Source organism: Streptomyces sp. bgisy027 (assembly GCF_057710365.1).
Genome location: NZ_JBYIVZ010000005.1, coordinates 112,914 through 299,822 on the forward strand (window position 1 = coordinate 112,914; position 186,909 = coordinate 299,822).

Annotated in this window: 144 protein-coding genes, 1 pseudogene and 2 riboswitches (1 of these 147 cut by a window edge); of the genes and pseudogenes, 52 read left to right on the top strand and 93 right to left on the bottom strand. The window is 71.8% G+C overall.

Annotated elements, in window-relative coordinates; translation table 11 throughout:
- Nucleotides 1-1,404: the 5' portion of a glycine hydroxymethyltransferase gene (locus tag AC3ETA_RS07230; RefSeq protein WP_432191953.1), read on the bottom strand. 45 nt of this gene lie to the left of the window's left edge; the window shows 1,404 of its 1,449 coding nt (coding positions 1-1,404); it begins with the start codon at nt 1,402-1,404; the stop codon falls past the left edge of the window.
- 31 nt (nt 1,405-1,435) lie between these two features.
- Nucleotides 1,436-1,533: riboswitch (ZMP/ZTP riboswitch) on the bottom strand.
- Nucleotides 1,534-1,695: 162 nt separating this feature from the next.
- On the opposite strand from AC3ETA_RS07230, the gene rocD reads away from it, so the two are divergent.
- Nucleotides 1,696-2,910 carry an ornithine--oxo-acid transaminase gene (gene rocD, locus AC3ETA_RS07235; protein WP_432191954.1) on the top strand — a complete coding sequence of 405 codons (1,215 nt, stop codon included), beginning with the start codon at nt 1,696-1,698 and terminating at the stop codon, nt 2,908-2,910.
- 383 nt (nt 2,911-3,293) lie between these two features.
- On the opposite strand, the gene AC3ETA_RS07240 is transcribed toward rocD, so the two are convergent.
- Together AC3ETA_RS07240 and AC3ETA_RS07245 are read right to left on the bottom strand one after the other, a co-directional pair.
- Nucleotides 3,294-4,478 (bottom strand): glutathionylspermidine synthase family protein, encoded by a 1,185-nt coding sequence (locus AC3ETA_RS07240; RefSeq protein WP_432191955.1) that lies wholly within the window; start codon nt 4,476-4,478, stop codon nt 3,294-3,296.
- Between the two features lie 14 nt (nt 4,479-4,492).
- The gene (locus tag AC3ETA_RS07245; RefSeq protein WP_432191956.1) at nt 4,493-4,846 is read right to left on the bottom strand and encodes a hypothetical protein; all 354 of its coding nucleotides are present in this window, start codon (nt 4,844-4,846) and stop codon (nt 4,493-4,495) included.
- A 151-nt stretch (nt 4,847-4,997) separates the two neighbouring features.
- Between AC3ETA_RS07245 and AC3ETA_RS07250 the strand changes: the two genes are divergently transcribed.
- Nucleotides 4,998-5,831: a hypothetical protein gene (locus AC3ETA_RS07250; RefSeq protein ID WP_432192084.1), complete on the top strand. Its 834-nt coding sequence runs from the start codon at nt 4,998-5,000 to the stop codon at nt 5,829-5,831.
- A 1-nt stretch (nt 5,832) separates the two neighbouring features.
- On the opposite strand, the gene pdxR is transcribed toward AC3ETA_RS07250, so the two are convergent.
- Nucleotides 5,833-7,221, bottom strand: a complete 1,389-nt coding sequence (gene pdxR, locus AC3ETA_RS07255; RefSeq protein ID WP_432191957.1) for a MocR-like pyridoxine biosynthesis transcription factor PdxR — start codon at nt 7,219-7,221, stop codon at nt 5,833-5,835.
- Between the two features lie 47 nt (nt 7,222-7,268).
- Between pdxR and AC3ETA_RS07260 the strand changes: the two genes are divergently transcribed.
- From AC3ETA_RS07260 to AC3ETA_RS07270, 3 genes are read left to right on the top strand one after another with little or no spacing between them, the layout of a single operon-like run.
- Nucleotides 7,269-7,781: a carboxymuconolactone decarboxylase family protein gene (locus AC3ETA_RS07260; RefSeq protein ID WP_432191958.1), complete on the top strand. Its 513-nt coding sequence runs from the start codon at nt 7,269-7,271 to the stop codon at nt 7,779-7,781.
- The gene (locus tag AC3ETA_RS07265; protein ID WP_432191959.1) at nt 7,778-8,224 is read left to right on the top strand and encodes a carboxymuconolactone decarboxylase family protein; all 447 of its coding nucleotides are present in this window, start codon (nt 7,778-7,780) and stop codon (nt 8,222-8,224) included. Before AC3ETA_RS07260 ends, AC3ETA_RS07265 begins: the two co-directional genes overlap by 4 nt.
- Nucleotides 8,221-9,030, top strand: coding sequence for an isocitrate lyase/PEP mutase family protein (locus tag AC3ETA_RS07270; protein ID WP_432191960.1), 810 nt, complete (start codon nt 8,221-8,223; stop codon nt 9,028-9,030). Before AC3ETA_RS07265 ends, AC3ETA_RS07270 begins: the two co-directional genes overlap by 4 nt.
- Here the strand turns inward: AC3ETA_RS07270 and AC3ETA_RS07275 are convergent.
- The 5 genes from AC3ETA_RS07275 to AC3ETA_RS07295 all read right to left on the bottom strand — a co-directional run bounded on the left by AC3ETA_RS07275 (nt 8,990) and on the right by AC3ETA_RS07295 (nt 16,442).
- Nucleotides 8,990-9,988: an ABC transporter substrate-binding protein gene (locus AC3ETA_RS07275; RefSeq protein WP_432191961.1), complete on the bottom strand. Its 999-nt coding sequence runs from the start codon at nt 9,986-9,988 to the stop codon at nt 8,990-8,992. The genes AC3ETA_RS07270 and AC3ETA_RS07275 overlap by 41 nt on opposite strands.
- 106 nt (nt 9,989-10,094) lie before the next feature.
- The gene (locus tag AC3ETA_RS07280) at nt 10,095-12,113 is read right to left on the bottom strand and encodes an ABC transporter permease (RefSeq protein ID WP_432191962.1); all 2,019 of its coding nucleotides are present in this window, start codon (nt 12,111-12,113) and stop codon (nt 10,095-10,097) included.
- Between the two features lie 52 nt (nt 12,114-12,165).
- The gene (locus AC3ETA_RS07285) at nt 12,166-13,269 is read right to left on the bottom strand and encodes a quaternary amine ABC transporter ATP-binding protein (RefSeq protein ID WP_432191963.1); all 1,104 of its coding nucleotides are present in this window, start codon (nt 13,267-13,269) and stop codon (nt 12,166-12,168) included.
- Complete coding sequence (locus AC3ETA_RS07290; RefSeq protein WP_432191964.1) at nt 13,269-14,798, bottom strand: GMC family oxidoreductase; 1,530 nt, start codon at nt 14,796-14,798, stop codon at nt 13,269-13,271. Before AC3ETA_RS07290 ends, AC3ETA_RS07285 begins: the two co-directional genes overlap by 1 nt.
- Nucleotides 14,799-14,915: 117 nt before the next feature.
- The gene (locus AC3ETA_RS07295) at nt 14,916-16,442 is read right to left on the bottom strand and encodes an aldehyde dehydrogenase family protein (protein WP_432191965.1); all 1,527 of its coding nucleotides are present in this window, start codon (nt 16,440-16,442) and stop codon (nt 14,916-14,918) included.
- 186 nt (nt 16,443-16,628) lie between these two features.
- Here AC3ETA_RS07295 and AC3ETA_RS07300 point away from each other — a divergent pair, with 186 nt between their 5' ends.
- Nucleotides 16,629-17,516, top strand: coding sequence for a GNAT family N-acetyltransferase (locus AC3ETA_RS07300; RefSeq protein ID WP_432191966.1), 888 nt, complete (start codon nt 16,629-16,631; stop codon nt 17,514-17,516).
- Between the two features lie 9 nt (nt 17,517-17,525).
- Here AC3ETA_RS07300 and AC3ETA_RS07305 read toward each other — a convergent pair whose 3' ends face one another.
- The 10 genes from AC3ETA_RS07305 to AC3ETA_RS07350 form a co-directional block, all read right to left on the bottom strand.
- Entirely contained in the window at nt 17,526-19,517 is a 1,992-nt protein-coding gene (locus tag AC3ETA_RS07305; RefSeq protein ID WP_432191967.1) for a hypothetical protein, read from the bottom strand.
- Nucleotides 19,514-21,664: a hypothetical protein gene (locus AC3ETA_RS07310; protein ID WP_432191968.1), complete on the bottom strand. Its 2,151-nt coding sequence runs from the start codon at nt 21,662-21,664 to the stop codon at nt 19,514-19,516. The genes AC3ETA_RS07305 and AC3ETA_RS07310 overlap by 4 nt, the downstream gene beginning before the upstream one ends.
- 79 nt (nt 21,665-21,743) lie before the next feature.
- Nucleotides 21,744-24,713: a hypothetical protein gene (locus AC3ETA_RS07315; RefSeq protein ID WP_432191969.1), complete on the bottom strand. Its 2,970-nt coding sequence runs from the start codon at nt 24,711-24,713 to the stop codon at nt 21,744-21,746.
- Complete coding sequence (locus AC3ETA_RS07320) at nt 24,710-28,696, bottom strand: tubulin-like doman-containing protein (RefSeq protein WP_432191970.1); 3,987 nt, start codon at nt 28,694-28,696, stop codon at nt 24,710-24,712. Before AC3ETA_RS07320 ends, AC3ETA_RS07315 begins: the two co-directional genes overlap by 4 nt.
- Nucleotides 28,697-28,835: 139 nt before the next feature.
- Complete coding sequence (locus tag AC3ETA_RS07325) at nt 28,836-31,094, bottom strand: VWA domain-containing protein (RefSeq protein ID WP_432191971.1); 2,259 nt, start codon at nt 31,092-31,094, stop codon at nt 28,836-28,838.
- Nucleotides 31,095-31,363: 269 nt separating this feature from the next.
- Nucleotides 31,364-31,918: a Pycsar system effector family protein gene (locus AC3ETA_RS07330; protein ID WP_432191972.1), complete on the bottom strand. Its 555-nt coding sequence runs from the start codon at nt 31,916-31,918 to the stop codon at nt 31,364-31,366.
- On the bottom strand, nt 31,915-33,675 hold the full coding sequence (locus AC3ETA_RS07335; RefSeq protein ID WP_432191973.1) for a hypothetical protein: 1,761 nt from the start codon (nt 33,673-33,675) through the stop codon (nt 31,915-31,917). Before AC3ETA_RS07335 ends, AC3ETA_RS07330 begins: the two co-directional genes overlap by 4 nt.
- Complete coding sequence (locus tag AC3ETA_RS07340) at nt 33,668-36,292, bottom strand: hypothetical protein (RefSeq protein ID WP_432191974.1); 2,625 nt, start codon at nt 36,290-36,292, stop codon at nt 33,668-33,670. The genes AC3ETA_RS07335 and AC3ETA_RS07340 overlap by 8 nt, the downstream gene beginning before the upstream one ends.
- 5 nt (nt 36,293-36,297) lie before the next feature.
- The gene (locus AC3ETA_RS07345) at nt 36,298-37,143 is read right to left on the bottom strand and encodes a nucleotidyl cyclase domain-containing protein (protein WP_432191975.1); all 846 of its coding nucleotides are present in this window, start codon (nt 37,141-37,143) and stop codon (nt 36,298-36,300) included.
- A gap of 187 nt (nt 37,144-37,330) precedes the next feature.
- Nucleotides 37,331-38,053 carry a Crp/Fnr family transcriptional regulator gene (locus tag AC3ETA_RS07350; RefSeq protein ID WP_432192085.1) on the bottom strand — a complete coding sequence of 241 codons (723 nt, stop codon included), beginning with the start codon at nt 38,051-38,053 and terminating at the stop codon, nt 37,331-37,333.
- A 461-nt stretch (nt 38,054-38,514) separates the two neighbouring features.
- Between AC3ETA_RS07350 and AC3ETA_RS07355 the strand changes: the two genes are divergently transcribed.
- Genes AC3ETA_RS07355 through AC3ETA_RS07370 form a run of 4 tightly spaced genes read left to right on the top strand, consistent with a single transcriptional unit; the run spans nt 38,515 to nt 45,395 of the window.
- A complete protein-coding gene (locus AC3ETA_RS07355; protein ID WP_432191976.1) occupies nt 38,515-38,901 on the top strand; it encodes a CU044_2847 family protein in 387 nt (128 codons plus the stop codon).
- 2 nt (nt 38,902-38,903) lie between these two features.
- Entirely contained in the window at nt 38,904-41,063 is a 2,160-nt protein-coding gene (locus AC3ETA_RS07360; RefSeq protein ID WP_432191977.1) for a VMAP-C domain-containing protein, read from the top strand.
- Entirely contained in the window at nt 41,060-42,010 is a 951-nt protein-coding gene (locus AC3ETA_RS07365) for an AAA family ATPase (RefSeq protein WP_432191978.1), read from the top strand. The genes AC3ETA_RS07360 and AC3ETA_RS07365 overlap by 4 nt, the downstream gene beginning before the upstream one ends.
- A 31-nt stretch (nt 42,011-42,041) precedes the next feature.
- Nucleotides 42,042-45,395, top strand: coding sequence for an SAV_2336 N-terminal domain-related protein (locus AC3ETA_RS07370; RefSeq protein WP_432191979.1), 3,354 nt, complete (start codon nt 42,042-42,044; stop codon nt 45,393-45,395).
- 72 nt (nt 45,396-45,467) lie between these two features.
- Here AC3ETA_RS07370 and AC3ETA_RS07375 read toward each other — a convergent pair whose 3' ends face one another.
- The 5 genes from AC3ETA_RS07375 to AC3ETA_RS07395 all read right to left on the bottom strand — a co-directional run bounded on the left by AC3ETA_RS07375 (nt 45,468) and on the right by AC3ETA_RS07395 (nt 50,682).
- Nucleotides 45,468-46,457 (bottom strand): malate dehydrogenase, encoded by a 990-nt coding sequence (locus tag AC3ETA_RS07375; protein WP_432191980.1) that lies wholly within the window; start codon nt 46,455-46,457, stop codon nt 45,468-45,470.
- A gap of 460 nt (nt 46,458-46,917) precedes the next feature.
- A complete protein-coding gene (locus AC3ETA_RS07380) occupies nt 46,918-48,195 on the bottom strand; it encodes a helix-turn-helix domain-containing protein (protein WP_432191981.1) in 1,278 nt (425 codons plus the stop codon).
- 420 nt (nt 48,196-48,615) lie between these two features.
- The gene (locus tag AC3ETA_RS07385) at nt 48,616-49,107 is read right to left on the bottom strand and encodes a helix-turn-helix domain-containing protein (protein ID WP_432191982.1); all 492 of its coding nucleotides are present in this window, start codon (nt 49,105-49,107) and stop codon (nt 48,616-48,618) included.
- A gap of 209 nt (nt 49,108-49,316) precedes the next feature.
- On the bottom strand, nt 49,317-49,802 hold the full coding sequence (locus AC3ETA_RS07390) for a DUF3017 domain-containing protein (RefSeq protein WP_432192086.1): 486 nt from the start codon (nt 49,800-49,802) through the stop codon (nt 49,317-49,319).
- Between the two features lie 25 nt (nt 49,803-49,827).
- The gene (locus AC3ETA_RS07395) at nt 49,828-50,682 is read right to left on the bottom strand and encodes a bifunctional methylenetetrahydrofolate dehydrogenase/methenyltetrahydrofolate cyclohydrolase (protein WP_107903926.1); all 855 of its coding nucleotides are present in this window, start codon (nt 50,680-50,682) and stop codon (nt 49,828-49,830) included.
- 434 nt (nt 50,683-51,116) lie between these two features.
- On the opposite strand from AC3ETA_RS07395, the gene AC3ETA_RS07400 reads away from it, so the two are divergent.
- From AC3ETA_RS07400 to AC3ETA_RS07415, 4 genes are all read left to right on the top strand, one after another.
- The gene (locus tag AC3ETA_RS07400) at nt 51,117-51,599 is read left to right on the top strand and encodes a hypothetical protein (RefSeq protein ID WP_432191983.1); all 483 of its coding nucleotides are present in this window, start codon (nt 51,117-51,119) and stop codon (nt 51,597-51,599) included.
- A gap of 154 nt (nt 51,600-51,753) precedes the next feature.
- On the top strand, nt 51,754-52,503 hold the full coding sequence (locus AC3ETA_RS07405; RefSeq protein ID WP_432191984.1) for an FHA domain-containing protein: 750 nt from the start codon (nt 51,754-51,756) through the stop codon (nt 52,501-52,503).
- Nucleotides 52,500-54,071, top strand: a complete 1,572-nt coding sequence (locus AC3ETA_RS07410) for a protein kinase domain-containing protein (RefSeq protein ID WP_432191985.1) — start codon at nt 52,500-52,502, stop codon at nt 54,069-54,071. The genes AC3ETA_RS07405 and AC3ETA_RS07410 overlap by 4 nt, the downstream gene beginning before the upstream one ends.
- Before the next feature lie 153 nt (nt 54,072-54,224).
- The gene (locus AC3ETA_RS07415; RefSeq protein WP_432191986.1) at nt 54,225-54,980 is read left to right on the top strand and encodes an ALF repeat-containing protein; all 756 of its coding nucleotides are present in this window, start codon (nt 54,225-54,227) and stop codon (nt 54,978-54,980) included.
- Here the strand turns inward: AC3ETA_RS07415 and AC3ETA_RS07420 are convergent.
- Nucleotides 54,977-55,144, bottom strand: coding sequence for a DUF397 domain-containing protein (locus AC3ETA_RS07420; protein ID WP_432191987.1), 168 nt, complete (start codon nt 55,142-55,144; stop codon nt 54,977-54,979). The two genes, AC3ETA_RS07415 and AC3ETA_RS07420, sit on opposite strands and share 4 nt — an antisense overlap.
- Before the next feature lie 75 nt (nt 55,145-55,219).
- On the opposite strand from AC3ETA_RS07420, the gene AC3ETA_RS07425 reads away from it, so the two are divergent.
- Nucleotides 55,220-57,067, top strand: a complete 1,848-nt coding sequence (locus AC3ETA_RS07425; RefSeq protein WP_432191988.1) for a protein kinase domain-containing protein — start codon at nt 55,220-55,222, stop codon at nt 57,065-57,067.
- A gap of 48 nt (nt 57,068-57,115) precedes the next feature.
- Here AC3ETA_RS07425 and purH read toward each other — a convergent pair whose 3' ends face one another.
- Nucleotides 57,116-58,681 carry a bifunctional phosphoribosylaminoimidazolecarboxamide formyltransferase/IMP cyclohydrolase gene (gene purH / locus AC3ETA_RS07430; protein ID WP_432191989.1) on the bottom strand — a complete coding sequence of 522 codons (1,566 nt, stop codon included), beginning with the start codon at nt 58,679-58,681 and terminating at the stop codon, nt 57,116-57,118.
- The gene (gene purN / locus AC3ETA_RS07435; protein WP_432191990.1) at nt 58,678-59,307 is read right to left on the bottom strand and encodes a phosphoribosylglycinamide formyltransferase; all 630 of its coding nucleotides are present in this window, start codon (nt 59,305-59,307) and stop codon (nt 58,678-58,680) included. Before purN ends, purH begins: the two co-directional genes overlap by 4 nt.
- Before the next feature lie 274 nt (nt 59,308-59,581).
- Between purN and AC3ETA_RS07440 the strand changes: the two genes are divergently transcribed.
- A complete protein-coding gene (locus tag AC3ETA_RS07440; protein WP_432191991.1) occupies nt 59,582-60,388 on the top strand; it encodes a hypothetical protein in 807 nt (268 codons plus the stop codon).
- Nucleotides 60,389-61,265: 877 nt separating this feature from the next.
- On the opposite strand, the pseudogene AC3ETA_RS07445 reads toward AC3ETA_RS07440, so the two are convergent.
- Nucleotides 61,266-62,729 (bottom strand): annotated as a pseudogene (locus AC3ETA_RS07445) (cell division protein PerM); the annotation flags it as partial.
- 96 nt (nt 62,730-62,825) lie between these two features.
- On the opposite strand from AC3ETA_RS07445, the gene AC3ETA_RS07450 reads away from it, so the two are divergent.
- Entirely contained in the window at nt 62,826-63,947 is a 1,122-nt protein-coding gene (locus tag AC3ETA_RS07450) for a sigma factor-like helix-turn-helix DNA-binding protein (RefSeq protein ID WP_432191992.1), read from the top strand.
- A gap of 108 nt (nt 63,948-64,055) precedes the next feature.
- On the opposite strand, the gene sucD is transcribed toward AC3ETA_RS07450, so the two are convergent.
- The 7 genes from sucD to AC3ETA_RS07485 all read right to left on the bottom strand — a co-directional run bounded on the left by sucD (nt 64,056) and on the right by AC3ETA_RS07485 (nt 76,401).
- On the bottom strand, nt 64,056-64,940 hold the full coding sequence (gene sucD, locus AC3ETA_RS07455) for a succinate--CoA ligase subunit alpha (RefSeq protein WP_432191993.1): 885 nt from the start codon (nt 64,938-64,940) through the stop codon (nt 64,056-64,058).
- 27 nt (nt 64,941-64,967) lie between these two features.
- Nucleotides 64,968-66,149, bottom strand: a complete 1,182-nt coding sequence (gene sucC, locus AC3ETA_RS07460; RefSeq protein WP_432191994.1) for an ADP-forming succinate--CoA ligase subunit beta — start codon at nt 66,147-66,149, stop codon at nt 64,968-64,970.
- A 657-nt stretch (nt 66,150-66,806) separates the two neighbouring features.
- On the bottom strand, nt 66,807-68,963 hold the full coding sequence (locus AC3ETA_RS07465; RefSeq protein WP_432191995.1) for a hypothetical protein: 2,157 nt from the start codon (nt 68,961-68,963) through the stop codon (nt 66,807-66,809).
- Nucleotides 68,964-69,254: 291 nt separating this feature from the next.
- A complete protein-coding gene (locus AC3ETA_RS07470; RefSeq protein ID WP_432191996.1) occupies nt 69,255-70,568 on the bottom strand; it encodes a hypothetical protein in 1,314 nt (437 codons plus the stop codon).
- Between the two features lie 342 nt (nt 70,569-70,910).
- Nucleotides 70,911-72,077, bottom strand: a complete 1,167-nt coding sequence (locus AC3ETA_RS07475) for a VWA domain-containing protein (RefSeq protein ID WP_432191997.1) — start codon at nt 72,075-72,077, stop codon at nt 70,911-70,913.
- 151 nt (nt 72,078-72,228) lie between these two features.
- A complete protein-coding gene (locus AC3ETA_RS07480) occupies nt 72,229-74,928 on the bottom strand; it encodes a DUF5682 family protein (protein WP_432191998.1) in 2,700 nt (899 codons plus the stop codon).
- Between the two features lie 342 nt (nt 74,929-75,270).
- Nucleotides 75,271-76,401 (bottom strand): ATP-binding protein, encoded by a 1,131-nt coding sequence (locus AC3ETA_RS07485; RefSeq protein WP_432191999.1) that lies wholly within the window; start codon nt 76,399-76,401, stop codon nt 75,271-75,273.
- Between the two features lie 166 nt (nt 76,402-76,567).
- Between AC3ETA_RS07485 and AC3ETA_RS07490 the strand changes: the two genes are divergently transcribed.
- Both AC3ETA_RS07490 and AC3ETA_RS07495 read left to right on the top strand, forming a co-directional pair.
- Nucleotides 76,568-77,926, top strand: a complete 1,359-nt coding sequence (locus tag AC3ETA_RS07490) for an SWIM zinc finger family protein (protein WP_432192000.1) — start codon at nt 76,568-76,570, stop codon at nt 77,924-77,926.
- 73 nt (nt 77,927-77,999) lie between these two features.
- Complete coding sequence (locus tag AC3ETA_RS07495; protein ID WP_432192001.1) at nt 78,000-79,628, top strand: DUF5691 domain-containing protein; 1,629 nt, start codon at nt 78,000-78,002, stop codon at nt 79,626-79,628.
- 167 nt (nt 79,629-79,795) lie between these two features.
- Here the strand turns inward: AC3ETA_RS07495 and icmB are convergent, their stop codons facing one another.
- Entirely contained in the window at nt 79,796-80,212 is a 417-nt protein-coding gene (gene icmB / locus AC3ETA_RS07500; RefSeq protein ID WP_432192002.1) for a coenzyme B12-dependent isobutyryl CoA mutase small subunit, read from the bottom strand.
- Between the two features lie 658 nt (nt 80,213-80,870).
- On the opposite strand from icmB, the gene AC3ETA_RS07505 reads away from it, so the two are divergent.
- Nucleotides 80,871-81,731, top strand: a complete 861-nt coding sequence (locus AC3ETA_RS07505; RefSeq protein ID WP_432192003.1) for an esterase/lipase family protein — start codon at nt 80,871-80,873, stop codon at nt 81,729-81,731.
- A 269-nt stretch (nt 81,732-82,000) separates the two neighbouring features.
- A complete protein-coding gene (locus tag AC3ETA_RS07510; protein ID WP_432192004.1) occupies nt 82,001-83,569 on the top strand; it encodes a M23 family metallopeptidase in 1,569 nt (522 codons plus the stop codon).
- Nucleotides 83,570-83,636: 67 nt separating this feature from the next.
- Here the strand turns inward: AC3ETA_RS07510 and pcrA are convergent, their stop codons facing one another.
- Nucleotides 83,637-86,123 carry a DNA helicase PcrA gene (pcrA, locus tag AC3ETA_RS07515; RefSeq protein ID WP_432192005.1) on the bottom strand — a complete coding sequence of 829 codons (2,487 nt, stop codon included), beginning with the start codon at nt 86,121-86,123 and terminating at the stop codon, nt 83,637-83,639.
- 354 nt (nt 86,124-86,477) lie between these two features.
- A riboswitch (cyclic di-AMP (ydaO/yuaA leader) is annotated at nt 86,478-86,647 on the top strand.
- Between the two features lie 8 nt (nt 86,648-86,655).
- On the opposite strand from pcrA, the gene AC3ETA_RS07520 reads away from it, so the two are divergent.
- Nucleotides 86,656-87,828, top strand: a complete 1,173-nt coding sequence (locus AC3ETA_RS07520) for a C40 family peptidase (RefSeq protein ID WP_432192006.1) — start codon at nt 86,656-86,658, stop codon at nt 87,826-87,828.
- Nucleotides 87,829-88,144: 316 nt separating this feature from the next.
- Nucleotides 88,145-89,140, top strand: coding sequence for a tellurite resistance/C4-dicarboxylate transporter family protein (locus AC3ETA_RS07525; RefSeq protein WP_432192007.1), 996 nt, complete (start codon nt 88,145-88,147; stop codon nt 89,138-89,140).
- Here the strand turns inward: AC3ETA_RS07525 and AC3ETA_RS07530 are convergent.
- Complete coding sequence (locus AC3ETA_RS07530; RefSeq protein WP_432192008.1) at nt 89,118-89,471, bottom strand: hypothetical protein; 354 nt, start codon at nt 89,469-89,471, stop codon at nt 89,118-89,120. The two genes, AC3ETA_RS07525 and AC3ETA_RS07530, sit on opposite strands and share 23 nt — an antisense overlap.
- A 501-nt stretch (nt 89,472-89,972) precedes the next feature.
- On the opposite strand from AC3ETA_RS07530, the gene AC3ETA_RS07535 reads away from it, so the two are divergent.
- Nucleotides 89,973-91,025, top strand: a complete 1,053-nt coding sequence (locus AC3ETA_RS07535) for a C40 family peptidase (RefSeq protein ID WP_432192009.1) — start codon at nt 89,973-89,975, stop codon at nt 91,023-91,025.
- 12 nt (nt 91,026-91,037) lie between these two features.
- Here AC3ETA_RS07535 and AC3ETA_RS07540 read toward each other — a convergent pair whose 3' ends face one another.
- Nucleotides 91,038-91,757 (bottom strand): LuxR C-terminal-related transcriptional regulator, encoded by a 720-nt coding sequence (locus AC3ETA_RS07540; RefSeq protein WP_269643694.1) that lies wholly within the window; start codon nt 91,755-91,757, stop codon nt 91,038-91,040.
- Nucleotides 91,754-93,079 (bottom strand): ATP-binding protein, encoded by a 1,326-nt coding sequence (locus tag AC3ETA_RS07545; protein WP_432192010.1) that lies wholly within the window; start codon nt 93,077-93,079, stop codon nt 91,754-91,756. Before AC3ETA_RS07545 ends, AC3ETA_RS07540 begins: the two co-directional genes overlap by 4 nt.
- Nucleotides 93,080-93,222: 143 nt before the next feature.
- Between AC3ETA_RS07545 and AC3ETA_RS07550 the strand changes: the two genes are divergently transcribed.
- The 7 genes from AC3ETA_RS07550 to AC3ETA_RS07580 all read left to right on the top strand — a co-directional run bounded on the left by AC3ETA_RS07550 (nt 93,223) and on the right by AC3ETA_RS07580 (nt 99,691).
- Entirely contained in the window at nt 93,223-94,614 is a 1,392-nt protein-coding gene (locus AC3ETA_RS07550; RefSeq protein ID WP_432192011.1) for a PspC domain-containing protein, read from the top strand.
- On the top strand, nt 94,601-94,822 hold the full coding sequence (locus AC3ETA_RS07555; RefSeq protein ID WP_381634919.1) for a hypothetical protein: 222 nt from the start codon (nt 94,601-94,603) through the stop codon (nt 94,820-94,822). Before AC3ETA_RS07550 ends, AC3ETA_RS07555 begins: the two co-directional genes overlap by 14 nt.
- 201 nt (nt 94,823-95,023) lie before the next feature.
- Nucleotides 95,024-96,571, top strand: coding sequence for a recombinase family protein (locus AC3ETA_RS07560; RefSeq protein ID WP_432192012.1), 1,548 nt, complete (start codon nt 95,024-95,026; stop codon nt 96,569-96,571).
- A 301-nt stretch (nt 96,572-96,872) separates the two neighbouring features.
- Nucleotides 96,873-97,082 carry a hypothetical protein gene (locus AC3ETA_RS07565; protein WP_432192013.1) on the top strand — a complete coding sequence of 70 codons (210 nt, stop codon included), beginning with the start codon at nt 96,873-96,875 and terminating at the stop codon, nt 97,080-97,082.
- Nucleotides 97,066-97,587, top strand: coding sequence for a DUF6879 family protein (locus tag AC3ETA_RS07570; RefSeq protein ID WP_432192014.1), 522 nt, complete (start codon nt 97,066-97,068; stop codon nt 97,585-97,587). The genes AC3ETA_RS07565 and AC3ETA_RS07570 overlap by 17 nt, the downstream gene beginning before the upstream one ends.
- A gap of 3 nt (nt 97,588-97,590) precedes the next feature.
- Nucleotides 97,591-98,421, top strand: a complete 831-nt coding sequence (locus tag AC3ETA_RS07575) for a helix-turn-helix domain-containing protein (RefSeq protein ID WP_432192015.1) — start codon at nt 97,591-97,593, stop codon at nt 98,419-98,421.
- Nucleotides 98,422-99,112: 691 nt separating this feature from the next.
- Nucleotides 99,113-99,691 carry a recombinase family protein gene (locus AC3ETA_RS07580; RefSeq protein ID WP_432192016.1) on the top strand — a complete coding sequence of 193 codons (579 nt, stop codon included), beginning with the start codon at nt 99,113-99,115 and terminating at the stop codon, nt 99,689-99,691.
- Between the two features lie 13 nt (nt 99,692-99,704).
- On the opposite strand, the gene AC3ETA_RS07585 is transcribed toward AC3ETA_RS07580, so the two are convergent.
- Nucleotides 99,705-100,241, bottom strand: a complete 537-nt coding sequence (locus AC3ETA_RS07585) for a DoxX family protein (protein WP_432192017.1) — start codon at nt 100,239-100,241, stop codon at nt 99,705-99,707.
- A 593-nt stretch (nt 100,242-100,834) separates the two neighbouring features.
- Entirely contained in the window at nt 100,835-102,124 is a 1,290-nt protein-coding gene (locus AC3ETA_RS07590) for a hypothetical protein (RefSeq protein ID WP_432192018.1), read from the bottom strand.
- A gap of 370 nt (nt 102,125-102,494) precedes the next feature.
- Here AC3ETA_RS07590 and AC3ETA_RS07595 point away from each other — a divergent pair, with 370 nt between their 5' ends.
- Nucleotides 102,495-103,379: a DUF4429 domain-containing protein gene (locus AC3ETA_RS07595; RefSeq protein ID WP_432192019.1), complete on the top strand. Its 885-nt coding sequence runs from the start codon at nt 102,495-102,497 to the stop codon at nt 103,377-103,379.
- 124 nt (nt 103,380-103,503) lie between these two features.
- Here the strand turns inward: AC3ETA_RS07595 and AC3ETA_RS07600 are convergent, their stop codons facing one another.
- The gene (locus AC3ETA_RS07600; RefSeq protein ID WP_030947911.1) at nt 103,504-104,310 is read right to left on the bottom strand and encodes a class II aldolase/adducin family protein; all 807 of its coding nucleotides are present in this window, start codon (nt 104,308-104,310) and stop codon (nt 103,504-103,506) included.
- A gap of 142 nt (nt 104,311-104,452) precedes the next feature.
- On the opposite strand from AC3ETA_RS07600, the gene AC3ETA_RS07605 reads away from it, so the two are divergent.
- Nucleotides 104,453-104,935 (top strand): pyridoxamine 5'-phosphate oxidase family protein, encoded by a 483-nt coding sequence (locus AC3ETA_RS07605; RefSeq protein ID WP_432192020.1) that lies wholly within the window; start codon nt 104,453-104,455, stop codon nt 104,933-104,935.
- Between the two features lie 39 nt (nt 104,936-104,974).
- Here the strand turns inward: AC3ETA_RS07605 and guaA are convergent, their stop codons facing one another.
- Complete coding sequence (gene guaA / locus AC3ETA_RS07610; RefSeq protein WP_432192021.1) at nt 104,975-106,549, bottom strand: glutamine-hydrolyzing GMP synthase; 1,575 nt, start codon at nt 106,547-106,549, stop codon at nt 104,975-104,977.
- 192 nt (nt 106,550-106,741) lie between these two features.
- On the opposite strand from guaA, the gene AC3ETA_RS07615 reads away from it, so the two are divergent.
- Nucleotides 106,742-107,161: a chorismate mutase gene (locus tag AC3ETA_RS07615; protein WP_432192087.1), complete on the top strand. Its 420-nt coding sequence runs from the start codon at nt 106,742-106,744 to the stop codon at nt 107,159-107,161.
- Between the two features lie 474 nt (nt 107,162-107,635).
- Here AC3ETA_RS07615 and AC3ETA_RS07620 read toward each other — a convergent pair whose 3' ends face one another.
- Nucleotides 107,636-108,814, bottom strand: a complete 1,179-nt coding sequence (locus AC3ETA_RS07620; protein WP_432192022.1) for a hypothetical protein — start codon at nt 108,812-108,814, stop codon at nt 107,636-107,638.
- Nucleotides 108,815-109,755: 941 nt separating this feature from the next.
- Here AC3ETA_RS07620 and AC3ETA_RS07625 point away from each other — a divergent pair.
- A complete protein-coding gene (locus AC3ETA_RS07625) occupies nt 109,756-110,781 on the top strand; it encodes an LPXTG cell wall anchor domain-containing protein (RefSeq protein ID WP_432192023.1) in 1,026 nt (341 codons plus the stop codon).
- 91 nt (nt 110,782-110,872) lie between these two features.
- On the opposite strand, the gene AC3ETA_RS07630 is transcribed toward AC3ETA_RS07625, so the two are convergent.
- The 8 genes from AC3ETA_RS07630 to AC3ETA_RS07665 form a co-directional block, all read right to left on the bottom strand.
- On the bottom strand, nt 110,873-112,690 hold the full coding sequence (locus tag AC3ETA_RS07630; RefSeq protein WP_432192024.1) for a GMC oxidoreductase: 1,818 nt from the start codon (nt 112,688-112,690) through the stop codon (nt 110,873-110,875).
- 54 nt (nt 112,691-112,744) lie between these two features.
- The gene (locus AC3ETA_RS07635; RefSeq protein WP_432192025.1) at nt 112,745-114,358 is read right to left on the bottom strand and encodes a succinic semialdehyde dehydrogenase; all 1,614 of its coding nucleotides are present in this window, start codon (nt 114,356-114,358) and stop codon (nt 112,745-112,747) included.
- Between the two features lie 131 nt (nt 114,359-114,489).
- A complete protein-coding gene (locus tag AC3ETA_RS07640) occupies nt 114,490-116,382 on the bottom strand; it encodes a serine/threonine-protein kinase (RefSeq protein WP_432192026.1) in 1,893 nt (630 codons plus the stop codon).
- A 38-nt stretch (nt 116,383-116,420) separates the two neighbouring features.
- A complete protein-coding gene (locus AC3ETA_RS07645) occupies nt 116,421-118,124 on the bottom strand; it encodes a serine/threonine-protein kinase (RefSeq protein WP_432192027.1) in 1,704 nt (567 codons plus the stop codon).
- Nucleotides 118,125-118,216: 92 nt separating this feature from the next.
- Nucleotides 118,217-119,377 (bottom strand): serine/threonine-protein kinase, encoded by a 1,161-nt coding sequence (locus AC3ETA_RS07650; RefSeq protein ID WP_432192028.1) that lies wholly within the window; start codon nt 119,375-119,377, stop codon nt 118,217-118,219.
- Nucleotides 119,378-119,521: 144 nt separating this feature from the next.
- Nucleotides 119,522-121,333 carry a serine/threonine-protein kinase gene (locus tag AC3ETA_RS07655; RefSeq protein WP_432192029.1) on the bottom strand — a complete coding sequence of 604 codons (1,812 nt, stop codon included), beginning with the start codon at nt 121,331-121,333 and terminating at the stop codon, nt 119,522-119,524.
- Nucleotides 121,334-121,485: 152 nt separating this feature from the next.
- Nucleotides 121,486-124,578 (bottom strand): protein kinase, encoded by a 3,093-nt coding sequence (locus AC3ETA_RS07660; protein ID WP_432192030.1) that lies wholly within the window; start codon nt 124,576-124,578, stop codon nt 121,486-121,488.
- Between the two features lie 185 nt (nt 124,579-124,763).
- Nucleotides 124,764-126,887: a serine/threonine-protein kinase gene (locus AC3ETA_RS07665; RefSeq protein WP_432192031.1), complete on the bottom strand. Its 2,124-nt coding sequence runs from the start codon at nt 126,885-126,887 to the stop codon at nt 124,764-124,766.
- 210 nt (nt 126,888-127,097) lie between these two features.
- Here AC3ETA_RS07665 and AC3ETA_RS07670 point away from each other — a divergent pair, with 210 nt between their 5' ends.
- Nucleotides 127,098-128,183 (top strand): serine hydrolase domain-containing protein, encoded by a 1,086-nt coding sequence (locus AC3ETA_RS07670; protein WP_432192088.1) that lies wholly within the window; start codon nt 127,098-127,100, stop codon nt 128,181-128,183.
- Nucleotides 128,184-128,273: 90 nt separating this feature from the next.
- Here AC3ETA_RS07670 and AC3ETA_RS07675 read toward each other — a convergent pair whose 3' ends face one another.
- Nucleotides 128,274-129,980 (bottom strand): glycerol-3-phosphate dehydrogenase/oxidase, encoded by a 1,707-nt coding sequence (locus AC3ETA_RS07675; RefSeq protein ID WP_432192032.1) that lies wholly within the window; start codon nt 129,978-129,980, stop codon nt 128,274-128,276.
- Between the two features lie 260 nt (nt 129,981-130,240).
- On the opposite strand from AC3ETA_RS07675, the gene AC3ETA_RS07680 reads away from it, so the two are divergent.
- Complete coding sequence (locus tag AC3ETA_RS07680) at nt 130,241-131,449, top strand: nucleotide sugar dehydrogenase (protein ID WP_432192033.1); 1,209 nt, start codon at nt 130,241-130,243, stop codon at nt 131,447-131,449.
- A gap of 89 nt (nt 131,450-131,538) precedes the next feature.
- On the opposite strand, the gene AC3ETA_RS07685 is transcribed toward AC3ETA_RS07680, so the two are convergent.
- The 4 genes from AC3ETA_RS07685 to AC3ETA_RS07700 form a co-directional block, all read right to left on the bottom strand.
- Complete coding sequence (locus tag AC3ETA_RS07685; protein ID WP_432192034.1) at nt 131,539-132,663, bottom strand: GuaB3 family IMP dehydrogenase-related protein; 1,125 nt, start codon at nt 132,661-132,663, stop codon at nt 131,539-131,541.
- Between the two features lie 104 nt (nt 132,664-132,767).
- Nucleotides 132,768-134,273 carry an IMP dehydrogenase gene (guaB, locus tag AC3ETA_RS07690; RefSeq protein WP_432192035.1) on the bottom strand — a complete coding sequence of 502 codons (1,506 nt, stop codon included), beginning with the start codon at nt 134,271-134,273 and terminating at the stop codon, nt 132,768-132,770.
- 154 nt (nt 134,274-134,427) lie between these two features.
- A complete protein-coding gene (locus AC3ETA_RS07695; RefSeq protein WP_067018855.1) occupies nt 134,428-135,015 on the bottom strand; it encodes a sigma-70 family RNA polymerase sigma factor in 588 nt (195 codons plus the stop codon).
- A 305-nt stretch (nt 135,016-135,320) separates the two neighbouring features.
- Nucleotides 135,321-135,932, bottom strand: coding sequence for a response regulator transcription factor (locus AC3ETA_RS07700; RefSeq protein ID WP_003948568.1), 612 nt, complete (start codon nt 135,930-135,932; stop codon nt 135,321-135,323).
- A 380-nt stretch (nt 135,933-136,312) separates the two neighbouring features.
- Here AC3ETA_RS07700 and AC3ETA_RS07705 point away from each other — a divergent pair, with 380 nt between their 5' ends.
- Nucleotides 136,313-136,642, top strand: a complete 330-nt coding sequence (locus AC3ETA_RS07705; RefSeq protein WP_432192036.1) for a WhiB family transcriptional regulator — start codon at nt 136,313-136,315, stop codon at nt 136,640-136,642.
- Nucleotides 136,643-136,776: 134 nt separating this feature from the next.
- Here AC3ETA_RS07705 and AC3ETA_RS07710 read toward each other — a convergent pair whose 3' ends face one another.
- Nucleotides 136,777-137,673 (bottom strand): LysR family transcriptional regulator, encoded by an 897-nt coding sequence (locus tag AC3ETA_RS07710; protein WP_432192037.1) that lies wholly within the window; start codon nt 137,671-137,673, stop codon nt 136,777-136,779.
- A 79-nt stretch (nt 137,674-137,752) separates the two neighbouring features.
- Between AC3ETA_RS07710 and AC3ETA_RS07715 the strand changes: the two genes are divergently transcribed.
- The 3 genes from AC3ETA_RS07715 (at nt 137,753) to AC3ETA_RS07725 (ending at nt 140,595) form a co-directional block, all read left to right on the top strand.
- Nucleotides 137,753-138,421, top strand: a complete 669-nt coding sequence (locus tag AC3ETA_RS07715) for an MOSC domain-containing protein (protein ID WP_432192038.1) — start codon at nt 137,753-137,755, stop codon at nt 138,419-138,421.
- A gap of 145 nt (nt 138,422-138,566) precedes the next feature.
- Nucleotides 138,567-139,340 (top strand): SDR family NAD(P)-dependent oxidoreductase, encoded by a 774-nt coding sequence (locus tag AC3ETA_RS07720; RefSeq protein WP_432192039.1) that lies wholly within the window; start codon nt 138,567-138,569, stop codon nt 139,338-139,340.
- A 562-nt stretch (nt 139,341-139,902) separates the two neighbouring features.
- Complete coding sequence (locus tag AC3ETA_RS07725) at nt 139,903-140,595, top strand: ester cyclase (protein WP_432192040.1); 693 nt, start codon at nt 139,903-139,905, stop codon at nt 140,593-140,595.
- 78 nt (nt 140,596-140,673) lie between these two features.
- Here AC3ETA_RS07725 and groL read toward each other — a convergent pair whose 3' ends face one another.
- The 4 genes from groL to AC3ETA_RS07745 form a co-directional block, all read right to left on the bottom strand.
- Entirely contained in the window at nt 140,674-142,302 is a 1,629-nt protein-coding gene (groL, locus tag AC3ETA_RS07730) for a chaperonin GroEL (protein WP_432192041.1), read from the bottom strand.
- 121 nt (nt 142,303-142,423) lie between these two features.
- A complete protein-coding gene (gene groES, locus AC3ETA_RS07735; RefSeq protein ID WP_003998759.1) occupies nt 142,424-142,732 on the bottom strand; it encodes a co-chaperone GroES in 309 nt (102 codons plus the stop codon).
- 206 nt (nt 142,733-142,938) lie between these two features.
- Nucleotides 142,939-143,769: a polysaccharide deacetylase family protein gene (locus tag AC3ETA_RS07740; RefSeq protein WP_432192042.1), complete on the bottom strand. Its 831-nt coding sequence runs from the start codon at nt 143,767-143,769 to the stop codon at nt 142,939-142,941.
- Nucleotides 143,766-144,818, bottom strand: coding sequence for a polysaccharide deacetylase family protein (locus AC3ETA_RS07745; RefSeq protein WP_432192043.1), 1,053 nt, complete (start codon nt 144,816-144,818; stop codon nt 143,766-143,768). The genes AC3ETA_RS07740 and AC3ETA_RS07745 overlap by 4 nt, the downstream gene beginning before the upstream one ends.
- Before the next feature lie 148 nt (nt 144,819-144,966).
- On the opposite strand from AC3ETA_RS07745, the gene AC3ETA_RS07750 reads away from it, so the two are divergent.
- Nucleotides 144,967-146,139: a class I SAM-dependent methyltransferase gene (locus AC3ETA_RS07750; protein ID WP_432192044.1), complete on the top strand. Its 1,173-nt coding sequence runs from the start codon at nt 144,967-144,969 to the stop codon at nt 146,137-146,139.
- Here the strand turns inward: AC3ETA_RS07750 and AC3ETA_RS07755 are convergent, their stop codons facing one another.
- The 4 genes from AC3ETA_RS07755 to AC3ETA_RS07770 form a co-directional block, all read right to left on the bottom strand.
- Nucleotides 146,140-147,348, bottom strand: a complete 1,209-nt coding sequence (locus AC3ETA_RS07755; protein WP_432192089.1) for an RNA polymerase sigma factor — start codon at nt 147,346-147,348, stop codon at nt 146,140-146,142.
- Between the two features lie 214 nt (nt 147,349-147,562).
- Entirely contained in the window at nt 147,563-147,919 is a 357-nt protein-coding gene (locus tag AC3ETA_RS07760; RefSeq protein ID WP_432192045.1) for a YciI family protein, read from the bottom strand.
- Between the two features lie 109 nt (nt 147,920-148,028).
- Nucleotides 148,029-149,093 carry an LCP family protein gene (locus tag AC3ETA_RS07765; protein WP_432192046.1) on the bottom strand — a complete coding sequence of 355 codons (1,065 nt, stop codon included), beginning with the start codon at nt 149,091-149,093 and terminating at the stop codon, nt 148,029-148,031.
- 231 nt (nt 149,094-149,324) lie between these two features.
- Nucleotides 149,325-150,443: a LacI family DNA-binding transcriptional regulator gene (locus AC3ETA_RS07770; protein WP_432192047.1), complete on the bottom strand. Its 1,119-nt coding sequence runs from the start codon at nt 150,441-150,443 to the stop codon at nt 149,325-149,327.
- 121 nt (nt 150,444-150,564) lie between these two features.
- Here AC3ETA_RS07770 and AC3ETA_RS07775 point away from each other — a divergent pair, with 121 nt between their 5' ends.
- The gene (locus tag AC3ETA_RS07775; RefSeq protein ID WP_432192048.1) at nt 150,565-152,883 is read left to right on the top strand and encodes a beta-xylosidase/alpha-l-arabinosidase; all 2,319 of its coding nucleotides are present in this window, start codon (nt 150,565-150,567) and stop codon (nt 152,881-152,883) included.
- A 30-nt stretch (nt 152,884-152,913) separates the two neighbouring features.
- Here the strand turns inward: AC3ETA_RS07775 and AC3ETA_RS07780 are convergent, their stop codons facing one another.
- Genes AC3ETA_RS07780 through tsaB form a run of 4 tightly spaced genes read right to left on the bottom strand, consistent with a single transcriptional unit; the run spans nt 152,914 to nt 155,480 of the window.
- Nucleotides 152,914-153,177 carry a hypothetical protein gene (locus tag AC3ETA_RS07780; RefSeq protein ID WP_432192049.1) on the bottom strand — a complete coding sequence of 88 codons (264 nt, stop codon included), beginning with the start codon at nt 153,175-153,177 and terminating at the stop codon, nt 152,914-152,916.
- A complete protein-coding gene (tsaD, locus tag AC3ETA_RS07785) occupies nt 153,174-154,304 on the bottom strand; it encodes a tRNA (adenosine(37)-N6)-threonylcarbamoyltransferase complex transferase subunit TsaD (RefSeq protein ID WP_432192050.1) in 1,131 nt (376 codons plus the stop codon). Before tsaD ends, AC3ETA_RS07780 begins: the two co-directional genes overlap by 4 nt.
- Complete coding sequence (gene rimI, locus AC3ETA_RS07790) at nt 154,297-154,827, bottom strand: ribosomal protein S18-alanine N-acetyltransferase (RefSeq protein WP_432192051.1); 531 nt, start codon at nt 154,825-154,827, stop codon at nt 154,297-154,299. Before rimI ends, tsaD begins: the two co-directional genes overlap by 8 nt.
- Complete coding sequence (tsaB, locus tag AC3ETA_RS07795; protein ID WP_432192052.1) at nt 154,824-155,480, bottom strand: tRNA (adenosine(37)-N6)-threonylcarbamoyltransferase complex dimerization subunit type 1 TsaB; 657 nt, start codon at nt 155,478-155,480, stop codon at nt 154,824-154,826. Before tsaB ends, rimI begins: the two co-directional genes overlap by 4 nt.
- Nucleotides 155,481-155,697: 217 nt before the next feature.
- On the opposite strand from tsaB, the gene AC3ETA_RS07800 reads away from it, so the two are divergent.
- Nucleotides 155,698-156,252 (top strand): hypothetical protein, encoded by a 555-nt coding sequence (locus AC3ETA_RS07800; protein WP_432192053.1) that lies wholly within the window; start codon nt 155,698-155,700, stop codon nt 156,250-156,252.
- Nucleotides 156,253-156,278: 26 nt separating this feature from the next.
- Here the strand turns inward: AC3ETA_RS07800 and AC3ETA_RS07805 are convergent, their stop codons facing one another.
- The 5 genes from AC3ETA_RS07805 to AC3ETA_RS07825 form a co-directional block, all read right to left on the bottom strand.
- Nucleotides 156,279-156,467, bottom strand: coding sequence for a hypothetical protein (locus AC3ETA_RS07805; RefSeq protein WP_432192054.1), 189 nt, complete (start codon nt 156,465-156,467; stop codon nt 156,279-156,281).
- A 136-nt stretch (nt 156,468-156,603) separates the two neighbouring features.
- Nucleotides 156,604-157,149 carry a tRNA (adenosine(37)-N6)-threonylcarbamoyltransferase complex ATPase subunit type 1 TsaE gene (tsaE, locus tag AC3ETA_RS07810; RefSeq protein ID WP_432192055.1) on the bottom strand — a complete coding sequence of 182 codons (546 nt, stop codon included), beginning with the start codon at nt 157,147-157,149 and terminating at the stop codon, nt 156,604-156,606.
- On the bottom strand, nt 157,115-158,356 hold the full coding sequence (locus tag AC3ETA_RS07815) for an alpha/beta fold hydrolase (RefSeq protein ID WP_432192056.1): 1,242 nt from the start codon (nt 158,354-158,356) through the stop codon (nt 157,115-157,117). The genes tsaE and AC3ETA_RS07815 overlap by 35 nt, the downstream gene beginning before the upstream one ends.
- 163 nt (nt 158,357-158,519) lie before the next feature.
- Entirely contained in the window at nt 158,520-159,686 is a 1,167-nt protein-coding gene (alr, locus tag AC3ETA_RS07820) for an alanine racemase (protein ID WP_432192057.1), read from the bottom strand.
- Between the two features lie 56 nt (nt 159,687-159,742).
- Entirely contained in the window at nt 159,743-160,654 is a 912-nt protein-coding gene (locus AC3ETA_RS07825; RefSeq protein ID WP_432192058.1) for a L,D-transpeptidase family protein, read from the bottom strand.
- Between the two features lie 98 nt (nt 160,655-160,752).
- On the opposite strand from AC3ETA_RS07825, the gene AC3ETA_RS07830 reads away from it, so the two are divergent.
- From AC3ETA_RS07830 to AC3ETA_RS07840, 3 genes are all read left to right on the top strand, one after another.
- Nucleotides 160,753-161,124, top strand: coding sequence for a holo-ACP synthase (locus tag AC3ETA_RS07830; protein ID WP_432192059.1), 372 nt, complete (start codon nt 160,753-160,755; stop codon nt 161,122-161,124).
- Between the two features lie 201 nt (nt 161,125-161,325).
- On the top strand, nt 161,326-162,762 hold the full coding sequence (locus AC3ETA_RS07835) for an NAD(P)H-hydrate dehydratase (RefSeq protein WP_432192060.1): 1,437 nt from the start codon (nt 161,326-161,328) through the stop codon (nt 162,760-162,762).
- A gap of 100 nt (nt 162,763-162,862) precedes the next feature.
- Nucleotides 162,863-164,044: an FAD-dependent monooxygenase gene (locus tag AC3ETA_RS07840; RefSeq protein WP_432192061.1), complete on the top strand. Its 1,182-nt coding sequence runs from the start codon at nt 162,863-162,865 to the stop codon at nt 164,042-164,044.
- Here AC3ETA_RS07840 and AC3ETA_RS07845 read toward each other — a convergent pair.
- Nucleotides 164,039-164,953, bottom strand: coding sequence for a hypothetical protein (locus tag AC3ETA_RS07845; protein ID WP_432192090.1), 915 nt, complete (start codon nt 164,951-164,953; stop codon nt 164,039-164,041). The genes AC3ETA_RS07840 and AC3ETA_RS07845 overlap by 6 nt on opposite strands.
- A gap of 104 nt (nt 164,954-165,057) precedes the next feature.
- Nucleotides 165,058-165,468 carry an ATP-binding protein gene (locus AC3ETA_RS07850; RefSeq protein WP_432192062.1) on the bottom strand — a complete coding sequence of 137 codons (411 nt, stop codon included), beginning with the start codon at nt 165,466-165,468 and terminating at the stop codon, nt 165,058-165,060.
- A gap of 201 nt (nt 165,469-165,669) precedes the next feature.
- Between AC3ETA_RS07850 and AC3ETA_RS07855 the strand changes: the two genes are divergently transcribed.
- Together AC3ETA_RS07855 and AC3ETA_RS07860 are read left to right on the top strand one after the other, a co-directional pair.
- The gene (locus AC3ETA_RS07855) at nt 165,670-166,524 is read left to right on the top strand and encodes a helix-turn-helix domain-containing protein (protein ID WP_432192063.1); all 855 of its coding nucleotides are present in this window, start codon (nt 165,670-165,672) and stop codon (nt 166,522-166,524) included.
- Between the two features lie 8 nt (nt 166,525-166,532).
- A complete protein-coding gene (locus AC3ETA_RS07860) occupies nt 166,533-166,754 on the top strand; it encodes a DUF397 domain-containing protein (protein WP_432192064.1) in 222 nt (73 codons plus the stop codon).
- Here the strand turns inward: AC3ETA_RS07860 and glmS are convergent.
- The 4 genes from glmS to AC3ETA_RS07880 all read right to left on the bottom strand — a co-directional run bounded on the left by glmS (nt 166,715) and on the right by AC3ETA_RS07880 (nt 170,726).
- Nucleotides 166,715-168,562, bottom strand: coding sequence for a glutamine--fructose-6-phosphate transaminase (isomerizing) (gene glmS, locus AC3ETA_RS07865; RefSeq protein ID WP_432192065.1), 1,848 nt, complete (start codon nt 168,560-168,562; stop codon nt 166,715-166,717). The two genes, AC3ETA_RS07860 and glmS, sit on opposite strands and share 40 nt — an antisense overlap.
- A 64-nt stretch (nt 168,563-168,626) precedes the next feature.
- On the bottom strand, nt 168,627-168,824 hold the full coding sequence (locus AC3ETA_RS07870; RefSeq protein WP_432192066.1) for a hypothetical protein: 198 nt from the start codon (nt 168,822-168,824) through the stop codon (nt 168,627-168,629).
- Between the two features lie 34 nt (nt 168,825-168,858).
- Nucleotides 168,859-169,674: an ABC transporter permease gene (locus tag AC3ETA_RS07875; protein ID WP_432192067.1), complete on the bottom strand. Its 816-nt coding sequence runs from the start codon at nt 169,672-169,674 to the stop codon at nt 168,859-168,861.
- Nucleotides 169,671-170,726 (bottom strand): ATP-binding cassette domain-containing protein, encoded by a 1,056-nt coding sequence (locus AC3ETA_RS07880; protein WP_432192068.1) that lies wholly within the window; start codon nt 170,724-170,726, stop codon nt 169,671-169,673. Before AC3ETA_RS07880 ends, AC3ETA_RS07875 begins: the two co-directional genes overlap by 4 nt.
- A 181-nt stretch (nt 170,727-170,907) precedes the next feature.
- Here AC3ETA_RS07880 and coaA point away from each other — a divergent pair, with 181 nt between their 5' ends.
- Entirely contained in the window at nt 170,908-171,876 is a 969-nt protein-coding gene (gene coaA / locus AC3ETA_RS07885) for a type I pantothenate kinase (protein ID WP_432192069.1), read from the top strand.
- Nucleotides 171,877-171,894: 18 nt separating this feature from the next.
- Here the strand turns inward: coaA and AC3ETA_RS07890 are convergent, their stop codons facing one another.
- The 4 genes from AC3ETA_RS07890 to rplM form a co-directional block, all read right to left on the bottom strand.
- Complete coding sequence (locus AC3ETA_RS07890; protein ID WP_432192070.1) at nt 171,895-172,386, bottom strand: hypothetical protein; 492 nt, start codon at nt 172,384-172,386, stop codon at nt 171,895-171,897.
- 109 nt (nt 172,387-172,495) lie between these two features.
- The gene (gene glmM, locus AC3ETA_RS07895) at nt 172,496-173,854 is read right to left on the bottom strand and encodes a phosphoglucosamine mutase (protein WP_432192071.1); all 1,359 of its coding nucleotides are present in this window, start codon (nt 173,852-173,854) and stop codon (nt 172,496-172,498) included.
- 235 nt (nt 173,855-174,089) lie between these two features.
- Nucleotides 174,090-174,611, bottom strand: a complete 522-nt coding sequence (gene rpsI, locus AC3ETA_RS07900; protein ID WP_030950653.1) for a 30S ribosomal protein S9 — start codon at nt 174,609-174,611, stop codon at nt 174,090-174,092.
- A 42-nt stretch (nt 174,612-174,653) separates the two neighbouring features.
- Nucleotides 174,654-175,097, bottom strand: coding sequence for a 50S ribosomal protein L13 (rplM, locus tag AC3ETA_RS07905; RefSeq protein WP_030950652.1), 444 nt, complete (start codon nt 175,095-175,097; stop codon nt 174,654-174,656).
- Nucleotides 175,098-176,183: 1,086 nt separating this feature from the next.
- Between rplM and AC3ETA_RS07910 the strand changes: the two genes are divergently transcribed.
- Nucleotides 176,184-177,068 carry a hypothetical protein gene (locus AC3ETA_RS07910; RefSeq protein WP_432192072.1) on the top strand — a complete coding sequence of 295 codons (885 nt, stop codon included), beginning with the start codon at nt 176,184-176,186 and terminating at the stop codon, nt 177,066-177,068.
- A 39-nt stretch (nt 177,069-177,107) separates the two neighbouring features.
- Here AC3ETA_RS07910 and AC3ETA_RS07915 read toward each other — a convergent pair whose 3' ends face one another.
- The 5 genes from AC3ETA_RS07915 to AC3ETA_RS07935 all read right to left on the bottom strand — a co-directional run bounded on the left by AC3ETA_RS07915 (nt 177,108) and on the right by AC3ETA_RS07935 (nt 184,095).
- Entirely contained in the window at nt 177,108-178,178 is a 1,071-nt protein-coding gene (locus AC3ETA_RS07915; RefSeq protein WP_432192073.1) for a C40 family peptidase, read from the bottom strand.
- A gap of 17 nt (nt 178,179-178,195) precedes the next feature.
- Complete coding sequence (locus AC3ETA_RS07920) at nt 178,196-178,678, bottom strand: poly-gamma-glutamate biosynthesis protein PgsC/CapC (RefSeq protein WP_030950648.1); 483 nt, start codon at nt 178,676-178,678, stop codon at nt 178,196-178,198.
- Nucleotides 178,679-178,726: 48 nt separating this feature from the next.
- On the bottom strand, nt 178,727-180,415 hold the full coding sequence (gene pgsB, locus AC3ETA_RS07925; RefSeq protein WP_432192074.1) for a poly-gamma-glutamate synthase PgsB: 1,689 nt from the start codon (nt 180,413-180,415) through the stop codon (nt 178,727-178,729).
- A gap of 7 nt (nt 180,416-180,422) precedes the next feature.
- A complete protein-coding gene (locus tag AC3ETA_RS07930; protein WP_432192091.1) occupies nt 180,423-182,681 on the bottom strand; it encodes a HAMP domain-containing protein in 2,259 nt (752 codons plus the stop codon).
- Between the two features lie 211 nt (nt 182,682-182,892).
- Nucleotides 182,893-184,095: a CapA family protein gene (locus AC3ETA_RS07935; RefSeq protein ID WP_432192075.1), complete on the bottom strand. Its 1,203-nt coding sequence runs from the start codon at nt 184,093-184,095 to the stop codon at nt 182,893-182,895.
- An 89-nt stretch (nt 184,096-184,184) separates the two neighbouring features.
- On the opposite strand from AC3ETA_RS07935, the gene AC3ETA_RS07940 reads away from it, so the two are divergent.
- Nucleotides 184,185-185,081 carry a hypothetical protein gene (locus AC3ETA_RS07940; protein WP_432192076.1) on the top strand — a complete coding sequence of 299 codons (897 nt, stop codon included), beginning with the start codon at nt 184,185-184,187 and terminating at the stop codon, nt 185,079-185,081.
- A gap of 51 nt (nt 185,082-185,132) precedes the next feature.
- On the opposite strand, the gene truA is transcribed toward AC3ETA_RS07940, so the two are convergent.
- Together truA and rplQ are read right to left on the bottom strand one after the other, a co-directional pair.
- On the bottom strand, nt 185,133-185,993 hold the full coding sequence (truA, locus tag AC3ETA_RS07945; RefSeq protein ID WP_432192077.1) for a tRNA pseudouridine(38-40) synthase TruA: 861 nt from the start codon (nt 185,991-185,993) through the stop codon (nt 185,133-185,135).
- 141 nt (nt 185,994-186,134) lie between these two features.
- Nucleotides 186,135-186,641, bottom strand: a complete 507-nt coding sequence (rplQ, locus tag AC3ETA_RS07950; protein ID WP_030960844.1) for a 50S ribosomal protein L17 — start codon at nt 186,639-186,641, stop codon at nt 186,135-186,137.
- Nucleotides 186,642-186,909 lie beyond the last annotated feature (268 nt).

The window sequence follows — 186,909 nt, forward strand, 5'->3', positions numbered from 1 at the left end:
GTCGGTGGCGCGGCGGGCGATCTCGTCGGCGACCTTCGGGTCGAGGACGTGCTGCGCCTTGGACGGGGCGCCCTTGCTGGTGGTGCCGGCCTCGGTGGTGGTGAGGACACGGTCGATGAGGGCGGCGACCTCGTCCATCTCGGCGGTGCCCAGGCCACGGGTGGTCAGGGCGGGGGTGCCGATGCGGATGCCGGAGGTGTACCAGGCTCCGTTGGGGTCGGCCGGGATGGCGTTGCGGTTGGTGACGATGCCGGACTCGAGAAGCGCGGCCTCGGCCTGGCGGCCGGTGAGGCCGTAGGAGGAGGAGACGTCGATGAGGTTCAGGTGGTTGTCGGTGCCGCCGGTCACCAGGGTCGCGCCGCGGCGCATCAGGCCCTCGGCCAGCGCGCGGGAGTTGTCGACGATGCGCTGGGCGTAGTCCTGGAACGAGGGGCGGCGGGCCTCCGCGAGGGCGACGGCCTTGGCGGCCATGACGTGCGGGAGCGGGCCGCCGAGGACCATCGGGCAGCCCCGGTCGACCTGGTCCTTGAGGGAGTCGTCGCACAGCACCATGCCGCCGCGCGGGCCGCGCAGCGACTTGTGGGTGGTGGTGGTGACGATCTGGGCGTGCGGGACCGGGTCGAAGTCGCCGGTGAGGACCTTGCCGGCGACGAGACCCGCGAAGTGGGCCATGTCGACCATGAGCGTGGCGCCGACCTCGTCGGCGATCTCGCGCATGATCCGGAAGTTCACGAGACGGGGGTAGGCGGAGTAGCCGGCGACGATGATCAGCGGCTTGAAGTCGCGGGCCGAGGCGCGCAGCGCCTCGTAGTCGATCAGGCCCGTGGCGGGGTCGGTGCCGTAGGAGCGCTGGTCGAACATCTTGCCGGAGATGTTGGGGCGGAAGCCGTGGGTGAGGTGGCCGCCGGCGTCCAGGGACATGCCGAGCATGCGCTGGTTGCCGAAGGCGCTGCGCAGCTCGGCCCAGTCGGCCTCGGAGAGGTCGTTGACCTGGCGGACGCCTGCCTTCTCCAGGGCGGGGGCCTCGACGCGCTGGGCGAGGACGGCCCAGAAGGCGACGAGGTTGGCGTCGATGCCGGAGTGGGGCTGGACGTAGGCGTGGCGGGCGCCGAAGAGTTCGCGGGCGTGCTCGGCGGCGAGGGACTCGACGGTGTCGACGTTGCGGCAGCCGGCGTAGAAGCGGCGGCCGACGGTGCCCTCGGCGTACTTGTCGCTGAACCAGTTGCCCATCGCCAGGAGGGTGGCCGGGGAGGCGTAGTTCTCGGAGGCGATCAGCTTGAGCATCTCGCGCTGGTCGGCGACCTCCTGGCCGATGGCATCGGCCACGCGCGGCTCGACGGCGCGGATCACGTCGAGGGCGGAACGGAAGGCGGTGGACTCGGTGGAGAGGGGCTCGGCTGACATGGGGACCTCCGGACGTCGTGTGCAGCGATCACGGTACGGCCCAGGCGCACGGCACTCGGTCTGGACTTCGGTCCAGGGGCCGCTCCCCGATGGTTGGTCCATCCCAGCGCGCCAGTCACGGCCCGACGATCAGCCTACCGGGCGGGCCGGCGCGCCATGGCCGTGCGTCCACCATGCGAGCAACGATAGAAGGGGGCGGCACAGCACGCGTGAGGCAGGAAATGGACAGTGGCCGTGAGCCTCGTGACTGCCGGGACACGAGCCCTCGCGGCGGCGGAAACGGAGAGCCCCGTGACTACGTCGAGCAGCACCGCATCGCAGATCGCCGCGATCGACGCGCACAGTGCGCACAACTACCACCCGTTGCCGCTCGTGGTGGCGACGGCGGACGGGGCCTGGATGACGGACGTGGAGGGACGGCGGTATCTGGATCTGCTGGCCGGCTATTCGGCGCTCAATTTCGGGCACGGCAACCGGCGGATCCTGGCAGCGGCGAAGGCGCAGCTGGAGCGGGTGACGCTGACGTCGCGGGCGTTTCATCACGACCGGTTCGCGGCGTTCTGCGAGCAGCTCGCGCAGCTGTGCGGGATGGAGATGGTGCTGCCGATGAACACCGGCGCGGAGGCGGTGGAGACGGCCGTGAAGACGGCCCGGAAGTGGGGGTACCGGGTCAAGGGCGTGCCGGCGGAGATGGCGAAGATCGTGGTCGCGGGCAACAACTTCCACGGCCGTACGACGACGATCATCAGCTTCTCGACCGACCCGGAGGCGCGGGCGGACTTCGGTCCGTACACGCCGGGCTTCGAGATCGTGCCGTACGGGGACCTGACGGCGATGCGGCAGGCGTTGACGGAGAACACGGTGGCGGTGCTGCTGGAGCCGATCCAGGGCGAGGCGGGGGTGCTCATGCCTCCGGCGGGCTATCTGCCGGCGGTGCGGGAGCTGGCGCGGGAGCGGAACGTGCTGTTCGTGGCGGACGAGATCCAGTCGGGGCTGGGCCGTACGGGGCGCACGTTCGCGTGCGAGCACGAGGGGGTCGTGCCGGACATGTATGTGCTGGGCAAGGCGCTCGGGGGCGGGGTCGTGCCGGTGTCGGCGGTGGTGTCGTCGGCCGAGGTGCTGGGGGTGTTCCGGCCCGGGGAGCACGGGTCGACGTTCGGTGGGAATCCGCTGGCGTGTGCGGTGGCGCTGGAGGTGATCGCGATGCTTCGGACGGGCGAGTTCCAGGCGCGGGCGGCCGAGCTGGGGAGTCATCTGCACCGGGAGCTGGGCCTGTTGACGGGGACGGGCCGGGTGACGGAGGTGCGAGGGCGCGGGCTGTGGGCGGGTGTCGACATCGCGCGGGCGTACGGCACGGGGCGGGAGGTCAGCGAGAAGCTGATGGACCGGGGTGTGCTCGTGAAGGACACACATGGAGTGACCGTCCGGATCGCGCCGCCCCTGGTGATCGGGAAGGAGGATCTGGACTGGGGACTCGCCCAGTTGCGGGACGTGCTCGGGGTGTGAGTGCGCCGTCGGGTGGGGGCGGCTGTCAGGGGAGGTGGTCACCGGGCAGCAGTCGGCCGTGCTCGTCGCGCCGGTTCGGATCGGGACTGTTGTCCCTGGTCCGTCCAGGGCCGGGAGTTCGCGCATCTGGGGCGGTTCACGGGGCGCTATCGGCGGGTGTACGGGGAGACGCCGTCACAGACGTTGCGGCGGAGTCCGGGCTATCCGCGAAAGGGTGCGGTTCCCGCCGTAAGCGGACAGCTGGGTGGTGGGTGCCGGCGCGATGCCGGAGGCATGCCGCCCGGGTCGTGGACGGTGGTCCGGGGGGACCGAGCCGGGCGGCAGCACCGGCGGCACCTGCCGTATCCGCCAGAACCCGCCCGGCGCTCGGTCGGTTGCTGCCTTCAGAGGATGACGTGCGGCAGGAAGCGGGCGTACTCGTCGGTGATCAGGCCGGAGGACTCGCGGATGCCCAGGCCCGCCGCTTCGTCCTCGACGACCCACGCGCCGAGGACGACGTGGTTGCCGTCGAAGGCGGGCAGCGGGGCCAACTGCTGGTAGCAGCAGGGTTCGTCGCGGACGACGGCCTCGGTGCCGGGTTCGTGGATGGTCACGCCCGCGCCCTCGCGGCCCAGCAGGGGCTTGGCGACATGGCCGGTGGTGTCCGCCAGCTCCCGCGGGCCGTCGAGGTGGGCGGGGAGCAGGTTCGGGTGGTCCGGGAACAGCTCCCAGAGGATGGCGAGAAGAGCCTTGTTGCTGAGGAGCATCTTCCAGGCCGGCTCGATCCACAGGGTCGTCCCGGTGCCGCCGCCGTTGTCGAGGGTGTCCAGGACGTGGTCGGCGAAGCGGTCGGTGGTGAGCCACTCCCAGGGGTAGAGCTTGAAGCAGCTGCGGATGAAGCGGAGTCGGCTGTCCACGAAACGGCCGGAGAGGCGGTCCCAGCCGATCTCCTCCATGGAGATCCAGCCGGTGTCCAGGCCCGCCTGCTCTGCGGTCTCCTTCAGATAGGCGACCGTCATCATGTCCTCGCCGAGCTCGTCGGCCGAGGAGTACGCGAAGTGCAGCGGGGCGCCCGGCGGGAGCAGGGCCGCCTGCTTCTTCCAGGCGGCGACGAGGCGTTCGTGCAGGGAGTTCCACTGGTCGGCGCCGGGGAAGCGGTCCTCCATCCAGAACCACTGGGGCGAGGCGGCCTCGACCAGGGAGGTGGGGGTGTCGGCGTTGTACTCCAGGAGCCTGGCCGGGCCGGTGCCGTCGTAGTGGAGGTCGAAGCGGCCGTAGACGGAGGGGAGTTCGGCGCGGCGGTGCCAGGACTCGGCGACCGCGTCCGCGATGCGCGGGTCGGTGATGCCGAGGTCGGCGAAGCGGTCGGCGGAGACGATGTGGTCGGCCGCGGCGAGGCACATGCGGTGCAGTTCCTCGACGGTCTCCTCCAGCGCCTCGACCTCGGGGAGGGAGAACACGTAGTAGGCGCTCTCGTCCCAGTAGGGGCGCAGGGAGTCGTCCGGGTGGCGGGTGAGGGGGTAGATGAGCCCCTGCTCCTCGACGGTCTGCTGCCAGTCGGGGCGGGGTTCGATCGTGCGGCGCTCCATGTCGTGGGTCCCGCTCAGCCGCCGCCGCTGCCGGAGCCCGAGCAGCCGAAGCCCCCTCGGTCGACCGCCTCGCTGCGGCTGAAGGTGCCGTAGTCGGCGCGGCCGCCGTCGACGTCGGAGTCGTAGTACCAGGCGGCGTCGGAGCTGCGGGTCTTCTTCTTGCCGCCCTTGCCGTACGAGGAGCCGGAGCCGCCGGCGGACTTGCAGTTCTTGTCCGCGACGACCTTGTAGCCCTCGTAGGTGTGGCTGTCGCGGTCGACGCAGCGGCGGTCGGGGTCGGAGCTGCACGAGGTGAGGGCTGCCGCGATGACTCCCATGCCGCCGAGTACGACCGTGCTGGAGCGCAGTCTGCGTCGTGTTTCCGCCATGTCTGTGTCTCCCCCGGTGTTCTTGATGTGCGGGTTGCCGGACTGGTTGTCCGTGGTTCGTCAGGCGGACAGCCTAGAGATCGGTGCGGGTGACACTGTCGGCGGGGCTGTGGATCTTCCGCTCACTTACAGTCGCTTTGTGCTGTTGGGGATGTTGTGTGCGCTGGCTGCGGCGGTCTGTTTCGGTACGGCGACCGTGTTGCAGGCGATGGCCGCGCGGACGGCGAGTGCGCAGGGGGGTCGGGGCGGCGAGGCGGGGGTGCTGCTGCGGGCGCTGCGGCAGTGGCGATATCTGGCCGGGCTCGGGCTGGACGGGCTGGGGTTCGTGTTCCAGGTCCTCGCCCTGCGGTCGATTCCCATCTACGCCGTCGGGGCGGCGCTGGCGTCCGCTCTCGCGGTGACGGCGGTGGTCGCTGCGCGGTTGCTGCGGGTGCGGTTGCGGCGGGCCGAGTGGGGTGCGGTGGGCGTGGTGTGTGCCGGGTTGGCGATGCTCGGCCTCTCGGCGGGGACGGAGGGGGACACCGGCGGGTCGGACGCGCTCGAGTTCTCGATGCTCGGGGTGGCGCTGACCGTGCTGGGGGTGGGGCTGGCGGGTGGGCGGCTGCCGGAGCGGGGGCGGGGGCTGGTGCTCGGGCTGGCGGCCGGGTTCGGGTTCGGGGTGGTGGAGGTGTCGGTACGGCTGATCGATTCGTTCGAGGTGCCGGAGTTGTTGGCGAATCCGGCGACGTACGCGTTGCTGGTGGGAGGCGGAGCGGCGTTTCTGGCGCTGACTTCGGCGTTGCAGCGGGGGTCTGTGACCGTGGCCACGGCGGCGATGGTGATCGGGGAGACGGTGGGGCCGGCGGTGGTGGGGGTGGTGTGGCTGGGGGATCGGACGCGGGAGGGGCTGGCCTGGCTGGCCGTGCTGGGGTTCGTGGTGTCGGTGGCGGGCGCGCTGGCGCTGGCCCGGTTCGGGGAGGCGCCGGGAGAGGACGGGGGAGCCTGAGTCAGGGCAGCACCCTGCACAGTGCCTCCAACGCCCCCGCCCACGCATGATCCGGCGGCGTCCCGTACCCCACGACCAGGGCGTCCAGGGGGTCCGTGGTCGCTTGCTCGTGGCGGTAGGCCGTCAGGCCGTGGAGGGCCAGGCCCTGCCAGGTCGCGGCCTGGAGTACGGAGCGTTCCGTGCCGGGTGGGAGGCGTAGGACCGCGTGGAGGCCGGCGGCGATGCCGGTGACCCTGAGGTGGGGAGCGTGCGCGGACAGGGCTCGGACCAGGGCGTCGCGGCGGCGCCGGTAGCGCAGGCGGGCGGCGCGGACGTGGCGGTCGTAGGCGCCGGACGTGAGGAACTCGGCCAGGGTCAGCTGGTCCAGGACGCCGCAGGTGTCCGAGCCGCCCTTCGCCGCGGTCACCTCGTCGACCAGTGCAGGGGGCAGGACCATCCAGGCCAGGCGCAGGCCGGGGGCGAGGGACTTGCTGGCGGTGCCGAGGTGGACGACGTTGTCGGGGTCCAGGCCCTGGAGCGCGCCGACCGGCTGGCGGTCGTAGCGGAACTCGCCGTCGTAGTCGTCCTCCAGGACCAGTCCGCCGGTGCGGCGTGCCCAGTCCACCACGGTCGCGCGGCGGTCGCGGTGCAGGGGCACGCCCATCGGGAACTGGTGGGCGGGGGTGAGGAGCACGGCCCCCTCCGAGGTCAGCTCCGCCGGGTTCGTGCCCAGTTCGTCGCAGGGGAGGGGGTGCGTGGTCAGGCCGGCCGTCGTGAGCTGGTTCCAGTGCGGGGGCAGGCCGTACGACTCCACCGCCACCGTCCGCAGGCCGCGTGCCCGCAGCACCCTGCCGAGCAGTTGGAGGCCGTGCACGAAACCGGAGCACACCACGACGCGGCCCGGGTCGGCGCGCACGCCCCGTGTGCGGGCGAGGTAGCCGGCGAGGGCGGCGCGCAGTTCGGCGTGGCCGCGCGGGTCGCCGTAGCCGAGGGACCGGTTCGGGGCGGCCAGGAAGGCGCGGCGGGCTGCCCTGAGCCACTCCGCGCGGGGGAAGGCCGCCAGGTCGGGGGTGCCGGGGACCAGGTCGTAGGCGGGGCGGGGGCGCTCGGGGCGGGGTGCGGCGGCCGGGCCCTTCGGCGGGGTCACCGTGCGGTCGGCGACCCGGGTGCCCGAGCCCTGGCGGGCGGTGAGCCAGCCCTCGGCGACGAGTTCGGCGTAGGCCTCGGCGACGGTGTTGCGGGCGATGCCGAGGTCGGCGGCGAGGGAGCGGGAGGACGGCAGGCGGGTGCCGGGGGCGAGGCGTGCGGTGCGCACCGCCTCGCGCAGGGCGTCGGTCAGGCCCCGGCGCAGGCCGGGTCCCGCCGGTTCCAGATGGAGGTCGACGCCGAAAGTGGCCCAAGGTTCTGCCATGGAAGTGGACCATACTCCTGGGCTGCTTCGCTCCTAGGGTCGAGATCATGACGACGACCGAAGAGAGCACGGCGACGACCGTGACGTACGCGACCGAACCGGCCCCGCGCCTGGACTGGGCCGCGCTCGCCCCCGACGTGTTCAAGGCGATGGTCAGGCTCGACGCGGCGGCCGGACGGGGACTCGAACCGGCCCTGCGCGAGCTGGTGAAGATCCGTGCCTCGCAGCTCAACCACTGCGCGTTCTGCCTCGACATGCACACCAAGGACGCGCTCGCGGCCGGTGAGAGCGTCGAGCGGATCGTGCAGCTGAGCGCGTGGGAGGAGTCGCGGCACTTCTACACCGAGCGGGAGCTGGCGGCGCTGGAGCTGACGGAGGCGGTGACCGTGCTGACCGACGGTTTCGTGCCGGACGAGGTCTACGAGCGCGCCGCCGAGCACTTCGAGGAGGCGGAGCTGGCGCAGCTCATCGCCGCGATCAGCGTCATCAACGCGTGGAACCGGTTCGGCGTGACATGCCGGCGCACTCCGGGCCACTACCGGCCGGGCCGGTTCCGGTGACGGTCCGCACGAGGCGGCTCGACGCCGGTGTCGCGCAGGCGATGTCGGCGGTCAGCGCCGCCGCGAAGAAGGGACTCGGCGACCCGGCCCTCGCCGAACTCGTCGTGCTGCGGGCCTCGCAGCTCAACCACTGCGCGTTCTGCCTGGACATGCATCTCGCCGTCGCCCGGGAACTCGGGGTGGATGAACGGCAGTTGGACATGCTGGCGGCCTGGGAGGAGGCCGGGGACGTCTTCGACGAGCGGGAACGGGCCGCGCTCGCGCTGACCGAGGCGGTCACCGCAGTGACGGACCGCTGCGTGCCCGATGATGTCTACGACCGGGCCGCGGCGCACTTCGACGGGCCGCGACTCGCCCATCTCGTCGGGCTGATCGTCGCCATCAACAACTGGAACCGGGTGATGGTCGCCCGCCGCATTCCACCAGGGGGATACACACCGTGACCGACAGCGTGGGCCGCACCGAGAGCAAGGTCGAGACCTTCCGCGCCCTGCACCGCCGCAAGGCACCCGGCGACCCGCTGGTCCTGCCGGGGCCGTGGGACGCCGCCTCCGCCCGGGTCTGCGTCGAGGCGGGGTTCCCCGCGCTCGCGACGCCGAGCGCGGCCGTCGCCGCCGGCCTCGGGTACGAGGACGGCCGCACCCCGGCCGGCGAGATGTTCGCGGCGGTCGCACGGATCGTCCGGGCGGTCGACGTGCCGGTGTCGGCGGACATCGAGGGCGGCTACGGAATGGCGCCCGGGGAGCTGGTGGAGCGGCTGCTGGAGACCGGCGCGGTGGGGTGCAACCTGGAGGACTCCGAGGGCGGCGTCCTCAAGGACCCGGGCGCGCACGCCGACTGGCTCGCCGAGGTGCGGCGCGCCGCCGCGGACCGGCTCTTCGTCAACGCCCGGATCGACACCTTCATCCGGGCCCCCGGTGACACCGACCCCAAGCAGGCCGCCGAGCAGGCGATCGAGCGGGCGGCGGCGTACGTCGCCGCGGGCGCCGACTGCGTGTATCCGATCGGCGCCCCCGTCGACGTACTGCCGCTGCTGCGGTCCGGCATCCAGGGGCCGGTCAATGTGCACGGCACCGTGACCGGGGACCCCTCGCCCACCGCGCTCGGTGAACTCGGGGCCACCCGGATCACGTTCGGACCGGGACTCCAGCGCGAGACCGCGCGGGCGCTGCGCGGGATCGCAGCGGACCTGCGCCGGCGGCTCGGGATCAGGACAGCCACGCCTTCCAGACGTCCTCGTTGGCCTTGACCCAGGCCTCGGCCGCCTTGTCCGAGCTCATCTTCTTGTCCGCGATCATCGCGGCGACCTCGTTCTGCTGGTCGTTGGTCCACTTGAAGTTCTTCAGGAACGCGGCCGCCTTCTCGTTGTCCTTGGCGAAGTCGGCACCGAGGAACTTCTGCAGCGGCGTGTTGGCGTAACCGCAGGCGACCTTCTTCGCGTCGGCGTCGCAGCCCTCCTTGTACTCGGGCAGCTTGACCTCGACCAGATCGAGCTGGGAGTTGAGCCACTGCGGCGTCCACCAGTAGCTGATGAACGGCTTCTTGGCCTTGTAGTTCTCCTTGATCTGGGTGATCTGCGCGGCCTCGGAGCCGGCGTAGACCGTCTTGAAGTCCAGCTTCAGGTTCTTGATGAGCGCGTCGTCGTTGGTGGTGTACGACGGCGATCCCTCCAGCAGCTGGCCCTTGCTGCCGCTCTCGGCGGTCTTGAAGAGGCTCGCGTACTTGTTGAGGTTCTTGTAGTCGGTGATGTCCGGGTGCTCGTCGGCCAGGTACTTCGGTATGAACCAGCCGATGTGGCCGGTGACGCCGAGATCGCCCGCCGGGACGACGGACTTCTTGTTGTCGACGTAGAGCTCGACCTTCTTCGGCGCGCCGCCCCAGTCCTCAAGGATCGCGTCCACCTTGCCGCTGTTGAGCGCGTCGAACGCGACCGACTCGTCGAGCTGGGTCAGCTTGACCTTCATGTCGAGCTCGTTCTCGAGGATGTACTTGGCGACGGCCGCGTTGGCCTCCGCGCCCACCCACGACGGTACGGCGATGGTGACCGAGTCGGAGCCGCCCGAGGAGGAGGAAGAGTCGGTCTTGGCGGCGCCGCACGCGCTCAGGCCGGTGACGCCGAGGACGACGGCGACGGCGGTGGCGGCGCGCAGGAGGTGCTTTCTGTTCTTCATGCCGTTCTTCATGCCGTTCTTCATGCTGTTCTTCATGTGAGTGTGTCTCTCGTTTCGGACAGGCAGGGTGTTCCTGCGGTGCGGTGTGCCGGGACGGGTACGGGGGTTGGTGGGGGCGTGCGGATGCCGGGGCCGATGCGGGCTAGTGCCTGCCCGTGCGCTGGGCCGGGCGCTGCGTGGTGCGGTCCAGGACCAGACCCAGCAGCACGATCGCGACGCCCGCGGCCAGGCCGGTGCCGAGTTCGCTCTTCTGCAGGCCGTAGACGACGTCGTAGCCGAGCGCGCCCGAGCCGACGAAACCGCCGACGATGACCATGGCCAGCACGAGCACCACGCCCTGGTTGAGCGCGAGCATCAGCGCGGGCCGGGCCAGCGGCACCTGTACCTGGCGGATCTGCTGGAAGGTGGACGCGCCCATGGAGCGGGCCGCCTCCAGCGTCGCGGAGTCGACCTGGTTCAGGCCCTGCACGGTGATCCGGACGACGGCAGGCAGCGCGTACAGCACGGCCGCGGCGACGGCGGCGGCGCGGCCCACGTTGAACAGGGCCACCACCGGGATCAGGTAGATGAACTGCGGCAGGGTCTGCATGGTGTCCAGGACCGGACGCAGCATGCGTTCCAGCAGCGGCAGTCGGGCCGCCGCCACGCCGATCAGGAACCCGAGCAGGAGCGTGACGACGACGCCCGCGATCGCCTGCGACAAGGTGTCCAGGGAGTGGCCCCACACCCCGATGACGCCGACGCCGGCCATCGCCAGGGCCGCGGTGCACATGGCGCCCCAGCCGCCCGCGAGCAGGGCGAACCCTGCGGCCAGGAGGACCAGCAGCCACCACGGCATGCCGGTCAGACCGTCCCGGAGCGGGTTGAGAAGCCAGGTGGTGAAGCCGTCCGCCCACGTCCGGGTGCCGCCCAGCACGGGCACACCCTCGGCCAGGTGGCCGGTGAACCAGTCGACGGCGTCGTTGACGGGCGGGGCGATGTTCACCTCCCAGGCCTCCGGCCACTCGGCGATCAGCAGCAGCCACCCGACCACGCTCAGTACGACACCCGAGGCGGCCGTCACGGTCCAGGCCCGCCCGCCGTGCAGCCAGGACGAACCGGCCGGAGCCGCGCCCTCGCCCAGCCGCTCACCGGCGACAGCGGTGGTGCGGTCCAGCCAGATGGCCAGCAGCACGATCGGGATGCCCGCGGCGAGCGCCCCGCCGACGTCGACGGTGGACAGCGCGCGGAAGACCTCCTCGCCGAGGCCGCCGGCGCCGATCACGGAGGCGATGGTGACCATCGACAGCGCCATCATGATCGTCTGGTTCAGGCCGAGCAGGATCTCCTTGCGGGCCAGCGGCAGCCGGGCGGTCAGCAGCAGCTGCGCCGGGCTCGTGCCCAGCGACTTCGCGGCCTCCATGACGGACGGGTCGGCGCCGCGCAGGCCGAGGGAGGTCAACCGGGCCATCGGCGGGGCCGCGTAGATGATCGTCGCGATCAGCGCGGACGGTACGCCGATGTCGAACAGCAGCACCAGCGGCAGCAGGTAGGCGAACGCCGGCATGATCTGCATGGTGTCCAGGACCGGTCGCAGGAGGCGCTCGAAGCGGTCCGACAGTCCGGCGCCCAGGCCCAGCAGGGCACCGATCACGGCGGACACGGCGACCGCGACCGCCATCAGGGCGAGGGTCTCCATGGTGGCCTGCCACATGCCGAGCGCACCGCACGCCACGAAGGCGGCGAGCGTGACGCCCGCGAGCTTCAGCCCGCGCTTGTGACGCAGCCCGCCGACCCGCCAGGACAGCAGTACGGCGGCCACGATCACCGGGAACCAGCCGATGGTCTCCAGCAGCTCGGTCAGCCAGGCCACCGAGCTGTCGGACCAGTTGCTCAGGTGCAGCAGGAAGTAGAGGAACACCGGGTTGGTGTCGCGGTTGGTGACGACCCAGGTGTAGGCGTCGTCCAGGGGTGTCTTGACGTCGACGGTCAGTTCGGACGGCCAGGCTCCGTTGCCCCACAGAATGGCGGCCAGCGGTACCAGGACGGCGGCCGCGACGCCCAGCGGCAGCAGGCGCCGTACGACGGGATGGCGCAGCCGCGAGCGCGGCTCGGCCAGGACGGCTTCCCCTGCCGGTTCGACCGGCGTCGGCGGCGATGTGGGGGTGACGACGGCACTCATGCGGTCCTCCCCCGGGTATGGGAGGCGTCCGGCGTGCCGATGTGGGTGCGTGTCACGCGGCCACCTCCTCGCGGTCCAGTCCGGCCACGATCCGCAGCAGCGCGGCGTGGTCGACCTGGCCCAGGCACGTGCCGTCCTGCGTCACGCAGGCGGCCCGGCCGGTGCGGGCGACGACCTCGATGGCGTCGGACACGACCGTGTCGGGGGTGACGGTGCCGGGGTGCTCGGGGCCGCCGCAGTCGCCGGCGCGCATGGCGGCGCGCACGGTCATGACCTGCTCGCGTGGCACGTCCCGGACGAAGTCGCGGACGTAGTCGTCGGCGGGCGAGCCGACGATCTGCTCGGGGGTGCCGAGCTGCACGATCTCGCCGTCCCGCATCAGCGCGATGCGGTCGCCGACGCGCAGGGCCTCGCTGAGGTCGTGGGTGATGAAGACCATGGTGCGGCCCTCCTCGCGGTGCAGGCGGATGACCTCCTCCTGCATGTCCCGCCGGATCAGCGGGTCGAGGGCGCTGAACGGCTCGTCGAACAGCAGCACTTCGGGGTCGGGGGCCAGTGCCCTGGCGAGGCCCACGCGCTGCTGCTGGCCGCCGGAGAGCTGACCGGGCCGACGCTGTTCCAGGCCGTCGAGGCCGACCTTGGCGACCATCTCGGCGGCTCGGGCGCGGCGCTGCTCCTTGGGCATGCCCTGGATCTCCAGGCCGTAGGCGACGTTGTCCAGGACGGTGCGGTGCGGGAGCAGGCCGAAGTGCTGGAAGACCATCGCGGCGCGGTGGCGGCGCAGTTCGCGCAGGCGGGTCTTGTCCATGGCCCGGACGTCCTCGCCGTCGATGGCTATGGTGCCGGCCGTCGGTTCTATGAGGCGGGTCAGACAGCGGACCAGGGTGGACTTGCCCGAGCCGGACAGGCCCATGACGACGAAGACCTCGCCCTTGCGGACGTCGAAGGACACGTCACGGACGGCCGCCGTGCAGCCGGTGCGGGCGCGCAGTTCGGCGGGGGCGAGCCCGGCGAGCTCCCGATCGGCGGGGATCCGCTCCGCCTTGGGCCCGAAGACCTTCCACAGACCCTCGACCGAGAAGACCGGCGTACCGGTCGAGGGCTTGCGGGTGTCGGGCGTCTTGTTCTGGGGCGTGCTCTGAGGAGTCGTACTCATCACGCCTCACCTCCCATCAGGTCCGCCGCCTTCTCCCCGACCATGAGCACCCCGATCATCGGGTTCACGGCGGTCATCGTCGGGAAGACGGAGGCATCGGCGATTCGAATGCCTTGCAAGCCGCGGATCCTCAACTGCGGGTCCACAACGGCCAGTTCATCGTCGGCGGCGCCCATGCGACAGGTGCCGGCCGGGTGGTACACGGTGTGCGCGACCTTGCGCGCGTACTCGCTGAGCTCCTCGTCGCCGGTGACCTCCGGGCCGGGGCACACCTCGCGCTTGATCCAGTTGGCCAGTGGTTCGGCCTTCGCGATCTCGCGGGCGATACGGATGCCGTCGACGAGGGTGCGGCCGTCGTAGTCGTCCTCGTCGGTGAAGTAGCGGAAGTCGAGCGCGGGCTTCACGGACGGGTCGGCGCTGGTCAGGTACAGCCGGCCGCGGCTTTTGGGCTTGGGGATGTTCGGGGTCATCGAGACGCCGAACTCCGGCCGCTCGTAGCCCAGGCGCTCCGGGTTGTCCGTGAACGGGATCTGGTAGAAGTGGAACATCAGGTCGGGGCCCTGGTGTTCGAGGTCGCGGCGCACGAACAGGCCCGCGTCGGAGTCCATCGCGGAGTTCTCCGGGATCGGCCCGTCGGTCTCCCACACGATCACCGACTCGGGGTGGTCGAGCAGGTTCTCGCCGACGCCCGGCAGGTCGTGGACGACCGGGATGCCCAGCGCGGTCAGGTCCTTCTCCGGGCCGATGCCGGAGTGCATCAGCAGCCGGGGCGAGTCGACGGCGCCCGCGCACAGGACGACCTCGCGCCGGGCGCGGATCAGCTGCTCCTCGCCGTCCTTGGTGCGCACGTGCACGCCCTCGGCGCGGGTGCCGTTCAGCTCCAGCCGGTACGCCCAGGTCTCCAGCAGGATCGTGAGGTTGTCCCGTTCGTCCATCACCGGGTGCAGATACGCCACCGACGCCGAGGAGCGCTTGTTGTCCTCGGGGTGGTAGGCGAGGTCGAAGAAGCCGACGCCCTCGGTGAAGGGCTGCTTGTTGAAGCCCTCGACGCGCGGCACGTCCAGCGCGCTGCGCGCCGACTCCACGAAGTCGCGGGCGATGGCGTTCCGGTCCTTCTCGTCGACCGGGACGATGTTGTTCTTGAGCCGGGCGTAGTACGCCTCCATCGGCACCGCGCCCCAGCCCTTGGCGCCGGCCTCCTCCCACTCGTCCCAGTCGGACGGCAGCGGCTTGAAGGCGATCAGCGTGTTGTGCGAGGAGCAGCCGCCGAGCACGCGGGCGCGGCTGTGCCGGATGTGCGAGTTGCCGCGGGGCTGCTCGGTGGTCGGGTAGTCGTAGTCCAGCTCGCCGCCGAGCAGACCCATCCAGCGGCGCAGGGTGAGGACGTCGTCCCGGCCGACGTCGCTGGGGCCGCCCTCGATCACGGCGACGGTGGTGTCGGGGTTCTCGGTCAGCCGGGAGGCGATGACGGAACCTGCGGTGCCGCCGCCGATGACCACGTAGTCGTAGACGGTGGGGTTCTCGGACATGAGGGGGGTACTCCAGTGGATCCAGCGCCGCGGGGGCGCTTGTGGTCTTCGGGTGCGGGTTCGTCGTGGCTGGTCGCGCGGTTCCCCGCGCTCCTCGGTGGGCTGCGGAGCCCGGAATCAGCCTGTGAACCAGCGGACCGGCTTCGGCGCGAGGTTCTGGTAGACGTGCTTGGTCTCGCGGTACTCGGCGAGTCCGGCGGGGCCGAGTTCGCGGCCCACCCCGCTCTTGCCGAAGCCGCCCCACTCCGCCTGGGGGAGGTAGGGGTGGAAGTCGTTGATCCAGACCGTGCCGTGGCGCAGCCGGCCGGCGACCCGGCGGGCCCGTCCGGCATCGGCGGTCCACACGGCGCCGGCGAGACCGTACTCGGTGTCGTTGGCGAGGGCGACGGCCTCGTCCTCGGTGCGGAAGGTCTCCACGGTGAGGACCGGGCCGAAGACCTCCTCGCGTACGACGCGCATGTCGCGGTGGCAGTGGTCGAGGACGGTCGGCTCGTAGAACCAGCCGCTCTCCGGGCGCTCCTCGGACGGCGCGGGGCGCTTGCCGCCGGACCGCAGCACGGCGCCCTCCTTGAGCGCGGACTCGACGTACGCCTCGACCTTGGCGCGCTGCTGCTCGGAGACGAGCGGGCCGCACTCGACGCCGTCGGCGGTGCCGCGGCCGAGGCGGATCCGCCGGGCGCGGCGGGCGAGCTCGGCGACGAAGCGCTCACGGACGGACTCCTCGACGATCAGGCGGGCGCCCGCCGAGCAGACCTGGCCGCTGTGGATGAAGGCGGCGTTGAGGGCCTGGTCGACGGCGGTGTCGAAGGCCTCGTCGGTGGCGCAGGCGTCGGCGAAGACGACGTTGGGGTTCTTGCCGCCGAGTTCGAGGGCGACCTTCTTGACGGTGGGCGCGGCGGCCTGGGCCACCTTGGTGCCGCTGGCGAGTCCGCCGGTGAAGGAGACGAGGTCGACGTCGGGGTGCTCGGAGAGCCGGGCGCCGACGGAGTGGCCCGGGCCGGTGACGATGTTCGCGACGCCGGCCGGCAGGCCCGCCTCGACGAGCAGCTCGATCAGGGCGATCGTCGTCAGCGGGGTGATCTCGCTGGGCTTGACGACGAAGGTGTTGCCGGCGGCGAGCGCGGGCGCGATCTTCCAGCTGGCCTGGAGGAGCGGGTAGTTCCAGGGCGTGATCAGCGCACACACACCGACCGGCTCGTGGACGACGACGCTGTGGATGTCGGGAGAGCCGGCGTCGACGACCCGGCCGGGGGCCTCGGCGGCGACGAGGTCGGCGAAGTAGCGGAAGGCGTCGGCGACGCAGTCGATGTCGACCCGGCCCTCTTCGAGGGTCTTGCCGGCGTCGCGGCTCTCCAGCAGGCCGAGCTTCTCGCGGTCGCGCACGAGCAGGTCGGCGACACGGCGCAGCAGGGCGGCACGCTCGGCGACGGGCGTGAGCGGCCAGGCGCCCCGGCCGCCGTCGAAGGCACGGCGAGCGGCCTCCACCGCCAGGTCGGTGTCCTTCTCGTCACCCTCGGCGACCACGACGAAGGGCGTCGCGTCCGCGGGGTCGAGAATCTCGCGCGTCGCGCCGGAGACGGCCGACCGCCATTCCCCTCCCACATGGATGGTGCCGCGCGCCTGGAGTTCCGTACTGTCCGCCATGATCGGTGTTGCCTTCCGTTCCTGTTCAGAGCCCCTGTGTCACACGTGTGTCACTCAGGGGGACCGAGTGCGCCTGCCCCCGGCACACGGATGCATGCGCGATTCACGGACAAAAGTGCGCTGTGTCACTGAACTGAGGCCGGATTCATGGACACAGCAGGAACGTTTGACTAAAGTCAAAGAAATATGGAGCCAGTGTCGACGGACCATGTGACGGCCTTCCGCCGCTTCAACCGCTACTTCACGCGCCGTATCGGCGTCCTGGACGACCACTACCTCGGCCAGGACCGCCCGCTCGGCGAGGCCCGGCTGCTGTTCGAGATCGGGGACGGGATGTCCCTGCGCGAGCTACGGAGCCGGCTCGGTCTGGACGCCGGATATCTGAGCCGGATGGCCAAGGCGCTCCAGGCCCAGGGCATGGTCACGCTGAGCGCGCACCCCGAGGACAGCCGGCTGCGCATGATCGAACCGACACCGGCCGGGCGGGTGGAGGTCAGGGAGCAGAACCGGCGGGCGGACCTGGTCGCCGCCGGGCTGCTCGACGGCCTGAGCCAGGCCCAGCGCGCCGAGCTGGCCGGCGCGCTGGCCACCGCACAGCGTCTGCTGCGCCTCGCGAGCATCACCGTCGCCCTCGTCGACGGCGCCGCCCCGGACGCCCGGGCCTGTCTGGACGGCTACGCCGCCGACATCGACGAGCGGTTCCCCGAGGGCTTCGCCAAGGACGACCTCGTTCAGCCGCAGGAGGTGTCCGGCGACGCCGGGGCGTTCTTCGTCGCGTACGAGGAGGACCGGCCGGTGGGCTGCGGTGCGCTACGGCGCCTCGAACCCGGCGTCGGCGAGATCCGCCACGTCTGGGTGCACCCCGCCGCCCGCCGCCTCGGCCTCGCCCGCCGGCTGCTCGGCGCGCTGGAACAGGAGGCCGTGGCACGCCACTTGGGCGTCGTACGCCTCGACACCCACGCCGCGCTCACCGAGGCGCAGGCGATGTACCGGGCGTGCGGCTACACGGCCATCCCTGCGTACGACGACAACGTCTACGCCAGCCACTGGTTCGAGAAGCGGCTGGCGCCCTGAGCGGATCCGTCAGCTGAGGAACCAGACGATCACGATGAGGATGGCGATCGCGCAGAAGGAGAGGCCGCCCGCGAGCAGACAGCCGGCCGTGCCGAACCCTTCGGTGATCCTGGCCATGGACGACTGCTTCCCGAAGGGCTGCGGCGGCGGTGTCATCGGCGCCGCAGCCGTGTGGGGCGACGGCAGGGACTGGGCGGGCGGCGGCGCGGAGTGCGGCGGCCTGTCCATCCGCGTCAGCGCGTTCGACAGCAGCCGGCTCCACACCACCGGCGGCAGATCGGGGACCCGGGCGCCCGGCGGGTCGATGATGCTCTGCCGCAGCCAGTTGCCCGTGGTGGGATGCGGGTCGCGGCTCAACCGGTAGAGCAGTTCCTGCAGTTGGCGCAGATGGCGCTCGTCCCTGGCCAGCGGTGCGACGGCCCAGGTGAACAGGCGGGCCGCCCGGGACGCACGGTCCGTTCCCGATCTTCCGTCCGCGACCGGCCCGTGCGGTGTGAAGTACAGCCCGTTGTCCAGCACTTCCGCGCACAGCGCGTGCCGCAGCTCCAGCGACCGCCCGTCCGCCCGGTGCGGCTCCCCCAGTACGTCGAGCAGCAGCTCCACGGACTGCGACGGGATTTCACGGGTGCACAGCTCGTACACCAGCACCTCGTCGGGCTGCCTGCGCAGCTCCGCAAGCAGCACGTTCTGCGCCATGACATCGCCACGCCGGTAGTCGCACAGCTCCAGGTGCAGGTCGGGCTGGTGGAGGGAGTGCGGAGGCACGGTGGGCGGAGACGGTGGGGGCAGGGGGGCGGAGTTCGCGTGCGGGGGCGGAGGCGTGTGCGGGTGCGGGTGCGGAGGCGTGTGCGGGTGCGGGTGCGGGTGTGGGGCCACGCGGGGCTCCGGAGGCGGCTCCGGACGCAGCTCGGCACAGGACTCCGCGTACGACTCCGCGTACGGCTCCGGGTACGACTCCGCGTACGGCTCCGGGGCGACGGCGGCCGGCGCCGGGGCGCGGTCCCACTCGGGCGCCTCCAGCGGCTCCTGGAGTTCCCTCGTCCGGGGCGCCGGCGCCGGGACCCGGGTGCCGTTCGGTCGTGTGCGGTCGGTGCCGAGGATCTCCTTGAGGCGGGCCTGGCGGCGTTCCCAGTCCAGTGCCGCGCCGCCGCGGAGTGCGTCGGTCAGTTGCGGCACACCGGGGTCCGCCTCCGGGTGCCCGAGCAGGTGCCGTACGAGTTCGGAGCCCGCCCAGAGCTCGAACCTGGAGTTGGCCGGCCTGCCACCTCTGACCCGGGCCAGCGGGCCGGAGACGCCGGTGTCCGGCTCCCAGCGCGGGACGGACGTGAGCCGCAGGGGGTGGCTGTCGGCCGTGTCATAGGTGGCGAAGGTCCACTGCTGCTCCAGCCAGGGACCGAAGAGCAGGAACAGCCCGAGGTAGACCAGCGGCACCGCGTCCTGGTCCGGCCAGCCCCGGTGCCCCTTCTCCTCCATCAGCAGCGAGAGCCGCTGGGTGGGATCGCGCAGCCACTCGGCCGCGGTCAGGGTCAGCGCGTGGTTGACCGACGGCAGCCGGTCCAGCATCTGCGGCAACCGCCTGAGCGCCAGCGCGTCGAGCTTCGCGCTCTCCACCGGGTCCTGCTTCCCGGAGACCGACTCGGCCTTCTCCCGGCTGCCCCAGCCGCCGTACGCGAGCCCCAGGCACTGACGCACCTTCAGGGTGCCGCGGTCACCGACCAGGACATGGCTGACGGTGCTCGGCCGCCCGCCCGGGTCGGTGGTGGGCCAGCGCCGCACTAGCAGCACGTCGCCGTCGCCGGACAGTGTGCGCACGACGCTCGGCCGGGCGGCCGCCGCGCCGGACACCCACAGCAACGGGCCCAGTTCCCGGCCGAGTTCCGCGGCGCGCCCGGCGTCGCAGGAATGGGCGACGGCGTTCATGCCGGTGCCCTGGCGGCCGTGGTTGCCGTCCCAGCGGTAGACGACCTGATGCACCGGACCCCGGTCCTGGAAGTCGTTCACTGATGTTCCCCTCCCTCGGACCCCTCGGGCTCATCGGTCCCTTCCGGCGTCTCGAATCCCTCGGCCTGTCCGGCTTCCTCCCACGGCACCGCCTCCAGAGCGGGCGCCTCCCCCACCGCCAGCGCGTCGGCGCCGCCCGGCACCTGGATCAGCCCGTGCAGGGCGAACAGCGACAGCAGCGGCTCCAGCACCCGCCGGGGTCCGGCCCCCGCGGGATAGCGGCCCTGGTCCTCCTGGCCGCCGGTGGCCGACGCGATGTGCAGGGTGCATCGGCGGATCGCGTCGAAGGGGCGCAGCCACGCCTGGCCCGCGTGCCGGCGCAGCAGCCCGTACAGGTCGCGGCTCTCCTCACGGATCAGCGCCGGGTCCAGCGAGGAGGCCGGCGGCCGGGTCAGCCACCGGTCGACCGGCGGCTGGAACCTGAGCAGGTCGGCCTTGCCCAGCACCATCGCGGCCGGCACGTCCAGATACCCGCCGCTCTTCGGCAGCCGGTCCAGGACCGTGCCGAAGGCCAGGTCGCCGTCCCGGTTCACCTCCAGGCCCAGGCGCTCCCTGGCGTGGTCGAGCTGCGGCAGCGGCAGGGCCAGCACCGGATCGATCACGAACACCAGGGCGTCGACGCCGAGCAGGAAGCGCAGCGCGGCGTCCGTACGCACGAGGTCCTCGCCGCCGAGGTCGAAGAAGGCGACGGGGCGCACCTGCCCGCGCGCGTCGGTGATCAGCAGCGACTCCTCGAAGCGGGCGAAGTCGTCCCTGCCCAGCCCCGGGGTGTGGGCCAGGACCTTGCCGCTGCGCGGCGGCTGCACCCGGTCGCGCACGAACCGGGCATGCTGCTCGGGGTTGACGGACTGCCACTTCAGGCCGAACGGTTCGAGACCGCCGTCGGTGACGGCCGCGATCATCTGGGTCAGCAGATGGCTCTTGCCGGTGGAGGACTGGCCCACCATCGCGACGGTCAGCGGACGGCCGTAGGTCAGATAGGGCACCGGGATGTAGTGCGTGGGGAACGCCGGGTCCGCCGCGCACTTCTGCACCGCGCCGCGCATGATGTCGGTCCGCCGCACGGGGTTGTTGATGCCCTTGAGGTCCAGTGGCTTGTACTGCATCCGGCTGTCGGTGACGTACAGCTTGCCGAGGTCGAGCCGGATGGACTCCAGGCAGTACGGGCAGAGCACCTCGGCGCCGGTCTGCCCGGACCCCGATCCCGCGCGCGAACGGGCGGCGGGCACCTGCCGTTTGAGCCGCAGCGCCTCCTCGAAGGCGTCGTGGTGCGGGCGGGTCTCGTCCGGGGGCACCGCGAGCCGGACCCGGCGGGCGGCACCCGGCGCCACCAGGTCCAGGACCTGTGCGGGCGTCGGCCGGTCGGCCGCCCTCGGCGCGAAGGCGTCCCGGAGCGTCCGGTCGAGCTTGCGGTGATCGCCCAGGTCGGCGGGTGGCCGGTCGGCGGGGCCGGGCCGCCCGGTCGCCAGCCGGTACAGCACCTGGGCCGCGCTCCACACCGCGTCGCGGGGGTCGGCGAGCCCCTCGCCGCCGCGCTGTTCGGGCGGGCAGAACGGCGACCGGCCCCACGGGCGCCTCGGCCGGCCGATCCGGGTCGTCGACTCCAGGCCCCACAGCTGGACCTTCGCGCCGTCCCAGAGGACGGACGCGGGCGAGATGCCGCGCGGCACCAGGCCCTGGCCCTCCAGCAGACACAGGGCCAGCATCAGGTCACGGGTGAAGACCTCCTGGTCGGCCGCGCCCATCACATGGATCCGCGAGACGGCGGTGCCGCGCGGCGGCTCGTACAGCAGGAACGGCTCGGCCGTGTCCAGCTCGTGGCCGATGAGCCGCGGGAAGAGCGCCGTGTACTCGGTGTCGCCGAGCGCCTGGAGCAGCTGTACGGCGGCGGACGCCTCGGTGTCGAGCAGGGCGCGCGCCGCCGGGTTCGCCGCCTCCTTGGCGCTCAGGCGTACCTGCACGCACTGCTGGCCCTCGTCGTCGAGCACGGCCTTGCGCAGCAGTTGGGGCAGCAGCCGGTCGCGGCGGAACTCCCGGCCGACCCGCACCGGGGTGACGCGCCGGCGCCCCGACGGCACGGTGAAGCCGAGCTTGTCCGGAGGCTGCCCGCCCGGCCCCGACGGACGGGAATGCGTGGTGCTGGTCACCGGCGGTCCTTTCGTTCGTGCAGGTGCGGCGGGCCGCAGGGGTCCGTGCGCGGCGGCGGTACGGGACGTGCAGTGCCGGTCACCAGCGATCGCCGTCCTCTCGGCCGCCGCCCTCTCGGCCGCCGTCCGCGCGCTCGCCGGAGCCCGCCCAGTCGTCCGAGGCCAGCCAGTCGTCGGAGTCCGCGCGGTCGCCGTCGTCGGAGGCCGTGCGGTCGCCGCCGTAGGCCGTGCGGTCGCCGTCGTACGAGGCGGTGCGGTCGCCGTCGTACGAGGCGGTGCGGTCGTAGGCGTCCGCCCGGCCGTACGGGTTCGTCGCCTCGGCCCGGTCGTAGGTCTCGGCCCGGTCGTAGGAGCCGGCCCTGTCGTACGAGTCGGCCCGGTCATAGGCGTCGGCCCGGTCATAGCTCTCGTCGTAGGAGCCGGCCCGCTCGTACGGGTTTCCCGTGCCGTACTGCTCCGTCCTCGCCGGGTCCGGGTCCGTGCCGTCGGGGCCGGAGCCGTGCCGGGCGCGGACGGTGTGCACGGCGCCCACGCGCAGCGGGGTGAGCCGCACCAGGCCGGCGTAACGGCCCGACGACGTCCACAGGACCTGCTCCGGGTGCACCGAACCGCTCGCCCGCCAGGACTTCTCGACCTCGTCGCGTACGGCACCCGGCGCGAACCTGAGCCAGGTCGCGGACGCCGGGTCGCGGCTGAGCAGCGTGCCCTGCTCGGGGGTGGACAGCTGCACCACCGCCTGCCGGTCGGCGTCCGCGCCGACCAGTTCGGCCAGTCCGTGCGGGTCGGTGCCGAGCAGGTTCGCCGAGGTGGCGCGGACGCGGCGCGGGGCGGCGAACGGCGGCGGCGCCAGCACCCCGTTGTGCCGGAGGTGATGGCGGGCCGTGGACAGCAGCTCGTGGACCCGCTCCTCTGTGCGCCGCACGGCACGCGCGCCGGCCTGGCCGCGCTCGACGGCACCCCAGTAGTGCTTCATGGCCTCCAGGGCGGCGTCCGTCAGATCGGCGGACAGCGTGGCGACCAGCTCCGGCCCGCCCTCACCGTTCTCCCGCTCCAGCCAGCGCGGCACCTCCTTGGGACGGTCCGCCCAGGCGGCCCCGGAGCTCTTCGCCCGGTCCCGGTCCCGGTCCCGGTTCCCGTCCCGGCCCCTGTCCTCGCCGGCGTCGTCCCACTGCTCGCCGTCCTCCCACGCGTACACGCTCGCCCAGTCGCCGTCGCCGTCGTCGGCCCCGGCGTAGGCGTCGTCCGGTTCGAGGTCGGCGTCGCTGGAGAGCCAGTCGTCGTCGCCGTGCGCGCCGGCACCGGAGGCACCGGACGCCGCGCCGGCCGCGACCCGCGCCGCATCGGGCACGGCCTCCGCCTCCGCCGCGGCGGCCGTCGCCCGCAGCATCCCGGCGACGGAACGGGCGGCGTCGGCGCAGTACAGGCGCTCCTCGACGGCCCAGTACTCGCGGACCGCCTCGGCCAGCAGGCCGTCCAGACCGTCAAGGGCCCGACGCAGTACGGCGGTTGTGTGGCCCGGGGCCCAGGCCGCGGCCGCCGCCCGCCACAGCCGGCGTACGGTCTCCACCGCGATCCCCAGTCCGGTCAGCAGCCCGATCGTGCCCATCCAGACCGGCGAGTCGGTCGCGTACCCCGCTCCGGCGCCGACCGCGGCACCGAAGAACGCCGCGACCCTCGGTGCGAGGGCCCAGCGGCCCGGGCGCCCCGCGCCCCGCAGCCGGACCGCCCCGAGGACCGCCATGCCGACGAACAGCAGCGGCACGAGGACCGCGAGGGCGAGGAACGGCCCCGACCACAGCGCGCCGAGCAGGCCCGCGCCGGCCGCCGCCAGCGGTCCGGCCACCGGCAGCCCGGGGACCTCGGTGCCGGCCGCTCCCGCCATCTGCCGGTCCACCGACTCGGCGGAGTGCGGGGCGAGTTTCGGCAGCAGGGCCGAGCCCGGCACCGGCTCGACACGGCCGGCGAGTCCGGTGAAGCGCTGCGCCACCGAGCGCAGGGCGAGGCCCTGGCCCAGCAGCTTCAGGGCGAACTCCCGCAGCCCCTCCCCGATCCGCTCGCCCATGCCCTCGGCGGACGGCACGCGCAGCCCGAGGGCCGCCAGCCGGGTCGCCGACTCGGCGGCGGACGGAGCCGTGCCGCCGCCGCTGCGCAGGGCCGTGGCGACGAGGTCCCGGTAGTCGTCGAGCGCCTTGCGCGCCTGGTCGACCTCCGTCTCGAACGTCTCCCGGCGGGAGGCCCGCAGCAGGCCGGGCAGGGTGCGCAGCCCGGCCATCGCGTCGTCCGCGTAGTCCAGGGCGTCCGCGCAGGCGCGGTAGGCGTCGTCGGCGATGCCGCCGGGTTCCCGGTGTCCCAGGTCCCGGTCCCGGCGACCGGCCACCAGCCCCCGCAGCGGCTCCGGGAGATCGGCTCCGGAGGAGGCGGTCAGCACCACGTCCGGCGCCAGGTCGTCGTCCGCTCCGGCGAACCGGGTGAGCGCGTCGCGCCAGGCCCGGTCGCGCACCTCCGGCGGCAGGTCCTGCTCCAGCAGCCGTACGCCGGGCGCGGCGACGGCCCCGGGCAGCGCTTGGATGCCGTCGAGCACGCCGAGGTAGACGTCCGGGACGGACAGGACGTCCACCAGGACCGCCAGTGCGTCCGGGTCGTCGGGTGCGGGCTGCTCCAGCGCGGTGCGGGCGGAGCGCAGGTCGCCGGCCCACAGCAGCCCGCTGCCCGAGGTCCGCAGCACCGAGGGGCGCAGCAGCCGGCGGTCGGGCTGGAAGCCGCCTTCCTCACCGGCGAACGAGCCCGGCGCGCTGCCCACCAGCAGGACGAGCAGCCGGACCTCGCCCACCGCCCGGTAGCCGGTGAGCAGTTCGTACTGCGTCTGGTGGTCGTTGAGCCCGGCCGGGGTGTCGACCACCAGGAACAGCGGGTCGTCCGGTTCGGGCAGCCCGGCCCGGCCCAGCTCCTGGGCGACCCTGGCCCGCAGCGCCGAGGGGCTGTGCAGTGCCGCGGCACCGGCGCGCAGGTCCAGGTGGATGACGGTGCGGAAGGCCTGAGGCGTGCTCACTGCGCGTCACCGTCCCAGGGGTTGCTCCGGCCGGAGTCGCCGGACCCGTCCTCGGCACCCCAGGTGCCGCCCCGGCGCGGGTCTGCGGGCTCGTCCGCGTCCCAGGGCGCCCGCCGCCGGCCGCCCTGCCCGTCCGCGCCCCGGCGATCGTCGAGGTCGGGACCGACGTAGTCGTCACGCCGACGGTCCCCACCGGACCGCCCGAAGCCCTCACGGTCACCACCCGACCGCCCGAAGCCCTCACGGTCACCACCCGACCGCCCGAAGCCCTCACGGTCACCACCCGACCGCCCGAAGCCCTCACGGTCACCACCCGACCGCCCGAAGCCCTCACGGTCAGCGGCCGACCGCCCGTAGTCCTCACGGTCACCACCGGACCGGCCATAGTCCTCACGGTCCCCACCGGACCGCCCGAAGTCATCACCGTCCCCACCGGACCGCCCGAAGCCCTCACGGTCACCACCCGACCGGCCGAAGTCATCACCGTCCCCACCGGACCGCCCGAAGTCATCACCGTCCCCACCGGACCGCCCGAAGTCATCGCCGTCCCCACGGGACCGCCCGTAGTCCTCACGGTCACCACCCGACCGCCCGAAGCCCTCACGGTCACCACCCGACCGGCCATAGTCCTCACGATCGGCACCCCAGCGGCCGTGATCGTCACGGTTGGCGGCCGAGCGGCCGGAGTCGTACGGTCTGCCCTCGCCGGGCGGCCTGGCGTAGTCGTCGCCGCCCCCGCGGCCGCCCGGCGGGACCGGTGCCGTGCCCCAGTCGTCCTCGTCGGGTGCCGGGCGGCGGGGCGGTGCGTAGTCCTCGCGGGAGCGCGGGCCGGCCGGGGTGCCGCCGCGGACGTGTTCCAGCAGGGTGCGCAGGGTCGGCTGGACCGCGCGCTGGTCGCCGAACTCGGTGTCCAGCGCGGCGGGCAGGGTCTCCGCCCAGAACTCCCACAGCGGGCGCACCCAGCCCTCGACCCGCTCGCCGCCCTGCTCCCGGCGCTCCGCCAGCAGCTCCAGCTGGCGCGGGGCGACCTTCTCGACGAGGTCGACGAAGAGCGGATGCGGCTCGCTGCCGGCCCGGGCCAGGCCCACCGGCTGGGCCCCCATCAGCTCACGGCAGTAGTCCTCGACGATCCGCTCGTCGTCCAGGACCGTCCAGCGCTCGTACGCCCGCATCAGCTCGGCCCAGCTGGACACCCCGCCGGGGAAGTCCCCGAGCCGCAGCCGTACGCCGGGGACGTGCGCGCCCTTGTCGGGGTGCAGCCGCAGCCGGATCCGGTCCGGCGAGGCCGGGTCGCCGTCGACGACGTCCACCTGGCCGTTCCACATGCAGCACAGCAGGCGGTGCAGGATGACGCGGCGGTCCTCCTCGCTGCTGACCATCCAGCTGTCCCGGTAGCCGAGCCGCTGGCGCCACCGCAGGACGTCCTGGGCCTGCTCGGAGTCCTTCGCACGCGCCCACTGGCGCAGCACCTTGCGGGCCTCGGGCACCTGGGTCAGGCTCATCTCGCTGCGGAAGAGGACGACGGTGACGGAGTCGCTGTCCACGCCCCGGTACTCCACGGAGTTCTTCGCGTCCGAGGGCAGCCGCAGCGTCTTGCCGAGGAACTCCTGCACCTCTTCCACGGCCTGAACCCGCGGATAGGTGACCAGGACCCGGAGAAGTCCGGTGCCCTCGGGGGTGAACCCGACCGGCAGCAGCCCGGTCAGCTTCCGGCCGAACAGGTCGAGGGCCTCCTTGCTGACCTGGTCCTTGGCATCCGTGTCCCCGGCCGCCGCGGCCAGCAGCGTGCCCATGGACGGCAGCAGCGGCCGCTCCTCCAGGTGCGCCCCGCTCTCGGCGAACAGCCGGGTGATCCGGGCCTCCAGCTGCCCCTTGACCCGGGCCACCGAGCCCTCGGGGTCACGCCGGCTGAGCCCGTGGACCTGCCGCCAGGTGTCGCCGCCGACCAGCTTGAGCAGCAGCGCCGACTCGTCGTCGTTCTCGCGCAGTCCCTCCCGGCGGATCAGCCGGGTGACGACGTCCTCGTAGAAGTGGTTGAGGGTGCGCTGCGGCGGCAGCAGATACGAGATGCCGGTGCGGTCCTCGTACAGTTCCAGGCCCTTCTGCTGGGCGCTCTTGCGTTCCTGGTCGCTGTGCCGGCGGAAGGCGCCGACCAGCCGGCCGAGGTCGGTGCCGGCCGCGTCGGCCTGCGGCTGCCAGTGCATCTGCTGTTCGCGCCAGGCCTCGTGCCAGACCAGCCGGCAGCGCCACTGGTACCAGGCGTTCTGCTCCTCGATGGCGGCCTGGACGTCGTCGTCGCCCCAGCGGGCCGGCGCGAGTCCGCCCAACTGGCCCTTGATCCGGGGGATCTTGGGCGGCTGCTCGCTCACCCCGGGCGGCCGCTGCGGGGTGCGGGCACGATGGTCCAGCATGCCGAGGAAGCCGAGCCGGGCGATGGGTTCCTCGCTGTCCGGGACGCCCCTGACGACGCGTTCGGCGAGGAAGGGGTCCACGGTCTGGAGCAGTTTGTCGATGGCGGGGCGAGGGGCGAACCGGTCGGCCATGGCGATGGCCGCGCGCTCCGCCTCGGACCGCAGGTCGGACAGCAGCCGCTGCATGTCCGCGATGCGTTCGCCGAGCGCCTGCTCGATGTTCTTGCCGCCGCGGGGCAGCGGATCGGGCTCGGGCACCGGCAACTGCCTGCGCTCCCACAGCTCTTCGAGGTGGGAGTCGGCGAACAGCTGCCGGATCATCGGCACCGCCTCGTCCCGCAGCGCCGCGCGCGGCGCCTCCACGAGGTCGGTGACCGCGAGCCGCAGCAGCCGTCCGGCCACCAGGTCGGCGAGTTGGTCCATCGGCGCGGTCATGGAGGCGACCAGGCTGGTGGACACGCCCTGGCGGCCGATGCCCGTCGGGGAGACGGCGCTGCGTTGCACACCGCGGTTGATGAAGCTGGCCGCGAAGGTCTGGAAGTCGTCGTCTGCGGCCGTCTTGCGGCCCCGGGCGCGGCCGTCGCCCAGCTCGGTGCCGATCAGCGACATCACCAGGGACACGATGGAGCGGCGCAGGTCGTCGGCGCGGATGCCGGCGGTGGGGCTGAACAGGAACGCGGTGGGCAGGATGCCGGTGCGCAGCCGGATCGGGGTGGTGCCCGGGTAGCGGACGCCGAGCCCGAGCTCCTGGTCGAGGTCGCCGATCTCGTGGCCCTCCGAGGGCGCGTTCTGCGTGTCCACCAGCCGGAACAGGTCGACCAGGGACCGGGCCGCGTTCAGCTCCGCCTCGCGCCCGCCGCCGGTCGCCGCGGAGAACGACGACGGCATGACGACCAGCGGGTAGATCTTCACGCCGTCGAAGCGGCGCAGCTGGAAGGCGTGGTTGATGAGGTGCAGGTAGTCGAGGAAGATCCCGGCGCCGGTGCCGCCGGCCACCGAGAAGGCGACGAACACGTCGCAGCCGTTGACCTTGCCGCCACCGAGTTCGCTCAGCTCGCCCGCCGACTTGGCGATCGCGTCGATGGCCTGGAGCAGCGGTTCCAGGACCGGGCCGAGGCCGTGCCGGAGCGTGGCGAACAGGGCCGCCCGGCCGACGGTCGGCAGCTGGCCTGCGCCGGCGTGCAGCGGGGTGACCTTGGGCTCGTCCATGCGCGGCGGCAGCCAGTCGGCGACCTCGTCGCGCAGCACCGCCCGGAGCATCTTGGTCACTTCCGGGGAGGCGTCGAAGTTCGGCAGCAGGTTGTGGGTGGCCCGTGAGGTCCGGGCGTACGCGGCCCGCAGCGACGGGTCCACGTTGAACTGCGGCAGCCGCTGGAGGTCGCTCTCGCTGTAGTCGGCGTACACGAACTGCAGGCAGTCGGGCAGCTGGAACGGGGCGTGGCCGCTCTGCCGGTGCAGTGCCATGCCGTCGGGTCCGCACAGTTCGGCGCGCAGTCTGCGTTCCAGTTCGGCGCCGACGAGCCCGCCGGTGCCGCCCAGGCCGACGAAGAGCATCGGCTGGAAGATCTTCATGGTTTCCTCCCCGCTGTACGGCCGACCGGGGCCGCAGGTCTGTGCTGGGTACGTCCGTGACGCCGCGCGGCGGGCCGGCCGCGCGGCGGTGATGCGATGAGGGCGGGCCGGGGGTGCCGGGTCCGGCCCGCCCCCGGGGTCACAGGAAGTCGTCGTAGGCGCCGCCGCCCGGGGCCGACGGCCTCGGGTCGGGGCCGCCGGCGAAGGCGCCCTGCGTCGGGCGTGGCCCCTGTCCGGGGGTCCCGCCGAGCGCGAGGCTCAGCGTGTCGGTCAGCTGGACCTGGCCGTTGGTGGGCAGCGCGCTGCGGCTGCTGCCCTTGCGGACCACCGCGCCGCCCTCCCGCCTGCGCCGGACGGCGTACGGGCCGTGCGCGCGCCGCTCGATGCGCGGGCTGCGGTGGGCCTCGGCGACGGCGAACTCGTACCACTGCTTGTTGTTGCCGTGCCCGGCCCGGTGCTCGTTGACGACGGTGCCGTCCGCGGAGACCAGTTGCAGGATCAGCCCGGACGGGTCCCGCCGGCGCCTGCGCAGTCCCAGCCAGGCGACGGCCCCGACGACGGCGAGCGCGAGCACGACGGCGCCGGCCACGAACGCCCACCAGTACTTGTCCCAGATCCCGGGCTCGGGCGTGACCCGTACGGAGACCGGGGCGCGTTCGAGGATGCGGTCGTCGTCGGTGGTGTCGACGACGGTGAAGGTGCCGGAGAGGTCCAGGCCGTCGCCGAGGCGGTCGCCGAAGGCGCTCTTCGGGGAGACCCGGACCGTGACCTCGCGGGTGCCCTGCTCGCCGGGCTTGAGGGTGATCTGCTTCGGCTCGACGGAGAGCAGCCCGTCCTTCACGTCGGCGACGGACAGCCGCAGGGTGTGCGGGGCGTCGGTGGTGTTGCTGACGTCGATCGTGCCGGTGACGGTGCCGCCGGGGTGGGTGCTGCCCTCGGGCAGTTCGAGCGGTGCCTTGACGGGCAGTTCGCCGGGCGCGACCTTGCCGGTCTCGCTGCGCGTGTCGGCGCTCAGCCCGGAGGCGGTCAGCGTGGCACTGACCGTGAGCGCCCCGTCGGCGTCCTCGGGGATGGTCACCGTGCCGGTGAAGGAGCCGTCGCTGGCGTCGGGGTCGGGCCCCTTGCCGTTGTCGGCGAGGTCGAGCGCCAGCGCGGAGAAGCCGTCGCCGGTCAGCTCGCTGCGCACGCGCAGCCCTTCGTAGTCGCGCGGGTCCCTGATCTCGTAGCCCTCACGCGTCTGCAGCCGCATGGTCACCGTGACCTTCTCACCGGCCTGCGGCGAGGGCGGGTCCATGGTGATGGCGCCGCGCAGCTCGCCCTGCCAGAGCACGCTGACGGCGACCGGCAGCGAGCGGTGGCCCTCCGGGGCCTCGGCCTTCACCTTCCAGGTGCCGGGCAGCGGGTCGACGATCTTCAGCGCCTCGACGGTGCCGGTGCCGCCCGCCAGCTCGAAGCGGGATTGCTTGTAACGCCCGGAGGTGGTGGGGATCTTGTCGCCGGCCGGGTCGATGTAGCTGATCCTCACCTCGGGGTCGCCCTTGTCGACGACGATGCTGCCGACGGTGGCCAGCGGGGAGATGCCGATCTCCAGGGTGGCCGGCGGCCGCTTGCTGGGGCCCTCCTCGTGGCGCAGGCAGTGCGCGGCGGCGAAGATCCGCTCCAGTGTGCCGCCGACGTCCTTCGCCCCGTCGACCTTGTGGGCCCTGGGCGAGGCGGAGGGCAGTTCGACGCAGCCCTTCTGGTAGCCGCCGGCGGCGATCTGGTCGAGCTGCTTCTTGTCCGGGTCGGGCCCGAAGCCCAGCGGCCAGATCTGGACGTTCTGCGCGGCGGCCTCCTTCAGCGCCGCCTTCAACTGGCGTTCGCCCTCGGCCGCGCGGTGCGCGGGGTCGCCGTACTTGAAGCTGTCCTCGACGTCCATCTTCCCGTCGGTCAGCAGGAACAGCACCCGGGGCACCGAGGCGTCGGAGCCGTCGGTGAGGTCGTCCACGCCCTGCCGGATGGCGGTCGGGAGATCGGTTCCGGTGCCCTCGCTCTTCTTGCGGCCGCGCAGTTCGTCGACGCAGCGGCCGACTTCCTCGCGGCCGGCCGCGTCCAGCGTGGTGCGCGGGCACACCGGGTCCACCACACGCTGGCCGGCCTTCTCCGCGGCGGCGAAGCCGAACACGGTGACCCGCGAGGACGAGGAGACGTCGCCGAGCGCGATCCGCTTGGCGGCGGCCTTCTCGGCCCTCATGTCCTCGGGTGCGAGACTGGCCGACTCGTCCACGGCCACCGCGTAGTCGACGGCCGGGAACGCGGGGGTGGAGTCCGCCGCCGGCACCGGATCCTGACCGGCCGGTGCCAACAGGGACACGAACACCGCGGTGCCGCCGAGCACCGAGGCCGCGGCCCGGCGCACCCGTGGCCTTCCTGTCTGCCGTCTTCCCGTGACTCTTCCCACGGCCGTCCCCTTGGTCCTCGACATACGTGCGTGAAGTTCGTGCTTGCGGTGCGTTGTTGTGCGCGTGCTCGCGCTCGGTGCTCGAAGTTCGATCTGGAGGTTCTTGATTCACTTGTGGCGTGTAGGTGGTGACGCGTGTGCGTCGCCGCTGGTGCGCGTGCGTGCCGTGAACGGCGATGCGTTGGCGCGGGCGCGGTGGTACATCCGTCGCGCGTGCGCCCCCGTGGTCAGCCCGAGGTCAGTCCCCAGAGCACGGCCAGCGCCGCCGACGGGGCGAGCGCGCCCACCCCCCAGCGGATGGCCCGGTACTTGGCCGACAGGATCGAGCTGACGTCGACGGCCTGGACGAGGAGCCACTTGGCCGGGTCGCGCCCGGCCTCGCCGACCCGGGCGGACAGCCCCGCGAGGTCGCGGGAGTCCACCAGGTCGCCGAAGTACGTCACCCCGTCCCCGCCCCGGACCGTGCCGGTGCGCGGCATCAGCGCCGCGACCAGCGCGGCCACCGCGACGGCCCAGAGCACGCCGGACAGGACCAGCGTCAGGTCGGCGAGCCCGTCCCAGCCGGGGGCGCCGCGCCACCCGGCCAGGAAGGCGGGCAGCGCCAGCGTGCCCGAGAGGAGCACGGCCGCCTTGGAGTCGGCGCGGCCGAGGTCCTCCCGCACCGTCGCCAGCAACCGCTCGGCGACGATGCGCTCCCCCGCCCGGTCGTTGCAGTGCCGACCCCCGTCCGGCACAAGCACGACCGGGTCGGGGGAGGTCCGTGCGCCGCCCTCGGCGCTCATCGGTCCTCCTCAGCCCAGGACCAGCCGTCGTCCTCGGCGCGCCTGCGGCGACGCGACCGCTCCCACTCCCGCTCGTCGTCGGGGTAGTACGGCTCCGGCCGATAGGTCCGGGGCCGTTCACCGGAGCGCGGCCCGTCCTCCGGCTCGGCACCGGGGACCGGTCCCGCGGAACCGAGCTCCGGCCGCCGCGGCAACCGCCGCACCTCGACCTCGTCGTCGGGGCGGTAGGGCTCGGGCCGGTAGGTCCGACGACGGTCCCGGGCGCGGGCCTCGTCGTCGTGATCCGCGTAGGCACCCGGCCGCTGATTCCCGGTCCGGTCACCGATGAGCGAGTCGTCGCCCCGGTCCGCGTAGCCACCCGGCCGCTGATTCCCGGTCCGGTCACCGATGAGCGAGTCGTCGCCCCGGTCCGCGTAGCCACCCGGCCGCTGGGTGCGGGTCCGGTCGCCGATGCGCGGGGCGTCGTCGTGGTCCGCGGAGGGACCCGGCCGGTGGCCCTGGCGTCCGTCCCGCGAGCGCGGGTCGTCGTCGTGGTCCCCGTAGGGGGCGTACGGCTCCGCGCGGTACGTCCGCCTGCGGGCCCCGGCGCCGGACTCGTCGGACTCGGCGTCGTCGCGCGCGTCGTACCGCTCGCCCCGGTCGGGACCGCCCCGCCCGGGCCCGCGCCGGTCGGACCCGTACCGATCGCTTCCGTACCGGTCGGAGCCGTACCCGTCGCCTCCGTACCCGTCGTCCCCCCGGTACCCGTCGGACTCGCCCCGGCGCGGTGCCGGCCGGTGGGGCCGGCGCCTGGGCGGTTCGTCCGAGGCCCAGTCCGGGTTGAACTGCCGGTCGCCGGCGGACGCCTCCAGCTCCCGGGGCCGGCGCGCCGGCACGGTCCCGATGGGCCCCACCATGGGCCGGCCGTCGCCCTGGTTGAGCAGGTTGAGGACCTGCGTCTCCACGTCCACGGTCGCGAGTTCGCCCCGCTGGGCCATGGCGAAGAGCCGGGCGACCCGGTCCTTCTCGTCCTGCCTGCCCTCCTGGCGGATCTTCTCCAGGAAGTCCTTCGCGCCCTCGGGGTCGGCCGCCAGCATGAAGCTGAGCTGCTCCAGCTCCCCGCCCTGCAGCATGCGCCGGTACGACTCCTGCCGCAGCCGGATCACCTTGGCCTGGGCGTGCGCGTTCCGCTCCTCGTCCGCGTGCTCGATGGTCCGGTCGTCCACCCGCAGCCTGACGTACAGCCGTACCCGCAGGCCGAGTTCGGAGCCGAGGTCGGCCCAGCGCCCGCCCGCGCACTCACGGGTGATCGCCCGGTTGGCCTGCTCGGCCTCGGTCACCCGGTAGGTCGTGGTGACCTCCCGCAGCCGTTCCAGAACGGGGGAGGTGAGCCGGTTGGCGACGTCGGTGACGACCTCAAGAGCGGCCAGATGCGGGTCGGTCACCGCCCACTCGATGTCCACCTCCGCCTTGAAGAAGGTGGTCCCGCCCGCGGCCGGCAGCTCCATCTGGAGCGGTGTCACATAGGTGCCGAGCGCGATCTCGCAGATGCTGTGCGGCCGGGCCAGCACCGGCTTGTCGACGTGCTGGACCCCGGAGGCCCGCTTCACCGTGTAGCCGCCGTTCCGGTAGAACTGCACCACCGCCGAGCGCGGACTCACCCGTGGATAGCCGTCCGTCAGCGGGTTGAAGTCCCGCAGGAACGGGCCCGCCGGCGCCGTCGGCTCGGGACCCTCCGTCTCCTCCGACTCAGGCGCCCGGTCCTCGTTCTCAGCCATGCCTCTCCTCCTCCCGCGTCCTGTCCCGACGCGGCCGTGCCTGACGCGGCCTGCCCTCCGGCTCGACGGCGAGCCACCACAGGTCGCGCGCCTTCGGCTCGGGGAGCGGCTTCTCCGGGTCGTTCATCATTCGGCGCAGCAGCCAGTCCAGCCGCCGCCGGTCGTGCTCCTCGGTCGACAGCGCGGGCAGCAGCGCCGCCAGCCCCGGCCGGGTCCACTCGGCGCCGCTCTTGCGCTCGGCCGAGCGCAGCAGCTCCTCCAGCGAGTCCATCGCCACGTCCTTCGACCGCGCGGTGTTCAGCGCGGTCCACATCAAGTCGGCCATCGCGGGCACCAGTTCGGGCCGGATGGCGGCGAGCGCGAGCAGCACCGGCCAGTCCCCGCGGTCCCCCCACGCGCAGTCGCTGTCCTCGGCCGGCGAGTCGGGGTCCATCAGCAGTTCGTCGACCGTGGTCAGGGCGAGCCGCACGGTCGCCGCGAGCCCCAGGTCCTGGTACGGCTCGCGCTTGTGGTGAGTCCACTCGGTCATCCGCTCCAGCACCTCGGCCGCATCCGGCAGCACCAGCAGCCGTACGACGTTGTGGGAGGCGACGCCGGCCAGTTCCCCGTCGTCACGGACCCCGATCCTGGCGAGCGCGTCGAGGGTGTCGTCGGTCGTGGCGGCGGCATTGCCGTAGCCCAGCGCCCAGGCCGCGGTCCAGCGCTGGGAGGCGGTGCCCTTCCTGCTCCAGTCGCCGACCAGCTTGTGCACGGCCCTGCGGTGCGAGTCGTGCCCGGCGGCCTGGTCCAGGGTGGTGGCCGCGAAGATCAGCCGGCGGTTGGTGGTGGCGTCGGCGAGCGGGCGGACCAGCTCGGTGTAGCCGTGGTCGAAGTCCCGTACGCACAGCTCTCCGGCGGCGACCGCGGCGCGCATCCACACCTGGGAGCGCGGGTCGTCCGCGAGCAGCCGCAGCCAGCGCACCACCGGCGCCCGGACCGGGAAGTGCCGGTCCCACAGCTCGGTCAGCACGGCGGACGGCAGGGCGGAACCCCGGTAGAAGATCAGCCGCGCGGGCACGTCGTGGCCGTCCACCTCGACCTTGCCGTCGGTCAGTTCGGCGCGCGAGAGCGCCACGTCGGCTTCCGGGTCGTCGCAGAACAGCGGGCGGGCCGGGGTGTTGTCCGGGTCGGACTGCACCGACAGTTCCCAGGTCAGCAGGTGGGCGGCGGCAGCCACGGCACTGTGCGAGGCACCGCCGAGGACGGCCAGCGCGATCCGGAACGCCACGGGATGGAACAGGGTCGCCGTGCCCGAGCGCGTCCGGGCACGGTCCGGCCGCTCCGGTTCGGCCGGCGGCGCGGTCAGCGCCCGGTCCACGCCCGCGAACCACTCCTGGGCCTGTTCGGCGGCGATGCTGCGGCAACCGGACAGCAGGTCGTCGTAGGAGACGTCCCCCAGCACGTGCCCGGCCAGCAGCGACGCCAGCAACTCGGCCTCGGCGGGCCGCAGATCGGTCAGCCCGACCGCGTCCGTGACCTCGTCCCGGGCCGCGAGGTCGGCCGCGCGGGCCAGCAGGTCGTCCAGGGACGCGGCGTCCTCGCGTGCCTCGGAGGTACGTTCCTCCAGGCGCTCGCGCAGCCGCGTGGTGAGCAGTTCGTCGGTGGGCGCGGGCGGGCAGAGCATGCCGTAGCGTCCGGCGAGCAGCGGGTTCGCCGCCGAGCCGACGGTGACGACGATCACCGCGAAGGCGTCCCGGCGGGCCAGGGCCGCGGCGAGCTCGTCGAGGTCCATCTCGTCCGGGGGCAGCGCGTCGGGCCGGTTCAGGGACAGCTCCAGCAGATGGCCGGTGCCGTGCCACGCCTGGCCGCCCTCGCCGTCGAGCGTCTCGGCCAACTGCCGGATCCCGCCGTCGGAATCGACCCGGCGCAGGCGGGCGGCGGGCTCCTCGTCGGTGCCGTTCGCCGCGGCGGTGGTGACCTCGTCGAGCAGGGAGAGCGCCGTACTCGTACGCCCCGTGCCGGGCGCGGCACCGAGCACCAGCAGGCGCCGGGCGCGCAGGGTGTTGCGCAGCCGTACGTACCCCTCCGGCGGCACGTGCGCCCGGCGCAGCCTGCGCAGTTCCTCCTCGGGGACGGGGCCGCTGCGCATACCGGCGCCGGGACGGCGGGCGCCGAGCATGAGGTTGATGTTGTCGCCGATGTGGGCGCTCTGGAGCCGTGAGTGGGCGAAGCTGATCAGGTCGCGGCGGACGTCGAACAGCAGCCGGGTGGCCCTGCGGGTGCGGGCCGCGGCGGCGAGGTCGGTGGGCCCCTCCTCGCCCTGGTCGTCGGCGAGGGGGTCGCGGGTGCGCTCCTTGAACCGGCCCGCGGCGCGCTCGCGTTCCGCCTCCCGCTCCTTCTCCTTCTCCGCTTCCTCGTCCTCGGCGGTCTTCTCCTCGTCGGAGTCGTCCGCGTCGTCCCGGTCCCGGCCGTCGCGGCCCTGCCTGCGGTCGTCGCCGCTCTTCCTGCCGTCCCGATCGCGCTTGCGGTCGTCGCCCTTCCTGTCGTCGCCGCTCTTCCGGCCGTCGTCGGACGACCGGCCCCCGCCGGGCTCCTCCGGGGCGTCGTCCGCCGCGCCGCCCTGCTCGTCGTCGCTCACTCGGCTCAGCCCCTCCCCTTCTCGGTGGCCTGGTTGCCGGACCCGCCCATCTGCACGGTGCCGCGGTAGACGTTGTGCTCGTTATGGAAGGCGTCGCGCCTGACGTTTTGATGAATCCCGACGTGACCGGGCCGGTGGCCCTCCGTGTCCACGGCCTCGAAGCCGTCCTCGTCGCCTTCGCCGGGGTCGTCGTCGAGCCGGTCGTCGGCCGCGGCGGCCGGCTCGGGGCCGGAGGGCGCCGGCATGGCCCCGGGGATCGCCGGAGCGGGCCGCCCGGGCAGCTGGAACCAGGCGGTGACCTCGCCCTCCTTGAGCGCCAGCCGGGCCGGTGCGTAGTGCGCGGGCTCGATGAACTTGCCGCCGGCGCTGACCACGTCCTCGTACAGGGACTGCGAGGTCACCAGCACGAGGTCCGCCTTCTCCGTGTCCAGCAGCCGCCGCGCGACGGAGGAGTCGGCCAGCCGGCAGGCGAGGTCGACGGCACGGCCGCTGATGCCCCGCGCGTCGTGGCGGACCGGGCCGACGTGCATGCCGATGCGCAGGCCGAGCGGTACGGCCAGGCCGCGGTTCTCGTCCCGCAGCTTCTCGTGCACCTCGACCAGCCACAGGCCGAGCAGCCGGCTCGCCGCGATCCGCCCGGCGACCGACACGAGCACGCCGTCGCCGCGGTCCTCCAGGTGCACGGCGTCGCGCGCGACCTTGGCATGGGTGAAGGCCGTCTCCAGCACCCGGTAGATCCGGGCGCGCATCCGCGGCTTGTCGACGTCGTCGTACTCGCCGGAACGTCTGGCGTCGACGCTGATCACCAACTCGTAGTGCGCCTCGGTGAGTTCCGGTGCGTCGTGGTTCACCCGTGCCCCCTGCATGATCTGTTCGCTTGCCGAAGAGGTGGTTGGTGCTGATGGCCGGCGCCGAGGAACCTCGGCGGCCACCGTCCGGACGGCCCGTGACGGGTCGTCGGCCGAAGGGTCCGTCCCCTCAGGGTCGGTGCCGGAAGGAGATGCGTCTGTAGCCGTTTACACACGGCGGGGCGTGGGTCTACTCCTGATGACCGTCCGCGAGGAGGGCGAGCAGGGCGGGATCGAGGATCTCCACCATCCGGTTGCCGGTGCGCACGATGTTCTGGGTGCGCAGCAGCCGCAGCGCCTTGGCGACGGCTTCGCGGGTGGCGCCGATGGTGGCGGCCAGCTCGTCCTGGGCCAGCTGGACGACGGGGCCGGAGACGGCGGTGCCGCTCGACGGGGCCGCCGCGGACGGGGCGTAGGGGCCGGAGGTGTCCGCTCCGGACAGCTCGATGAGCCGGCCGGCCAGGCGTTGGAGCACGGTGAGCGAGGCGAGCGCGGACCGCTCCTGGTCGGCACTGCGGAGCCGGAAGGTGAGCTGGCGTATCACCAGACCGCTGACCCGGGGGTGCAGGGCGAGAAAGCGTCGGAACGCGTCGCCGGCTATGACCTGGGCCTCTGTGGGGCCCAGCGCGCGCACGGTGGCGCTGCGGGGATGCTGGTCCAGCGCGGCCATCTCGCCCAGCAGTTCACCCGGGCCGCGCAGGCCGAGTATCAGCCGGGTGGCCCCGCGGTCCGTCGCCACGGACACGGTCACCCACCCCCGAATGATGATCACGACGTGACTGGACCGGTCGCCCTCGGTGAGGAGATGGGCATCGGCCGGATAGCGCTTGTGATGACCGAGGGCCATGACGCCCTCGTGCTCCTGGGGAGTCAGCGTCTGTGCGAACGCCAGCTCATTTCCGAGCAGCCCCATGGCCAGTCCCCCGCCGCAGTCCTGACGCCTGGATTTTCGATGGGTGTCGATGGTGGCAGGGCGAAGGTTCACGCCGAGCGGATTGCGCCATACCGGGGGTACTGGCCGGTAGTTACGGAATGCCAGGTTGGTCGCCCCGTCACCCCACCCCTCCGTTACGTCCCGCCCCTCACCGAACACGGCGGATCGCGCCCGGCACGCCCGCACCCCGGCGAACGACCGTGAGGTCAGACCCGACGCTCGAACACGGAGCCGCCTCGACGCCGTGATTCGGTCAGCGGACGGAGAGTTGGCGAAAAACTCGGGTTTGGGCCGCGACAGCGGTGATGGTGGGGTGGTTGCGAGGTGACGAGTCGGTGGGCGGCACGACGATCACGCACCCTCCGTCCTCCGCTGCACGCGGATGCGCCGGTCGTCGTGAACTCTCCTTTCACCTATGGGAGTTACGTCACAATGGCGTCGTGTCCACCTATCTGGAATCAGAGTTCAACGACGGTACGCCCGTAAGGTTCCTGCTCACTCCCTCGACGGCAGCCGCCGAACCGCTCCCCGGACGGGACGACGACCTCCCCGAGGGCATGGGGCAGGCCGTCCCCGTCGCCACAGGCGGGAGCCGAGCCGTCGCCAACCTGGCGGCCGGTGCGCTGCGCGGCGCGCTCAGACCGCTCGGGCCGCTGCTGCAGGAGGTGCACGACGCCGCCTCGGCCGTACCGAATCCGCCGAGCGAGTTCAGTGTGACCTTCGGCGTGCAGGTCGGGCAGGACCTCAAGCTCGGCATCGTCGGTGGCAACGGGCAGGCGCACCTCACCGTCAGCGCCAGCTGGAAGCCGACACCCGGCGCGGAGTGACCGTGGGGTGGTTCAAGCAGATCGGGACAGGGCCCGGGGACGGGGCAGGGCCTCGAGTGGCGACCGTGCGCCGGACGGCAGACGGCAAGACGGCGGGCGCGGCGGTCGTACTCGGCGTCGACACGGTGCTCACCTGCGCACATGTCGTCAACGACGCTCTGGGCAGGTCGATGTTCGAGCCTCGGCCGCCCCGGCTCGACGAGTTGTTCGTCGAGGTGAAAGGAGCGCGGAAGACCGAGCAGTACCCCGCGCGTGTGGCGCACTGGATCGAGCCGCGCGCCCGCGACGGAGGAGCCGTGCGGGACGGCGACGGGGAGTGGCACGGCGACCTGGCGGTGCTGCGGATCGACGCGCCGCCCGGTTGGGCACCCGCGCCCGATCGCCGTACGGCCATGGTGCCCGGCCAAAGGGTCCGCGCCTGGCACGGCAGCGGGCACAGTGCGACCTTCGCCGATCTGCGGGTCGCGGCCCTCGACGGCCCGATCGGCTATCTCGACGGCGAGGGCACCGGCATGGCGGTCGGCCCCGGCTACAGCGGCGGCCCGCTGTGGTCCGAGCAGGACGGGGCCGTCGTAGGACTCGTCGCCGCGCACTTCATGCCGCCGTGCGATGCCGGCGGCGCGCCGCTGCCGCACAGTCCACAGCATCTGATCCGGCGCAGCTGGGGCATCCCCTGGCAGCGCATCGAGGCCGAACTGCGGCCACTCGGCGTCCTCCTCGGCGAGGATGCCGAGGACAGCGAGGACATCGACCGGGACGAGCCCGCGTTCGGCATGCTCGTCAACGCGGTCCGCAACGCCCTGCCGTCGCCGTACTCGCTCGGCGACACCGCCCGCCAGCTCGCGCTCGCGTGCGACGTCGGGCAGGGCAGCCCCGTCAGCCCGCCCCCCATCGAGGAGTTCGTGACCTTTCTGCTCCGTCACCCTCGTGCCCTGGCGGCCTTCAGCGAGATCCTGCGGCCCAGGAACCCCGCGGCCACCGACCGCCTGCTGGTCGCCGGCCGGCTCTCCCCGACTCCGCTCCTGCTCTCACCGCGCGAACGCCACCGGCTGCACCAGTTGCTGCGCAAGGTCGACCGTCCGGTGCTGGAGCGGATCCCCGAGGCGGTGCGTGAGGCCGCCAAACGGGTCACGGTCCCGGCGGACGGGGGCACCCTGGACGTCCTGCTGGACAAGTTGGAGGAGCTGTCCGGGGACGGCTACTCCGACGACGGCGAGGTACGGGTCCCGGCGCTGCTCAGGGTCGTCGAGTACGTCGCCGTGCTGTGCCCGCCGCCCCGGCAGGCGGAACTGCGGCTGTGGTCGGACGGTGTGCGGGTACGGCTCGGCATCCCGGAGGCGGCTCTGCGGGAGCGGCGCTCGGACGCCCAGGACTGGTCCCGTGTGCTGCGCGGCCGTGCCCCGCGCAAGCGGGTCCTGGTCCAGGTGGCGCGGGCCGGGCGGGGCCGGCACCGGCTGCGTATCTGGTGCGACGAGGGAACCGGGCTCCGGCAGGTGTCGGCGGACAGCAGCGCCTCGTACGCGGCGTCCCGAGCGGCCCGCGAGCTGCTGCGCGTCATGGAGGCCCTCACGCCCTCCGCACAGGACGGCGGGCGGCCGTTGGTGGAGGTCCTGGTGGACCGCGCCGATCTGAACCTGCCGGTCGACGAGTGGGCGGCCCAGGTACCGGGCGAGGTCGTGCCGGGCGTACTCGGCGTGGAGTTCCCGCTGGTCGTGCACTGCCCGGAACTCCTGCGCCGGCACGAGCGTTTCCTTCCCGACTGGCGAGAGCGGTGGAGACAGCTCGATTCCGGCGAGACACTCGTCGTCTCGGACCCGACGCAGGACCCTCATCAGATCTACTACGAGCTGATGGGCCGGCTGGACACGGTCCGGGTGTCCGTCGACGTGCCGCCGGGGCCGCGTGACGCCATCGTTCAGATCTGTCTCGCCGTGGGCATACCGGTGGTGGTGTGGGACCGCGGCCGGGACACGCCCTCGCATGTCACCAAGCACATGTCGGACGTCGCCACCCGTGAACTGCCCGACGGGGTGAGGATCTACCGGGCCAATGCCCGGGGCACCCGTGCCCCGGAGTTCCCCGGCCGCCCGGTTCTCGCGTGGGCGGACGCCGACCGCACCGTCCCCAGACTGCATCTGAGCGAACCACAGGAGAGCGCATGACCTCCGTCTTCGAGGCCGACTGGCGCCTCTTCCGCGGCGATGGCGTCCCCCGTGACGTCGCACTGCCCTCGGCGCCGCCCTGGCGCCGGTTCAGCCCGACACCGGCCCTCCGCCCCGAACTCCCGTATCTGATCCAGCCGGAACACGCCGACATCGTCAACGCCGCGCTGCATCTGCGCCGCCCGCTGCTGGTGACAGGACCGGCCGGCACCGGCAAGTCGTCGCTCGCGCGGGCGGTCGCGCACGAGCTTCGGCTCGGCGGGCTGCTGCGCTGGTCCATCAACAGCCGGTCGACGGTACGGGAGGCTCTCTACCAGTACGACGCGATCGGCCGTCTGCGTGAGACGACGCTGAGCCGCGACCGTGGCGAACGCGAGCCGTCGATCGGCACGTTCATCAGGCTGGGCCCGCTGGGCTCGGCGCTCGTCCCGTCCGCAACCCCACGGGCACTGCTCATCGACGAGATGGACAAGGGCGACGTCGACCTGCCCAACGACCTGCTCACGGTCTTCGAGGAGGGCTACTTCGACATTCCCGAACTGACCCGTCTTCCCGAGGACATGGCAGACATCGAGGTCCGCACGGCCGACCACCGGGGCACTGTGACGGTTCACCAGGGCCGGGTCCAGTGCGCCGAATTCCCCGTCGTGGTCATCACCAGCAACGGCGAGCGCGAGTTCCCGCCGGCCTTCCTGCGCCGTTGCGTCCGCCTCGCCCTCCCGGTGCCGGACGAGGCCCGCCTGCGCGCCATCGTCACCGCGCACCTCGGCGAGGACGCCCTGCGCGACGCGGACGACCTGATCGAGGCCTTCCTGCGCCGCCGCGCCCCGGGCGAACTGGCCACGGACCAACTCCTCAACGCGGTCTTCCTGCGCAACGGCGGGGTGGACCTGGACGCGGAGGGCTTGCTGGACGCCGTTCTGCACCAGCTGACCGGGGCACTGTGACAGCGGTGGGCGTCGTGCGGGCGGAGGCGTCGTGAGTGCGGGCGGGGGTGGTACACGGCTCACCGAGGCGCTGCGGGTGCTGGCGGCCGCCGGACAGGAGCTCGACGCCGATCAGGTGCTGGACGTGCTGTGGCTGGCACGACGGTTGCCCGGTGGGGCTCGGGCGCCACTGAAGCGGCTCGCGCGCGTCGAGCAGCCGCTGCCGCAGCCGCCGGCCCACGACGCACCGGAGAAGGCCGTGTCGTCCCCGACCGCGCCGGAGCCCGATCCCGACGATCCGGACCTGCCCGACCTCGCCGCGCCCTCCCTCTACGCGGCCGCCCAGCAGCCCCTGCCGACGATCCCCGAGATCCGGCTGCGGCAGGACCCCGGGCCGGGCAAGGCGCTCCCCGTGCGGGTCCCCGAGAACAAGGCCCTCACCGGCGAGCTCGAACTGGGCCGGGCGCTGCGGCCGTTGCGACGCCGTCAGGCCAGCCCGCACCGACTGGAGATCGACGAGGAGCGCACCGCCACCGAACTCGCCGAGACCCTCCTGCCCGACGTCGTGCTGCGCCCCGTGCAGGAGCGGTGGCTCCATCTCGTGCTGCTCATCGACGACGGCCTGTCGATGCTGCTCTGGCACCGCCTCGGCGCCGAACTCCGCACCCTCCTCGAACGCCTCGGGGCCTTCGCCGTCACCCGCGTCCTGGGGCTCGACACGAGCGGTTCCGATGAACCACGCCTGCACGCCCGCCCGTTCCGCCGCGACAGCGCCCCCGTGCCGCTGAGCGCGGTCGGCGACCCGTCGGGCCGTACCCTCGTCCTCGTCGTCAGCGACGGCATGGGCGCCTCCTGGCGCAGCGGCGCCCTGCACGACCTGCTGTCCGTCTGGGCCTCCCGAGGCCCCGCCGCCCTGCTGCACACCCTGCCGCCGGACCTGTGGGAGGGCTCCGGCATCCAAGCGGAGCGCTGGCAGGCCACGACCCGGCGGATCGGCGGAGCCAACACCTCCTGGGAGATCACCGACCCGGTTCTGCCGCCCGACCTCGCCCGCTTCGGTGGCGTACCGGTCCCGGTCCTGGAGCCGACGGCCACGTCCCTGCGGAACTGGTCCCGTCTGCTCGCCTCACCCGGCGCCACGGTCGAACTGCCGCTGCTGACCCGACCGCGGCGGTACGGCGACGCGGTCACCGCACCCCCCGGCCCGGGCGACGCCCAGTACTTCAGGGACGCGGCCAGCCCGGAGGCATACCGGCTCGCCGCCCATCTGGCGGCCGTGTCGCCGCTCACGGTGCCGGTCATGCGGCTCGTGCAGACGGCGGTCCCGTGGCGGGCGCGGACCTCCCACCTCGCGGAGGTCTTCCTCGGCGGTCTGATGCGGCCGCATCCCGCACCGGTGCCGGGCCCACTGCCCGCCAAACACCAGGTCTTCGACTTCTCCGACGCGTCGAGGTCGGTGCTCCTCGACGCGGTCCCGCAGTCCGAACTCCTGCGCACCAGCCGCAGCATCGGCCGGCACCTGGAACAACTCGCCGGCAACTCGCCCGATTTCCCGGCCTGGCTCGCCCACCCGGACGGCTCCGCACAGCTTCCCGGGTCGCACCGTCCGTTCACGAGCGTGGAGCGACGTCTGCTGACCCGGTTCGGGGTGTCCTTCGACCCAGGGGTGCACGGGCTGGAGCGAGGCCCGCTGCAGCGGGACACCTCCCCGGACGGCTGGCAGCCACTGACCGGCGACGACCCCCGGCAGCTGGGCCGGTACCGGCTGCGCGCCCGACGACGGCTGCGGCGGACGGTGGAGTACGACGGCATCGACCGGCAGGGCACCCGGGCCATGGTGCACGTGGCACGCCGCGATCTCCCCCTGGACACCTCCGACTTGATCCTTCAGATGTCCGCGGCTCTGCGCTCGCTGGCCGGGCACTACGCGCCCGCCGTGCTCGCCGAGGGGACCGACACCGCCGACGGCGCACTCTGGCTGGCAACGGCCCCGGTCCATGACGACTCCGGTACGCGGCCGCCGCCACGGCTCGCCGATCTCTTCAACCAGGCCCACCGGACCGGCACCGCCCCCTTCGACAAACTCACCGCGCTCCTGGTCGGCTGGCATCTGGCGAGCGGGCTGGCCCTGTGCCACCTCCACGAGATCGTGCCCGTGGATCTCAGCGCCGAGAACATCTTCGTGCTGCGGCGGACGGTCATGTTCGCCGACCTGTCCGACTGCGCGGTGGCCGGCCAGTACCTGGGCACAGGCCCCATGCCGACCTCCGAGGACAACGTGCGCGCGCTGGGCGAACTGCTCCAGCTGGTCAGCAGCAAGGCGGGGTGGGAGCTGCCAGGACAGCCCGAGGGCATGCACCTGTGGCAGGGCGACACCTGGGCTCCGCTGCGGCGGGTGGTACTGCGCTGTCTCGGCACGGATCCCGCCGAGCGCCCCACTGCCGGCGAGGTCGCGGACGTCCTGGCCAATTACATCGCCCACGAGCACGTCCCGGCACGACAGCCCAGCTCCAACGCCCCGCGGGCAGTGCGGGTGCCGCTCGTCCTCCCGCCGACCGCCGTGTCGCCCACTGCCGCGCCTCCGATCCGCTCGCCCCGGTTCGCCGCGGCCCGCCGTGATCGGGAGGCCCGGCTGGCGCGCCTGCGGCAGCCCCTGCGCCACGCTCGGCGCGTGACCCTGATCGGCGCCTACCACTACAGCGGCCGGGCCACCACGACCATGGCACTGGGTTCGTTGCTCGCCGCTGTCCGGGGTGAGCCCGTACTCGCCCTTGACGGGGCGGCCGACGAGGCCGCCCTCGGCGCCTTCCTCACCCGCCGGAACCCGGCCACCGTGCGCGATCTGGCCGACCTGCCGACCGGAGCGTCGTACGAGGAGGTCCGTTCCCACACCACGCGCCTGTCGTCGGGCCTGGAAGTCGCCGCATGCCCGCCGGGCCACGTCCGTCCGAACCTCGTCCACGCCCAGGCGTACACCCACGCGCTGGCGCGCACCGCGCCCTACTATTCCTTCGTCCTCACCGACTGGGCGCCGCTGCGGCTCGACCGGTCGGCCGACACGGTCCTCGATCTCACCGACCGGCTGATCCTGTGCTGCGGCAGCGCCGGCTGGTTCTTCGACGCCGCGTGGCGGATCCTCGACCGGCTGCGCAGCAGCGGGCGGCGGCACCTGGCGGACGAAGCGATCATGGTCGTGACCCAGGTCGAGGGGGTTTCCGGCCGCCCCGTGCCGGACGACCTCGCCGCGCGCTTCGACATCGGCGCCGACCAGGTGGTCGCCGTCCCGTTCGACAAGACCCTGCACGCGCCGGGGTTCCGGGAGCTGGACCGGCTGCGCACACCGACGCTGAACGCGTTCCTGGACCTGGCCGAGTTGGTCGTGGCGGACCGGGACGAGGGGACGTGAGGGATCGGACGCAACGATCCCCGGGCGGCCGCAGCCGCCCGGGGATCGCGTGTCGGGGCCGGAGGACGGCCGTCAGATGAGGCCGAGCGAGCGGACCGCCTCGCGCTCCTCCGCCAGCTCGGCGACGGAGGCGTCGATGCGGGTACGGGAGAACTCGTTGATCTCCAGGCCCTGGACGATCTCGTACCGGCCGTCCTTGGTGGTGACGGGGAAGGAGGAGATGAGCCCCTCCGGCACGCCGTAGGAACCGTCGGACGGGATGCCCATCGACACCCAGTCGCCGTCGGCGGTGCCGTTGACCCAGGTGTGGACGTGGTCGATGGCGGCGTTGGCGGCGGAGGCCGCGGAGGAGGCGCCGCGGGCCTCGATGATCGCCGCGCCGCGCTTGGCGACGGTCGGGATGAAGTCCTCGGCGAGCCACTTCTCGTCGCTCACGACCTCGGCGGCGTTCTTGCCGGCGATGGTGGCGTGGAAGATGTCCGGGTACTGGGTGGCGGAGTGGTTGCCCCAGATCGTCAGGCGCTTGATGTCGGCGACCGTCGAGCCCGTCCTCTTCGCGAGCTGGGTCAGCGCGCGGTTGTGGTCGAGGCGGGTCATCGCGGTGAAGCGCTCGGCCGGTACGTCCGGCGCGGCGGCCTGCGCGATGAGCGCGTTGGTGTTGGCCGGGTTGCCGACGACGAGGACCTTGATGTCGTCCGCGGCGTGGTCGTTGATGGCCTTGCCCTGGGGCTTGAAGATGCCGCCGTTGGCCTCCAGCAGGTCACCGCGCTCCATGCCCTTGGTGCGGGGGCGGGCGCCGACGAGGAGGGCGACGTTGGCGCCGTCGAAGGCGACGCTCGGGTCGTCGCTGATGTCGATGCCCTGCAGGAGCGGGAACGCGCAGTCGTCGAGCTCCATGGCCGTGCCTTCGGCCGCCTTGAGCGCCGGCGTGATCTCGAGAAGTCGCAGCCTGACCGGCACGTCCGCGCCGAGCAGCTGGCCGGAGGCGATGCGGAAGAGCAGGGCGTAACCGATCTGGCCGGCCGCGCCGGTGACGGTGACGTTCACGGGAGTGCGGGTCATTGCGTTCTCCGTATGACAGCTGGCGGTGGGGCGTCCTTGCCCCCGGGGTGCGGGACCTAGGCCCTGTCGACCTAGAGATGATCGATCTCTTGGCGTCGAGAGATCCACCGGTCAGGCTATCGCGCATCCGGGATCCCGCACGGCCGGGTGCGTGTGGCCCACCCCACAGAACTGCCACGAGTGCCACAGAAGGGGGCGGCCGCCCGGTTCGGGAGAGGGAAACCCGGGCGGCCGCCTGTGGGGGTACCGATGCCGGACTCCCGTGGGGGGTACGGTGCGCGTGCCCACTTTGCGCTGCCGCATTCCTGCCCCACCGGAATTCATTCCGCCCGCGCGGGGCGGCCGCGGCGACCGGACGGTGAGCGGCGCGGGGGCTGCGCGGACACCCCTGGAACGCGAACGGCGGCCGAAGGGGCCACGCCCCCTCGGCCACCTCGGCACCGGTCTCGGCGGCGCCCCGCTACTGCGTGCAGCCCTCCGGCCCCGCGGCCAGGGTCGCGCAGGCGATCGCCTCGCCCGCGTCCTTCACGGCCACCATCGGCGTGTACGCGATCGTGTCGCCGACGGCTGTGATCGCACCGGTCTCCTTCGCCTTGCCCGCGGTCACGGCCACCTCGTCGCCCTGCGCGGCCTGCGTGATGCGTCCCCACGCCGCGCCGCACGTCTTGCTGTAGCGCACCTCGACCACGGCCGTGCCGACGGTCGCGGTCCTGGCGGTCGTCACGAGGTCACCGCTGCACCCCATGACCTCCGCGTCCTTGCCGGTGCAGGAGGCACCGCTGCACTTCACGCCGGGCGGCAGCTCGGTGTCGGCCGAGGCGGTCGGCGAGGGCGACCTGGCGGCCTCGTCGTCCTTCTTCGCGCTGGTGCCGTCGGTGAAGTAGAACACCGCGGCGATCACGACGAGGACCCCGACGACCCCCGCGAGGAACATCGTCAGCCGGCGCTTCCCACCGCCCCCGCCGGAGGGCCCGGCCCCCGGACGCGGCCCCTGCGGCGGCTCGCCGTACGGATTCGGCGTCCCCGGCGTCCATGCGGCCCCCGACGCCGCGGCGGACGGCCCGGACACACCGGACGCGCCGGATGCCGAGGACGCTCCCGTGGCACGGCCGCCGCCCGTCGGCGACGGTCCCCGATACCCCGCGAGGCCCCACGAGTTGGCCCCGGAGGCCCCGGCGTCCAGGCCGTCGCCCCCGCCGGCGCCCCGCACGGGAGCGTCCCGGACCGCGGAGTCGCGCGTCTCCGGCGCCGTGGGCTGCACCGGCACGGACGGCGGCACGGTCGGTGCGACGCCGGCCGGACCGGCCACCCCGGGCTTGGGGGCGGTCGTGGCGCTGCCGCCGCGGTGCGCGCCCTTGCCCGTCTTCGCGCCGCCCTTGGCGTTCGCCGGGGGTGCCCCGAACTCGCTCAGGGCCGCGCGGGCCTGCGAGATCCGGATGGCCTCCATGGTCATGTCGTGACGCATCTCCGAACGGCTCCACGCACGCTCGGCGAGCTCCCACATGGTCGTCAGATGAACCGGATTCGTACCGGTGACCTCGGCGAGCGCCACGATCGCGCCCTTGGGCGCGAGCAGCCGCCCGTTCAGATACCGCTCCCAGGACGTCTTGCTGTATCCCGTGCGGTCGGCCACTGCCGCGACGCTCAGACCACTGCGGTCCACGAGCCGACGCAACTGGCTCGCGAACTCCCTGACCTGCGGATCGAGTTCATCCGGCAAGGCCCTCCAACGAGGCATTGCTTCCCCCCTCTTCCCCCCGGTTCGTGCTGGTGTTTCACGCGATCCCCCGCGCGTGGTGCCCTCTGCCGAGTCCCCGATGTGGCTACCCAAAGGGATGCGCCCAGCAAGGATCTCAGTTCCCGGGGTGGGGGCGCACGGGAGCATTGGGACTGTGGGCATGCACCGTCGCACGCCCACCGGACAGCGTCCAGTGTTCCACCGGCTCCCCGCACCGGCGGACACAACCCTGGCAGTAAGCCCTTGCAGGCCGACGGGACGCCCCGGACGTCCCGATCGACCACGCTAGCCCGCTTACTGAACGAATTCCTTGTAAATCAGCGAACTTGTCAACACATCGGCACACAAACATCACATGTACGATCACTCACGCCACATGCCTGCCATTCGGGCAAGTCGGACGCGCTCGCCACGGCGGGCTCACCCCAGCGCAACGGCCCCGATCACGGCCGCCAGCACCAGCATCACGGCGAGCACGACGGCCACCATCAGCAGCCTGCGCGACGGCGGCCCCGACGTCCTGGGCGGCGCGTCCCACCAGGGCAGGGTGGGGTCGTCCTCGTACTCCTCACCCTCGGCCTGCGCACCACCGACGGCCGGCGTCGCCCCCTCGGTCTTCTCCGGCACCGTGACCGGCTTGGGCCACGCCTGCACGGCCAGTTCCCAGCGGACCCCGAAGCGCTCCGCCTCGTCCTTGTCGATCCCCGCCACCCGGCACAGCGCGACGACCGCCTGCCGGGGCGGGGGCTGGGTGGCGTTGAGGTAGCGCTGCCAGGAGGACTTGCTGTACGCGGTGCGCGCGCCCAGCGCGACCAGGCTCAGGCCCGTACGGTCCTTGAGCTGCCGCAACTGCTCCACGAAGTGCCGCACCTCCGACGGCAGATCGTCGGGCAGCGGCTGCCACGCACCCATCGCTCACCTCCGAACCGAACCCGATCGGGTGACGACACGACATGCCGCATTGGTTCCCCCGGCGTATCCGACGTAGCGGAACGGTCACTTCCGTGCCACAGCGCACTGACAGGCGTTGAACAGCGCCTTCGCCGTGCCCGAGGGTTGACGCAGACGGCGGTCCGTCCTTCCTCGGGGGAGAGGGCGGACCGCCGTCACGTCGAACGCTCCTAGTTCTCCACCGTGAAGTGCAGCGTGTCCTTGAGGAACGGGACCTCCAGCCATGGCTTGGGCTGCGCCATCATCGCCAGCATCACGATCGCCAGGCCCAGCACGCCGTACGTCACTATGTCCGTGAAGCGGGACCGTACGGCGAGCATCCCGACGCTCGGCAGCAGCCACCGCATCACCGCAGCGGCGAGCAGGGCTCCGCCGACCAGCAGCGTGCCGACGCGGAACGCGTCGAGCGCGGTGACCAGCAGGCCGGCCCCGGCCAATCCCAGGACGACGAGCACGGGCCACTGCCGGGCGGGCGCCGGCAGATCGCCGGACGCCGCGCGGCCGCCGCCCTCGGGGCGTGCCGTGTCGCGGGTGAACAGCGGGAAGCGACGGGTGGTCCGGCGGGGCCGGCCCTCCGCGTCGGGCGCGCTCACCGGATCCCGGACCTCGATCTCCTCGACGTCCTCGGTGTTCCCGGTCTCCTCGACGCCCTGGATCTCCTGCGCCTTTCCGGCGCCCGGCTCAGCCGACACTGCGCTCCGCCGCCTCGACCACGTTGACCAGCAGCTGCGCCCGGGTCATCGGACCCACGCCACCGGGGTTCGGAGAGATGAAGCCGGCCACCTCGGCGACGCCGGGGTGGACGTCGCCCACGATCTTGCCGTCGGCGCCCCGCGAGACACCGACGTCGAGGACGGCCGCGCCGGGCTTGACGTCCTCCGGGCGGACCAGGTGGGCGGAGCCCGCGGCGGCGACGATGATGTCGGCGCGGCGCAGGTGCGAGGCCAGGTCACGGGTGCCGGTGTGGCACTGCGTGACGGTCGCGTTCTCGCTGCGGCGGGTCAGCAGCAGCGGCATCGGGCGGCCGATGGTGACACCGCGGCCGACGACCACGACCTCGGCGCCCTTGATCTCCACGCCGTACTGACGGAGCAGGGTCAGGACGCCGTTGGGGGTGCAGGGCAGCGGGGCCGGCTCGTTCAGGACGAGGCGGCCGAGGTTCATCGGGTGCAGGCCGTCGGCGTCCTTGTCCGGGTCCATCAGCTCCAGGATGCGGTTCTCGTCGATGCCCTTGGGCAGCGGCAGCTGGACGATGTAGCCGGTGCAGGCCGGGTCCTCGTTCAGCTCGCGGACGACGGCCTCGATCTCCTCCTGGGTGGCCGTGGCGGGCAGTTCGCGCTGGATGGAGGCGATGCCCACCTGGGCGCAGTCGCGGTGCTTGCCGGCGACGTACTTCTGGCTGCCGGGGTCGTCCCCGACCAGGATCGTGCCGAGTCCGGGCGTGACGCCCTTCTCCTTCAGCGCCGCCACGCGGGCGGTCAGGTCCGACTTGATCGCGGCTGCGGTGGCCTTGCCATCGAGAATCTGGGCGGTCATGACTCCCATCTTCCTGGATGACGCCCTCCCGGTTCCAATCCGGGTCCCACGTGGCCTCCGTCACGCCATCCACGCCCGTATCCGCCCATGATCAGCGATGTTGCACTTGCACAACGCATAGGGAATGCGGCTGGACAAGTAAGAGCACACTAAAGAACGATGTGACTGCAGTGCCGCGGGCTGTACCGGGGGGACGAACCGCATTCAGTCAGATCTCCTCCGCACCGTGCCGCGCGTCCCCGCACTCGGACAACGGAGGAAAGACCGCCATGAGTTTCGGCGACCCGAACAACCCCTACGGCCCGCCTCCCCAGCAACCGCCGACCGCTCCCGGATACGGCTACCCGCAGCAGGCCCCTCCCGGAGTCCCGCCCCAGCAGGGCTACGGTTACCCGCAGCAGCCGGCGTACCCCGGTTACCCGGGGGGCAACCAGATGGTGCCGCAGTCGATGCCGGGTCTGCTCGTCACCGCTCGCGTCTTTCTGTTCATCATCTCGGCGGTGCAGATCCTGGCGGGTCTCGGCTGGCTGTACGTTGCGGCCATCGCCAACGACGTCTCCGACGCTGCGGACGACCTGAGTTCGTCCTCCGACGACCCGTTCAGCGCGATCGGCGAAGGCGGCGACATCGCGGCCGGCGTCCTCGTGCTGATCGCACTCATCGCGCTCGGCCTCGCGGCGCTGTCCATCACGCTCGGCGTGAAGTTCAGCAAGGGCGGCCAAGGGATCCGGATCACCACTGTGGTCTATGGCGCGCTCGGCACGATCGTCGGCCTCATTTTCCTGTTCATCGGCCTGGACTCGGGCCTGGCCACGGCGGTCATCTTCCCATTGCTGTGGGTCGTCTTCGGCGGAATCATCACGGCCGCGCCGGTGGTGAGAAGCGGCACGGCCTGGTTCAACCGCCCGCGCTACTGACGTACACCGGACCTTCACGGAAACCGCAGTAGCAGGGGCGCAGTTTCACGCCAATAACAGCCGAGGGCCGTGTCTCACCTGTTCGAGGGGGGCACGGCCCGGCTGCGTCGTCCTACTCTGACGTGGGTAGCCGTCAGGCACGGGGAGACGCACCTTGTACAGCCTCATCGTGGTACCTCCGCCGACCACGGAGGACGAGAACCGACGCAGCCGGCACAGGCTGGCGCCCGGCGAACTGCTGGGCTTCGGGCGATCCGTTTCCGACAACGACCTCGCGATCCCGCACGGCGGGGTGTCCCGCAGGGCCGGTGAGATCACCGCTCAGGGCGCCTTCTGGATACTGAGCAACCTCAGCCGGGAGCAGACGTACGTCGTCGAGAACCCGGAAGGCGCGGGCGAGCACATCAAGGTGGGGCCGGGGCGGCTGGACGCGCCGATCCCGTTCGAGTTCTCGCGGATCGTGCTGCCCGCGGCCGGCGACCTGCTGGCGATCGAGGTGTGGGCGCCGCGCCACGACTACCTCAGCTCCGAGGGCAGCCCGGACGGGGCGACCACCGCGCCGGCCTTCTCGGTGGACCGCACGAAGCGCTACTTCGCCGTCCTCGCCGCCCTGTGCGAACCCCGCCTGCGCGGTGAACCGCACGCCGCGCTGCCCACCGTCGACCAGGTCGTGGACCGGCTGCGCCCCAACTGGCCGGCCGCCTCGCGCACCTCGGTGCAGTGGAACATCGACTACCTCGCCGTGAAGCTGCGGCTCAAGCCCGGCCCCGAGACGGCGGACACCGGCCCGCGCCTCAACGGCAAGAAGGAGTCGCTGGTGTCGCTGGCGCTCCGGTTCGATCTCGTACGGGAGGACGACCTGGTCGTGCTCCGGGAGAGCGCGGCCGGCCGGGTCGCCCGGTGAGCGAGCCCTACGCCGTGCCGGTGCCCAGGGGGTACCGGGTGGGCGAGTGGGAGGTGCGGGAGCCGATCGCCACGGGAGCGTTCGGGAGCGTGTACGAGGCCAGACGCACCGGGGACGCCGAGGACCTGCCGAGGACCGCGGCCCTGAAGTTCCTGCCCACCGGCACCGGAACACCCCGCCAGCTCACCCACCTGCGCGAACTCGTCGAGCGCGAGGTCGAGTTGCACCGCCGGCTGAAGCAGCCGCGGCTGGTCCGGATGTACGACACCCTCACCGTCGACGACCCGGTCCACCCCACGCTCGACGGCGCCACCGTCCTCGTACTGGAGAAGGCGGAGGGCTCCCTGTCCACGCTGCTGGCGGCGGACCCGCGCCCCGCCGCCGGTCCCGCCCTGCTCGCGCAGATCTGCGAGGGGCTCGCGCAGCTGCACCACGCGGGCTGGGTGCACGGCGACCTCAAACCGGCCAACGTGCTGCTGATGGCGGACGGTTCGGCCCGGCTCGCGGACTTCAACATGGCGGCGGAGCTGGAGGGCACGCACGCGTACACGCCCGCGTTCTCCACGCCCGACTACACCCCGCCGGAGCTGCTGTGGTCGGAGATCGGCGAGCGGGGCCGCCGTATCCGCCCGTCGGCTGACGTCTGGGCCTTCGGGGTCCTCGCGCACCTGCTGCTGACCGGCGCCTTCCCGCTGCCCGGCGGCACCCCGACGGCCCGCCGCGACGCGGCCGCCGCCTATGCGCGCGGCACCGACGAGCTGCGGCTGTCCCCCGAACTCCCCGACGCCTGGCGGCAGATCGTCCGGGACTGCCTGACCCGTACGCACGAGGACCGCGTCGGCACCCAGGACCTGCTGCGCCGGGTCGAGTCCGCGGCCGGCACGGGCCGTTCGCCGCGCCTGCCCCGGGCCCTGTTCCCGCGCCGCCGCTCCCGCCGCACGTCGGCGCTGGCCGCCGCGACCGCCGTGATGGCGGTGTCCGCCCTCGGGTACGGCATCAGCAGCTGGGCGGACGGCGGCGGCAACGGCGGGGCGCCGGGCGGCGGGAGCACGAAGGTCACGGCCGCCACGTACGGCGCCGCCGAACTCCGCACCGACAAGGGCGTTCCGGTGTCCTACCGGCGCCTCATCGTCGACTCGGCCCACGACTGCGTCCGGCCGCAGGTCACGCCCGCGCTGATCGCCGCCCTGCTGAAGGCCGAGAGCAATTTCGACCCGGACCTGTCCGACCCGTCCGCCGGCAAGGAGGGCGAGTACGGCATCGCCCGCTGGACGCCGAGCCTGCTGCGCTGGTGGATCCGCTCGGACGGCGTCCCCGCGGAGGCGACCCCGCGGCCGCCCCTCACCCCGGCCGAGTCCATCCCGGCCGTGGGCCGCTACCTCTGCTACATGGAACCGCTGCTGCACAGGACCGGCCTGTCCGGCGACCGCCAGGTACTGCTGGCGGCGGCCTACCGCACGTCGACCAAGGTCGTGAACAACGCGGGCGGGGTTCCCCCGAAGTACCGCGACTACGCCACCCGCGTCGCTCACTACCTCAAGGAGTACACGCCGCCCGGGAAGAAGTGACCCTGGGAGTTCTCAGGTACCGCTCACGCGGGGTGTGTGTGACGCATGCACGCAACAACGAGCGGCTGAGACTGCCCACTTCCGGCAGTGAAACCGTGGTCCAGCATGAGGGAGCATTCGAGCGCCGGCACACTTCGGAAGAAAGGCTCACCTGTGAGACCGACCCGCGCTGCCCTGACCCTCGCCGCAACCGCCCTCGCCCCGGCGCTCCTGCTGGCCAGCCCGGCCTTCGCCGCCCAGTCGGCCCCGGCCTTCGCGACCACCGTGTCGGCCGCGTCCGACGCGCCCGGCTCAAACGTCGACGAGATGTCCGACGACGACGTCCGAGTCGAGATAGCGCGCATCATCGGCGACCCCGACACCGGCAAGGCCGTCTACGCCGCCGCACAGAAGGCCCTGGACGGCACGATCGAGGATCAGCGGTACTTCCTGAAGACGGGTCGCTGGATCGCGCAGTTCGAGGACGACCGCGTCGCCACCTTCCGTATCCTTCACATCGCCCGGCAGAACAACGACAAGGCGGTCATCAGGGAAGCCACGAAGGCCCTGGAAACCGGCACCCCGGAGGCCCTGCGCGCCTTCCTGGAGACCGGCTACCGCCTCGCCCGGGCCGAGGACGACGCCGTCGCGATCGCCCGCATCCTCGCCACCGCCGACCCGAAGACCGACAAGGCCGTCATCAGGGAGGCCAACGAGGCCCTCGACGCCCACACCCCGGAGGCCCTGCGGGCCTACCTGGAGACCGGCTACCGCCTCGCCCGCGCGGAGGACGACCGCGTCCGCGTCTTCCGGATCCTGGCCGACCCCACGATCAGCGACGCGCTGCGGACGGCGGCGGAGGAGGTCATCGAGGGTACGCCTGAGGAGCTGCGGTACTTCATCGAGGTCGGGCAGTACGAGGTCGGCTAGGGCGACTTGCCGAAGAGGACCCGGGCGCGGGTGGGGAACACCAGTGCCGGGGCCTCCGGGCTCTTGGCGTCGCGGACGGGGATGATGCCGGGGAGGTGGTCGGCGACCTCGACAGGGCCAGACGGTGTGGTGCGAGTCGCCGCCCCGAGGGGCCTGCGTGACACACGAGCACGCGATAGCCTCGTGTCAACCGGGCTTACACACTCGGGGCGTTGGGACATAGGCACATCGGGGGTTCCATGTCGGAGCAGCGGCCCACGCCGCCACACTCTCCAGCATCCGCCGACGCCGCCCTGGCACAGGCCGGTGCCACGCCCCTGCGGTCGTCGGATCCCAGCCGTATCGGGCCGTACCTACCCCTCGGGCTGCTCGGCAGCGGAGGGATGGGGCACGTCTATCTCGCGCGGCCCGGTGACAGTTCCGCCGGGCTGGCGGCCGTGAAGGTGATCCGTCCCGAGTACGCCGAGGACGCCCGGTTCAGGCGGCGCTTCGAGCGGGAGGCGGCCGTGCACTCCCGGGTGCACACCCCGCGTACGCCGCAGTTGCTCGGCACCGGGTTCGACGACTCGCTGCTGTGGATGGGGACGCAGTACCTGCCCGGCCTGAACCTCGCCGAGGCGGTCCGCGAGTGCGGCCGGCTGGAGCGTACCGGGGTGTGGCGGCTGATCGCGGAGCTCGGGCAGGCCCTGGCGGCGCTGTCCGCCGCCGACGTCGTGCACCGCGACCTCAAGCCGTCCAACATCGTCCTGTCCCTCCAGGGCGTGTACGTCATCGACTTCGGCATCGCCCAGGCCGCCGACGGCAGTGCCATCACCTCGACCGGGAGCCGCGTCGGCACGCCCGCCTTCATGGCGCCGGAGTATCTGCGCGAGGGCCACTGCGACACCGCCTCGGACGTCTTCTCGCTGGCGGGGAGCCTGATCTACGCCGCCACCGGGCACGCCCCGTTCGGCGACGGCACCGGCGTCGACGTGATGCACCGGGTGGCGTTCGAGGAGCCCAAGCAGGACATCATGGCCGAACTCTCGGCCGTGGACCCCGCGTTGGCCGCCCTGATGGCCGCCTGCCTCGCCAAGGATCCCGCCGCGCGCCCCCTTCCGCGGCAGCTCATCGAGGCCGCCACGGCCGCCGGGCACACGCACGGCACCCCGCCCGCCTGGCACGAACCGCTGCGCGCCCGGCTGCGCGCCCGGCAGCAGGCCTGCGAGGTGCTGGAGCGGGTCGCCGTCGAGGAGACCGTGCAGTTGCGTACGCCGGTGGCGCCGCCGATGTTCCCCGGCTCCGGCTCCGGCTCCGGGGCGGGGGCGGGGGCGGTGTTCGGGCAGCCCACGCCACCCATGTCGCCCGCGGCACACACATCGCCCACGTCGCCCACTGCGCCCCCAGCGCCCACGCCGCCCTGGCAGCACCCCACCCCGGCCCCCGAGAGCGGCAGCCCGCGCAGGAAGCGCAAGGTCCTTCTCGCCCTGGCCGCGAGCCTCGCCGTGTGCGCCGTCGCCGCGGGCGCCTTCCTGCTCACCCGGCCGCCCATGGACGAGACGGCCTCGGCGGCGCCCACGGCAACGGACAGCGCGGCCCCTGGCGGATCTCAGGCGTTGGCGCCGCCCGGTGTGTCCACCTCGCCCTCCGGCGAGAAGAAGGAGTCGGAGAAGGCCGAGCCGCGGGAGTCGGAGCAAGGTGCCTCCGAGAGCGCGAGCGCGACAGCCTCCGTGGGCGAGGGCGGAACCCGGCCGACCCCCGGCGACAAACCCTCGGCCACGTCCGGCAGCGGCGGAGGCGGTGGCAGTACCCCGGCCGACACCCCCACCCCGACGGCCCCCGCCACGCCCGCCACCCCGCCCTGGATCTCCCAGTGCACGTACTACTCCGGCACCGAGCTGACGGACTACGGCGACAAGGGGCAGAGAGTGGTTCAGGTGCAGTGCATGCTCACCAAGCGCGGCTACAGCGTCGGTTCGTCGGGCGTGGACGGCGAGTTCGGCAGCGCCACGCTGGCCGCGGTGAAGCAGTTCCAGGGCGCCAAGGGCCTTGAGGTGGACGGCGAGGTCGGCCCCAACACCTGGGCTGCGCTGCGCAGTTCGACATGAGGCGGGCCCGCCGTTCACCGAACGACGGGCCCCCGGAAGCAATACCGGTCAGTGGAAGAAGTGCCGCGTCCCGGTGAAGTACATCGTGACGCCCGACTTCTTCGCGGCCTCGACCACCTGCTCGTCGCGGACCGAACCGCCGGGCTGGACCACGGCCTTCACGCCGGCCGCGGTGAGGATCTCCAGGCCGTCGGGGAAGGGGAAGAAGGCGTCGGAGGCGGCGTAGGAACCCTGCGCGCGCTCGGCGCCGGCCCGCTCGACCGCCAGCTTCGCGGAGTCGACGCGGTTGACCTGGCCCATGCCGACGCCGACCGAGGCGCCGTCCTTGGCGAGGAGGATCGCGTTGGACTTGACGGCCCGGCACGCCTTCCAGGCGAAGGCGAGCTCGGCCAGTTCCCCGGCGGACAGGGCCTCGCCCGTCGCCAGGGTCCAGTTCGCCGGGTCGTCGCCGTCGGCCTGGAGGCGGTCTGTGACCTGGAGGAGGGCGCCGCCGTCGACGGGCTTGATCTCGACGGGGTTCCCCGGGCCCTCGGGGCAGCGCAGCACGCGGATGTTCTTCTTCTTGGCGAGGGCTTCGAGGGCGCCGTCCTCGTAGCCCGGCGCGACGATGACCTCGGTGAAGATCTCGGCGACCTGCTCCGCCATCTCCTTGCTGACCGGGCGATTGACCGCGATCACGCCGCCGAACGCCGACAGCGGGTCACAGGCGTGCGCCTTGCGGTGCGCCTCGGCGACGTCCGCGCCGGTCGCGATGCCGCAGGGGTTCGCGTGCTTGATGATCGCGACGGCCGGCTCGGCGTGATCGTACGCGGCACGGCGGGCGGCGTCCGTGTCCGTGTAGTTGTTGTACGACATCTCCTTGCCGTGCAGCTGCTCGGCCTGCGCGAGACCGCTCCCGCTGCCGTCCACGTACAGGGCGGCGGGCTGGTGCGGGTTCTCGCCGTAGCGCAGGGTGTTCTCGCGCTCCCAGGTGGCGCCGAGGAAGTCGGGGAACTGCGAGTCGTCGACGGGGGCGTAGGAGGAGGCGAACCAGCTCGCCACCGCGACGTCGTACGCCGCCGTGTGCTGGAAGGCCTCGGCCGCGAGCCGCTTGCGGGTGGTGAGGTCGAAGCCGCCGTCGCGGACCGCGCCGAGGACGTCGGCGTAGCGGGCCGGGCTGGTGACGACCGCCACCGACGGGTGGTTCTTGGCGGCGGCGCGCACCATCGACGGACCGCCGATGTCGATCTGCTCGACGCACTCGTCGGGGGTGGCGCCGGAGGCGACGGTCTCACGGAACGGGTAGAGGTTGACGACGACCAGGTCGAACGGCTCGACGCCCAGCTCGGCCAGCTGCCGCCGGTGGTCCTCCAGGCGCAGGTCGGCGAGGATGCCGGCGTGCACGCGCGGGTGCAGCGTCTTGACGCGGCCGTCCAGGCACTCGGGGAAGCCGGTGAGCTCCTCGACCTTGGTGACGGGGACACCGGCCGCGGCGATCTTCGCGGCCGTGGAGCCGGTGGAGACGAGTGCGACGCCCGCCTCGTGCAGGCCGCGCGCGAGGTCTTCGAGACCGGTCTTGTCGTAGACGCTGACGAGCGCCCGTCGAATGGCCCGCTTGTTGCTCTCGGCGGTCACTGGATAACTACCTTTCGTCCCTCAATGCGATAGCCGTTGCGGGCGAGCCGCCCCACGACCTCGACGAGCAGCCTTCGCTCGACTTCCTTGATGCGCTCGTGCAGAGCGCTCTCGTCGTCCTCGTTGCGGACCTCGACCACGCCCTGAGCGATGATCGGCCCGGTGTCGACGCCGTCGTCGACGAAGTGGACGGTGCAGCCGGTGACCTTGGCGCCGTACGCGAGGGCGTCACGGACGCCGTGGGCGCCGGGAAAACTGGGGAGCAGGGCCGGGTGGGTGTTGACGAACCGGCCGCCGAACCGGGCGAGGAACTCCTTGCCCACGATCTTCATGAACCCGGCGGAGACCACGAGGTCGGGCTCGTGGGCGGAGACGGCGTCGGCGAGGGCGGCGTCCCACTCCTCACGCCCGGCGTGGTCCTTGACCTTGCAGACGAAGGTCGGCAGCCCCGCGCGCTCGGCCCGCGCCAGCCCCTCGATGTTCTCGCGGTCGGCCCCTACGGCCACGATCTGGGCGCCGTACGCCTCGGGACCGACGGCGGCGATCTCGTCGAGGAGCGCCTGAAGGTTGGTGCCGGATCCGGAGACCAGCACGACGAGGCGCTTGGCCACGGGCTTGGCGGCCACGGTGGGGGCCCTTTCTCGGGGGTGCGTTCTTCATGCGGCCGACGCTTTGTATATTCGTACGATTGCATTACGCCCCGGGATACGGGGAAGTCTACGAAGCGGGCGACCGTCCGCAACGATACCGGCACTCCCGAGAGCCCCCACGGGACGGGGGCGTGGCCGGAAGGTAGCGTCTGGGGGGAGCTGGCCCGGGAACGCGGTCGTGGTGCTGTGCGTTCAGAAAATGACAGCTCATGTCGGATCAGTCGTTCACCAAGGGGAAGACGCTCACTTGATGCCGGACCGCAGCTTGCGACTCCTCACGCTCCCCCCGCAGTCCTTGCAGGGAGGGGAGCACAGCGGCGTGCTGCTGCGGGAGCGCCCCGCCTCGCCGCCGGACGCCCCCTCGGGCGGGCAGAACGACGGCCGGCAGGGCAGCGGTGGCCAGGGCAGCGGTGGCCAGGGGCAGGATGACAACCCCTTCGCCCCGCCGCCGGAGGGCACGCCCGACCGCCCGTGGCAGCCGCGCAGGCCGTCGGGCGACGACGGCTCGCAGGACTCCGACCAGGGCAACGGCAACTCCCCGTGGGGCAACCAGTGGAGCGACCGGCAGCCGGGCCGCTCCTCCGGCGGGTTCGGCCAGAATCCCCGGGGCGGCCAGGACGGCTCCGGCGGGAACGGCGGGCCGGGCGGTGGCATGCGCTGGGACCCGACCGACCCGACCCAGCGCCGGGCGCGTTACGCCCTGCTGTCCGGCATGTGGGCCTTCTTCTTCGCCCTGTTCAGCTGGCCGTACATGGCCCTGCTCCTGGGCGCGCTCGCCCTGTACTGGGGCATCAGCAGCCTCCGCGCCAAGCCCCGCACCCCGGACCCGGACAACCCCGCGCCCCAGAACAACGGCCGGCCCCAGACGACGGCGGCGGTGAGCGGGCTGGTCACGGCGTCCCTCGCCATCGCGGTGGTCGCGGCCGGGTTCGCCGCGCAGGTGGTCTACAGCGACTACTACACCTGCCGCGACGACGCGCTGACGCATCAGGCGAAGCAGTCGTGCGACGAGCATCTGCCGAAGGAACTGCGGGGGGTTCTGGGCGCGGAGAGCTGACGCGGTCGCGGTCGCGGTCGGGGTCGGGGTCGGGGTCGGCGGGGTGGCTCTAACGGGCGTTCGGTGAGTCCGGGGGCTCTTTGGGGGTTGGTTCCGAGGGCTCGCGGGAGGCTGGTTCCGAGGGCTTCCCGGTGGTCGGTTCCTTCTCCTCGGCCTGCGCGGCCGGTGGCTTCTTCGCAGCCGGTGACCTGTCAGCGGTGAGCGGCTTGCGTGCGGCCGGGGCGTCGGGTTCGTCCTGCGGGTCCGGGGCAGCCGGCACCCGGGCCGTTTCCTGCGCCTCCGGCGCGTCCGATGACTTCGGTACGTCCGGCTCGTCCTCCGCGTCCGGTCCTCCGGAGGCCTTCGTCGACTTCGAGGCCTTGCTCCCCTGCCAGGCCGACGGTGGTGGCGGGGGCACCGACAGCGACCCTGCGGGCGGGAAGTCGTCCGGCTCGAAGGTCGTGTCGTGGTCGTACGTCGCGTACGGGATGTCCTGGGTGAGGGCCTCGTACCGGGCGTCCTCGCCGTACGCCGCGGCTTGAGCGCCCTTCTCGTCGGTCCGGTCCGCACCACCGGTCCGGTCCTGCGCCGACGCCTTGGACGGCGCCTTGCGGCCGTTCCCCGGAAGCCTCGCCTTCGAGTGCGCCACCCCGTCCGCGCCCGACCCGGCCGTCGCCGATCCGCTCGCCCCGGCAGACCCGCTCGCCCCGGCAGACCCGCCCGCCCCGCCCGACTCCCCCGCCCCCGGCAACCACCCGCCGACCAGCGGCAGCCGATCCCGCAGCGAGCGCTCCTCCCCGGCCGATCCGCCCTCCCCCGGCGCTCCCGCGCGAGGCCTGCCGATCCGTGCGCCCTGGGTGTCGCTCACCGCCCCCGCACGGTGCCGCCCCGTCCAGCACCGCCAGCCGCGCACCAGCACCGCCACCGGAACCGCCGCCAGGGCGACCCACCCGAGCGTCGCCGCCCCGGCCTGCCACCACACCGGCCCGAACCGTGCCAGCGCCCCCACACCCAGCGGCCCGCCCGACAGCATGGCCAGCACGGCGACCGCAAGGGCGCAGAATCCGGCCGCCAGCACGGCCGTGACGGCGGTGAGTCCGGGCGACCAGGTCGCCACGGACGCCGGCCCGCGCCCGGAGCGGCCGGCCGAGGACTCCTCCTTGGCCTGGAACCGGCCTGTCGAAGGCCCCTGCCCGGCCCGCGACCGGCCCCTCGCCGCTCCCTGTCCGGCCCGTGCCCCACCCGTCACCGACCCCTGCCCCGCCCGGATCCGAAGCGTCGCGGAGGTGTCCGGGTCTGCGGACCGCTCGCGGAACCCGTCCCCCCACCCCGCCGCGAACCACCCCACCACCAGGCCCGCCGCGATCGGCACCACCGCCACGCCCCACCGCAACGGCCCGGCGACGGCCGTCTCCGGTACCGCCTGCAGCAGCGGGAACGGCGGCAGCAGCGGCGCCGGCGTCGAGGACAGCGGCCCCACGACATGCCCCGACCCGAGCACGAACCCCGGCCCGAGCGCGTACGCCGCCGCCCACACGGCCGCGTTCGGCACCAGGGCCGCGCACAGCAACAGCACCGCGAACCGCCCCGACCAGCCCTGCGTCAGCTCCAGGAAGGACCCCCGCACCGCCCCGCCGTGCCACACCAGTGCCCCGCCCACCAGCAACGCCCCGCCGCCGGCGAGCGCCGCGACCCCCGCCCCGGCCGCCCGGGCCGCCGTACCGACGCGGGCCCGCCCTTCCGTCCCCGGCACCAGCCTCCGCACCCGTTCCGGCAGCACGAGCAGCAGGCCGTCCACAACCTCGGGCCGCCGCTCGCACGCCGTCCACACCCCGACGCCCGCCGCCGCCATCGTGACCAGGGGCACCCGCAGCACCGTCCACAGCCAGGACGGTTGCAGCTCGCCCCCGGCCGAGTACACGGCGGCCGCCAGGCCCACCCCGAGGTACCCGAGGACGACGCCGGCCCACGCCGTACGGATCGACACCAGCGGCACCCCCTCACCCCCGTCGGCCGCCGCGTCCCGTGCCGCCCGGTGCACCAGCCACACCGGGAGCGCGAGCAGCAGCAGCGGGGTGACACCGACCGGCGCGGGGACGCCGGAGAGCGTGTCGGTGCGGACCAGTTCGGCACCGTGCGCCAGCAGCCACAGCACGGAGGCGATCCGCAGCGCGCCGCCCGGCCCGCTGTCCGCGTACGGCGAGCTGATCCACAGCGCGATCACCATCACGGCGAACACACCGAGCCCCAGCCCCGCCGCCACCGCACCGCTGAAGAGGCTGGCACCCAGGCCGGGCGAATGGCGGCGCATGCGCGTCAGCAGGGGCGTTCGACGAGCGGTCATCTCGATCACGCTCGCCATGCTCCCAACGACACGCGCTTTCCCGTCGTAACAGGCGAACCTCCGATGTGTCGCTCAATATATGTTTATGTACTTTTTCGTGCGAAAGGGCGCCCGGTGACGCAGACCCCCGCAGTCCCGCTCCCTCCGCCCGAGGAACGCCGACGCCTGCGTGAGGCCGGTGCCTTGACGCAGGCTCAGCTCGCAAAACGGGTGGGCGTCAGCCGCGAGACGGTGCGCGCGTGGGAGAGCGGCCGCACGACACCGCGGGGACGGAGGAGGGAGGCGTACGCACAACTGCTGCTGTCCATCGCCGACAGGACGGGGGGTCAGGAACCCGAGGAAGTACATGACATGACGGCACTTCAGCACACGGCCGAGAGCACGGCGGGGGCCCCCGAACCCCCGCCCGAGCGGCCGTCCGAGCGGCCGTCCGAGAGCCGGCTCACCCCCGCCCAGGCCTTCGACGCGCTCTACGCCTTCTGCGCCCCCGCCCTCGTACGGCAGACCTTCCTGCTGACCGGTCGTCGCGAGCTCGCCCGGGAGTCGGTCGAGCGGGCCTTCCAGCACGCCTGGCAGCGCTGGCCCGAGGTGGCCCGGGACCGCGACCCGGCGGGCTGGGTGCGGGCGGCGGCGTACGAATTCGCGCTCTCTCCCTGGCACCGGTTCCGCCCCCGCTACCGGCACCCCGAACCGCCGCCCTCCGACGCGTTCGACCGCGCCCTGCTGGACGTGCTCCTCCGACTGCCGCCGCCCCAGCGCCGCACCCTCGTCCTCTACGACGGTGTCGGCCTGGACCTGCCCGAGACGGCGGCCGAGACGGAGGCGAGCACACGGGCGGCCGCGAACCGCCTCATGCACGCGCGCACCGCGGTCGCCGCCCGGCTGCCGGACCTGTCCGACCCCGCCGCGCTCCACCGGCGGCTGGCCGAACTGGCCTCCACCGAGCGGCTGCGCGCGGCCAAGCCGACGGTGGTGCGGGACGGCAGCGAACGCCGGGCCCGCTTCTGGACCCGGGCCGCGATCGCCTTCACGGTCGCGCTCATCGGCACGACGGCACTGACACTGCGGACGGCTCCCACGCACTACGAGCCACCCGTCCCGCCGGGGTCGACGGTGCGGGGCGTGCCGCCGAGGATGGCGCCGGGGCCGTTGTCGGAGAAGGAGCGGGAGCTGCGGGAGAAGCTGCGCAAGCAGCTGCAGTCCGGCCCGGAGCGGCTCCTGCCGCAGGTCACATGACCAGCGCGGACCCCACCGTGGTGGCCCGACGCGGCCGGACACGACGGTGGGCCCGCCCCCGCACGGGAAGCGGACCCACCGGCTAACGGCTCACTGCCGTGACTGCGTTCAGCCGCCCAGGATCTCGCGGGCCAGCTTCGCCGTCTCGGTCGGGGTCTTGCCGACCTTGACGCCCGCGGCCTCCAGGGCCTCCTTCTTCGCCTGCGCCGTGCCGGAGGAACCGGACACGATGGCGCCGGCGTGACCCATGGTCTTGCCCTCGGGCGCGGTGAAGCCCGCGACGTAGCCGACGACCGGCTTCGTCACGTTCTCCTTGATGAACGCGGCCGCGCGCTCCTCGGCGTCGCCGCCGATCTCACCGATCATGACGATCAGGTCGGTGTCGGGGTCGGCCTGGAACGCGGCGAGCGCGTCGATGTGCGTGGTGCCGATGATCGGGTCGCCACCGATGCCGACGGCGGTCGAGAAGCCGATGTCACGCAGCTCGTACATCATCTGGTACGTCAGCGTGCCGGACTTCGAGACCAGGCCGATACGGCCCGGCTTCGTGATGTCGCCCGGGATGATGCCGACGTTCGACTGGCCCGGGGTGATGATGCCGGGGCAGTTCGGGCCGATGATGCGGGTCTTGTTGCCCTTCTTGCCGGCGTACGCCCAGAAGGCGGCCGTGTCGTGCACGGCGATGCCCTCGGTGATCACGACGGCCAGCGGGATCTCGGCGTCGATGGCCTCGACGACCGCGTCCTTGGTGAACTTCTCCGGCACGAAGATGACGGAGACGTTGGCGCCGGTCTTCTCGATGGCCTCCTTGACGGTGCCGAAGACCGGTACCTCGGTGCCGTCGAAGTCCACGGTCTGACCCGCCTTGCGCGGGTTCACGCCGCCCACGACCTCGGTGCCGTCACCGAGCATGAGCTTGGTGTGCTTCATGCCCGTGGCGCCGGTCATGCCCTGGACGATGACCTTGCTGTCCTTGTTGAGCCAGATAGCCATGGTGTGTTGTGTCCTCGTCCTGAGTGCTTACTTGGCGGCGTGAGCCAGTTCGGCGGCCTTGTCGGCCGCGCCGTCCATGGTGTCGACGCGCTGCACCAACGGGTGGTTGGCGTCGGTGAGGATCTGCCGGCCGAGCTCGGCGTTGTTGCCGTCGAGGCGGACGACGAGGGGCTTGCTGACGTTCTCGCCGCGGTCCTCGAGGAGCTTGAGGGCCTGGACGATGCCGTTGGCGACCTCGTCGCACGCGGTGATGCCGCCGAAGACGTTGACGAAGACGGACTTGACGTCCGGGTCGCCGAGGATGATCTCAAGGCCGTTGGCCATGACCTGGGCGGAGGCGCCACCGCCGATGTCCAGGAAGTTGGCCGGCTTGACGTTGCCGTGGTTCTCACCGGCGTACGCGACGACGTCCAGGGTGCTCATGACGAGACCCGCGCCGTTGCCGATGATGCCGACCTCGCCGTCGAGCTTGACGTAGTTGAGGTTCTTCTCCTTGGCGGCCGCCTCGAGCGGGTTGGCGGCGTCCTTGTCGTGGAGCTCCTCGTACTCGGGGTGGCGGAACTCGGCGTTCTCGTCGAGCGACACCTTGCCGTCGAGGGCGAGGACCTCACCGGAGGCGACCTTCGCGAGCGGGTTGACCTCGACGAGGAGGGCGTCCGACTTGATGAAGGTGTCCCACAGCCTGATCAGGACGTTGACGACCTTGTCCGCGACCTCGGCCGGGAACTTCGCGGCCTCGACGATCTCGCGGGCCTTGGCCTCGTCCACGCCGTCGATGGCGTCGATCGCGATCTTGGCGACGGCCTCCGGGCGGGTGGCCGCCACCTCCTCGATCTCCATGCCGCCCTCGACCGAGGCGATGGAGAGGAAGGTGCGGTTGGCACGGTCGAGGAGGAAGGAGACGTAGTACTCCTCCAGGATCTCCGGGGCCGTCTCGGCGATCATCACCTTGTGGACCGTGTGGCCCTTGATGTCCATGCCGAGGATGTCGGTCGCCCGGGCGACGGCCTCGTCCGCGTTCGCGGCGAGCTTCACGCCGCCGGCCTTGCCGCGGCCGCCGACCTTCACCTGGGCCTTGACGACAGACTTGCCGCCGAGGCGCTCGGTGGCTGCGCGGGCCGCCTCAGGCGTGTCGATGACTTCACCGGCCAGCACCGGTACATCGTGCTTGGCGAAGAGGTCCCTCGCCTGGTACTCGAACAGGTCCACGCGCTTCCGTCCCTATCAGTGATCTCGCGGTTCGTTGGATGCGTGGGCGTGCCGCGAAGGGCAACGTGACGTCCGCTGTCACTAGGGAGGCGCACACGGTGTCCGAGCGCGCGGCATGTCCGTCTCGCAGGTTATCGCTGCTTGCGGAGGGCCCCTAAATCGAGGGTCACACCTGAGCGGTGATACCTGTCACATGATGCCGCGATCAGGGGTGATCACTGGCACGGCGTGCCGACGGTGAGGTGCCGGCGATACGGCTGTGACACGACCGCACGGCTGTGACGGCACCGGTATCGCGGGCAAGGGCCTCACCGGGCTGGGGTTGACCCGGTGAGGCCCTTCGAACTGCCCGGAGGGGCACGAATGGGCCGCCCCTGAGGGCTCTGGACGGGTGATCCCCACCCCAATGGGGACCACCCGCCCGGTCCGCGAGATCCCGGCCGGACGAGGCCGACGGCTTTCGGCCGTCCGGACCGGCTGCCACGCGGAGTCTTCGGTCGCCGGGGCGGTGATCAAGGAGTGTGATCAAGAGGTGTGATCAAGAGGTGTGATCACGGATGGCGATCTCTGTTGCTGATCCCTGTTACTGATCACTGCTGCTGATCACTGCTGCTGATCCCTGGTTGTGATCGCGCCGCCCCGGCGGAGGGGGTGCGCTCAGACCCGGTAGGCGCCGGCTCCCTGGCCGAGGTCGTCGCGGACCTGGTCACCGAGGTACTGCGCGTAGCCGGGCGTGACCGAGTGGGCGACGCCCTGCACGCCGCCTGCGGCGTTGCCCGCGAGCGGGCCGGCCGAGTCGCGGACCGTCCCGGTCAGGTCCCCGGCGAACGGCACGGCCTGCCCGGCCACCCCGTGCGCGAACGGGCCGACCTCACCGACGACACCGCCGGCGAACGGACGGACGTCTTCCGCGACGCCGTACGCGAGGGTCGTGGCGCTGCCGCCGACGCCGTCCGCGACCGGTCGCACGGTGTCCACGACCTGGTCGACGACCGGCTGTACGGCACCGGTGACGCCGTACGCGAAGGGCGGCACCTGCTCGGCGACACCGCCGGCGAAGGGCACGGCCTGCCCGGCCACGCCATGCGCCAAGGGGCCGACCTCACCGACGACACCGCCGGCGAACGGACGGACGTCTTCCGCGACGCCGTATGCCAGCGTGCCCGCGTCGGCGACCGCCCGACCGGCGACCGGCAGCACGCCGTGCACGGCCTGATCGGCGACCGGCGGCAGGACCGAACCGGTGACGTCGCCCGCGACATGGCCGGCCAGGCCGGTGGCGTAGGGGGGTACGTCGGTGGCGACGCCCTCCACGACCGGCTGCACGTCGGCGACGGCGCCCGACGCGACGGGACGGACGTCGGCGACGGTGCCGTGGGCGAGGTGCCGGACATCGCCGACCGCGCCGTGGGCCACCGGCACCGCGCCCTGGACGACCCCGCCGGCCGCCGACCGAACCTCCTGGACGGCCCCGCCGACGACCGGGCGCACGCCCGCGACGGCTCCGGTGGCCACCGGCTGGACGTCGGCGACCACGCCGTACGCGAGTGCGGTCGCGGCGTCGACCGTGTGCCCGGCGGTCCGGCCGACCCCGGCGACGGCACTGTGGGCGACCGGGACCACGCCGTCGACCGTCCTGCCGACGACCGGCGTCACCCCGTTCACCGCGTCGCCGGCCACCGGCTGGACGCCGTCCACCACGTGCCCGGCGACCGGGGTCACCCCGGCCGCGGTGCCGGTGGCGGCGGGGACGACACCGGCGACGGCATGCCCGGCGGCCGGGACGACGCCCTCGACGGCGCGACCCGCGACCGGGCCGACTCCGTGCACGGCCTCGGTGACGACCGGCGGGACGACCGCGTCGGCGGTCTGCTCCACGACCGGCGTGACCGTGCCGGGGACGGCGGCGACCGTTCCGACGACCCGCTGCTCCACGCCGCCGGCCGTGCCGGTGACATGGCTCGGGACCGCGGAGACGGATGCCTGCGCGGCCGCGGTGACCGCGCCGACCCGGCCGGTGGCGACGGTCGCCGTGTCCGTGATCCTGCCGTCGGCGTGGGCGACGGCGGCGTGCGTGACGTCGTCGACGCCCGCCGCGGTGCGACCCGCGCCGGCGACGGCGTACTGCGCCTTCGTCCGTACGACGCCCTCCACGCCCTGCGCCTGCGAACGCGCCGCCGCCTGCGCGCCCTGCACCTTCGTCTGCGCGGCGGCGAGCGCCTGCTCCAGCTCAGGGGCGAAGGCGGCGAGGGGGCCGAAGAGGTAGTCGATGGTGCCGGGGTGCTGCGGGGTGTTGTGGGGGAGGTGGTCGCGGACGTCGGTCACGGCCGCGGACACATGGGCCTCGGCGTGCGCGGTGACCTGCGCGGTCGCGTGTGCCGCGGCCTTGTCCGCGCGGGCGGCCCTGGCGCCCTGGACGGCCTGCGCCGCGCCCTTGGCCTTGGCGGCGGCGGACGTTGCGGTGTTCGTCGCGGACGGGACCGTGAGGTCGGCGTCCACGTAGCGGCGGGCCTGGTCGGCGGTGTTCGCGGGTGTCGTCCGGGCGGTGTCGGCGACCTCGCCGGTCGCGCCCTCGGTGACGCCGGTGACGGTGTCCGTGACGCCGGAGACGACGCCGTCGACCGTGTCGGTCACGCCGCCGAGAAGGCCGGGGGCGTCGGCGCCGTCGGCCGTGTCGGTCACGTCGGTGGCCGTGTCCGGTGCGGAGAGGGTGGCGGCCGGCAGCTCGTCTGCGCTGGCCACGGTCGAACCGAGCGCCCAGGCGCCGGTGACTCCGGCGGCTATGACGATCGAACGGCGGATGTTCTTGTTCATGCTTGCGTCGGATCCCTAGATCTCGGGGTTCCGAAGAACCCCGGAGCAACGGAGAAGTGAAGCTCCGGGACTTCGGACGGTTCGGGGACATTCCGGCGCCGATCACGGTCGCGGTCCGAGGAGTTGAGGACCGGCGGGACCGGGTACGGCTCCGGCGGCTTCCGTCCGGGGGATGTCGCTGACATCGGGGAGCCTGGGAGGCGTCCGGACGGACGGGCAGACCTGTTTCCGCCCCCGCGCGGCAGGTCCGCGGCGGGGAGGGTCGGCCTACGGGCCCAGCGGCTCAGGGGCCTATGCGGGGGAAACCGGTATGTCCCGGTGCCTGTCCTGGATCGCGTCCGCTTCCGCACGGACGGCGGAGCCGGGCACCAGCAGCAACGCCACACGCCGGTGCGACGCGACCGCATGCGCGTCCCCGTGCCTCGGCGTACCGCTGTCGCCCACCGCGTGGTAGCCCACCGCACCACCCGGGCGGTCGGCCGGCGCCTGACGGGCGGGGGCGTGGCCGGACGGCGCCATACGGTGCGCGTGACCGGCCGCCGGAGCGGGGAACGCGGCCCCGTCGGCTCCGAGGCCGGGGCCGTGGACGCCGTCCGCTTCCTTGCCGGTACGTCCCTTGGGGGTGCGTCCGTCATTCGAGCCGGGCGCGTCCGACCCCGGCTGCGGCGTCCCGGTGACCGGGGCCGGCAACGTCTGTCCCGGCAGCGCGGGCACACCTGCGCCCGGCAGGTCCGGGAGCCCGGGAACGGCGGGGAGTTCCCAACCCGGCCAGCTCGGCCACGTCGTCTCGGGCGCGGTCGGCAGCGCGGGCAACGACGCCAACGGCGGCACGGCCGCCTGCACCTCGGCAAGCCCCGCGGCCAGATCCTGGGTCACCGTCCGCACGATGTCGCCGACGGGCTCCACGACCTGGGTGCCGACGGCCTGCCCGAGCTGATCGGTCACCGGGGCGAGGATCGGGTCGTCGGCGGTGGGCCGAGGGGTGTGGGTCGGGTCGGGCTGGTCCTGGGGCTGGGTCGGCGGAACCCCGGGCTTCCGCGGAATCTCCGGCTTCCGCGGAATCTCAGGCTGAGAACGCTGGTCCTCGGGAGCCGGGTTCCGCGGAGGCGCCGGGTCGGCGGGCGGCGCCGTCGACTCGTCGTGGGCGCCGGGCTTGGCCTGTGCGTCAGGCGTGATGGGGTTGGCGGGCTGCGCGGTGAGCTCGGCAGGCGGGCTCAGAAGCCGCTCGACCGTGCCCTGTACCGACGTGTCTTGTACCGACGGGCCCTGTACCGACGTGTCCTGTACCGACGGGCCCTGTACCGACGTGTCCTGTACCGACGTGTCCTGTACCGATGGGCCCTGTACCGACGACCGGAGTTCGTCCGAGGCCGAGGCCGACGCGGACGACACTGCCGACGGCGCCGATACCGCGGATGTCGCCGACACCGACGAAGCGCTGACCGGTACCCCGCCCGGCCCGTCTGCCGCGTACGCCCGCTCCGTACCGAGGAGCCCGATCGCGAACAGGCCGCCCGCCACCAGCCCCAGTTGCAGCGCACGCCGCCCGGCCGCGATGCGCAGGACGCGCACGGCGGCACCGGGCAAGGTGGCTGTCCAGGTCAAGACGGGGTGGTCCCTCCATGCGGCGGAACGAAGTACACGTGCCGAGCGTCGAGTCGACTGGACGCGGTACGGACGGGCGGCGCGACAGCGCACCACCTGGCAGGCGTCGATCCTTGCACGCCCCTCCTGCCGTCGCGCAAGCCCCCCGCCAACGATGCGCACTCATGTCCGTTTTGCTGACCGAAGTCGGTCATCACTTGGTCGACAAATCACCGGTAACTCCACGCCCTTGCGTCCTGAGCCACCGGGTCCCGGACCTCTGGGTCCCAGACCTCTGAGTCCCGGACCTCTGAGTCCTGGACCTTCGGGTCCCGGACCCTTGCCTGCGGAGCAAGTTGTTCCTCAGACCGCGTCGGGCACCGGAATCGGGCGCTTCTCGATGGCCGCCGCCATCACCTCCGGGAACAGGTCGGGCGTACAGGCGAAGGCCGGTGCGCCCAACGCGGCGAGCGCGGCCGCGTGTTCCCTGTCGTACGCCGGCGCCCCCTCGTCCGACAGCGCCAGCAGCGCCACGAACTGCACCCCCGAGGCCTTCATCGCGGCGACCCGCTTGAGCATCTCGTTGCGTATGCCGCCCTCGTACAGGTCGCTGATCAGCACGACCACCGTCTCCGCGGGCCGGGTGATCTGCGACTGGCAGTACGCCAGCGCCCGGTTGATGTCCGTGCCGCCGCCGAGCTGGGTGCCGAAGAGGACGTCCACGGGGTCGTCGAGCTGGTCGGTGAGGTCGACGACGGAGGTGTCGAAGACGACCAGCCGTGTGTTGATGGACCGCATCGACGCCAGCACGGCCCCGAACACCGACGCGTACACCACGGACGCCGCCATCGACCCGGACTGGTCGATGCAGAGGACGACCTCCTTCTTCACGGACTGCGACGCCCGCCCGTACCCGATGAGCCGCTCCGGCACGATCGTCCGGTACTCCGGCAGATAGTGCTTGAGGTTGGCCGCGATGGTGCGGTTCCAGTCGATGTCGTGGTGGCGCGGCCTGCTGATCCTGGCACTGCGGTCGAGGGCGCCGGTGAGAGTGGCCCGGGTGCGGGTCGCCAGCCGCTTCTCCAGGTCCTCGACGACCTTGCGCACGACGGCACGCGCCGTCTCCTTCGTCGTCTCCGGCATGGCCCGGTTGAGCGAGAGCAGCGTGCCGACGAGGTGCACGTCCGCCTCCACCGCCTCCAGCATCTCCGGCTCCAGCAACAGCGTCGACAGCCCGAGCCGGTCGATGGCGTCCCGCTGCATGACCTGGACGACGGAGGACGGGAAGTACGTCCGGATGTCCCCGAGCCACCGCGCCACGGACGGCGCCGACGCCCCGAGCCCCGCCGAACGGTCCCTCCCCGACTGCGTCCCCTTGTCCCCCTTTCCGTAGAGCGCGGTCAACGCCCCGTCCATCGCGGAGTCCTTGCCGGAGAGCGCGCAGCCGGTGCCGTCCGCCTCGTCCCCGCCGAGCACCATCCGCCACCGCCGCAGCCGCTCCCGGTCCGGGTCCGTCGCCTCGGTCGTCATCGGCACGCCCCCTTGCGAGGCCGCTCCCACAGCGGGAGCACCGGCACGGTGGTCGTCAATGGCCGGCCGCCCTGTGCCGCCGGCCCGTGCGGCTGCCTCCCGGCGCCCGCCGCCGCTGCTCGCTCCCCCGGTTCCGTCATCACGTCGGTCGTCATCCCATCGCCCCCACAAGGTCGTTGCCCCCGAGGCCGCCCTCGGCGCCCTCGTCCGTCTCCATCCGGTCCAGCCCCAGCAGCAGCCGCACGACCGGCACCACGGCGTCCGCCCGCCCGACGTCGAACTCGTCCGCGAATCCGGGTATCCCGGCCCCGCCGCCCCCCGCGCCTGGCCACTCGCCCGGCCCGCGCCGGACCAGTTCCCCGAGAGTCCGCCGCACCCCCGGCTCATACGCCGAGAAGGTCCGCCGCAGCAGCGGCAGCACATCCGTGAACCCCTCCGCCGACACCCCCGTCAGCCACGCGTCGACCAGCCCGAGCAGCCTCTCGTCGTGCACGAGCAGCATCCCGCCGCCCGAGCCGCCCCCGACGAACCCCTCGATCCACGCGGCCGCGTCCCCCGGCGGCGTCCCCGGCGACAACGCGAGCCCCATCGCCCGAGCCGCCTCGTCCTGCCCCACCTCCCCGTCGTCCAGCAGCAACCGCACCGCGCGCCCCCTGATGACCCCGGGCACGGTGTCCCGCACCACCAACACCCGCAGCACGGCATGCCAGCGCTTGCGCAGATCACCGTGCCCGGGGGAGGACGAGCCGTCCGAAGCGCGGTGCCCTGCCGACATCCCCTCGCCACAGGCTCCGTCCCCGGTGCCGCCGGCTCCACCTTCGTCACCGCGCCCGGTGTCGGCGACCTGGCCCTGGCCACCGTGCTCCGATGCGGCCCCCACATCGCCCTGCCCGGAGCCGGATCCGCCCCCACCTCCCGTATCCCGACGCGAGCCCACCGCATCGCCCAGCAACCCGACCGCCCCATGCACCGCGTCGACATGGCGCCGCATCTCCTCGGCCGCGTCGGCGTCCAGCGCGGCGCAGGCCGGGGGCAGGCCGACGAAGACGCGCTCGGCGAGTCCCGCGGCGACCTCCGCGAGCGCCCCGGTGTCCGTGCCGCGCACATCGCCGTACCGCAGGGAGCGGACCAGCGCGGGCAGGGCCTGGGCGAGGTGGCCGACGTCGGTGTCGAGGGCGGCCCGGTCGGCGAGGATCCGCATCACCGTGGGCAGCGCGTCCGGCAGTTCGGCCAGGAGGCAGCGCTCGGCGAGGGCGGTGACGTCGGCGAGGCCCGGCGCGGAGACGGCGTCCGCCTCGGCCTTGGCGATCGCCGCTGCGAAAACGGTGGTCCCCCACACCCCGGCCTCGGCGACCCGCACGGACAGCTCCGGCTCCCACCGCAGCCGCCACGTCTCCCGGAACGTCCCCGTGCTGCCCCGCGACGCGACCGGCTCGCCCCACTCCACCCGCAGCAGCCGCAGCCGGTGCAGCAGCCTGCTGCGCTCGGCGTCGTTCTCCTTGCGCAGGTCGAGCTCCAGCTCCCGTTCCAGCGCCTCCGGCTTGAGCCGCAGCCGGCGCTGGATCCGGTCGAGGTCCCGCTGCAACGGCACCGCCGGCGCCGACCGCGGCACCTCCCCCAGCACGTCCCCCACGACCAGCCGGTCCCGCACCAGGGCCAACGGCACGTCCGAGCCCTCGCACATGACCGCCCGCACCGCGTCGGTCGTCTCGCTCAGCCCCGGCAGCGGCCGCCCGCGCATCGCCGCCAGCGTCTCCGCCAGCCGTACCGCCTCGATGACATGGGCCGAGGACACGATCCGGTCCTCGTCCCGCAGCAGCCCGGCCACCTTGGTCATCCACCGCTCGACGGGCCGGTCAGGCGCACTGAACAGGTGCCCGTACCACCCCGGCGAGTCGATCCCCGCCCCGTAGCCGCCGGCCCGGGCCAACCGCCGGTTCGTCCACGGCACCCAGGTCATGCCGGCCTTGACCTTGGGCAGCCCCTTCAGCAGCGCCTTGTCGGCGCCGACGGTGCTCCTCTGCCGTAGTGCGGGCACGTGCCAGGCCCCGCACACGACGGCCACGTCGGCGCCGAACTCCCGCTGCGCCGCCCGCATCTGGAGCCTCATATGCGCCTCGCGAACGAGGTCCCGGTCATGTCCCCCGCTCCCGTACGCCTCCCGCAGCGCCCCCATCGCCTCTTCGAGCCCGAGGAACGGCGCGAACACATCCCCGTCCCCCGCCCTCCGGTGCTCGACGACGTCCTCCCACCACCGCTCGGGATCGTCGTAACCGGCGACATCGGCGAGCACGGCGAGGGGGTCCACCCGTACGGCGGCACGAGGATCGGTCTCCTCGGCCTGCGAGCCGTCCGCGCCGTCCGTGGGTTCGTCGGCGTCGGCGGCCGGCTCACCCCCCGCACCCGCATCCGGCGCGGTCTCGTCCGCCTTCCCCCACGCCAACGTGTGCGTGGCAGGCAGGTCGATGAACCGGGCCGGCACCTGGTGCTCCACGGCCCAGCGGATCGCGACCCACTCCGGGGAGAACTCGGCCAGCGGCCAGAAGGCCGAACGCCCGGGCTCGTCCACGGCATGGGCGAGCAGCGCGACCGGGGGCCGCATCGCCTCGTCGGCGGCGAGCGGGATCAGCACGTCGGCCTCCGGCGGGCCTTCGATCAGCACCGTCCGTGGCCGCGCAGCGTCCAGCGCCGCCCGCACCGCACGTGCCGACCCGGGCCCGTGATGCCGCACCCCCAGCAGCAACGGCCCCGACGGCTTCACCGCCGAACGCGATGCCGCCGAGCCGTCCGAGCTGCCCGAGCTGCCCGACTCGGTGCGCTCATCGCCCGCCCCGCCGGTGACCACGTTCATCCCCTGACTCCCCGCGCTCTCAACGCCGTTCACATCGACCCCCGTTCCCACAGCCGTCCGACGCCGTCGCCCGCCGCCTCGCCATCGCTCACGTCCTCGCCATCACCGCGGCGTCCGTCCTGACCCCGCTGCGGCTTCCCCGGTCCGGCGGCCCCTCCGACGAGGCCGCCGGACCGCACCGCCCCCGTCAGCCCTTCGGCCACCACGGGCCGCCGTCGGTCACCGTCCCGGCCTCCCGATGCCGCACCACCGTCCCGGCCTCCCCTTGCCGCGAAACCGCCGCGGACCCGCTTCCTCCCGAGCCCCCACGCGGCCGGCCCCAGCCGAGGTCGTCCTCGTCGCTCACACGCTCACCTCTCGACAGGCCCGGTAGAAGTCCGTCCAGCCGTCCCGCTCACGCACAACCGCCTCCAGGTACTCCTGCCAGATGACGCGGTCGGCGGCAGGGTCGCGGACCACGGCGCCGAGGATGCCCGCTGCGACGTCGCCGGGCCGCAGCACTCCGTCACCGAAATGGGCGGCCAGCGCGAGGCCGTTGGTGACGACGGAGATCGCCTCGGCCGTCGACAGCGTGCCGCTGGGCGACTTCAGCTTCGTGCGGCCGTCGGAGGTGACCCCGTCGCGCAGCTCACGGAAGACGGTCACGACACGGTGGATCTCGTCGATGCCGTCCGGCACGGTCGGCAGGTCGAGCGACCGGCCGATCTGGTCGACGCGGCGGGAGACGATGTCCACCTCGGCCTCGGCGCTCGCCGGCAGCGGCAGCACGACCGTGTTGAAGCGGCGGCGCAGCGCGCTGGAGAGGTCGTTGACCCCGCGGTCGCGGTCGTTGGCCGTGGCGATGAGGTTGAAGCCGCGGACCGCCTGCACCTCCTGTCCCAGTTCCGGTATGGGCAGCGTCTTCTCCGAGAGGATCGTGATCAGCGTGTCCTGCACATCGGCAGGAATACGGGTCAGTTCCTCGACACGGGCCGTCATCCCCTCCGACATGGCCCGCATGACGGGGCTCGGCACGAGGGCGTCACGGCTCGGCCCGTGCGCGAGCAACTGCGCGTAGTTCCAGCCGTACCGGATCGCCTCCTCCGGGGTGCCGGCCGTGCCCTGCACCAGCAGCGTCGAGTCGCCGCTGACCGCCGCGGCCAGGTGCTCGGAAACCCAGGTCTTCGCGGTACCCGGCACGCCGAGCAGAAGCAGGGCCCGGTCGGTGGCGAGCGTGGTGACGGCGACCTCGACGAGGCGCCGCGGGCCCACGTACTTCGGTGTGATCACCGTGCCGTCGGCCAGCGTGCCGCCGAGCAGATACGTGGCCACGGCCCACGGCGACAGCTTCCAGCGGGCCGGACGCGGACGGTCGTCCTGCGCGGCCAGCGCCGTGAGTTCATGGGCGAAGGCATCCTCGGCATGCGGTCGCAACGCCTCGGTCGGTTCCGCCTCCCGCACCTCGGCAGGTGTCGGTTCTACGGACACAGGCATGGCAAAGTCCCCCTCCAGCTCGGCCGGTTCAGCCGTTTCGGATCTGGCAACCACGTTGCACCACGCCACTGACAATGCGTTCCGACCTGCACAAACGCCGTCATGGGCCCGCCGCCGGGTCCGCTGCCCGGGCCGATTGTCAGTGGTGGGATCTACCTTCGATGACATGACTCAGCAGGGGGTGCGCTGGACTGCGGACCAGGTGCTGGCGCTGGCGCCTGACGCCGCGTCACGCAAAGCGGGAAGCAAACTCGGAGCGGCGGGGCCGTGGTCCGAGGCGGGGAGTGCCGACGAAGGGACGGTGTGGGGGCTGTGCAAGGGCAGTGGCAGCAGGCCGTATCAGACGGTCATCGACATCGCGGACGCGTCCGGGCCCGCGTACAAGTGCAGTTGCCCGAGCCGGAAGTTCCCGTGCAAGCACGCGCTCGGGCTGTTGCTGCTCTGGGCGGGCGAGGACGGCGCGGTGCCGTCGGCTGCGGAGCCGCCGGACTGGGCGGAGCAGTGGATCAAGGGGAGAAGGCAGCGTGCCGAGGAGAAGCGGACGGCGGGCGCGTCCGGTTCCTCGCCCGCCTCCGCTGATCCGGAGGCGGCACGGCGAAGGGCGGAGCGCCGGGCCGTACGCGTCACCGCGGGGGCGACGGAGCTGGAGCAGCGGCTGACGGACCTGCTGCGCGGCGGCCTGGCCGGCGCCGAGCAGGCGGGGTACGGGCTGTGGGAGGAGACGGCCGCCCGCATGGTGGACGCCCAGGCTCCGGGACTCGCGGCGCGCGTGCGGGAGTTGGGGGCGATACCTGCCTCCGGACCGGGCTGGCCGGTACGGCTGCTGGAGGAGTGCGCCCTGCTCCACCTCCTCGACCAGGGCTGGCTGCGCCGCGAGGGACTACCCGGCGGCCTGGCGGACACGGTCCGCTCCCGCATCGGCCTGCCCGCGTCGGCGGACGGCCCGCCCGTCAGGGACCGCTGGCTGGTCCTCGCCCAGTACGACACGGCCGACGTGAAGCTCACGACGCGCCGGATCTGGCTGCACGGCGCCGACTCGGGCCGTACCGCGCTGCTCCTCTCCTACGGCGCGGCCGGCCGAGCTCCCGAGCTGACGCTGCCGGTGGGTCTGGCCCTGGAGGCGGAGCTGACGGCATACCCCGGGGCGGGCCAGTTGCGGGCGGCCCTGGGCGAGCAGTTCGCGCCACCCGCACCCGCTTCGATACGGCCACCCGGCATGACGACGGCCGAGGCGACCGCCCGCTACGGCGACGCGCTCCGCGACGATCCGTGGCTGGACTCCGTCCCGGTGACCCTGGACCGGGTCATACCGGCGCCGGACGGCGACTCGTGGCAGCTGGCGGACGCCGACGCGGACACCGCGCTCCCGCTCGCCCCGGCCGCACGCGCCCGCCCGGGCCTGTGGCGCCTGGTCGCGCTGTCGGGCGGCGCACCGGTGAAGGTGTTCGGCGAGTGCGGCCACCGCGGCTTCACCCCGCTCACGGCCTGGCCGGAGGGGTCGGGCGAGGCCGTGCGGCTCTGCTGAGCACCGCGCCGTCTCCCCCACTCCCCTTCACTCCACGGCACCCAGCACACGAAGGCAGAGAGGAACGAACCTCATGAACAGTCCCTCCGTTCCCGTGGACTCGCCCGCGCCGAGCGCCTGGGAGGAACTCGTCACGGCGGCACTGCTCGGGACGGAACGGCGTACGCCGCCGGGCTGTCCGCCGGGCCGGGAGGCGCCGGTGGCGCTGCTGGACGCGGTGGCCGTGGAGACCGTACGGCGGCGGGCCGGGCTGCGACCTGCGCGTGCCGCCGACCGTCCGCAGCCCGCCCCCGAGGACGCGCGGCCGGCGCTGCCTGCTGCCGCCGCCCGCAGGCTGGCGATGCTGCTGGCCGACCGTCCGGGCGCGGGCGGTGGCGGCCGCCGAGGCACGGCACCTGACCTGGTGGAACTGCTGCCCGAGTGGCTCGCGCGAGCGAACGAGCGGGGTCTCGCGCCGCCTCCCGAGGTGCTGCCCGCGCTGCTGGACGCGGCGCGGGGGCGTACGGATCTGCGCCCGACGGCGCTGACGTTCGCGGGCCCGCGCGCGGTGTGGCTGGCCCGGCTCAACCCGGACTGGCGGTTCGCCCTGCGCGCGACCCCGGGCGGGGGCGCAGCACTGCCGCATCTCGACGACCCGGCCAAGGTGCAACAGCTCTGGCAGGAGGGCCTGTTCGCGGAGCGGGTCGCCCTGCTCTCCGCGATACGCGCCCGGGAGCCCGAAGCCGCGCGTGAGCTGCTGGTCACGACGTGGGCGACGGAGCGGGCCGAGGACCGGCTGATGTTCCTCGACTCGCTGCGCATGGGGCTCGGCGCACAGGACGAGCCGTTCCTGGAACAGGCGCTGGCCGATCGGAGCCGCAATGTCCGAGCGACCGCGGCGGAGTTGCTGTCGGCACTGCCGGGTTCGGCGCTCGCCGGACGGATGGCGGTGCGCGCCGGGGCCTGCGTGGCGCTGGATCACACGGGTGAGGCCCCGACGATCACCGTCGAGGCACCGCACGAGTGCGACGCGGGCATGGAGCGCGACGGGGTGGTGGCAAAGGCTCCGGCGGGCCGGGGTGAACGGTCGTGGTGGTTCGGCCAGTTGGTGGAGGCGACGCCCCTCGACACCTGGGCGAGGCGGCTCGGCCGACGTACGCCCGAGGAGATCGTGGCGCTTCCGGTGACGGACGACTGGCGGGCGGAGCTGCACGCGGCCTGGTGCCGGGCGGCCGTACGGCAGCGGGACGCCGAGTGGGCCAGGGCGCTGCTCGGGTCGCCCTCCGCCCCGGAGGCCGGCGGCCCGGGGGCGGTGTCGCTGGCCGAGCGGGCGAAGCTGCTGGGGACGCTGAGCTCGGACGAGCGGGCCGGGTGGGTCGCCGGGTTCATCGCAATGCACGGCCTGTCGGAGGCGTTTCAGCTGCTCGGAGTATGTGCGGTGCCGTGGGCCGCGCCGCTGGGACGTGCGGTCGTGGACGCGCTCAACATCGCGCGGGACGCGGGGAGTTATCCATGGAGTTTCAGTGGAGTGATGGGCCTGGCCGAGCGCTGCCTCGACCCGGCCGAGGCGAGGCGCCTGGACGGCCTGCTGGCGGTACCGGACGAACCGGAGGACGCGTCGCCGGGGGCCGGGGGGTACTGGGCGGAGGCGTTCCAGCGGCTGGTGACGACACTGCGGTTGCGTGCGGCCATGATCGAGGAGCTGGGCACACCGGGCGCTTGAGGACGAGGCCGTTCAGGCCGAACGGGAATCCGGGGGCGCCCCCAGCCTCCGGCCGCCCCCACGCCTCCACACCGGCACCGACACCCGCGCCCGCGCCCGCGCCGACACCCGCACCCGCACCCGCACCGGCACCGGCACCGGCACCGGCACCGGCACCGACGAGCGACCTAGGCCCCTGCCGGCTGACGCACGTTCGCCCGCACCCAGTCCACGATCGTCTGCGTGGTCGCGCCCGGCGTGAAGATCTCCGCGACGCCCTTCTCCTTCAGCGGTGCGATGTCCGCCTCGGGAATGATCCCGCCGCCGAAGATGAGGATGTCCTCCGCCTCGCGCTCCTTGAGGAGCTCGATCACGGCGGCGAAGAGGGTGTTGTGGGCACCGGAGAGGATGGACAGGCCGATCGCGTCGGCGTCCTCCTGGATCGCGGTGTCGACGATCTGCTCCGGGGTCTGGTGGAGCCCGGTGTAGATGACCTCCATACCGGCGTCGCGCAGGGCCCGCGCGATCACCTTGGCCCCGCGATCGTGGCCGTCGAGTCCCGGCTTGGCCACCACCACGCGGATCGGACCGGCTGCCACACCCATCACTGCCTCCATGAAGCGACTACTTCCATCCGTACCGACAGGCACTGCTCATGTATGAGTTATGCCGCACTCGCCGCACATGTCATACATGGTGCGCCTATCGCACATTTCCGCCGCTCACCGCACCGGACGCGCCCTCTCGGCACGGATGCCCCGGGCCACGCCGCCCGGAGAAGTGAACGAACGTTATCGCCAGCATCCCGCAACCGGCAGTTTCGCGGTGCAGACCGAGGGGGAAATCACACGGTGGGACACGTTCGCCGCGCACCGTTCCACATCACTGCGGCACACGGACCGCAGGAGTCTGCGGCCCACACGTCGCAGCGGGACCGTGCGCAACGGGAGCCGCAACGAGGTCGCCGCACCACCGCGCCGCAGGCCGCGCGACGTGGCGGTGGGGCGGGCCGACGGTGGTACGAAGGGCACGTAGGGCAGGTAGGGCAGGTAAGGCACGACAGCGGGGAAGCCTCGTCGCCAATCCGGCAGCGGCCCCGTCGGGTCATCGGCGCACCACGGCCACCAGGGCCGGCTCACGCACCGCGCGCCACGCTCGCCCCACGGACCCTCGCCCTACCCCGCCGGCCGCCTCGGCCGCGACTTCCCACGAGGGCACACGGGGGCCGGAGCCGTCCTCCTGCGTGCCACAAGGAGGTCGGCCATGAAGGTCACCGGGACAACCATCCCCTTTCTCCCGCTCTACCGGCGTCTGCTCCCGGGCAGGCTCGCCGGCCTCTCCCTGGCCCTGCTGAAGGCGACCGCGCTGGAGATCGCGATCCTCGCCGGACATCTGCTCCTCTATCCCTCCGGCATCACGCAGGAGCGCCGCAGCACCCCCGCGCTCCCCTCCCCGGACACGGCCCAGCTGCCGACGGAGACCAGTCCGCCCGTCGTCCTGCTGCACGGCTTCATCGACAACCGCTCGGTCTTCGTCCTGCTGCGCCGCAATCTCGCCCAGCACGGCAGGCACCAGGTCGAGTCGCTCAACTACTCCCCGCTGACCTGCGACATCCGCACCGCAGCCGAGTTGCTCGGCCGGCACATAGAGGGAATCTGCGAGCGCACCGGCAGCAGGCAGGTCGACGTCGTCGGACACAGCCTCGGCGGGCTGATAGCTCGTTATTACGTGCAGCGCCTCGGCGGCGACCACAGGGTCCGCACTCTCGTCACGCTCGGCACGCCGCATTCCGGCACGCGTGTCGTCCCGCTGGCGAACGCGCACCCCATCGTGCGCCAGATGCGCCCTGGCTCACCCGTCCTCGAGGAGCTGGCCCGCCCCGCACCCGGCTGCCGTACGCACTTCGTGAGCTTCTGGAGCGATCTCGACCATCTGATGGACCCGCTGGAGACGGCCTGCATCGACCACCCGGACCTGCTGGCGCAGAACGTCCGCGTGAGCGGCGTCGGCCACCTCGCCCTGCCGGTGCACCCCGCAGTCGCGACCGGGATCCGGCAGGCCCTCGACTCCACCCGCACCGGAGCCGCTGCCGTCACCCAGGCCGACGGCATGACAGTGGCGTAACCAGCCCGCCGCCACCCGTCGCCACTCCGCGAGCCGCCTCCGCACAGCCCGAGCACAGCGGTCCGAGATCGAACAATCTTCGAACACAAGGCCAACATCGCGCCCGCAGTCCGCCAAAACACGGCCGAATGCCCGTTTCCTTCGCGCACGAAACCTGCCGAAGATTGTCGTGCCCGCGTACTGCCGGGTACAGTCGCCGCACTGCTCTGGCAGCCCCTGTAGTCGAGGCGAGAGAGAAGTTGGTGAACGATCGTCACCCGTCGGGGACCATGACGTCTCCGACTCCGGCTCCCGACGCCGCCTCGGCGCATTACGCGTCGTACGGCACGCAGGAAGCCCATTACGGTGACTCCACCACCTACGGCGCCTACGACGCCACAGGTTTTGCGACCGCCACACCGACCTTCGACGCGGACCCCCTGTTCGGCAGCCTCCCGGGCGACGGCACGGGCACGTACGACGCCACCCAGTGGTCCACGGGCAGCCACCACACCGCGCACTACGACGCTTACGCGGCCCAGCATCAGGCCGCCTACGACACCGGCGCGTACGAGACCGCGGCCTGGGGCACCGAACACGAGCGGCTCGCCTTCGTCCCGCAGCAGGCCGACGGCCATGACGTCTCCGGCCAGTGGGACGCGAACGCCTGGCTCCAGCCCGACCAGACGGCCGCCCCTCAGCCCGACCAGACCCAGAACTGGGAATGGGGCACGACAGCCTTCGACACCGGGGCGTACGACGCCACCCAGTGGAACTCCGACGGCAGCACGGCGCAGACGACCGGCGACTTCGAGCCGTCAGCAGAATCCTTCGACCAGCAGGCGACCGCGCACTTCGACCAGATCGAGCACGGCACCGCCGCGGCCTACGAAGAGCACACGCAGTACGACGAGCACGCGGCCTACGAAGAGCACGCTCCGTACGAGGACCACACGGCCTCCTACGACGAGCACACGCCGTACGGCGACACCTCGTACGACGAGCAGGCCCAGCACGAGGCCGAGTTGACCGCCACCGGCGAACTCCCCGCCGTGGCACCCCTCCTCGACGACCAGGAGGAGATCGCTCCGGCCCCCTCTCCCCGCGCCGGCTCCCGCAGCGCGGCGCGCTCCCGCCGCCGTACGCCCCCGAAGCGCTCCGCGCTGCTGACGATCGCCGTGCCCTCGGCCTGCGTGATGGGCGTCGCGGGGATCGCCGCCGCATCCGTCGGCAACCTGACCGACGACAAGGACGCGTCCACGCTGGCCTCCGAGGGCGAGGCGGTGAAGCCGTCCGCCGCGAACAACAAGCTGGACACCCAGCTCGAGAGCCTCTCCGCCGGCGCCGACGACTTCGCGGACCGGGCCAGCCGTACGCAGGAGCGCATCGACCTCAAGGCGCAGCAGGCGGCCGAGAAGCGCAGGGCCGCCGAGGAGGCCGCCCGCAAGGAGCGGCTGCGTCCGAAGTTCGCGGTTCCGGTCGCCCAGCACGGCCTCAGCGCCTACTTCGGCCAGTCCGGCATCAACTGGATGTCCGTGCACACCGGCATCGACTTCCCCGTCTCGTACGGCACGACGGTGATGGCCGCGACCGACGGCACCGTCCGCACGCAGTGGAACAGCGCCTACGGCAACATGATGATCGTGACCGCGAAGGACGGCACGGAGACGTGGTACTGCCACCTCTCCAGCTACCGCGTCGCCTCCGGTACGACGGTCAAGGCCGGCGACCCGATCGCGTACTCCGGCAACTCCGGCAACTCGACGGGCCCGCACCTGCACTTCGAGGTCCGGCCCGGCGGCGGCTCGGCGATAGACCCACTGTCCTGGCTGCGCAGCCACGGGGTCGACCCGTCGTAGGCGACGCGACCAAGACCTGAGCACGCGCCCCCGCCCTTCACCGGCAGCGGGGGCGCACTTGTCGGCGCTAGAGCTTCTCCACCGGCGCGTACCGCAGCAGCAGCCGCTTCGGCTTGGTGTCCCCGAAGTCGATCGTCGCCTCGGCGTTCGCGCCCGTGCCCTTCACACCCGTCACCGTGCCGAGCCCGAACTGGTCATGCGTGACACGGTCGCCGACGGCGAGCTGGACGACCGGCTTCTCGGAGGTGCGGCGCGTGGCGAAGCCGGACGCGCCCGACGCCGAGGAGCGCGAGCGGGACGACGACAGCGAGGCGGCGACCCCGGACACGGGCCCGGAGGAGACCGGCGCGGTCGCCCCGGTGCGCTTCCAGTCCACGTGCGCCGCCGGGATCTCCTCCAGGAAGCGGGACGGCGGGTTGTACGACGGCTGCCCCCACGCGCTGCGCATCGCCGAGCGCGTCAGATACAGCCGCTCACGCGCGCGCGTGATGCCGACGTACGCGAGCCGCCGCTCCTCCTCCAGTTCCTTGTTCTGGCCGAGGGCGCGCATGTGCGGGAAGACGCCGTCCTCCATGCCGGTGAGGAAGACGACCGGGAACTCCAGGCCCTTGGCGGTGTGGAGGGTCATCAGGGTGATGACGCCGGAGCCGTCCTCCTCCTCGTCCGGGATCTGGTCGGAGTCGGCGACCAGCGCGACCCGCTCCAGGAAGTCCGAGAGTCCTCCGGTGGCCTCGCCCTCACCCGTCTCCTGCTCGAACTCCAGGGCGACGGCCGCGAGTTCCTGGAGGTTCTCGATACGCGTCTCGTCCTGCGGGTCGGTGGAGGCCTGCAACTCGGCCAGATAGCCGGTCCGTTCCAGAACCGCCTCCAGCACGGTCGCCGGCCCGGCCCCCGACTCGACGATCGTACGGAGCTCCTCCATCAGCGTGTTGAACCGCTTGACGGCGTTGGTGGACCGCGCGGCCATCCCGTACGCCTCGTCGACGCGCTTGAGCGCCTGCGGGAAGCTGATCTTCTCTCGCTGCGACAGCGCGTCGATCATCGCCTCGGCGCGCTCGCCGATGCCCCGCTTGGGCACGTTCAGGATCCGTCGCAGCGGCACGGAGTCCTCGGGGTTGGCCAGCACCCGCAGGTAGGCGAGGACGTCCCGGACCTCCTTGCGCTCGTAGAAGCGGACCCCGCCGACCACCTTGTAGGGCAGCCCGACGCGGATGAAGATCTCCTCGAAGACACGGGACTGGGCGTTCGTCCGGTAGAAGACGGCGACGTCGCCGGCCTTCGCGTCGCCCGCGTCCGTCAGTCGGTCTATCTCCTCGGCGACGAACTGCGCCTCGTCGTGCTCGGTGTCCGCGACATAGCCGGTGATGCGCGCGCCCGCGCCCGCGTTGGTCCACAGGTTCTTGGGGCGGCGGGACTCGTTGCGCTCGATGACGGCGTTGGCTGCGGTCAGGATCGTCTGCGTGGAGCGGTAGTTCTGCTCCAGCAGGATCGTCGTCGCGTCCGGGTAGTCCTCCTCGAACTGGAGGATGTTGCGGATGGTGGCGCCCCGGAAGGCGTAGATCGACTGGTCGGCGTCACCCACCACGCACAGCTCGGCGGGCGGGACGTCGTGCGCGCTCGGCGGCACGTCGACGGGGTGCTCGCCGGTCCCGACGAGCTCGCGCACCAGCGCGTACTGGGCGTGGTTGGTGTCCTGGTACTCGTCCACCAGCACATGGCGGAAGCGCCGGCGGTAGTGCTCGGCGACGTCCGGGAAGGCGCGCAGCAGGTTGACCGTCGTCATGATCAGGTCGTCGAAGTCGAGGGCGTTGGCCTCCCGCAACCGCGACTGGTACAGGGCGTACGCCTGAGCGAGGGTCTTCTCGAAGCCGTCCGTCGCCTGGGCGGCGAAGTCCTCCTCGTCGATCAGCTCGTTCTTCAGGTTGCTGATCTTGGCGCTGAAGGACTTGGGCGGGTACCGCTTGGGATCGAGATCCAGATCACGGCACACGAGCGCCATGAGCCGCTTGCTGTCGGCGGCGTCGTAGATCGAGAACGACGAGGTGAACCCGAGCTTCTTGCTCTCCCGGCGCAGGATGCGCACGCACGCGCTGTGGAACGTCATCACCCACATCGCGTTGGCACGCGGGCCGACGAGCTGCTCGACACGCTCCTTCATCTCGCCCGCGGCCTTGTTGGTGAAGGTGATCGCGAGGATCTGCCCCGGATGCACGTTCCGCTCGGCGAGGAGGTGGGCGATGCGGTGGGTGAGCACACGCGTCTTGCCGGAGCCGGCGCCGGCCACGATGAGCAGCGGGGTGCCGGAGTGGACGACGGCGGCACGCTGGTTGTCGTTCAGCCCCTCCAGCAGCGCCGCGGCGTCGATGACCGGCCGCGGGGCGCCGTCGCGGTAGTGGTCGTCCCGGTCCGGTGGCACGTCGAACTTCCCACCGAACAGATCGTCCGGAACCGGTTCCGGAGCGTGCTCGTCCTCGGGCGGCGGCGGGTGCTCTTCCTCGTGGGCCCGAGGGGCCTGGAGGTCCGCCAGGAAGCTGTCGTCAAAGAGGCTGCTCATCGCTCTCCGAGTCTAGGCCGCCGCACTGACAGCCCGCCCCCACCCTCGAAACATCACAGCCCCGAACCCCCGACGATCACCCCCCGACCCCCTCCCTCACTCCCAGCAACCGCCCCACCGCAACCCGCAACCGGCCACCCCAGACGGGCATCGACACTCCCAAATCAACCTACTCACCCCTCACGCCCACAAAACCTCGCACGCTCCCCCGAACCAACCACCGCCCGTCGCGTTCTGGACCAAGGTCACGAAAATGTATCGGGCATATCGAACATCAACCTTCACAGGGGCCACACGAGTTGGCTACCGTGCCGGGCAGGCCGTACGACCCCCACCGGCGAACGACGCCGGGCCGCACGGCCTCCGCCGAGTCCGGCGCGCCTCACGGCGACCGGAGCCGGGGACCCACCGAACTTGGGGTGAATCGGCCCGACTTCCCTCCCGGGGACGGGCCGTAGGGCAACCCTTCCGAACCACCCGCCCGAACCCGACAGCTAACTCGGTAGGCGGAACGTGGAAGGAGTCGCCTCCCTTGGCGTCGCACCGCAAGTCGCGTCCCGCCGGTACGCGCGTAGCAGGCATACGCACCCCTGCCCTCGCCACGGCCGCCCTCACGTCCGTGGCCCTGCTGTCCCAGACGGCCAACGCCAGCCCGTCGACGGACGACAAGCCCAGCCTCGAAGAGGTCGAGAAGAAGGTCGACGACCTCTACCGCCAAGCGGAGTCGGCGACCGAGAAGTACAACGCGGCCAAGGACAAGACCGCGAAGCAGCGCAAGCGCGTCGACACCCTCCTCGACGACGTGGCCCAGCGCACCCAGAAGCTCAACGAAGCCCGCGAGGAACTCGGCCGCAACGCGGCCGCCCAGTACCGCACCGGCGCCGCGGCCCCCGACACCGCGACCTTCCTCCTCGCGGACAACCCGCAGGACTACTTCGACCAGACGCAGCTGATGGACCGGATGACCGGCCGTCAGAAGGAGTCGGTCGACGACTACTTCACCCAGCAGTCCGAGACGATGGAGAAGCGCCGGGAGGCCACCCAGAGCCTCGAGACGCTCACCGACTCGCAGAACGACCTCAAGTCCGCCAAGGCCACGGTCCAGCAGAAGCTCTCCGACGCGCGCGAGCTCCTCTCGAAGCTGACGGCCGAGGAGAAGGCCCGCCTCGCCGCGATCGAGAAGCGCAAGCAGGAGGAGGCCGCCCGCAAGGCCGCCGAACTGGCCCGCCAGCAGGCGGAGGCCGAGCGCCAGCGCCAGGAGGAGGCCGCCGCCCAGCAGCAGGAGAGCACCCAGCCTCCCGCCGACTCGGGCACCTCGGACTCATCCTCCGCGGACTCCTCCTACGCCACCAAGGCCGAGAAGGCCCTGGCCTTCGCCCGCTCCCAGATCGGCAAGCCGTACGTCTGGGGCGCAACCGGCCCCGACTCCTACGACTGCTCCGGCCTCACCCAGGCCGCCTGGAAGGCCGCCGGCGTCGACATCCCCCGCGTCACCTACGACCAGGTCAACGCCGGCACCACGGTCCCCCTCTCCAGCGCCCAGCCCGGCGACCTGGTCTTCTTCTACGACGACGTCACCCACGTGGGCATCTACATCGGCAACGGCATGATGATCCACGCCCCCAAACCCGGCACGTACGTCCGCGAGGAGTCGATCTACTACGACGGAGAGTCGTCGATCCACAGCGTGGTCCGCCCGGCCTGAGCGGGAACGGACGCCCCCCGGCACTGGCAGTCGCCCACGGGGCGGCAAGGGGCCGTGCCGAGGGTGTCCGCCCGCAGCGGCGGGCGTCAACAAACAGCACCCTTCTTCGTGCCGGGCAACCGCCCGACCGAGGACGGACACCCCCCAGGCACGTCCCCGACCCACCCCACACCCGCAGGCGCAACGCACGCCCCCACCCAGCGCGACGGGCCGCCGCAGGCATGACCACGAAGGAACCACCTGACACAGGGCGATTTCCCGACACCCCCGAGCGCGCCCCACGGCCATCCCCCACCCCGCTCCATAGCATCGCCCCATGCCCGGCCCCACGACCCCCACCTCCCCCTTCCACACCTGGTGGTCGCAGCGACCCCCCGCAGCCGGCGCCGCGGTCATGGCCACCGGCATCCTCTCGACAGCTCTGCACCAGACGGGCTACGAGACCCTCTCCCGCATCGCCCTCGCCCTCGGCTGCGCAGCCTGGCTCGCCCTGGCCGCCGACTTCACCGCCCGCTTCCTCCAGGACCGCGACAGGTGGCGGAAAGAGGCGGCCACCCCCGCCGCCCTCACCGCCATCGCCGCGACGGCAGTCCTCGGCACCCGCTTCACCACCCTCGGCTGGGTGCCCCTCGCCGAGGCCCTCCTGGCCCTGGCCACCGTGCTCTGGCCGGTGCTCCTCCTGGCGGTCCTGCGCCGCTGGCACCGCCGAATGCCCGGCGCGGTCTTCCTCGGGTGCGTGGCCACAGAGGGCCTGGCCGTACAGGCCGCGGCGCTGGCTGCCGCCGAGACCACGGCATGGCTCGCCCACATGGCGCTCGTGTTCTTCTGGCTGGGCCTGGTCCTCTACGTCGTGGCCCTGCCCCGCTTCGACCGGCGCCAGCTCGCCCGCGGGGCCGGCGACCAGTGGGTCGCGGGCGGCGCCCTAGCCATCTCCGCCCTGGCCGGCTCGAAGCTGCTCGCCGCCGACAGCCCCGCCCTCCACCTCTGGAACGACGACGACTACGGCGTCCTGCGCACCATGACCGTCGCCCTGCTCGTACTCGGCGTCGCCTGGTACGCCGTCCTGCTCCTCGCCGAGTTCGCCTGGCCGCGCCTGCGCTACGACGTCCGCCGCTGGTCCACGGTGTTCCCGATGGGGATGGCGGCAGCCGCGACGCTCTCCGTCGGCACCACCCTGGACGCCCCATGGCTGGAACACCCGGGCGAGGCACTGATGTGGATCGCAGTCGCGGCCTGGCTGGCGGTCACGGCGGGCGCGGCCTGGAACTGCACACGCCTCGGCAGCAACGTCACGTCCACAACACGGCGATGAAGACGTTCGCCATGGTCAGCAGCCCCACCAGCCCGAACAGCCGCTTGTCCACGGTCTCCTCGTCCCGCTTCACATAGACGAGCCCGAGGATCACGATCAGCAGCGCCAGCTTCACACCGATCTTGATGTTGTTGACGGACTGATCGTCCGCCTGGTTGAGACCGACGAGGACCACCCCGGTGACCAGCATGGTCAGCGCACCGTGCAGCATCGCGGGCACGAACCGGGCGGTGCCCTGCCCCATCGCCTTCATCTGCGTGAAGAACCCACCGAGCAGCGCGGCGATACCGATGATGTGCAGCCCGACGAACAAATGGATGAGTACGTCCATGGGCCCGGAGCCTAACCACCACGAAAAACCCGCCCGACACCGCCCCGCACCCTCTTGCGCCCCGCATATATGCGCGCCATAGCACCCCGCCACCCTCAGCCACCCCCAAACCGCCACTTCGGTCAGCACTCAGCGTGAACCAGACGCCTCCATCCAGGGATCACGCTCACTTACGGTCACCATCGGTCCGCTCACAGCACTTCCGCACAACCCGTCACCGACCCGACACGGAGAGGTTTAGCGTCCTTCACCAGGTGACCGGCTCCCCACCGCCGCCCGGGCCAGGGGCGGCAGTCGGACACCACCGCCGAGAAAGGTCCGGCGGCGGCCCGCTCCCCCTGTGCGGGCCGCCGCCGGACGCGTCACCCGCCCCGTGCGGTCGTACGTCCGCTCCCCCAGGCGGCTCGTGGACCCGCCGTTCCTCCGGGGCGGAGTACGCCCCGGCGCCGCCCTGGCGGACGTACGGGACGTGGCGGGCGGACGAAAGGACGTGCAGTCCACGTGGCAGCGCACCGAAAACCCCGTCAGCGCTCGGCCGGCGGCAATACGGCCCGCACGGCATGGACGATCGCACTGGCGGGCGCGGCGACGGCGACCGGCTTCGACGGGACCGGGCACGCCGAGCCGCAGCTGACACCGGCACAGGTGAAGGCCGAGGTGGACCAGCTGTACCAGGAGGCGGAGGCCGCCACCGAGAAGTACAACGGCGCCAAGGAGCAGGCGGACGCCGCCCGGCAGCGGATCAGGAACCTCCAGGACCAGACCGCCCGCAAGACGGAGAAGCTCAACTCGGCACGAGAAGCGCTCGGCTCGATGGCCGCGGCGCAGTATCGCGACGGCGGCCTCGACCCGGCCCTCCAGCTCGCCCTCTCCGAGGACCCCGACCGCTACCTGGACGGCGCCGAGTTCGCCGAACGCGCCGGCAACCGGCAGGCCTCGTCCGTGGCGAGCGTCCGCAAGCAGCTCCGCGAGATCGAGCAGCTGCGCGGCGCCGCACACGTCGAACTGACCTCACTGAAGTCCCGCCAGGCCGAACTGAAGCGGCACAAGAAGACGATCACGGGCAAGCTGGACTCGGCCCGGGACCTGCTGACCCGACTGACCGCCGAGGAGCAGGCCCGTCTCGACGATCGCGTCACCCGTTCCTCGACCGGCGTCCGCGACGCCCGGGTCTCCCCCGGTTCCGCCGCCGCCCAGGCCCCCAACTCCCGCGCGGCGGCCGCCGTCTCCTACGCCTACGCCAAACTCGGCAGCCCGTACGTCTGGGGCGCGACCGGCCCGAACGCCTTCGATTGCTCCGGCCTCACGCAGGCCGCGTACCGCGAGGCCGGCGTCTCCCTGCCCCGCACGACCTACGCCCAGATCGACGCGGGCCGCCGGGTCTCCCGCTCCGAACTGCTCCCGGGCGACCTGGTGTTCTTCTACTCCGGCATCAGCCACGTGGGCATCTACATCGGCAACGGCCAGATGATCCACGCCCCGAACCCGTCCGCACCGGTCCGGGTGGCACCCCTGGACGAGATGCCCTTCGCGGGCGCCACCCGGGTGGCCTGACCCGCCTCGCGCTCAGACGAGTCGCCGTGCCGTCGCCCACCGCGTCAGCTCGTGCCGGTTGGACAGCTGGAGCTTGCGCAGGACCGCCGACACATGGGACTCGACCGTCTTGACGGAGATGAACAGCTGCTTGGCGATCTCCTTGTACGCGTACCCGCGCGCGATCAGCCGCAGCACCTCCCGCTCGCGCTGCGTGAGGCGGTCCAGGTCCTCGTCGACCGGCGGGGCGTCCGTCGACGCGAACGCGTCCAGGACGAACCCGGCGAGACGCGGCGAGAACACCGCGTCGCCGTCCTGGACCCGGAAGACGGAGTCGACCAGGTCGGTGCCGGTGATCGTCTTGGTCACGTACCCACGCGCGCCGCCCCGGATCACGCCGATGACGTCCTCCGCGGCGTCCGAGACGGACAGCGCGAGGAAGCGGACCGGCTGCTCTGCGTCCGCCATCAACGGAGCGCAGCGGCGCAGGACCTCGACCCCGCCGCCGCCCGGCAGGTGCACATCGAGGAGGACGACCTCGGGCCGGGTCGCGGTGATGACCGTGACCGCCTGGTCGACGTCCGCGGCCTCGCCGACGACCTCGACACCGGTCTGCTCGGTCCGGCCGATCTCGGCCTGGACTCCCGTACGGAACATGCGGTGGTCGTCGACGAGGACCACGCGCACGTGCCGCTCGGCCGCGCTCCCGCCGGTCGACTCCACGGACTCGTTCGCCTCGGTCGGCTCGCTCATGACGTCTTCTCCGCCCTCTCCATCTCCAGCTCGACCTCCGTGCCGCCGTCGGGTACCGCCCGCAGCCGGGCCGTACCGCCGTTGCGCTCCATGCGGCCGATGATCGATTCTCTGACGCCCATGCGGTCGGCGGGTATCGAGTCGAGGTCGAAGCCCGGACCGCGGTCCCGGACGGACACGAAGACGGTCTTTCCCTCGACCTCGGCGTAGACCTGCACGGCGCCGCCCTCGCCACCGTACTTGGCGGCGTTCACCATCGCCTCGCGCGCGGCCTGCATCTGTGCGGCGATCCTCTCGTCGAGCGGGCAGTCGCCGACGACCACGACCTCTATGGGAACGCCGTGCTTGTCCTCCACCTCGGCGGCGTTGCGCCGCACCGCGTCGGCGAGGTTGGCGGGTTCGTCGGCCTCGTCCTTGCCGGTGCCCTCGGGCTTGTACAGCCAGGTGCGCAGGTCGCGCTCCTGGGCGCGGGCGAGGCGGCGGACCTCGCCGGCGTTCTCCGCGTTGCGCTGGATCAGGGTCAGGGTGTGCAGCACCGAGTCGTGGACGTGGGCGGCGACCTCGGCGCGCTCCTGGGCACGGATGCGCATCAGACGCTCCTCGGAGAGGTCCTGGGTCATCCGGACCAGGTACGGCCCCGCGAGGAGCGTTATGCCGACGAGGACCGCGAGCGCCGCCTGGAGGACGGAGCCGAGGTGGGCGGCGGAGCCCTGGAGGACGAAGATGCCGGAGACGCCGGCCGTGACGAGGACGACCCCGCCCGCGGCACGCAGCAGGCTGAGGGTGCGCCGACGCCGCCCGACCTCCATCCAGCGGGCCCGGCGGGCGTTGTCCGCCTGGCGCCAGACCAGGGCGACGCCCGCGCCGACGAGGACGGCGGGCAGCAGGTACGCCTTGGCGCCGTTGCCCAGGTCCACGCTGCCGACGAAGACCATCGCCACGGCCACCATGAGCAGCAGCGCGACGATCTGCCCCTTGTCGGGCTTGCGGGCGACGAGTCTGCGGCGGCCGTCGGACGCGGTCTCGGTGGTGAAGGGGGGCGGCCTCTGCGCGTCGACCCCGCCGAGGCCGAGCGGCACGAAGAACCAGAACGCGGCGTACAGCAACGCACCGAGGCCGTCCGCCATGAACAGGCCGACGAAGACGAGCCGCACCCAGATGACGGGCAGGCCGAGATGCCCGGCGAGCCCCCGCGCCACGCCCCCGAGCCAGCGTCCGTCACTGCTGCGGTAGAGCTTGCGCGGCGGCCGCGGTTCGACGAGTGGCGCTGCTGCGGCTTCCGGCATGCCATCGATGTTCACACGCCCGGCCCAGCGAGGCATCAGGGTCGACCCCCTAGACTCCCCTGATCTTCGAGGCCCACCGCCTCGCACACCTCCCCCGCACCCGTCTCAGGGCCGATATCAGGGTCCGACCAGGGTCATTCCGACTCCCGCCGGGCCGACCCGCCCGTCACCATGGACACATGACTGATCACCAGCACGCCGCGGACCCCGTGCCCGAGCCGGACGACGCGCCCACCGCGGGCACGCCGACCGGCCCGGCACCCGCGAGCGCCGCGGGTGAGGAACCGCGCGCACTCCCCCCGCCGCACCGGTTCCGGCGCGACCGCCGGAACAAGATGCTGGCCGGCGTGTGCGCCGGTCTGGGCCGGCAGTGCGACATGGACCCGGTGTTCTTCCGGATCACCCTCGCCGTGCTCTCCGCGACCGGCGGCATAGGCCTGATCTTCTACGGCTTCGCCTGGCTCTTCGTCCCGTACGAGGACGAGGACGAGAACGAGGTGCGCAAACTGCTGACCGGCCGTGTCGACGGCCAGGCGCTGACGGCCGTGCTGTTCGCGCTGGTCGGCTGCGGCGTGTTCCTGACCCTGCTGAACAACGGCGGTGTGCTGGCCTTCGCCGTCGTCCTCTCCCTCCTCGTGACCGGCGCCGGCTACTGGTCACGGCACCGCGGCACCCCCGACCCGGACCCACTCGCCGCCCAGGCCGTCGCCGACGCCCCGCCGGAGGCGCAGGCCCCGCCGGTCCCCGCCGCCTACCCCTCCTGGTGGCGCGACCCGATCGTCAAGGACGGCACGCACGAGGGCGGCACGGGCTATCTCTGGGGCCCGCGCGACTCCCGCGACCGCGACATCGCGGCGGCCGTCACCATCGGCCTCGGCGGCGCCTGGAGCAGCCGCCAGGACATACGGGCCCGACGCTCCCAGCAGCCCAAGCCCCGCGGCCCCCGCTGGATCGGCGGCTGGGTGTTCCTGCTGGCCCTCCTCGCGGGCGCCCTCGGCACGGGCGCCACCTGGGAGGACCACGCACTCGGCACCAGCCTCCAGACGGGTCTGGCCTGCGCCCTGCTGGTCATAGGCCTGGGCATAGCGATCAGCGCCTTCCTGGGCCGCACGGGAGCGGGCTCCGTCTTCCTGGCGATCATCACCGCGTGCCTGCTGGCCGCCTCCGCCGCCCTGCCCAAGGACATCAGCACCCACTGGGTCGAAAAGAACTGGCAACCGGCAGCGGCCGCGGACGTACAGAACCAGTACGACCTGGGAACGGGCGTGGGCACCCTGGATCTCACCCGGCTGAACCTCTCCAAGACGCAACCGATCACGACGAGGGCCGATGTGGGCGTAGGCAGGCTGAAGGTGATCGTCCCGAAGGACGCGACCGTGAAGGTGAGCATCGACGTGGGCGTGGGAGACATCCAGCTCCCCGGCGAGGACAAGCAGGACGTGGACGTGGCACCGGGCAAGCACAAGGAACTGACCCTGAACCCGCCCACGGGCACGAAGAGCGCGGGCACGCTGGACATCGATCTGAGCGTCGGAGTCGGACAGGCGGAGGTGAGCCGTGCTACGTCATGAGTTCCAGCCCGGCAGGCTGGTGGCCGGCGCCTTCCTCACGATCGCGGGCATCGTCTACGCCGGAGACGCGGGCGACGCCTGGGAAACCCCGTGGTTCGTGGTGATCCCCCTGGTCATCGGCGGCCTCTCCCTGGCAGGAGCGACAGCCCTCCTGACCCGAGCGATACGCAAACGCCACCGCACACCCCAGCCACCCCCACGCCCCTGACCACCCGCACCCCCACCGACGGAGGCTGAGCGGCCCGCCCGAGGAGGCTGCGCGGCGACCTACCGATACCCGCCCAACCGCTGCCGTCGCCGCCCCCGCAATGCGGCATCCAGCGAGAACACGGAAGCACCAGCGAGCACGAGGGGCAGGCCATCAAGTAGGCGAGGTTACTTGCGTATTGCTGTTGTAGGGTGACCAACCATGAAGCCTGTGCGTGTACTGATCGCCCTCAGGATCAGCAACGAGACCGACGCGTCCACCTCACTGGAGCGGCAACTCCAGGACTGCACGGCCTACGTGAACGAGAGGCAGCATCTCGGGTGGCAGGTGGTGGGAGTAGCCAGAGACGCTCACATCTCCGCCACCAAGTCACACCCCTTCGAGAGACCCGAACTCGGGGAGTGGCTGAACAACCGGGCCCCAGAGTTCGACCTGTTGCTGTTCTGGAAGATGGACCGGTTCGTCCGCAAGGTCGTCGACATGCAGGACATGATCAAGTGGGCGACTGCGCACGGCGGCAAGGCATTGGTTTCGGTCAAGGAACCCGTGCTCGACATGGTCGGCCCTTTCCGGCACGTCATCATCGACCTGTTCGCGGCCATCGCCGAGACTGAAGCTCAGAACATCTCCATGCGAGTCAAGTCGTTCCAGAGCTACGCCAAGTCGAAGAACGTCTGGGCCAAGGGAAACCCGCCCTACGGCTACGAGTCCTTCCGTGACACCGACGGCGCGATGAGGCTTCGGGTTCGGGAGAATCAAAGGCAAGTCATTCAGGAGATGTACAAGCGAGTAGTCGAGGACGGAGACCCCTACTCGACCATCTGTGACGACTTCAATGCCAGAGGGATTCTCTCTCCTGCGGGCGAGAGGATGTCGGAGCGTCGAAAGAAAAACGGCGCATCCATGCCTGTATGGCGGAGCCGTACCATCACGAACATCCTGAGGTCAGAAACCATCCTCGGCTGGAAGTGCGAAGAGGTGAAGGTTCCCGGCAAGAAGTACGGGGTATCGCAAGCCATCCTCACTTCCGAAGGGAAGATCCGGATGGCAGACCCCATCCTCAAGGACGATGAATGGGCGAAGCTCCAGGACGAGATGAACGGGCGCCCCAGTGCCGCCCGTCGCTCCACGAAGAACACGACCGCCTATCGCGGAGTTGTGCTCTGCGGCGGATGCGGCAGGAACCTGTACCTCTTCAACCCGGAGCGGCAGCAAGGCAAGCCGGTGTACCGATGCAACAAGTCAGCAAATCGGGAGTCCTGCGGCAAGGGGTACGCCTTCCGGGCCGAGAAGGTGGAGGAACTTGTCGAGACGATGATCCTCGGAACCATCGGAGACTTCCCGATGCATGAACGCCACTACGTCAAGGGGTCGAACAACTCTCAGAGGCTGAAGGAGATCGAGGAGTATGTGACGGAACTCCAGAGGTCCATCCGCCCTGGCGGGAAGAACTCATCGGGATTCGCGAAGAAGGCAACGGAAGAAGAGATTGCAGCTCTCTACGAGGAACATGATTCCCTGGCGGCCGATGGAGACAAGCCGGACAGGTACGAGTACCGGGACACCGGGGAGACCTTCCGTCACATGTGGGAGAGGAACAAGGGCAATGAAGCCGAGAGGACACGTCACCTGCTGAAGGCAGGAATTACTATCCAGCTGCATCCACTCACCAAGGGAGTCTCCAACACCACCGACTTCGCAGCAGAGGTGGATCTAGGGAATCGAAGTGAGCCATTCACTATTCACTGACCCAGAGGGCATCCCACTCGAAGGGGATGCCCACTAATACTAGTGACATCTAGAGACTCTTATCCGTGGGGGGTATATACAACCCCCACAATAAATAAGTACGTGTCCTTCACTGAAGTCCGGGACAGAACTCACAAGAGTGAGAGCAGGGTCACGCGGTGACCGGAAGAGGCTCCGCGAGCCCCTCAAGATCCTTTATTCCGCAACCGGAATAGTCCCGAGTCGGCGTGGACGAGGAACAACAGCCTACGTAGCGTCGATCAGCAAGGGCCTCACCAGGGGCCGCAGACAAGGGGGCACCATGGCACGTGCAGAACTGATCCGTCTCACCGGCAAGTTCGACGGACCCAACTGCGATGACGACGACTGCCCGAACGTCTACCGCACGGCAAGCGGCTCCATCGTGGTGCAGGGAGGTGTCTCCACGGCCTTCCAACCGCCCGAGGGTGAAGCCCTGGTGGAGATCCCAGAAGCGGTACTCAGGGAGGCTGTACGTGCTCTTGGATGGTGATGAGTGGCGCAGGACGTTCGACGCCTTCCAGCACGACGCCTGGAGGTTCGAGGCTCAGCCCACGTACACCATGCCTAAGGAGACCGAGAACGTTGCTCGGTTCCTTCGAGGTGAGCCCAAGCCAGCCGCCCACAACTCCCGCTGGCATGAGCGCGTTCACGGCTACGTGGCATCGGGCCGGAAGATAGGGCGAGTACGGATCGTACGACAGCCATTGACGGACTATCAGCGATACCAGTTCGCTTGGGGAATCCCCGGCAACATCCAGGCCGGAGAAGATATCCGCGTGCTGGATGTCACGCACGACGACTACGGCCTACCGCTCTCAGGAACCGACTGGTGGATGTTTGACGAGACTCAAGTGGTGCACCTCAATTTCCGTCTGGATGGGACACAGATCAACCGTGAACTGTTCGCTGGAGACATCACTCCATATCTGGAGTGGAAGCGCATAGCCCTGGCCCACTCCGTACCGTTCTTCGAGTACGCGAAAGAAGCCGAGTGACGAGTGACGTTCGAGCCTGAGCAGCTAGGGCAGTCGAGAATTGATCTGGCAGAAAAACTCCGTGAGTTGCGTAAGCAGGCCGGTCTCACAGGCGATCGGCTTGCACGGCGCTGCAACATGTCTCAGAGTCAGATCAGCAAGTTCGAGACCGGCAAGAAGACACCGAAGCTGGTTGACGTCGAACGCATCCTTCGGGCGCTGAACGCCCCCTCTGAGCTGGTCACGGAGATCACCGCCCTTGCTCGAATCGCCAACACCGAGTGGCAGGACAAGCGCTCTTCCTGGCGCAGGGGGATGGAGAAGCGTCAGGCGGAGTTGGCCTCATTGGAGTCCGAAGCGACGGAGCTGCGATATTTTCTGCCAGCGATGATCACTGGGCTGTTGGCGACCCCAGAATACATCCGTGCCAGCCTGAGTCACACACCGGGCGACCCTTCCAAGACCGTTGCCAGGAAGCTGGAGCGTCAGGCCGTCCTATATGACACGGCGAAGACGTTCACGTTTCTCCTCACGGAACAGGCAGTAAGGTGGGCGACCGTCCCACACCCCGCCCTGGCCGTTCAGATTGGCCGCCTCACGTCACTCTCCCACCTTCCCAATATTCGTATGGGAGTTATCCCGTTGGGGACGGTGATACCACGAGGACCGATGAACACCTTCACGGTCTATGACGACCGATTGGCCACGGTCGAGAACTTCACCGGCCGCATGGTCTTTCGTGATCCCCGTGACGTCTCTGAGCACCTCACCGTCTTTACCTCGTTCGAGCGTTGTGCTCTATTCGGAGGCGAAGCAAGAGAGTTGCTTGAGCAGTGCGCAGACCACTACCGATGATCTTTAGTCCGCAACGGGAATAGTGATCGGCACTGCCCGCCGGCCGGTGGACCATGAATGGGTCACGAATCCGGGGAGGACTGATGGCGAGCACACAGCAACCTCAAGGCTACGGACTCACCGAACTGCCGCCAGAGCCAAAAGCGGTATCAGGATGCAGTACCTGTCTCGGCATCTGCGTACGGCGGCGAAATTCACGGTCGAGAGGCGACTACAGCGCCGTCTCCGATACGAACGTCGAGCTGCGCCAGCACCACGCCGAGGCGCACAACTCATGAGTGATGACAAAGCACTTGGGCTTTTCGACGACCGCCCCTTGATGACCCTGCGCGTCTCTCGCGACTCAGGGAGGACCTGGGAGCCCGAGCGAACCGTGTCCACGACGGACGATCTTCACCCCCTCATCACGCTCGCCTGGCCTCCCTGTCAGTGCACAAGGTGCACGGAGCGCGGCAAGTCCTGAAACCCGTACAGCATCGAAGGAACTTGCCCCTGCGGCCCCTGCAAGGGATTCCCGCCCTCATTACCCCCGGGTGCCCGTCTCAGGCACAGCGAAGAGCGTCTCAGAAACCTTGGTTTACGAGACGGTGGACAGCGGGGCCCACCGAGCCCCCTGGAGGTGTCCAAAACCCGTCTCGCAACTAGCCGAGCCGGGTTGTTATTTTGAGACGAGTTATGAGACAGTCGAGACATGGCGGCGGACAGCACCACCAGTCACCTCATCGGCTATGCCCGAGTCTCAACCGACGACCAGGAGGCACAGCTCCAAAGGGATGCCCTCACCGATGCGGGATGCTCTCGGGTCTTCGAAGACAAGGCATCCGGCAAGAACACCGATCGCCCTGAACTGACAGCCGCACTCGACTACCTGAGAGCGGGAGACACCCTCATCGTCTGGAAGCTCGACAGGCTTGGCAGGTCCCTCATCGACCTTGTGAGCATCGTTGACGGCCTGAGGGAACGTGACATCGGCTTCAAGGTGCTGACAGGGGCTCTCAGCGCCGTAGACACGACCTCCGCCGACGGCCGTCTCTTCTTCCAGATCATCGCCGCCATGGCGGAGTTCGAGCGCTCCCTCATCAAGGACAGGACCAAGGCCGGACTGGAAGCGGCCAAGGCGCAGGGGCGCACCGGGGGACGCCCCACGGTCATCACTGATGATCTCCTCGCCGTCGCCAAAGCAAGGAAGGCCAAAGGCGAGAGCGTCAGCGTTATAGCGAAGGCCCTAGGAGTGTCCAGGGCGACGCTGTACCGGCATCTGCCCGACTAGGAGCGGCTCCGACCTACTGCCAGGAACCCGCCTGGCCTCGTCCACGCCGTCGGCGCCTGATCAGGGCATCCAGCGACCAGTAGGGCGCTCCCGCCAGCACCAGCGGCACCCAGCAAAACATGTACGGGAGGTCATTGCCGTAGTAATAAGGATCGGAGGCCCAGCTCACCGTCAGCCACAGGCTCAGCGAGATCAACGCCCCACCGAGCGCCGCCAGACGGGCGAACAGCCCGATGAGCGTGCCGATCCCGACGGCCAGTTCACCGAACGCGATGGCGTAACCGAAGCCCACGGGGTTGTCCAAGGCCATGTCCACCATGGCCGGGATGGCAGAGGAGTCCCGAACGGCACGCATCATGTCGCCGATCGACCCCGCCCCGGAGTCCTTCATGAAGGCGCTGTCCGTGAGCTTGTCCAGCCCGGCATAGATAAAGGTGACGCCGAGGAAGACGCGGAGCGGAAGCAGGGCGTAACGGCTGGCGGTGTCCCGCCAGCCACGGTCGCCGTCGAGATAAGGGGGGTACGCGTCCGTGTGCATACCGTGAGTCATCGCCCGTAGCCGCCTCTCGCCCGCCGTGCCGTGACCCCTCGAACGACGATACGTACGCAATCGCTTCGCCGCTCAACCATGCAGCCCGTATTCTCCGCCGCCCCCGTCCCCCTGAAAACCCCGCGCCCCCACCAACCTCAACAAAACCCGACGCCCCCACCCGACCGTCCTCCAGCGGCTCCGCCCCTTCACCCCACCACCCCTCGGGCTACCGCCCCAGACCCCGCATCGACCTGAACGGCCTCGTCCTCAAACTCCCCCAAGCTCTTCGAGCAGGGGCACCCCCAGACGGGCCGAAGTGGTACGGACCGGCGTAGACACGTGCTGAAGGATGCGGCCGGCGTCGAGGGATGCGCCCGCCCCCGCCCACGACGGCAAGGGGCCGCGCCGGGGGTGTCCGCCCGCAGCGGCCGGCGTCAGGACACAGCACCCTTCCGAGGCACAGCAACCGCCGGACCGAGGACGGACACCCCCGGCGCGGCCCCGACCCACCCACCGGACCACCGGCGCTACACGAACCCCCAACCCACCGGACCACCGGCGCTACACGAACCCCCACCCACCAGCAACAGGCCGCCGCAGGCAGAATTCCGTCACTCGGTCACGTCGGTCACGTCGATCACGTACCGATTCGTCTCGACCCCCACCGCGGTCACCACCTGCACCTCCACCCGCCCCGGCTCCACATCCGCCGGCACCGGCACAGTCAGCACCGCATCCGTCGGATTACTGAACCCCCCAGCCACCGGCACCAACGGCACATGCACATGCACCGCCCCGACCCGCACCACCATCCGCGACAACCGATCCGCCCCCTGCGCCCCGGGCGGCACAAACCCGGCCCCACGAATCTCGATGTCGTCCCCGGTCCGGATCGGCGCGTCCAGATCGCCCGCCTCCCGCGCGCGCACCACGGAAAGAATCACCGGCCGACCCCCCTCCGCATACTTCCCGGCCACATACGTCGCCGCGGACACCAGCACCACCACAGCCAGCCCCCACGGCAGTTCCGGCAACTGATCCGGCCGCCGCCCCAACCGCACCGCCGCGAACAGCAGCGCAACCCCACCGATCACGACGTACTGAATGTCCGCGAACGCCCCCCGCCCCGCGTCATCCGTCAGCAGATCCGCAGCCCGAGGCCGATGCGCCCGCACCTTCTGCAACCGCTGCCCCAGCACCCGCACCCCGACGACCCGCCGCACCAGCACCGCGATCGCGCACACCACGGCGAGCACGGTCACCACCCCGGCCCCCCGCGCCAGTTCGAGACCCGAGATCAGCGCATCGCGCTCCGCGTGCCCGGACGCCGCCGCCAACCGCCCCACCAGCACGAGCACGGCGTACGCGACGAACAGCACCCACGCCCCGGCCACCGCCCGCGACGTGGACAGCCGGTTGTCCTCACCGATGACCGGCGCCAGCGCGCCACCCCGCGCCCGGTGGAACCACGACGCCGCGGTCAGCGCCCCGGCGGTCACCACGGCCGCGAGCAGCCCGGCGGTACGCGCCGCCGTCCACCCCGCCCCGATCGCCGTGAGCGCCTGCACCAGCAGCAGCGCGACCACGAGCCCCCAGACGACGCACGCCGTACGCCACCACAGCCGCGCGAGCCACGCGGCGCCCTCGGCCCGCCCCCGCTCGGCAACATGCTCCGCCGACTGCGTCAGCTCTTCGGACACCCACTGCCGGGAGGCCGACACCGAGTGCGCCACCGCCGCCGGCAGCCCCTGCCCGGCCGCGAACTCGTCCCGCTTCAGCAGGAACTCGGCGACCGCCCGCCGATGCCCCGCCCGCGCCCCGTGCGGGCAGTCCCCACAGGTACAGCCGCCCCCATGCGCGCCCAACACCGCGCCGCCCTGCCCAGCCTCCTGCACCGCCACGCCCGACGCCCGCCTTCCTGGAACTTCCCGACCCACAACGCACAACGCACAACACACAGCCCGCAACCAGCGACGAGCAACCCGCCACCGGCCTCCGGCCACCAGCCATCCGCAACCGACCGCCCATACCCACCGAGCGGCCACATCACCCCATGGCCTTATAACCCACAACCCCACCGCCGGCAGCCGCATCTCACATGCCGGCCACGACCGATTCCGACAGCCGCCCGCACCGCAGCCGCAGGCCCACACAACTCCCCTACGACGACAGCGAATTGTGCCGTACGCCACCCACCCCCCGCCCGGCAGGTCCGGTCGACGCGGGTGATGAAAGCGCCCCCCGTGTTGACCCGGCTGCGAGAATTCCCGTATGGCCGAGATCATCCAGCGCGACGGGACCTGGGCCTTCGACGGCGCAACGGTCCGCATCACGCCGGGCCTCCACCGCTCTGTGCCGTTGTTCCGGCAGACGTACGGAGAGATCGCCGTGCCCCTCGAAGCCGTCGCGGGCATCGTCTTCGAGCCCGAACGCAAGCGCGGCCGGCTGCGCATGCGGCTGCGGGAGGGTGCCGACCCGCTGCTCCACGCGACCGGCGGCAGGCTGCCGGACACGGCGGATCCGTACCGGCTGGCGGTGGACATCGACCGTGCGGGGGTCGCCGAGTACGTCGCCGAGGAGATCCGCCGCGCGCTGCTCCTGGACCAGATCCCCAAGGACCCGACCAAGGCCTACCTCCTGCCCGGCCCGCCCGTCCCGGTCTCCGTCCGCTCCTCCGACGGCACGGTCTCCTTCGACGGCACCCAGGTGCGGATCGACTGGTCCGACACCTCCGACCGGGTCAAACGGGCGACCGGCCCGCGGATCATCAGCGTGGGCGACCTGGTCCAGGTCGAGTGGCTGCCCAACTCCGGCTACGAGGACGGCTTCCTGCGCTTCGTGACCCACGAGACGGTGTTCTCCAAACTGCCGCCGGAGAAGGACCCGTACGCCCTGGACCTGTGGGGCAGCGCCCGCCGCGACCTGCTCACGGCCCTGGTCGCGACCGCGATCACCGCCCGTCTGCCGCACCCGTCCACCCGCACGGGCGTCGACCCCGCGGACCGCCCGCAGCTCGCGGCGGCCGTCCCCCGCCCGGCCGACCACCACGACGTACTCCTGCGCAGACTGCGCGAGTTGGGTGAACTGCACCGCGACGGCGTCCTCACGGACGAGGAGTTCGCGATGACGAAAGCGGTCGTCCTACGTGGCTTCTAGCCGCACCTGAGAGAACACACCCGCGGCACCACCGCCGCACCCCGCCCCACCACGCCCCGCGGCACCACCGCCGCACCCCGCCCCACCACGCCCCACCACGCCCCAAGCCCTGTCACAGCCCCCGTCAGCTGAGCAGATCCGGCTCGCTCCGGCTGATGTCCTGCCACAGCGGCTGATAGTTGATCCACGCCACCAGATCCCCGCCCAGCTGCTCCCGCGTGGCCACGGCCTGCCGGTGCTCGATCAGCACCGGACGTCCCGCCGCCCTGGCGGTCAGCTGGACCTGGCAGGACCGTTCCATGGACAGGAACCACCAGGCCGCAGCGTCCACGGAGTCGCCGACGGTGAGCAGGCCGTGGTTGCGCAGGACGAGCGCCTTGTGGCAGTCGAGCGCGGTCGCGATGCGCCTGCCTTCCATGGCGTCGACGGCGACGCCGGAGTAGGCGTCGTAGAGCGCGTGGTCCTCGTAGAAGGCGCAGCTCTCCTGGGTGATCGGGTCGAGCAGGTCGCCGAGCGCCGCGAGGGCCCGACCGTGCACCGAGTGACAGTGCGCGACCGCGACGACGTCGGGGCGGGCGGCGTGGACCTGGGAGTGCACGGTGAACGCCGCCTGGTTGACGTGGTAGCGGCCCTCGATCACCTGGCCCTCGGAGTTGGCGAGGACCAGGTCGCTGACGGTGACGTGCCGGAACGGCATCCCGAACGGATTGACCCAGAAGCAGTCGCTGAACTCGGGGTCGCGTGCCGTGATGTGTCCGGAGACCCCGTCCTCGAATCCGAGCCGCCCGAATATCCGCAGCGCGCCGGCGAGCCGCTCCTTGCGATGCCGGCGCTCGTCCTCGACGGACTCGTGCATCGGCGGCATCGCGAACCGCAGCTGGTCGGTCGGCAGCGGCGAGGGCGGAATGGGCCCGAGGGGCGTCCCGTGCATGTGTCCTCCCGCACTGGGTTGCTTACGGGGCGGAAGTTACCGTCGGTCAGCGCAGGAGAACAGAGATGTTCTGTAAAGATCCCACTACCCGGACAGCGGAAACCGGACAGAAGATGTCGGGTATGGGGCCCAGACTGGCCGTATGACAGTGAACTGGGCAGCTCTCACCGAGGCGGAACCGGACTTCGCCCGCACCGCCGAGGAACGCTTCGGCGCCTTCACGCACCACGTCCTCGCCACCCTCCGCAAGGACGGCTCGCCCCGCACGACCGGCCTGGAGGTCCGTTTCCTGAACGGTGAGCTGTGGCTCGGCATGATGCCGGACTCGCTCAAGGCCCTCGATCTGCGCCGCGACCCCCGCTTCGCACTCCAGGCGAACCCCGGCGAGGGCCAGTCCATGGGCGGCGGCGACGTGCGGATCGCCGGGCGGGCGATCGAGGTCGAGGACCCGGCGCTGAGGGCCGCATACACCGAAGAGGCGGAACCCCCGGAGTCGTCCGAGCCGTTCCACCTCTTCCGCACCGAGCTCACCGAGGTCGTGAGGACCTACGTCGAGGACGACAAGTACCTGGTCGTCCAGATCTGGCAGCCCGGTAGGCCCCTGCGCACGATCAAGCGCACCTAGGACACCTACGTGCCGAGGGCCCATGAAGGCCCGGCGGGCCTACTCCCACTCGATGGTGCCCGGCGGCTTCGAGGTCACGTCGAGGACGACACGGTTGACGTCCCGTACCTCGTTGGTGATCCGGGTCGAGATCCGCGCGAGAACGTCGTACGGCAGTCGCGACCAGTCGGCGGTCATCGCGTCCTCGGACGAGACGGGCCGCAGGACGATCGGGTGGCCGTAGGTCCGGCCGTCACCCTGCACGCCCACGCTGCGGACGTCCGCGAGCAGGACCACCGGGCACTGCCAGATGTCGCGGTCGAGGCCGGCCGCCGTGAGCTCCTCACGGGCGATGGCGTCGGCCTCGCGGAGCAGGTCCAGGCGTTCCTTGTTCACCTCGCCGACGATGCGGATACCCAGGCCGGGCCCCGGGAACGGCTGGCGCTGGACGATCTCCTCCGGGAGCCCGAGCTCCTGGCCGACCATCCGGACCTCGTCCTTGAACAGCTTGCGGAGCGGCTCGATGAGCTGGAACTCCAGGTCCTCGGGGAGGCCGCCCACGTTGTGGTGGGACTTGATGTTGGCGGTGCCGGTGCCGCCACCGGACTCGACGACGTCCGGGTACAGCGTGCCCTGCACCAGGAACTCGACCGCCGGGCCCGCGTCCGCGATGATCTCGGCCTGCGCCTGCTCGAAGACGCGGATGAACTCGCGGCCGATGATCTTCCGCTTCTCCTCGGGGTCGGAGACCCCGGCCAGCGCCTTGAGGAACCGCTCCTCGGCGTCCACGACCTTCAGCTGTACGCCGGTCGCGGCCACGAAGTCCTTCTCGACCTGCTCGGTCTCGCCCTTGCGCATCAGGCCGTGGTCGACGTACACGCAGGTCAGCTGGGAGCCGATGGCCTTCTGGACCAGCGCGGCCGCCACGGCGGAGTCCACGCCGCCGGACAGACCGCAGATGGCGCGCTTGTCGCCGACCTGCTCGCGGATGGCCGCGACCTGCTCGTCGATGACGTTGCCGGTGGTCCAGTCCGGCTTGAGGCCCGCGCCGCGGTACAGGAAGTGCTCCAGCACCTGCTGTCCGTGGGTGGAGTGCATGACCTCGGGGTGGTACTGGACGCCGTAGAGCTTCTTGTCGTCGTTCTCGAAGGCGGCGACCGGGACGACGGCCGTGGACGCGGTGACGGAGAAGCCCTCGGGGGCGGCGGAGCAGGCGTCGCCGTGCGACATCCACACATGCTGCTCGGCCGGGGTGCCCTCGAAGAGGGTGGAGGACGACTTCGACACGTGCAGGTCGGTGCGGCCGTACTCGCGGGCGCCGGTGTTGTCGACGGTGCCGCCGAGGGAGCGTGCCATCAGCTGGAAGCCGTAGCACATGCCGAACACGGGGACGCCAGCCTCGAAGATCTCACGGTCGAGGCCGGGGGCGCCCTCCTCGTACACGGACGAGGGGCCGCCGGAGAGGATGATCGCCGCCGGGTTCTTGGCGAGCATCTCGGCCACCGGCATGGTGCTCGGCACGATCTCGCTGTAGACCCGGGCCTCGCGGACGCGACGGGCGATGAGCTGGGCGTACTGCGCGCCGAAGTCGACGACCAGGACGGTGTCGGGGGCGGCGGGGTTCGCTGATGACACGGGTTGCCTTCCGGCGTTGAGCGAGGTGTGTGTGAGGCCGAGTCTACCGGGATCCGGTGGGCCCCCCCTCGGGCCAAGCCCTGTCTCAGGATGCGAACCGGCTTGGACAGCCACGTGCCGCGCGGCATACTGGCCCCATGCTCACGCAGACGACCTTCCTCTTTACCTATGGCACCCGGCCCGCCGGCTGCCATGGTCGTGCCGCTTGAGCAACTGACAAGCGACTTCCCAGGCGCCCCGGGCCGACAAGGCCCGGGGCGCCTGGCGTTTTCCGGGTCCTGTCGCCCCGGGGCACCGACCGCCGAGACCCAGAACCGACGAGGAGCCCCCATGACCGCGACCGACGTGACCGGTGCCCGTACCCCCGAGGCCGCCGATGTGATCACCGGCGCCCGCGAGCGCATCGACTCACTGGACGACCGGATCATCGGTCTGATCCAGGAACGCATGGCCGTGTCGGCCGTGATCCAGGAGGCGCGGATCGCTTCCGGCGGCCGACGCGTGAACCTCTCCCGGGAGATGGACGTCCTCGGCCACTACAGGGACGCCCTGGGCAAGCCGGGCACGGCCCTCGCCATGACGCTGCTCGAACTGTGCCGCGGTCGCATCTGAGTTCGGCCGCCCTCTCACCCGTACGGCGCGTGACGCCTCCCGGACCGCTTCGTTGGTACCGGTGTCCGTGCCAGCCAGGGGCGGGCCCGAAAGAACCACGCGTGGCTCGCTGGAGCGATGAGGCGGACGGATCACCGTGCGCCGTGGGACCTCGCTCCAGGTAAGTGACCGGACGGCAGGGGACAGCAGCCCGGTCACCCTAGAGAACGGTCGGCTCCGGGGACGCCCGGGGCCGGCCGGCGGAACGGGCGGGAGAAGCCCCGTAGTCCCACCGCCGGTCCCGTCATCGCCGACCTCACCGCTTCACATCCCGCCGCGGACCTCCGGACCGCGGCGCCCCGGACCCGCGGCGCAACCCCCGGCGCCGCTCCCAGGCACCGACGCTGCCCTGACGTCGGTGCTGACGAAAGAAGGGCCCCGCGGATCCGTCCCGCGGGGCCCTTCTCATGCCGTACCGGCTGATCAGCCATCCCGTCATGTGCGAGTCACGATGCCGCATTCGGTCTCGGCGGTGGCCTCGTCCAGCCCCTTGCTGCGGTCGTACGGATCCCGGGCCGCTCCGGACGGCTCGGGGCTGTCGTACAGGTCGGCCAGGAACATGGGGTGGATCAGACCGTCGCTTCGCGCACAGTCGTCGTTGGCGATCTCGCTGTTGACGTTGAACACCCAGATGCGGCCCTCGGTGCCCTGGTATTTCACGGGGTCGGAGACGTCCACCTCGACGACCCGGCGGACGATCGTGCGAGCCACTTCATCGCCGCCACCAGCTCTGGCCAACGGATACACGAAGGTGTAGTCGGCCCGGATCAGCGCCTTGCCTGCGCCCTCGCCGGGTTCGACCGTCATACGGCCACGGAGCCGCACTTCGCCGCCCGCCAGTTCTACCTCCTTCGGGTCGAAGCGGGTGAAGGTCCACTTCGGATCGCCGTCGGCGGTGGGGCGCCGCAGCTCCGCCCGCATCTGGGAGAGGTAGCCCTTCTGCAAGGGGTCGATGAGCGCCAGCGCCTTCTTCGGCTGGGCGCCCCGGAGCACATCCCGGTCAAGGTTCGAGGCGACCAGGAACTCCTTCGTGAGACGCAGGGCCGTTTCGATCCGCGCGGCGGAGACCCCGCCGACGGCCCTCGCCTCCGGCACCTCGATGGCGTCCGGGCCAGCCGCCCATCGCGCGGCCGGCGACCCGGCGAAGGGCCGGGAGCGGGTGGGAGTGCCGACCGTGCCGGCGGGCGCGGTGCTGGGGGCAGCGGTCTCGGCGGGCAGCGGTGACGCGGCGGCGGCCGCGGCCTCGGCTCCCCCGGTGCCCAACGGGTCGCCGGGTATGAGTGACGGCTTCACCGCCACGACGGCCACGGCGACGGCGAGGGGCACACCGAGGACCGCCCACAGCCGACGGCGCCGGGCGGCCCGCCCGTTCATCTCCTGCCAGGCGGGGCCGGTACGCCACCCGGGCGGCGACTCACCTCGCGCGTCCTGCTGCCGGAGTCGTTCGGTGACCATGCGGGCGCGCGCAGAGGGTTCCTTGGGCGCCGCAGCACCTGCGTCCCGCTCGCTGTCCTGGACGAACTTCTCCCACTCGGCGTCGGATATGGACGACGAGGACGACTCCGCTCCCTCTTCGGAACCGGGTCTGGGACCTTCTGATGGTCTGTCAGCCATGAGTTCTGAGTTCTCTCGTGATCTTCTGTCGGGCTGCGAAGCGTACGTCAGCCCTCGGGCAGGGCTCCCGGTGCCGTCGTTGCGACGGGGTCGCCGGGTTGCCATGCCGCAGAGCTCCCCGACCCGCATGTGCACGACGGACGTGGCGTCCGCCGATCCGGCGAACGCGATCGGCGACTGTGTGGAGCGGGTCCGGCGGCCGTCGTCGCCCGCGTTCATCGTGCTCGGGCCCGGCTCGTCCGACGGGATGAGTGAGGTGTCGATCGTCCTCCAGCGGCCGTCCTTCGCACGGAAGTTGACCGGCTCGGTGGGGAAGCGGGGGGTGCAGGTGCCGTCCGCGTTCCGGGTACGTGCGCCGCCGTTCCTCGCGCTGTCCGGTGATCTCCTTGCCGCGCTTGACGTCGAGGCCGTCGGGCGTGGCGGCGCCGGGGGCCTTCGTCGGGCTCACAGGCCCCGGATCGGGTGTCCTCGCCGTGCTGGGGAGCCCGGTGATGCCGGCTGCCTCGTCGGCGGGGAGTTCGCCGTTGGCCGGTGAGCGGTCCGTCGTGACCGCCCTTCGCGGAGGCGTCCGTCGCGTCGGTGGACGCCAGGTGTCGGCCGCCGACCGCCGAACCCCATGACTGATCGGGCGCGTCTTCGGCGGAGGAACCGCCCGTCGACGGGTCAACAGCCAGTGCGGACTGCTCAGTTCCGGCGATCACGGGTCAACACAGGGCCCACGTCCCTGACGTGATGGCCGTCACATGACAAGAGTCTACAAATCGGGATGACCGACTCTGTGACACAGGCCACATAAGAAATCCGTTAGGTAAGGCACAACCATTCGCAGGTGTCACCGATCAAACCCTGCGAATCAAGGGCCACAGCCGCGCCCCACACGCGGGGGCCTCCCTACAGCGCGTGCTGCGGCATCGCAGCACTCCGGACTTTCCGAGGTCTTCATGAAGCTTCGCCGTGCACTGGCCGCCGCGGCCACGACGGCCGTCATAGCCCCGATCGCGCTGCTGTCGGCGCCGGCTGCGTTCGCCACGGGTGAGACCACCTCGACTCCGACGGCGTCGGAGAGCACGCCCGCCGAGGCCGAGACGACTCCGGCCGAGGCCGAGACCACCCCCGCCCAGGAATCGACCGCCCCGGCGGAGGAGGCCACCTCCACCGCGGAGGCCACGCCCACCGGGAACGAGAGCACTCCGGCGGAGGCCGGGACGACTCCGGCGGAGACCGAGACCACCCCCGCCGGCTCCCCGTCGCCGAGCGCCAGCGAGAGCGCCCCGGAGGAGGTCGACTACTGCGAGGAGGGTGACGAGGACTCCGTCTTCCTCGACGAGAACCTGCGCAGCGGTCTGTCGGGCCTGCCCGAGACGATCGTTGCCGGCAGCGGCTGGACCAACTTCTCGTTCAACGTGTCCAACTCGGGCGACCAGGACATCAAGAACATCAAGCCGCTCATCGGCGTCGCCGCGTTCGGCTGGGACAAGGACTACTCCGGCGAGATCACTGTCCAGGTCTTCCAGAAGGCTTCCGGCTCCTGGCAGACGCTGGCGGACGCCGCAGGCGAGGGCGCGACGTTCTCCTCGTTCGCGCTCGACGCCGGCCAGTCGACCTCGTTCAAGCTGCGCCTGAAGGTCAGCGGCAAGGTGCCCGACTCCCTCGGTCTCACCGGCGGCTTCGCCCAGTACTCGGACGCCGAGGGCTGCTGGGTCGCCGACGACCCGAACGGCTGGGTCTACTTCTTCGACATCCTCGCCGCGGGCTCCGACGCCGGTGACCCGCCGGACGCCAAGCCGCAGACCGGCGGCCAGAAGCCGATCAAGGACGTCAAGGAGGTGGACGCCACCGGCGAACTCGCCTCCACCGGCTCCGACTCCAACCTTCCGGTCATCGGCACCATCGGTGGCATCGCCATCGTCGCCGGCGCCGGCGTCGTGTTCGCGATGAAGCGCCGCAAGGTGGGCGCGGAGGCGTAAGCCTCGGCACAGCTTCACGCAAGCCGGAGAAGGACCTGCGCTCGGAGGGGGGCGCAGGTCCTTCTCCGTGTACGGCCGCTTTCGCCGGCCGCTACTTCTTCGGGGGCACCGCCGGTATCCCCAGGAAGGGCAGCTTCAGCGCGCCGAAGGCCTCCGCCGGGACCGCCGGGGACTTCGGCTCGACCGGGTTGAGGCGTTCGTACGCCGCTCCCTGCGCCGGGCGCTGGTCGGCCTCGCCGTTGTTGGGCCAGTACGACATCGCCCGCTCGGCCTGCGCCGTGATCGTCAGGGACGGGTTCACGCCCAGGTTGGCCGACACCGCCGCCCCGTCGACGACCGAGATGCCCGGGTGGCCGTACAGCCGGTGGTACGGGTCGATCACACCGGTCTCCGGCGAGTCGCCGATCGGGCAGCCGCCGAGGAAGTGGGCGGTGAGCGGGGTGCCCATGAGCTCGCCGACGTTGGAGCCGGCGAAGCCGTTGATGTCGGCGGCGATCGCCGAGGCCGCCTCCGAAGCCGCCCTGATCTGCTTCGGGTTGGGGGCGCCGTGGCCCTGGCGTGCCGTCAGAAGGCCCTTGCCCACGCCGTCCGGCTTCAGGTACGTCGTCAGCGAGTTGTCCAGCGACTGCATCACCAGGCCGATGATCGACCGCTCCGACCAGCGGCGGTTGGACAGGGAGCGCAGGACCAGCAGGGGGTGCCGGACCGCGTTCGCCAGCCAGCCCGCGACCCGCGAGGAGCCCTCCGCGTAGGGGACCTGGAGGATCGACAGGCCGCCCATCGAGTTGGAGCCCTTGCCGTAGCGGACCGGTTCGATGTGGGTGTTCTCGTCGGGGTGGATCGAGGACGTGATGGCGACGCCGCGGGTGAAGTCGACCTTCGCCTCGCCCGTGGCCCTGCGGTAGCGCCGGTTGTCGGTCTGCGCGCCGACGAGGGCCTCGGAGTTGGTGCGGGTCAGCTCGCCCAGCTTCGAGGAGAGGTGGGGCAGTTGCCCGCCGGCCTTCATCCGGTGCAGCAGGGTCTGGGTGCCGTACGTCCCGGCCGCGAGGACCACCCGGCGGGCCTTGAACAGCCTGCCGTTGCCCTTCTTCTTCCCGTCGGTCGGCAGCGTCGCCACCGCGTACCCGCCCTGCGAGTCGTCGGTGACGGAGACGACCGTCGTCATGGGATGGACGACCGCGCCCGCCTTCTCGGCGAGGTAGAGGTAGTTCTCGTTCAGGGTGTTCTTCGCCCCGTGCCGGCAGCCGGTCATGCACTCACCGCACTCGGTGCACGCCCTGCGCGAGGGGCCCGCCCCGCCGAAGTACGGGTCGGCGACCTCCTGACCCGGGGTGACCCGGACCTCGCCCTCGGCGTCCTCGCCGTCGCCGAAGAACACGCCGACCGGTGCCATGTGGAAGCTGTCGCCGACGCCCATCCGCTCGGCCGCGGCCTTCAGGTGGACGTCGGAGGGGGTCATCGTCGGGTTGAGCCGTACACCGAGCATGCGCCGGGCCTGGTCGTAGTACGGCTTCAGCTCTTCCTGCCAGTCGGTGATGTCACGCCACTGCGGGTCGTCGAAGAAGGGCTTCGGCGGTACGTAGAGGGTGTTGGCGTAGTTGAGGGAGCCGCCGCCGACGCCGGCACCCGCGAGCACCATGACGTTGCCCAGCAGGTGGATGCGCTGGATGCCGAACATGCCGAGCCTGGGGGCCCAGAGGTAGTTCCTGAGGTCCCAGGAGTTCTTGGGCAGGGTCTCGCGACTCCAGCGGCGGCCCGCCTCCAGGACGCCGACGCGATAGCCCTTCTCGGTCAGCCGCAGGGCGGTGACGGAACCGCCGAAGCCCGACCCGACGACGATGACGTCGTAGTCGTATCCGTCGTGATCCGAGCCCTCGTCCTGTTTTTGGGCGGAGTTCTCCTGTGACACGTGCTCTCCTCGTTGAAAGCGGTGGTGCGGTGGGGCTCGCGACAGGCCCTGGGCCTAGCGGAAGCGGAATGCCTTCATCAGGCGCAGGCTGCGGCTCATGAACTGCGCGTACTTCTCGTCGTCCATGCCCAGCGACGGCGCCATCGGCAGCAGCCGCTGCTGGGCGACCGTCTGGGCCTCCGTGTACTTGAGGATGCCCTCGGAGCCGTGGCGGCGGCCGAGGCCGGAGTCCTTCATGCCGCCCATGGGCGACTGGACGCTGCCGTACGCGGAGGCGTAGCCCTCGTTGACGTTCACCGTGCCGGTGCGCAGGCGGGCGGCGACCGCGCGGCCGCGGCCGCCGTCCTTCGTCCAGACCGACGAGTTGAGGCCGTACGGCGTGGAGTTGGCGTGCTCGACCGCCTCGTCCTCGGTCTTGAAGCGGTAGATGGACACGACCGGGCCGAAGGTCTCCTCGGAGCAGACGGTCATGTCCGGTACGACGCCGTCGAGGATCGTCGGCTCGAAGAAGTACGGGCCGATGTCCGGGCGTGCCGCACCGCCCGCGACGAGCGTGGCGCCCTTCGCGACGGCCTCCTCCACGTGCCGGGTGACCGTCTCCAGCTGGCGCTCGCCGACCAGCGAGCCCATGTCGGCGCCGTAGGCGAGGGACGTGCCGAGCCGCATCGCCTTGGTGCGGGCGGCGAAGCGCTCCACGAAGGCGTCGGCGATCGACTCGTGGACGTACAACCGCTCGATGGAGATGCACAGTTGGCCGGCGGAGGAGAAACAGGCGCGGACGGCGCCCGCGGCGGCCTTCTCGATGTCGGCGTCCTCAAGCACCAGCATGGCGTTCTTGCCGCCGAGTTCGAGGGAGACGCCGACCAGCCGGGCGGCGGCGCCCTGGGCGACCTGGCGGCCGGTGCGGGTGGAGCCGGTGAAGGAGACGTAGTCGGCGTGCTTGACGACCTCGGGGCCGACGACCGGGCCCTCGCCCAGGACGACCTGGAAGACCTCGGCGGGCAGCCCGGCCTCTATGAGCAGGTCGCGGGCCCACAGGGCGGTCAGGCAGGTCTCCGTGTCGGGCTTCATGACGACCGCGTTGCCCGCGACGAACGCCGGGAGCGCGTCACCGACGGACAGCTCCAGGGGGTAGTTCCAGGGGGCGATCTGGCCGACGACGCCGCGCGGGTGGCGCAGCTCGGTGACCCGGGTGAGCGTGGGCACCGCGCCCGCGTGCCGCTTCGGCTTGAGGTAGGCGGGTGCCTTACGGCCGTAGTGGCGGGCCGCGACGGCGATGGCCTGCACCTCCTCGTGCGCGTGCAGCCTGGCCTTGCCCGTCTCCAGCTGGATGAGGTCGAGGACCTCGGCCTGGCGCTCCAGCACCAGGTCGTGGAAGCGGAGCAGGACGGCGGCACGGCGGCGCACCGGGACCTGGGCCCAGACGGCCTGCGCCTTACGGGCCGCCTCGAAGGCCCGCTCCACGTCCTCGGGCGTGGATTCCGGCAGGTCGGCCAGCTTCTCGCCGGTGAACGGCGTGTGGTTCGCGGTACGGCCGGAGCCGACCACGCCCTTGGTGAGCTGGGCCACCAGTTCCGGCGTGACCACGTCGGCGGCGGTACGGGCGCCCTGCGGGGCGGGGGCGAGGGGGTTGGTGCCGGTCTTGGCCGGGGCCTGCGCGTCCGTCATGAGGCGCAGAGTATGCCGGAGCGGGGGCTTTGTGTACCCGTCGGTAACGGGGATTCACCGAGTGCTCACATGATGCCAGTGTCCACTGGCAGAAAACGAGCTGATCAGGGCGTTGCCGAGTCGGCGGCGGATCACTCGATCTCGAGTCGGTCACGGGCGCCCTTGAAGACCGCGGTGCCCTTCTTCTCCGTGGGCGTGCCCTTGGGCATGTCGACGCGCAGCTCGTACATGCGGTCGTCACCCGTGACCACGATGAGCTGCATGACGCGGGTCGGGGACACGTCCTTGCCATAGGTGGTGTCGGAGAGGACGGCGTCGTAGCCCTTGAAGGTGGTGCGGGTGGACTGGGTGCTCGCGTCGTGGTTGTAGCTGTCCCAGGTGTCGTGCGCCTCCTGCGCCTGTTCGAGCAGCGGGCGGGGCGCCTTGTCCCACTGGGTGAGGCGGACCTGGACGAGGCCGATGTCGTAGACGACGAGCCGGGGCTGATCGGTGGCGCCGCCCTCGCGCGCGGCCTCCTCGTACTCGGCGGGGAGGGAGAGGACGGCGTCCATGTCCGGCTCCGGGTGCTCGGTCCAGCCGCCCGGGGCGGAGGCTGGGGCGGGCGTGGTCGCCGGGGCGAGGGGGGCCGAGCCGTAGGTGGGGTTCATCTCCTTGGTCTCGCCGCCGTCGTCGACGAGGAAGGAGGCGGTGGCGAACCAGGTGCCGGCGACGAGGAGAACAGCGAGGACGACCAGGGGGACCGGGCGCAGCAGCCAGGAGCGGCGAGGGGGTTGGGAGGCGGAGGCCGAGGAGGTGGTGGCCGAGGAGGTGGTGGCCGAGGAGGTGGTGGCCGAGGAGGTGGTGGCCGAGTCGGCGGCGGCTGTGGCGGTCGCCGGTTCGGGGGTGGGCCCGGCTTCGGGAGCGGACCCGACTCCGGGGGCGGACCCGGCTTCGGGAGCGGACCCGACTCCGGGAGCGGACCCGACTCCGGGGGCGGACCCGGCTTCGGGAGCGGACCCGACTCCGGGAGCGGACCCGGCTCCGGGGGTGGGCCCGGCTTCGGGGTCAGGTGCTCCGTCGGACGGGGGCTCGGGGGCCGGCTCGCCCTTCAGCCGTACGGTTCCGGAGTCCTCGGCGAACTCCCTGAGCCCGGAGGCGTCCTGAGGTCCGGACGCCGCCGCGCCCACGGAGGGCTCCGGCACCGGCCGGCCCTCGGCGACCGCCTCCAGCACCGCGCCGACCTCGTCCGCGTCGGGCCGTCGGTCCGGGTCCTTCCCCAGCAGCCGCACGATCAGCGACCCGAGCGGTCCGGCCTGTTTCGGCTCGGGTGCATCGGCGGCGAGGATCGCGGCGAGCGTGGACTCCAGGGTCGTACGGCGAAAGGGCGACCAGCCCTCCACGGCGGCGTACAGGAGCACGCCGAGCGACCACAGGTCCGAGGCGGGGCCGGCGCCGCGGCCGGACATCCGCTCGGGGGCGATGAACTCCAGGGAGCCGACGAACTCGCCGCTGACGGTGAGGGATTCCTCGCCCTGGATGTGGGCGATGCCGAAGTCGGTGAGGACGACCCGGCGGTGCCGGCCGAGCAGTACGTTGGCGGGCTTGACGTCGCGGTGGACGATGCCGACGGCGTGCGCGGCGCGCAGGGCACCGAGGACGGCGATGCCGATGCGGGCCGCCTCGGGCGCCTCCACGGGACCGCGTTTGAGGGCGTCGTGCAGGGACTCGCCGCGGACCAGCTCCATCACGATCCAGGGCAGTCCGTCCTGCTCCACGACGACGTCATGGATGGAGACGGCGGCCGGATGGTCGACCCGGGCTGCGGCGCGGGCCTCGCGGTAGAGCCGGTTGGCGGCCCGCTGATGAGCCGCGTCCTGCGGATCGCCGGGCAACCTCGGCTGTTTCACGGCGACTTCGCGGTCCACCAGCTCGTCGAGCGCCCGCCAGACGGTGCCCATGCCGCCCGAGCCGATGCGCTCGACCAGGCGGTAGCGCCCGCCGATCACCCGCCCGTCGGTTCCGGTGCGGCCACCGTCTTCGCTCATGTCCCATGCCTACCTTGCGGGGTGGGCACTTCGCCAGTTCAGAGCTTGCCGATCTCCAGGTTCTGGATCACCGTTCGCGCCACCTCACGGCCGCGGTCGGTGAAGTCGCCCTTGCCCGGGTAACTGATCGTCAGCCTGTACATGTCGCCGGCCGAGGTCTTGTAGTAGAAGAACTTCAGCTCGCGGGGGCGCGGGTTCGCGGTGTCGGTCGTCTTGTACACGACGGTGTTCTCCGCCGACTGCCTGCCCTGGTACTTGGTCTCCTGCGGCTTCGTCGTGGGGCTCTTGGGCATCGAGTAGTCGTAGGCGCCCTGCGCCTTGAACTCCTCGTTCTCGGCGTACATCTCGGCCGCGGCGGAGTTCTTGATCTGGTTCGAGGTGTCCTCGGACTTCTTCTTCAGGTTCACGCCGACCCAGATGCTGCCGCTCCAGTCGGAGTAGGTGACCCAGTTCGTGTCGGAGTCGTCGGCTTCCGGCCTGCCGACCTGGTAGCTCGCGGGCACCTGGAGTGTCACCCCCAGCTTCGGGTTCGCCCGCTCCGTCCAGCCGTCCGGCAACGGCCCCGCGAACGGATCCGCGATCACCAGGTACGCCGCCACCGCCCCGGCGACGACCGCTGCCCCGATGCCGAGCAGCGCCTTGGGCCCGAGCCGTATGCCTGCCTTGACGCCCTCCGGTATGCGCACGACCTGGGTGGCGGCCTGCACCGGCGGGTTCGCGGTCTGTTCCAGCAGCGCACGCGTCTGCGCGGCGTTCGGGCGGCGTGCCGGGTCCTTCTGGAGCAGGCCGTTGATGGCCTCGGCGAGCGGGCCCTGCGCGGCGGCCGGCGCCGCGGGCACGGCATTCAGGACGGACTGCAGGGTCGCCGGGGTGTTGCTGCGGCGGAACGGCGAGACGCCCTCCGTCGCCGCGTACAGGACGACGCCGAGGGACCACAGGTCGCTGGCCGGGCCGGGGCGCTGGCCCAGCACCCGCTCCGGCGCGATGTACTCGGGCGAGCCGACGAAGCCGCCGGTGTCGGTCAGATTGGTCTCGCCCTCGATCTGGGCGATGCCGAAGTCGGTGAGAACGACGCGGTCGTGGCGGCCGAGCATGACGTTGTCCGGCTTCACGTCGCGGTGCAGGATGCCCGCCGCGTGCGCGGCCTCCAGCGCGCCGAGCACTTCGAGGCCGATCCTCGCCGCGTCGCGGGCGCCGAGCGTGCCCTCCTGCAGCGCGTCGCCCAGCGAACGGCCCTGCACGAGCTCCATCACGATCCACGGCCGGCCGTCCACGACGGCGACGTCATGGACGTTCACGACGGCCGGGTGGTCGAGCCGGGCCGCGGCGCGTGCCTCGCGGCGCATCCGCTCGTAGGCGTTGGCGCGTTCCCGTTCGGGAAGGTGGTCCGGGACGCGGGGCTCCTTGACCGCGACCTCGCGGTCCACCGTCTCGTCCTTGGCCCGCCAGACCGTGCCCATGCCGCCGTGCCCGAGCTTGGCCAGCAGGCGGTAGCGGCCTGCGATCAGCCGGCCGGTGCCGGGGTCGGGGGCGGCGGCGGACGCGGGTGCCTGGGCGGGGGCGGCGGGGTGGGAGGGTCCGCCCTGGTGGGCGGGTGCGGTCTGCTGCGGAACGGCCTGCGGGGGCGTCGCGTACGGATTGTCCGGGTGCGGCGCGGGCGCGGACGGTTTCGGCTGCGGTGGCTGCAGTTCAAAACTCGTCGGCTCGTCGGACCGATAAGGGGCTCCCCCGTTGCTGCTCATGGGTCCATTCGTATCGCGGGGGGCGTACGGGGAGCCAGCGGGAATGCTTTCCAGTCACAGAGCCGTGACTCAGATCGCGACTTATCTCCCCTTTATTCGGAGTTGGTGGGAACAGGGCTCGAAGAGACCTGTGAGGGTGATGCGCTCGGCGAGACGGACGGGGTGGTCGGCGAAGGCGTCACGGTCGGCGACGGGGACCGGGATGTCGCGCCGGGCGAACTCGGCGTACCCGAGGGCCTCTCCGAGGTCCCCGGCGCCGAGCTGGTCGGCACGACACCGGCGCCGCCGCCCCCGTTCATCAGCAGCGCCGCCGCCGACACCCCCGCCACCGCCATCGCGGCGACCAGCACGGCGGTGGCCAGCACACTGCGGGGCGAGTACGTGCGATCCGCCCTGCCGAACCGTTTCGCCACGCGGGTGTGCCCCGTCTCCAGGAACTCCCGCAGCATCCGCTCCGCACCCACGGCGTCCAGCCGCAGCGCCGGATCCCGTTCCAGCAGCCCCTGCACGACGGGCAGGATCGGCGCCGCCTGTGCGGGCGGACGTATCTCGTCGGACACCACGGCGAGCACCACGCCGCTCAACGAGTCGCGCCGGAACGGCGACTCGCCGCTCAGGGCCGCGCACAGCAGCGCCCCGACCGACCACAGGTCGGAGGCGGGGCCGGTACCGGCGCCGGACATGCGCTCGGGCGCGGTGTACTCGGGCGAGCCGACGAAGGAACCGGCCTCGGTGAGCGTGGCGGTGCCCGGCACCTGTGCGATGCCGAAGTCGGTGAGGACGACGCGGTCCGTGCCGTCCTCGATGACCACGTTGGCCGGTTTGATGTCCCGGTGCAGCACACCGGCCGCGTGCGCCGTGCGCAGCGCGTTCAGCAGGTCGGCGCCGATCCGGGCGGCCTCCCGCGCGTCGACGGGCCCGCCGGCCGCGATCCGGTCGGCGAGGGAGTCGCCCTCGATCAACTCCATGACGATGCAGGGGCGTTCGTCGTCCTCGACGACGTCGTGGACCACCATGACGTGCGGGTGGCTGAGCTGCGCCACGGCCTGGGCCTCACGCAGCGTCCGTTCGCGCTGGTGCCGGGCCTCGGCCGCGGAGAGCGTCTCGTCGAGGGGAAGCTCCTTGACGGCCACCCTGCGCCCGAGCAACTGGTCGGTCGCCCGCCATACGACGCCCATGCCGCCGCGACCGAGCCTCGCCTCCAGGCGGTAACGCCCCGCGATCACACGGAAGTTGGCCCCCTCGGTCCCCATGCGCCCCATCATGCCGCACCGGACGGACCGACTCCGGGGTGCCGATCGGCCAACTATGCAAAGGAGCAAACGACTTCAAAAGCTGCCCGAACGCCCTGTCCCGCGGTCGGGAGACGCACGGGGCGGCCGGGCCGGCGGGGCGCCTCAGGACCCGCCGGTCCGCCACCCCTTGAGCACCGACGTGTACTGCTCGCGCGTGGTCGTCCAGTCCTTCTCGGGCGTGGACATGTAGATCGCGTACTCGGTGCCGTCCCGGTCCACGTACGCCTGGTCGATCGCGTGGCGCGCCCCGGGAAAGGGCGTGTCCTTGGCGAGCGCGGTCCAGGTGTACTCCCACAGGGCGGCGTCGCGGTCGCGATAGAGGTTCCGCTTCAGGGAGACGGTCGCGAAGTCGACCAGCTTCTCCCCCACCTGCTGCTCCAGGTCGCGCAGATGGTCGTAGGAGTTCGCGAAGTCGGGCGTGGGGTCGAGGGAGACACGGACGAAGTGCTCGCCGCCGTCCGGCGAGTAGTCGACCTGCTGCAGGCCCTCGACCTCCTTGCCGACCACCTCCCGCTCCCAGCCCTCGGGCAGGTACAGGCTGAACCCCAGGGGGTCGTCGTAGCGCTTCCAGGAGGCCGGTACGCCGGGCTGCCGGCCCGGCTCCTTCGTCGTCGATGCGCTCGGGTCGGTGGGCGGTGTCGACGTCGAGGCGGACGTGCCGCCGCCCTGCGGCCCCCACTTCTGGAGCACGACCGCGGTGCCCCCGCCGATGATCGCGGCCAGCGCGACGACGAGCGCCAGCGTGCGCAGCCGGCGGCGCTTGCGCGACGGTGCGGTGCCTGTGGTGTCGTACGGCCCGCCGCGCGCCGTCGGACCGGTCACGGGCGGGTACGGGGTGGCGGTCGCCGACGGGTACGGGGTGCTGCTCCCCGACGCGTACGGGTTGTTGCTCGCCGGCGGGTACGAGCTGTTGCCCGCCGGGGGGTACGAGTTGTTGCTCGCCGGCGGGTACGAGTTGTTGCTCGCTGACGGGTAGGGCGTGTGGTTCGCCGCTGTCTCCGCCCCGGGGGGCGCGGAGCCGGGGTGTGAGGGCCCGGTGTGCGCCTCCGGCTCGTAGCGGTTGTGCTGCGTGGGCACGTACACCTGCGCCGCGCTCGGCCGTCGCCCCTCCGCCGCCTCGGCCAGCATCTGCTCGGCCTCGGCCGCGTCGGGACGGGTGGCCGGATCCTTGCGCAGCAGGGCGGTGATCACGGGCGCGAGCGGGCCGGCGTGCTGCGCCTCGCTGGGGTCCTCGTCGACGACCGCCTGCATGGTGCCCAGCGGCGAGGTGCGGCGGAAGGGCGAACGGCCCTCCACCGCCGTGTACAGCGTCGCGCCGAGTGCCCACAAGTCGGAGGAGGGGCCCGGGTCGTGGCCGCGGACCCGCTCGGGGGCGAGGTAGTCGACCGAGCCGACGACCTCTCCGGTGCGGGTGATGGTGGTGTCGCCCTCGATCTGGGCGATGCCGAAGTCGGTCAGCAGGACCCGGCCGTCCTCGCCCAGCAGGACGTTGCCGGGCTTGACGTCGCGGTGCAGGACCCCGGCGGTGTGCGCGGCGCGCAGCGCCCGCAGCACCCACAGACCGATCCGGGCGGCCTCGGCGGGCTCGACGCGCCCGCGCTCCTTGACCGCGTCCGCCAGCGAGTTGCCCTCGACCAGCTCCATCACGATCCACGGCCGGCCGTCGTGCTCCAGCACGTCGTGCACGGTGACGACCGCCGAGTGGTTGATGCGCGCGGCGGCCCGCGCCTCGGCCCGGGTGCGGGCGAGCAGCCGCTCCTGGTCGCTCTCGGAGACGTAGAGCGCGGCGGTCAACTCCTTGATCGCCACGGCCCGATGCAGCACCTCGTCGCGCGCACGCCAGACGCGGCCCATGCCGCCGCTGCCGATCGCGTCGACGAGCCGGTAGCGGCCCGAGACGAGCTGGCCCTGCATCTGATTCACGTTGCCCCGCAATGTTCTTGACAGGGTCAGGTTAAGGATCGCCCGACGCGACCGGAACCACGGGGGTGCCATGGAGACCGCACTGTGATGGTTGTCGCTTTCGGCGTCGCGAAGCAACCATCACACAACGTCCGCGGGCGCAATCATCCGGTGACCTGGTACGTCGCCGACGCCTGCTCGAACAGCCGCGTCACCTCGTCCCGCTCCGCCTCCGGCCCGCGCACCTGCACCACGTGGTACCGCCCGTCGATGAGGATCGCGAGATTGCGCACGAACAGCTCGCGCCCCTCGCCGTCGGTCCAGGTGAACTGCCCCTCGGCCATGCTCCGCTCGCCGACCTGAATGCTCTTCAGCCCGCTGGAGGAGGCCCAGCTGGAGTCGCGGTACGGCTGCAACTCCCGCTCGTGCTCCCGCTGGTAGACCATCGGGTCGTCGCCGTACTGGTCGGTGCCGTCACGGCCCGGCACGACGAAGAGGTCGAAGTCGCCGTGGGAGTACACGACCTGCCCGCGCCCGTTCTTCGGCGTGTGGTCCCATCCGTTGGCCACGGCGACCTGGAAACCGGCGTCGTCCTTGCGCAGCGTGAAGCCGTCCGGGACCTCGGGGTCGTTGCTCTGCGTCTCGTCGCCGGAACCGGCCGACTCCGAGGGGCCGTTGCCGGACTCCGGGGAGGTCTGGTCGGGCCGCGGTTCACTGCTCGCCTCGGCGGACTCGCCGGTGTCCGTGTCTGCGGCCTGGCCGGCGGAACCGGTGCGGTCCCCGCCCGCCGTACCGGCGTTGCCCTGGTCGGCCTTCGGCATGAACATCATGGCGTACGTGATCGCCGCGGCCATGCCGAGCAGAACCAGCAGCAGCAACGTACGTCCCAGCCTGCGCGGCGACGCCTCCCGCTTGGTGGGCCTGGCCCGCTTGTGCCGCCCGTGATGCGCGGGCAGCCCGGCCCGCCGCCGGCGCACCAGCTCGCCCCGGCGCCGCACGATCGGCAGCCGGTTCGGGTCGACGGGCGGGGCGGCGACGACATGCGCACCGGCCTCCGGCTCGGGCGCGGAGCGCACCAGCGAACGCAGCCAGCCGCGCAGTTCCTCGAAGTCGAGGCGCTCGGTGGGGTCCTGACGCAGCAGTGACTCCACGACCGGCCTGAGCGGCCCGCACTCCTCGGCGAAGGCGGGCGGCTCCGCGCACACCATCTGCACCAGCTCGGCCGTCGACTCCTCCGGGTACGGCGCGTGCCCCTGCACGGCCCGGAACAGCAGCGCCCCGAGAGCCCACAGGTCGGTCGCGGGCCCGATCGGCGCGGCGAGCCGCCAGTTCTCGTGCACGGGCCCGGCCTGCTCCGGCGCCCACCGCTCGGTCACGGGCCCCACCACGGCCATCCGAGCCTGCCGGGCCCGCTCCGCGGCGAGCGCGGTGGTGGGGCCGCGGTGGACGGGCGCGCCCTTTGCGAGGTCGTTCCAGCGGGCTGGGGGATGAGGGGAGTCGGTGGTGCCCGGGGCCGGGGAGGGACCCGTTGCTGAGGGGGTGCCGGGTGCGGGCGTGGTGTGCGGGGGGAAGCTGCCGGTGCCGGGGGCAGGTATGGGAGTGCCGCGAGCAGGGGTGGCTTGCCCGGGGAATCCGCCGGGCCCTGGAACGGGTGCGCCGCCCCCAGGCGCGGGGGCCCCTTGCACCGGGTATCCGCCCGCCCCTGGAACAGATGCACCGACACCAGCCCCGGACACACCCTCCGCCGACCACCCATCAGCACCGGCAACGAACACGCCATCCCCCGGCACCGGCGACCCTTGCACCCGGCGTCCGCCCACCCCTGGAACAGATGCACCGACACCAGCCCCGGACACACCCTCCGCCGACCATCCATCGGCACCGGGACCGAACGCAGGGCCCCCGGGCGCGGGAGTGCCCTGTGTCGGGGATCCGCCGACGCCGTGCGCGGGCACGGTAGTGCCGGGTGGTGGGCCGAAGCCCGGCCGGGGGCCCTGGCCCGCCGGGGGCAGTGCCGTGCGGTCGCGGTCCGCCTCGGCCGGTGTGCCGATGGCCCCGCCGCGAGGTGCGGCGCCGTGCCATGGCGTGGCCTGCACGCCGTACGGGTCGGCGATCTGCCCTGGAGGCGTCGCGACACCGTCGCCGGAGGGGCCGGTGCCATACGGCTGTTGCGCCGCGCCGTCGACCTGGGACGCGGGGCCGTCCTCGGACGCCGGTCGGGCACCCGGCAGTGCGACCCGCCCGTTCTGCCGGCCCTCCTGCACCCGGGCCGCGGCACGAGCGCCGGCCCGGTACGCGGCGATCGCCCCGGCCCGCGCGGCCCTGATGTCCCCGCCGGTCTCCGGAGCGCCGCCCGAAGCCCCTCCCGGGGCCCCGTCACCCTTGCCCCCGTCGGCCGCGGGCACCGGCAGCCCACCGGCCGCCCGCGCCTCTATCGCGGCCCGGCGAGCGGCCTCGGGATCGGCACCACCGACGGCGGCTCCACCGGCACCGGGCCCGACGGCCCCGGAGCCGGCACCACCTGCCAGCTGTCCAGGCCCACCGATGCCGCCCGGACCACCCGCGGCGCCCTCTGGAGTCGGCCCCCCGCCGAACGCAGCGAGCCCGCCGCCCCCGTCACCGTCCTCGGCCGGCGGCACCGGGTCGTACCCGCAAAGCGCCTCTTCCGCGGCCCCCACCGCCAGCCCGGTCAGCATCACCCGGCCGTCGTCGCAGACGAGCACCGTGCGGGCGGTGATGTTCCGGTGGACCCAGCCGTGGGCGTGCAGCACCCGCAGTGCCATGAGGACGTCGGAGGCGACCTCGGCCGCCCGGTACGCCGACATCGGCTTCTCGGCGAGCAGTGCGGCCAGCGGACGCGCGGCCACGAACTCGCTCACTATCCACAACGAGCCGCCCTCGGCGAACACGTCGAAGACCTGGTCGAGCCGCGGATGATCGGGGATCCGCGCCGCGGCCTGCGCCGCCTCGACGGCCCTGCGCACGGCGGGATCACCGGGCCGGCGGGCGCTGGACCTCGCCGAGGTCCGCCGCCCCGCCCCACGCTCACGCGCGTCCCGCGCGGTGAAGCCCTCGGGCAGCCCCTCGGCGTCGAGCACCTCCGCCTCGACGACCTCCGGCAACGGCACCTGCCGGACCAGGACTTCCTGACCGCTGTAGGTGTCGAAGGCGCGGGTCTCGGTGAGTTCGTACTCGTCGGAGGGCGGCAGTGGCAGGCGGTAGCGGTCGGCGAGCACCCGACCCGCATAGTCGTCCACGTTGCCTCCCCCGGCCGCCCGGTTGGTCAGTTCCGTTCGCCTTGCGTCGCTTTCCGGGCACGCGACTGGATGCGCACGGTCCGCAAGCTTTCACGATACGTGCCGGAGGCAACCCACAAAGAGGGGTTGCCGTATCTCACGGTTCAAACCCGGCCTTCGCGAGCACTTGCGGAGATCGGCTCACCTCATGGCTTCGGCTGGAACGAAGCGGTCAGTGTCTTCCAGGTGTCCTTGCGGAGATCACTGCCCCAATCGGCGGCCTTCGCGGTGTACATCAGCGCATAGCCGCGACGGCTGTCGACGACGAACCCACGGTCGATCGTCCGGTACTTGGTCCCGCCGTCGACATAGGTGAACTCCCAGTCGGCCGTGTTCCAGCCGCGGTAGTCCACCTTCTCTATGCGGATCCGGTCGTACTGCGAGCGCTGCATGTACTGCTCCTGGTCCTCCCAGTCCGCCACCGGGTCGTCCTGCGGCGTGGACGTCCAGGCGACGAGCAGCTTCTGCCCGTCGGGCCCGGTGAACCGGTCCCCCGAGGAGCCCGTGGTCTCGTACTTCCAGCCCTTGGGAAGCCCGATCGAGTACCCCTGGTTCCCCTTGTGGGTCGAGACGGCTCCGTTGCCGCCGCCGGACCCGGCCTCGGCACCGCTCCCGCCGGTGGCGCTCGCCTCGGCGCTCGGCGTCTTCCCGCCCTCGGATCCGGCACCGGAACCCTTCGTCCCCGACGAGGACTTGTCGCCGTCCGTACGGGTCCCCTCGTCGTCCCGCTTGGTGTCGGAGCTCGCGCTCGCCTTGGTGGAGGCCTTGGCCCCGCCGCCCGCGGCCCCGGTCGAGTCGTCGCCGCCCTGCAGCACCACGGCCAGCACCGCACCGAGCACCGCGAGCGCCACGACCACCGCGATGATCACCAGCGTGCGCTTCGGCACCACATCGGTGAGCGGCGCCCTCGGCACGGACCGCTCCGGAAGATCCGGCGGCGGCATGACGGGCCACCCCGAACTCCGGCCCCCGCTCTGCCCGTTCCCACTCGCGGCATCCCGCTCACCGGCACCCGCACCGGCCTTGGCCCCGGCACCCGCGGTGGACCCACCGGCCGCACCGCCCTCGGAACCGGAACCCCGACCGGAACTCCCGGCCGCCGCCGAAGCCCCGGCCGCGCTCCCCGCCGTGGACGGCCCGCCGGCCGCTCCACCGCCCGCGACCGACCCGGAATCGGCCTTCTCATTTCCGGACTTGCCACGCGTGGCGGCCCCGGCTGCCGCCGCGCCCGCAGCGGCCTTGCGCACGGAACGCAGCGCCCCGCGCAACCGCTCCCCGGCCTCCTCGCCCCGCTTGCTCGCGGACCCGGCACCCGAACGCCCCTTGCCCTCCGGCGCGCCGGGCTGCGGCGGCAGGGGCACGACCTTCGTCGCGTCCGCGGGCTCCGGCTCGGCCTTGCGCTCGGGCGCGTGGATGACCGCGTTGAGCATCTTGCGCGCACCGGCGTCGTCGAGCCGCTTCTCGGGGTCCTTGGTGAGCAGGCCGTAGATGACGTCCCGCAGCGGACCCGCGTTCTTCGGCTCCTCCATCGGCTCGGTCATCACCGCGGTGAGCGTGGCGATCGCGGAGCCCTTGTCGTACGGCGGCACACCCTCGACCGAGGCGTACAACAACCCGCCCAGCGACCACAGGTCGGCAGCGGGGCCCGGCTTGTGGCCGCGGGCCCGCTCCGGGGAGATGTAGGAGGGCGCCCCGACGAGCATGCCGGTCGAGGTGATGGACGGGTCGCCCTCGACCTGGGCGATGCCGAAGTCGGTGAGCACGACCCGGTCGGTCTCGGACTCCAGCAGGACGTTCGACGGCTTCACATCGCGGTGCAGGATGCCCTCGCGGTGCGCGGACCGCAGCACGTCGAGCACCGCCAGGCCCACCTCGGCCGCCCGCTTGGGCTCCAGCAGGCCGTCCTCCCGGATGACCTCGGCGAGCGACTTGCCCTCGACGAGCTCCATCACGATCCAGGGCCGGTCGTCCTCGTCGACCACGTCGAACACCGTGACCGCGCTGTTGTTGCGGATCCGGGCGATCGCCTTGGCCTCACGCAGGGTGCGCGTGATCAGGCGCCGCTTCTCCTCCTCGTCGATGTTCGACGGGAACCGCAGCTCCTTGACGGCGACGGTGCGCCCCAGTGTCTCGTCGACGGCACGCCACACCGTGCCCATGCCGCCCCTGCCGAGCACACCGCCCAGCCTGTAGCGCCCCGCGAGGAGACGCTCACGGTCGTCCTGACGAGTGTCCTGACGAGATGTCCCCGCCCGCTCCGCCTCCGACATGCGTCCCCTCATACAACCCGCCCTGACAGAGCCTCCATTGTCTCTCACCCGACAAGTGCCCAACGCCCAGGGTGCCCCTCGCGCGGCCACTCGTCCGCACGGCGTCGGCACCCGGGCCCGCTCTCACTCGGGGCCCCGTGTACCGCGCGTAACACTCCCCGGCATGATGAGCCACGACGAGGGGAGGGAACCCGCATGGCGCGACCGGTGATGCCACTGCTTCGGACACTACTTGCCTTCCCTGTGTTCCTGGCGCTTCTCGGCCTCGTGTCCCCGGCGCTGCTCGGCCTGTCCCCCGCCGGCCGGCCGGCGCTCAGCGCCTCGTCGACGTCCGGGCCGCCGGCGACGGACGCCCTCCTCGCCCGGCTCGTGACCAGGGGCGGGGCCCCCGCGGCGGCCCTGCTGGCCCGCGAGGGGACCGGTACCCGCTACACCCGAGCCGGCCAGGGCATCGCCCGCACCGACCACTTCCGCGCCGGCAGCATGACGAAGACCTTCATCGCCACGGTCGTCCTGCAACTGGCCTCCGAGGAACGGCTGTCCCTGTCCGACACGGTGGAGCGGCACCTGCCCGGCCTGGTGCGCGGCGCGGGCAACGACGGGCGTGCGCTGACCCTTCGTGCCCTGCTGACCCACACCAGCGGCCTGTACGACTTCACCGCGGCGACCAGGGGCACCCTCCCCTTGACGCCGCTGCAGGCTGTCCGAATAGCGCTCACCCACTCCCCTGCCGCCCGTGGCGGCTACTCCTACTCGAACACCAACTACGTGTTGCTCGGCCTGGTCGTCGAGCAGGTCACCGGCCGCTCCTACGCCGCCGAGGCCGAGCGGCGCGTCATCGCCCCGCTGGGACTGACCGGCACCTCCTTCCCCGGTTCCCGCACCTCGCTGCCCTCCCCGCACGGCCGCGCCTACGCCACCGACGGGAGAGATGTCACCGAACTCGACCCTCGGGTGGCCGGCGCCGCCGGTGAGCTGGTGACCACGCTCGCCGACCTCGACCGCTTCTACGCCGCGCTGCTCGGCGGCCGCCTGCTGCCCCCGCGCTGGCTGCGCGAGATGCTCGACACCCGTGCCGCACACGGCTCGTACGGCATGGGGCTCTTTCCCGTGAAACTGCGCTGCGGCACCGTCGTATGGGGGCACAGCGGGCGCATATCCGGCAGCTACGTGCGCTCCGCGGCCACCGTCGACGGACGTCGTGTCATGACATTCCGGGTGAACACGACGGCGATCGCAGATCCCGGCCTCGAACCCCGGCTGCTCGCCGCCGAGTTCTGCCCTCGCACCGGTTAGAACGGCCGAGGTTCGAGCAGAGATCCCGCAACCGGCCACCCGTTCGGGTGACGTTCTCGATGACTGCGCCGACCCGCCACCGCGCCACGATCACAGCGGCACGATGTCCGGCGCCCCCAGCCGCGCCGCGTCCGCCGTCAGGTCGTCCGGCTGGCGCTGCGACTCCCGCTCGGCCTCCACGCGCTTCTGGTAGTGCTCCACCTCGCGCTCGATGTGGTCCTTGTCCCAGCCCAGCACCGGCGCCATCAGCTCGGCGGCCTCTCGTGCGCACCGGGTGCCCCGGTCGAAGGTCTCGATGGAGATGCGGGTGCGCCGCGTCAGGGCGTCGTCCAGATGGCGCGCCCCCTCGTGCGAGGCGGCGTACACGATCTCGGCGCGCAGATAGTCGTCGCCGGACGCGAGGGGCTCGCCCAGCGCCGGATTCGCGGTGATGAGTTCGAGCACCTCCTCGGCGAGCGACCCGTACCGGTTCAACAGGTGTTCCACGCGCACCACATGCAGGCCCGTCCGCGCCGCGATCCGTGCACGGGCGTTCCACAGCGCGCGGTACCCCTCCGCGCCCACCAGCGGAATGTCCTCCGTGACGCACTCGGCGACCCGCATGTCGAGCCCGTGCACCGCGGCGTCGACCGCGTCCTTGGCCATCACGCGGTACGTCGTGTACTTGCCGCCGGCCACGACGACGAGCCCGGGCACGGGATGCGCCACGGTGTGCTCGCGCGACAGCTTGCTGGTGGCGTCCGACTCCCCCGCGAGCAGGGGGCGCAGTCCGGCGTACACCCCCTCGACGTCATCGCGGGTCAGGGGCACCGCGAGCACCGAGTTCACGTGTTCCAGCAGGTAGTCGATGTCCGCGCTGGAGGCGGCCGGGTGGGCCTTGTCGAGGTCCCAGTCGGTGTCGGTGGTGCCGACGATCCAGTGCCGGCCCCAGGGGATGACGAACAGCACGGACTTCTCGGTGCGCAGGATGAGCCCGGAGGAGGAGTGGATGCGGTCCTTGGGCACCACCAGGTGGATGCCCTTGGAGGCACGGACGTGGAACTGCCCGCGCTCGCCCACCATCGACTGGGTGTCGTCGGTCCACACACCGGTGGCGTTGACGATCTGTTTGGCGCGGACCTCGTACTCCCCGCCGCCCTCGACGTCCTGCACCCGGGCCCCGACGACCCGTTCGCCCTCCCGCAGGAACGCGGTCACGCGCGCGCGGTTGGCGGCCTTCGCGCCGTAGGCCGCGGCGGTGCGCACGAGGGTGGCCACATAGCGGGCGTCGTCCATCTGCGCGTCGTAGTACTGCAACGCGCCGACCAGCGCGTCCTTGCGCAACGCAGGGGCGACACGCAGGGCGTGACGGCGGGTCAGATGGCGGTGCAGGGGCAGGCCGCGCCCGTGCCCGCGGGCCATCGACATGGCGTCGTAGAGCGCGACGCCCGAGCCCGCGTACAGCCGCTCCCAGCCCTTGTGCTGAAGCGGGTACAGAAACGGCACCGGCTTCACCAGGTGCGGGGCGAGCCGCTCCAGCAACAGCCCGCGTTCTTTGAGTGCCTCCCGGACGAGGACGAAGTCGAGCATCTCCAGATAGCGCAGGCCGCCGTGAATGAGCTTGCTCGACCTGCTGGAGGTGCCCGAGGCCCAGTCGCGGGCCTCGACCAGTCCGGTGGACAGTCCGCGGGTCACCGCGTCGAGCGCTGTGCCCGCGCCCACGACGCCACCGCCCACGACCAGTAGGTCCAGCTCGCGCTCGGCCATGGCCGCCAGTGACTCGGCGCGCTCGGCCGGCCCCAGTGTCGCTGTCCTCACCGCTGCCTCCCGCTCATCGGTCGCGTGGGCCGCACCCGTCGGGCGAAGCCGGTTCCTACCCCATGCCCAAAATTCTGACCGGCTTGCCCGACTTCAGCCACCACTCGCCCCCAGCCTGTGGACAACACTCACGGAAACGCGATCATTCAATGCCGCAAATCGGTCATATTTACTCCTAGTCTGACATTGCGCTCCCTCGTCCTGTCCACAGGGGTTGCGCAACCGCCCCGCTTCGGTTATTGGGAAGGACGGCCCACGCCATGCCCGCAGATCTCGCCGTCATCGGACTAGGCCCGTACGGCCTGCCGCTGGCCAAGGCCGCCGTCGCCGCCGGCATCCCCACGCTCGGTTACCGGACCGGGCCCGAGTCCGGTTCCCTCAGTCCCGCCGAACTGCGCCGGATGCTCTCGGGGGGCTTCCGGCACGCCACGAACCCCGCCGAGCTCGGCCGGGTCCGCACCGCCGTCATCTGCCCCCCGACCCCGCGCGGCGCCGACGGCTCCCTCGACCTGGGCCAGGTGGAGGCGGCCGCCCGCACCCTGGCCGGACAGCTGCGCCCGCACACCACCGTCATCCTGGAGTCACCGGTGCCGCCGGGCACCACCGAGAACGTGCTGCGTCGCCTCCTCGAAGAGGGTTCCGGGATGCGCGCCGGCCGCGACTTCCACCTGGCGTACTCCCCGAGCCGCGTCGACCCCGGAAACCGCCACTTCACGCCCGCCAACACACCCCAGGTGATCGGCGGGCTCACCCCCGCGTGCACCGAGTCGGCGGCCGCCTTCTACGGCCGTCTCACCGACAAGGTGGTACGCGCGCGTGGCCCGCGCGAGGCGGAGACCGTGCAGGTCCTGGAGACCAACTTCCGGCACGTCAACATCGCCCTCGTCAACGAAATGGCCGTCCTCTGCCACGACTTGGGCGTCGACCTGTGGGACGTCATCCGCTGCGCGGAGACCAAGCCGTTCGGCTTCCAGGCCTTCCGCCCCGGCCCCGGCGTCGGCGGCCACGCCGTCCCGCAGGACCTCTCCGGCCCCGCCGGCCGCACCCTGCGCATGGTCGAACTGGCCCAGCAGGTCAACAGCCAGATGCCCCGCTACGTCGTCCAGCGCGCCGCCACCCTGCTCAACGAGCACGGCAAGTCCGCCCGCGGCGCCCGCATCCTGCTGCTCGGCGTCACCTACAAGCCCGACCTCGCCGACCAGCAGTCCACACCCGCCCAGGAGGTCGCCACCCGCCTGCTGGAGTTCGGCGCGTCCATCAGCTACCACGACCCCCACATCGCCTCCTGGAGCGTCCTCGACCGCCCGGTCCCGCGCGCGGACGCGCTGTACGAGGCCGTCGCGGACGCCGACCTGACGATCCTGCTCCAGCAGCACCGCACGTACGACCTGCAAGGTCTGTCGGTGAAGGCCCAGCTCCTGCTGGACACCCGCGGGGCGGCGCCCACGGGGGCGGCACATCGCCTGTGACGGGGAGCGCGGACGCCGATCCACGCAGAAGGGCCGGTCACCCCGCACGGAGTGGCCGGCCCTTCCCCGACGCGGAGACGTCGTACGGACTACCGCGTGTGCTGCGAGTCCGCGACCGTCACCTCGACGCGCTGGAACTCCTTGAGCTCGCTGTAGCCGGTCGTGGCCATGGCCCGGCGCAGGGCGCCGAAGAAGTTCATGGAGCCGTCGGGGGTGTGCGACGGGCCCGTCAGCACCTCCTCGATGGTGCCGACCGTGCCGAGGTCGACCTTCTTGCCGCGCGGCAGCTCCTCGTTCACGGCCTCCATGCCCCAGTGGCGGCCCTTGCCCGGCGCGTCCGTGGCGCGGGCCAGCGGGGAGCCCATCATCACGGCGTCGGCGCCGCAGGCGATGGCCTTGGGGAGGTCGCCGGACCAGCCCACACCGCCGTCGGCGATCACGTGGACGTACCGGCCGCCGGACTCGTCCATGTAGTCGCGGCGGGCCGCGGCCACGTCGGCGACAGCCGTCGCCATCGGGACGCGGATGCCGAGGACGTTGCGGGTGGTGTGCGCGGCGCCGCCGCCGAAGCCGACCAGGACACCCGCCGCGCCGGTGCGCATCAGATGCAGGGCGGCGGTGTAGGTGGCGCAGCCGCCGACGATCACCGGGACGTCGAGCTCGTAGATGAACTGCTTCAGGTTCAGCGGCTCGTGCGAGGAGGAGACGTGCTCCGCGGAGACCGTCGTGCCGCGGATGACGAAGATGTCCACGCCGGCGTCGACGACCGCCTTGGAGAACTGGGCCGTGCGCTGCGGGGAGAGCGCGGCGGCCGTGACGACGCCCGAGTCGCGCACCTCCTTGATGCGCTGCCCGATCAGCTCCTCCTTGATGGGAGCGGCGTAGACCTCCTGGAGGCGGCGCGTGGCGGCCTCGGTGGGCATCTCGGCGATCTCGTCGAGGAGCGGCTGCGGGTCCTCGTACCGGGTCCACAGGCCTTCGAGGTTCAGCACGCCGAGGCCGCCGAGCTCGCCGATGCGGATCGCGGTGGCCGGGGAGACGACCGAGTCCATGGGGGCGGCCAGGAAGGGCAGCTCGAAGCGGTAGGCGTCGATCTGCCAGGCGATCGAGACCTCCTTCGGGTCCCGCGTACGGCGGCTGGGGACGACGGCGATGTCGTCGAAGGCGTACGCCCGGCGGCCGCGCTTGCCGCGCCCGATCTCGATCTCAGTCACGTCTGTGGCCTTTCCCTGATGCGTTCAGCGTCTTCCAGTATCGCCGACGGGCACGACGAGGGCGGCCCCGGATGCTTCCGGAGCCGCCCCATCAGGCGTGCTGCCTACTTACGGCTGTAGTTCGGCGCCTCGACCGTCATCTGGATGTCGTGCGGGTGGCTCTCCTTCAGGCCCGCCGACGTGATCCGCACGAACCGGCCCTTGTCCTGGAGCTCGGGGACCGTGCTGCCGCCGACGTAGAACATCGACTGGCGCAGACCGCCGACCAGCTGGTGGACGACGGAGGACAGCGGGCCGCGGTAGGGCACCTGGCCCTCGATGCCCTCGGGGATCAGCTGCTCGTCGGAGGCGACGCCCTCCTGGAAGTAGCGGTCCTTGGAGAACGACTTGCGGTCGCCGCGGGTCTGCATGGCGCCGAGCGAGCCCATGCCGCGGTACGACTTGAACTGCTTGCCGTTGATGAACAGCAGCTCGCCCGGGGACTCCTCGCAGCCCGCGAGCAGCGAGCCGAGCATCACGGTGTCGGCGCCCGCGACCAGGGCCTTGGCGATGTCGCCGGAGTACTGCAGGCCGCCGTCGCCGATGACCGGGACGCCGGCCGCCTTGGCGGCGAGCGAGGCCTCGTAGATGGCGGTGACCTGCGGGACGCCGATGCCGGCGACCACCCGGGTCGTACAGATGGAGCCGGGGCCGACGCCGACCTTGATGCCGTCCACGCCGGAGTCGATGAGCGCCTGGGCGCCGTCCCTGGTGGCGATGTTGCCGCCGATGACGTCGACGCCGGCGGAGTTCGACTTGATCTTGGCGACCATGTCGCCGACCAGGCGGGAGTGGCCGTGCGCGGTGTCGACGACGATGAAGTCGACGCCGGCCTCGATCAGTGCCTGGGCGCGCTCGAAGGAGTCACCGGCGACGCCGACCGCGGCGCCGACGATGAGGCGGCCCTTCGAGTCCTTCGAGGCGTTCGGGTACTTCTCCGCCTTGACGAAGTCCTTGACGGTGATCAGGCCCTTGAGGATGCCGTGGTCGTCGACCAGCGGCAGCTTCTCGATCTTGTGCTTGCGCAGCAGCTCGATGGCCTCGACGCCGGAGATGCCGACCTTGCCGGTGACCAGCGGCATCGGCGTCATGACCTCGCGCACCCGGCGCGTACGGTCGCTCTCGAAGGCCATGTCACGGTTGGTGACGATGCCCAGCAGCTTGCCGGCCGGGTCGGTGACCGGGATGCCGCTGATGCGGAACTTGGCGCACATCGCGTCGGCCTCGCCGAGCGTGGCGTCCGGGTGGATGGTGATCGGGTTGGCCACCATGCCGGACTCGGAGCGCTTGACCAGGTCGACCTGGTTGGCCTGGTCCTCGATGGAGAGGTTGCGGTGCAGAACGCCGACGCCGCCCTGACGTGCCATCGCGATCGCCATGCGCGACTCGGTGACCTTGTCCATGGCGGCGGACAGGAGCGGGATGTTCACCCGCACGTTCTTGGAGACGTACGAGGCGGTGTCGATCTCGTCGGGTGCCATGTCCGACGAGCCCGGCAGCAGCAGCACGTCGTCGTAGGTCAGCCCGAGAGTCGCGAATTTACCGGGCACTCCGTCGACGTTGGCAGTCATGACACCTTCCCCAAATGGCCTTGATCGGTGCGGATGTCCATGCTAACGGGAAGCGCGGCTAGCAAATTCCACGGTTCTGTATGGCTCCAGGCTTCGTATGTTCGTACGGAATGGAAGCCGGGCCTGTTCATTTCGGGGCGTATTCAGGGGAGCACTACTGCTCGGCGAGTGCGCGCAGCCGGCTCAGCGCCCTGTGCTGCGCCACCCGGACCGCTCCGGGTGACATTCCCAACATCTGTCCGGTCTCCTCCGCGGTCAACCCCACGGCGATCCTCAGCAGCAGCAGCTCGCGCTGGTTCTCGGGCAGGTTGGCCAGCAGCTTCTTGGCCCATTCGGCGTCGCTGCTGAGCAGCGCCCGCTCCTCCGGGCCGAGGGAGTCGTCGGGCCGCTCGGGCATCTCGTCCGAGGGGACCGCGGTGGAACCGGGGTGCCGCATCGCCGCACGCTGCAGGTCGGCGACCTTGTGCGCGGCGATGGCGAAGACGAACGCCTCGAAGGGCCTGCCGGTGTCCTTGTAACGCGGCAGCGCGAGGAGGACGGCGACGCAGACCTCCTGGGCGAGGTCCTCGACGAAGTGCCTGGCGTCGCCCGGAAGGCGGGACAGCCTGGTGCGGCAGTAGCGCAGGGCCAGGGGGTGGACATGCGCGAGCAGATCGTGCGTGGCCTGCTCGTCCCCGTCCACGGCGCGATGGACGAGTGCACCGATCGCCCCTGCGGCACCCGCCGCCTCGTCGTCGCGCATCGGTCCATGGTGCCCTGCGGCCGTGTGCGCCGTGGCATCGCGCCCGATGTTGTGCACCGAAGCGTTATGAGCAGGTGCGCCGGAACTCATCCCCTGCGCCCTCCCCTTCCGCTCGACCGACTCGTCCCCGAGAGACTCCACACCTCAAGGATGCGGCATCCGCGGCGAAACGAGCAGCGGGCACCGACAGAGCTGCGTGGCCGACCTGGCGCCCGCGCCCCAGAGGGGCGCGGGAAACTGCGCGACCAGCCACGACGGACCCGCGGTCGCCGGACGGCGCGACCCGGCGGCCCGCAGTGACGCGATTACCGAACCAGGCCCCAGCGGAACCCGAGTGCCACCGCATGCGCCCGGTCCGACGCACCGAGCTTCTTGAACAGCCGGCGGGCATGCGTCTTCACGGTGTCCTCGGAGAGGAACAGCTCACGGCCGATCTCCGCGTTGGACCGACCGTGGCTCATGCCCTCGAGCACCTGGATCTCACGCGCCGTGAGCGTCGGCGCGGCGCCCATCTCGGCGGAGCGCAGCCGCCGCGGGGCAAGACGCCAGGTCGGGTCGGCCAGCGCCTGGGTCACCGTGGCCCGCAACTCGGCGCGCGAGGCGTCCTTGTGCAGATACCCGCGCGCCCCGGCGGCGACCGCTAGGGCCACGCCGTCCAGGTCCTCGGCGACGGTGAGCATGATGATGCGCGCGCCGGGGTCGGCGGACAGCAGCCGCCGAACGGTCTCTACGCCGCCCAGACCGGGCATGCGTACATCCATCAGGATCAGGTCCGAACGGTCCGCGCCCCAGCGGCGGAGGACTTCCTCGCCGTTGGCCGCGGTCGTGACGCGCTCGACGCCGGGCACGGTCGCGACCGCGCGGCGGAGCGCCTCTCGGGCAAGCGGGGAGTCGTCGCAGACGAGGACGGATGTCATGGCCGCCCTCCGCAGCTGATGCACGTCACCTTGAGCCTCCAGGCTGGTACGAAATGTCACCTGTGCGGTCGACCGTCTCGGACGTCTGCCCGAGCACTTGTTGCTTCAACCGCCTCCGCCCTCTCAACGACGGTCACTCGAAAGAGTTACGGGGGCATGCGCCGTCTTCGGCACTCTACGTGAGGGGACGGACACGGGGCAGACATGCAGGGCGGACCCTCCCTGTTTCATCACAACCCATGCCCCATTCAGCCCTTTTTCTTCCCGTTTCTTGGCGTTTGGAGCTAGATTCGCAATGAGTCATATTTTCATCTCCTTAGATCGTAGATGTACGGTCGTAGACACCGGATCCGCCCAGAACGGCTACAAGGGGTCACGCAATGGCAGATTTCTCCCGCCTTCCCGGACCGAACGCGGACCTGTGGGACTGGCAGCTGCTGGCTGCATGTCGCGGGGTGGACAGCTCGCTCTTCTTTCATCCGGAAGGCGAGCGCGGTGCGGCCCGGAGCGCTCGAGAGAACTCGGCCAAGGAGGTCTGCATGAGGTGCCCGGTGCGCGCGCAGTGCGCGGCGCACGCGCTGGCGGTACGCGAACCGTACGGCGTGTGGGGCGGCTTGACCGAGGACGAGCGCGAGGAACTCATGGGGCGGGCCCGCAACCGGCTGGTGTCGGCATCGACGACCAGCGGTGACGCCGGTCCGCCCACCTGAAGGAACGTTTCTGCAAATCAGGGCGCGCGCATGCGTGCCCTTCCTTCTGCCCGCTCGGACCACCGCCTCCGACCGGCGGGCCTCCGCCCCTGACCAGCGGGTCCCGCCGCTGACCAGCGGGTCCCCGCCGCTGACTAGCGCGCCGCGGCGCGCGCCAGCTGCTCCAGCGTCGCGGCGACGGCCGGCACCTGTGCCAGGTCACTCAGCGTGAGCGCGACGATCTCCCGCCGCACGGCCGGTTCCAGCGTCAGCATGCGCGCACCCCGCGGCCGTACGGAGTCCACGGCCAGCTGCGGCAGGACGGCCACGCCGAGGCCCGCGCCCACCAGGCCGACGACCGCCGGATAGTCGTCGGTGGCGAAGTCGATGCGGGGCGTGAAGCCGGCGCTCTCGCACACCTCGACCAGCTGACCCCGGCAGCGCGGACACCCTGCGATCCACGGCTCCGCCGCGAGCTCGCCGATGGAGACGGACCGCGCGCGTGCCAGCCGGTGCCGCTCCGGCACGAGACCGACGAGACGGTCCGTCAGCAGGGGACGTACGACGAGGTCGTCCCACTCCCCTTCCTGGGCCGCACCCTCGTAGCGGAAGGCGAGTGCCACATCGCAGTCGCCCTCGCGCAGCAGCTCGACGGACTTCGGGGGCTCGGCCTCCTCCAGGGAGACACGGGTGCCGGGGTGCGCGGCGCGCAGGGCGGCGAGGGCGGTCGGGACGAGGGTGGAGCTGCCGCTGGGGAAGGAGACGAGCCGTACCCGCCCGGCGCGCAGTCCGGCGATCGCGGCGACCTCCTCCTCCGCCGCGGTCAGTCCCGAGAGGATCCCGGCGGCGTGCCGCACCAGCGCCTCACCGGCCTGGGTCAGCCGCATCTCGCGCCCGCTGCGGACCAGCAGGGGTGTGCCGACGGACGACTCCAGGGCCTTCATCTGCTGGCTGACGGCGGGCTGGGTGCAGCCGAGCTCGCGCCCCGCCGCGGAGAAGGAGCCGGTGGCGGCGACGGCGCGCAGCACACGGAGATGACGGGCCTCGATCACCCCTTGAGCATAAGCGAACCTTGGATACGGCGCCGAATAACGCATGGACGCTTTGACCGCTGTCGCCTACCGTGCCTTCATGAAGCTTCTGTCTGTGAACCTGGGCCACCGGAAGTCCGTGCCCTACACCGATCACCCCGAGGGCGTGACCGGGATCGACAAGCAGCCGGTGGAGGGGCCGGTGCGAGTGGCGGCGCCCGGGCCCAAGGGGACCGGCGGCAGCGGTGTGGCCGGGGACCAGATCTGCAGCCTGCGTCACCACGGCGGCGACGACCAGGCCGTGTACGCCCTCGCGCGCGAGGACCTCGAAGACTGGGAGCGCGAGCTGGGGCGCCCGCTGGCGAACGGCGCCTTCGGCGAGAATCTCACGACCTCGGGCCTGGACGTGTCCGGGGCGCTGATCGGCGAGCGCTGGCGGATCGGGTCCGACGTGGTGCTGGAGGTCACGAGCGGCCGGATTCCCTGTCGCACCTTCCAGGGCCATGTGGGTGAGAAGCAGTGGGTGAAGCGGTTCATGGCGAAGGGTGCGCCGGGCGCGTATCTGCGGGTGATCGAGCCGGGTGAGATCCGGGCGGGCGACACCGTGGAGATCATTCACCGTCCGGATCATGATGTGACGGTTGCACTTCAGTTCCGCGCGGTGACGACGGACCGGAAGCTGCTGCCGCGACTGCTGGCCGCCGGCGAGGCACTGCACCCGGAGTCGCTGGAGGCGGCGCACAAGTACGTGGCGCAGCAGGGAGCTTGACGCACCGTCATCGACAACCCCGTGAACTCGCGCCCTTACGCCCGCCGACCGGCCCTCCCCATGGCCGTCTTCGCCAGGGCTTCACCGATCGGGGGGGCCTGTGCAGTAAACGGACGCACGGGCTCCGGGTCACTAATCTTGCGCCATGACAACGGCATTGATTACGGGATCGACCGCGGGTATCGGCGCCGCGTTCGCGCGGCGGCTGGCCTCCGACGGGCACGACCTCGTCCTGGTGGCCCGGGACACCAAGCGGCTGCGCGAGCAGGCCACCGAGTTGCACGACCGGCACGGCATCGAGGCCGAGGTGCTGACGGCCGACCTCGCCGAGGACACCGGCATCGAGGCGGTCACCGCCCGCCTCGGCGACCGCAGGAACCCCGTCGACCTGCTGATCAACAACGCCGGTTTCGGCAACAAGGGCCGCTACCTCGACGTCTCCATGGCCGACGAGCTGAAGATGCTCAAGGTGCACTGCGAGGCGGTACTGCGCCTGACGTCGGCGGCGACGGAGGCGATGCGGGAACGCGGGCGCGGGGGCGTCGTCAACGTCGCGTCGGTCGCCGCCTTCGTACCGCGCGGGACGTACGGCGCGTCCAAGGCGTGGGTCGTGCAGTTCACGCAGGGGGTGGCGCGGGACCTGGCCGGGAGCGGGGTGCGGCTGATGGCGCTGTGCCCCGGATTCGTGCGCACGGAATTCCATGAACGGGCCGGAATGGGGACGGACAACATTCCGGGGTGGATGTGGCTGGACGCGGACAAACTGGTGGCGGCGGCGCTGGGGGATCTGGCGCGGGGGAAGTCCCTGTCCATTCCGGATCCCCGGTACAAGGCGTTGATGGGGGCGGCGAAGCTGGTGCCTCGGGGGATGCTGGGCGGGATCAGTTCACGCACTGGGCGGAAGTACGGGCCGCAGTAGGCGAATCGGCCGGCAATTCGTCCGTGCAGGCCGCTGCCGCCCGCTCCCGTGCGGTCGGCCCGGCCCGCGGGAACGTGGGCAGGGCCTGCGTCCACTCGCCGTGGTGCAGGGCGAGCAGGTGCCGGCGGCCGGCCTCGTCCCGACCGGTGTGTTCCGTCAGGTCGAGGCACCCCTCCACGGCCCGGTCGCTGCCGGGATCGATACATCGGGGCCCGCACCCCGGCGCGACGCCCCCTCTCGCCCTCGGCCAGGAAGATTGCACCGGCCCGGAACCGTCCCCGCAAAGGCGGTCAGCTCCGCCAACTCACGCTCCCGGCCGGTGAGTTCGCGCGGGGCGATCCCCCGCGCCTGCTCCTGGTACGCCGAACGCGGGGGAAGCGCGACCACGATCCGGTGCTGATCGTCCGTGACCGCCACCCCGATGCCGCCGCCCGCCGCGACGGACCGTTGTCCCCACGCTCGCAGGCCGTCATCATGCCGAGCCCGACAGGCACAGCCCCCCGTCCGCGAGGACAATGGAGACGTCCAGCCCCGCCCAGCCCCACCGGGAGGCGACGACGTCATGACCTTCGTGCAGTTGATCGATTGCAAGACCAGTCGGTTCGACGAGATGAACCGGCTGATGGACAGGTGGGTCGAGCAGACCAAGGGAAAGCGGACGGCGACGCACGACGTCATCGGGAAGGACCGCTCCGACTCGGGGCACTTCGTCGAGATCGTGGAGTTCGCCTCGTACGAGGACGCGATGCGGAACTCGAATCTTCCCGAGACCGATCGGATCTTTCAGGAGATGGTCGCGCTCTGCGACGAGACGCCGACGTTCACCGATCTCGACGTCGTGCGGGACGAGCAGCTGAATTGCCTGGCCGCGCGGGGTTTCTTCGAGGACATGGGGAGGATGGCGCCGGAGGACATCGGGGACCATCTCACCGAGGACTACGTCGACAACGACCCGTCGTATCCCGAGCCCGTGCGCGGTGTGGAGGGAGTGCGGCAGCAGTACGCCGGGTGGCGTGCCGCCTTCGACTTCGCCTTCCGGATCGACGACCAGATGGCCCAGGACGACCAGGTGTGCACCCGCTGGACGTGGAGCGCCCGGCACAACGGCGAGTTCCTGGGGATCGCGGCGACCGGGCAGGACGTGACCATGCGGGGCATGACCTGGCAGCGGTTCCGGGACGGCAGGATCTGCGAGAGCCACTGGATGTACGACCGGGCCGGGCTGCTGGAGCAGCTGGGGGTACTCGGCCGGTAGGACCCACGAGCCCGCGAAGGGGAAAGCCCCGGTTCCGCGCCTGCGCGCGGGACCGGGGCTCTCTGCGAGCGGCTGGGCTCAGTGGGCGTGCCCGTGGCCGTGGCCACCGGCCGCCGCCGGCTCCTCCTCTTCCTTCTTCTCGACGACCAGGGTCTCGGTCGTGAGGAGCAGGGAGGCGATGGAGGCGGCGTTCTCCAGGGCGGAGCGGGTCACCTTGACCGGGTCGATGACACCGGCCTTGACCAGGTCGCCGTACTCGCCGGTCGCGGCGTTGTAGCCGTTGCCCTTCTCGAGCTCGGCCACCTTGGAGACGATGACGTAGCCCTCGAGGCCGGCGTTCTCGGCGATCCAGCGCAGCGGCTCGACGGCGGCCTTGCGGACCACGGAGACACCGGTGGCCTCGTCGCCGGTCTTGTCGAGGTTGCCCTCGAGGACCTTGACGGCGTGGACCAGCGCGGAGCCACCACCGGAGACGATGCCCTCCTCGACCGCGGCGCGGGTCGCGGAGATGGCGTCCTCCAGACGGTGCTTCTTCTCCTTCAGCTCCACCTCGGTGGCGGCGCCGACCTTGATCACGCACACGCCGCCGGCGAGCTTCGCGAGGCGCTCCTGGAGCTTCTCGCGGTCCCAGTCGGAGTCGGTGTTCTCGATCTCGGACTTGATCTGGGCGACGCGGCCCTGCACGTCCTCGGACTTGCCGGCGCCATCGACGATCGTGGTGTCGTCCTTGGTGACGGTGATGCGGCGGGCGGAGCCCAGCACGTCCAGGCCGACCTGGTCGAGCTTGAGGCCGACCTCCTCGGAGATGACCGTGGCACCGGTGAGGGTCGCCATGTCCTGGAGCATCGCCTTGCGGCGGTCACCGAAGCCGGGGGCCTTGACCGCGACCGCGTTGAAGGTGCCGCGGATCTTGTTGACGACCAGGGTCGACAGGGCCTCGCCGTCGACGTCCTCGGCGATGATCAGCAGCGGCTTGGAGGCACCGGCCTGGATGACCTTCTCCAGCAGCGGCAGCAGGTCCGCGATGGAGGAGATCTTGCCCTGGTTGATGAGGATGTAGGGGTCCTCCAGGACGGCCTCCATGCGCTCCTGGTCCGTCACGAAGTACGGCGACAGGTAGCCCTTGTCGAAGGCCATGCCCTCGGTGAAGTCCAGCTCCAGACCGAAGGTGTTGGACTCCTCGACGGTGATGACACCGTCCTTGCCGACCTTGTCCATCGCCTCGGCGATGAGCTCGCCGACCTGCTGGTCCTGGGCGGACAGCGCGGCGACCGCGGCGATGTCGGACTTCTCCTCGATCGGGCGGGCCGAGGCGAGGAGGTCCTCGGAGACGGCGGCCACGGCCGCGTCGATGCCCTTCTTGAGCGCGGCCGGGGAGGCACCCGCGGCGACGTTCTTCAGGCCCTCGCGGACCAGCGCCTGGGCCAGCACGGTGGCGGTGGTGGTGCCGTCACCCGCGATGTCGTTGGTCTTGGTCGCCACCTCCTTCACCAGCTGGGCGCCGAGGTTCTCGTACGGGTCCTCGACCTCGACCTCACGGGCGATCGTGACACCGTCGTTGGTGATGGTGGGCGCGCCGAACTTCTTGTCGATGACGACGTTGCGGCCCTTGGGGCCGATCGTCACCTTGACCGTGTCGGCCAGCTTGTTGACGCCGCGCTCGAGGGCGCGACGGGCGTCCTCGTCGAACTTCAGGATCTTCGCCATGACAGCGGGAGCCCTCTCGAAATCTGTGGGTTTCTCAAAAAGACACTGCGCCCCGGGCGCCCGGCTTCTTTAAGTGGTCGCGGGGGCCAGGGGCGCAGCTGGAAAAACTCTGAGGTGGTGCTTACTTCTCGATGATCGCGAGCACGTCGCGAGCCGAGAGGACGAGGTACTCCTCGCCGTTGTACTTCACCTCGGTGCCGCCGTACTTGCTGTACAGCACGATGTCGCCGGTCTTGACGTCGAGCGGCAGGCGCTCGCCGTTCTCGAAGCGGCCCGGGCCCACGGCCAGGACGACGCCCTCCTGGGGCTTCTCCTTGGCGGTGTCCGGGATGACCAGGCCAGAGGCGGTGGTCTGCTCGGCGTCGAGCGGCTGGACCACGATGCGGTCCTCAAGCGGCTTGATGGCAACCTTGGAGCTGGTGGTCGTCACGATCCGACCTCCCCCTTCGGAGATCTCACGGGGTTAACTGTCTGAGGTGGCGACCAGGTGGATCCGTCGTCGCGGGTGCCGGACCTGCCCGTCGCGTAGTTGGCACTCTCCAGTGGGGAGTGCCAGACCCGAGCCTATGACCGTGATTAGCACTCGGTCAAGCGGACTGCTAATTCACGACGGCGCGGCGCATCACGGCGGTGCCGCTACAGGTAGTCCTCCAGCCGCCCCACCGTGAGTCCCCGCCGCTGGATCTCCCGCAGCAGCCGGGTCGTCCGCTCCCGCAGACTCAGCCCGGCGGGCTCACCCGAAGGGACGGACACGATGTCCCCGGCGCGCAGCCGGGCGGGCCCCTCGGCGTACGTCAGTCCGCCGTCACCCTCCATCGCCGCCCGCCACAGCACGACCGCCGTGACACCGCAGTGCGCGGCGGCGCGGAGCGTGGTGGTGTCGTAGGTGCCGTAGGGCGGACGGAAGAGGCGGGGGCGGATGCCGAAGCGGGCGCGGAGCTTGTTCTGCTGGCCGCAGATCTCGGCGCGCTGCCCCGCGTACGGCAGACCGCCCAGGGCGGCGTGGTCGAGGGTGTGGTTCTGGATCGACGCGCCCACCGAGCGCAGCCGGGCGAAGTGGCCGTAGCCCGGGCCGACCACGCTGTCCGTGAGGAACATGCTGACGGGCAGCCGCAGCTCACGGACCATGTCGACGAAGCGCGGGTCCTTCTCGGCGCCGTCGTCGTAGGTGAGGAAGACGACCCGGTCGCGGGTGGGGACGTGGTGCACGACGGGCAGCCGGTCGCCGGCCGGGTGCGGTGTCCTGCGGGCGGGCGGGGCCGGCGGTGCGGGCAGCGGGGCGGTCAGGCCCCAGCGGCGGTACGGCTGGTGCGTGTGCGTGGGGTTCTTCGCCGAGCGCGCCGACCGCTCGGCCGGCCCTCCGCGGGGGTCGGCCGGACCGGCCGGCTGCGTACAGCCCGCGAGCAGGGCGGACGCCAGGACCACTGCCGCGAGGGCCCGCGCCCCCGGCGTCCGCGCCGATCTCACAGGTAGTCCTCCAGCCGTGCCACCGCGTACCCCTCGGCCGTCACCTTGTTCAGGAACCGGCGGATCATGTCGGGCATTGTGCCCTTCCAGTCCTCCCGGCCCCGGAAATGACTGAGCACGATGTCACCCGGTCGGATCTTCCGGTCCCACTCGCGGTAGTCCCAGTGATCGACGAAGACCTCCTCGTTCCAGAGCGGGACGTACTCGATGCCGCAGGACTTCGCGGCGCGCAGGCTGTTGCGGTCGTAGTTGCCGAAGGGCGGGCGGAAGAGCAGCGGGCGCTTGCCGTAGCGCTCCTCGATGACGTCCTGCATGCCGCAGATCTCGCGCTGCTGGCGGCGGTAGGACAGGGCCGGGAGGTAGGGGTGGTGCAGCGTGTGGTTGTTCAGGACCACGCCGCTGCGCTGCATCCGCCTGAAGTAGCCGTAGTCCTCCTTGATCAGGTAGTTGCTGAGGAAGGCGGTGTAGGGCACCTGGAGGTCGTCCATCATCCGCAGGAAGGTCGGGTCCTTCTCGGCGCCGTCGTCGATGGTGAGGAAGACGACCCGCTGCTTGGTCGGGACGGTCGTGAAGACCGGCGGGAGCCCGAGTTCCTCGTGCCCGTCGACCTCGAAGCCGTCGCGGGTGGTGATCTCCGGCTTCTTCGCCGGAGGTGGCGGGGGCGTGAGCGGGACGCTGTCCAGGCGCCAGCGCCGGGCGGCGGCGATACGGGCGGTGCGGGCCCGATGGGCCGACTGGAACTTCTTGGCCTGCGAGTTCACGGTGGCGGCCGGGGAGGGCGTCTTGAGCGGCTGCCGGCTCGGCAGGGCGCCCGCGGCCTCGGAGCCGCCTCCCGGGCCGGATGCGTCCGTCGGCCCCGACGCGCCTCCCGCCCCGGGCAGGGCTCCGGTCCCGGGGCCGCCGGGCTGGGCACAGCCGGAGGCGACGGCGGCCGCGACGAGCACGGCCATGACGCCGTGGACGCGCGCACGCCGGGCCGTCCGCTGACGGTGTCCTACGGGGACCGCCCCATTTCCGAGGCTTTTGTCATTTTGTACTACTAGTCGCATGGAGCCGGATCCTGGCAGGCTCCCGCCCCGAACCCGGCCCGACACCGCGGCAGTCGACGGACCATCCACCGACTGGCCCACACACACGGGCGGCCGGTGGTGAGCAGGCCGTACGCCGTCCGCGCCGCACCTGGCCGACAATGTCCCGGTGAACGACCACCTCGCCTCCCTCTCCCTGCTCCTCACCCCCGAGGGCCGCGCCCTCCTCGACGTCGTCCGTGACACCGACCCCGCCGACGAACTCGCCGTCGCCACCCGGCTGCGCCGCGAGCACCCCGCCGAGCTGGTGTCGGCGGCCCTCGGGCAGGCGCGGCTGCGGCAGCGGGCGGTGGCGAAGTTCGGGGCGGCGGACGCGGGGCGGATGTTCTTCACGCCGAACGGGGTCGAGCAGTCGACCCGGGCGAGTGTGGCGGCATACCGGGCGGAGCGGATGCGGGAGCTGGGCATCGGCTCGGTCGCCGACCTGTGCTGCGGGATCGGCGGCGACGCCGTCGCGCTGGCGCGGGCCGGGATCCGGGTGCTGGCGGTGGACCGGGATCCGGCTACGGCGGCGGCGGCGCGGGCGAACGCCGAGGGCCTCGGGCTCGCCGGCCTGGTCGAGGTGCGGGAGGCGGACGTCACCGAGGTGGACACCAGCGGCTACGACGCCGTGTTCGTCGACCCGGCCCGGCGGGGTGGTCGCGGCCGGATCTTCGACCCCGAGGCGTACTCGCCGCCGCTGTCCTGGGCCGTCGAGGCGGCACGCAAGGCACCGCACGCCGCCCTGAAGATCGCGCCCGGCATCCCTCACGAGGCGGTCCCCGACGACGCCGAGGCCGAGTGGATCTCGGACGGCGGGGACGTGAAGGAGGCGGTGCTGTGGTTCGGCACCGCTCCCGGGGCGATCCGCGCCACCCTGCTGCCGGGCCCGCGCCCGCTGCTCTCCCGCGGCCTGCCCGACCCCGAGGTCCGGCCCGTCGGCCGGTACCTGTACGAGCCCGACGGCGCCGTCATCCGCGCCCATCTGGTCGCCGAGGTCGCCGACGACCTGGACGGCGGGCTGATCGACCCCACCATCGCCTACATCACGGCGGACGCACACCACGTGACCCCGTACGCGACGACGTACGAGATCACCGACCGGCTCCCCTTCAACGTCAAGAAGTTGAAGGCGCTGCTGCGGGAGCGCGAGGTGGGTGTCCTGACCGTCAAGAAGCGCGGCTCCGCCGTCGAGCCGGAGGAGCTGCGCAAGAAGGTCAAGCCGCAGGGGCCGAACGCGGCGACGGTGTTCCTGACCCGGGTGGCCGGGGCGCCGACGATGCTGGTCGGGCGGCCCGCGTAGTCACGCCCCGGCGTCCGCCGCCCGTCTGAGCAGCATCTCCCGCTCCGGCGCGTTCCGGGTCAGCGTCGCCGCGCGCTCGAACTCCGCCCGTGCCTCCGCCGTACGGCCCAGGCGCTGGAGCAGGTCGCCGCGGACGCTGGGCAGCAAGTGGTAGTCGCGCAGCGCCGGTTCGGCGGCGAGGGAGTCGACGATCTCCAGGGCGGGGGCCGGGCCCTCGGCCATGGACACGGCGACCGCGCGGTTCAACTCGACCACCGGGGAGGGCATTCGGGCGGCGAGCAGACCGTAGAGGGTGGCGATGGTCTTCCAGTCGGTCTCGTCGTAGGTGTACGCGTGCGCGTGGCACGCGGCGATGGCGGCCTGGAGGGCGTACGGGCCGGGGGCGCCGGTGGCAGTGGCGTCGGCGCGGGACAGGGCCATGATGCCGCGGGCGATGAGCATGCGGTTCCAGCGGCCGCGGTTCTGGTCCTTCAGCAGGACCGGCTCGCCGGACGGGCCGGTGCGGGCCGCCGCGCGGGACGCCTGGAACTCCAGGAGGGACGTCAGGGCGTGCACCTCCGGCTCCTTCGGCATCAGCCCCGACAGCACGCGGGCCAGCCGCAGCGCGTCCTCGCACAGGCCCGGGCGCAGCCAGTCGTCGCCGGCCGTGGCGGCGTACCCCTCGTTGAAGATCAGGTAGATGACTTCGAGGACCGAGCCGAGGCGGGCCTCGCGGTCGGGGCCGTAGGGGACCTCGAAGGCGACGTTCTTCGTGGCGAGCGTGCGCTTGGCGCGGACGATGCGCTGGGCGACCGTCGGCTCCGGGACCAGGAAGGCCCGGGCGATCTCCGGGGTGGTCAGACCGCCGAGCAGGCGCAGGGTGAGGGCGATGCGGGCCTGGGGCGACAGCACCGGATGACAGGTGGTGAAGACCAGGCGCAGCAGGTCGTCGTCGATGTCGTCGGGGTCGGGGGGCTCCTCGGGGGGTGCCGTCGTCTCCAGGTCGCGGCCGATCTCGGCGAGCTTGCGGGCGTAGTTCTCGCGGCGGCGGATCAGGTCGACGGCGCGGTGCCTGGCGGCGGCCATGAGCCAGGCGCCGGGGTTGTCCGGCACACCGTCGCGCGGCCACTGCTCCAGCGCGGCGACCAGCGCGTCCTGCGCGAGCTCCTCCGCGATGCCGACGTCGCGGACCAGCCGGGTGACGGCCGCGATGACCCGCGGGGACTCGATACGGAAGACGGTCTCGACGGTCGCGGCCGTGCCGGCGGCGGCACTGCCGGTCTCGGCGGTGCCGGTCTCGGCGGTGCCGGTCTCGGCACTGCCGGTCTCGGCGGTGCCGCGATCGCTGTCCGCGGCGGCGCGGCCGGTGTCTGCGGTGGGCCGGGGCTGTGGTTCCACAGCCCACCATCAGACACCCGTACGGTCACGGAGCCAAGGAACCGGATCAGCCCTCGGCGATCTCCCGCACCTCGCAGGTCACCGTCCACTCCTCGCCGTGCACCTTGACGAACCGCTTGGTCCACTCCAGGGCCTCGGCCATGTCCTTGCACTGCATGAGCGCGTAGCCGCCGATGACCTCCTTGGACTCGGTGAAGGGCCCGTCGGTGACGGAGATGCTGCCGCCCTCCCAGTGCACGCGGCTGCCCTGCGCGGACGGCGTCAGTCCGGCCGTGTCGAGCATGACGCCGGCCTTGGTGACCTCTTCCAGCAGCTCGCCCATCCGCTGCATCAGCTCGGGGCTCGGGCCCTCGGCGGGGGCGGTGGACTCGTCGATCTTCACGAGCGACAGGTAGCGGGGCATGGTGGCTCCTCGGGTGCGGGGGCCGGGTCCTTCCCGGCCTCTCACCCCTGCGTCGAACGGCAAAGGGCCCGATCGACACGCTCCCCGGATTTCTTCGGAGATTCTTTTCTCACCGCAGGGACTTCCACAGCTCTTTCGCCTCCGGCTCCTCGGCCACCACCCGGTTGTGGTCCGACGGCGCCGGTACGACCGGCATCATGACCGTCCGCACCGCGTCCGAGGTCAGGCCGCTCAGGCTGCGGCCGAGGCTCACCAGCTCGGTCAGGGAGTCCAGGCCGGTGTCGGTGGTCAGGCCGGCCGTCACCGCGTCGGCGACCCGGTAGAGCCTGGTGGGGTCGGTGAGCAGGGACGTGGCGGACATCTGGTCCAGGAGGGCCTTCACCAGGGTCTGCTGGAGGCCGATGCGGCCGAGGTCGCTGCCGTCGCCTATGCCGTGCCGGGTGCGGGCGAGGGCGAGGGCCTGCTCGCCGTCCAGGTGGTGCGTGCCCGCCTCCAGGGTCAGATGGCTGTCCTCGTCGTCGATGTCCCCGTCCGTCGTGACGGTGACGCCGCCCAGCGCGTCCACCAGCTTCGCGAAGCCGGAGAAGTCGATCTCGATGTAGTGGTCCATGCGGATGTCCGTGAGCGACTCGACGGTCTTGACCGCGCAGACGGGGCCGCCGATCGCGTACGCGCTGTTGAACATGGAGTTGTACGCCACCTCGGTCGACCCGCCCGACGGCAGCGGGCAGGACGGCCGGGTGACCAGGGTGTCGCGCGGGATGCTGACGACCGTCGCCTCCGTGCGGCCGGCGTCGATGTGCACGACCATCGCGGTGTCGGAGCGGGCGCCGGTGCTGCTGCCGCCGCCGAGTTCCCGGTTCTCCTCGCCGCTGCGCGAGTCCGAGCCGAGGACCAGGATGTTCAACGAGCCCGTGGGCAGCGGGGACTCGGAGGCGGAGGGCGCCGGGGTCGTCATCGCCCTGGGCGGGCGGTTGTCGCCGAGCGCGCTGTCGATGTCGACGCTCTTGATGTTGTCGTTGAGGTGCCAGTAGACCCAGCCCGCCGCGGCGACGGCCAGGGTCAGGATGCCGGCGACGAAGAGGCCGACGGTCTTGAGCGCTGTCGACCGCCGGCCCGGGTGTCTGCCGTCGTCCTCGTCCGCTTCCCGTCCGTTCGCGCCAAGTCCCGTCATAGGCAGGAACGTACGTCCGAATTATTACGGGCGGGGATGCCAGACCGCCTTTTCTTCGGAAATTCTCAGACTTCCGGGCCGAACCGGCCTCGCTCCAGGTCCCGTTGGCACCGAACGCCACTGAACCACCGCCGGAAACCCGCCCGTTGTCGAAAGTTTCGACCAGGTAACCGACTGACTTCGGCGCGGGGTGCGGGCAGTGCGCACCACCCGCCCCTGGGCAACGGACCCCTACCGCCGCGCCGCCGGCGGCTCCCCCGTACTGCTGCGCACCACCAGGCTGGTCGCCAGCTCCACCCGCGTCGCCGGCGCCCCCTCCTCGCGCGCGAGGTCGAGCACCAGCTTCGCCGCCGCCTCGGCCATCTCCGTCAGCGGCTGCCGTACGGTCGTCAGCGGCGGCCCCACCCAGCGGGCGACCGGCAGATCGTCGAAGCCGACGACGCTGAGGTCCTCCGGGATGCGCAGCCCCAGCTCGCGCGCGGCCTCGTACAGCCCGAGCGCCTGCAGGTCGTTGCCGGCGAAGACGGCGGTCGGCCGGTCCGGGCGGCGCAGCAGCTCCAGGCCCTGCCGGTAGCCGGTCTCGTGGTGGAAGTCGCCGGGCCGGATCAGGTCCTGCTCGACCGGCAGCCCGGCCGTCTCCAGGGCTGCTCGGTAGCCGTCGAGGCGGGCCCGGCTGCACATCATCCGGGACGGCCCGGTGATCGCGCCGATCCTGCGGTGGCCGAGGTCGACGAGGTGCCGGGTGGCGGCCAGCCCGCCCTGCCAGTTGGTGGCGCCGATGGACGGCACGTCCGCGCCCGGGTCGCCCGCCGGGTCCATCACCACGAACGGGATCGAGCGGCTGGTGAGCAGGGCGCGCTGGGACTCGTCGAGGCCGGACAGCACGAGGACCACGCCGTGCGGGCGGCGGGCGGCGACCTGGTCGGCCCAGGTCCGGCCCGGGGTCAGCCGCCCGGCGCTCTCGCTCAGCACCACGCTCAGGCCGGCATCGCGGGCGACGTTCTCCACGCCCCGGATGACCTCCATCGCCCACGCGCTCTCCAGTTCGTGGAAGACCAGGTCGATCAGCGGCGAGCGGCTGGCCTCGGCCCGCCGGCGCCGGTAGCCGTGGGCGCGCAGCAGGTCCTCGACGCGGGTGCGGGTGGCCGGGGCGACGTCGGCGCGCCCGTTGAGGACCTTCGAAACAGTCGGCGCGGACACGCCCGCCTCACGGGCGATCTCGGCGAGCGTCGCGGTCTGCGCGGACCGGCCGCCCGTCGGTGCCGTGGTCGTGGTCGTCCGGGTTTCCGACGTTGTCGACCGGCTTTCCGACTCTGTCGTCCGGGTTTCAGCGGGCTCACGGGCTGTCATGGCGGCGATCGTATCCCTGCGCGACCTCTTGACGAACCCTTCTCACCGCACCTAGGTTCCGGAACATTCGAGGTGAATAACGAAACATTCGCGAGTGGGCCATCGCCCCGACAGGAGTTTCATGACCACCGCCCCCTGGCGCGACCCCGCCCTGTCCGCCGCCGCCCGCGTCGACGACCTCCTGTCCCGGATGACCCTTCAGGAGAAGACCGCCCAGCTCTACGGCGTCTGGGTGGGCGCCGCCACGGACGGCGACGGAGTCGCCCCGCACCAGCACGACATGGCCACCGACCGCACCGCCGACGAGTGGGACGAGCTGATCACGCACGGCCTCGGCCAGCTCACCCGTTCCTTCGGCACCGCGCCCGTGGACCCGGCGCTCGGGGCGCAGGCACTGGCCCGCGCCCAGCGCCGTATCGCCGGGGCGGGCCGCTTCGGCATCCCCGCGGTGGCCCACGAGGAGTGCCTGGCCGGCTTCACGGCCTGGCAGGCCACGGCGTACCCGGTCCCGCTCGCCTGGGGAGCCACCTTCGACCCCCCGCTCGTCGAGGAGATGGCCCGGCGCATCGGCCGGGACCTGCGCTCGGCCGGCGTCCACCAGGGCCTCGCGCCGGTCCTGGACGTCGTACGCGATCCCCGCTGGGGCCGGGTCGAGGAGACCATCGGCGAGGACCCGTACCTGACCGGCACGATCGGCACGGCCTACGTCCGGGGGCTGGAGTCGGCCGGCGTCATCGCGACACTCAAGCACTTCGCCGGGTACGCGTCGTCGGCGGGCGCACGCAATCTCGCGCCGGTGCGGGCGGGCGTGCGTGAACTCGCCGACGTCACCCTCCCTCCGTTCGAGATGGCGCTGCGCGAGGGCGGGGCGCGGTCGGTGATGGCGGCGTACAACGAAACGGACGGAGTGCCGGCGTCGGCGGACCCGGGGCTGCTGACCGAACTCCTGCGCTCGCAATGGGGCTTCACGGGCACGGTGGTCGCCGACTACTTCGGCATCGCCTTCCTTCAGACGCTGCACAGGGTGGCGGGCGGCCCTGCGGAGGCGGCGCACGCGGCGCTGGCGGCGGGCATCGACGTGGAGCTCCCGACCGTGAAGTGCTACGGAACGCCGCTCGTCGAAGCCGTCCTGGCGGGCGAGGTCCCGGAGGAACTGGTGGACCGGGCGGCGCGCAGGGTGCTGCTGCAGAAGTGCGAGCTGGGACTGCTGGACGAGGACTGGACGCCGGAGCCGGCGACGGCGCACATCGACCTGGACTCCCCCGAAAACCGGGCGCTGGCCCGCCGGGTGGCGGAGGAGTCGGTGGTGCTCCTGGACAACCCGGACGGCGTGCTGCCGCTGCCCCCGGACGCCCGCGTGGCGGTGGTGGGCCCCCGCGCGGCGGACGCCCTGGCCATGCTCGGCTGCTACTCCTTCCCGTCCCACGTCCTCACGCACCACCCCGAGGTGCCGATGGGCATCGGGATCCCGACGCTCCTGGAGGCCCTGCGCACCGAACTCCCCGACGCCAAGGTGACGTTCGCGGAGGGCTGCGGGGTCGCCGACCCCGACACGGCCGGCTTCGAGGAGGCGGTCGCACGGGCGTCGGAGGCGGACGTGTGCCTCGCGGTGCTGGGCGACCGGGCCGGGCTGTTCGGGCGGGGCACGTCCGGCGAGGGCTGCGACGTCACGGACCTGCGACTGCCCGGCGTACAGGCCGAGTTGCTGGACGCGCTGGTGGCGACCGGCGTCCCGGTGGTCCTGGTCCTCCTGACCGGCCGCCCCTACGCCCTGGGCCGCTGGGCGGGCCGCCTGGGAGCGGTCGTCCAGGCCTTCTTCCCGGGGGAGGAGGGCGGCCCGGCAGTGGCAGGAGCCCTGTCGGGCCGCGTGAACCCTTCGGGAAGGCTGCCGGTGAGCGTGCCACGGGACCCCGGGGGCCAGCCGTGGACCTACCTCCAGCCACCACTGGGCCTGGCGGGAGAGGTCAGCAACCTGGACCCGACACCGCAGTACGCCTTCGGGCACGGCCGCTCGTACACGTCGTTCACCTGGGAGGACTTCCGGGGCACGGCCTCGGAGATCCCCACCGACGGCACGTACGACCTCTCACTCACGGTCCGCAACACGGGAGACCGGGCGGGCGCGGACGTCGTCCAGCTGTACCTGCACGATCCGGTGGCATCGGTCACGCGCCCGGACGTCCGGCTGATCGGATACCAGCGGGTGGAGCTGGGGGCGGGCGAGGCCCGGCGGGTCACCTTCCGCTTCCACGCCGACCTGTCGTCGTTCACCGACCGCTCGGGGCGCCGGATCGTCGAACCGGGGGCCCTGGAGCTGCGGCTGGGGGCGTCGAGCGCGGAGGCACGGCACACGGCACGGCTCCAGCTCACTGGTTCTGTACGGGAGTTGGGGACGAACCGGCGGCTGCGGTGCGAGTCGGAGGTGTCGGCACCGGCGTGACAGTGCCGCCGGGCCGCGCCTCCACCGCGGTCAGCGGCCCTCGACCCCCACCGACTCGAACCGCCACCGATGCACCGCCCGAGTCACCAACTCCCCGTCCGGTGCGGGAAGTTCGGGCAGATCGGTGTCGAGGGGCGCGTCCCACCAGGTGATGACGAGGACGCGGTCCTCGGGGGCCCGGAAGGTCTCCCGGCGTAGGGGGCGTACGGCCAGTTCCTGCCCCCGGGCCCATGCGAGCAGGTCCTCGCCCCGGCCGGGGACCGCTCGCGCCTCCCACATCAGCGCGACCGTCACGAGTACAGGTTCTCCTTGCTGACCTCGTGCACGTGGTCGTGGTCGTGGCCATGGCCGTGGGCCTCGTCCGCGAAGTTTCCCGGCACGTGCGGGTCCGTCACCGGCAGGGACGAGTCCGCCGACAGGTCCCAGCTGGACGCCGCCCGGTTGCGGGCCACCATCTCCGCGCCCAGCGCCGCCACCATCGCTCCGTTGTCGGTGCACAGCTTCGGCCGCGGCACCCGCAGCCGGATGCCGGCCGCCTCGCACCGCTCCTGCGCCAACGCCCGCAGCCGCGAGTTGGCGGCCACGCCGCCGCCGATCATCAGGTGGTCGACGCCCTCGTCCTTGCAGGCCCGTACGGCCTTGCGGGTCAGCACGTCGACGACCGCCTCCTGGAAGGAGGCCGAGACGTCACGCACCGGCACCTCCTCCCCCGCCGCCCGCTTGGCCTCGATCCAGCGGGCGACCGCCGTCTTCAGGCCCGAGAACGAGAAGTCGTACGCCGGGTCGCGCGGGCCCGTCAGTCCGCGCGGGAAGGCGATCGCGTCCGGGTCGCCCTCGCGGGCGTAGCGGTCGATGACCGGGCCGCCGGGGAAGCCGAGGTTCAGCACGCGCGCGATCTTGTCGAAGGCCTCACCGGCCGCGTCGTCGATGGTCGCGCCGAGCGGCCGTACGTCCGAGGTGATGTCGGTCGAGAGCAGGAGGGACGAGTGGCCGCCGCTCACCAGCAGCGCCATCGTCGGCTCCGGCAGCGCGCCGTGCTCCAGCTGGTCCACGCAGATGTGGGACGCGAGGTGGTTGACGCCGTAGAGCGGCTTGCCCAGCGCGTAGGCGTACGCCTTCGCCGCCGACACGCCCACCAGCAGCGCGCCCGCCAGGCCCGGGCCGGCGGTCACCGCGATGCCGTCGAGGTCGCGGGCGCTCACCCCGGCCTCCTTCAGCGCGCGGTCGATGGTGGGGACCATCGCCTCCAGGTGCGCCCGTGAGGCGACCTCCGGCACGACACCGCCGAAGCGGGCGTGCTCGTCGACGCTGGAGGCGACGGCGTCGGCGAGCAGGGTGGTGCCGCGGACGATGCCGACGCCGGTCTCGTCACAGGAGGTCTCGATGCCGAGGACGAGGGGAACGTCGCGCGAGTCAGCCATTGATCTCGGTTCCTTGTACGGAGTTTTCGGGGGCGGTCAGTCGCATCACGAGGGCGTCCACGTTCCCCGGCTGGTAGTAGCCGCGCCGGAAGCCGATGGCCTCGAAGCCGAAGCGCTCGTAGAGCTTCTGGGCGCGGACGTTGTCCACACGGCACTCCAGCATCACTTCGGCGCACTCGAATTCGCCGGCGGCTCGCAGCAGTTCGGTGAGGAGACGGGCGCCGAGGCCCGTGCCCCAGTGGTCGCGGGCGACGGCGATGGTCTGGATGTCGGCGAGGTCCCCGGCGGAGGCGAGGCCGGCGTAGCCCACGACCCGGTCGGGCCCCTCGGCGACGACATAGCGCCGGGTCGCCTCGGGCCCGCGCGAGTGGGCCAGCTCGGACCAGAACATGCCCCGGGACCAGGCGTCCTCGGGGAACAGGTCCTTCTCCAGCTCCAGCACTCGGTCGATGTCCCACCAGCGCATCTCGCGAAGCGGAGGACCGGAGGCAGCGGCGCCGGCGGGGGTCACGGGTTCGGTCACTTGGGGGTGACCACCTTGTAGTTCTTGGGGACCTGGGCGTCGGGCCGGCGCAGATACAGCGGCCGCGGCGCCAGGAGTTCCTCGCCCGCCGCCAGCCGCTCGGCGGCCAGCGCCGCGAGCGCCGCCGCCGACACGTGCTCGGGCTCGTGGGCGCGGGGGAAGGTCTCGGGGTACAGCAGCGCGCCCGCGCCGACGGCCGGCAGCCCGGCGACCTCGTCGGCGATGTCGGCGGGCCGGTCGACGGCCGGGTCGGTCAGCCGGGTGCGGGAGTCGGCGTACCGCGCCCAGTAGACCTCCTTGCGCCGGGCGTCCGTCGCGACGACGAACGGGCCCTTCTCGATGTCGGCCGCATACGCGAGGCCGTCCAGCGTGCACAGGCCGTGCACGGGGACGCCGAGGGCGAGCCCGAAGGTGTCGGCGGTCATGAGGCCGACGCGCAGCCCGGTGTAGGGGCCGGGTCCGATGCCCACGACGATGCCGGTGACGGCGTCGAGCCGTTTGCCGGCCTCGGCGAGGACGCGGTCGACGGCCGGCAGCAGCAGCTCCCCGTGCCGGCGCGCGTCCACCTGGCTGGACGAGGTGATGACGTCCGTGCCGTCGTGCAGCGCGACGGTGACGGCGGGGGTGGCGGTATCCAGAGCGAGCAAGAGCACGCAAACAGCCTACGGCGCCCGCGCACCGTCAGGCGCCGCCGCGTTGCACGGCCCGTTCGCCCAGCGGGCGCCCTCGGCCGGTCCGGCGGACGAGAGCCTGCTCAGCCCGTGTTCGACATCGGCGCGCCCCTTCGGCTCACTCGCGGGGCGGGCGCTTGACGGCTGCTACGGTCGGGCTGGATCACGACCTATGACGCGAACGCTGAGGTGAGCGAGGGTGGCAGGCAGCAGCTCCTCAATCGTGGCGGGGCTGACCGCGGCTGCCCTGGGGACGGTCGGCTTCCTCGCCTTCCAGGCCTCGGCCACCGTCCCGGCCGGCCTCGCGGGGCCGCGGAGCGGCAACGTTCCGGGGGTCAGCACCTCGAAGGTGCCCCGCGACCGCGAGGACCCCGACGCGCTGCCCGACGGATCCGGTACGGGGCAGCGGGTCGTGTACTCCGTGGACGACGACCGGGTGTGGCTGGTCGAGAAGGGCGGCGAGGTCAAGCGCACGTTCCGCGTGTACCCCGGATCGGTCGACCCCCTGCCGGGCCTGTACGCGGTCACCTCCCGCTCCAACGCGACCACCGGCACCGACGGCGCCGCCATCGAGCACGTCATCCGCTTCGCGAGCGTGGACGACGTGACCATCGGCTTCAGTACGACCGTCAGGAGCCCGTCGACGCATCCCGACCCGGCCCTGAAGACGGGCGGTATCCGTGAGTCGCGGGCGGACGGCGACGCGATGTGGGACTTCGCGACGATCGGCCGCGCGGTCGTGGTGATCCGCTAGGGCCTGCCGCTTTCGGACCAGGCCCTCTAGGCCGCTTCGCGGTGCGTGTGCCGCGTGTGTTCCGGTCGCCCGTGCTGTTGCGGCCGCCCGGCCTCGGGCTCGCGCGGCGGAGTGGAGATCAGTCTCGCCGCGGCACCGGCCGCGAGCAGATCACGCATGGACACCCCGGCCCTCACCTCGGGCCGCTGCTGGGCCGTGTTCTCCGATGCCGGCATGGACGCCTCCTGGGGCCGGGGGCGGACGTAGTTAGGTACACCTAACTACGGACTGGGTACCATGTGACCACGCCCAAGACCGCGAACGCAATATTTTGCCGACGTCTTGTCGGAATGTTCATCGCCGGCAGCGGGCTCAGGCCGACAGCACGCTCAGGTCCGCCGTCGCCCAGCGCTCCCCGAGCCCGGTCACGGTCACGTGCCGCACCTCGTCGGTCTCCGGGGGTCCGGGGGCCGCCCCCCGGGAAGACGCAGTGCCGACGGCCCGGTGGATCACGATCTGCAGCCGCTCCTCGGTCAGCTCCTCGACCTTGCCCTCGCCCCATTCCACGACGATCACCGAGTCGGGCAGCGAGACGTCGAGGTCGAGGTCCTCCATCTCGTCGAGGCCCCCGGACAGCCGGTAGGCGTCGACGTGGACGAGCGGCGGACCGTCGCCGAGGGACGGGTGCACACGGGCGATCACGAAGGTCGGGGACGTGACCGCGCCCCGGACCCCCATCCCCTCGCCGAGCCCGCGCGTCAGCGTCGTCTTGCCCGCGCCGAGCTCCCCGCTGAGCATCACCAGGTCGCCGGCGCGCAGCAGCTTGGCGAGGCGGCGGCCCAGCTCCCGCATCTGGTCGGGAGCGGTGACGGTCAGCTCGAGGTCACCCGCGTTGTGCGGTGCTGCTGGTGCTTCCATAGCCACTAACGGTAGCCCCTGCCGGCACGGCACCCGCCCGGGTGAGCAGGTCGGCCAGACGGTCGGTGACCACTTCCGGGTGCTCCAGCATGACCAGGTGCCCGGCGTCCGGCACGAGCACCAGTTCGGCCTCCGGCAGGTGGTCGGCGATGGCCTCGCTGTGCTCGCTGGGCGTGACGAGGTCGCCCACACCGGCCAGGACGAGCACCGGCATGTCCGTGAAGAGGGCGAGCGCCTCGGTCTTGTCGTGGTCGGCGAAGGCCGGGTAGAACTCCGCGACCACGTCGATCGGCGTCCCCTCGATCATCCGTTCGGCGAACCGGGCGACGGCCGGGTCGACGTCCCGGGACGAGAACGAGTACCGCTTGATGATCCCGGCGAACAGGTCGGCGGTGGCCCGCCGCCCGCGCTCCACCAGCTCGGCGCGCTGCCCCAGCGCCTTGAGCACGCCCGGCAGCACCCGCCGCACCGCGTTCACCCCTGCGACGGGCAGTCCGAAGTTGACCTCGCCGAGCTTCCCGGACGACGTACCGACGAGTGCGGTGGCGACGACCCGGTCGCGGATCAGGTCCGGGAACCGGTCGGCCAGCGCCATGACGGTCATCCCGCCCATGGAGTGCCCGACCAGCACGAGCGGCCCTTCCGGCGCGGCCGCGTCGATGACGGCCTTCAGGTCGCGCCCGAGCTGCTCGATGTCGACGTGCCTGCCCTCCTGCGCCTGGGCGACGCCGCGCCCCGAGCGGCCGTGGCTGCGCTGGTCCCAGTGCACGGTGCGCACGACGCCCCGCAGGGCGGCCCGCTGGAAGTGCCAGGAGTCCTGGTTGAGGCAGTAGCCGTGGCTGAAGACGACGGTGACGGGGGCCGGTGCCTTGCGCCCGAAGAGCCGTCGCCGGCGCGGACTGAGGGCGGGAGCGGCCTCGGGGTCGATGTCGTCGACCTCGTAGTACAGCTCGGTGCCGTCGTCGGAGTACGCCTTGCCGGGGGTGCCCCGCAGCGAGCCGTACGGTCCCGCCGAGTCGAGGGCGAGTCTGGCCTTCTGCCGCATGCCGCGGCCCACTGTCATGCGCTCTATGGCGACGCCGGCCGCGGCGCCCGCCGCGATCACGCCTATCGCCGCACCGGCGATGCCGGTGGCCCTGCGCCAGTTCGCGGCCGCCCCCGTGGCGGAGGCGACGGCCGCGACGGCCTCCGCACTGCTCTCGCTCACGTACCGCTCCTCTTCGCTGGCTCTCATGGTGCCGTTGTGACGTGGGTGGTGAATGGTGCCGGTGTTTCGATCATGCGTCCCGCTACGGGTTACCCGTCTCGTTCCGCATTCACTTGGCCGCACACAGATGGACGCATCACACAGCCCGGATCACAGCGCCGCATCACATGGACGCATTCCTGTAGACGCGTGGAACGCGCGTTCCGATCCGGGTGACGATTTCGTACGCGATGGTCCCCGCCGCCTGCGCCCAGTCCTCGGCGGTGGGCTCACCGCCGTCACCGGGCCCGAACAGCACGGCCCGCGCACCCGGCTCGGGCTCGTCCCCGCCCAGGTCGACGACGAACTGGTCCATCGCGATCCGCCCCGCGACCGTCCGCCACTTGCCGCCGACCAGCACCGGCCCGGCGCCGGAGGCGTGCCGCGGGACGCCGTCGGCGTAGCCCAGGGGGACGAGGCCGAGGGTGGTCTCGCCGGGGGTGACGTAACGATGGCCGTAGGAGACGCCGTGGCCGCCCGGCACGTGCTTGACCAGGGCCAGGGACGCCGACAGCGTCATCACGGGCCGCAGCCCGAAGTCGGCGGGGCCGCCCAGCTCGGGGCTGGGCGAGATGCCGTAGGTCGCGATGCCGGTGCGCACCAGGTCGAAGTGGCTGTCCGGGAGGGTGAGCGTGGCCGGCGAGTTCGCGATGTGCCGCACCTCCGGCCGCGCGCCCTGCCCCTCGGCGTACGCCACCATCTCCCGGAAGCGGGAGAGCTGGGCGGCGATGGAGGGATGCCCGGGCTCGTCGGCGCAGGCGAAGTGCGACCACAGCCCGGTGACGCTCAGGAGCCCTTCGGCCTCGGCCCGCAGGGCCTCGCGGACCAGCTCGGTCCAGTCGTCGCCCGGCTGGCAGCCGCCGCGCCCGAGCCCGGTGTCGGCCTTGAGGTGCACGCGTGCGGGGGCGCCGGCCTGCCGGGCGGCCTCGGTGACCTCCTGGAGGGCCCACATCCCGCTGACGGAGACGTCGACGTCGGCCTCGACGGCCTCCCGCCAGGGGCCGCCCGGCGTCCACAGCCAGCACATCATCCGCATGCCGCGCAGCCCGGCGGCCCGCAGCACGAGGGCCTCCTCGGGGGTCGCCGTACCCAGCCAGGTGGCGCCGGCGTCGACGGCGGCGCGGGCGCACCGGACGGCCCCGTGGCCGTACGCGTCCGATTTCACGACGGCCATCAGGGCCGCGCCCGGTGCGTGGGCGCGCAGGCTCAGCACATTGGACCGCAGGGCGGCCAGATCGATCTCGGCGCGGGCCCGCAGGGGCGCGGTCCGCTGGGCTGTTGTCTCTGTCATCGCGCCCCCAGTGTCTCAGAGGGGTCCGACATCGCCGCCGCGCCGGGAGCCATGGCCTACTGCTCCTGCCTGTGCCCCCACACGTAGACCCGGTCGCCCTTCTTCAGCAGCCCCCACAGCTTCCGTGCGTCCTTCAGGGTCATGTTGACGCAGCCCCGCGAACCGACGGGGGTGTAGAGGCTGCCGTAGACGCCGTGGAACGCCTGCCCTCCGCTGAAGAACTGGGAGTAGGGCATGGGGCTCTTGTAGATCGTCGACACGTGGTTCTTGTGCCGCCAGTAGACCGCGTGCCATCCGCCGCGCGTCCCGTATCCCGTACGTCCGCTGCGGATGGGCACGGGCCCGAACACGACGCCGCCCTTGCCGTGCTGCACCCAGGCGATCTGCCGGTCGAGGTCGACACAGGCGACCCGGTACGCCCGCGCCGGGCACTTCTTGGCCGCGTTGGGGTTCTTGCGGGCGCCGACGAGCTGCATGGTGGCCCAGGTCACCGGCCCGGCGTATCCGATGGCGGGCTTGATGCCGTACTTCTTCTGGAAGGTGCGGATGGCCTTGCAGTCACCCTTGGACTGCTCGCCGTCGACGGGCCGCTTCAGCCACCGCTCGACCTCCCGCTGCCGCAGGCCCGTCTCCTCGCTGCACGTCACGTCCCCGAAGGAGTCCATGGGATCGACGTACTCCACCCGGTCGTACGCCTCCTCCGGCGCGTCCCGGGGCTCGACGGCGTCCTCCGCGCGGGTGGGCTTGTACACCTTCGGCGGCAGGTCCTGGTCGGGTGTGTCCATCTCCGAGAGCGGAAGCAGGGTCAGGGGGATGCCGGGCACGAGATCGGTGGCCTGCGGTCCGGACGTCGGGGGCACCGGGTCCGAGGAGTCCGCCGGGTCCGCCGAGGCGCCGCCGACGGGCATCATGACCGCCCCGGCGAGGAGCACGGCGACACTCCGGCGTGCGATACGTCTGCTGATCATGCGGACAGGGAAGCGTGAGGGCCCCGCCGCGCGGAGGCGCCGCGCGGCGGGGTCACTCTTTTGAGGACCATCGCGCAAGGACCCATAGGGTGCTCGGCATGAGCATCATCGGGGTCGGCATCGACGTGGCCGAGATCGACAGATTCGAGGCGGCGCTGGAACGCACACCGGGGCTGGCCGAACGGCTCTTCCTGGAGCGCGAGTTGCTGCTGCCGAGCGGCGACCGCCGGGGCATCGCCTCCCTCGCCGCCCGCTTCGCCGCGAAGGAGGCCCTGGCGAAGGCGCTGGGCGCGCCGGCGGGCCTGCTCTGGACCGACGCCGAGGTCTGCGTCGAGGACAGCGGGCAGCCCCGGCTGCGGGTGACCGGCACGGTCGCGGCCCGTGCGGCCGAACTGGGCGTCCGGTCCTGGCATGTGTCGCTGAGCCATGACGCCGGGGTGGCGTCGGCCGTGGTGGTGGCGGAGGGCTGAGCGGGCCTGGCGCGCGAGGCACGGCACGACGCCGTCGGACGCGACGCGCCTCGCCGGTAGGGAGCCTCGGTCGCATGCGAACTGCCTACGGCGTGGTGATGGCGGTGGTGGCGGAGAGTCGAGCGGAGGCTGCCCCGCTCGCGGCACGGCGAAGCGGCGATGGATGCGACGCGCCTCGCCCCGTACGGGAGACTCGGTCGTATGCGGACTGCGTACGGCGTGGAGACGGTAAGGGCGGCCGAACGGGAGCTGATGGCACGGCTCCCGGACGGGGCGCTGATGCAGCGGGCGGCGGCCGGACTGGCCGCGGCCTGCGCGGATCTGCTGGGCCGGGTGTACGGCAGCCGGGTCGTACTGCTGATCGGCAGCGGCGACAACGGCGGCGACGCCCTGTACGCCGGTGCCCGGCTGGCCCGGCGCGGGGCGGGCGTCACGGCGGTGCTGCTGGCGCCGGACCGCGCGCACGCCGGGGGCCTCGCGGCGCTGCGGCGGGCGGGCGGGCGGCCCGTCGGCCTGGACGCCGCCGGGGAGTTGATCGGGCGCGCGGACCTGGTCGTGGACGGCATCGTCGGCATCGGCGGCAAGGGCGGGCTGCGGCCGGACGCGGCACCGCTGGCCGGCGCGGCGACGCGGTCCCGGGCCGCGGTGGTCGCCGTCGACCTGCCGAGCGGCGTGGACGCCGACACGGGCGAGGTGCACGGCACGGCGATCCGCGCCGACCTCACCGTCACCTTCGGCACGCACAAGCCGGGCCTGCTGATCGACCCGGCTCGGGAGTACGCCGGTGTCGTACGGCTCGTGGACATCGGACTGGCGCCGCCGGCCGAGGCGACGGAGCTGGAGGCGCTGCAACACGCCGACGTGGCCCGGCTGTTGCCGCTGCCGGGGGCGGAGACGGACAAGTACCGGCGCGGGGTCGTGGGCATCGCCGCGGGATCGTCGAGGTACCCGGGCGCGGCCGTGCTGGCGGTGGCGGGCGCGCTGCGGGGCGGGGCCGGGGCCGTGCGGTACGTCGGTCCGGCGGCGGACGCGGTGATCGCGCGGTTCCCCGAGACGCTGGTGTCGGACCGGGGACCGAAGAAGGCCGGGCGCGTGCAGGCGTGGGTCGTCGGGCCGGGCGCCGGGGACGACGCGGCGACGGTGGCGGAGGTGCTCGCGGCCGACGTACCGGTGCTGCTGGACGCGGACGGGCTGCGGCTGGCGGACGCCGGGGCGGTACGGGACCGCGGGGCGCCGACACTGATGACCCCGCACGCCGGGGAGGCGGCGGCGCTGCTCGGGGTCTCCCGCGAGGAGGTCGAGGGCGCCCGGCTGGCCTCGGTACGGGAGTTGGCGCGGCGGTATGCGGCGACCGTGCTGCTGAAGGGCTCGACGACGCTGGTGGCCCGGGCGGGCGGCGCCGGTGCGGTGCGGGTGAATCCGACGGGCACGGGATGGCTGGCCACGGCCGGCAGCGGGGACGTGCTGTCGGGCCTGGGCGGATCGCTCCTCGCGGCGGGCCTCCCGGCGGTGGACGCCGCGAGCGTGGCGGCGTACCTCCACGGCCTCTCGGCGAGATTCGCGGCGGACGGCGCGCCGTTGGGTGCACATGACGTGGCGGAGGGCATTCCGGAGGCTTGGCGGGATGTGCGGGGGTGACGGGTGCCGGTGGGTTGACCGATGCTTCCGCCTCCGCGAGGTTGACCGTCGGCACCAGGACGCGGACGGGCGGGCAAGTCCGGCGGAGTGAGGTCGTGGGATGCGGGCGATCGTCGTGGGCGCGGGCATCGGGGGACTTGCGGCGGCGCTGAGCCTGCGCCGCGCCGGCGTCGACGTGACGCTGGTGGAGCAGGCGCGGCGCTTCTCGGAGATCGGCGCCGGTATCCAGCTCGCGCCCAACGCCACGCGGGAGTTACGTCGGCTGGGCGTGCTGGACTCGGTCGCCGCCCTGGCCGCCCATCCGCCGCACGTCAGCTTCCTCACCTGGTCGGACGGTGCGGAGATCTGCCGTTACGCGCTGGGCCGGGAGGCCGAGGAGGAGTTCGGGGCGCCGTACCTGGTGGTGCACCGGGCGGATCTGCACGGCGCGCTGGCTGCGGCCGTGCCACCGGAGTCCGTCCGCCTGGACACGACCGTCGTCGCCATCGACCAGGACGACGAGGCCGCCCGGGTGACGACGGCGGCGGGTGAACGCCTGACGGCGGACCTCGTGGTCGCGGCCGACGGGATCCGGTCCGCGGCCCGCCGGTGGCTCTTCGGCCAGGACGAGGCGGTGTTCTCGGGAACGGCCGCCTACCGGGCCCTGCTCCCCGCCGGCGAGGTCGCCGACCTGGGCCTCCCGCCGCTGGCTGCCTGGCTCGGCCCGGACCGCCACTTCGTCCACTACTGGGTGCGGCGCGGTGAACTGCTCAACGTGGTGGCCGTGTTCACCACCCGGGCGGCGACCCAGGAGTCCTGGACGGCGAAAGCGGAACCCGGCGAACCGCTGCGCGCCTTCACCGGCTGGGACCCCCGCGTCCGCACGGTCCTCGAACGCGCGGGCCAGGTGTTCCGCTACGGCATCCACACCCGCACGCCCCTCACCGGCTGGAACGCCGGACGCGTGACCCTGCTCGGCGACAGCGCGCACGCGATGGTCCCGTTCCAGGCGCAGGGCGCGGCCCAGGCGATCCTGGACGCGGCGGTACTGGGTGACGAACTGACGGACGCGACCCCGGCCGACGTACCCGCCGCCCTCGACCGCTACGTCCGTCGCCGCGTCCCGGACGCCAACGGTATGCAGTCCCGCTCCGCCCGGGCAGGCACCGACTTCCACCTCCCGGACGGCCCGGAGGCCGAGGCACGCAACGCCCGCATGGCGGCACACGCGGCGCAACACAGGTTCATGCCTCAGGCACCGGCGTGGAGGGCGGACGTACTGACGGGGAAGCCGGAGCTATGAGCAGCCGGCTTCCGGAAGGCTCGGGTCCTCGGCGAACAGGTCCTCGGCCCGCTCGACCGTACGGGACCGCTCCAGCCAGGCGTCCATGCGTTCGAGGTCGCTACAGGTGGTGATGCGCTCCCGCACGCTGTCGGACACGGGGATGCCGCGTACCTCCAACACAAGCAGGATTCCCTTGGCCTCACCCTTGGCCTCACCCTTGGCCTCACCGTCGGCCTTACCTTCCAGATAGGCCGTCTCACGAACCGTCCCCCGGCCCGGAAAGTAGCTGACGAACGTCGACATGATTGCCTTCCATTTCTCTCCGGCTGGAGTCTTGCCCAGGGTGACTTCGAGGAAGTCGAAAAAGTACTTGGCGGTGGCAGGATCGGTGTCCAGGAGTTCCTGAAGGGCGCTGCTGATGGCTTCCAGTATGGCGTCGCCGTCGCGGCTACGGGCGTGTGCCAGGGCGGAGAGCACGGCCAGAGGGAGGTTCTTCGCCGCAGTCCGGACGTCTGTGATCACCGGTAGGTTGTCCGGCCCGGCGACCAGCGGATACGTCCGTAGAGCCGTCCAGCCGCGCGCGCCGCAGTCGAAGGGACCGGCCGCCCACTTGGCAGTGGCCCTGTCCTGACAGACGACGAGGAGCAGTACGGGCAGCCCATACTTCGCCTGGAGGTAGCCGATGTAGTACGCCCAACTCCACTCCTTGCCCTCGACCCTGCCAGACTGCGCCTCGACGGCGAGCAGAAAGTCCTCGCCATCGGACGGTCCAATGCGCAGCACGGTGTCCACGCGACGTTCCAGCGGCCGGGCTTCTGTCACGTCCGTGGTGACGGCGTCCACAGTCGCTTTTGCGGATAACGGGACGCCCAGCACCCCGAACACGGGAGCGAGGATCTCGGGCCGCTCCTGAAAGATGCGGTGCATGCCCTCGTGAGCTGATGTGACCATGTGCGCAACCTTGATGCCGTGATGGGCTGAAGATCCGGACGATCGGGGTACGTTCACTCTTTCGAGCGGCGAGTAAACGTTCACGCCGCCGAGGTCAGCTCGCACCAGACGTACTTGCCACGATTCCCGTCCCTGGTCAGCGGCTGCCAGCCCCACAGGTCGGAACAGGACCGGACGAGCGCCAGCCCCCGCCCCTCCTCGGCCTCCCCGAGCGTCGCGAACGCTTGAGGCGGTTCCGGCGGTTCGGGGTCCGCGTCCCAGGCCCCGATCCGCAGCACACCGGCCGACCACCGCACGCGCAGGGCAGCCGGCCCTTTCGTATGGCGAACGGCGTTGGCGACCAGCTCGGTGGCGAGAAGTTCGGCGGTGTCGACGAGGCCGATGAGGCCGTGCATCGTGAGGATCAGCCGGAGGGTGCGGCGACTGACGGTGACGGCCCGGACGTCGTTGGGAATGGAGAGCGAGTACTCCCAGGGTTCGGTTTCGAGCATGGGTGAACTCCGTTCGGGTGGGAGGGGAGTCGCGCGGTGGCAGTGCCGCAGCCGTCACGGCAGGACGGAGCGGTGCGCTTCCGCAGCGTGCGTGTCGCATCACCGACGGTAGACCTTCATTTCAAGGTTCAGCAAGCCGATCGCGTAACCTGACCCCCGAACGAGTCGTCCACACAGGCGCGTTGAACCGAGGAGCAGCACATGGCGGGGTTGAGGCGCGAACCGACAGCACGTCAGGTGCGCCTGGGTATCGAGCTGCGCCGGCTTCGCGACGCGGCAGGCCTCACAGGCCGGGAGGCAGCGGCCCTGCTCGGGGTGAGCTCCACGCAGATCAACCAGATCGAGTCGGCCCTGACCGGAGTGAGCGAGAAGCGCCTTCGCCAGCTTGCTTCCAACTACGGCTGCGCAGAACGGGAGTTGATCGAAGCCCTGGTAGCGCTGGCAACGGATCGAACGCGCGGCTGGTGGGAGGAGTACCGCGGCCTTCTGCCCACACCGTTCCTGGACATCGCCGAGCTGGAGCACCACTCCACCTACCGGGACGACGCGGAGTTCCTGTTCATCCCCGGCCTGCTGCAGACCGAGGACTACGCGCACGCCGCCTTCTCCTCCAGGGTTCCCGAACTCTCCCCCGAGGACCTGAACCTGCGCGTTCGGCACCGCATGCAGCGCGGGGCGGTCCTCGAAGGCCCCGCCCCCACCCCGTACAAGGCGCTCATCCATGAGGCGGCCCTGCGGATCCGGGTCGGCGACCGTGCCACCTCGCGAGCCCAACTCGGCCGCGTCCTGGAACTCTCCGAGGCGGATCACGTCACCGTGCGGGTCATCCCCTTCGACCTCGACGGCTTCGGCGGGACATGGAGCCCCATGATGCTGGCGGGCGGCACGGTCCCCAGGCTGGACACCGCCGTCCGTGACGCACCCCACGGCACGGGGTTCATCGACTCCGAAGCCCAGCTCACCGTCTTTCGAACAGTCTTCCGTAGGGTAGAAGCGGTATCGCTCGACCCCGTGAGGTCGCGCGACTTCATCCACGACCTGGCCAAGGAAGTGTGAGGCACACCGTGACCACCCCTGAAAGCTGGCGCAAGTCGACCTACTCCGGCGGCGCCGACGGCAACAACTGCGTGGAGATCGCCGACTCCCCCACCCACATATCCGTCCGCGACTCAAAGGCCCCGGCCAGAGCCACCCTCACCTTCCCGGCCGCCGCCTTCACCGCGTTCCTCGACAACCTGAGGTCCGCTCACTCCACCGTCACCGACTTCGCCAGATTCCGCGGCTGATCCACCTCGTTCCCCCGCGCGGTCGCCAGCTCGCACGCGAAGACCTGCAACGGCACCGCGGCCACCATCGGCTGAAGCAGGGTCGGCGTCGCCGGGATCCGGATCAGGTGGTCCGCGTACGGCACGACCGCCTCGTCACCCTCCTCCGCGATCACGATGGTCCGCGCACCCCGCGCCCGGATCTCCTGCATGTTGGAAACGATCTTGTCGTGCAGCACCGAGCGGCCCCGGGGCGAGGGCACCACCACCACGACCGGCAGATCGTCCTCGATGAGGGCGATGGGCCCATGTTTCAACTCCCCCGCCGCGAAGCCCTCGGCATGCATGTAGGCGAGTTCCTTCAGCTTCAGCGCGCCTTCGAGGGCGACGGGGTAGCCCACGTGCCGGCCGAGGAAGAGCACCGTGTTCTTGTGGGCGAGCGATCGCGCCAGCTCCCGTACCGGCTCCATGGTCCGAAGGACCCGTTCGACCTGCCCGCCGATCTGCGCCAGGTCCCGGATCACGGCGTGGATCTCGTCGCCCCACTTGGTGCCCCGGACCTGCCCGAGATACAGGGCGACCAGATAGCAGGCCACCAGCTGCGTCAGGAACGCCTTCGTCGAGGCGACCGCGACCTCCGGCCCGGCGTGCGTGTACAGCACCGCATCCGACTCGCGAGGAATGGTCGACCCGTTGGTGTTGCAGATCGCCAGCACCTTCGCACCCTGCTCACGGGCGTGCCGCAGCGCCATGAGCGTGTCCATGGTCTCGCCGGACTGGGAGATGGCGATGACGAGGGTCTGCTGGTCGAGGATCGGATCCCGGTACCGGAACTCGCTGGCCAGTTCCACCTCGCACGGGATCCGCGTCCAGTGCTCGATGGCGTACTTGGCGATCAGCCCGGCGTGGAAGGCCGTACCGCAGGCCACGATGACGACCTTGTCGACCTCGCGCAGTTCGGAGGCGCTGATCCGCACCTCGTCCAGCGTCAGCGAGCCGGCCGCGTCGATGCGCCCCAGCAGTGTGTCGGCGACCGCCTTGGGCTGCTCGGCGATCTCCTTGAGCATGAAGTAGTCGTAGCCGCCCTTCTCCGCGGCCGAGGCGTCCCAGTCGACGTGGTACGACCGCACGTCCGCCGGCCGTCCGTCGAACCCGGTGACGGTCACCCCGTCCCGGCGCAGCTCCACGACCTGGTCCTGCCCGAGTTCGACCGCCGAGCGGGTGTGGGCGATGAACGCGGCGACGTCCGAGGCGAGAAAGGCCTCGCCCTCCCCGACGCCCACCACGAGCGGCGAGTTCCGCCGCGCCCCGACCACCACGTCCGGCTCGTCGGCGTGCACCGCGACCAGCGTGAACGCGCCCTCCAGCCGTCGGCACACGAGCCGCATGGCCTCGGCGAGATCGGCGCCGGCGGAGAACTCCTCGGCCAGCAGATGCGCGACGACCTCGGTGTCCGTCTCGGACGCCAGCTCGTGCCCGCGCTCCGCCAACTCGGCCCGCAGCAAGGCGAAGTTCTCGATGATCCCGTTGTGCACGACGGCGACGCGCCCTGCGTTGTCGAGATGCGGATGGGCGTTGTCGTCGGTCGGCCCGCCGTGCGTGGCCCAGCGCGTGTGCCCGATCCCCGTGGTCCCGCTCGGCAACGGCCGCTCGGCCAGCTCCTTCTCCAGATTCGCCAGCTTCCCGGCCTTCTTGGCCCCGGCAAGCCCGCCGTCCGCGAGCACGGCGACCCCCGCCGAGTCGTAGCCCCGGTACTCCAGTCGCTTGAGTCCGGCCACCACGATGTCGAGCGCCGACTGCGACCCCACGTAACCCACAATTCCGCACATGCGCGGCAGCCTACGGCCGAACTCCGGTCGAAAACGGCCACAGCGTGCCCGATTTCGGAAATTCCTACGGTGGTACGAACGCCCGGAACGGCACCATCCGGATCAGCACCGCCCGGAACGGCACCGCCCGGAACGGCACCGCACGGATCGGCACCGCACGGAAGGGCACCGCCCGGATCGGCACCGCCCGGAAGGGCACCGCCCGGATCGGCACCGCCCGGAAGGGCACCGCACGGAACGGCACCGCACGGAACGGCACCATCCGGATCAGCACCGCCCGCCCGGTCGACGCACCCTCAGGTCTTCGCCCGATAGGCCCGCATGGCCAACGGATAGAACACCACCGCGATCCCCGCGGCCCACACCAGCGACCACATCACCGGCTCGGCCACCGGCCCGCCCAGCAGCAACCCCCGGAACGCGTCCGACAGATGCGTCACCGGATTCACGTCGCTCCACGCCTGGAGCCACCCCGGCATGGTGTCCACCATGACGAAAGCGCTGCTGGTGAAGGTGATCGGGAAGATGAGCGTGAAGGCGAACGCCTGCACCTTCTCCGCGTCGCCGGCGAGCATCCCGATCAGCACGGCACTCCAGGACACCGCCGCCGCGAACACGATCACCAGCAGCGTCCCGAACAGGAACCCGTCGACTCCCCCGGTGATCCGGAAGCCGAGCAGCAGACCGAGGCCGATCATGAGCAGCAGCGCCCAGAGGTGCTTGGCCAGGTCGGCCGTGATACGGCCGATGAGCGGCGCGGAGCGGGCGATCGGCAGGCTGCGCAGGCGGTCGAAGACGCCCTTGGTGAGGTCGGTGTTCAGGGCCATCGCCGTGTACATCGTCATGAACAGCGTGTTCTGGACGATGATCCCCGGCAGCGCGTACTTCAGGTACGCCTCCGGCGACCCGGCCATCTGCCCGCCCAGCACATACGTGAAGAGGAACACGAACATGATCGGCGTGATGCTGTAGTCGACCAGCTCCAGCGGGTTGTGCTTGACGGCGACCAGACTGCGCCAGGCCATCGTGAAGGTCTGCCGCAACCCGTCCAGCGGGCGCACCCGGCCCGACTTGGTGATCGGCGCCGTGGCGGTCGTGGCGGCGGTGGTCATGACCGGCTCACCGCCTTCTCCCGCTCGCCCTCACCGTCCCGGACGGCCGCCCCGCGGCCCCCGTCCCCGTCGGCGTCCCCGCCGCCGTCCCCGTCCCCGTCGTCCTCCGGCCCGCCCGGCTCGGCACGGTGCCCGGTCAGCGCCAGGAACACCTCGTCCAGCGAGGAGCGCCGCAGCGCCAGCTCGCCCACCGCTATCCCCTCGCGGTCCAGCGTGCGCACGACGGCCGGCATCAGCTGCGGGTCCTTCACCGGCGCGGTGATCGTCTCGCCCTCGATCTGGGTCTGCGGTCCCGCCGCCTCGGCCACCAGCGCGTGCACCCGCGCGAGGTCGTCCGCCAGCACCGGCCGCAGCTCCAGGACCTGCCCGCCGACCTGCGACTTCAGCTGGTCGGGCGTGCCCTCGGCGATCACCCGGCCCTTGTCGATCACCACGATGTCGTCGGCGAGCACATCGGCCTCGTTCAGATACTGCGTGGTCAGCAGGGCCGTCGCACCGTCCGCGACCAGCCCCCGCAGCAGGTCCCACAGCTCACCGCGGCTGTGCGGGTCGAGGCCGGTGGTCGGCTCGTCGAGGAAGAGGATGCTGGGCCGGCCCACCAGGCTGGCCGCCAGGTCCAGCCGCCTGCGCATGCCTCCGGAGTACGTCTTCGTGGCCCGTCCGGCCGCGTCCGCCAGCTGGAACCGCTCCAGCAGCTCGGCGGCCCGCGCCCGCGCCTCCCGGCGCGGCAGCCCCAGCAGACGTCCGATGAGCAGCAGATTCTCCGTGCCGGTCAGGTTCTCGTCGACCGCCGCGTACTGCCCGGTCAGCCCCACCATGGCCCGTACGACCCCGGCCTCCCGGACCACGTCGTGTCCGGCCACCCGGGCCCTGCCCCCGTCGGGCCGCAGCAGCGTCGCGAAGATCCGCACGGCGGTGGTCTTCCCCGCGCCGTTGGGGCCCAGCAGCCCGAGCACCGAGCCCCGGCGGGCCCCCAGGTCGACCCCGGCCAGCGCCTCGGTCTCCCTGAACCGCTTGACCAGGCCTTCCGCCTCTATCGCATACGTCGTCATGGGTCACCCCTCGGGGTCGGTGGACCCCGGCCCGGGCCCACCTCTTCCACAACTGTGACGCACGCCACTGACATTCCGCGCCTTGTCCGGATTTCCCCCAGAAGCCACCGCGTGACGGATCCCACCCCGCCGTCCGTTCGTACTCCCGTAACAATGGACTGTGATCTCTCCGGTCTCCTCGATGCCCCGGAGCGCCCACCGGCAACGGCCGGAGGCGACTCCCTACGTCGACCTCACCCGCGCCGAGTGGAGCGCCCTGCGCGACAAGACCCCCCTCCCTCTCACGGCGGAGGAGGTCGAGAAGCTGCGCGGTCTCGGCGATGTCATCGACCTCGACGAGGTGCGTGACATCTACCTGCCGCTGTCGCGCCTGCTCAACCTCTACGTCGGCGCCACCGACGGCCTGCGCGGTGCCCTGAACACCTTCCTCGGCGAACAGGGCTCCCAGTCCGGCACCCCGTTCGTCATAGGGGTCGCCGGCTCGGTCGCCGTCGGCAAGTCCACGGTCGCCCGGCTTCTGCAGGCCCTGCTCTCCCGCTGGCCCGAACACCCGCGCGTCGAGCTGGTCACCACCGACGGCTTCCTGCTGCCCACCAAGGAGCTCCAGGCCCGCGGCCTGATGTCACGGAAGGGATTCCCCGAGTCCTACGACCGCCGCGCCCTGACCCGCTTCGTCGCCGACATCAAGGCGGGCAAGGACGAGGTCACGGCACCCGTCTACTCCCACCTGATCTACGACATCGTCCCGGACCAGCGGCTCACCGTCCGCCGCCCGGACATCCTGATCGTCGAGGGTCTGAACGTCCTGCAGCCCGCCCTGCCCGGCAAGGACGGCCGCACCAGGGTCGGCCTCGCCGACTACTTCGACTTCAGCGTGTACGTCGACGCCCGCACCGAGGACATCGAGACCTGGTATCTCAACCGCTTCAAGCGGCTGCGCGAGACCGCCTTCCAGAACCCGTCCTCGTACTTCCGCAAGTACACCCAGGTCTCCGAGGAGGAGGCCCTCGACTACGCCCGCACGATGTGGCGGACCATCAACAAGCCCAACCTGGTGGAGAACATCGCCCCCACCCGCGGCCGCGCGGCCCTCGTCGTGCGCAAGGGCCCGGACCACAAGGTGCAGCGGCTGAGCCTGCGCAAGCTCTGATCAGGGGCGCCGACAGGTTCAGGGGGCGTAGGTCAGTTCCGCGACCGGCTCGGTCATCGAGTCCTCCACCGCCTGCTGGTGCTCGGCATCCACCTCGGGTGAGCTCTCGGGGCGCGGATGCGGCGTGTCCAGCGCCTCGTCGATCTCGGCCGCCCAGTCCTGCCCGGAGGAGCCTCCGCTCGCCACGGAGCCCGCGTTCCCCGGCACGCCGGCCGCATCGGAGCCCGCCGGGGCCGGCTCCTCCTCCGGCGCCGCCGCCCGTGCCTCGGTCACCGCACGCTCGGCGTCCCGCACGGCCTGCCGAACCGCCACCTCGAAGGCCGCCGTCTGCCGTGCCCGCCAGGCCGTCAGTTCCTGATGCTGAGCCTGGGCCGCCAGGGCCACGGCGACCCGGGGCCCCTGCTGGGCGGACCAGGACAGCACGCTGCCGCTGTCCGCGACGGCCGTGCCGCAGGTTCCGGCCCAGACCAACGCGGCCAGCAGCGCTGTACGGCGCCCGCTCGCTCTCATCCCGCGACGCTCCCGACTTCCGCCATGCTTCTGATCAGCCATGGCCGGAAACCGTAGCCCCCGCGGATCTCCGGATGATCACGAGCGGGTGGCGATCACGCAGTACATGTCACCCGAGCGCGGACTTCACGGCATCGGCCAGCCGCCCCGCGACGGACCGCGCCTGATCGATGTCCGCGGCCTCGACCATCACCCGCACCAGCGGCTCGGTACCCGAAGGCCGGAGCAACACCCGCCCGGTGGCCCCCAGTTCCCGCTCCGCCTCGGTGACCGCGGAAGCCAGCTCCGCCGAGGTCCGCACCCGCGACTTGTCCACGTCCGGCACATTGATCAGCACCTGCGGCAACCGCTCCATGACGGACGCGAGGTCCTTGAGCGTACGACCGGTCTGCGCGACCCGTGCCGCCAGCAGCAGCCCGGTCAGCGTGCCGTCGCCGGTGGTGGCGTGGTCGAGGATGATGACGTGCCCGGACTGCTCGCCGCCCAGGGCGAACCCGCGCTCCTTCATCTCCTCCAGTACATACCGGTCACCGACCGCGGTCTGCACCAGCGCGATGCCCTCGCGCTCCATGGCGAGCTTGAACCCGAGGTTGGACATCACGGTCGCGACGACGGTCTCGGACCGCAGCTCGGACCGCTCCCGCATGGCGAGCGCGAGCACGGCGAGGATCTGGTCGCCGTCCACTTCCTCACCGGTGTGGTCCACGGCCAGGCAGCGGTCGGCGTCACCGTCGTGCGCGATGCCGAGGTCGGCTCCGTGCTCGATCACGGCGGCCCGCAGCTTCTCCATGTGCGTGGATCCGCAGCCGTCGTTGATGTTGAGCCCGTCCGGCTCGGCCCCGATCGTGACGATCTCGGCCCCGGCCCGCGTGAACGCCTCCGGCGAGACACCCGCGGCGGCGCCGTGCGCCTCGTCGAGGACGACCTTGAGGCCCTCCAGCCGGTTGGGCAGCACGTTCAGGAGGTGGGTGACGTACTCGCCGAACCCGGCGTCGTACGACCGCACCCGCCCGACCCCGGAACCCGTCGGCCGCTCCCACGGCTCGCCGTGCCGGTGCGACTCGTACACCGCCTCGATCCGGTCCTCCAGGTCGTCGGCGAGCTTGTGGCCGCCGCGGGCGAAGAACTTGATGCCGTTGTCCGGCATGGCGTTGTGGCTGGCGGAGAGCATGACGCCGAGGTCGGCGCCGAGCGATCCCGTGAGATGCGCCACCGCCGGCGTCGGCAGCACGCCGACCCGCAGGACGTCCACACCGGCGCTCGCGAGGCCCGCGACCACGGCGGCCTCCAGGAACTCCCCGGACGCGCGCGGGTCCCTTCCGACCACCGCAGTCGGCCGGTGGCCCTCGAAGGTGCCCGCCTCGGCCAGTACGTGCGCCGCCGCCACGGACAGACCGAGAGCCATCTCGGCCGTCAGATCCGCGTTGGCGACACCACGCACGCCGTCCGTGCCGAAGAGTCGTCCCACTTGTCCTCCTGAGGAAACATCAGTTCCGGTTGCGGAGCCGGCGCTCGCTGTGCCACGTGCCACCGGGGGCTCCCGCTTCCAGGCATTCCATGCCTGGGCATCGGATCACACAAGCCTTTGAACGTCTTGTGCCGTTATACGCCCGAGCCCGGGGATAAGACGAACGCCCCGGCGGCACTGTGGCGTGCCGCCGGGGCGTTCGGAGTACCGGAGTACGAGCAGAGGCAGCTTGCGCTTAGCGCTTGCTGTACTGCGGGGCCTTGCGGGCCTTCTTGAGACCGGCCTTCTTGCGCTCGACCGCACGGTCGTCGCGCTTGAGGAAGCCGGCCTTCTTCAGCGGGCCGCGGTTGTTGTCGACGTCGGCCTCGTTCAGGGCGCGGGCGACACCGAGGCGCAGCGCACCGGCCTGGCCGGAGACACCGCCACCGGCGATGCGGGCGATGACGTCGTAACGGCCCTCGAGCTCGAGAACCTTGAACGGCTCGTTGACTTCCTGCTGGTGCACCTTGTTCGGGAAGTAGTCCTCGAGGGTGCGACCGTTGATCTTCCACTTGCCGGTGCCCGGGACGATCCGGACGCGGGCGATGGCGTTCTTGCGACGGCCCAGGCCGGCGGCCGGCTGGGGCTCGCCGAAGCGGGACGCGAGCGACTCCGAGGTGTACTCGCCCTCGACGGGCACCTCGGACTCGGTGGTGTAGCTGTCGATGTCGACGAGCTCAGTCTCTTCGACCGGCTGCTCAACGGTGGTCTCGGCCACGATTCTCCTCAGATTCTCTTCAGTCTTAGGGGGTGGCCGGACTTACTGCGCGACCTGGGTGATCTCGTACGGCTGCGGCTGCTGCGCGCCGTGCGGGTGCTGGTCACCCTTGTAGACCTTCAGCTTCGAGAGCATCTGACGGCCCAGCGTGTTCTTGGGGAGCATGCCCTTGACGGCCTTCTCGATGGCCTTCTCGGGGTTCTTGTCGAGCAGCTCGTCGTAGCGGACGGAGCGCAGACCACCCGGGTAGCCGGAGTGGCGGTACGCCATCTTCTGGGTCCGCTTGTTGCCGGAGAGGTGCACCTTGTCGGCGTTGATGATGATGACGAAGTCACCGGTGTCGACGTGGGGCGCGTAGATCGGCTTGTGCTTGCCGCGGAGAAGGGACGCGGCGGTGGTGGCGAGACGGCCCAGGACGACGTCCTGAGCGTCAATGACGTGCCACTGGCGAGTCACATCGCCGGGCTTGGGGCTGTACGTACGCACTTCGCAGCCTTCTTCTTCAGTGGATGGGTGCTGACACATGGCATCACTGAAGCGATCGTGCAGCTGGGGACGACAATGCCGGGGACGCTGCCCGTATGCCGCCCACTGGTAACTGCTCCAGGGAACCTAGGTAGAGGCCACTCCCGTGAGAATGAGCAGGCCAATACACAACGAAGATGCAGGATACCTGCGGCGCCACGGCCGGGTCAAAACGGGTTGCCCTGGGACGCCCCCTGCTGTCTCCCCCAGCGTAACCGGCCGTCCCGGACGTCACGGCCACGAGCCCCCTCCCCGGCCCGGCGGAGTGACCGACGCCATTGCCCCGCGCTGCGGCGGCGGTGTGCGGCCGGCGTAACCGTCGGTACGCACAGCGTCACGGCGTCCCGGAAGGCCCGCCGCTCCCCCGCCTCCAGACACAGCCAGGTCACCCTTCGGCAGCTGCGGCACCGGCGCCGGCCAGAGCCAGGGCTCCCGGACCGCCGAGCCCGCCTCCGCCGCCCCGGCCGGCAGCAGCGGCACGACGACCAGCAGATAGTGCTCGTACGACGGCCTGGACACCAGGAACGCCGAGAGCAGCCGAGAGCATCAGCAGCGCCCCGGTCTCGACCGGCCGCAGCGGCCCCGCGCCCCCGGCCCGCCACCGTCGGTACGCACACCCCACTCCCGCCGCAGCCCTCCCGTACGCGAGCAGTGCGGCCCACGCCCCCGGCACCCACCAGGCATCCGGTCACCAGCACCGGCACGCTCAGCACACCGCGCGCAACCGCCGTCCGGGCAGCCGCCACGGCGACCGCGCTCGGCAGACAGAGGAAGTGGGGGTCGTCATACGGCGATCCACCCACCGACCACATCCGTGCCGCCCGCACGACGATGGCGTTGCCCATCCCTCCGCCCGAGGTCAGCCGGGCGGCACGCGCCACGACGGCCTCCAGCGCCGCCCCGAGCACCACCCGCAGACGCCACGAGACGGGTCGTACCAACCACCCGGAGATGTCGCTTTTGCGCTCGCTCATCGACTGAACGCCAGGGGCCCGTGCGCCTCTTGAGGCGGACCGGCACGCCTCGGGGCCGTCTAAGATGCGCCCCATGAGCTACGGGCAGCAGGGGGGACCCCAGTCCCAGTGGGATCCCTGGAAACCGCATTCCCAGCAGCCGTGGAACGACGGCGCCGATCAGACTCCGGACTGGGCCGCGCTCGCCGAGGCCTCGGAGACCCGCAACAAGCGGCGTCGGCTGCTGTTCGTCGGCGGCGGCGCACTCGCCACCGTCGCCATCGGTGCCGCCGTGGCGGTGGCCGTGGTGTCCGCGAACGGCAGCAACTCCGCGTCGAACAAGCCGTCTTCCTCGCTGCCGGGGACCGCGGACCTGCCCAGCCAGTCGGGCGCCGCGCCGTCGTTCGCACCGACGAGCGCTCCGCCGCCGCTGGATCCGAAGGACTTCATCTCCAGCAAGAGCAAGGACACCGCCCCGCTCAGTGCCCAGATCCTCTTCCCGGGCACCCAGCTGACCGTCGGCGGCAAGGTGTACAAGAAGGGCGCCACGGACGACACCAAGAGCTGCTCCGCGGTCACCAAGGGCGGGCTCCCGAAGATCCTCACCAACAGCGACTGCACCCGCTTCATGCGCGTGTCGTACGTGAAGGACGGCATCGCGGTGACGGTCGGCGTGGCGGTCTTCGACACCGCGGCCCAGGCCACCAAGGTCAAGGGCCAGGTGAACACCAAGAAGGACATCATCCGGTCGCTGTCCGGCAAGGGCGTCAAGGACTTCTGCACCTCGTCCGTCTGCCTGTCGACGTCCAACTCCTTCGGCCGCTACGCCTACTTCACCATCACGGGCTTCACCAGCGGCAAGGACATGACGGACAAGGACACCGCCGCCTTCCAGGTCAGCGACGAGCTGGAGGAGTTCACCTTCAACCAGATCCTCAGGCGCGGCCAGGCACAGGCGTCGGCGGCGGCCAACGAGTAGCGGCGGCCGCGGGCCCGGTGTCCCCGGGCCCGCCCGCGGCTACAGCCGCTTGGCGCTGCGCAGCGTCTTCGCGTAGTAGCCGTTGCCGTCGAGCCGGGACACACCGCCGACGTCGCCGATGGTGGGCCCGTTGACCTCCTCACGGCTCGACACAAAGATCAGGTGCCCTTCGGTGTCGTGGCCGAGGACCATCCCGACGTGGTCGAGCCGCTGGCCGGTGCGGGTGTCGAGCTTGAAGAAGACGAGGTCGCCCGGCTGGAGCTGGTCGATCGCGGAGGGCCGGTCCTGCGCCGAGATGCCGGCCAGCGGCAGGATGTCGACGCCCGCCTCGGAGCGGGCCATGCCGTTGGCGGTACGGGGCAGTCCGTCGCCCGAGGTGTCCGAGGACATCAGGGGGTAGCGGGCCCGGTAGCCCAGCACCATGCGTATGAAGCCCGAGCAGTCGATGGACCGGGCCCGCATGCTCTCCGGCTGCCCGACGGTCCCGTCCCGGAACGGGTACTGCACACCGAGGTAGTCGTAGAAGTCGGACTGCTCCAGGCGCAGGTCGCCGCCCTCGGCCCCGGTCGTGTTCAGCGGACCGAAGTTCGCGTCACCGGCGTAGACGGTGCCCTGCGCGTCCTTCTTCACCGGTGCGCCCGCCACGTACTGGAAGGCGAACGCGAAGATGTCGTCCTCCTTGCTGTCCTTGTACTCGGCGTACCAGTCCTTGAACCACTTCTTCGACTCCGCACCCTTCTTCCAGGGCTCCGGCATCAGCCGCACCCAGTCCGTCGTGCTGACCTTGGACGCGGTCGAGGTCGGCTCCTGGAAGGTGCGGGCCGGCCCGGTCAGCGTCGCGGTGCGCGCGCCGTCCGTGAGGACGGCCTTGATCTGGCCGTCGGAGCCGCGCAGCACGGACCGCGCCGGGTTCTCCAGCCGGGACCAGGTCTCCTTGCCGCTCTCCGTGGCCGTGCTCCGGCCGCCCTCCAGGACGCCGACGTTGCGCACCTCGGTGATCCCCTGCTCGTCCTGCTTGCGCAGTTCCAGCGTCAGGTAGCCGGAGGTGCCGACGAGCGCCAGCAGCACCAGCCCGGTGACGACGGGCCGCGACTTCTTCTTCCCTGCCATCGTTTGCTCCTCGGTTCTCAGACGGTCGGCATGACGCCGAGCAGCAGGCCGGCGGCGACGACGATGTAGGCCATGAGGGAGACGGTGCCGGTGGCCAGCAGCGTGGCCCCCTTGGGCTGGCGCACCATCTGGTAGGCGATCAGGCCCGGCACGATGAAGCCGAGCGTCTGGTTGCCGTAGAGCAGCGGGAACTCCAGCGACAGCACGATCATCACCGTGGCCTGGAGCAGCACGCCCAGCAGCACCACCGCGGCGAACAGCCGCTTGCCGTAGAGGATCACCAGCCGCTGCATGATCTTGGTGCCGCCGTAGGTCAGGGCCGTGACGCCCACGACCATGGCCGCGCGCTGGAGGTCCTCGATGAGGGTGAGCGCGAGCCAGCCGGGCGTGATCATGCCGCCGGGCGACAGGTTGGTCGTCAGATAGCACAGCAGCGAGAAGAACAGGCCTATGGCGATGCCCAGGGCGGCCATCTCGGGTGTCAGGGCAGCGGTGGTCAACGGGGTTCTCCGGACGAGGGGATGCGGGTTCGTGGGGCGGGGCGGGCGTCAGGCACGCGGGGCGTGTCCGCCGTCGCCGGCCGGCGGGCGGCGTCGCCGGTCGTGGTGCTCGTCGGGGTACGGCTGCGGCTCCTGCCCCGTGCCGTACGACTGCTCGGAGTCGTACGCCGGGCGGCCGGTCCCCTGCGGCAGCTGCGGCCGGCCGGGCATGCGCCGGTCCGGTGCCTGGAACCAGCCCTGAGCCTGCGGCTGCGGTGCCTGGGCCCGGGTCCCGCCGTACTGGTCCGCCCCCGGCACGGGAGCGCCGTGCCCGCCGTTGCCGTCGGGGTGGTGCCCCGCCGTACCGGCGTAGGAAGGCGAGCCGCCGCTGTACACCCCGGCCGGATGGCCGTACGGCGCCGGCGGCTGCGGGATGCGGACCACCGGGATCTCCTGGGTCTGCGAGGCCTGGTACCGCTCCTCGTAGGCCGTGGGGTACGAGGCGTACGGGTCCAGGCGCTGCTGCTGGGGCGGCGCGGCGGCCGCGGGCGTGTCCGCCCCCTCGTCGGCGGCGCTCTCGTCCGCCGGGAGCTCGGCCAGGTACTCCAGGAGTTCCTCGCCCTGCCCGTGGATGTTGCCGATGGCGACCAGGGAGGAGCCGTCGGACATCCGGCCGAGCAGCGTCGGCATGAACTCGTCCGCCGAGCGGCGCTCGCCGCCGAGGTCGACCGCGCGGTCGCGCCAGTTGGCGGGGATGGCGTCGATGGCGCTCTTGGCGGGGTGCCCGATGACGAAGACGTTGTCGGGCTTCAGGTCCGGGATGATCTCGCCCATCTGCCCGTTGCGCTCCACCCGGTCCGGGCGGCAGTTGATCACGACGTTCAGGGGACGGCGGATCGCGCCGAGGTCGAGCAGCTGGTTGATGTTCATCAGCGTCGACTCGGGGTCGTTGGCCGCGAAGACGTTGGCGAAGGCGAGCCGCTTGTTCTCGGGGGTGACGTACCGCTCGACGGAGAGCACACCCGGGTCCGGCGGGGCGTCGTACATGCCCTGCAGGGCGACCTTGCGCTCGATGCCGAGCAGGTCCGCCACGACCAGCGCGATCGCCACGTTCTCCTTGAAGGTGAACCAGCTGAAGCCGCGCAGCTCCTCGTCGGTGACGGTCTCCGGGTCGGCGTAGATCAACTGGCAGTTACGGGCGTCCGCCTCCTCCTGGAGGATGTGGAAGCGCTCCTTCTCGGCGGTGACGCAGATGCCGTCCTCCGGCATCGAGCGGCACAGCGAGCGCGCCACGTCGTCCAGGGTCGGTCCCATCTCGGCGAGGTGGTCCTCACGGACGTTGCACAGCACACCGATCGTCGAGCGGATCAGCTTGCTCTGGTTGACCTCCTGGAGGGCCGGCATGACCGCCATGCACTCGATGACGAGGGCGTCGGGGCGGTAGGTCGCGGCCCGGCGGACGATGCCGATCTGCTCCACCACGTTGGCGATGCCGAACTTGCGGTAGACCGGCTCCTCGGTGGCGTCCGGGTGGATGAAGCGTGCCGCGGTGCCCGTCGTCTTGGCCACGGTGACCAGGTCACCGCCGCGCAGCGCGCCCGCGCACAGCCGGGTGATGGAGGACTTGCCGCGGATGCCGTTGACCAGCACCCGCGAGGGGATGGTGTGCAGGGCGGCGTAGTGCCTGCGCTGTTCGACGATGCCCGCGATCAGCAGGAACACCGAGCCGATCAGCAGGACGAAGTAGAGGTAGAGCACGGTCCGGTCACCTTCCTCCGGCGCCGAGCCGGGGCTCGGCACTCCGGCGTGCCTGGTTCTGCCTGCGGGCCTGCAACTGCTGGCGGACCAGTTCGAGGCTGCGGACGACGGCCCCCACCTCGTCGTGGTAGCGGGGGTACAGCACGGTCTTGAGGTCGCCGTCGGCGAGCTTCTCGGCGCCGTCAGCAAGGGCGCGCAGCGGCCGGACGACGACCAGGTGGATCCAGCCGAGACAGACCACGATCAGCGCGAGCCCGAGCATCCCGGCGAGCACGCTGCGGTCCTCGCGCTCGTACGGGGCGATCTCGAAGTGCTTGGCGTTCTGCCAGCTGATCACGGTCCAGCCGACGTCGGCCGCCACACCGCCGCCGGAGAAGGGCGCCGCCGCGGCGACCGTGACCGAGCGCCCCTCGCGGATGAGCAGGCCGTTCTCCACGGGGCCCGCGCCGACCTTGACGCCGCCGGCCCGCACGAGGTCGGTGAGCGACTCGCGCGGCAGGCTCTCGAAGGCCAGGAAGCCGTTGCTGCCGGCGATGGTCCGCGCCTCGGCGTCCACCACGCGGACCTCGCCGAGACCGGGCCGGGCCAGCAGCGAGTTCAGGAACTCCACCCGGATCTCGCCGACCAGGGTCAGGCCCTTGGCGTCCGGTACGGCGGCACCGGCCTGGATCACCGGCTTCTTGCCGCCCTCGCCCGCGACCCGGATGAGCGACGCGTCCTTCGCGTCCTCGCTCCAGTCCGCGCTGGGCTCCTCGCCGGCGCGGGCGACCACGTCGCCGCCCTTGTCGACGATGTACAGGGAGCCGTAACGCGTGTGCTTGCGCAGGGTGTCGTCCAGCACGCCGGTGGTGGCGCCGGGGTCGTCCGCGTCGATCAGGCGGGTGGTGGAGACGAGGTCGGCCTGGGCCTCGTTGAGGGCGCGGCGGACCCGGTCGGCGACGAGGTCGGTGCGGTCGCGCTGGTCGTTGACCATGGTGCTCGGCACGCTCACCGAGGCGTCCGTGCGGTTGAGGAGCAGCCCGACCGGCACGCACCACAGCAGCAGCAGGACGGCGGTGAGCACCAGCGGCACGCGCAGACCGAACCGGCCGCGCCGGCCCTTGCGGCCACCGGCCTCCCGGTCCGCCCCGGCGTCGCCGGACAGCTGCGCCCGCAGCCGCTCCAGGGCGGCCCCGACCCGGGCGGTCTCGCCCCAGCGGGGCACCTCGACGGGGCGGGTCAGATCACCGCGGGCCAGCCGGCGCGACTCCAGGAAGAGGTGCAGCAGGGGCCGCTGCACGGCCATCCAGAGAAGAGCCGCCGCCAGCAGTCCGAACACCACCAGGACACCGGCCACGACCAGCCCGTACAGCTCCCGCTCCGGCCCGACGGCGTGCTCCTGCACCACGGGCAGCATGGCCACGACGGTCAGTCCGAGGCCCGCGCCGACGCTCTTGCGCTGCTCGGGGTCGGCGGAGGCGAGGGAGGCGTATCCGGCGGTGGCCACGCGGCCGTTGTGGGAGTCGCCGAGCAGGGTTCCGCTGACGCCCGGGTAGCCGCGGGAGCCGGGCTCCCGTGCGCTGACGGGGTCCTCCTCGGCCTCCTTGGCGCCGCGCTCGGACAGCCGGGTCATCTGCTTCTGGAGGAAGGCGAGTTCCTCGCGCTCGGCGTCCGAGTTGAGCGCCTCGGCCTGTTCGAAGCCGGCCGTGGCGAGGATCTCGCCGCCGCGGGCCACGACCGCCATCGAGCGGAACGGGCCCAGGTTGATGGCGGGCACGGAGAGGCTGTTGGAGGCGATCAGCAGCTCCTGCGGACGGTCCTTGAAGTCGAGGAGGGCCATCGTCATCAGCCGTACGTCGCCGGTCTTCAGGCGCACCATGCGGGGGGTCAGGGCGTGGTCGCCGGTGAGGACGTCCTTGTCCAGCCAGGCGAGAGGAATCGTTTCACCCCGTGCGGCGAGGACCTTTCCGCTCTCCAGGTCCAGCACCGTGGTGCCGGTCCACTTCTGGTACGTGTTGCTCAGGTCCGACAGCACCCGCTCCGGGTCGGCGGGCTCACCCGCGTTCAGCGCGGCCGCGGTGCGGTTCAGGTCGGTGACTCGCTCGTCGATCGACGCGCGTAGGGCGATCGCGCCGTCCTCCGCGAAGTGCTGCTGGGAGCCCAGTACCGCCTTCGGCACGACCGGGTCACCGGCCGGGCCCAGCACCTTGGCGGTCAGCCCGGCCAGGGCGAGGATCAGCAGGCACAGCAGCGCGATCGGCGGGCGGATACCGCCCAGCAGCGGCATGTCCGCGCGTCTGCGCAGGCGTCTGCGCCCGCCCCGTGCGGGACGCCGTGCGCCCTTGGTTGGAGTCACCGGTGGTTTTCCTTCGCCTCTTCACTACTCGGGCGCTCGCAGGAGCCACCGCTGACGCGGGTGTGAGACGCCGTCCCCTTAGAAGACTGCCGACACGCGCCGGGGTTGGGTTCCGGAGCGCAAGAGCTTCCTGTGTCGCTCGTCACGTCCCGAGATCGAGCTGCTCGAGGCCGTCGCCGCCCGGGGCGCCACGGTTGGCCAGGAAGCCGCGGGTGCGGTCGGCGGCCAGCCGGTAGCGGGCCAGCCGGTCCGCGGAGAGCTCGCCGGGGTGGTCGAGCACGCTCTGCACGTCCACCACACGGTGGTCCTCGACCGCGTCCTCGGGGAGCTTCCCCCCCTCCTCCACCTCCGGCGGGACGTCGACCAGCGTGGTCCGGTAGCGGGCGCTGACGTCCCAGCCGTCGGTCGTCTCCTTGAACTCGAACCAGCCGATCGCCCCCTCCTCGGTGAGGCCGGTCGGTGAGGAGTGCCGGGCGACCTGGTTGCCGAGGCTGTAGGCGACCCAGGTGCCGTTGAGCTTCTGGATGGGCTGCACGACGTGCGAGTGGTGGCCGATGATCAGGTTGATCCCGGTCTCCTTGGTGATCCGTTCGGCCAGCTTGAGCTGCGGAACGCTCGGCTCGTTGTAGTGCTCCAGGCCCCAGTGGACCGAGAGGATCACCACGTCGGCGCCCTTCTTGCGGGCCCGGGCCTCGGCCTTCTTCACGGCGTCGAAGCCGATCCGGTTGAAGGCCCAACGCTCCTTCTCGGGCGTGGGGTTGAGGAAGGACTCCCAGGAGAAGGACAGGTGGGCGACCTTGACGTCGTTGACGTCCCGAATGTTGATCTGCTCTGCTTCGTCAGGCGTGCGGAAGGACCCGGTGTGCCCGAGGCCCACCTTGTCCATCGCGTCCAGGGTGCGCTTCACGGCCCCCAGGCCGTGGTCGTAGGTGTGATTGGAGGCCGTCGAGCAGGTGTCGTACCCCACGTCCTTGAGGGTCGTGAGGATCTGCGGGGGAACGAGGAACTCCGGGTACCCCTCGAAGGGGCCCTTGGGTGTTCCGACCGGCGTCTCCATGTGGCAGATGGCCAGATCGGCCTTGCTGATGACGGGCTTCACGCCGGCCATCAGCGGTCCGAAGTCCAGCCCGGCCCGTCCCTCACCGGTCTTCTCGGCGTCCTTGGCCGCCTGTTCGACAAGCTCGGGGTGGATGAGCACATCACCCGCGGCGGCGACGGTGAACGAGCGCCCACCGGGCTTCACCTGAGCCCCGGACGGCTCGGAGGTACACGAGGCGACGAGGCCTGCCAAAGCCCCCAGAACCGCTACCGAGCGACCTATACGGAGAGACTTACGGAATGTCACCGCGACATACTCACATGCCACTCACACCCCAACCGGTCTCTACCATCACAAGAACATCACGTTTCGCTCGCATTCTTGCCCCGACGGTTTTGGTCCTCACGCTCGCCGGTTGTGACACGACATCGCCCGAAAACACGGAACATTCTGTTCCGCAGGCCCGCGAACTCGTCGACCTGCGCGACCGGATCCTCACCTACACGGCCGGCTTCGGGCCCGACGGCCCCTACCCCTACACCCCGCCCGGCGACAGCCGGCGCGAGGAACTGGCGCGCGGCGTGGGCCACCTCCTCGACGGCGACGCGGCCCGGGCCGAGCGCGTCCTCACCCCCCTCGGCCTCGGCGTCACCCGCCTCACCGACACCGACTCCGGCCGCCGCTACGACGAGATCGCCGCCCTGCGGCCGAACGGCGAGGCCGCCCGCTGGGGCCGCCTCTACCTGACCGCCGACTCCGACGTGCGCTGGAACGTCCAGGTCCCCCACCCGGTGTCCGACCGCGACACCGAGGAACTCGGCGTCCGGCTGCTGGAGGACACGCCCTCCGGCTCACTGGTCGTCGCAGGCGCCCACCGCCGCGCCGGCCGCACGGATGCCGCGGACGTCGCCCACCGCGAGGACAGCGCCTTCCACACGATCGTCGTGGAACTCCAGAAGCGCGGGGTCCCCGGCCTCCAACTGCACGGCTTCGCCGAGTCGTCCGACCGCCCCTACGAGGCCGTCGTCTCCGGCGGCTCGGCCCAGAGCACGACCGGCGAGGCGTCGGCGCTGGCCGACCGCCTGGAGTCGGAGGGGCTGCGGGTCTGCCGGGGCTGGTCCGCGCGCTGCCCGCTGGAGGGCACCACCAACGTCCAGGGCAGGTCGGCCGAACGCCGGCACGCCGCCTTCCTGCACGTGGAACTGGCCCCCGACGCCCGCGACGACGGCCGTGACGCCGACGAGACCGAGGAGGCCCTCGGCGACCTGCTGCGGACGTGGTCCCAGGACTGAGGGCTCCCAGGACTAAGGCTCCCAGGACTGAGGGCTCCCAGCACTGAGGGCTCAGCAGCAGCCGAGGGCGCCCGGCAGCGTCCGCTTGTTCCGCGCCTCCTTGTTCCGCGCGGCCAGCAACTCGTCGGCGGGGTACCCGACCTCTTCGAGCGTCAGCCCATGGGGCCGTACGACATGCACCGCGGAGTCCCTGACACCGGCGGCCAGCACCTTGCCCGGCCAGTCGGCGGGGCGGTGGCCGTCCCCCACGAACAGCAGCGCCCCGATGAGCGAGCGCACCATGTTGTGGCAGAAGGCGTCGGCCCGCACGGTCGCGGTGACGATCCCGTCGTCCCCCCGCACCAGGCTCAGCTCCTGAAGCGTACGGATGGTGGTCGCGCCCTCCCGCTTCTTGCAGTACGCGGCGAAGTCGTGCTCCCCGAGCAGCCGTTGCGCGGCCTCGTTCATGGCGTCGACGTCCAGCGGCCAGTCGTGCCACAGGACGTGGCCCCGCAGCAGCGGGTCGACCCCGCCGGGGTTGTCGGTGACGCGATAGGCGTACCGCCGCCAGATCGCCGAGAACCGCGCGTTGAACCCGGCGGGCGCCTCCCGCAGCGCCCACACCCGCACGTCTCTGGAGAGCCGCCCGGCGAGCCGCTTCAGCAGCTTCTCGTGATGCTCACGCCAGATCTGCTCGGGCAGATCCACATGCGCGACCTGGCCCCGCGCATGCACCCCGGCATCCGTCCGCCCGGCGACGGTCAGCTCGTACGTCGTACTCCCCGACCGCGTGACGGTCCGCAGCGCGTCCTCGATCTCCCCCTGCACGGTCCGCCGCCCACCGGCCTGCTTGGCCCACCCGGAGAACTCGGTCCCGTCATAGGACAGATCGAGGCGCACACGCACATACCCCGGCTCTACTTCGTCACTCACACAGAGATCCTCTCAGCAACAAAAAAGCGGGCCCGCCCCTCGAAAGGAACGGACCCGCCAACGCCCTGAAGGGGCGCGGGGAACTGCGCGACCAGCCACCACGAACCCGCAGTCGCCGATGCACAGCCCCCGGCAGAACGCTTACGCGTCCTTCGACTCCTCGGCAGCCTCATCGGCCTGAGCCTCGGCAGCCTCGTCGGCCTTGGTCGTGTCGACCTTGGCCTCGTCGGCCTCCTTGACCGCACGCTTGGTGGCGGCCTCGGCCTCGCCCGTGGCCTGCTGCGCGACCGTCAGCGCCTCGACCAGCTCGATGACAGCCATGGGCGCGTTGTCGCCACGGCGGTTACCGATCTTGGTGATGCGGGTGTAGCCACCCGGACGGTTCTCGTAGCGCGGGCCGATCTCGGTGAAGAGCGTGTGGACGACGCTCTTGTCCGTGATGACCTGGAGCACCTGACGGCGGTTGTGAAGGTCGCCCTTCTTCGCCTTGGTCACCAGACGCTCGGCGTAGGGCCGCAGGCGGCGGGCCTTCGCCTCGGTGGTGGTGATACGGCCGTGCTCGAAGAGCGCCTTCGCGAGGTTCGCGAGAAGCAGCTTCTCGTGCGCGGCACTGCCGCCCAGACGGGCACCCTTGGTGGGCTTCGGCATTTCTTTCTCCTGTGTGTCTGCCCCGGCCGTGTGAGGTACCGGGGTCAGTATCCGAGCAGGCGGTTACCTGTCGGAGATCCGGGCGCCTTTTCAGACGCCCGGAGGGTCCGCGCCCCAAAGGGGCGCGGGGAACTGCGCGACCAGCCACAACGGGCCGGAAGCCGAATCAGTACTGCTCGGTCTCCACGAAGCCCGCGTCCGCGTCGTCGTCGGCGCCGAAGGCGTCCGCGGCGGCGGTCGGGTCGAATCCGGGCGGGCTGTCCTTCAG

Bases quoted from the DNA above. Each gene is read 5' to 3' on its own strand.
- AC3ETA_RS07240 (WP_432191955.1), bottom strand. From the start codon at position 4,478: ATGGAGCGCCGCACGATCGAACCCCGCCCCGACTGGCAGCAGACCGTC.
- AC3ETA_RS07245 (WP_432191956.1), bottom strand. From the start codon at position 4,846: ATGGCGGAAACACGACGCAGACTGCGCTCCAGCACGGTCGTACTCGGC.
- AC3ETA_RS07250 (WP_432192084.1), top strand. From the start codon at position 4,998: ATGTTGTGTGCGCTGGCTGCGGCGGTCTGTTTCGGTACGGCGACCGTG.
- pdxR (WP_432191957.1), bottom strand. From the start codon at position 7,221: ATGGCAGAACCTTGGGCCACTTTCGGCGTCGACCTCCATCTGGAACCG.
- AC3ETA_RS07260 (WP_432191958.1), top strand. From the start codon at position 7,269: ATGACGACGACCGAAGAGAGCACGGCGACGACCGTGACGTACGCGACC.
- AC3ETA_RS07275 (WP_432191961.1), bottom strand. From the start codon at position 9,988: ATGAAGAACAGCATGAAGAACGGCATGAAGAACGGCATGAAGAACAGA.
- AC3ETA_RS07280 (WP_432191962.1), bottom strand. From the start codon at position 12,113: ATGAGTGCCGTCGTCACCCCCACATCGCCGCCGACGCCGGTCGAACCG.
- AC3ETA_RS07285 (WP_432191963.1), bottom strand. From the start codon at position 13,269: ATGAGTACGACTCCTCAGAGCACGCCCCAGAACAAGACGCCCGACACC.
- AC3ETA_RS07290 (WP_432191964.1), bottom strand. From the start codon at position 14,798: ATGTCCGAGAACCCCACCGTCTACGACTACGTGGTCATCGGCGGCGGC.
- AC3ETA_RS07295 (WP_432191965.1), bottom strand. From the start codon at position 16,442: ATGGCGGACAGTACGGAACTCCAGGCGCGCGGCACCATCCATGTGGGA.
- AC3ETA_RS07300 (WP_432191966.1), top strand. From the start codon at position 16,629: ATGGAGCCAGTGTCGACGGACCATGTGACGGCCTTCCGCCGCTTCAAC.
- AC3ETA_RS07320 (WP_432191970.1), bottom strand. From the start codon at position 28,696: ATGAAGATCTTCCAGCCGATGCTCTTCGTCGGCCTGGGCGGCACCGGC.
- AC3ETA_RS07330 (WP_432191972.1), bottom strand. From the start codon at position 31,918: ATGAGCGCCGAGGGCGGCGCACGGACCTCCCCCGACCCGGTCGTGCTT.
- AC3ETA_RS07335 (WP_432191973.1), bottom strand. From the start codon at position 33,675: ATGGCTGAGAACGAGGACCGGGCGCCTGAGTCGGAGGAGACGGAGGGT.
- AC3ETA_RS07350 (WP_432192085.1), bottom strand. From the start codon at position 38,053: ATGGGGCTGCTCGGAAATGAGCTGGCGTTCGCACAGACGCTGACTCCC.
- AC3ETA_RS07365 (WP_432191978.1), top strand. From the start codon at position 41,060: ATGACCTCCGTCTTCGAGGCCGACTGGCGCCTCTTCCGCGGCGATGGC.
- AC3ETA_RS07375 (WP_432191980.1), bottom strand. From the start codon at position 46,457: ATGACCCGCACTCCCGTGAACGTCACCGTCACCGGCGCGGCCGGCCAG.
- AC3ETA_RS07380 (WP_432191981.1), bottom strand. From the start codon at position 48,195: ATGCCTCGTTGGAGGGCCTTGCCGGATGAACTCGATCCGCAGGTCAGG.
- AC3ETA_RS07385 (WP_432191982.1), bottom strand. From the start codon at position 49,107: ATGGGTGCGTGGCAGCCGCTGCCCGACGATCTGCCGTCGGAGGTGCGG.
- AC3ETA_RS07395 (WP_107903926.1), bottom strand. From the start codon at position 50,682: ATGACCGCCCAGATTCTCGATGGCAAGGCCACCGCAGCCGCGATCAAG.
- AC3ETA_RS07400 (WP_432191983.1), top strand. From the start codon at position 51,117: ATGGTGCCGCAGTCGATGCCGGGTCTGCTCGTCACCGCTCGCGTCTTT.
- AC3ETA_RS07425 (WP_432191988.1), top strand. From the start codon at position 55,220: ATGTCGGAGCAGCGGCCCACGCCGCCACACTCTCCAGCATCCGCCGAC.
- AC3ETA_RS07440 (WP_432191991.1), top strand. From the start codon at position 59,582: ATGCCGGACCGCAGCTTGCGACTCCTCACGCTCCCCCCGCAGTCCTTG.
- sucD (WP_432191993.1), bottom strand. From the start codon at position 64,940: ATGGCTATCTGGCTCAACAAGGACAGCAAGGTCATCGTCCAGGGCATG.
- AC3ETA_RS07465 (WP_432191995.1), bottom strand. From the start codon at position 68,963: ATGAACAAGAACATCCGCCGTTCGATCGTCATAGCCGCCGGAGTCACC.
- AC3ETA_RS07475 (WP_432191997.1), bottom strand. From the start codon at position 72,077: ATGACGACCGAGGCGACGGACCCGGACCGGGAGCGGCTGCGGCGGTGG.
- AC3ETA_RS07480 (WP_432191998.1), bottom strand. From the start codon at position 74,928: ATGAACGTGGTCACCGGCGGGGCGGGCGATGAGCGCACCGAGTCGGGC.
- AC3ETA_RS07485 (WP_432191999.1), bottom strand. From the start codon at position 76,401: ATGCCTGTGTCCGTAGAACCGACACCTGCCGAGGTGCGGGAGGCGGAA.
- AC3ETA_RS07490 (WP_432192000.1), top strand. From the start codon at position 76,568: ATGACTCAGCAGGGGGTGCGCTGGACTGCGGACCAGGTGCTGGCGCTG.
- AC3ETA_RS07495 (WP_432192001.1), top strand. From the start codon at position 78,000: ATGAACAGTCCCTCCGTTCCCGTGGACTCGCCCGCGCCGAGCGCCTGG.
- icmB (WP_432192002.1), bottom strand. From the start codon at position 80,212: ATGGGTGTGGCAGCCGGTCCGATCCGCGTGGTGGTGGCCAAGCCGGGA.
- AC3ETA_RS07505 (WP_432192003.1), top strand. From the start codon at position 80,871: ATGAAGGTCACCGGGACAACCATCCCCTTTCTCCCGCTCTACCGGCGT.
- AC3ETA_RS07510 (WP_432192004.1), top strand. From the start codon at position 82,001: ATGACGTCTCCGACTCCGGCTCCCGACGCCGCCTCGGCGCATTACGCG.
- pcrA (WP_432192005.1), bottom strand. From the start codon at position 86,123: ATGAGCAGCCTCTTTGACGACAGCTTCCTGGCGGACCTCCAGGCCCCT.
- AC3ETA_RS07525 (WP_432192007.1), top strand. From the start codon at position 88,145: ATGCCCGGCCCCACGACCCCCACCTCCCCCTTCCACACCTGGTGGTCG.
- AC3ETA_RS07530 (WP_432192008.1), bottom strand. From the start codon at position 89,471: ATGGACGTACTCATCCATTTGTTCGTCGGGCTGCACATCATCGGTATC.
- AC3ETA_RS07540 (WP_269643694.1), bottom strand. From the start codon at position 91,757: ATGAGCGAGCCGACCGAGGCGAACGAGTCCGTGGAGTCGACCGGCGGG.
- AC3ETA_RS07545 (WP_432192010.1), bottom strand. From the start codon at position 93,079: ATGCCTCGCTGGGCCGGGCGTGTGAACATCGATGGCATGCCGGAAGCC.
- AC3ETA_RS07550 (WP_432192011.1), top strand. From the start codon at position 93,223: ATGACTGATCACCAGCACGCCGCGGACCCCGTGCCCGAGCCGGACGAC.
- AC3ETA_RS07560 (WP_432192012.1), top strand. From the start codon at position 95,024: ATGAAGCCTGTGCGTGTACTGATCGCCCTCAGGATCAGCAACGAGACC.
- AC3ETA_RS07565 (WP_432192013.1), top strand. From the start codon at position 96,873: ATGGCACGTGCAGAACTGATCCGTCTCACCGGCAAGTTCGACGGACCC.
- AC3ETA_RS07580 (WP_432192016.1), top strand. From the start codon at position 99,113: ATGGCGGCGGACAGCACCACCAGTCACCTCATCGGCTATGCCCGAGTC.
- AC3ETA_RS07585 (WP_432192017.1), bottom strand. From the start codon at position 100,241: ATGACTCACGGTATGCACACGGACGCGTACCCCCCTTATCTCGACGGC.
- AC3ETA_RS07595 (WP_432192019.1), top strand. From the start codon at position 102,495: ATGGCCGAGATCATCCAGCGCGACGGGACCTGGGCCTTCGACGGCGCA.
- AC3ETA_RS07600 (WP_030947911.1), bottom strand. From the start codon at position 104,310: ATGCACGGGACGCCCCTCGGGCCCATTCCGCCCTCGCCGCTGCCGACC.
- AC3ETA_RS07605 (WP_432192020.1), top strand. From the start codon at position 104,453: ATGACAGTGAACTGGGCAGCTCTCACCGAGGCGGAACCGGACTTCGCC.
- AC3ETA_RS07615 (WP_432192087.1), top strand. From the start codon at position 106,742: ATGGTCGTGCCGCTTGAGCAACTGACAAGCGACTTCCCAGGCGCCCCG.
- AC3ETA_RS07620 (WP_432192022.1), bottom strand. From the start codon at position 108,814: ATGGCTGACAGACCATCAGAAGGTCCCAGACCCGGTTCCGAAGAGGGA.
- AC3ETA_RS07625 (WP_432192023.1), top strand. From the start codon at position 109,756: ATGAAGCTTCGCCGTGCACTGGCCGCCGCGGCCACGACGGCCGTCATA.
- AC3ETA_RS07635 (WP_432192025.1), bottom strand. From the start codon at position 114,358: ATGACGGACGCGCAGGCCCCGGCCAAGACCGGCACCAACCCCCTCGCC.
- AC3ETA_RS07640 (WP_432192026.1), bottom strand. From the start codon at position 116,382: ATGAGCGAAGACGGTGGCCGCACCGGAACCGACGGGCGGGTGATCGGC.
- AC3ETA_RS07645 (WP_432192027.1), bottom strand. From the start codon at position 118,124: ATGAGCAGCAACGGGGGAGCCCCTTATCGGTCCGACGAGCCGACGAGT.
- AC3ETA_RS07650 (WP_432192028.1), bottom strand. From the start codon at position 119,377: ATGGGGACCGAGGGGGCCAACTTCCGTGTGATCGCGGGGCGTTACCGC.
- AC3ETA_RS07655 (WP_432192029.1), bottom strand. From the start codon at position 121,333: ATGCAGGGCCAGCTCGTCTCGGGCCGCTACCGGCTCGTCGACGCGATC.
- AC3ETA_RS07665 (WP_432192031.1), bottom strand. From the start codon at position 126,887: ATGTCGGAGGCGGAGCGGGCGGGGACATCTCGTCAGGACACTCGTCAG.
- AC3ETA_RS07670 (WP_432192088.1), top strand. From the start codon at position 127,098: ATGCCACTGCTTCGGACACTACTTGCCTTCCCTGTGTTCCTGGCGCTT.
- AC3ETA_RS07680 (WP_432192033.1), top strand. From the start codon at position 130,241: ATGCCCGCAGATCTCGCCGTCATCGGACTAGGCCCGTACGGCCTGCCG.
- guaB (WP_432192035.1), bottom strand. From the start codon at position 134,273: ATGACTGCCAACGTCGACGGAGTGCCCGGTAAATTCGCGACTCTCGGG.
- AC3ETA_RS07695 (WP_067018855.1), bottom strand. From the start codon at position 135,015: ATGCGCGACGACGAGGCGGCGGGTGCCGCAGGGGCGATCGGTGCACTC.
- AC3ETA_RS07700 (WP_003948568.1), bottom strand. From the start codon at position 135,932: ATGACATCCGTCCTCGTCTGCGACGACTCCCCGCTTGCCCGAGAGGCG.
- AC3ETA_RS07705 (WP_432192036.1), top strand. From the start codon at position 136,313: ATGGCAGATTTCTCCCGCCTTCCCGGACCGAACGCGGACCTGTGGGAC.
- AC3ETA_RS07715 (WP_432192038.1), top strand. From the start codon at position 137,753: ATGAAGCTTCTGTCTGTGAACCTGGGCCACCGGAAGTCCGTGCCCTAC.
- AC3ETA_RS07720 (WP_432192039.1), top strand. From the start codon at position 138,567: ATGACAACGGCATTGATTACGGGATCGACCGCGGGTATCGGCGCCGCG.
- AC3ETA_RS07725 (WP_432192040.1), top strand. From the start codon at position 139,903: ATGACCTTCGTGCAGTTGATCGATTGCAAGACCAGTCGGTTCGACGAG.
- groL (WP_432192041.1), bottom strand. From the start codon at position 142,302: ATGGCGAAGATCCTGAAGTTCGACGAGGACGCCCGTCGCGCCCTCGAG.
- AC3ETA_RS07745 (WP_432192043.1), bottom strand. From the start codon at position 144,818: ATGCGACTAGTAGTACAAAATGACAAAAGCCTCGGAAATGGGGCGGTC.
- AC3ETA_RS07760 (WP_432192045.1), bottom strand. From the start codon at position 147,919: ATGCCCCGCTACCTGTCGCTCGTGAAGATCGACGAGTCCACCGCCCCC.
- AC3ETA_RS07765 (WP_432192046.1), bottom strand. From the start codon at position 149,093: ATGACGGGACTTGGCGCGAACGGACGGGAAGCGGACGAGGACGACGGC.
- AC3ETA_RS07770 (WP_432192047.1), bottom strand. From the start codon at position 150,443: ATGACAGCCCGTGAGCCCGCTGAAACCCGGACGACAGAGTCGGAAAGC.
- AC3ETA_RS07775 (WP_432192048.1), top strand. From the start codon at position 150,565: ATGACCACCGCCCCCTGGCGCGACCCCGCCCTGTCCGCCGCCGCCCGC.
- tsaD (WP_432192050.1), bottom strand. From the start codon at position 154,304: ATGGCTGACTCGCGCGACGTTCCCCTCGTCCTCGGCATCGAGACCTCC.
- AC3ETA_RS07805 (WP_432192054.1), bottom strand. From the start codon at position 156,467: ATGCCGGCATCGGAGAACACGGCCCAGCAGCGGCCCGAGGTGAGGGCC.
- tsaE (WP_432192055.1), bottom strand. From the start codon at position 157,149: ATGGAAGCACCAGCAGCACCGCACAACGCGGGTGACCTCGAGCTGACC.
- alr (WP_432192057.1), bottom strand. From the start codon at position 159,686: ATGACAGAGACAACAGCCCAGCGGACCGCGCCCCTGCGGGCCCGCGCC.
- AC3ETA_RS07825 (WP_432192058.1), bottom strand. From the start codon at position 160,654: ATGATCAGCAGACGTATCGCACGCCGGAGTGTCGCCGTGCTCCTCGCC.
- AC3ETA_RS07830 (WP_432192059.1), top strand. From the start codon at position 160,753: ATGAGCATCATCGGGGTCGGCATCGACGTGGCCGAGATCGACAGATTC.
- AC3ETA_RS07835 (WP_432192060.1), top strand. From the start codon at position 161,326: ATGCGGACTGCGTACGGCGTGGAGACGGTAAGGGCGGCCGAACGGGAG.
- AC3ETA_RS07840 (WP_432192061.1), top strand. From the start codon at position 162,863: ATGCGGGCGATCGTCGTGGGCGCGGGCATCGGGGGACTTGCGGCGGCG.
- AC3ETA_RS07845 (WP_432192090.1), bottom strand. From the start codon at position 164,953: ATGCACCGCATCTTTCAGGAGCGGCCCGAGATCCTCGCTCCCGTGTTC.
- AC3ETA_RS07850 (WP_432192062.1), bottom strand. From the start codon at position 165,468: ATGCTCGAAACCGAACCCTGGGAGTACTCGCTCTCCATTCCCAACGAC.
- AC3ETA_RS07855 (WP_432192063.1), top strand. From the start codon at position 165,670: ATGGCGGGGTTGAGGCGCGAACCGACAGCACGTCAGGTGCGCCTGGGT.
- glmS (WP_432192065.1), bottom strand. From the start codon at position 168,562: ATGTGCGGAATTGTGGGTTACGTGGGGTCGCAGTCGGCGCTCGACATC.
- AC3ETA_RS07870 (WP_432192066.1), bottom strand. From the start codon at position 168,824: ATGGTGCCGTTCCGTGCGGTGCCGTTCCGTGCGGTGCCCTTCCGGGCG.
- AC3ETA_RS07875 (WP_432192067.1), bottom strand. From the start codon at position 169,674: ATGACCACCGCCGCCACGACCGCCACGGCGCCGATCACCAAGTCGGGC.
- AC3ETA_RS07880 (WP_432192068.1), bottom strand. From the start codon at position 170,726: ATGACGACGTATGCGATAGAGGCGGAAGGCCTGGTCAAGCGGTTCAGG.
- coaA (WP_432192069.1), top strand. From the start codon at position 170,908: ATGCCCCGGAGCGCCCACCGGCAACGGCCGGAGGCGACTCCCTACGTC.
- AC3ETA_RS07890 (WP_432192070.1), bottom strand. From the start codon at position 172,386: ATGAGAGCGAGCGGGCGCCGTACAGCGCTGCTGGCCGCGTTGGTCTGG.
- AC3ETA_RS07910 (WP_432192072.1), top strand. From the start codon at position 176,184: ATGAGCTACGGGCAGCAGGGGGGACCCCAGTCCCAGTGGGATCCCTGG.
- AC3ETA_RS07915 (WP_432192073.1), bottom strand. From the start codon at position 178,178: ATGGCAGGGAAGAAGAAGTCGCGGCCCGTCGTCACCGGGCTGGTGCTG.
- AC3ETA_RS07930 (WP_432192091.1), bottom strand. From the start codon at position 182,681: ATGCCGCTGCTGGGCGGTATCCGCCCGCCGATCGCGCTGCTGTGCCTG.
- rplQ (WP_030960844.1), bottom strand. From the start codon at position 186,641: ATGCCGAAGCCCACCAAGGGTGCCCGTCTGGGCGGCAGTGCCGCGCAC.